Origin of the sequence: Chryseobacterium gregarium DSM 19109 (assembly GCF_000430845.1) — a bacterium.
Lineage (GTDB): Bacteria > Bacteroidota > Bacteroidia > Flavobacteriales > Weeksellaceae > Chryseobacterium > Chryseobacterium gregarium.
The window spans coordinates 1-191,694 of sequence record NZ_AUMU01000011.1; the positions used below are offsets into that span (position 1 = coordinate 1).

175 protein-coding genes, 2 tRNA genes, 1 rRNA gene, 1 other RNA gene and 1 riboswitch are annotated in these 191,694 nt (G+C 38.0%); of the genes, 86 read left to right on the forward strand and 93 right to left on the reverse strand.

Features of this window, described 5'->3' with window-relative positions:
* Positions 1-19: 19 nt before the first annotated feature.
* From H561_RS0113030 to rpsU, 4 genes are all read right to left on the reverse strand, one after another.
* Positions 20-93: transfer RNA gene (locus tag H561_RS0113030), tRNA-Thr, on the reverse strand.
* Positions 94-199: 106 nt separating this feature from the next.
* On the reverse strand, positions 200-490 hold the full coding sequence (locus H561_RS0113035) for an HPF/RaiA family ribosome-associated protein (RefSeq protein ID WP_027387418.1): 291 nt from the start codon (positions 488-490) through the stop codon (positions 200-202).
* Entirely contained in the window at positions 487-1,374 is an 888-nt protein-coding gene (locus H561_RS0113040) for a tyrosine-type recombinase/integrase (RefSeq protein ID WP_027387419.1), read from the reverse strand. The genes H561_RS0113035 and H561_RS0113040 overlap by 4 nt, the downstream gene beginning before the upstream one ends.
* An 83-nt stretch (positions 1,375-1,457) precedes the next feature.
* Positions 1,458-1,655, reverse strand: a complete 198-nt coding sequence (gene rpsU / locus H561_RS0113045) for a 30S ribosomal protein S21 (protein WP_027387420.1) — start codon at positions 1,653-1,655, stop codon at positions 1,458-1,460.
* A gap of 445 nt (positions 1,656-2,100) precedes the next feature.
* Between rpsU and ssrA the strand changes: the two genes are divergently transcribed.
* Positions 2,101-2,501: a transfer-messenger RNA gene (ssrA, locus tag H561_RS23655) on the forward strand.
* Between the two features lie 563 nt (positions 2,502-3,064).
* Here the strand turns inward: ssrA and H561_RS23325 are convergent.
* Positions 3,065-3,313 carry a site-specific integrase gene (locus H561_RS23325; RefSeq protein ID WP_027387421.1) on the reverse strand — a complete coding sequence of 83 codons (249 nt, stop codon included), beginning with the start codon at positions 3,311-3,313 and terminating at the stop codon, positions 3,065-3,067.
* A 358-nt stretch (positions 3,314-3,671) separates the two neighbouring features.
* Here H561_RS23325 and H561_RS0113055 point away from each other — a divergent pair, with 358 nt between their 5' ends.
* From H561_RS0113055 to H561_RS0113065, 3 genes are all read left to right on the forward strand, one after another.
* Positions 3,672-4,565, forward strand: coding sequence for a LysR family transcriptional regulator (locus tag H561_RS0113055; protein WP_027387422.1), 894 nt, complete (start codon positions 3,672-3,674; stop codon positions 4,563-4,565).
* A gap of 77 nt (positions 4,566-4,642) precedes the next feature.
* On the forward strand, positions 4,643-5,608 hold the full coding sequence (locus H561_RS0113060; protein ID WP_027387423.1) for a YeiH family protein: 966 nt from the start codon (positions 4,643-4,645) through the stop codon (positions 5,606-5,608).
* 12 nt (positions 5,609-5,620) lie between these two features.
* Positions 5,621-6,595, forward strand: a complete 975-nt coding sequence (locus tag H561_RS0113065) for a beta-propeller fold lactonase family protein (RefSeq protein ID WP_027387424.1) — start codon at positions 5,621-5,623, stop codon at positions 6,593-6,595.
* Between the two features lie 830 nt (positions 6,596-7,425).
* Here H561_RS0113065 and H561_RS24390 read toward each other — a convergent pair.
* The 4 genes from H561_RS24390 to H561_RS0113085 all read right to left on the reverse strand — a co-directional run bounded on the left by H561_RS24390 (position 7,426) and on the right by H561_RS0113085 (position 11,318).
* Positions 7,426-7,560 (reverse strand): hypothetical protein, encoded by a 135-nt coding sequence (locus tag H561_RS24390; protein ID WP_262486242.1) that lies wholly within the window; start codon positions 7,558-7,560, stop codon positions 7,426-7,428.
* A gap of 838 nt (positions 7,561-8,398) precedes the next feature.
* Entirely contained in the window at positions 8,399-10,048 is a 1,650-nt protein-coding gene (locus tag H561_RS0113075; RefSeq protein ID WP_027387425.1) for a hypothetical protein, read from the reverse strand.
* Positions 10,049-10,052: 4 nt separating this feature from the next.
* Positions 10,053-10,694, reverse strand: coding sequence for a hypothetical protein (locus H561_RS0113080; protein WP_027387426.1), 642 nt, complete (start codon positions 10,692-10,694; stop codon positions 10,053-10,055).
* Positions 10,695-10,763: 69 nt separating this feature from the next.
* Complete coding sequence (locus tag H561_RS0113085) at positions 10,764-11,318, reverse strand: hypothetical protein (protein ID WP_034762239.1); 555 nt, start codon at positions 11,316-11,318, stop codon at positions 10,764-10,766.
* 178 nt (positions 11,319-11,496) lie between these two features.
* Between H561_RS0113085 and H561_RS0113090 the strand changes: the two genes are divergently transcribed.
* On the forward strand, positions 11,497-11,901 hold the full coding sequence (locus tag H561_RS0113090; RefSeq protein WP_027387428.1) for a helix-turn-helix domain-containing protein: 405 nt from the start codon (positions 11,497-11,499) through the stop codon (positions 11,899-11,901).
* A 173-nt stretch (positions 11,902-12,074) separates the two neighbouring features.
* Here the strand turns inward: H561_RS0113090 and H561_RS22460 are convergent, their stop codons facing one another.
* The 19 genes from H561_RS22460 to H561_RS0113185 form a co-directional block, all read right to left on the reverse strand.
* Positions 12,075-12,644, reverse strand: a complete 570-nt coding sequence (locus H561_RS22460) for a phosphatase PAP2 family protein (protein WP_034762205.1) — start codon at positions 12,642-12,644, stop codon at positions 12,075-12,077.
* Positions 12,645-12,650: 6 nt separating this feature from the next.
* On the reverse strand, positions 12,651-13,928 hold the full coding sequence (eno, locus tag H561_RS0113100) for a phosphopyruvate hydratase (protein WP_228372273.1): 1,278 nt from the start codon (positions 13,926-13,928) through the stop codon (positions 12,651-12,653).
* 14 nt (positions 13,929-13,942) lie between these two features.
* Positions 13,943-14,296, reverse strand: a complete 354-nt coding sequence (locus tag H561_RS0113105; protein WP_081411664.1) for a DUF190 domain-containing protein — start codon at positions 14,294-14,296, stop codon at positions 13,943-13,945.
* A gap of 9 nt (positions 14,297-14,305) precedes the next feature.
* Entirely contained in the window at positions 14,306-15,619 is a 1,314-nt protein-coding gene (locus tag H561_RS0113110; protein WP_027387431.1) for a voltage-gated chloride channel family protein, read from the reverse strand.
* 28 nt (positions 15,620-15,647) lie between these two features.
* Positions 15,648-15,715: riboswitch (Fluoride riboswitch) on the reverse strand.
* A 54-nt stretch (positions 15,716-15,769) separates the two neighbouring features.
* Positions 15,770-16,801, reverse strand: a complete 1,032-nt coding sequence (arsB, locus tag H561_RS0113115) for an ACR3 family arsenite efflux transporter (RefSeq protein ID WP_027387432.1) — start codon at positions 16,799-16,801, stop codon at positions 15,770-15,772.
* A gap of 3 nt (positions 16,802-16,804) precedes the next feature.
* Positions 16,805-17,416: an arsenate-mycothiol transferase ArsC gene (locus tag H561_RS0113120; RefSeq protein WP_027387433.1), complete on the reverse strand. Its 612-nt coding sequence runs from the start codon at positions 17,414-17,416 to the stop codon at positions 16,805-16,807.
* A 21-nt stretch (positions 17,417-17,437) separates the two neighbouring features.
* Positions 17,438-17,929 carry a GNAT family N-acetyltransferase gene (locus H561_RS0113125; RefSeq protein ID WP_027387434.1) on the reverse strand — a complete coding sequence of 164 codons (492 nt, stop codon included), beginning with the start codon at positions 17,927-17,929 and terminating at the stop codon, positions 17,438-17,440.
* A gap of 10 nt (positions 17,930-17,939) precedes the next feature.
* A complete protein-coding gene (locus tag H561_RS0113130) occupies positions 17,940-18,413 on the reverse strand; it encodes a DUF6428 family protein (protein ID WP_027387435.1) in 474 nt (157 codons plus the stop codon).
* Between the two features lie 55 nt (positions 18,414-18,468).
* On the reverse strand, positions 18,469-18,795 hold the full coding sequence (locus H561_RS0113135; protein WP_027387436.1) for an ArsR/SmtB family transcription factor: 327 nt from the start codon (positions 18,793-18,795) through the stop codon (positions 18,469-18,471).
* A gap of 191 nt (positions 18,796-18,986) precedes the next feature.
* The gene (locus H561_RS23330) at positions 18,987-19,598 is read right to left on the reverse strand and encodes a hypothetical protein (RefSeq protein WP_051349378.1); all 612 of its coding nucleotides are present in this window, start codon (positions 19,596-19,598) and stop codon (positions 18,987-18,989) included.
* Positions 19,599-19,620: 22 nt separating this feature from the next.
* Positions 19,621-20,769, reverse strand: coding sequence for a relaxase/mobilization nuclease domain-containing protein (locus H561_RS22470; protein ID WP_027387437.1), 1,149 nt, complete (start codon positions 20,767-20,769; stop codon positions 19,621-19,623).
* On the reverse strand, positions 20,762-21,211 hold the full coding sequence (locus tag H561_RS0113150; RefSeq protein ID WP_027387438.1) for a plasmid mobilization protein: 450 nt from the start codon (positions 21,209-21,211) through the stop codon (positions 20,762-20,764). Before H561_RS0113150 ends, H561_RS22470 begins: the two co-directional genes overlap by 8 nt.
* Positions 21,212-21,358: 147 nt before the next feature.
* Positions 21,359-22,237: a toprim domain-containing protein gene (locus tag H561_RS22475; protein WP_051190447.1), complete on the reverse strand. Its 879-nt coding sequence runs from the start codon at positions 22,235-22,237 to the stop codon at positions 21,359-21,361.
* 266 nt (positions 22,238-22,503) lie between these two features.
* The gene (locus H561_RS0113160; RefSeq protein WP_027377086.1) at positions 22,504-23,742 is read right to left on the reverse strand and encodes a primase-helicase family protein; all 1,239 of its coding nucleotides are present in this window, start codon (positions 23,740-23,742) and stop codon (positions 22,504-22,506) included.
* A 72-nt stretch (positions 23,743-23,814) separates the two neighbouring features.
* Entirely contained in the window at positions 23,815-24,093 is a 279-nt protein-coding gene (locus H561_RS0113165) for a helix-turn-helix domain-containing protein (RefSeq protein ID WP_027377085.1), read from the reverse strand.
* Positions 24,094-24,169: 76 nt separating this feature from the next.
* Positions 24,170-24,904 (reverse strand): hypothetical protein, encoded by a 735-nt coding sequence (locus H561_RS0113170; RefSeq protein WP_027377084.1) that lies wholly within the window; start codon positions 24,902-24,904, stop codon positions 24,170-24,172.
* Between the two features lie 15 nt (positions 24,905-24,919).
* Complete coding sequence (locus tag H561_RS0113175; protein WP_027387439.1) at positions 24,920-26,161, reverse strand: tyrosine-type recombinase/integrase; 1,242 nt, start codon at positions 26,159-26,161, stop codon at positions 24,920-24,922.
* Positions 26,162-26,421: 260 nt separating this feature from the next.
* A complete protein-coding gene (locus H561_RS0113180) occupies positions 26,422-26,778 on the reverse strand; it encodes a hypothetical protein (protein ID WP_027387440.1) in 357 nt (118 codons plus the stop codon).
* A 170-nt stretch (positions 26,779-26,948) separates the two neighbouring features.
* Entirely contained in the window at positions 26,949-27,317 is a 369-nt protein-coding gene (locus H561_RS0113185; RefSeq protein WP_051349380.1) for a winged helix-turn-helix transcriptional regulator, read from the reverse strand.
* 92 nt (positions 27,318-27,409) lie between these two features.
* On the opposite strand from H561_RS0113185, the gene H561_RS0113190 reads away from it, so the two are divergent.
* From H561_RS0113190 to H561_RS0113210, 4 genes are all read left to right on the forward strand, one after another.
* Entirely contained in the window at positions 27,410-28,012 is a 603-nt protein-coding gene (locus H561_RS0113190) for an FMN-dependent NADH-azoreductase (RefSeq protein WP_027387442.1), read from the forward strand.
* A gap of 190 nt (positions 28,013-28,202) precedes the next feature.
* A complete protein-coding gene (locus tag H561_RS0113200; protein WP_027387443.1) occupies positions 28,203-28,625 on the forward strand; it encodes a hypothetical protein in 423 nt (140 codons plus the stop codon).
* Between the two features lie 171 nt (positions 28,626-28,796).
* Positions 28,797-28,997 carry a hypothetical protein gene (locus tag H561_RS0113205; protein ID WP_027387444.1) on the forward strand — a complete coding sequence of 67 codons (201 nt, stop codon included), beginning with the start codon at positions 28,797-28,799 and terminating at the stop codon, positions 28,995-28,997.
* 276 nt (positions 28,998-29,273) lie between these two features.
* Positions 29,274-29,573: a helix-turn-helix domain-containing protein gene (locus H561_RS0113210; protein ID WP_027387445.1), complete on the forward strand. Its 300-nt coding sequence runs from the start codon at positions 29,274-29,276 to the stop codon at positions 29,571-29,573.
* A gap of 480 nt (positions 29,574-30,053) precedes the next feature.
* Here the strand turns inward: H561_RS0113210 and H561_RS0113220 are convergent, their stop codons facing one another.
* On the reverse strand, positions 30,054-30,572 hold the full coding sequence (locus H561_RS0113220) for a thermonuclease family protein (RefSeq protein ID WP_027387446.1): 519 nt from the start codon (positions 30,570-30,572) through the stop codon (positions 30,054-30,056).
* A 374-nt stretch (positions 30,573-30,946) separates the two neighbouring features.
* Here H561_RS0113220 and H561_RS0113225 point away from each other — a divergent pair, with 374 nt between their 5' ends.
* From H561_RS0113225 to pyk, 5 genes are read left to right on the forward strand one after another with little or no spacing between them, the layout of a single operon-like run.
* Positions 30,947-31,186, forward strand: coding sequence for an acyl carrier protein (locus H561_RS0113225; RefSeq protein ID WP_002976354.1), 240 nt, complete (start codon positions 30,947-30,949; stop codon positions 31,184-31,186).
* Between the two features lie 33 nt (positions 31,187-31,219).
* Positions 31,220-32,464, forward strand: coding sequence for a beta-ketoacyl-ACP synthase II (gene fabF / locus H561_RS0113230; protein ID WP_027387447.1), 1,245 nt, complete (start codon positions 31,220-31,222; stop codon positions 32,462-32,464).
* Between the two features lie 9 nt (positions 32,465-32,473).
* Positions 32,474-33,235, forward strand: coding sequence for a ribonuclease III (rnc, locus tag H561_RS0113235; protein ID WP_027387448.1), 762 nt, complete (start codon positions 32,474-32,476; stop codon positions 33,233-33,235).
* Positions 33,213-33,686, forward strand: coding sequence for an IPExxxVDY family protein (locus H561_RS0113240; protein ID WP_027387449.1), 474 nt, complete (start codon positions 33,213-33,215; stop codon positions 33,684-33,686). The genes rnc and H561_RS0113240 overlap by 23 nt, the downstream gene beginning before the upstream one ends.
* Positions 33,679-35,124 carry a pyruvate kinase gene (pyk, locus tag H561_RS0113245; RefSeq protein ID WP_027387450.1) on the forward strand — a complete coding sequence of 482 codons (1,446 nt, stop codon included), beginning with the start codon at positions 33,679-33,681 and terminating at the stop codon, positions 35,122-35,124. The genes H561_RS0113240 and pyk overlap by 8 nt, the downstream gene beginning before the upstream one ends.
* Before the next feature lie 149 nt (positions 35,125-35,273).
* Here the strand turns inward: pyk and H561_RS0113250 are convergent, their stop codons facing one another.
* From H561_RS0113250 to hutI, 3 genes are all read right to left on the reverse strand, one after another.
* Entirely contained in the window at positions 35,274-36,566 is a 1,293-nt protein-coding gene (locus H561_RS0113250) for an NAD-dependent succinate-semialdehyde dehydrogenase (RefSeq protein ID WP_051349382.1), read from the reverse strand.
* 123 nt (positions 36,567-36,689) lie between these two features.
* A complete protein-coding gene (gene hutG, locus H561_RS0113255) occupies positions 36,690-37,607 on the reverse strand; it encodes a formimidoylglutamase (protein WP_027387452.1) in 918 nt (305 codons plus the stop codon).
* Positions 37,608-37,642: 35 nt separating this feature from the next.
* Positions 37,643-38,866 carry an imidazolonepropionase gene (gene hutI / locus H561_RS0113260; protein ID WP_027387453.1) on the reverse strand — a complete coding sequence of 408 codons (1,224 nt, stop codon included), beginning with the start codon at positions 38,864-38,866 and terminating at the stop codon, positions 37,643-37,645.
* Positions 38,867-39,099: 233 nt separating this feature from the next.
* Here hutI and ruvB point away from each other — a divergent pair, with 233 nt between their 5' ends.
* The 4 genes from ruvB (at position 39,100) to coaE (ending at position 42,412) form a co-directional block, all read left to right on the forward strand.
* Positions 39,100-40,122, forward strand: a complete 1,023-nt coding sequence (ruvB, locus tag H561_RS0113265; RefSeq protein WP_027387454.1) for a Holliday junction branch migration DNA helicase RuvB — start codon at positions 39,100-39,102, stop codon at positions 40,120-40,122.
* A 142-nt stretch (positions 40,123-40,264) separates the two neighbouring features.
* Entirely contained in the window at positions 40,265-40,876 is a 612-nt protein-coding gene (locus tag H561_RS0113270; protein ID WP_027387455.1) for an FMN-binding negative transcriptional regulator, read from the forward strand.
* 24 nt (positions 40,877-40,900) lie between these two features.
* On the forward strand, positions 40,901-41,767 hold the full coding sequence (locus H561_RS0113275; RefSeq protein WP_027387456.1) for an MBL fold metallo-hydrolase: 867 nt from the start codon (positions 40,901-40,903) through the stop codon (positions 41,765-41,767).
* 9 nt (positions 41,768-41,776) lie between these two features.
* The gene (coaE, locus tag H561_RS0113280) at positions 41,777-42,412 is read left to right on the forward strand and encodes a dephospho-CoA kinase (RefSeq protein ID WP_034762212.1); all 636 of its coding nucleotides are present in this window, start codon (positions 41,777-41,779) and stop codon (positions 42,410-42,412) included.
* 122 nt (positions 42,413-42,534) lie between these two features.
* Here coaE and H561_RS23335 read toward each other — a convergent pair whose 3' ends face one another.
* From H561_RS23335 to lpxB, 11 genes are all read right to left on the reverse strand, one after another.
* Positions 42,535-48,999, reverse strand: a complete 6,465-nt coding sequence (locus tag H561_RS23335) for a GEVED domain-containing protein (protein ID WP_051349383.1) — start codon at positions 48,997-48,999, stop codon at positions 42,535-42,537.
* A 284-nt stretch (positions 49,000-49,283) separates the two neighbouring features.
* On the reverse strand, positions 49,284-52,310 hold the full coding sequence (locus tag H561_RS0113290) for a reprolysin-like metallopeptidase (RefSeq protein WP_027387458.1): 3,027 nt from the start codon (positions 52,308-52,310) through the stop codon (positions 49,284-49,286).
* A gap of 180 nt (positions 52,311-52,490) precedes the next feature.
* Entirely contained in the window at positions 52,491-53,153 is a 663-nt protein-coding gene (locus H561_RS0113295; protein ID WP_027387459.1) for a DUF6048 family protein, read from the reverse strand.
* The gene (locus H561_RS0113300; RefSeq protein WP_027387460.1) at positions 53,119-53,601 is read right to left on the reverse strand and encodes a DUF6452 family protein; all 483 of its coding nucleotides are present in this window, start codon (positions 53,599-53,601) and stop codon (positions 53,119-53,121) included. The genes H561_RS0113295 and H561_RS0113300 overlap by 35 nt, the downstream gene beginning before the upstream one ends.
* A gap of 33 nt (positions 53,602-53,634) precedes the next feature.
* Positions 53,635-55,041, reverse strand: a complete 1,407-nt coding sequence (rlmD, locus tag H561_RS0113305) for a 23S rRNA (uracil(1939)-C(5))-methyltransferase RlmD (protein ID WP_027387461.1) — start codon at positions 55,039-55,041, stop codon at positions 53,635-53,637.
* Positions 55,042-55,188: 147 nt separating this feature from the next.
* Positions 55,189-56,745, reverse strand: coding sequence for a TlpA family protein disulfide reductase (locus H561_RS0113310; RefSeq protein ID WP_027387462.1), 1,557 nt, complete (start codon positions 56,743-56,745; stop codon positions 55,189-55,191).
* A 135-nt stretch (positions 56,746-56,880) separates the two neighbouring features.
* Positions 56,881-57,648, reverse strand: coding sequence for a succinate dehydrogenase/fumarate reductase iron-sulfur subunit (locus H561_RS0113315; RefSeq protein WP_027387463.1), 768 nt, complete (start codon positions 57,646-57,648; stop codon positions 56,881-56,883).
* Positions 57,649-57,672: 24 nt separating this feature from the next.
* A complete protein-coding gene (locus H561_RS0113320; RefSeq protein WP_027387464.1) occupies positions 57,673-59,685 on the reverse strand; it encodes a fumarate reductase/succinate dehydrogenase flavoprotein subunit in 2,013 nt (670 codons plus the stop codon).
* 16 nt (positions 59,686-59,701) lie between these two features.
* On the reverse strand, positions 59,702-60,364 hold the full coding sequence (locus tag H561_RS0113325; RefSeq protein WP_027387465.1) for a succinate dehydrogenase cytochrome b subunit: 663 nt from the start codon (positions 60,362-60,364) through the stop codon (positions 59,702-59,704).
* A 142-nt stretch (positions 60,365-60,506) separates the two neighbouring features.
* On the reverse strand, positions 60,507-62,279 hold the full coding sequence (locus tag H561_RS0113330; protein ID WP_027387466.1) for a ComEC/Rec2 family competence protein: 1,773 nt from the start codon (positions 62,277-62,279) through the stop codon (positions 60,507-60,509).
* A 148-nt stretch (positions 62,280-62,427) separates the two neighbouring features.
* Positions 62,428-63,531, reverse strand: a complete 1,104-nt coding sequence (lpxB, locus tag H561_RS0113335) for a lipid-A-disaccharide synthase (protein WP_027387467.1) — start codon at positions 63,529-63,531, stop codon at positions 62,428-62,430.
* 163 nt (positions 63,532-63,694) lie between these two features.
* On the opposite strand from lpxB, the gene H561_RS0113340 reads away from it, so the two are divergent.
* Entirely contained in the window at positions 63,695-64,204 is a 510-nt protein-coding gene (locus H561_RS0113340; protein ID WP_027387468.1) for a DUF2480 family protein, read from the forward strand.
* 83 nt (positions 64,205-64,287) lie between these two features.
* On the forward strand, positions 64,288-64,953 hold the full coding sequence (locus tag H561_RS0113345; protein ID WP_027387469.1) for a DUF937 domain-containing protein: 666 nt from the start codon (positions 64,288-64,290) through the stop codon (positions 64,951-64,953).
* A 60-nt stretch (positions 64,954-65,013) separates the two neighbouring features.
* Here H561_RS0113345 and H561_RS23660 read toward each other — a convergent pair whose 3' ends face one another.
* Positions 65,014-65,133, reverse strand: a complete 120-nt coding sequence (locus tag H561_RS23660) for a 30S ribosomal protein THX (RefSeq protein WP_081411662.1) — start codon at positions 65,131-65,133, stop codon at positions 65,014-65,016.
* A gap of 85 nt (positions 65,134-65,218) precedes the next feature.
* Positions 65,219-66,613 carry an MATE family efflux transporter gene (locus H561_RS0113355; RefSeq protein ID WP_027387470.1) on the reverse strand — a complete coding sequence of 465 codons (1,395 nt, stop codon included), beginning with the start codon at positions 66,611-66,613 and terminating at the stop codon, positions 65,219-65,221.
* 151 nt (positions 66,614-66,764) lie between these two features.
* On the opposite strand from H561_RS0113355, the gene H561_RS0113360 reads away from it, so the two are divergent.
* The 9 genes from H561_RS0113360 (at position 66,765) to H561_RS0113405 (ending at position 76,367) form a co-directional block, all read left to right on the forward strand.
* On the forward strand, positions 66,765-67,361 hold the full coding sequence (locus H561_RS0113360; protein ID WP_027387471.1) for a DUF2975 domain-containing protein: 597 nt from the start codon (positions 66,765-66,767) through the stop codon (positions 67,359-67,361).
* A 2-nt stretch (positions 67,362-67,363) separates the two neighbouring features.
* Complete coding sequence (locus H561_RS0113365; RefSeq protein WP_027387472.1) at positions 67,364-67,570, forward strand: helix-turn-helix domain-containing protein; 207 nt, start codon at positions 67,364-67,366, stop codon at positions 67,568-67,570.
* Between the two features lie 128 nt (positions 67,571-67,698).
* Positions 67,699-69,885 (forward strand): S41 family peptidase, encoded by a 2,187-nt coding sequence (locus tag H561_RS0113370; RefSeq protein ID WP_027387473.1) that lies wholly within the window; start codon positions 67,699-67,701, stop codon positions 69,883-69,885.
* A 165-nt stretch (positions 69,886-70,050) separates the two neighbouring features.
* Positions 70,051-71,805 carry an aspartate--tRNA ligase gene (aspS, locus tag H561_RS0113380; protein ID WP_027387474.1) on the forward strand — a complete coding sequence of 585 codons (1,755 nt, stop codon included), beginning with the start codon at positions 70,051-70,053 and terminating at the stop codon, positions 71,803-71,805.
* Positions 71,806-71,850: 45 nt separating this feature from the next.
* Positions 71,851-72,396, forward strand: coding sequence for a hypothetical protein (locus H561_RS0113385; RefSeq protein ID WP_027387475.1), 546 nt, complete (start codon positions 71,851-71,853; stop codon positions 72,394-72,396).
* A 68-nt stretch (positions 72,397-72,464) separates the two neighbouring features.
* Positions 72,465-73,250: a non-homologous end joining protein Ku gene (gene ku / locus H561_RS0113390; RefSeq protein ID WP_027387476.1), complete on the forward strand. Its 786-nt coding sequence runs from the start codon at positions 72,465-72,467 to the stop codon at positions 73,248-73,250.
* Positions 73,250-73,852 (forward strand): DNA polymerase ligase N-terminal domain-containing protein, encoded by a 603-nt coding sequence (locus tag H561_RS0113395; RefSeq protein ID WP_027387477.1) that lies wholly within the window; start codon positions 73,250-73,252, stop codon positions 73,850-73,852. The genes ku and H561_RS0113395 overlap by 1 nt, the downstream gene beginning before the upstream one ends.
* A 71-nt stretch (positions 73,853-73,923) precedes the next feature.
* Positions 73,924-75,804, forward strand: coding sequence for a DNA ligase D (ligD, locus tag H561_RS0113400; protein WP_027387478.1), 1,881 nt, complete (start codon positions 73,924-73,926; stop codon positions 75,802-75,804).
* A 200-nt stretch (positions 75,805-76,004) separates the two neighbouring features.
* Positions 76,005-76,367 (forward strand): hypothetical protein, encoded by a 363-nt coding sequence (locus H561_RS0113405; protein ID WP_027387479.1) that lies wholly within the window; start codon positions 76,005-76,007, stop codon positions 76,365-76,367.
* Here the strand turns inward: H561_RS0113405 and H561_RS0113410 are convergent, their stop codons facing one another.
* The 4 genes from H561_RS0113410 to H561_RS0113430 form a co-directional block, all read right to left on the reverse strand.
* Positions 76,368-77,099, reverse strand: a complete 732-nt coding sequence (locus tag H561_RS0113410; RefSeq protein ID WP_027387480.1) for an SDR family NAD(P)-dependent oxidoreductase — start codon at positions 77,097-77,099, stop codon at positions 76,368-76,370.
* A gap of 249 nt (positions 77,100-77,348) precedes the next feature.
* Positions 77,349-77,714 carry a preprotein translocase subunit YajC gene (yajC, locus tag H561_RS0113420; RefSeq protein ID WP_027387481.1) on the reverse strand — a complete coding sequence of 122 codons (366 nt, stop codon included), beginning with the start codon at positions 77,712-77,714 and terminating at the stop codon, positions 77,349-77,351.
* Positions 77,715-77,724: 10 nt separating this feature from the next.
* The gene (locus H561_RS0113425) at positions 77,725-78,249 is read right to left on the reverse strand and encodes a DUF1573 domain-containing protein (protein ID WP_027387482.1); all 525 of its coding nucleotides are present in this window, start codon (positions 78,247-78,249) and stop codon (positions 77,725-77,727) included.
* A gap of 7 nt (positions 78,250-78,256) precedes the next feature.
* Entirely contained in the window at positions 78,257-79,162 is a 906-nt protein-coding gene (locus H561_RS0113430; protein ID WP_027387483.1) for a transcription antitermination protein NusB, read from the reverse strand.
* 91 nt (positions 79,163-79,253) lie between these two features.
* Here H561_RS0113430 and H561_RS0113435 point away from each other — a divergent pair, with 91 nt between their 5' ends.
* Complete coding sequence (locus tag H561_RS0113435; protein WP_027387484.1) at positions 79,254-80,915, forward strand: ABC transporter ATP-binding protein; 1,662 nt, start codon at positions 79,254-79,256, stop codon at positions 80,913-80,915.
* 99 nt (positions 80,916-81,014) lie between these two features.
* Positions 81,015-81,350: a DUF3276 family protein gene (locus H561_RS0113440; RefSeq protein WP_002976288.1), complete on the forward strand. Its 336-nt coding sequence runs from the start codon at positions 81,015-81,017 to the stop codon at positions 81,348-81,350.
* 167 nt (positions 81,351-81,517) lie between these two features.
* Here H561_RS0113440 and H561_RS24560 read toward each other — a convergent pair whose 3' ends face one another.
* The 14 genes from H561_RS24560 to H561_RS0113520 form a co-directional block, all read right to left on the reverse strand.
* Complete coding sequence (locus H561_RS24560) at positions 81,518-81,661, reverse strand: DUF7737 domain-containing protein (RefSeq protein WP_449384738.1); 144 nt, start codon at positions 81,659-81,661, stop codon at positions 81,518-81,520.
* A gap of 104 nt (positions 81,662-81,765) precedes the next feature.
* Complete coding sequence (locus H561_RS0113450) at positions 81,766-83,247, reverse strand: T9SS type A sorting domain-containing protein (protein WP_027387485.1); 1,482 nt, start codon at positions 83,245-83,247, stop codon at positions 81,766-81,768.
* Between the two features lie 378 nt (positions 83,248-83,625).
* The gene (locus H561_RS0113460) at positions 83,626-88,662 is read right to left on the reverse strand and encodes a DUF4132 domain-containing protein (protein WP_027387486.1); all 5,037 of its coding nucleotides are present in this window, start codon (positions 88,660-88,662) and stop codon (positions 83,626-83,628) included.
* 29 nt (positions 88,663-88,691) lie between these two features.
* Positions 88,692-89,126, reverse strand: coding sequence for a hypothetical protein (locus H561_RS23340; protein ID WP_051349384.1), 435 nt, complete (start codon positions 89,124-89,126; stop codon positions 88,692-88,694).
* Positions 89,127-89,345: 219 nt separating this feature from the next.
* A tRNA-His gene (locus tag H561_RS0113470) sits at positions 89,346-89,421 on the reverse strand.
* 35 nt (positions 89,422-89,456) lie between these two features.
* Positions 89,457-90,176, reverse strand: coding sequence for a bacillithiol biosynthesis deacetylase BshB1 (bshB1, locus tag H561_RS0113475; RefSeq protein ID WP_027387487.1), 720 nt, complete (start codon positions 90,174-90,176; stop codon positions 89,457-89,459).
* 78 nt (positions 90,177-90,254) lie between these two features.
* Positions 90,255-91,907, reverse strand: coding sequence for a tetratricopeptide repeat protein (locus H561_RS0113480; RefSeq protein ID WP_027387488.1), 1,653 nt, complete (start codon positions 91,905-91,907; stop codon positions 90,255-90,257).
* An 86-nt stretch (positions 91,908-91,993) separates the two neighbouring features.
* Positions 91,994-92,866 (reverse strand): PstS family phosphate ABC transporter substrate-binding protein, encoded by an 873-nt coding sequence (locus H561_RS0113485; RefSeq protein ID WP_027387489.1) that lies wholly within the window; start codon positions 92,864-92,866, stop codon positions 91,994-91,996.
* Between the two features lie 266 nt (positions 92,867-93,132).
* Positions 93,133-93,972, reverse strand: coding sequence for an energy transducer TonB (locus H561_RS0113495; RefSeq protein WP_027387491.1), 840 nt, complete (start codon positions 93,970-93,972; stop codon positions 93,133-93,135).
* A gap of 23 nt (positions 93,973-93,995) precedes the next feature.
* Positions 93,996-94,568 carry an ExbD/TolR family protein gene (locus tag H561_RS0113500; RefSeq protein ID WP_027387492.1) on the reverse strand — a complete coding sequence of 191 codons (573 nt, stop codon included), beginning with the start codon at positions 94,566-94,568 and terminating at the stop codon, positions 93,996-93,998.
* Between the two features lie 12 nt (positions 94,569-94,580).
* The gene (locus H561_RS0113505; RefSeq protein ID WP_027387493.1) at positions 94,581-95,189 is read right to left on the reverse strand and encodes an ExbD/TolR family protein; all 609 of its coding nucleotides are present in this window, start codon (positions 95,187-95,189) and stop codon (positions 94,581-94,583) included.
* A 58-nt stretch (positions 95,190-95,247) separates the two neighbouring features.
* Positions 95,248-96,111 (reverse strand): MotA/TolQ/ExbB proton channel family protein, encoded by an 864-nt coding sequence (locus H561_RS0113510; RefSeq protein ID WP_027387494.1) that lies wholly within the window; start codon positions 96,109-96,111, stop codon positions 95,248-95,250.
* 239 nt (positions 96,112-96,350) lie between these two features.
* A complete protein-coding gene (locus H561_RS0113515) occupies positions 96,351-99,317 on the reverse strand; it encodes a leucine--tRNA ligase (RefSeq protein ID WP_027387495.1) in 2,967 nt (988 codons plus the stop codon).
* Positions 99,318-99,506: 189 nt separating this feature from the next.
* Positions 99,507-99,983 (reverse strand): lipocalin family protein, encoded by a 477-nt coding sequence (locus H561_RS0113520; protein WP_027387496.1) that lies wholly within the window; start codon positions 99,981-99,983, stop codon positions 99,507-99,509.
* 285 nt (positions 99,984-100,268) lie between these two features.
* On the opposite strand from H561_RS0113520, the gene H561_RS0113525 reads away from it, so the two are divergent.
* Positions 100,269-100,895 (forward strand): deoxyuridine 5'-triphosphate nucleotidohydrolase, encoded by a 627-nt coding sequence (locus H561_RS0113525; protein WP_027387497.1) that lies wholly within the window; start codon positions 100,269-100,271, stop codon positions 100,893-100,895.
* Here the strand turns inward: H561_RS0113525 and H561_RS0113530 are convergent.
* The 6 genes from H561_RS0113530 to H561_RS0113555 all read right to left on the reverse strand — a co-directional run bounded on the left by H561_RS0113530 (position 100,887) and on the right by H561_RS0113555 (position 105,575).
* Positions 100,887-102,116 (reverse strand): 3-deoxy-D-manno-octulosonic acid transferase, encoded by a 1,230-nt coding sequence (locus H561_RS0113530; RefSeq protein ID WP_027387498.1) that lies wholly within the window; start codon positions 102,114-102,116, stop codon positions 100,887-100,889. The two genes, H561_RS0113525 and H561_RS0113530, sit on opposite strands and share 9 nt — an antisense overlap.
* Position 102,117: 1 nt before the next feature.
* On the reverse strand, positions 102,118-102,630 hold the full coding sequence (locus H561_RS0113535) for a hypothetical protein (protein WP_027387499.1): 513 nt from the start codon (positions 102,628-102,630) through the stop codon (positions 102,118-102,120).
* Positions 102,631-102,699: 69 nt separating this feature from the next.
* On the reverse strand, positions 102,700-103,167 hold the full coding sequence (locus H561_RS0113540; protein ID WP_027387500.1) for a DUF1648 domain-containing protein: 468 nt from the start codon (positions 103,165-103,167) through the stop codon (positions 102,700-102,702).
* Positions 103,168-103,184: 17 nt separating this feature from the next.
* Entirely contained in the window at positions 103,185-103,901 is a 717-nt protein-coding gene (locus tag H561_RS0113545; protein WP_027387501.1) for a C40 family peptidase, read from the reverse strand.
* A 23-nt stretch (positions 103,902-103,924) separates the two neighbouring features.
* The gene (locus tag H561_RS0113550; protein ID WP_027387502.1) at positions 103,925-104,572 is read right to left on the reverse strand and encodes an O-methyltransferase; all 648 of its coding nucleotides are present in this window, start codon (positions 104,570-104,572) and stop codon (positions 103,925-103,927) included.
* Between the two features lie 169 nt (positions 104,573-104,741).
* On the reverse strand, positions 104,742-105,575 hold the full coding sequence (locus tag H561_RS0113555) for an OmpA family protein (RefSeq protein ID WP_027387503.1): 834 nt from the start codon (positions 105,573-105,575) through the stop codon (positions 104,742-104,744).
* A gap of 85 nt (positions 105,576-105,660) precedes the next feature.
* On the opposite strand from H561_RS0113555, the gene tilS reads away from it, so the two are divergent.
* The 7 genes from tilS (at position 105,661) to H561_RS0113590 (ending at position 112,851) form a co-directional block, all read left to right on the forward strand.
* Positions 105,661-107,001 (forward strand): tRNA lysidine(34) synthetase TilS, encoded by a 1,341-nt coding sequence (gene tilS, locus H561_RS0113560; RefSeq protein WP_027387504.1) that lies wholly within the window; start codon positions 105,661-105,663, stop codon positions 106,999-107,001.
* Positions 106,991-109,060: a protein-disulfide reductase DsbD family protein gene (locus H561_RS0113565; RefSeq protein ID WP_027387505.1), complete on the forward strand. Its 2,070-nt coding sequence runs from the start codon at positions 106,991-106,993 to the stop codon at positions 109,058-109,060. Before tilS ends, H561_RS0113565 begins: the two co-directional genes overlap by 11 nt.
* A 212-nt stretch (positions 109,061-109,272) precedes the next feature.
* Complete coding sequence (locus H561_RS0113570) at positions 109,273-109,791, forward strand: ExbD/TolR family protein (RefSeq protein WP_027387506.1); 519 nt, start codon at positions 109,273-109,275, stop codon at positions 109,789-109,791.
* Positions 109,792-109,871: 80 nt separating this feature from the next.
* On the forward strand, positions 109,872-110,381 hold the full coding sequence (locus H561_RS0113575; RefSeq protein WP_027387507.1) for a hypothetical protein: 510 nt from the start codon (positions 109,872-109,874) through the stop codon (positions 110,379-110,381).
* Between the two features lie 10 nt (positions 110,382-110,391).
* Positions 110,392-111,174: an alpha/beta fold hydrolase gene (locus tag H561_RS0113580; protein WP_027387508.1), complete on the forward strand. Its 783-nt coding sequence runs from the start codon at positions 110,392-110,394 to the stop codon at positions 111,172-111,174.
* A gap of 9 nt (positions 111,175-111,183) precedes the next feature.
* Positions 111,184-112,008, forward strand: a complete 825-nt coding sequence (locus tag H561_RS0113585) for a hypothetical protein (protein ID WP_027387509.1) — start codon at positions 111,184-111,186, stop codon at positions 112,006-112,008.
* 48 nt (positions 112,009-112,056) lie between these two features.
* On the forward strand, positions 112,057-112,851 hold the full coding sequence (locus tag H561_RS0113590; protein WP_027387510.1) for a patatin-like phospholipase family protein: 795 nt from the start codon (positions 112,057-112,059) through the stop codon (positions 112,849-112,851).
* A gap of 47 nt (positions 112,852-112,898) precedes the next feature.
* On the opposite strand, the gene H561_RS0113595 is transcribed toward H561_RS0113590, so the two are convergent.
* Positions 112,899-113,906, reverse strand: coding sequence for a DHH family phosphoesterase (locus tag H561_RS0113595; protein ID WP_027387511.1), 1,008 nt, complete (start codon positions 113,904-113,906; stop codon positions 112,899-112,901).
* Between the two features lie 231 nt (positions 113,907-114,137).
* On the opposite strand from H561_RS0113595, the gene rpmH reads away from it, so the two are divergent.
* A complete protein-coding gene (rpmH, locus tag H561_RS23665; RefSeq protein WP_039365072.1) occupies positions 114,138-114,296 on the forward strand; it encodes a 50S ribosomal protein L34 in 159 nt (52 codons plus the stop codon).
* A gap of 155 nt (positions 114,297-114,451) precedes the next feature.
* Positions 114,452-115,162, forward strand: a complete 711-nt coding sequence (locus tag H561_RS0113610; RefSeq protein WP_027387512.1) for a cell division ATP-binding protein FtsE — start codon at positions 114,452-114,454, stop codon at positions 115,160-115,162.
* Positions 115,163-115,227: 65 nt separating this feature from the next.
* Here H561_RS0113610 and H561_RS0113615 read toward each other — a convergent pair whose 3' ends face one another.
* The 3 genes from H561_RS0113615 to H561_RS0113625 are packed head-to-tail and all read right to left on the reverse strand — an operon-like array spanning position 115,228 to position 117,963.
* Complete coding sequence (locus H561_RS0113615) at positions 115,228-115,923, reverse strand: tRNA1(Val) (adenine(37)-N6)-methyltransferase (RefSeq protein WP_027387513.1); 696 nt, start codon at positions 115,921-115,923, stop codon at positions 115,228-115,230.
* A complete protein-coding gene (locus H561_RS0113620; protein ID WP_027387514.1) occupies positions 115,923-117,377 on the reverse strand; it encodes a sensor histidine kinase in 1,455 nt (484 codons plus the stop codon). The genes H561_RS0113615 and H561_RS0113620 overlap by 1 nt, the downstream gene beginning before the upstream one ends.
* The gene (locus H561_RS0113625; RefSeq protein ID WP_027387515.1) at positions 117,358-117,963 is read right to left on the reverse strand and encodes a riboflavin synthase; all 606 of its coding nucleotides are present in this window, start codon (positions 117,961-117,963) and stop codon (positions 117,358-117,360) included. Before H561_RS0113625 ends, H561_RS0113620 begins: the two co-directional genes overlap by 20 nt.
* A gap of 49 nt (positions 117,964-118,012) precedes the next feature.
* Here H561_RS0113625 and pdxA point away from each other — a divergent pair, with 49 nt between their 5' ends.
* The 19 genes from pdxA to H561_RS0113725 all read left to right on the forward strand — a co-directional run bounded on the left by pdxA (position 118,013) and on the right by H561_RS0113725 (position 141,052).
* Positions 118,013-119,104 carry a 4-hydroxythreonine-4-phosphate dehydrogenase PdxA gene (gene pdxA / locus H561_RS0113630; RefSeq protein ID WP_027387516.1) on the forward strand — a complete coding sequence of 364 codons (1,092 nt, stop codon included), beginning with the start codon at positions 118,013-118,015 and terminating at the stop codon, positions 119,102-119,104.
* 84 nt (positions 119,105-119,188) lie between these two features.
* On the forward strand, positions 119,189-119,707 hold the full coding sequence (locus tag H561_RS0113635; protein WP_027387517.1) for a YceD family protein: 519 nt from the start codon (positions 119,189-119,191) through the stop codon (positions 119,705-119,707).
* 59 nt (positions 119,708-119,766) lie between these two features.
* A complete protein-coding gene (gene rpmF, locus H561_RS0113640; protein ID WP_002976251.1) occupies positions 119,767-119,970 on the forward strand; it encodes a 50S ribosomal protein L32 in 204 nt (67 codons plus the stop codon).
* Between the two features lie 128 nt (positions 119,971-120,098).
* Positions 120,099-120,578 (forward strand): acetyl-CoA carboxylase biotin carboxyl carrier protein, encoded by a 480-nt coding sequence (accB, locus tag H561_RS0113645; RefSeq protein WP_027387518.1) that lies wholly within the window; start codon positions 120,099-120,101, stop codon positions 120,576-120,578.
* 98 nt (positions 120,579-120,676) lie between these two features.
* Positions 120,677-122,032 carry an acetyl-CoA carboxylase biotin carboxylase subunit gene (accC, locus tag H561_RS0113650; protein ID WP_027387519.1) on the forward strand — a complete coding sequence of 452 codons (1,356 nt, stop codon included), beginning with the start codon at positions 120,677-120,679 and terminating at the stop codon, positions 122,030-122,032.
* Positions 122,033-122,337: 305 nt separating this feature from the next.
* Positions 122,338-122,745, forward strand: coding sequence for a type VI secretion system tube protein TssD (tssD, locus tag H561_RS0113655; RefSeq protein ID WP_027387520.1), 408 nt, complete (start codon positions 122,338-122,340; stop codon positions 122,743-122,745).
* 181 nt (positions 122,746-122,926) lie between these two features.
* On the forward strand, positions 122,927-124,843 hold the full coding sequence (locus H561_RS0113660; RefSeq protein WP_027387521.1) for a type VI secretion system Vgr family protein: 1,917 nt from the start codon (positions 122,927-122,929) through the stop codon (positions 124,841-124,843).
* Position 124,844: 1 nt separating this feature from the next.
* A complete protein-coding gene (locus tag H561_RS23345; protein WP_027387522.1) occupies positions 124,845-126,203 on the forward strand; it encodes a DUF3289 family protein in 1,359 nt (452 codons plus the stop codon).
* 47 nt (positions 126,204-126,250) lie between these two features.
* Positions 126,251-126,727, forward strand: a complete 477-nt coding sequence (locus H561_RS22495) for a hypothetical protein (RefSeq protein ID WP_034762225.1) — start codon at positions 126,251-126,253, stop codon at positions 126,725-126,727.
* Between the two features lie 22 nt (positions 126,728-126,749).
* Complete coding sequence (locus H561_RS0113675; RefSeq protein ID WP_027387523.1) at positions 126,750-127,544, forward strand: hypothetical protein; 795 nt, start codon at positions 126,750-126,752, stop codon at positions 127,542-127,544.
* Between the two features lie 17 nt (positions 127,545-127,561).
* Positions 127,562-131,758, forward strand: a complete 4,197-nt coding sequence (locus H561_RS23350; protein WP_027387524.1) for a TIGR02594 family protein — start codon at positions 127,562-127,564, stop codon at positions 131,756-131,758.
* Between the two features lie 10 nt (positions 131,759-131,768).
* Entirely contained in the window at positions 131,769-133,046 is a 1,278-nt protein-coding gene (locus H561_RS24300; protein WP_228372271.1) for a hypothetical protein, read from the forward strand.
* A 396-nt stretch (positions 133,047-133,442) separates the two neighbouring features.
* Positions 133,443-134,459 carry an MAC/perforin domain-containing protein gene (locus tag H561_RS0113690; RefSeq protein WP_027387525.1) on the forward strand — a complete coding sequence of 339 codons (1,017 nt, stop codon included), beginning with the start codon at positions 133,443-133,445 and terminating at the stop codon, positions 134,457-134,459.
* Between the two features lie 176 nt (positions 134,460-134,635).
* Entirely contained in the window at positions 134,636-135,883 is a 1,248-nt protein-coding gene (rocD, locus tag H561_RS0113700; protein WP_027387526.1) for an ornithine--oxo-acid transaminase, read from the forward strand.
* Between the two features lie 238 nt (positions 135,884-136,121).
* Positions 136,122-136,886, forward strand: coding sequence for a glycosyltransferase family 2 protein (locus tag H561_RS0113705; protein ID WP_027387527.1), 765 nt, complete (start codon positions 136,122-136,124; stop codon positions 136,884-136,886).
* Between the two features lie 4 nt (positions 136,887-136,890).
* Positions 136,891-137,871, forward strand: coding sequence for a glycosyltransferase family protein (locus tag H561_RS0113710; RefSeq protein WP_027387528.1), 981 nt, complete (start codon positions 136,891-136,893; stop codon positions 137,869-137,871).
* A 31-nt stretch (positions 137,872-137,902) separates the two neighbouring features.
* Complete coding sequence (locus H561_RS0113715; protein ID WP_027387529.1) at positions 137,903-138,892, forward strand: hypothetical protein; 990 nt, start codon at positions 137,903-137,905, stop codon at positions 138,890-138,892.
* Positions 138,889-139,836 (forward strand): hypothetical protein, encoded by a 948-nt coding sequence (locus H561_RS0113720; RefSeq protein ID WP_027387530.1) that lies wholly within the window; start codon positions 138,889-138,891, stop codon positions 139,834-139,836. Before H561_RS0113715 ends, H561_RS0113720 begins: the two co-directional genes overlap by 4 nt.
* Positions 139,837-139,840: 4 nt before the next feature.
* Positions 139,841-141,052 (forward strand): glycosyltransferase, encoded by a 1,212-nt coding sequence (locus H561_RS0113725; RefSeq protein ID WP_027387531.1) that lies wholly within the window; start codon positions 139,841-139,843, stop codon positions 141,050-141,052.
* 14 nt (positions 141,053-141,066) lie between these two features.
* Here the strand turns inward: H561_RS0113725 and H561_RS22510 are convergent, their stop codons facing one another.
* From H561_RS22510 to H561_RS0113745, 4 genes are read right to left on the reverse strand one after another with little or no spacing between them, the layout of a single operon-like run.
* Positions 141,067-142,290, reverse strand: coding sequence for a glycosyltransferase family 4 protein (locus tag H561_RS22510; RefSeq protein ID WP_051349385.1), 1,224 nt, complete (start codon positions 142,288-142,290; stop codon positions 141,067-141,069).
* Between the two features lie 7 nt (positions 142,291-142,297).
* On the reverse strand, positions 142,298-142,951 hold the full coding sequence (locus H561_RS0113735; RefSeq protein WP_027387533.1) for a glycosyltransferase: 654 nt from the start codon (positions 142,949-142,951) through the stop codon (positions 142,298-142,300).
* Positions 142,951-144,129, reverse strand: a complete 1,179-nt coding sequence (locus H561_RS0113740; RefSeq protein WP_027387534.1) for a glycosyltransferase family 2 protein — start codon at positions 144,127-144,129, stop codon at positions 142,951-142,953. Before H561_RS0113740 ends, H561_RS0113735 begins: the two co-directional genes overlap by 1 nt.
* Positions 144,130-144,477 (reverse strand): phosphomannose isomerase type II C-terminal cupin domain, encoded by a 348-nt coding sequence (locus H561_RS0113745; protein WP_027387535.1) that lies wholly within the window; start codon positions 144,475-144,477, stop codon positions 144,130-144,132.
* A 121-nt stretch (positions 144,478-144,598) separates the two neighbouring features.
* On the opposite strand from H561_RS0113745, the gene gltX reads away from it, so the two are divergent.
* Together gltX and H561_RS0113755 are read left to right on the forward strand one after the other, a co-directional pair.
* Positions 144,599-146,104 carry a glutamate--tRNA ligase gene (gene gltX / locus H561_RS0113750; protein WP_027387536.1) on the forward strand — a complete coding sequence of 502 codons (1,506 nt, stop codon included), beginning with the start codon at positions 144,599-144,601 and terminating at the stop codon, positions 146,102-146,104.
* A gap of 48 nt (positions 146,105-146,152) precedes the next feature.
* Entirely contained in the window at positions 146,153-147,109 is a 957-nt protein-coding gene (locus H561_RS0113755; RefSeq protein ID WP_027387537.1) for an acetyl-CoA carboxylase carboxyltransferase subunit alpha, read from the forward strand.
* 60 nt (positions 147,110-147,169) lie between these two features.
* Here H561_RS0113755 and H561_RS0113760 read toward each other — a convergent pair whose 3' ends face one another.
* Positions 147,170-147,880 carry a DUF6759 domain-containing protein gene (locus H561_RS0113760; protein WP_027387538.1) on the reverse strand — a complete coding sequence of 237 codons (711 nt, stop codon included), beginning with the start codon at positions 147,878-147,880 and terminating at the stop codon, positions 147,170-147,172.
* 143 nt (positions 147,881-148,023) lie between these two features.
* Between H561_RS0113760 and tsf the strand changes: the two genes are divergently transcribed.
* The 8 genes from tsf to H561_RS0113800 all read left to right on the forward strand — a co-directional run bounded on the left by tsf (position 148,024) and on the right by H561_RS0113800 (position 162,571).
* Positions 148,024-148,848: a translation elongation factor Ts gene (gene tsf / locus H561_RS0113765; protein WP_027387539.1), complete on the forward strand. Its 825-nt coding sequence runs from the start codon at positions 148,024-148,026 to the stop codon at positions 148,846-148,848.
* 510 nt (positions 148,849-149,358) lie between these two features.
* A complete protein-coding gene (locus H561_RS0113770) occupies positions 149,359-152,517 on the forward strand; it encodes a T9SS C-terminal target domain-containing protein (RefSeq protein WP_027387540.1) in 3,159 nt (1,052 codons plus the stop codon).
* A 345-nt stretch (positions 152,518-152,862) separates the two neighbouring features.
* A complete protein-coding gene (locus H561_RS0113775) occupies positions 152,863-155,697 on the forward strand; it encodes a T9SS type B sorting domain-containing protein (RefSeq protein WP_027387541.1) in 2,835 nt (944 codons plus the stop codon).
* Between the two features lie 112 nt (positions 155,698-155,809).
* Positions 155,810-159,214 carry a T9SS type B sorting domain-containing protein gene (locus tag H561_RS0113780; RefSeq protein ID WP_027387542.1) on the forward strand — a complete coding sequence of 1,135 codons (3,405 nt, stop codon included), beginning with the start codon at positions 155,810-155,812 and terminating at the stop codon, positions 159,212-159,214.
* 156 nt (positions 159,215-159,370) lie between these two features.
* Positions 159,371-160,159 (forward strand): hypothetical protein, encoded by a 789-nt coding sequence (locus H561_RS0113785; RefSeq protein WP_027387543.1) that lies wholly within the window; start codon positions 159,371-159,373, stop codon positions 160,157-160,159.
* A 182-nt stretch (positions 160,160-160,341) separates the two neighbouring features.
* Positions 160,342-161,127 (forward strand): DUF6759 domain-containing protein, encoded by a 786-nt coding sequence (locus H561_RS0113790; RefSeq protein ID WP_027387544.1) that lies wholly within the window; start codon positions 160,342-160,344, stop codon positions 161,125-161,127.
* A gap of 79 nt (positions 161,128-161,206) precedes the next feature.
* On the forward strand, positions 161,207-161,884 hold the full coding sequence (gene trmB / locus H561_RS0113795; protein WP_027387545.1) for a tRNA (guanosine(46)-N7)-methyltransferase TrmB: 678 nt from the start codon (positions 161,207-161,209) through the stop codon (positions 161,882-161,884).
* Between the two features lie 207 nt (positions 161,885-162,091).
* Complete coding sequence (locus H561_RS0113800) at positions 162,092-162,571, forward strand: DUF6759 domain-containing protein (protein WP_027387546.1); 480 nt, start codon at positions 162,092-162,094, stop codon at positions 162,569-162,571.
* A 113-nt stretch (positions 162,572-162,684) separates the two neighbouring features.
* On the opposite strand, the gene rpsB is transcribed toward H561_RS0113800, so the two are convergent.
* The 3 genes from rpsB to rplM form a co-directional block, all read right to left on the reverse strand.
* The gene (rpsB, locus tag H561_RS0113805; protein WP_027387547.1) at positions 162,685-163,446 is read right to left on the reverse strand and encodes a 30S ribosomal protein S2; all 762 of its coding nucleotides are present in this window, start codon (positions 163,444-163,446) and stop codon (positions 162,685-162,687) included.
* Positions 163,447-163,636: 190 nt separating this feature from the next.
* A complete protein-coding gene (gene rpsI / locus H561_RS0113810; protein WP_027387548.1) occupies positions 163,637-164,023 on the reverse strand; it encodes a 30S ribosomal protein S9 in 387 nt (128 codons plus the stop codon).
* A 6-nt stretch (positions 164,024-164,029) separates the two neighbouring features.
* Entirely contained in the window at positions 164,030-164,485 is a 456-nt protein-coding gene (gene rplM / locus H561_RS0113815; RefSeq protein WP_027387549.1) for a 50S ribosomal protein L13, read from the reverse strand.
* Positions 164,486-164,752: 267 nt separating this feature from the next.
* Between rplM and H561_RS0113820 the strand changes: the two genes are divergently transcribed.
* Positions 164,753-165,862, forward strand: a complete 1,110-nt coding sequence (locus tag H561_RS0113820) for a DUF3667 domain-containing protein (protein ID WP_027387550.1) — start codon at positions 164,753-164,755, stop codon at positions 165,860-165,862.
* Between the two features lie 39 nt (positions 165,863-165,901).
* On the opposite strand, the gene H561_RS0113825 is transcribed toward H561_RS0113820, so the two are convergent.
* Positions 165,902-166,234: a hypothetical protein gene (locus H561_RS0113825; protein WP_027387551.1), complete on the reverse strand. Its 333-nt coding sequence runs from the start codon at positions 166,232-166,234 to the stop codon at positions 165,902-165,904.
* A 186-nt stretch (positions 166,235-166,420) separates the two neighbouring features.
* Between H561_RS0113825 and H561_RS0113830 the strand changes: the two genes are divergently transcribed.
* The 3 genes from H561_RS0113830 (at position 166,421) to H561_RS0113840 (ending at position 171,399) form a co-directional block, all read left to right on the forward strand.
* Positions 166,421-169,768, forward strand: coding sequence for a methylmalonyl-CoA mutase family protein (locus H561_RS0113830; RefSeq protein ID WP_027387552.1), 3,348 nt, complete (start codon positions 166,421-166,423; stop codon positions 169,766-169,768).
* A 110-nt stretch (positions 169,769-169,878) separates the two neighbouring features.
* Positions 169,879-170,658, forward strand: coding sequence for a hypothetical protein (locus H561_RS0113835; protein ID WP_027387553.1), 780 nt, complete (start codon positions 169,879-169,881; stop codon positions 170,656-170,658).
* A gap of 30 nt (positions 170,659-170,688) precedes the next feature.
* A complete protein-coding gene (locus tag H561_RS0113840; RefSeq protein ID WP_027387554.1) occupies positions 170,689-171,399 on the forward strand; it encodes a Dph6-related ATP pyrophosphatase in 711 nt (236 codons plus the stop codon).
* A 10-nt stretch (positions 171,400-171,409) separates the two neighbouring features.
* Here H561_RS0113840 and H561_RS0113845 read toward each other — a convergent pair whose 3' ends face one another.
* Both H561_RS0113845 and H561_RS0113855 read right to left on the reverse strand, forming a co-directional pair.
* A complete protein-coding gene (locus tag H561_RS0113845) occupies positions 171,410-172,135 on the reverse strand; it encodes a hypothetical protein (RefSeq protein ID WP_027387555.1) in 726 nt (241 codons plus the stop codon).
* Positions 172,136-172,391: 256 nt separating this feature from the next.
* A complete protein-coding gene (locus H561_RS0113855; RefSeq protein WP_027387557.1) occupies positions 172,392-172,715 on the reverse strand; it encodes a PadR family transcriptional regulator in 324 nt (107 codons plus the stop codon).
* A 121-nt stretch (positions 172,716-172,836) separates the two neighbouring features.
* On the opposite strand from H561_RS0113855, the gene ruvC reads away from it, so the two are divergent.
* Positions 172,837-173,391, forward strand: a complete 555-nt coding sequence (gene ruvC, locus H561_RS0113860; protein WP_027387558.1) for a crossover junction endodeoxyribonuclease RuvC — start codon at positions 172,837-172,839, stop codon at positions 173,389-173,391.
* A 24-nt stretch (positions 173,392-173,415) separates the two neighbouring features.
* On the opposite strand, the gene H561_RS0113865 is transcribed toward ruvC, so the two are convergent.
* Positions 173,416-173,820, reverse strand: a complete 405-nt coding sequence (locus H561_RS0113865; RefSeq protein ID WP_155845795.1) for a hypothetical protein — start codon at positions 173,818-173,820, stop codon at positions 173,416-173,418.
* 166 nt (positions 173,821-173,986) lie between these two features.
* Here H561_RS0113865 and H561_RS0113870 point away from each other — a divergent pair, with 166 nt between their 5' ends.
* A complete protein-coding gene (locus H561_RS0113870) occupies positions 173,987-175,057 on the forward strand; it encodes a DUF4407 domain-containing protein (protein WP_027387560.1) in 1,071 nt (356 codons plus the stop codon).
* 113 nt (positions 175,058-175,170) lie between these two features.
* Here H561_RS0113870 and guaB read toward each other — a convergent pair whose 3' ends face one another.
* The 7 genes from guaB to H561_RS0113905 form a co-directional block, all read right to left on the reverse strand.
* Entirely contained in the window at positions 175,171-176,631 is a 1,461-nt protein-coding gene (gene guaB / locus H561_RS0113875) for an IMP dehydrogenase (protein WP_027387561.1), read from the reverse strand.
* 168 nt (positions 176,632-176,799) lie between these two features.
* A complete protein-coding gene (locus tag H561_RS0113880; RefSeq protein ID WP_027387562.1) occupies positions 176,800-177,306 on the reverse strand; it encodes a DUF4252 domain-containing protein in 507 nt (168 codons plus the stop codon).
* A gap of 10 nt (positions 177,307-177,316) precedes the next feature.
* A complete protein-coding gene (locus H561_RS0113885) occupies positions 177,317-178,588 on the reverse strand; it encodes a DUF4252 domain-containing protein (RefSeq protein ID WP_027387563.1) in 1,272 nt (423 codons plus the stop codon).
* A 61-nt stretch (positions 178,589-178,649) separates the two neighbouring features.
* Positions 178,650-179,327 (reverse strand): hypothetical protein, encoded by a 678-nt coding sequence (locus H561_RS22515; RefSeq protein ID WP_155845796.1) that lies wholly within the window; start codon positions 179,325-179,327, stop codon positions 178,650-178,652.
* Positions 179,302-179,811 (reverse strand): RNA polymerase sigma factor, encoded by a 510-nt coding sequence (locus tag H561_RS0113895; RefSeq protein WP_027387564.1) that lies wholly within the window; start codon positions 179,809-179,811, stop codon positions 179,302-179,304. The genes H561_RS22515 and H561_RS0113895 overlap by 26 nt, the downstream gene beginning before the upstream one ends.
* A gap of 93 nt (positions 179,812-179,904) precedes the next feature.
* On the reverse strand, positions 179,905-181,068 hold the full coding sequence (locus tag H561_RS0113900) for a GlmU family protein (RefSeq protein ID WP_027387565.1): 1,164 nt from the start codon (positions 181,066-181,068) through the stop codon (positions 179,905-179,907).
* 104 nt (positions 181,069-181,172) lie between these two features.
* A complete protein-coding gene (locus H561_RS0113905) occupies positions 181,173-181,424 on the reverse strand; it encodes a type B 50S ribosomal protein L31 (RefSeq protein WP_027387566.1) in 252 nt (83 codons plus the stop codon).
* A gap of 186 nt (positions 181,425-181,610) precedes the next feature.
* Here H561_RS0113905 and H561_RS0113910 point away from each other — a divergent pair, with 186 nt between their 5' ends.
* The 10 genes from H561_RS0113910 (at position 181,611) to H561_RS0113950 (ending at position 190,935) form a co-directional block, all read left to right on the forward strand.
* Complete coding sequence (locus H561_RS0113910; RefSeq protein ID WP_027387567.1) at positions 181,611-183,023, forward strand: hypothetical protein; 1,413 nt, start codon at positions 181,611-181,613, stop codon at positions 183,021-183,023.
* A 16-nt stretch (positions 183,024-183,039) separates the two neighbouring features.
* Complete coding sequence (locus H561_RS0113915; RefSeq protein ID WP_027387568.1) at positions 183,040-183,231, forward strand: hypothetical protein; 192 nt, start codon at positions 183,040-183,042, stop codon at positions 183,229-183,231.
* Complete coding sequence (locus H561_RS0113920; protein WP_027387569.1) at positions 183,231-183,557, forward strand: nucleotide pyrophosphohydrolase; 327 nt, start codon at positions 183,231-183,233, stop codon at positions 183,555-183,557. Before H561_RS0113915 ends, H561_RS0113920 begins: the two co-directional genes overlap by 1 nt.
* Before the next feature lie 77 nt (positions 183,558-183,634).
* Positions 183,635-184,858, forward strand: coding sequence for a 3-phosphoshikimate 1-carboxyvinyltransferase (locus H561_RS0113925; protein WP_027387570.1), 1,224 nt, complete (start codon positions 183,635-183,637; stop codon positions 184,856-184,858).
* On the forward strand, positions 184,858-185,298 hold the full coding sequence (locus H561_RS0113930; RefSeq protein ID WP_027387571.1) for a hypothetical protein: 441 nt from the start codon (positions 184,858-184,860) through the stop codon (positions 185,296-185,298). Before H561_RS0113925 ends, H561_RS0113930 begins: the two co-directional genes overlap by 1 nt.
* A gap of 5 nt (positions 185,299-185,303) precedes the next feature.
* The gene (locus H561_RS0113935; RefSeq protein ID WP_027387572.1) at positions 185,304-186,104 is read left to right on the forward strand and encodes an SDR family oxidoreductase; all 801 of its coding nucleotides are present in this window, start codon (positions 185,304-185,306) and stop codon (positions 186,102-186,104) included.
* A gap of 114 nt (positions 186,105-186,218) precedes the next feature.
* Positions 186,219-187,823, forward strand: a complete 1,605-nt coding sequence (locus H561_RS0113940) for a BamA/TamA family outer membrane protein (protein ID WP_027387573.1) — start codon at positions 186,219-186,221, stop codon at positions 187,821-187,823.
* 10 nt (positions 187,824-187,833) lie between these two features.
* The gene (locus H561_RS24305; protein WP_228372272.1) at positions 187,834-188,103 is read left to right on the forward strand and encodes a hypothetical protein; all 270 of its coding nucleotides are present in this window, start codon (positions 187,834-187,836) and stop codon (positions 188,101-188,103) included.
* A 218-nt stretch (positions 188,104-188,321) separates the two neighbouring features.
* Complete coding sequence (locus tag H561_RS24310) at positions 188,322-188,474, forward strand: hypothetical protein (protein WP_262486243.1); 153 nt, start codon at positions 188,322-188,324, stop codon at positions 188,472-188,474.
* Between the two features lie 115 nt (positions 188,475-188,589).
* Positions 188,590-190,935: a phosphocholine-specific phospholipase C gene (locus H561_RS0113950; protein ID WP_027387574.1), complete on the forward strand. Its 2,346-nt coding sequence runs from the start codon at positions 188,590-188,592 to the stop codon at positions 190,933-190,935.
* 487 nt (positions 190,936-191,422) lie between these two features.
* On the opposite strand, the gene rrf is transcribed toward H561_RS0113950, so the two are convergent.
* Positions 191,423-191,530 (reverse strand): 5S ribosomal RNA (rrf, locus tag H561_RS0113955).
* Positions 191,531-191,694: the final 164 nt, after the last annotated feature.

Sequence of the window (191,694 nt, forward strand, 5' to 3'; positions counted from 1 at the left end):
GATATTTTATATTAAACTGAGCCTCCAGAGGGATTCGAACCCACGACCCCGAGATTACAAATCACGTGCTCTGGCCAGCTGAGCTATGGAGGCAAAATAAAAAAGAATTCAAAAGATCGCGGTTCCTTTTTGCGAGTGCAAATATAGAACGGATTTTTTGAATTCTCAAACTTTTTATTAACTTTTTTAGCTTTTTTTGTTAAGCCAATTCTTTTTTCTTGATTAATAGCTTTTTAGCGGTATCAACACAAAGGTCTAAACTTTCTTCGAAAGTAGCGGAGGTCTTTTTTACCACGATATCTTCACCGGGAACCACCAGAATGATTTCAGTGGTTTTGTTGTTCCGGTCTGCATTATTTTCTACTTTCAGGAACACTTTGCAGTCCTGGATCTTGTCATAAAACGTTTCCAGCTTGCTTACTTTTTTCTCAATGTGCGATTCTAGTGGTTCGTGTGGGGTTAAACCAATTGACTGTACTGTGATCTTCATAACTCTTCATTTTTTGAAGCCCTTGGATGGGCCTGATTAAATACTTTTTTCAATTGTTCGATATTGGCATTGGTATAAACCTGGGTGCTCGCCAGGCTGGAATGCCCTAATATTTTCTTTACCTTGGAGATCTCCGCCCCATTATCCAGGACATGTGTTGCAAAACTGTGCCTGAGCATATGGGGGCTCTTTTTTTCTTTTGTTGTAACCATACTAAGGTACTTATTCACCACCAGATAAACAAACTTTTCGGTGAGTTTTTTCCCCTTTTTGTTGACAAAAAAATAGGAAACATATTCTGCTGCCGGTCTTCTGATCTCTGTATATTTTTTTAACAGGCCGGAAAGTTCTGCCGCAATAGGGATCATCCTCTGTTTGTTCCCTTTTCCTGTTATTTTCAGTTCGTTTTCGCTCAGGTTAACACTTTCAAACATCATACCACAAAGCTCGGCTTTACGGATTCCCGTCTGGTAAAGCACTTCCATAATGCATTTTTCAAGCACATCAGTTACCTCGCTGAACACGGAGTCGCTTAGCCGCTGCATCTCTTCTTCAGACATCGGGATCTGCTTTTCGGCATAAAACTTAAGGGACGGAATGGCATCGGCAGGGGAAGTGCTGATCTCCCCTATTTTCAAAAGGAACAGGTAAAAGCTGCGGAGCGACGACAGCTTCCGGTTGATGCTGCGTTTGGCAATATTGTTTTCGCTGAGGTCCACTATAAAGTTACGGATGACCTTTTTGTCGGCTTTGGAGATATCTGCCGTGGCTTCCGTCTTCAGGCAGAACTGCGTAAAATCCTCAATATCTTTTTTATAGCTTATTACGGTATGGGTGGAGCACCGCTTCTCGAACTGCAGGTATTCTAAAAATTTATCGACCATGATGAAGGGTATGAAAACAAAAATTCACTCTTCAAATATAACTATTTAAAGAGTGAATCCGTATGTGTGGGTTAAGAAAATTCTTAAGCCTGCTCTTCCTTACTAAGGTTTCTCTGTTTGTGAGCTGCCTTTAGTCTGGCTTGTCTTAATGATACAGAAGGCTTAATAAACGCTTGTCTCGATCTCAACTGACGAACCGTTCCCGTTTTATCAAATTTTCTTTTATATTTTTTTAATGCTCTGTCGATGGATTCACCATCTTTTACTGGAATTATTAACATACTTTACATCTCATTTTGGATGGCAAAAATACACATTTTTACTTAAAACACAAATATTTATTGCATAAAAATCATTTACCCTTTATTTATCATGCAAAACCTGTTATACTGCCTTAGCAGTGAATAGATATCATTGTCACGCATCAGTAATTGTTCAGGGAATATAAAAGCTGAAATACTTTCCTTTACTAAGTGCCTTTCCCTTTCCTTAGAACCTGTCAGATTTATTGAAAAAATAATTCCTTCCAAATGACCGCCATCAAGAAGATATGATGTGCTTTCAAATCTGCTAAGCCTAAAAGATCAGCGGACTACCGTTAAAAATAAATTTTAAAAGTTTTAATACTACAATTTAAACAGTCCGTAAATGTTTTATTTAAAAAGCGGAACATGATCGTAAGGATATATCAACAAAAATCCGTATCTTTGTTTTCACTTAATTCATGGGGTTGACTGGTTTCGACAGCAAGGCCAATGGGTAAGTAAGCATGCAGAGAACCGTAGCGCGATCTCTTAAATCCCTTGCTACACAATTTTAACTGGCAACGAAGAGTTCGCTCTTGCAGCTTAATATCGAAGTATAGTAGATCAAGCGTTTTCCCGAAGATTTCAGTAGGGAAGCAAGATGTCCCACAAATGCCCCGTTCTGCGGCGTTTGATCATGGGATATAGGAATGCAGGAATAAGGCTTTAGACGCTTCGGCTAAAGCACGAAAATTTAGAAGATAAGCTGAAGGTTGGGCGTCTGCTCTCTGCCTCCAGTCGAAAACCAACAGCAGGATAAGCATGTAGAAATCTTATGTATTGCTTGTTTGGACGAGGGTTCGAATCCCTCCAACTCCACTTAAAACCCTGTAAATTATTGATTTACAGGGTTTTTTATTTTTGGGTGCTAGATTAGGTGCTAATATTAAATATAGGATATCTCTCTTATATGAAAAAATTTGAGGCAAAGATTTATTCTTATCACTAAAAGGAAGTCGTTTTATCTAATAGAGTATCTGTTGAGGCCTTTTACTTTTCCCCCATAGAAACCATTTAGCAAAAATTCACCAACAAATCTACATTCTTATTGAAGTCTAAGTATAGAGCCCTCGAATAAATTCTCTACTGTCTTTACAAATAAAAGTTCCTTCTGGGGTACTTAAAACTCTCTGTAACTACTGTTAACAAAGAGTTTTTTATTTTAAGGGGGAACAAAAAGGGGAATACGATATTTGAGATTTCTAATTTGTGCTATATTCAAATATTTTCTTTTAATAGACTTACTTTGTTTTTAGTTCCGTCTTGGAACTTATGGTCATAAATTTACTATTAAAGAGATATAGTATCTTTCTCTTTAATTTATCTTTATTTCCTTTAGACTGGCAGATCAGCAGGAGACGATCTTTAGTTTTGATATCAGAGATCTACAATTCCAACACCTCGCTAAGACGCAGACCGCACGAATATATTGTGGTAAGAATAGCTTTATGTTTTAAATTCTCCGTAGCATCCAATACCTGTTTCACCTCTTCAAGGGTAAGAAATTTCGGTAATTTATGTTCTTTGCGTTTGGGATAGAGATGTTTTAAACTGATCTGGCGGTTGAAGATTTCCTTATAAAATTTGGTAATAGTGGCGATCATTGCTTTTTGATATGATTGCCCTATCTTCATCTTGTCGACAAGCCAGACAATAAAATCTTCAAGTTGTTGTTAGGTTATATCTTCCGGTTTATGTTTGGAAGATAATTTAAGAAAATAGCTGAGATGTGAAGCGTAGGTCTTAATACTTTTCTCGGCATATCGTTGCATTCGAAGGATCACTATGAATTGATCGGTCAGATTTTCATTCATCATATAATTGCGTTTATCCAAAAATTATTCAATATTTAATCAACTAACAAACAGAATCTTAAATAAAATATATAAAAGAATAAGCGCAACATTATATATTTCGTATTGGCGCAATGCGTATATTTAAACCCTTGGAGAACTCAAGAAAAAATGAGTAAAATAACTTAATCCTATAATAATGTTTGATTTTCGTTTACAAGTATTTCACAAAGTAGCAAAACGACTTAATTTTACAAAAGCTGCCGAAGAATTATTTATTACGCAGCCAGCAGTTTCAAAACACATACAAGAAATTGAAAGTTTTCTGAAAACTAAACTTTTTGAAAGAAATGGCTCAAAGGTAAAATTAACAAAAGCAGGAATTATATTATTTTCTCATACCGAAAAAATATTTGAAACCTATCGTAATTTAGAATTTGAAATTAATTCTCTTTCTCAAAATTTCAACGGAAAATTAAGAATTGGTGCGAGTACAACAATTGCTCAATATCTTTTACCTGAAATTTTAGCATCGTTTCATAAAAAATTTGACCAACTTATCGTTTCTTTAGAAGCTAATAATACAGAACAAATTGAAATTGCGCTGCAAAAAAATGAAATTGATTTGGGTATCATAGAAGGAAAATCCAAAAAAGCCTATCTAAAATATACCGAATTTGTCAAAGACGAAATTGTTTTAGTTTCAAATAGCACAAATCCTCTCTCAAAAAGACAGAACATTACTATTGATGAGCTAAAAAACATTCCTCTCTTGTTTCGCGAGCAAGGATCAGGAACACTAGAAGTAATTGCACATCATTTAAAATCTTTGAATGTAAAAATTTCAGATTTAAAAATTGAAATGCAATTAGGCAGCACTGAAAGTATTAAAAACTATATACTTCACAGCAACACTATGGCTTTTATATCATTACATTCCATATACAAAGAACTTAGAGAAAATAAATTTACAATAATAGATGTTCAACATTTGTCTATCGAAAGGAATTTTTACTTTATCCAACAACAAGGTCAAGTTGAGGCTTTACCTGAATTATTTATGAAATTTGCCAATCATTATAACTTTAAGTAATGACGCATAACTTTTTACAATTTCCAACATATCCTTTATTTCAAGAAATTTGTACTAACAATAATATATAAAGTAAGATGGAAAATCAAAAAGGATTCAAAAATTTATTAGACAAAAGTATAACCACTAGAGAAGTGATTTTTTTATTAGCAGTTGTACTCTGCTTGTCTCCATTAATATCACCGCCGATTGCCTTACTTATGGGTTTAATAATTGCGCAATTTATTGGACATCCATATTTACATCTAAATCATAAAGCAACTCATATATTGTTACAGGTTTCTGTTGTTGGTTTGGGCTTTGGAATGAATGTTACAAGTGCATTAAAAGCGGGTAAAGAAGGTATTTTATTTACAATAGTTTCTATTATTGGAACATTAGTAATTGGTTTCTTTATGGGTAAGTTTTTAAAGATAGAAAAAAAGACTTCTTATTTAATATCAGCTGGAACAGCCATTTGTGGTGGAAGTGCTATTGCTGCTATTTCTCCTGTAATAAAGGCAGAGGAAAAACAGATATCGGTTGCATTAGGAACCATATTTATTCTAAATTCTGCAGCCTTATTTTTATTTCCTTTTATTGGGCATCAGTTAAATTTATCACAATCACAATTTGGAATGTGGTGTGCAATTGCTATTCACGATACCAGTTCAGTTGTAGGTGCAGCAAGTAAATATGGTCCGCAAGCTTTAGAGATTGCTACAACTGTTAAATTAGCACGAGCATTATGGATAATTCCTGTTGCTTTTTTATCAACTTTTATTTTTAAAAATAAAGAAAGTAAAATAAAAATTCCTTACTTTATTGGATTATTTGTTCTTGCAATGATTGCAAATACCTATATTCCTTTTGTTCAACAATACAATCATTATTTAACTAATATTGCAAAAGCAGGATTAACGCTTACCTTGTTTTTAATAGGATGTGGATTGAACAGAAAAACAATATCTTCTGTTGGATTTAAACCATTAATTCAAGGTGTAATTCTATGGGTGATTATAGCAACTGCTGCACTTTGGGCTGTAACAACTTTAACAAACTAATAAATTCAAAATATGAAAAATAAATTCAAAATTGGAATGTTAATACTATTCTTTAGTATTATTGCTACCAAAACTCAAGCGCAACAAATCTTTGACGGCAACATAAAAAATAATTCTTTAGCAATAAGTCCAACCGAAAATATTGCATTAGCATCAAACAGCGACGTAAATTTCGTAAGTGTTTATAATCTAAAATCTCGTAAATTAATAAAAAAGATACCTGGATTCATCAGTCCAAGAAACATCATTTTTTCGCCTGATGGAATGAAGTTTTACATCACTGACAGCAGCACCGGATTTTTAACTGTACTGGAAACAAAGAACTTTAAAATCATTGAAAAATATGCGGTAGGCTTTGGAGCATTTGGTTCAGCAATTAGCAACAATGGTCAAGAAATTTATATTAATAATGAGGCAACAAATACAGTAACGGTAATTGACCTTTCAAGTAAATCGGTAAAAAAAATAATAACAGGTTTTGCCGAACCAAGACAAGGTATTAAATTAAACGCAACAAATACAAAGATTTACGTGACCAATTTTGCCAGCGACGCTATTTCTGTTGTGGACGCAGCAACTTTAAAAATCGATACAACTATTACTGGTTTTAGCAAAATAAGAGCTATCTCTATTACTAAAGATGGTGAAACATTATTTGCTGCTAATAGTGGTTCCAATTCCATTGCAGTAGTTAATTTAAATACAGGTATAATCGCTAAAACAATTTCTGTAGGCAAAGATCCTTATGGCGCATCATTATCTTCAGATGAAAACATTTTATTGAGTGGAAATAAAGAAGATAATTCTCTTTCAATAATTGATGTACCAACACTAACTAATATTGGAGTGATAACAGGATTTAATGAACCAAGACAAGCGATTGTTTACTCTAAAAACGGTAAAAATGTATTTGTACTAAACAAAGATTTATCTATTAGTGTAGTTAATCTTTCTGAAAAGAAAATAATATATAGTATTCAGAATTAATAAATTTCCTAAAAAAGGTAAAAGGGCTATCCGCTAACAGCCGTTTCTCGCAATTGCGAATTTTGTGGTAAGTTCTCGTTTGCGTTTCGCAAGAATTTTTATCTTTAACAGAAAATAAAAAGTTCCGAACTTGGCAACTGACGAGAAGCGGCGGAACCTTAACCACTTTTTAACAACACAACTGAAAGTGAAATTTTCGCCATACATATACGAACCAGACAAAAGTATTGAGGTTTACCGAAAAATATTTTGAGGACAATCCCGAAGTTAAAAAACGTGTTGAAGAATTAGGATGATTGAATTTTATTCTAATTTGAAAGGCGAATTCATATTCGCTTTTATAAATACAGACAAAGAGTGGTTAGCTTTTACATTATTTTGTAGTTCAATTTTAGCCATTTTTTTAATAATTTTTTGGAACAAGAGAAGCAAGGATAAGATTTTAATATTTGGATACATTTTGTTTTGATATGTTTCTTTTTAGTCGGATGTTCTTTTATAATGTTATTGCTTTTATTACCAAGAACATTTGGATTATTAATGTCAATAGCAATTATTGGGTTTACTTTGATTTACTGAACACTCTATAACTGGTAGTGGTATTAGCTATTATTACAATTAGTGTACATTTCTTGAAGCAATTTTTTCGCAGATTTGTTTTTATTCTTTAATCATTTTCGCCATTTTAAAAGTCTGTATTTTTATGAATAGAGTTGAAAAAATAACCGTGAAATTAAAATAATCTCAAAAAACGATCGTTTTTCTGTAAAAAAACATAATTCAGTGAAATAAAAAGATCAGAAGTCCAACCTGATCTAAAATTAAAACGGTTAATCCTCCGCCTCAATCCCCATTTTAAAAGATTCATATTCAATGGATCCCTTAAATTTTCTCTTTCCGAGAATTCCCACTGTGAAAAGGATAAACAATCCGATCACCACTACAATACTAAATGTACTAATCATAATTTAAAAATTTATTTTGTTTTAATTAATTTGTCTCTATTATAAATATTAACGTTATTCTCAAAAGATCACTTTTGGAGAAAACTTTTTTAAACAATTTTATTGCTCAGGGTTTTCATCCGGAAAAACTGCCGGCACTAAAATACAAGCCATTTAACCTTTTGCCTTTTTGATTAATTTCTCTTTTCTATCTTTGACCTTACTAAAAGTAAGTTTGCTAAATTCCTCCAGCTCCTCTAAAAAAATCAATGCTCAAACTTCCAAAGTCAAATATTTTCTGAAAGGACATAAATTATCACTTCTCTGTAATTAATATTAATAAAGGCTTTACATATTATTTCATAACTTTAAATAAAGTTGTGATGCACTATTTATAATTTGAAGATAAATTTTCGCAATACAGTCTGTTCTGCAAGATATCGACACCCGTTAAAAACTTCTTTTAAACCAAAATATCTTGATATATGCCACAAAAAAAGCCCCTCGCAGTGCGAGAGACTTTGTCTTCGATTACGAAGGTAAGGAATACTTTAATACAAAGCAAAAGCATTGATTTTAAAATTAAAATCCACTATAACACTATTTTATGGGTCTACTATTAAGTTCTTATTTTTCTACACCTTCAGTAGTACGTTTTGTTGATCACTTGATACCATAATATTCAAATAGAAAAGATTTAAGCCTACTTCTTGACGCAATTTTACACATCCTTTTCTGTCTCTTCCATTATTTTCACCTCTTTTTTTGTATAATCAAATCTACGGTCGGTTGGAGCTGAACTTATGCTCCCTAAAATTGAAAATCGGTGAACACTGCCACCGATTTTTACATTCAATTACTACATATGTAGTTCAGATGTAAATTTTTCAAAATCCTTTTTTATTTTATCGATAAATCCTTCTTTTTTGACCAATTCATCAAGTTCATTCATCAGCTTTTCCACAAGAGTTTTCATTTGATCCACTACTTCCTTATCAAGACAAGTAAACTTATGGCGCAGAATCTTATGGTATTCCAAAGTTGGAATAATTTTCAGCAGGAATCCATCAAATAAATATTGATAGCGTATCAGATCAGGATTGCCGTATAGACATAGTTGCCACAATGATTGAAAGGACAAATAATTAGGCATATAGCAAAGCTTTACAAAAATGTAGGTTCTGCAAAACGAAAGGAAGAATAAAGCGAAAAGAAAAGGTATTCCCTGATGGTTTCCGCTTTCATTTCCAACAATAGCTAAAAACTGTAAGCCATTGCCTTTTGCTGATTTATAATAACAATTCAGGTCTTGTTCCAGAATATATGGAAACTGCCAATGTGGCTCAGGATGATATTGATTAGAAGCATAAATCCTGTTTTTACCCTGCATTATGTTTGCAAAGAAATTTTGGTATTTGTATAGGTGTTGCTGAATCCAATATCGGTCGTGACTGATCAATACAAAATCATATTGTTTCCCAGATTTATTTCTGAGATAATACTGTATATCTTTCAGTTTTTCGTTACTCACATTATGAGCAATTACGAGCAGATAATAAATCTTACTATTACCGTATGTAGATTTATAAAATAGGTAAATCTCTTCTGTATTTTCAGATTTTACAATTACTTCAACCGCCTTATCAAGGATTTTATCATTCTGATGTACCAAATCATCCGCTATTTCCGTATGTATTGCAATATTACTAGTTGATTTTTTGATGTGTATTTTTAACTCTTCTAAGCGTATTTCTATCATACTGAAAAGACTTTTTTCTGCAATGCCGATGGCTTCAAAGAATTCATTATCATACATAAGTTCATCCTCACGAGCTGACATTTTTGCTTTGTCAAATAAACTGATCAGATAGTACTCCTTTCCATTTTGTTTTATAAAATATTTTTGAATCTCAGGAGCGTAGGGTATTAAATGATAAATACGCTCGTGCAGGTTTTTTGTATCAGAGGAAGATCCTTTATATAGATTTTCAAGATATTCCAAGTCATACCTAATCACCTTTTCATAGCTGAGGAAAACACTCACAAACGATTCATACTTAATAAATTCACGGGTTTGAGACAGCAATATATTGTGATCGTGGTAAAATCTTTCCTTATAATTTTCAAACTTTTTATTAAACTTCTTCCAATTTCTGTCAATCAAAAGGTGATTTCCAAACTGCTCATTTTGATAGATCAAGGCTGATGGTTTGCAGTAAAATTCGACAAAGGGATGTCCTGAATCAAACTTTTGATGGAGTTGAGTATTGTAAAAAAAATGGATGTGTACTTTATGTTCAGAGTAGGCTTTTTTAATCCAGTGTTTTTGTTTTAGCTTATCAATATCATTTTTGTTTTCCAAATGTATAATTAGATGGGAATCCTGAGAATGTACACTTTTATTATAAAAGATCTGAATGATAATATAATCTTGGCTAAGCTGTTTGATAGCATCTTCTAAAAATTCGTTTTCGAGTTTTGAGAATGAAAGTTGATTTGAAGTTTTCATTTTATTACATTTTTGAGTTGTGATTTTCGATATTAAAGTAGAAGTAAATAGCCTCAAGAAACACACGGATTAAGGAGAACCACATCATTAAATCAATATGCTCCTGCAATTCTTTATCTTTCTCAAGTTTCAGAATATCATTGATAGTAAAATCTGTATTTCCAATCTTCTCAAGGAATTTTTGGTAGTATTCTTCGTCAATAACAGAAAGTACACTCAGAAAAAGTTCTTTTAAATAATCATCCAGAGGAATTGAACTAATGATATAGTTTTCGGCTTGATATGAATTACTATTTTCAGTTTCCTTCAAAGGAAGGCTATTGCCAAATTCATCTATAAAATCGGTAAAACTTGAGATCAAAAATTGCAGGCAGGTAAGTAATCCGGCAATCTTTAAGCTATGTGGGTCAATATTTGGAATTTCAACATTTCCTGAAAACATTTCTTTGATACTATACTTTTGTATCAATCTAGGATATCGGTCAAAAAGTACATTTATGTCTTCACTTCCCAATTTATCCATAAGTAGATAAATACCTTTATTAAGTTCATCTATCTGCCTCTCATCTGACAACAATCTAAAAGTTATATCAACCTTTTCCATCGAGTCTATGATTCTTCCGATTGTTTTTTCTTTATCTCTCATATTAAAATTTTTTAGTGAAATAAAGTTGGTCAGTAATTGTCAGGTATCTAATGCTTTTCAAGGGATAAATTATTCTGAGGATGTGGTTTTTTTATCCTTTATTTTCTTTACGCCTCTTTCACGAATGATCTGCGCTGAATCAAGCATTTTATTAAGATGGATAAAAAGAGTAACGATATTTGCTTCGGGTTCATCAGAATATGCACCTAATGAGAAATAAACAATCTGCGTATTGAAATACTCAAATTCTTGTAGAGTAAACTCTTTAAACGCCTTTTGAAAGACAAGAAACGGATTGCGGTATTCTTCATCCGAAAGCGAACCTTGAAGTAATCTGGATGGAAACTTTGGGGGACGTTTCACTTTCCATCTTTTTGCTTCGAATTGTAATACATAACTTGCCCTAATAAATGAGCGCATACAGAGGTAATAATGAAAGATGAGCGAAGGATCATCCTTCATCAGTACTTCGCATTTCGTTGAATAGTTTATCACATCATTTAGTCTTTCTCTTACAGCGGACAGAAAATCCATCTGAAAAAATGCATCTATCAGTGTCAAACAGGAATGCTTTTGATGGCTGTCCCAGAACTCAGCTTCAAAATCTATTTTTTTCTTTTTCATAATATTTAAAGTTTTATCTTGGTACGAATTACCGTTATCCAAAGTGGATAATCAATACAGAAATTGGATATTACATCTACTGAAATGGATATTTTACAGGATAATTTTTTAACTTTACATTTCAGACGATTTAATAGAAATGGCTTTATCTTTAGGCCTTCAAAATTTGATAACCGCTATGGAACAGAAAATACATCAGGGACGAAATGTAAAACGCTTTAGAGAAATGCTGGGCATTAAGCAGGAAGCTTTAGCTCTTGACTTGGGTAATGAATGGAATCAAAAGAAAATTTCTCTGCTTGAACAGAAAGAAATTATTGAAGATCCTTTGTTGAAAAAGATTTCTGAAGTATTGAAAATTCCGGTAGAAGCTTTTCAAAACTTTGATGAAGAGCAGGCAATTAATATCATTTCAAATACATTTAACGATGAAGCATTCATAGGTAATTCAGGAGGTACTTACAATGTCAATCCATTGCAAGAAATTATCAAACTACACGAAGAAAAGATTTCTCTGTATGAAAGAATGTTGAAAGAAAAAGAAGAAATGATGGATAGGCTTGAAAAGCTTATCAATAAATAAAAATATAAGTAATTCGGTATAATTACTTTTTCATAGGAAAGGCTCAACCAAATTGGTTGAGCCTTTTTATAGTTTAAATTTAAAATTATTACTATTTAAAGTTTGGTAATAGTACCATTGTATGATTTCTTATATAATATTGAACTTGAAAATTATTCAAATCATCACATAAGTTATTTACTTTTCTCTAAAGTGAATTTTTTTGAAAAGTAAGCAATTGTACTTCCATATAATATACCCAAGAATGCTGCCACAATAACATCCGTAGGATAATGGACACCGTTGTAAATGCGACTGTATGCGACCAAAACTGCCCAGCAACCTAAAACATATTTGAGCCAATTATATTTTCTTGGTAGTAATAGGATAAGGAAAGTAGCTAAGCCAAATGCGTTGGCAGAATGAGAAGATATAAAACCATACTGACCACCTGGTCCGGCTTTGTTTAGATGTATCAAATTTTCCAGAGATGGTTCGTGTGATGGTCTCAGTCTTTTTACCGCATTTTTTATAAGATGAGATGCGCTCTGGTCACAGATCGTGATTAGAAACGCGACTGCTAAAAGGACATAAACACTTTTTCTTTTAAATTCTCTGATCAAGATAAATAGAAGAAATGCATAAAAAGGCACCCAAAATAATTTATCGCTTGCCCAATACATTATTGGGTCAAAAAATGAATTATGCTTTCCGTTGATAAACAGAAATAATTGGGTGTCGAGATCATTGATTTTTTCTAACATAAGACCTTACTTGAACGCTTTGATTCCTGCAAACTTTGCTGCACTTCCAAGCTCCTCCTCAATTCTCAATAGTTGATTGAATTTTGAAACCCTCTCGCTTCGGCAGCCGCTTCCTGTTTTTAAATGACCTGCTCCTACAGCAACGGTAAGGTCGGCAATAGTCGTATCCTCGGTTTCCCCGCTGCGGTGCGATATAAAGCAGTTATAATTATTTTTGTAAGCCAGATCAATGGTTTCCAATGTCTCGGTAACCGTTCCGATCTGGTTGAGTTTAATCAAGACTGAGTTGCCGATTTTCTGTTCGATGCCTTCTTGCAGAATCTTTGGATTTGTACAGAAGATATCATCTCCCACCAATTCTATTGTGCCTCCTAATCTTTCCGTCAATTTCTGCCAGCCTTTCCAGTCATTTTCCCCAAGACCGTCTTCCAAGAGGACAATTGGATATTGAGATGTCCAGCTTTCCCAAAGCTCGATCATCTGTTCGCTGGTCTTTTGTTCCTTTGTACTTTTGAAAAATTCGTAATTTCCATTTTTCCACATTTCGCTGGTAGCGGGATCAAGGCATAAGGAAACATCTTTTCCGGGCGTAAATCCTGCTTTGGCTATAGCTTCCAAAATTACATCCACAGCTTCTTCATTGGATTTAAGATTGGGTGCGAACCCGCCTTCATCGCCAACCCCTGTATAATAGCCTTTTCCCTGTAAAATCTCTTTTAAGGTATGGAAGACCTCTTCACCCATTCGAATACTCTCCTTAAAGTTCGGGGCATTGTGTGGTGCGATCACAAATTCCTGAAAATCGATATTATTGTCAGCGTGTCTTCCGCCATTGATCACATTCATACAAGGTACAGGCATGGTATATGTTGATTCATCCCTGAATTGTCGGTACAGTGGGATCTTGTTAAAGGCAGCTGATGCTTTGGCATAAGCAATTGAAACTGCTAAAATGCCATTTGCACCAAGATTAGATTTGTTGGGCGTCCCATCCAACGAGATCATCAAGGCATCTACACCACTCTGAAGTAGTATCTCTTTCCCGACCAATGCGTCCGCAATAATGGTATTGACATTACTGACTGCTTTTGAAACCCCTTTGCCCTGATAGCGTGTCTTATCGTTATCTCTTAATTCCACGGCTTCCTTTTCTCCTGTGCTGGCTCCTGAAGGAGAGATGGCTCTCCCTGTAAACTCACCATTGATGGTGATCTCTGCTTCAACTGTCGGGTTTCCTCTGGAATCGAGTACTTCTCTTGCGTGTACTTTTGTAATTTTCATAATATTTTTTGATGTATTTAGGTGAATAATATTTCAGAACTGGGTTGAACAAGTATTATTTTAGCTTGTTTTAAATGGTCTTTATTCAATTTTAAAAATTGGTCGATCTTACTTTCATTATCAATAAGTTCAAGACAGGCAGGATTATTCAAAGCAGGAATTTCCGAAATATTATACGTAATAGTCTTATAATTCAGGTAACCTGATTTTGCGATAAATATGTTGGCTTGCTCTATGTTGCTCTCTTTTGCCTTTTTTAACAACAATTCACTTAGTGAATTGTTCCATAGTCTTTTCCAAAACGACTGATCTTTTACAGATGCTCCGTATTCGAAATAAATCCTTGCGACCACTGTTGGTTTATTTTCCATTGTGTTCATTTATTTGGTTTCGTTTATATTTTTTCCCGACTGATTTTGAAATCTGGAATGTTTTGCTTCCCCGATGACCTGTTTGCCATAAATGCTGTTATGACCGGAAAGAAGATATGATACCACGCAGGCAATGGCCATATAGATCCCGCTTTCAGCTCCGAAGAGTTCTATTCCCATCAGCATACAGGCTAAAGGGGTATTGGTTGCCCCTGCAAATACCGCCACAAATCCCATCCCCGCCAAAAGACCTGTCGGAAGAGGAATGAATAATGATAAGGCACTTCCCAAGGTAGCTCCGATAAAGAATAAAGGTGTTACTTCGCCACCTTTGAATCCTGCTGCGAGGGTGATAATGGTAAAGGCCATCTTCAATGCAAAATCGTAAGGCGGTAATTGCTGCTCAAAAGATTGAACAATGGTCGGAATACCCAATCCGATATATTTCGTGGTTCCCATTGCAAACACAGCGACGGCAACTATGATCCCTCCCACAAAAGGGCGGAGCGGCGGAAAAGATATTCTGGATTTGAAAATAGAAGTAACATAATGGATGACCTTGCTAAAGGTCGCTGCACAAAGGCCAAATAAGATTCCTGCCAGTATACTGTAGATGATTGGCAAAGCTTCCAATTGGGGAACAAGGTCGATATGATAATGGGTGTGTTTAACCTGCCAGAGGTTAGTGACCAGGTCTGCCAGTATTGCTGAAGCAAACGCAGGAAATATCGCATCATATTTTATTCTTCCTATCAGAAATACTTCGAGACCGAACAATGCACCCGCCAAAGGTGTTCCGAATATAGAACCGAAACCAGCAGCAATAGCCGAGATCAGCAGTATTTTGCGCTCAGGTTCAGTTAGTCTGAAAGGTTTTGTGAATTGATCAGCGATTGCTCCCGCCATCTGCAATGCCGTTCCCTCTCTACCTGCGGAACCTCCAAAAAAGTGGGTTGCAATCGTTCCTAAATAAACAAAGGGTGCCATCCTGAAAGGAATAATTTCCTTTGGATTGTGGATGCTGTCAATCAATAAATTATTTCCAGCCTCAATATCTTTCCCCAGATAATTATAGAGCAAGCCGATTAACAGACCTGCAATCGGTAAAAAGGCGATGAGCCACAGATGATTCTCCCTGAAATTCGTAGCCCAGTCCAGTGATACCAGAAAACCTGCCGAGGCAGACCCTACACATATCCCAATGATGGAACTGATTAAAAACCATTTAACAATGTATGGGAGAGTAGGGTATTTACGGAAAAAGATCTTTGTGTAAAGCTGAGCTGTTTTGCTGTTGGATCTAAAATGCTGATTTTTGGACATAATTTACCTGATTAAATGTGTTAACATTGTCTAATCAGGCGTCATCAGCTTTTTTAGGGCGGTTGGGTAAGGAAGAGCACCATTTCCTTTCAACAAATGTACAAAATAGTTTTTAGAAAATACTATTGAAAGACATTATAATAATGTTTTTCAGGGATAATACTTTTTCTTCAGCCATAAACTAACCCTAACCAACAAAATTAAAACAGGAACTTCCACAAGAGGCCCGATCACACCAACGAATGCTTGCGAAGAGTGAATTCCAAAAACCGCTATAGCTACAGCAATGGCTAATTCAAAATTGTTACCTGTTGCCGTAAAAGCGATCGATGCATTTTTGTCGTAAGGTACTTTCAATGCTTTACTAATGAAAAAACTGATGAAGAATGTAAGGACAAAGTAAATTACCAATGGGATGGCAACTTTAACAACGTCCAATGGCAGCTCTAAAATTTTATCGCCCTTCAAACTGAACATCAGTACTATGGTAAACAGCAATGCATACAATGTTACAGGTGAGATAGCCGGAATGAATTTTCTATTGAACCAGTCTTTTCCTTTTAATTTGATCAAGAAGTAACGACTTAAAAATCCTGTAATAAATGGTATTCCCAAATAAATGAATACACTTTCGGCAACATCTTTCATTGGCACAGCAACATTGAAATTTCCTAAGCCTAGTTTTTGTGGTAATACATTTATGAAAAGCCAAACATAGAAACTGTAGAACACCAATTGGAAAATACTGTTTAATGCAATAAGCAGAGCTGCGTACTCCCGATTACCTTTTGCCAGATCGTTCCAGACTATAACCATTGCAATACATCTAGCCAAACCGATCAGAATTAAACCGATCATATAATCAGGCTCATCCCGAAGAAAAATAATTGCCAATACGAACATCAAAATAGGGCTGATGATCCAATTTAGCAGTAGAGATACTGACATTACTTTCTTGTCTTTGAAAGCCATTGGTAGTAATGAATAATCCACTTTTGCTAACGGTGGATACATCATTAGAATCAAGCCTATGGCTAAAGGAATATTAGTTGTTCCGACAGACAAAGAATTGGTGACAGTAGAAATATTAGGAAAGAAATATCCCAAGCCAACACCCAAAAGCATTGCAAAAAAGATCCATAGGGTAAGAAAGCGGTCGAGGAATTTTAATTTTGCTTGCATCAATTAATTTTTAATCATAGAAAATACATAGAACATCTCATTTGCTATTTCTAAACTTCGTTCTGTATAAACCTCTGCTTGTTCGGGTGTATGATCTGATATTTTAGGGTCTTCGAACGTGATAGGGATTCTTTTTTCTGCGCCTGCAATAAAAGGGCAGCCTCCATCTGCTTGCGAACAAGTCATAACTGCTGCAAATCCGGAAGTCGGATTGAAAGGACTATCGTACTTTTTTGAAAACCCGATGATTGGTAAGGCGTTGTCATCGTACTTAATGGCATATACAGGATTGTTATCATCAGTAATTTTTAATATATTAAAACCCTGGTTCGCCAATGTCTCCGAAACTTTTGGGAACAATGCAGTTTCCTCTGTACCTCCTGAATAACAGTGCACTCCAGGAATATTAAAATAGGCTGATGCTGCCTGAGCCCAGATCTGCGCTAAATGGCTTCTGCGTGAATTGTGGGTACAAATGAAATTGATATCTACTTTTTGCTTATTGTCAACTTTTTGCTGAATAAACTCTATCAATGGTCTCAATGTGGTTTTACGTTCTTCATTGATGTTTTTTGTCTCTATTTTTTCGATAGTTTTTGTTAATGCTGAATACATAATTATTATTTTAAAAGATTATTAGTCTATTCCAATATTTTTACTCCTGCGTTCCATCAATACATTGTCCTTCCAGACACCGTCTTTTTTTCCTATTCTTTCCCTGTAGCCAACGATTCTGAAACCGCATTTGTTGTGTAATTTTATGCTATTGTGGTTTTCTGCAAATATGCCGGATTGTAAAGTCCATATCCCATTGGACTCACTCTGCTTAATCAATTCCTTCAGCAATATTTTACCGGTACCTTTTCCTCTTGCTTCCTTTGCAACATAAATGCTCACTTCTGCTACGCCCGAATAGACACATCTGCTGGAGACAGGAGATAATGCAGTCCAACCAAGCATTTCGTTATTCTCATATATACTGATCCTGCAGAAATCAAGGTGTCCTTTATCCCAATCTTGCCATATTGGCAAATCATTTTGAAAAGTGGCAATATTGGTAGCTAATCCCTGCCGATAGATTTCTAGCAACTCTGGAAAATTGTCTTTGGTAATCGGCTTTATTTCCATAGCAATTGAATTAGCAACATCCGGAATTTGGCGTACAAGAATTGTTTTGGTTTACACCAACTTTAATTAGATTCTTTTTTTCTTTTTCTGATGGGATGCCACAAGCGTCCTGTGCTAAACAAGCCGTCGTCTTATTTTTTAGAATAAATATTTTCCCATTGAATTCTAGATCATATTTTCCTATAGTATCACTTTGATATTCAACTTCAATATCAAAATCCTCGATTCCTAATTTATCCTCAGAAAGTTTGATAATGTTGAGTAATTTGTTAGGCTTCAGACGATGTTCAAAATCGTCTGCATTCCAAAGCTGAAAATTGACGACCTTCTCTGAACGGATGACACCGCCACAATCAATAAAGTTTTTATTGATCATTCCAACTTCTGTAACGTGAAAATGTTCAGGAACAAAAGCACCATTCTCTAATTGGAATTCAACATTTTCTAATATGGACAAAATTTGTTTTACTTCTGATAATTTCATAACTGAATCTTTATAGCTTAAATGCAATATTGCGATATGTTTTGATAAAAAAATACTAACAGCATTTTGATTTGGTAACATTTTGTATTATGGCGGAAAAATAAGTGTTTAGAATTTCGATGGTCTTTTCGTCTATACAATAGCAAATGGCGTTTCCGGAGATGTTTCCTTTTATGATCCCTGCATTTTTCAGTTCTTTCAAATGTTGGGAAACGGTTGGTTGAGCTAAAGGCAATTCGTTCACAATATCGCCGCAGATACACTCATTGACTTTCATCAAATACTCAATAATTGCTATTCGCGCAGGATGTCCTAATGCTTTTGCAATTGTTGCGATTTGATTTTGCTTATCTGTAAAATGTTCTGTTTTAGTAGCTCCCATAATTCCAAAAAATATTATATCGCAATATTACAATATAATATTTGCTTCGCAAAATATTTTTTAATAAATTGTCTAAAGAGAAGCTTAGAGATCCAATTCAAAAAGATTCAAATACTAGAAAATATATTCACCGAAGGTTTTTACCTTAATTTTAATCTCCAAAGTAATTTTCCAGCTAAGTGATAATTTCTTTAATGATTTTCCTTACTTGCGTTATATCCATCTTTAAACCTCAGAAAATCTTCCGCTTTTTTAGGATTGTTCTTGATCCATAATTGCATTATTTGAGTGTTTTCTCTCAAAATTGTTATCTCATTTTCATCGTAGATTTTTTTTCCTTCATCAGCAATTTCATTTAAAATATCTTGACGCAATTCACTTTTGGCTTTGATGCTTTCTTTGTACCAATTAGTTGCGAAATTAATGGAGACGATCAGTACTAAAACCGCAAAGACAAAAACTCCAATTCCGCTCCAAATAAATTTCTTCTTCCATCGTATATTCTTTCCAAAACCGTCCAAATAATCTTTAGTTTCTTTTGAAAGAACCATTTCTGTCTGCGTAGGAATACTGGCAAGAAATTCAGTCATTTTGGCTTGCACTAATTTGAAAAAGACCACAGTTTCATTATTGAGTGACTGTCCGTCTTCCAAGCAGATCTTTAAGTCATTCAATAGAGTCGTATGATCTTCAATGGCAAACTGCAGTTTGATATTTTGTTCAATATTTTCCATATTTGATTTGATCACGTTTTCTAAAAGTTCCATTCCGTTACTTTTAGATTCTTTATTTTCACTATCCATATTTATTGTTTTATATTTTTAATTATCTTCTTAATTTTCGCTTCTTTTTCCAGAGTGCATCTTCGTCCTGAGAAACATAGGTTGGATTAAGGAAGTCACTTATTAATCCGCCTGCAATATCTATTAAGCTTTCATTTGGGTCTGATTTCAGATGATTACTTGCATCATTATTTACACTATTTTGACTTAATGATTTTACCAGATCATCCAGACCAGAATCTATTGCTGACAGAGAGAACCCGACATTTTTCCGAAAAAAGAATCCGTTTTTCTCTTGACTATCACCAATTTTATTTATCCAGAAATCTTGAATTTCATTTTTTTGACCGGCTTTAAATTCTCCTTTGTATTGGATCTTTACAGAAATTCCTTTTTGTTGTATAATTTTTCGAAATCCCTCTATGTTGCCAGCGTCTTTTTGTGCTTCCTTGACCGCATTTTTCATTTCAAACAGAGATTTTATTTCAGAAATTTTCAGTTGATTTGAGATTTCAGATAATTTGTAACCAGCTTTATAAATCCTTTCGGTATGAAAATTTTTGTCTTTTTCCATCACAATTCGCATTCCCGAAATCCCGTCTTTGATATTTGAAGACAATTGAATTTCAAAACCTTTTTTATTCATTTCTGAGATCAGATCATCAAAATTATCTTTTGACCTAATAGCTTCGGTCAAGCTTTTCAGCATCTCAGCTTTTTTCTGAATTCCAATTTCTATATCAGTCAACAATCCTCTTTCCTTGCAAACTTCTCTGACAGCATCACCAAATCTCTTTCCGATATCGTGTGATTTCACAGTGCAATTTCCCGAAATATCAATCCTGTTTACGACAAAATGAATATGCTTATGTTTTGTACTATTGTGAATATCCAATCGGTACTGATTTTTGTTTGTCACTCCAATTTTATCTAAAGCTTTGGTGGCGATTTCTGCGAATTCTTCATCCTTCAATTTTCTACCAATTTCGTCCGGTTGAGAAATGTAGCCTGTCAATGCCCATTTCTTTACTTTGGTATTTCTTTCAGCTACAGTTTTCATTTCGTGAAATTGACCTTCAGCAGTGTCACTCAAAAGATAATTCGAAGCCACCATTTCTGATGTTCCTTTATCGTTTGCATTGTATTCCAAAGCAATTTTTGTAATGGATCTGGTGGTTGCTGAATTATTCATTTTTCTGAATTTTTGAATATAAATACTGATGAATCAATTCGATCAAATTTTCGATTTTCACTAAAATCTCCTTCTTGTTTTCGAAAACATTCCATTCCCGATTTCGTAAAAGATTGGTTATTTTTTTGAAATGAGTCCCATACTGCAGTAAGACTTCATCAGTTTGAAATTCATTGATTTTTAGTTCTTTTTCGAACAAAACATTTCGGATATAGGTTGATAATTTGAACGGATGTTTTTCTTGTTTTTGAATGAGAGTTTCGTATTCGGAATTGGTCATTCGTATTGAAATAACTTTATCAAGTTTTTTGTTTTCTTTAGTTTTCAAACCGCCTTTCCTACCTAGTTCCTGGAAATATTTTTTTCTCTTTTCCTGAGCAATCTTCGTTTCATTTTCTTTGGCAACTTCGTATATGAATTCTTGTAAAAAGTCTTTTTCCATTGTGTAAATTTTATTGTATTTAAAAACATTTCTGACGATAGGAAGAAATCAAAAATCCCAATTTTGCAATCAGCGGATACGCTTATTGTAAACTTTGGGTACTTTTTGCACTAACATACCACCACATTTTACCTTTGTTTATTTTACTCACCTTCGCCTTTGTTTCACTTGTCTTTCAGGTGATGGATTTTTGTGAATCATCCAGTCATTCAAATCTTTAAAATCTGAATATAAAACCCGACAATCTTCTGCGTTTTTGTTTTCATTTTTAATCATTTCAACCGCCAGATTTCCGGCTTCGTCATTGTCAAAATAAAGTTCAATATTTTCATAATTTCCTAATGAATTTTTAATATTGTGAATCATCGAAACGGAATTCAAAATGATATAATCAGAAGGTTCTTTTTCTAAAAAATTTTCTACATTTTTAAAGGAAATAAAATCAAAAAAACCTTCGAAAATTCGAAGCGATACCGAACCATTTTTAATGGTTGAAACACCTTTTTTACCCAAACAGATTTTAGAATATTTATTACGGATTTCATAACCGCCAGAATCGTTCTCGAATCCAATTCCGAAATAGTTTTTATCATTCATTCGGTAACGAATTTCGTGTAAGAACTGAGTTTGATTTCCAATTTTTCTTTCTCTTAAATATTCCAAAAGTGCAGGATGCTGGATTTCATTCACATCAAGTATCTCATAATTTTTACTCGGGTTTTCGAACTTCTGATCAGGAATGTTTTGCTTTTGAAAAGAAGAGAAATTCTGATCTTCTGCCCATACTAAAACTTCATTGACTGAAGCGTTCAGATATTTCTTCATAAAGTCGGTATTCGTTCCACCGATTCCTTCTGAAAATAAGTACCAATAGTTTATTCTTTTATTGATTTTAAAAGAGGCTTGGGATTCGTTGGCAAAGGGGTTGAGATACCAAGCTTCTTTTTCATTTTGTTTCGTAGGAAGGTGTCCGAGAGAAAGGAGGACTTCTTCCAACGATATGTTGTTAAATTGTTTGCAGTTCATTGTGTAAATTTTAATGTTTTTATTAATAGATAGTAGTTGTCCTGTCGATGAAAGGCGGATTAGTTTGTCTTCGACTAATTTTTGATGAATTGATGAGAAAGCCTTATAAAAAATTGAATTACAATACTTTATAACCTCATCAAAGTCTCATCATCTCATCAAAGTAGAAATATTCTTCTCATCAGTCTCACATCAAAAACCAAGGTTTAAAAGTTTGATGAGGTTTTTGATGAGATGTAACTAATTGATTTTATTTTCATTATCAATTAATTCATCATTTCATCAAATTTTTGAAGAATAAAATTTCTGTCTACTGTAAAATACCGTCCTGTTTTATTCTGTTGGTAAAAACTTCTACTGTAATCGATGTCGTATTTGATGTAAGCCAGTGAATTGTTCTGAGGTTCAAGTTTCCAGTTTTCTTTCAGGAGTTTTCGGACATCGTTTACCGTCCAATACTGTTTACTGAACATTTTAACCAGCATATTGAAAATATCCTGTGGAATAAAATTGATCTTGCTGTCTTCCGTACTCTCAAAAAACTCATATAAAAGTTCGACGATTTTAGATTCTAATTTGTTGTTATTTTTCCAAACCAATTTCTGAAGGGCTTTGGTTCTGATCTGGGAATCAGTGAACCACATCCTTGTCTCCTTACGGCTGTGAAAAGGTCTTTGAATTAAATATCTAAGAAAATAAGGGATTTCTTTATTTAAATTGTGTAGAAATTCAGTATTCTCCGTTTTAATCGATTTTACCTTGATGATCCAGAATCGTATCTCATTTTCATCAATCTGAATGAAGTTATCTTCATTATTGGAACAGAGAATAAATTTTCCAAAAAATTCCACTTCTTCACGATCTTTTCCTTTTGCCTCTTTCTTGTCTTTATCGGTAGTGGAAAGATATTTTAGTCGTTCCGTAATCTCCTTTTTGTCAAAGAATACTTCATCAATAGCAACGATCAACATTGATGTCCAATCCGAATTGAACTGACTGCTGAAAGAATCGCCTTTGATGTAAGTCATATTTAGTCCAAAAACGGATTTAAGCCATTTGATGAATGTAGATTTCCCGGTAGATCTTTCCTTGCTTACAAGACAAAGAATCGGGAGGATCTGTGTTGGATATTGCAGTAAGATCTTGATATAATCTAATCCTAGTTCCAACTGTTCTCCAAAAATATGCTCCATAAATCTAAGTGAAAATGGAATCTTCTCTTGTAGATATGTTTGCTCCGGTGTTTCTTTAATCGGCTGATAAGGAATCTCATTGTAAACATTATAGAATCCTTGGATAATTTGTTGGTATTGCAAATGGGATGGTATACAACAGAAACCATCATACTTAGGAACTTTTGAGACATATATCTTTCCGTGATCGCTGATAATGGTCTCACGATTCCATCGAGTCAATATTGAGATTTTATCACCTGAGATTAATGGTTTCTCAATAGTTTTATAGTAGGTTGTCCCTACTCTTAGATATGGGATTTTTTCGCTCATATTTTAAAGGTTTGATTCCGCACAGGAAATATTGAAGGGTGAATTAGAATGCTTGATAAATAAAGTCTCTATCTATCTTCTATACTTAAGTGATTTGACCTCGTTTAAAGCATCCATCAGATCAAAATGGTTGACCCTGTAGAATCTTCCTATTTGTTCTGCTTTAATGTTACCTTTTAAAATATGTGAGCGTACGGTTTGATAATCGAGTTTTAGAATTTCTGAACACTCTCTGATAGAGTATAGTTTCTTTTTCAACTCGATGTCAGGTTCTTTTTTGAGAGAATAGAGTAAGTCTTTCACTTCCCCTAATTCGTCGAGAATGGTTTGGAATGGATTTGTTGTCTGCATAATCTGATATTTATTTGCAGACAAAATTGTATGATTGGAATAACTAATGATGCAATTCTACTCAATTGCGTAAAGTTTAATACTTGATATTAAACAACTTAGATAATTCTTGATAGATAGTTTCCTCAAAATCATTAGGTTTCACAGTTATTGCCCGTGAAAATGTTCCTTTGTCAAAATTGGAATTATATTCGTTTTCCATAGCCTCAATAATAGTGGTGTCTTGAAAATCCGGATTAATAATATGATTGTCTTTTAAGAATCGGTGGATTCTGATGAAGGAAGATTTCTGATCTACGATTAGGTTGTGATTTTCATCTATGAATTTTTTACCCTTTAGAAAAGCAATGAAAATTTGCGAACTGTTTTCACCAATCATAATATCCGATAAGCGAATTTCTCTTTTTACTTTACCTTCTAAAGCAAAATATAGTAAAAGCGTAGTTTCAGCTCCATTCAAAAAATTGCCCTGTAATTTCATCAGGTTGCTTGAGCTTAAAATACTTAATGATTCTCTTCGATATTGCTCTAAACAATATTCGATTTTCTCTTCAAAGTTGTGATTTCGGGAAGCATCTATATTTTTGAAGTGGAAAGTGAAAAAGTTATCTAACTTTTCATATCGAATAAGAAACTCATTTCTTTTCTTATCAGTAAGACTGATTTGGCTGGATTTCTGTTTGGCTTTTTCAATTCTTTTTGACAACATCTTTGAAATTTTTTCACCTTTGATCCAGTAAAAAATCATCATAGGATAACCTACAAATTCTTCCCAAAAATTCCAACGTCCATAAAGTTTCTTTTGATCCATAATCTAAATTAATGATTATTTAAAAACTTCATTCATATAATTGATTTTATCTTCTTCGCTCGGTCGATAGTATGCATTGAAGACCTCCAGACTTGTATGACCTGTATAACTCATTATTACTTTATCCGGAACTCGTTTGTTCTTCATTATAGTGATGAAACTTCTTCTTGCAGTATGTGAGGAAATTCTTGTCCAAAATTCGGCTTTTTGGTCTACCAATTCATCACCATACTTCATTGTCTTCTTTATTTCATCAGTAAATTTTAATTCTTTAAATACCTCCTTAATATATTCGTTCATCTTCTGATTTGTAATGCTCGGCAAATTATAATCATATTTTTCAAGAATTGATTTAGATATACTATTTAAAGGAATTGCTAAATTTTTTGATTTGCTTTTTAAATCAATTACTCTAATAAAATTACCTTCAAGATCGCTCTTTGAGATTGTGCTATAATTACCGAACCTCATTCCTGTAGTGCAACCAAAAACAAATAGGTCACGAACTTTTTCCAATCTTTTATTTTTAGCAAGATCGTACTTGTAAATTAGTTCAACCTGTTCGTAGTTCAAAGCAATTTCGTCAGTAATAAATTTAGCAGGTTTCTTGAAAGCAATAAAATCGTTATTGTAAGTATATTTCCTATTTAAAGCCCAAAGCAAAAAAGTCTTTAGAAGACCAACATTTCTATGTACAGTATTCGCAGAATGCTTTTTTTCTTCAATACAATATTTAAGAAATTTGTTATAGAGCTTATCATCAAATTTTCCGAGAGTAACCTTTATTTTACTATTCTTCTCAAAATCTTCAAGTAAAGTTTTGTTACATTTATAACGTTTTAAAGTCGAATTTGAAATCGAATTTCCTGTATAATCATTTTCCTTCTCATCCAAAAATTCCTGATAAATTCTAAAAAAATCACTTTTTACAGTAATTTTCTTGAACTTTTCATCAAATCGTTGTTTAAGTATATCTACGGTAAGTTCTTCGCTTATATTTTTATAACGATTTACTATCTCAGTAAAAAAACTACTATACCTATCTAGTTGCATTTTCAGACTTCTATGAATTTCAGCTCGCTTAGTTCTCCCATTCAAATCGTTAGGTTGCCTATTTTCAAAGTCCCATTCAGAAGGCTTAATTTTTTCACCAGTAGAATAGATAAAATTCTTATTTTCACTGTTGAAAAAAGTACGGAAGTAAATGAGGGTTTCCTTAGTTTCACTAGGCTTCTTAAGTTTAAAAGTGTAATTCATTGGGTGCCAGTTTGGGTGCTACTTCTTCTATATTTAGATATAAAAACTAATTATATTCACATATACAAATATAGTTAAAATACTGAAAAATAGCACACTTACACATTTTAAGTTATGTTAAAATATGTAAGGTTCAAAAACCTCCAACTCCACTTAAAACAAAGAATCCTTCTCACAACTCTGAGACGGATTCTTTGTTTTTTTTAAATCCCGGCTGGCTTACGGTCATTCAGTCGGGAAACGCAGGATTAAATTAATAATCAGTTGCTGTCAATTAAAAGTTGCTCGAGTTCTTTTTCCTTAATCTGTTTTTGATCCTTATAATGCTCCAGGAACAGCTTTTTTATTTTTCCAAAAGGGACATCTTGTAAATTAACATCATAACAGTGTCCGCTCAAGCCTAATTCCCTGATCTGGATTTTTCCGTCAAACCCGTTAAATGATTCGGATTTCTGCCAGATTTCAATCTGAGATTCGATGTTCAAGATCTGATTATCTAATTCATGGGCTTGTTTAATATATTCTCTCTTCATAATTTCTAAAATTCTTCTATTTTGCTTCAAAAGATGTTCCATTTCTTCTTTTGAAACAGCCTGAGAAATCTTTTTAAATACCATACTATCCTTTGAAGATGCCGCAGCAATAGTTAGTCGTTGTAAATCGGTAAGAAATTCCGGATATCGCTGTCAGAACAGTAACTTAGAAGCCAAATCCAGCGATTTGTTTTTTTTATGTTTAAATACATTTCATAAAAAATCTCTCGCAGATTGTGGTGATTAAGCATATTTTATATATTTGAAACAATCCTTTTCTTATGATTCCTTCCCCATGTTCCGAGCATTGACACGATGTTTTTCAGGGTCTCCGCGTACTCTGTGGATTCATATTCCACCAATACAGGAATGCTTTCGGCATCCACCACTCTTTTCACCAGGCCATTCAGCTCCAATGCTTTCAGCTCATTGGATAAAACCCTCGGGGAAATCCCTTTGACCGCACGCTGAATCTCATTGAACCTTTTATGGCCGCTGACCAAGGCCACAATAATCCTGAGTTTCCATTTTCCTCCCAACACATACATAGAATCTTCCACGGCAGCAAGGTTGTCTGCACAGTCGATTTTTGTAAAGTTCAAACCGTCATTATTATTTTTCATACACTATCTTGAATGTTACTGCTATCCTTTGGTATACTGCTAACAAAAGAGAAGTAAATATAAATAAATTTGCAGGAACAAAAGTATTTAAAATGAAACACATACTGCACATCAGGTCGAGCCCGAAGACAATCCATTCCGCAAGCAGGAACCTGGGACAGAAGGTAATAGAACAGCTCCGGGAAAAATTTCCAGATTCTGAAATTAAAGAGCAGGATCTTGCCATTAAGCCGATCCCGCATCTGGATGAAACCCATATTGAAGCATTTTTTACGCCGTCTGACATCCGCACAAAAGCCCATAAAAATTCCCTGTTACTGTCGGATGAGTCGGTTCGTAATCTACAGGAAACGGATATTATTGTGATTGAGGCTCCCATGTACAACTGGAGTATCCCAAGTACGTTAAAAGCCTACTTCGACCAGATAGCCCGGGCTAAAATAACCTTTGAATATACCGGTCAGGGATTTTTACCCCAAGGCCTGTTAAAAGATAAAAAAGCCTACATCGTAACCTCATCGGGCGGAATCTATTCCCATGGTGAGTTGCAGCCCTACGATTTCGCAACAAATTATGTCAGTTTCTTCCTGAACCTGCTGGGTATCGAAGTGGTAAAGATTTTCCGGGTGGAAGGCCAGGCTGTTTTCGGACCCGAGGATGCTTTTCAGAAAGCTGTGGATACTATTGATATTTGATTTTTATCGACCGCTTAAAATCCTCATATTCTATGACCATTTAAGAATCCTAATCAGAAGATTATGCTATGATTAGAGCCCAGGGCTATCGTACTTATACCTAATACTTTAATTGGTCATTTCTACGCTATCCCACATGTCTTTTTCTTCTTTACTTTGAAATACAAAATAACCCACAAAAACCAATAACATGGAACAGACAGACAAAAGCTACAATGCAAATTCTTCAGGACAGGTACAACTAGGAGGAGGAGCCCAGTTCTGGGTGTATATTTCACCACAGAACGATACGGTTAAAATGATTACCCAATGGAAAGTAACCTTTTCACAGGGAAACTGGAGCGATATGATTTCAAGCGAAAACCCGACGCAGCAGATTAAAACACCCGGCCTTTCAGGGGTTTTTGATATTAAAGTAGAAATGCTGAGCGGTTCTACCGGAACATGGCGCGCCATTCCTGCCCAGCAAGGAAGCGAAAATAAAATCGGATGCAACGCCAACTGTGCTTCTATGGTAGGCATTGTTGCTGACAGCACTTCCCCGGCTCCGGGAGCGATCAATGCTCATTTCTGGACTACCTGGGATGCCTTCTGCAAGTCAGGCGCAGAGTAATCTGAACGACTTAAGAATTATTATACATTGCCGCGGTATTCTGTATAAGCCAGCTTGACGCTGACTGTTGCAGGATACCGCGGCAATGATGTTTAGGTAAAAAAAATTTAATTCCGGACTCTCTTCCGTTCAGTACTGTCGGAGGATCGATAAAGTTCAAGTTTCTATATTTTGGTACATCAGTTATTCCAGCGGGTTCCTATTGCCATTCTTTACGCTGTACGGATAGGAATAGGATGCATTACCTATTTGAATGATAACCTTCATATTTTAAGCCAGCCGATTATGGCTATTTCCCTCAAGAATTTCCGCACTGCTGTTGGAGTTTTAGAACAGTTTATTATGGCAGAACCTAATCTGCAGGTTTCATAAAGAATTTTCTTTTATTTGCTATCCAAAAGTCAAATTAGATAAAAATATATTGGTTAAAAACTAATTTCCCATCTCAATACTGAGCTTTTGTATGAATTAATACTCTTCTCCGACACAAAACGGGATACATTTATTAACCTTTTTTCGTAATTTTGTATATGCTTTTGTTTTAACCAAACAAACAAAGGTACAATTTATATATTTAAAAACAATAAAATATTTATTTAATTACAATAATTGATTGTTTTAATCTTTCAATCACAAAAACTACATACAATGAAAATTTATCAGAAACTCCGCGAGTACAGTAAGAGAAGAGGAGAAACCATGAAAGAAATTGCAGACGCGTATGGGGTTACCCCGCAGGCGATCCAGCTTTATTTTTCAGGGAAAAATGCCATCCCTCTTAGTTTCCTGGCATGGTATATCGAAAACCATCCGGATATTGACCTGTATGCTCTTTTCAGTAAGGAACAACAGACTATTGTTGCTGAACCTAATGCTGAATACCAGACGAAATCCAAAAAACGTGATGTGATTGACCGGATTGTCTCGATTCTGGAAAAAGAATTATAAGACCGGGGAGCATTTGCGACATTCGGGTAAAGATTAATGACTTTAGTTCTGCTCTACCTGGAAATGTCCGTACATAGTCCATTCTGCCGATTGTACTTATTTTTTAACGATGCGAGGTTTGCCTCTATAACAGTTACTGTATATGGCGGGAGTATCGTATTATTAATAGATGTTCATTGATGAATCAATGCCATTTAACAGATGTTAATCCTTATTAAGAATGGACAACGTTTTAATAATGCCGGTCGATATACCCGTTTTCTTTTGATGGAAAGTTTTATACCTAGGCCGCATTAAACCAGGTAAGCAAAGAAATGCGTCGAACCCGCTGATGAATCTACACAGATAATATCCTTCTCAGTGTATCAGCAATCTCATACCTGGTTTTCATTAAAATTCCGTAGGAACAGCATTTAAGAGACTTTTCCAGCTTTAATATAGTAATCAGTTTCATACACCGCTACCGGAAAAGCATGGAGATCACTTAACCGGTTTAGCATTTTTGCCTGTGCTTTTTACGGTCACCGTTTTCTTTTTTCTCTTCTCCTTCCTGAAGTCCCAGGGTGCCAGCGCCTTCGGATCTGCCCACAGGCCCAGTTTCTTGTGTTTAGCTTCATCCTGAAGTTTCTGCAGTTCCGTATTTTTCGACGCTTTAAAATACCACCATCCGAACCCGGCCCTGACGATTTCCTTGGAAAGGTATTTATCATTGTCATAAAATATTCCCGCAACGGAACGTCCGTACCGGTCTTTTCCCACCCTGTAGAATGTAACGTTTTTTCCAAAAACCTGTGTACCGGTAAAGGCTTTGGCGTTCTTTCCGAAGGCCTGGCTGCTCTCGGGGCAATCGACTTCAGCCAGCCTCAGGGTCTCCTGAGTATTGCCGGCCAGCAAAATCACCACGGTATCCCCGTCTTTTATGCTGATGACCTTTCCTTTGGCCTGTGAAAAAACGGAAAAAGAAATAAAAAACAAAACAATAGAAACAAACTTTTTCATTACTTTAAAGCAAATATATAAACGTTAAACATCGGCACAGAACCTTCATGACCGGAAGATCTCAAAAACTATTATTAAGTTTACTCCCGTTCATGAATGTATAATTATTCGTCAGGCCCTCTACATGCCAAAGGCCTGCCAAAATCCCTTTAAGTACAAGCATGCAGGTTTACTTCCTTATATAACGTTATGCCAAGAATAAAATTTATTTCAGCCATCTGTAAAGCGGTAAAATATAAATCGTTGAAAACTAAAACACTAAAGTACCTGCCGATAAAATAAGTACCTATGCGCCACAAAAAAGACTAAAAAAATGTTTTATCGTAAAGAATTTTATATATTTGCAGCATCTAACAATAAAAAAATAATTTACTATGTCAGACATTGCATCAAGAGTAAAAGCTATCATCGCTGATAAGCTTGACGTTGAAGAAACTGAAGTGACTCCTGAAGCTAGCTTCACAAACGATTTGGGAGCAGATTCATTGGATACAGTTGAATTGATCATGGAATTTGAAAAAGAATTCAACATTCAAATCCCTGATGATCAGGCTGAAAAAATTACTACTGTAGGTCACGCTATCGCTTATATCGAAGAAGTAGTAAATAAATAATATTCTTCAACAAAAGAAAATTAAACAAAGTTTATGGAATTGAAAAGAGTAGTTGTAACCGGTTTTGGAGCAATAACGCCGATTGGGAATAATGCAAAAGAATACTGGGAAAACCTTTTAAAAGGTGAGAGCGGTGCCGCTCCGATTACTCTTTTTGATGCCACAAACTTTAAAACAAAATTCGCCTGCGAAGTAAAGAATTTCGATCCGTTGCAGCATTTCGACAAGAAAGAAGCTAAAAAAATGGACAGGAATACACAGCTTGGCATGGTGGCTGCCAGAGAAGCAGTGGCACACTCGGGAATTATTGCAGACAATGTAGATAAAAACAGAGTCGGCGTAATCTGGGGTTCCGGAATCGGAGGACTGGAAACATTTGAAACTGAAGTCCTGGGATGGGCCAACACGGAAATTCCGAGGTTCAACCCGTTCTTTATCCCAAAAATGATTGCCGATATTACCCCTGGTCATATCTCTATTGAATATGGATTCCACGGACCGAATTACACAACGGTTTCTGCCTGTGCGTCTTCAGCCAATGCCCTTATTGATGCCAAAATGCTGATCCAGCTCGGAAAAGCAGATGTCATTGTATGCGGAGGTTCTGAAGCAGCCGTAACAGCAAGCGGGGTTGGCGGATTCAATGCCATGATGGCACTTTCTACAAGAAATGATGATCCTACAACGGCTTCAAGGCCTTTTGACAAAGACCGAGACGGATTTGTCCTGGGTGAAGGAGCAGGATGCATTATCCTTGAAGAATATGAGCATGCGGTAAAACGTGGTGCAACAATTTATGCAGAATTAAAAGGCGGAGGTCTGAGTGCGGATGCACACCATATGACCGCTCCTCACCCTGAAGGGCTAGGCGCTTATCTGGTAATGAAGAACTGTTTGGAAGACGCAGGATTAACTGCTGATGAAGTAGACCACATAAACATGCATGGTACCTCTACTCCATTAGGAGACATTGCAGAATCCAATGCCATTTCAAAATTACTGGGAGAGCATGCTTTCAATATTCAGATTAATTCTACAAAATCAATGACCGGCCACCTTCTGGGTGCTGCAGGAGTTATTGAGGCAATTGCTGTATTAGGAACTATTATTCATGGTATCGTTCCTCCTACCATCAACCATTTTACTGATGATGAAAATATCGACAGAAGACTGAACTTCACGTTCAACGAAGCTGCGAAAAAAGATGTAAAAGTAGCCATGAGCAATACTTTCGGGTTTGGCGGGCACAATGCCTGCGTTCTATTTACGAAAATCTAATTTTACTGAATGGAGTTACAGAAATACTTTTCTAAATTCCTTCTCAAACAAAGAAAAAGAAAATTAACGGAGAGAGATTATTTTCTCAGTACCCGGCTCCATAAGATCCTTGGTACCGAGGTACAAAATATTGCGCTCTACCGTGAAGCTTTTTCTGTGAAAAGCTCTTCTAAAAATAAAGACAGCAATTATGAAAGGCTGGAATTTTTAGGAGATTCTGTTTTGGGTACCGTTATTTCCTGCCATCTGTTTCATACCTATCCTCAGGCCAATGAAGGATACCTGACACAGATGAAATCCAAGATTGTCAACAGGAAAAACCTCAATAAGTTAGGAGAAGACCTGAAACTCACCGATCTGCTGCAAAAGCAGAATTCCGTTGCTTTAGGGGAAAATATCTCCGGAAATTTATTTGAAGCCTTAATTGGCGCTATTTATCTTGACTTCCAATATGAAACCTGTAAAAGGATTATTCTGGAACGGCTTCTGACGGCTACCGAGATCAATAAGCTTGAAAATAAAATTGTAAGTTACAAAGGCCTTCTGCTTGAATGGAGCCAAAAGAAAAAGCTGAACATTAAATATGAAACCTGTGAAGAAATACAGGTCAACAAATCGATTGTGTTCCGCTGCCATGTCTGGCTGGGAGAAGAAAAAATAGCCAACGCTACGGAAACTTCCAAGAAGAAAGCAGAAGAAAAAGCAGCCCAGAGGGCATTTTATATTTTAAACAAAAAAGAAAACATCCTTGGAAATCCAAAAACTTTATGATCTTGATGATATAGAATCTGATGATATTACCATAGGACTGGTAAGATTGGCAAAACATATCCCTGACCATGAGTTTTTCTTTACCGTAAACCAGAAAAACGGCCTTAATTTCAGACGGATTGATGATCTCGTCTTTGAAGGAGCGCATTATCATTATCATTTTTCAAGGTTTGAAACTTATGATAAGTTTACCAAGACCTGCTTTACTTTTATTTCAAACCGGTCCTTTGAAAGTAGGCAAAAAAAAACACACACAGAACTCTTCCTACAAGAAGATAACATTAAATTTTTATTAAATAATCAGGTAGAAGTGCAATATATTTTGCACAGTTCGGAACAGTTTCCTGATTTTTCCGTAATTTTGCTCCCTGAAAATCTTGTGTTTCCGATTCAAGATTATATATTAAGTTCTGAAGAAGAACTTTATCAAATTATCCAGTATTATGAATAAGTATTTAAAGAAGACAAAAATTATCGCGACACTTGGTCCGGCTTCATCATCGAAGGAAGTAATGTTAGGGTTAATGAAAGCAGGTGTTGATATTTTCAGAATCAACTTTTCCCATGCAGACTATGACTTAGTTCGATCCAATATTAGCATCATCAGAGAACTCAACAAAGAATACGGTTTTTCTGTAGGGATCCTCGGTGACCTTCAGGGCCCGAAACTGAGAGTAGGTGTAGTAAAGGAGGGTTCTTACCTTAATCCTGGAGACATTCTTACCTTTACCAACGAAAAAATAGAAGGAGATTCCACCAGAGTCTATATGACTTACCAACAGTTCCCACAGGACGTGAAAGTAGGAGAGAAAATCCTTATTGATGACGGAAAGCTGATGCTTGAAGTTATCGAAACAAACGAAATTGATACGGTAAAAGCCAAAACCATTCAGGGAGGGCCTTTAAGCTCTAAAAAAGGAGTTAACCTTCCGAATACCAATGTTTCCCTGCCTGCCTTAACGGAAAAAGACATTCAGGATGCGAATTTCATGCTTGACCATGATGTAGACTGGATCGCGCTTTCTTTCGTGCGTCATGCCCAGGACATCATTGACCTTAAAGAATTAATTTCAAAACATCCCAACGGAAAATTCAAGACGCCGATTATTGCGAAAATCGAGAAGCCTGAAGGGGTAAAAAATATCGAGGAAATCTTATTGGAGTGCGACGGCCTGATGGTTGCGCGTGGAGACTTAGGAGTTGAGGTTCCGATGGAAGAAGTTCCTGCGATCCAGAAGACACTGGTTGAAAAAGCAAGGTTCTACTCCAAGCCGGTGATCATTGCCACACAGATGATGGAAACGATGATCAACAGCTTAACGCCAACGAGAGCGGAAGTGAATGACGTAGCGAACTCCGTACTTGACGGTGCTGATGCAGTGATGCTTTCCGGGGAAACTTCTGTAGGAAGATATCCTGTCCAGGTGGTTGAAAACATGACCAAGATCGTTAAAAACATTGAAACGACCCATTTCTACCAGCATAAAAACGAACCGATTGAAAAAGACTTCAACTGCATCGATGAAAGGTTTATTACCAACAGGGTATGCCTTGCAGCGGTAAGAATTGCCAAAACCACCAATGTAGCGGCTATCGTTACCCTGACCAGCTCCGGATATACTGCATTCCAGCTGGCCGCCCACCGACCGAATTCCCATATTATCGTATTTAGCGGAAACAGAAGGGTCATTACCATGCTGAACCTGCTGTGGGGCGTTCATGCTTTTTATTATGACATGAAGAAATCTACTGATGAAACGATTATTCAGGTAAATATGCTGACGCATAACTACGGATATATTGAAGCCGGAGATTTTGTTATCAACATCAATGCTACTCCATCTTACGAAGGCGGAAAAACAAATACGCTGAGACTGACTACTGTTTAATTTAAACATCAGCTTTATCAATAAAACAACTCCCGGAAGAATTTCCAGGAGTTGTTTTATATTTATATAAGAGGCTTTACTTAATTCAATAATAAACTTTATACATTTTACATAGTACTTGATACATTATACTAAAAATCAATACTAATTTAATTCCCCACAATGGTTCTTGCCGTTACAAACTCCTTTAAGGCTAATAAGGAGAGCTCCGTTCCGTAGCCTGAAGTCTTGGTGCCTCCGAAAGGGAAACGCGGATCAGAACTCGTCATCCTGTTGATATTTACCGTTCCGGATTCCAGGTTCTCAATAAAGAATAACTGGCGCGCCCTGTCTTTTGTCCATACCGAATTGGAAAGCCCGAAAGGGATATCATTGGCCAGCTGTACAGCTTCTTCGTCATTTTTTGCAATCATAACCATTCCCAGCGGACCGAAAAGTTCTTCCTGTAGAATAGGATTTCCCTCCTGCACCCTGATCAGTCCAGGCTTGAATTCATTACCGGAAATCCTTTCCAGCGGGATTATGATTTCGGCTCCGTTCTCCAAAGCCTTCTTAAATTGTTTTTCCAGGTCATCTGCCAGGTCCGGCCGGGCCATTCCGGCAATCCTGGTTTCTTTATCCATCGGATCGGCAGGAATGTATTTTTTATATTCTTCTATGAATTTAGGAAGGAAGGTATCCTCGATTTTCTCATCAATAATAAATCTTTTGGCAGCCACACAGGTCTGCCCGCAGTTTTGAAGCCTTGCCAGCGCCCCTACTCTAGCCGCTTCGTCAAGGTTTGCATCATCCAGCACAATAAAAGCATCGCTTCCTCCCAATTCCAGCAATGACTTTTTGATATTCTGTCCCGCAATGGAAGCTACCTCAGCGCCTGCTCTTTCACTTCCCGTTAAGCTTACGCCCGCAACAACTTTATGTTCCAAAACTTCTTTTACATCCTGATGACCTATTTCAAGATTCTGGAAAACCCCTTCTGGAAAACCGGCTTCCAACAGGACATCCTCAATGGCATTCCCGCTTCCGAAACAGATTGAAGCATGCTTAAGCACCACCGTGTTGCCCGCTAAAATTGCCGGGACGGCAAACCGTAATACCTGCCAGAAAGGAAAATTCCACGGCATAATGCCTAAAATTACGCCTTTCGGGACATACTGAATTTCAGAATAACTATATTCTGAATCCACTTTTTCAGGCTTTAAACTGTTTTCTGCATCCGCATAATAATTCATCATCAGGGCACATTTCTCCACTTCAGCGATCGATTGTGAAATCGGTTTGTTCATTTCCGAGGTAATGACCTTCCCGAATTTTTCAGCATTGGTTTTTAATATTTCCGCTGCTTTGGCAATATACTTCTGACGGTCTTCAAACGGTACATTTTTCCATTCTCTAAATGTTTTACCGGCCCTGATTAATTTATTTTCAATTGATTGTTCCATAATGTATGATCTGTTTAATTTCAGATGGTGTGATGAATATAGTGGCGCCTTTAAAGCACCGGAAAAGCAGCAAATTCTGTTCCCTGCACTGCGCTCAAATAATGATTTTATCTATAGATACCATCAGGCCATAAACCATTCATTGATAAGCGTTGCCGCCAACCTGGAAGTACGGTCCTGGATATCATACGCAGGATTGACTTCCGCTACATCCAAAGCCAGAAGTTTTCTGCTTTTTAAAATATGCCTATAAAAATGCATGAAGGCAGCATCTGCAAAAATCCCGTTGTATGCCGCCGCCGATACCCCGGGCGCTATCGAAGCGTTGAAAACGTCCATGCAGACGGTAAGGTAAAGATAATCTACACTTTCGAGCAGATCATCGATACGCTGATAAACGGAAGGAAGGTTTTCAAAGAAGATTTCATCGGCCAGAATATATTTCATCCGGTACTGATGGGCGGTATCAAACAGCTTCAGGGTATTTGAATTCCTCTGAATCCCGATATGCAGTGAATTTATTTCCCCTTCCTGGGCAATCTGCCAGAAACCCGTCCCGGAACTTGTCCCTGCACTTTCAGGCTGGCGGTTGTCAAAATGGGCATCAATATTGATGATCCCGATTTTCTGTTCTGGGAAAGCCGTTTTTACGCCTAAGTAATGGGCATAGGTAACTTCATGCCCACCTCCGAGAACTACTGATTTCCCGCCTTTCAGCAGGACTTTGGAAACCCTTTTGGCGAGCTCATGCTGGGTATTCTCTAGATTTCCTTCAGGACATACAATATTTCCGAAATCCAGCAGTGAAAAATCGGGAAGGATCACCGGGAAATTAGCCATATTTTTCCTGATAAGATCCGGAGCCTCTTTAGCACCCTGCCTTCCTCTGTTCCTGCGGACCCCTTCATCCACGGCAAATCCGTGCAGGACAAAATCATCCATAGAGATGGCATCATAATTACGTTCTTCTCTTACCCTCTGAAATATTCTGTGGAAAAGAAGTTCTTCCCCGTCTAATCTTCCCTGCCAAATGTTTTTCATTATTAGTATGTGTATGTGATAAAGTGTTGGTTATTTTAAATTATATTTCCGTTAATATAAATATGCTCTGCTCTAAGGCTTCCCTGGTGATAAAGAATATTCTGGAAATTATCGGTTTTAAAAGTAACAAAATCCGCTTTCAACCCTTCTTCCAGTTTCCCTCTGTCTTCCAATCCGAGCGCAAACGCAGAACGGAACGTGATTCCCGCCAATACTTCAGCGGTGGTGAGTTTTTCAAATGTAGCTAAAACGGAAGCCTGGGTGATCAGGTTTCCCATCGGTGCCGATCCCGGGTTCCAGTCGCTGGCAATCGCTAGAATGGCTCCTGCATCCAATAATTTCCTTGCTGGAGTAAACTTTTCGCCCAATCCCAGGCTGGCACCCGGCAAAGCAGTCGCCACCGTATCAGATTTCGCCAGAAACTCAATATCTTCATCAATAGTTGCTTCCAGATGATCAGCAGATTTCGCGCCAACCTCCACTGCTATTCTTGAGCTTCCCGGTGTAAACTGATCGGCATGAACCGTAATTTCAAAACCTAAATCTTTAGTTTTAAGCAAAAATTCACGGCTTTCTTCCGGCTGAAAGGCTGATTTCTCAATAAAGATATCGACCCGTTTAGACAGATCCTCTTCTTTTACTTTAGGTAAAATCTCAGTCAGGATATATTGCAAATATGTCTGATTATCTTCTGTGAAATCCTTTGGTTTCAGGTGGGCTGAAAGACAGGTCGGCACCAAAGTCGCCTGGGTCTGTGCCTGGGCTTTTTTAATGGTACGGAGCATTTTCAGCTCATTTTCAACATCCAGGCCGTACCCACTTTTCACTTCAACCGTTGTAATCCCGAGAGAGATTAAGAAATCTATCCTTTCAAGGAGCGTCGATAATAATTCTTCTTCCGAAGCACTTCTGGTATGCTGAACGGAGCTCCAGATCCCTCCCCCGCTTTCGGCGATTTCCAGATAGGTCTTTCCCGCATTACGCATGGCAAAGTCATTCGCACGGTTACCGCCAAAACAAATGTGAGTGTGTGAATCGGTGAACGCAGGAAGAACAATCTGCTCACCTTTCACAGATTCAATTTCGATATCCTGATGTTCAGATTTTAAGGCTTCAAAAATTCCGGTTTTGTGAATTTTACCATTATTAACAACAATTCCGCCATCAGCAATAATATTGATCTGCTTATCAGAAATCTTTCCTCTTAACGGAAGATGGGCAAGGGTTACAACCTGCCTGAAAGGACCTATAAGTTTCATGTATTGGGTTTAAGCTATAATTATTCAGATAAATATACCGGGTGCTTCAGAATGCCGGATTATATTCAAATGCATTGCTGCAGTAATCCGGATACAGACAGAAGCTCAATACATTCTTATCTTTAAATTTTCTCTCTCAAAAATACTCAAAATATCTGTTGTTCTCAAATCTTAATTTTTCCGTAATCTCAACCTCAATTTTTCCTATCTTTACGGTAAATGAAATTGAATTAATGCCTGATTTTTTACATCCCGATAAAGACAATTTTTCCCGCGACGAGCTAATGCAGGAAGAACAGATCCGTCCGCAGAGCTTTAAAGATTTTGCAGGGCAGAGAAAGACCCTAGACAATCTCGAAGTTTTTGTGAACGCTGCCAAAAGACGTGGTGGAGCCCTGGATCATGTTTTGCTGCATGGCCCTCCCGGTTTGGGTAAAACCACCCTCGCCAATATCATTGCCAATGAACTTGGCGTCAGCTGCAAGATTACCTCCGGCCCTGTGCTGGATAAACCGGGCAGCCTCGCCGGCTTACTGACCAACCTGGAAGAAAACGATGTTCTTTTTATTGATGAGATCCACCGTTTGTCGCCTGTTGTGGAAGAATACCTGTATTCTGCCATGGAGGATTATAAAATTGACATTATGCTGGAAACAGGCCCGAATGCGAGAAGTGTCCAGATCAGCTTAAATCCTTTCACTTTAGTAGGCGCAACGACCCGAAGCGGAATGCTGACGAAACCGATGCTGGCAAGGTTCGGAATCCAGAGCAGACTGGAATATTATACGATTGAATTGCTGTCGATGATTATTATCCGGAGTGCCCGGGTTCTCGGCGTGAGAATTTATGAAGATGCTGCCATCGAAATCGCCAGAAGAAGCCGCGGAACCCCGAGAATCGCGAATGCACTTTTGAGAAGGGTACGGGATTTTGCCGAAATAAAAGGAAACGGCGAAATTGAAATCAACATCACCAAATATGCGCTGGATTCTCTGCATGTAGATGAATTCGGACTGGATGAAATGGATAATAAAATCATGCGCGTTATGATTGAAAATTTCAGAGGAAAACCTGTGGGGATTTCTGCCCTGGCCACCTCAATCGCAGAAAATCCGGAAACCTTGGAGGAAGTATATGAACCTTTCCTGATCCAGGAAGGATTTATCATCAGAACCCCGAGGGGCCGCGAAGTAACGGAGAAAGCCTATAAACATTTGAATATTCCCATACCGAAAAACCCGGGAGAGCTTTTTTAAGCTAGGTTTCAGACTTGCTTAACCGCAAATATTAATATATAAGCATAAGTTAATTTCAGAACATTTAAATATATGAATACATATCATCGCATTTCAAGCTTAAAACTAAATTTTGCAGATTTTAAAAGGAAAGTAATTTAGAATGTATATTCCTAAACTTTACAGAAGCGAAGATTATAACCTGATGAAGGAAATCATCAGGGAGAATGCCTTTGCTTTATTGGTTTCTTCGGTTGGCAAGATCAGGGCCACCCATTCCATGATGATGCTGAATGAAGATGACCCGGAAAACAGATACGTCGAAACCCATATTTCAAGAGCCAATTTTCAGGCAAAAACACTGAAAGACGGTGATGAGGTTCTTTGTGATTTTTTAGGGGCTCACAGCTATATTTCGAGCAGCTGGTATGATCATATCAATGTTTCAACCTGGAACTATGAAGCGGTGCAAGTCTACGGAAAGGTACAACTGATGGATCGGGAAGAACTGTACAGGCATCTGGAAAAATTAACTTCCCGGTTTGAAAAAAACCAGCAGTGCCCGATGACGGTTAAAGATATGGGAAGGACATTTGTAGAGAAAGAAATGAAAGGTGCCTTCGGCATCAAAATAATCCCGGATGAGATTTTCATCAAGCAGAAACTTTCCCAAAGCCGAAAAGAGCATGATTTCCGGAATATTATCTCAAATCTTGAGAACGGAAATGACAATGATAGAAAAATAGCCGATCAAATGAAAAAGCTAAAACGATAAGACACGATAAAAACTTAATATTATATGAAATTATATCCAATACAATGCGGAAAATTTAAACTGGATGGCGGCGCCATGTTCGGAGTCGTCCCGAAAAGTCTGTGGGAGAAAACCAACCCGGCAGACGAAAGAAACCTGATTGAACTGGGAACCCGTTCCCTCCTTGTAGAAGACGGAAAGAAACTGATATTAATTGACTGCGGCCTCGGCAGTAAGCAGGATGAAAAATTCTTCGGGCACTATTCGCTTTGGGGAGATGACAGCTTGGATAAAAACCTGAAAAAATACGGCTTTGTAAAAGAAGATATTACCGATGTCTTCCTTACCCACCTTCACTTTGACCACTGTGGCGGCGCCATCGAATGGAATGATGATAAGACAGGCTACCGGCCGGCTTTTAAGAACGCACAGTTCTGGTCAAATGAAAACCATTGGAAATGGGCGACAGAACCTAATCCAAGGGAAAAGGCCAGCTTCCTGAAAGAAAATATCCTTCCGATCCAAGAAAGCGGACAGCTGAACTTTGTCTCACTTCCCAATACAGGAAATTACGGCTTCATGCCTGACCTGAAAATGGATGTGATTTTTGTAGACGGCCATACGGAAAAACAGATGCTGCCCGTTATCCAGTATCAGGAAAAAACGGTTGTCTTTGCCGCAGACCTGATTCCCACCTCCGGACACATCAACCCGGTTTATGTGATGGGATATGATACACGGCCTCTTTTAACAGTAGAAGAAAAAGGAAAATTCCTGAAACAGTGTATAGATAATGAGTATCTGCTGTTCTTTGAACATGATGCCCATCATGAGCTGGCCAGCCTTAAAATGACCGAAAAAGGCGTCAGGCTTGATGAAACCTTTAGTTTTAATGATGTTTTCGGATATTAATTTTTAACAATGGAAGAATTACATTCAGAAAACCTTTCGATAGAACCGGACCCGTTATCGGCACCTAAAGTTATCGGCCTTACCGGAGGTATCGGATCAGGAAAAACCACCGTCGCCCATTTCATTGAAGAATTCGGATTTCCTGTCTATTATTCAGATGGCCGGGCAAAGACGATTGTGAATGAAGACGAGGTTTTAAAGTTAAAGATAAAAGAACTTTTAGGAAATGATGCCTATGACACCGACGGACTGTATGACAGAAAACTGGTAGCCGAAAAGGTTTTTAATGATAAAGAACTGCTTCATCAGTTAAATGAAATCATCCATCCTGCCGTCCGGATTGATTTTGAAGAATGGCTACAACGCCAGACCAAATATCTGGTTTTTAAAGAGACCGCCTTATTGTTTGAATTAAAGCTCAACAAGGAATGCTATAAATCTCTCCTAATTACTGCCGAAGACAATATCAGGATCAAAAGGGTAATGGACCGGGACGGCAAAACCTACCGCGAAGTACAGGCTGTTATGGAAAAGCAGATGCCTGAAAAAGATAAAATAAAACTCGCAGACTGTGTCATTCACAACAATACGAATATAGACGATTTAAAGGACCAGACTGAAAAGGTCATCTTCGATATCGAATAAAAACAAAAGCCCGTTGGAAATAATTCTAACGGGTTTCTTATTGTTGGCTATTGATGCACATCCAATAAAAATAGGCTCCCGTTTCCGGGAGCCTATTACGAATAATTAATATTAAATGTAACCTATTCTTTGATAAATTTCTTCTGGGCAGAAATATCGTTTCCGTCCTGAATGTCTATTACATAAACACCATTTATCAGGTTATGCACATCTATGTTATTGTTTAGGATAATTCCGCTGGATACCAACTGTCCTGCAGCATTATAGATCTTATAATTCGCTTTTTTGCTGATATTTTTCACATATAATACTGTTTTAACCGGGTTAGGATAAATTAATATCTCCGTCTGGTTAACCGGGTTAGGAACAGGAAGTTTAGAAATCCTTACGGTATAATCTTCCACTTCGCCGTTAGGGAAGTTAGCACAGTTTACCGGAATTGCATCTTTTGCCATCGCGACTCTCATTACTACATATTTATAATCTGTCAAGCTGATGAATGCATCTGCAGGTACCGTAAATGTTCCGCTGGCCGTAGCGTCCGTATTCGGATCAGCAGCCAAGATTCTTTCGTTGATATCGAAATAACCGTTCCTGTTGAAATCAATCCAAACTGCTACCCCTGCCTTCGCACTTCCCGTAAGCTTTTTGTCAATGGTAATCTGGTTTCCTGTAGAACCCTGTACCAATTCAATAAACTTAAGAGGGTTACCTGTAAAGTCTGAATAATTAGAAGCATTCGATGCATTTTCCATTTTCAGTTTGCCATTCGGCGTAACGGTGACTTTTGAAATGTATTCCGTAAATGCTGCAGAGTGCATCTGACAATATACGATGGTTGGCGTTGTAAAGAAATACGGCAGCGTATAATTAGCCGGCGTACCGTTACATACATTTGCTACCTGCATTTCATACTGCGTAAGTTCAGTCAGGCCGGTTAATGTCACTGTGCTGGTATTAACCGTTACGGTTGTCCAGCTGGGAATACCTACTTTTCTATATCTTAAGATATAAGTAGCTCCAGGGAAAGGATCCCACACTACGACTGCAGTAGTCGGTGTAAGATTAGTGATCGTTAATCCCGGAGGAGGCAGTTCACAGATTCTCTCTGTCGTAAATACTTTAGGATTCGACCAAGGATTTACTGTGGTTTCACCGTTACAGATATTGGCTACCTGCACTTCATACGTTGTATACGGACTTAAACCGGTAAGGGTATAGGTGTTTAAAGGCGGAGTTGTAACATTGACTGTTACCCATCCTGCAGTTCCGCTTCCTACAATCCTGTATCTGATCTGATAGGTAGAGCTTGCTGCTATAGGAGCCCAGCTGACTACCGCAGAGGTTGATGTTACCGTACCGATCGTTACATTCGGAGGTGTAGGGTCACATCTCGTTGTGAAGGTCTGCGTAGCCGTAAATGCTCCAGGAGAAGTTCCGCAGCTTGAAGCAATCTGTACTTCATATTGGGTTGCAGGTGTCAGTCCTGATAGATTTAACGGCGGGTTTCCTGTTAATGTAGAAGCTACTACCTCTGTCCATGTACCTGTACCGGAGACTCTGTATCTTACAATAAAGGTAAGACTGCCCGTAGGTACTGTCCACGTAACATTGGCAGAAGTATGTGTGATCGTATTAAATGCCAAATTGGTAGGCATCGTTGAAGAACAAGGTCTTAATTTTACCGCATAATCTTCAACTTCTCCATTGACAGCATTCTGACACATTACCGGTGCGCTTGAACGTTTCAGAACCACTCTCATGGTTGTCGTTAACTGACCGCTATACGCGTTTGCAGGCACATTGAATAATGCTGTTACCGGCGTAGTAGCGCTTGCAGCAGAAGCCATGATCTGTTCTGAAGTTTCAAATACACCATTTCTGTTAAAGTCAATCCATGCAGATACGGCATCACTTTGTGCAGATCCGGACCATCCTTTGGTTACGGAAATTTTATTTCCTGTAGAACCGATCTCTAAATTAACCAGGGTAGCCGGAGCCGTATAGCTGATATAATTTGTCTGAACGGATGTATTGCTCATCGGAGGAATACCAGGGTTAACTGAAGTCATTGTCACATTGGAAATGAAATCGGTAGTTCCCGTCCCCGTCATATTACAGTACGTGATCGGAGTTGTGGTAAATGGTATAGATGTAGACCAAGGTCCCTGGGTTCCGCCACAAATTGTAGCGACCTGTACTTCATACGCCGTCTGTTCTGTAAGACCTGTAATATTATAGCTGTTTCCTGTAATAGGAGCTGGAGATACATTCCAAGGTCCGACAGGATTGGTCGTTCTCCATCTCACCAGGTAAGTGGCACCTGTAGAAGATATCCATGAAACTGTAGCTGTAGTAGCTCCTACGTTGGTCAAAGTAATACCTGCCGGTACTGCTGTAGTACATGGCTGGATATCAACGAATTTAACCTGATAATCCTCAACTTCTCCATTACTTGTAAGAACTGAACAAGCATCAGTTGGTGTAAGGAAATACACAATCACACGCATTTTCACCTTATTGGTACCTGCGTAAGCTCCTGCCGGAACAGGGAACGTAGCAGTAACCGGTGTTGTCGAAGAGTATCCTAAATTCATGATTCTCTCTCCGCCGGGAACCGTTGTCGGATTATTGTTGAATATTCCGTCTCCGTTAAAGTCGATCCATGCATACGTAGAATAAGTACCTGATGTTATGGTTCTTCCTACGGAAAGTAAATTATTTGTAGAGTTACGGGCTAATGTGATAATCTTCGTAGCATCATTAGAGTAATCCGTATATACACTAGGGCCGGAGTTGTTGGACATAGCCGGAGTATTGGTACCGGATACCGTAATGTTATTAATATAGGCATCAGTAACCGTTGCTGTCCCTGAATTACAATATGAAATTGCAGGTGTGGTAAAGTTTACAGAACCTGACCATGCACCGGTAGCACCGCCACAGATCGTTGCCACCTGTACCTCATAGATAGTGGAACCATTAAGGTTAGTAATCGTATAAGGATTGGTTGCTGCTGCAATAGTCGTCCATGCACCCGTTCCCGTTCTGTACCTCAACGTATAGGTAGCTCCTGTTGCATTGATCCATGAAACCAAGGCAGTAGAAGCTGTTATGTTGGAAACAACAATCGGAGACGGCGGAGCTGTCGTACAAGGCGAAAGATCAATGATCTTAACCGCATAGTCTTCAATTTCCCCGTTCGCCACTGTAGCACAAGGATCCGTAATAGTGCTGGTAGAGAAGATCACTCTCATTCTAAGCGTCAACGGACCATTGTAAGAAGTTGTAGGAACCGTAAAGGTTGCTGTAATCGGTGTTGTTGTACTGGTTGTGGTATTGATTACCCTTTCATTCGTTTCAAAAATACCGTTTCTGTTAAAGTCAATCCAGGTTCCAACCGCTAGCGAAGAGGTAGTAGTGCCTAACCATGATTTAGAAACAGAAATGCTGTTATTGGTAGAAGTACGAACCAGTGTGATTAATTTGGCAGGATCAGCAGAATAGTTTGTATAGGTATTCGCGCCTGAGTTATTGCTCATCACATAAGAGTTCGTAGGGGCAATCGTTACGTTTGAAATATAGCCGTTCGTGTTATTGCTTGAAGTAATCGGACAATAATTAACTGCAGGCGTTGTAAACGGCATCGGTGCAGTATAGGTTCCTGTAGTTCCGGAACATATATATGCAACCTGAACTTCATATTGGGTTTGTTCCGTTAAGCCGTTAATGGTGTAAGAACTGGTTGTTAAAGGAACTGTAGTCCAAACGGTAGAACCCAATGGTCTGTACTGTAATACGTAGGTAGCACCTACAGCAGGATCCCACATTACATAAGCAGAAGTAGCTGTAATATTGGTTACCGAAAGGTTCAGCGGAGCATTGCTCGTACAAGGAATCGGCTGGATCAGTTTCACAGCATAATCCTCTACTTCACCATCCCCGAAACTCTGACACATTACAGGAGAATCAAAATATCTCATAGCCACTCTCATTCTTGTTGTTGCCGGACCGTTATAGGCCGTTGCCGGAACGTTGAATGTAGCGGTAACCGGAGTGGTTGCACTGGCCGGAGAAGTCATCACCTGTTCGTTGGCTTCAAAAATTCCGTTTCTGTTAAAGTCAATCCAAACTCCTACAGCCTCACTGTAACTAAAGCCACCAGGATAGAATTTAGATACAGAAACTGTATTTCCGGTGGATCCGATAACCAAGTTTACCAAAGCACTTGGTGTAGTTGTATAATCAGTATAAGTAGATCCTACAGAGTTATTGCTCATTACCGGTGCACCTACAGGAGTTACGGTAACATTTGAAATATATTCTGAAGCAAAATTACTGGAAGTCATAGTACAGTAGTTAAGCCCTAAAGTAGTAAAGTTGACCGATGCAGAGAAAGGCCCCTGAACACCTGTACAAACTGTAGATACCTGAACCTCATACTGAATACCATCGCTTAAGCCTGTCAGGTTTATAGAATTTCCTGTTGACGGCAGTGTAAGCCAGGTTGTACTTCCTAACGGACGGTACTGAACTATATACGTTGAGTTCGCTGTAGCTGTCCATGAAACGGTTGCTGTTGTCTGTGTAATCGCTGAAACAGCAATACCTGCCGGAGCGGCTCCGGTACAGCTGGCTAATGAAGCCACTGTGGAACTTCCGATAGCATAGAATACGTTTCCGATAGAACTTACCCTGATTTTAACGGTACCACCCAATGTAAGACCGGTTAAGTTTATAGACTCATTACCATCATTAGCCGTAGAAGCTGCAGCTACTGTCCAGGTTACCCCGTTATCAGTGGTATAGTCAATTTTTACATTGGCTACATTATAAGGGGCAGCTGTTGTATTCACAACATCCCATGTAATATTGGTAGGACCATTATTATAAGCTGTGGTGCTGGTCACTTTAAAAGGGCCGTTATTACCCACAACAATCTGCTGATTGGCAAACTGAGTCTGCTGCTGATTCGCTACCGGATTATTATCTCTTACAGTTACCCGGAAATTAGTTGTTCGGGCAACGGTAGAAACAGATTCCCAGCCGTTATTGGAATTATTTAAAACCCCTGCCAGCACTGAAGATAATTTAGGAAAATATCTCGTTGGGCTTGTCGTCGGATTAAATGATCTGAACGATGCACCCGTAGCAGTGGTTCCTAAATTATTTTTATTAATCGTAATAGATGCATTATCTACTTCTTCCCAGGTATACGTCATTGGGTCGTTTTCAGCATCGGTTGCAGAAGCTGTTAAGACAAATGCCGTTCCTTTTGGAATATTGTATGTCGGTAATGCCGCAATAACAGGCGGGTTATTGGTAACGGCAGTTTCCACATCACAGGTTTTACTGGTAAGGTTATTCTGAACCTGTGTAATGCTTACCGCATGGAAATAGGGATCTGAGTGTGCCTGAACATCTGTGTTAGGACCTGTAATCCCTGCATATCCCATAATAGTTGAACCTGAACCCGGCTCAACATTGACACCTGAACCTTCCAATCCATGAGAGAACGTATGATTGGCTCCCAATTGATGGCCGATTTCGTGCGCTACATAGTCAATATCAAAATTATCGCCCTGTGGAATACCGTCTGCAGGAGAAGTATATCCTGAGCCTTTACCATTAGGCACCGAACTGCTTGGATTTACACAAACGCAGCCTATACAGCCTGCATTACCGCCTCCGCCTGAAGCACCGAATAAGTGACCGATGTCGTAATTGGCGTTACCAACGTTAGCCGTAAGCGTTTGTTGCAATTCTCCGTTCCATGCACCGCCTGCACCAGCTGCTGCCGGTGAGTAAGGATCCGTAGCAGGATTGGTGTAGATAACACCCGGATAATTTTGCAGATCCAGATGCAGGGCAAAGTCTTTCTCAAATACCCCGTTTACCCTGGTTAAACTGGCATTGATTGCCACTAAGGCATTGGCAACAGTTCCTCCAAAAAACTGGGTATATTCTCCTGTTACGGACATCACCAGTCTCATCGTTCTGTACTTTTTGTCAGAAGATTTTGCAAAATTGGTCGTCTGGTTAGAAAAAGCTTTACCGGTAGTGTACAGGTTTTCTATCTGTTGTTTAGACAGCCTGTCTTCATTCATCGAACACAGGAAACCTTCATTGCTTTTATCAGTTTTCGGATGCACACCGTAAACTGTTTTGGACTTGTCAGCCGGCTCTATGAATTCATACTGACCCTCTTTGATAATCATCGACTGAAAATCATCAGGGGCAAGACTGAACCTCAGGTACTTGCCGGGATCATCAATCCCAACGCCCACATAGGAGCCTAATTGATACTGGTTTGCCAGTTCCTTCACTACCACAGGGAAGCTGTAAACGGCAAACCTTTCGATTTTTCCTTCTAAAGTTGGCAAAGAGATGGTGACGGGCTTTGCATTTTTGCCCGTTTCCTGCGCTTTTGCCAATTGAGACTTTAGTAAAGAAATGTCTAGAGAATAATAGTTCTTAATATCAGAACCTGCTTTGGATTTTTCTCCCCTGAATGTTGTCGGACTCCATTGTGCACTGGTTATCGCAAACAAAAAGAGGAAAAAGAAAGAAGTAAAATTTTTCTTCATAACTTTCTCAATATATTAATTAAACAAATCTAATGATTTTTTATTATTAATTTATAAATGTAACTATTTTTTTTATATAAATTCCATAAGGATTTGAACCATGTAATCAGAATAAACAAACCCATAAACAGTTTATCATGTTTAAATAGTTAAATCTCACTGATTAACTACAAGGTGAGCAAATCCTTCCTTTTACTAAATAAAATATGATATCCGATAATATAAAAAAAACAAAAATCCCCGGCCTTGCCGGGGATTTCTTATGATAAATATTTAATATTTAATTATTTTTTAATGAATTTAGAAGTGAACGCTTCTTTTCCTTTTTCTTCAATGGTAATCACATAATTTCCTTTGATTAATTCAGAAACATTAATCTGTCCTCTGTTAATATTACCCTGTCTTACTAACTGACCGGCAGCACTGTAGATTTTGTAAGATGCTTTATCAGAAACTTTAGTAATGTTCAGTATATCTGATACCGGGTTCGGATAAATCTGAATATCATTTTTAGGACCTGCTATATCGTTGGTCGCTAATGAATTTCCGGTAATAACTACATTATAGTCTTCTATTTCACCATCAAAATTCTCTCCACAGGCAAGGCTGGCAGGTAATGACGCACCTACATTTGGACCAGCACCTATATAAAATCCTAAGACTCTCATTCTCAAAGGCTGTCCTTCCACTGCATCGCTTGGAATGGTTACGTTACTAGTAACTACAGTCGGTGATGGTGTCAGAGCTACAGGATAATTCAATACCTTTTCCGAATCACTGAATACACCGTCCTTATTAAAATCAATAAATGCTGCTACCGCATCATAATCCGGAACATCAGGATTGCTAAGCGTAACAGACATAGGGTATGTAGTTCCCTTTGTTAAATTGATCTGAAGCGCAGTACTCGTAGTATAGTTTGTATAAGTACTGTTTGCCGAAGTATTATTTATATTAGCAATGGTTACGTTTGAAATATATTCATAGTCTGAACCACCAGAATTTGCAGTACAATATACAAGAACAGGGGTACTAAAGTTTACTGAAGTTGAATATGTGCCAATTGTAGTACCACAAACCAAGGCGACCTGAACTTCATACGCTGTTCCATCTATTAAATTGCTGATGTTAACGGAAGGAACTGTTGTATCAGCTTCCGTCCATACCGTTGTACCCACTTTTCTGTAACGAACCTTGTAGGTTGCACCAGTATATGACATCCATGATATGCTAGCTGTAGATACGGTGATATTACTTACCACCACATTGGTCGGCGCAGCACTGCTACAAGCAGAAAGCGGCCCGATGGTAACCGGTCCTACTGCATAAAATACATTACCGATAGAGGAAACTCTCACTTTGATTGTCTGCCCATTTAGAGAAGTAGGAAAAGTAAAGTTTTCAGTCCCGTCATTCGGTGTAGAAGCAGCCAATACAGTCCATGTAGTTCCGTTATCTGTTGTATAATCAATCTTAACGTTAGCTACACTGTAAGGAGCAGCAGTAGTATTTGCTACGATCCACTGAATCGGAGTCGGTGTATTCACGTCAGCATACTGATTCGCTAATCTGAAAGGCCCGTTATTTCCTACAATAATAGTCTGAACTTTAAAATCCGATTGCTGCTGAAGCACATTCGGGTTATTATCTCTTACGGTTACTGCAAAGTTTGTAGTCCTTGCTTTAGTAGATACCGCTTCCCATGTATTGTTTGTGTTATCTAATACTCCATTCAATACAGAAGTAAGTTTAGGAAAATATCTTGTTGGGTTAGTACTTGGAGGAGAAGATCTGAAAGAAGCTCCTGAAATTGTATTCCCCAAGTTAAATTTATCTGTAGTAACTGATGCATCATCAACTTCTTCCCAAGAATAAGTCATCGGATTACCTTCAGCATCTGTAGCCGAAGCCGTTAAAACAAATGCAGTCCCTTTAGGAATATTATAAGTAGGCAAAGCGGCAATTACCGGTGGATTATTGGTAATCGGAGTTTCTACATCACAGGTTTTAGCAATTAAATTTTCCTGAATCTGGTCTATACTTGCAATATGGAAATATGGATCCGAATTTGCCTGAACATCCGTATTAGGACCTGTAATCCCTGCATATCCCATAATGGTAGAACCTGAACCCGGCTCCATGTTAACACCACTGCCTTCTAAATTCATAGAGAATGTGTGGTTTCCTCCCAACTGATGCCCCATTTCGTGAGCTACATAGTCAATGTCAAAACTATCCCCCTGAGGAATAGCATTTGCAGGAGAGGTAAATCCTGAGCCTTTTCCTAAAGGTACATTAGTTGTGGGATTAACACATACACATCCGATACATCCTGCATTCCCTCCGCCTCCGGATCTTCCGAATAGGTGCCCGATATCATAGTTAGTATTTCCTACATTAGTGGTCAATGCGGTTTGCAATTGCTGGTTCCAAGCACCTGCAGCTCCAGCAGTAGCACCAGAATAAGGATCTGATGCTGCGCTAATATAAATTATGCTCGGATAATTTTGCAGATTCAGGTGTAAAGCGAAATCTTTTTCAAAAACACCGTTTACTCTGGTTAAAGTAGCATTAATAGCAGCAAGTGCAGGAGCTCTTTTTTGATCATCAGTCGCAGTAGCTGGTACACCAGCCTGCGTCATAAAATATTGAGTATATTCACCTGTAACAGACATTGCCAATCTCATTGTTCTGTATTTCTTATCAGAACTCTTAGAAAAATTTGTTGATTGGTTTGAAAATGACTGCCCTTTCTTTAATAAAGCATCAATCTGTTTTTTAGCTCCCGGAGCTTCATCTGTAGAACATAAAAACCCACCCGCATTCTTTTTGGTTTTAGGATGAACACCATATACTGTTCTGTCAGTAGAAGTTGGTTCGATAAATTCATATTTATCTCCATTTATAACCATCGATTGAAAATCGTTTGGAGCAAGACTGAATCTTAAATATTTAGTCGGATCATCAACACTGGTTCCTACATAAGAACCTAACTCATATTTGTCTGCCAGTTCTCTTACAACAACCGGAAAACTATATACATTAAATCTTTCAATCTTCCCGCTCATCGTAGGAAGAGAAATTACAACAGGAATTGCATTCGGTCCCATTTCCTGCGCATTGCTCAATTGGGATCTCAGGAGATTCAGGTCTAATTTATAGTACCCGTTACTTCTTACACCCGATTGATTTACGCTAAATCCTGTACCTCTTTTACTATTGTCTGCCTTTTTAAAGGAAGTTGGTGTCCACTGACCGAACACAGCACCTCCTACCAAAGTAAACATTAAAGTAGTAAGTAATCTTTTCATAAATTAATTTAATTATAATTTTTTCCAAATGTAACCATTTTACACATTACATCATTAAAAAAGCATAGTGTTTTTTTACAATAACCCTGTTAAAATAAAGTTAATCCTTGAAAAATAAAAACTCCGGCACAAACCGGAGCTTTATATTATAAATAATTTTTGAAACAATAATACCTATATTTAAAACTTATACGCAATATTCCAAGCGAATCCCATATTGAATTTGGAAGAGCTTTTTCCGAACCCGGGAACGATCATCGGCTGGATTTCATCCTGTTTTGTAGTAGCAACCATATACCTCGGCTGAAGATTTACATCAATGAAAAAATCAGATTCAAACAACTGAACCCTTCCTCCGATAGTCCCTTCAAGCCAGTAAGACGACTGCGTGGATGAAGGAAACCCTACAGAGGAACTGCTCCCTCCAAATCCACGGACCGGAACAGCCTTATATTCCTGCGTATAAAATGAGCCTCCGATTTTTCCACCTCCGTAAAACCCGTTGAATTCATTTTCAGGGTCTTTGGCCAGCATATAAAAGGCACCCAGTTTCAGGAAAGGACCGCTGGCTTTTGCATCATAGCTGTTTTTCTGATATACATTAGACTCAAAACCGGCTTCAACAATACCGTGAATATTGTCTTTTATTTTTGATGATATAAATCCCTGGTACAGTTTCCGGTCTGAGAAAAAAGAAACGCCAGCATTGAGAATGTCTCCGCCCACCATAAAATTAGGCTCATATTTCCATTTTTCTTTTTTAACCTCTTGGTTGTTATCCTGGGCAAAGCCCAACATACATATTATGCTAAAAAAGAAGGTAAAGATTTGTTTTGTCTTCATTCTCTATAAAATTTTGTCCGGACTGTATACTTTGTACCGGATTGGTTGTTGCAGGATCCAGTACCGGATTTAAATTTTCATACATTTTCTTAATACCGCATCCCGGGGAAACATAAATGGACTTTGTTGTGTAACTTACTCTTATCTTGGATTCTGCCCCTTTATTGGCAATTCTAAAATAAATGTCTGTATAGGGTGTATCATCCACTCTTAATGGTATGACCCGTGAAGTAATCTTGGTCTGTACGCCCAATTGAACTTTTCCGGAGCCGTAGTCTACCGCTACATAGAGTGAATCAAGAGTTTTTTCCTTTCCGCTTTCCGCATTCAGAAAAGAGACTTTCATCCTCGGAGTTCCTTCTCCACTCTCACAAATGTCATCATCGCCCCCACATGAAAAAAGGAGGTTTAAAGAACAGACTGCTATGAGGAATTTAAAATATTTCATAATAAGATCTGATGGTATTCAAATGTATATAAATTATTTTTTAATCAATAATGCAATATTTTCCACATGATGGGTTTGCGGAAACATATCTACCGGCAGAATTTTCACTACCGTGTACTGTTCTTTCATTAAAGCCAGATCCCTAGCCTGGGTTGCTGAATTACAGCTGACATACACTATTTTTTCAGGAGCCAGTTTTAAGATCTGTTCCACCACTTTCTGGTGCATCCCGTCTCTGGGCGGGTCTGTAATCAGGACATCTGCCTTCGGATGGTTCGCAAGGAATTCATCGTTGAAAATATCTTTCATGTCCCCGCAGTAAAAAGTAGTATTGGTAAGGCCGTTCAGCTCCGCATGTTCTATCGCTGCATCAATCGCTTCCTGGACAGATTCAATTCCGATCACCTGTTTTGCGTTTCTGGCGACATACTGGGCAATCGTACCTGTCCCCGTATATAAATCGTATACGACTTCTTCGCCTTTCAGATCAGCAAATTCCAGCGTCTTCCGGTATAATTCAAGAGCCTGTCTGTAGTTGGTCTGAAAAAATGACTTCGGGCCGATTTTAAATTTCAGTCCATCCATTTCTTCCATTAAAAAACCTTCCCCGAAATATACATTGACATTCAGATCATAGATCGAATCATTGGGTTTAGGATTGATGGCATAGACCAAAGTTTTAATCTGCGGAAATGTCTCCAGCAGAAATTCAAAAAGATTTTCTCTGTTCTGTTTTTCTTCTCTGTACAGCTGAAAAAGAACCATCCACTCTCCTTTTGAGTTCTGTCTCATCATTAAGGTCCTTAAAAACCCTTCCTGATTTCTCACATCAAAGAATTCCAGGCCGTGTTCTACGGCATATTCCTTTACCGCCAGCCGAATGGTATTTGAAGGATCTTCCTGCAGAAAACATTCTTTAAGATCAAGAATCTTGCTCCACATTCCGGGAATATGGAAGCCAAGCGCGTCCCTATTGCCGAAATTTTCTTCAGAGCTTATTTCATATTGGGTTAGCCATCTCGCATTGGAGAAAGAGAACTCCATTTTGTTTCTGTAAAAATACTGTTCTTCAGACCCCAGAATAGGAAGAGTCTCAAAATCACTAATCCCACCGATTCTCTTAATATTGTTATAGACTTCTTCCTGCTTGAAATCCAGCTGTTTTTCATAGCTCATATTCTGCCACTTACAGCCTCCGCAGACACCGAAATGAATACATTTAGGATCTACTCGGTAAGGTGATTTTTCAAGCAAATCAATAACTTCCCCCTCGAAGTATTTGGATTTTGATTTTTTCACCCTTACATTAACAACGTCTCCCGGAATTGCCCCTGAAACCATAACCGTCTTCCCTTCTTCCGTGCGGCCGATGGCCACGCCTTTGGCACCAGCATTTAAAAGTTTTATATTTTCAAGAATGAGATTCTTTTTCTTTTTCATCCGTAATTTTCTGTTTGTCTGATGGATTTTTTTAGTCCCATCAAAAGTTCTGTTTTTTATCAGCTAAAAACTGCTGATTTATTTTGCAAAAATACAATAAAAAAAACCTTATCCGAAGACAAGGTTTTTATATGTATTGAATTTAAATTATTTTGTCTGGGCCGGTTGTGGATTTGCCTGTACAGGTGTCTGCTGTTGTGCCGCTGCCGCAGGATCCATTCCCATGCCTGAACCCGGCTGCTGTAACTGAACATCAGGATTTACTTTCGGAGCGGAAAGCCCCGTCTGTTTATCCAGAACGGTTACCAGTTCAGGATCTCCAAGGTTGAAGAACGGCTTGCTTGCAATTTTACCGTCTTTGTCTACAATGACAAAACAAGGCAATTTGAAACCATACACACCGTATTTCTTGGCAATATCGGAATTTAATCCGCCGTCGGCATAAACATTTGCTCCGTTTATTCCTTTTAATAAAGAGTTGCTTGTTTTTACAAACTGATCTTTGGTATCGTCTACATTTACAAAAACGAAATTCATTTTAGACTTATAGAAATTCACCACTTCTTTTAAGACAGGAATGGTAGCTTCCCCGATATAAGGATTCCATGAAGCATAGAATGTTAACAGATAAGGTTTTCCTTTGTTATCCGCAAGGTTATAAGATTTCCCGTCTGCTTTAACCAATGCGGCTTCAGGAGCCTGCTCCCCTATTTTGAAACCGTTGATGGCAAACTGGATTTTCTTCAGATCTTCTTTAATATCAGCATCCTTAATATCCGTATCAATGATTTTTTTGATTTTCTCAATCGTTTTCTCAGGAGAACCCGGATGAATATCCGACTGCGCCATTACAAAAGCCAGTAAATAATCTTTGGCGGTCTGCGAAAGGTCTTTCTGGTTTTTCTTCAGATATTCTGAAAATAATTCCGAAGTGGTAATATCTTTTTTTCCTGCACTGTTGGCCTGTGCATATTTCTGGAAATCAGGACTCATTTTTGTTAAAAGATACTGTCTGTAGTAAGGATTTTCCTTTACCATCACTTCTTTATTTTCCTGAAGCTTGTTTTCAAAATCAGTGAAAGCTTTCGTCACTTTAAAAGATGGGTTGCCCATTTGCTTATGGCTCGTGTCATATTGATTCATAATCGTAAGCAAAGTACTGGCAAGATCATTTTTCTTCCATTTGATAATTTCATCATCCGGATTGAACTTTTTAACGTTTTCTTCGATATTTTTATTGATATCAGCCTGCACCTTTTCCATTCCTTTTAAGAATGTTCTTTCATCCTTCATCATCAGCTCGTTCATATTAACCGTCTGAGCATAAGTAGAAAGGTATTTTTGGGTTGCCGTAAAGAAATCATTGTTATTCTTAGCATCACCCGTGATCACATATTCAGAAGGGAAAGTGGCCCCATTGCCTGAGATTTCAAGCTTCTGGCCTCCTTTTAAATAAATTAAATTTTGTTTCCCGCCATAGGACATTACATACATCCCGCTTTTAGGAGCTTCAAAGGTTCCTGCAAATGTTCCGTCTTTATTGATACCGATATTGATTAATGGTAAAGTGGCTACGCCTGAAGCCTCAATAAACTCGATTCTTTCTAATGGAGAACCGCCTGTAATTTTTCCTTTTACTTCAACTTTTTTAGAGCAAGACATCGCAAAAACAGCGATGATAAACAATAAAAGATATTTTTTCATTTCGAATTTTATAATTAGGCAAAAATAAGTTTTTCAGTAAACTTAATACAATTAAATACTATTTTTATGAAAGATTTAACTAAAAAAATCGCCATCCGGTAAGGAGACGATTTTTCAGGTATATTAAATCAATTTTTATGCTTTGTCAGCCAGAGCCACGATATACTCACGGTTCATTCTGGCAATGTTTTCTAGGGAGATGCCTTTCGGGCATTCCACTTCACAGGCACCGGTATTGGAACAGTTTCCGAAACCTTCTTCGTCCATAGCCGTTACCATGTTCAACACTCTTCGTTTCGCCTCCACTCTACCCTGAGGCAGAAGAGCAAACTGAGATACTTTAGCGCCTACGAACAGCATGGCAGACCCGTTTTTACACGATGCCACACAGGCACCACAGCTGATACATGCGGCAGCATCCATTGCTTTGTCCGCGTCTTCTTTAGGAACCGGGATTGCATTGGCGTCCAATGTATTTCCTGAAGTGTTTACCGAAATAAAGCCGCCGGCAGCCATGATCCTGTCAAATGCACTTCTGTCTACGATTAAATCTTTGATTACCGGGAAAGCAGCACTTCTCCAAGGTTCAATAACGATGGTCTCACCGTCTTTGAACATTCTCATGTGAAGCTGACAGGTAGTGATCCCTGTGTCCGGACCGTGTGCCCTGCCGTTGATATAAAGCGAACACATCCCGCAGATCCCTTCACGACAGTCGTGGTCGAAAGCAATCGGCTCTTTTCCTTCGTTAATAAGATTTTCGTTAAGGATGTCCAGCATTTCCAAAAATGATGAATCTGTGGATACATCCGATATTTTATAAGTCTCAAACTGACCTTTAGATTTATTATTTTTTTGTCTCCAAATTTTCAGCGTAAGATGTAAGCCTTTTTTTGCACTCATAATTGTATATTTAAAGATTGGAGATTATTTGTAACTTCTCGTTTTTACCTCGATGTTATCATAGATCAGGTCTTCTTTATGCAACACTTCTGTATTGATATCATTCCCCTGATACTCCCAGATTCCGACATATTTGAAGTTCACGTCATCTCTTTCCGCTTCTCCGTCCGGAGTAGAATGGTCTTCACGGAAATGGCCTCCACAAGATTCATTTCTGTGCAGCGCATCTATAGCCATCAACTGACCCAATTCAAGGAAGTCTGCTACCCTGAAGGCTTTTTCAAGCTCCGTATTCATCCCGTCATTATCACCGGGCACATTTACATTTTTCCAGAAATCGTTTCTTACGGCTTCAATTTCTCTGATCGCTTCTCTCAACCCTTCAGGAGTTCTTCCCATCCCTACTTTGTTCCACATGATGTGTCCCAATTGCTTGTGGAAATAATCTACTGAATGCGCACCTTTATTATTTAAGAAGAAATCAACTTTCTCTTTAATTCCTTTCTCAGCTTCGTCAAATGATGCAGACGCTGTAGGTACCGTTCCCGTTCTGATATCCGAAGAAAGGTAATCTGCAATAGTGTAAGGAAGTACAAAATATCCGTCAGCAAGCCCCTGCATCAAAGCGGAAGCTCCCAGCCTGTTGGCGCCATGGTCTGAGAAATTGGCTTCTCCGATCACAAAACATCCCGGAATGGTAGACTGAAGGTTATAATCCACCCAAACTCCTCCCATGGTATAGTGAACCGCAGGATAAATCTTCATTGGTGTTTTATAAGGGTCATCAGCCGTAATCTTCTCGTACATTACGAATAAGTTACCGTACTTTTCCTCTACCCAGCTTTTACCAAGGTCGTAAAGCTGCTGGTCTGTAGGATTCTGGATATGTTTTTCAATGGCGGCTTCTCTACCTTTTTTCATGATCTCTGTTGAGAAATCAAGGTAAACGCCTTCCTTGGTATCATTATTTTCAATTCCGTAACCGGCGTCACATCTTTCCTTGGCTGCCCTGGAAGCAACGTCCCTAGGCACAAGGTTACCGAACGCAGGGTATCTTCTTTCCAGATAATAATCCCGGTCTTCTTCTTTGATGTTTTCAGGTCTCAGCTTGCCGTCTCTGATGGCAACCGAATCTTCAATTTTCTTAGGAACCCAGATTCTTCCGGAGTTTCTTAAGGATTCAGACATCAGTGTCAGTTTAGACTGCTGGGTTCCGTGAACCGGAATACATGTCGGGTGAATCTGTACATAACAAGGGTTGGCAAAATATGCTCCCTTTTTATGAATTTTCCATGCTGCGGAAACATTGGATCCCATGGCATTGGTAGAAAGAAAATAAACATTCCCGTATCCTCCCGAAGCAATAACAACGGCATGTGCGGAATGTCTTTCAATTTCCCCGGTTACCAGGTTTCTTGCAATGATTCCTCTGGCTTTTCCGTCAACAATGACAAGATCCATCATTTCGTGACGGTTGTACATTTTGATCCTTCCTTTACCGATCTGGCGGCTCATGGCAGAATAGGCACCTAATAACAGCTGCTGTCCGGTCTGTCCTTTTGCATAGAATGTTCTTTTCACCTGAACCCCACCGAATGAACGGTTATCCAACTGACCTCCGTATTCTCTGCCGAAAGGAACGCCCTGAGCAACACACTGGTCTATAATATTGGCAGAAACTTCAGCCAGTCTGTAAACGTTGGCTTCTCTTGCCCTGTAGTCACCTCCTTTAATCGTATCATAGAATAACCTGTACGTAGAGTCACCGTCTCCCTGATAGTTTTTAGCAGCATTAATTCCTCCCTGCGCAGCAATTGAATGTGCTCTTCTCGGAGAATCCTGATAACAGAATGCCTTTACATTGTAGCCCTGCTCAGCTAAAGTAGCCGCCGCAGAACCTCCTGCCAAACCTGTTCCCACAACAATAATATCAATCTTGTCTCTGTTGTTCGGGGCAACAAGGTTCATATGGTCTTTATGATTTTTCCACTTATCCTTTAAAGGACCTGCCGGAATTTTTGAATCTAATTTACTCATAATTATTATACTGATATTATTGAGTTACAAAATGAAAAACTGCGATAAAAATAAAACCTGCCGGGATCAGGATAGAATACCATTTCCCTAATGCCATAATTACCGGGGTATATTTGGGATGCCTCGCTCCGATCGACTGAAATGAAGACTGGAAACCGTGACCTAAATGCAATCCCAATAAAATAAAGGAAATCACATAGAGAATGACCCTCCAGACATCTTCAAACTTTGCATGAAGATCCCCCCAGAAACGGGATTCTTCTACCGGTAATCCGTCTATGTATTTGTAATTCATCTCATGAAACCAGAAATCATACATATGAAGAAAAATAAAAGCCAAAATCACAGCCCCGGAAATAATCATATTTCTGGACATCCAGGTTGAATTGTGAGAAGGATTGTTTGATTCATATTTAACAGGACGTGCTGACCGGTTTTTAATTTCCAAAACAAATCCCATTACAAAATGGAATACCACAGCAAATATCAGAACCGGCTGCATTATAAATTGAATTAAGGGATTATACCCCATAAACTGCGAAGCATTATTGTAAGCACTCTCACCAAAAACCGACAAAAGGTTTACAGTAAGGTGCATCACCAGAAATATCAGCAAAAAAATAGCCGACAATGCCATAGCATACTTTCTACCTATCGTAGAACTTGTTAAACCTGCCATATAAGTTTAAATTTGATTTTCAACAAAATTAAGAAATGTTAACTACAACAAAAAGTGAGAAATCTCACAAAAAGCCAGTTTGTAATGTTTCTAAATAAGAATGTAAAGCATTTTAAATAAAGAAAAAATAAAAATCTGCCCTTTAATTTAAAGAATATGTTTTGCCGTTACAGGTAACTGCCTGTACAGATGCCGGAAGATATCTAATCTCGACATTCCTTAGCCGCCGTGAGGACCGGTAAGGGTTAATAATAAACTGAACGGTTTTATCACGGTCTGCATTTTCCGTAATCCAGAAGCAGGCTTTGTCCCCTTTCTTTACGGACAGTATTTTATTATTGGAGAATTCATGAACGAGAATTTCCGTTTTTTGATTTTCATAGATGTTAAAGCTGAACCTTAAGATAAAAAAAACGAGAACAGCCATAAGAAATCTGGCAGAATTTCTGAAATTTAATTTTAAGACCACAAACCTTATCAGATAAACAATGCCAAACAGGGAAAGCACCTCAATAAGATTCATTGGAATATTATCAAAAAACACGGTATTAAAACCTGCGAACCAGTGAATAACCTTCAGCAAAACCTGAATAACAAAGTCATAAACCATATCAATCAGATTAAAATCAAGTCCGAAGGCTATTAAAGCAGTCATGGCAAAAGACAGTACTATAATAATCTCCGAAAACGGGACAATAAAAAAATTAGCAACAATTGAGATGAATGAGAACTGATGGAAATAATACAGAACCAAAGGAAGTGTGGCCAGCTGCGCAGACAGGGAAACAGAAACCGTATTGAAAACGATCTTTTTAAACCAATGGTCCTGTTTGGGAAAATATTTTAATATCGGCTGATTCAGCCAGAAGATCCCGAGAACAGCCATAAAGCTCAACTGAAAACCTACGTCAAAAACCTGTTGCGTATCAGCAATTAAAATAATAAAAGCCGAAAGCGACAAAGAATGCAACAGGTCAGGCTTTCGCTGAAGCAAAACATAGATAAAATAAACCGTCAGCATAATACTGGAACGTACCACCGAACTTCCGAAACCGATAAATATGGTAAAAAGCCAGATAAAAACAAGACTTGAAATAATGGCATATTTCCTGAGCTTCAAAGGTAAAATCTTAATCAAAATCAAATAAAACAATCCGAAAATCACTACGATATGCGTCCCTGAAATGGCCAGGAAATGCACCAGCCCCGATCTGTTGAAATCCTGAACCGTCTGCGCATCGATTTCAGTGCGGTCTGCAAGGATAATGCCTTTTAAAAACTCCCGTGATACTGGGGACATTTCGGTGGTATTAATATTCTGCAGAACTTCTAATCTGTTCTGAGAAAATTTTTCATATATACTCAGATCACCTCTTTCTGAAGACACTACTGACTCAGTGATATAACATTGATAATCAATATTCTTACGCCCTAAATATTGTGCATAATCAAACTGGAAATCGTATTGAGGAGATTTTGGTTCTGATATATAAGCCTGCGTTTTATAATAATGGTTAAAGTCTAACAGTTGTTCACTTTTCGGAATATATAAAACGGCATTGAAATGCTCTTTTCCAGCCTGCACCGACGCCTCATACTTCCGGTTCTTTTCATTTGAATTAAGTTTCCTGGAAATCCTGAAAACAATAGTTTGATTCTGAGAAGGCAGAATAGCCTGATGAGAAGGAGGAGAATTGAAAAAATGCAGAACAATCCCTATCCCGAAAAACATGCATCCCAGCAGATAAGGTTTTGCTTTATAAAAGAAATAAGGCTTAAAAAATGTAGAGATCAGAACAGCGAGACAAAACCCGATAATAAAAGAAGTAGAATTTTCGCCCAAAGAAAACTGATCCTGAAAGAAAATCCCGAGGATAAAGCAGATGACCAGAATAAGAAGCGGCTGTTTATTCAAAATCAAAATTTGTGGTATCCAAAAATATTTATTTGAATAAAATTTTGCAAATCAACAGCTTAATTTTTTAAAAATAGGATCACATTCATCCTGAAAAAGAATAATCGCAGAAAAATTTCCTTCGATTATTTATAAATAATTAAAATTTTTAAGCTTTTAAAATGATCTCAGCTGCCTTTTCGCTGGCTCCTTTCCCGCCAAGCTTTTCCCTTAACAGTTCGTAATCTTTAAAAACATTGAATCTTTTATCCGTTTCCAGAATTTTATTCAGTTCGTTTACCAGATTACCGGTATTCAGTTCGTTTTGAATAAGCTCTTTTACTACTTCCCGGTCCATAATCAGATTAACCAGTGAAATGTATTTGATATTTTTCACCAGTCTTTTGGCAATGGCGTAAGAAATTGCACTCCCTCTGTAACACACTATTTCAGGGACATTCAGCAGAGCCGTTTCCAGGGTTGCCGTTCCGGAAGTTACAAGTGCCGCCTTTGAACACCTCAGCAGATCATAGGTTTTATTGGACACAAAATGAACATTGTCATCCACATACTTTTCGTAAAAATCTTTAGGGAGGCTGGGAGCACCGGCAATAACAAACTGATAGTCTTTGAAATAAGGCCTTACAGACAGCATAATATCCAGCATTTTTTCCACTTCCTGCTTTCTGGAGCCTGGCAGTAAAGCAATAATTTCTTTTTCATTCAATCCATGATCCGCCTTAAAATAGTCTTCTTCGATATCCTCAAGGGTCGAAATGGCATCCAGCAACGGATGGCCTACAAAATGGGAATGAATGCCATGCTTATTGTAGAACTCTTTTTCAAAGGGAAGAATCACCATCATCTCATCCACATACTTTTTAACGATCTCTACCCTGCCCTCTTTCCAGGCCCAAAGCTGCGGGGAAATGTAGTATATTACTTTTATTCCCAGTTCCTTGGCAAATTTTGCAATTCTTAAATTAAATCCCGGGTAGTCAACCAGGATTAAGACATCCGGCCGGTTATTTCTTATATCTTCCTTACAAAACTTAATGTTGTTCAGAATCGTTTTCAGGTTCATCGCCACTTCAAGAAATCCCATAAATGCAAGATCCCGGTAATGTTTTACCAAAACTCCGCCCTGTGCATACATCAGGTCACCGCCCCAGAACCTGAATTCTGAACGTGAATCCTTTTCTTTTAAAGCTTTCATCAAATTACTTCCGTGCAGATCTCCGGAAGCTTCTCCTGCAATAATATAATATTTCATCCCTTTTGAAATCTTTTATTTGTTTTGGCCATCAGCAACCTCTTGTTAATTTTATTTTCCCGGGTAATGGTTAATTATGGGAGGTTTCTATGACAGGAATAGAGAACAAAATAAGATCCTTATCATCTTAATTTGTAAATTTGTTCAAAGATAATGATAAAAAATGTCAGAAGAATTTGAAATCCGAAATAAAGTTGCAGAAAGTGGCCTTATCAATTTTGACCTTACCGACTTGATTCCGAAAGGCATCAGAAAAGGTATCGACCTGAAAGATTTCCTTTTTATGGAAATGATTTTAAAAGAAAAGGATTTCCGTGAAAAAGTAGCAGCCATTGACGTTGAAGAATACCGAGATGCTTACGTATATATTTACAATTCCGCAGAGGCTATCGTCCCGCTTTGGGCCTATTTTTTAATCACGGCCAGGCTTGCAGAAGTAACTAAAAAGATCGTTTTCGGAAACCGTGAAGATCTTGAGGTTCTTTTAATGCATAATGCCGTTCAGAAGTACGACTTTGAAGGAATGAGAGGAAAGCGGGTTCTGGTAAAAGGCTGTTCAGATAAAGAAATCCCTGAAAATGCGTATATAGAACTGGTAGAACAGCTGCAGCCCATTGTTAAATCACTGATGTTTGGTGAAGCCTGTTCCAATGTTCCGATCCTGAAAAATTGAATACAGAACCCCTCAGGCTGTGTTTAGAAATTTAGGGAATATTTTTTGCTAGGTTAGTGTATCAATCCAAATATGCACAGACTATGAATTTAATTGATTTACTTACAGGAAATACAGGTACCCAGGTGGCTGAAAAAGCCGAGCAGAAATTCGGGATCAGCAGAAACCAGATTATTGCTTTGCTCGCAGTAGCCGCGCCGCTGATCATTTCTTATCTCCGTAAAAAATCCCAGGATTCCAAGGAGGCCGAATCTCTGAACAGTGCTCTGGATAAAGACCACGATGGAAGTATTCTCGATGATGTTTCGCAGGCAGAGGCACGGCAGGACGAAGGCGGTTCCATTCTGAATCATATATTCGGAGGCGACAAACAAAATGTGGAAAACAAGCTTTCCCAGAATACCGGGATTTCCATTGATAAGATCGGTCCTGTTTTATCCATGCTGGCCCCCATTATTATGGGATATATCGGCAGGGAGAAACAGCAGAACAATGTAGGCGCAGGAGGTTTGGGGGATCTTTTAGGAGGAATTTTAGGAGGTGCGCAAACTCAGGCCCAGCAACAGCAGTCTAACCCGCTGAATGATCTTTTGGGAAGTGTCCTTGGTAAAAATGATTCCCAATCATCAGGTGGCGGAAATCCGTTAAATGACATTCTGGGGAACATCTTAGGCGGAGGAGATCCGAAGAAACAGCAAAGCGGAGGTGGATTGGGAGATATCCTGGGAAGCTTTCTGGGCGGAAAATAATTAATTTAATTTTGTTATATAAAAAAGGCCTGGGAAAATATTCTCCGGCCTTTTTATGATTTAGCTCTTTGCTTTTTCTTCTGAAGCAGTGACTGGTTTTGAAGCTTTTCTCAGCCTTCTTTTTCCATAGCTTCCGTTGTTGATTTTACCTCTTCTGGATTTTCTGTCTCCTTTTCCCATAATAATAGATGTTTAGTTGATTTCTTACGAAATTAGAAAATATACCCTGAAAATAAAAACTGAGGCTGTTAAAATTTTTATAAAACTAAACTTTTACGGTTTTCCATTTCCCTGTTTTAAATAAAATAAAAGCAACAACAGTAATGATGGTTTCTGCAGCAGGAATCGATATGAAAACTCCTTTAGGCCCCATTTCCAAATATTTTGACAGAAAATAAGCCAGCGGAATCTGAAACAGCCAGAACCCGAAAAGATTAACCCAGGTAGGCGTCCAGGTATCCCCGGCTCCGTTAAACGCATTGATCATCACCATACCGATGCCATAGAAAATAAATCCGATACTCATAATATGCAATGCATTTTTAGCAAAACTTTTAATTTCAGCATCCTGCGTGAAAAACCCTACTAAAAAGTCTCCCAAAAAGAAAAATATCAAACTTACAGTCGCCATGAATATAACATTGTATACTACCGTTTTCATCACGGACTGCTCGGCCCTTAGCATTTTGCCGGCTCCCATATTCTGTCCCACCAGAGTAGAGGCGGCATTGCTTAACCCCCAGGCCGGAAGCATAAAGAACATCATGAGCCGCAATGCAGTCTGATAGCCTGCCGATGCATTTTCACCTCCTGTAGTGGCCACCAGCTGAGCTAAGAAAATCCAGCTGCAGGAAGCGATCACAAACTGGAAAATTCCCGGTGTCGCAATTTTTACAACCGATTTTATCATTCTGAAATCCGGTTTAAAATAATGAGTCAGAATCCTAAGCCTCGTATCCGCAATCAGCAGGTGGTACAACTGGTATATCACGCCCAGACTTCTCCCGATGGTCATTGCCAAAGCAGCTCCTGTCAGACCCATTGCCGGGATCGGCCCGAAACCTTTGATTAAAACGGGACATAGAATAATGTTGGCAATATTGGCGATCCAGAGCGATTTCATGGCAATAGCTGCATTTCCGGCTCCCCTGAAAATCCCGTTGATCAGGAATAAAAGCATAATAATCACACTGCTCCCCATCATAATTCTTGTAAAATCTTTCCCGTAAGCCGCTGCTTCAGGTTTTGACCCCATCAGGATCAGGATTTCTTCTGCATAAACCACTCCGAAGAAACTTAAAACGACAGTGATGACAAGAGAAACCAATAAGACCTGTGCAGCGCTCCGGGAAGCCTGCTCAGGATTCTTCTCGCCGATCCTTCGGGCCACCACTGCTGTCGCAGCCATACTCATCCCGATGGCAATGGAATACATGACGGACAGTACAGATTCTGTAAGCCCAACGGTCTGGATAGCATACCCGCTTTCTTTCAGATGTCCGACGAAATATAAATCAACCAGCGCAAAAACAGATTCCATCGCCATTTCAAGCATCATCGGAATAGCCAGAAGAAGCACCGCGCTCCTTATGCTGCCCTGGGTATAATCCGCCTCTTCGCCGTTCAGCGCTTTCTTTATGAAGGCAATATATTTCGTCATTATCTTATCATTAAGTTTCCCGCAAAAGTATCGATTCATAAATAATTACCGCTTAGCATAGGAAAAGTTTTACCACATATTAAAATTTACAATAAACATTTATCGTAAAACAATAAATATTTATAAATTTGCAGTAATAAAATATTAATTCATGAAAATTATTGGAAAAAATTCTCTTTCACAATACATTAGCTATCTGCTTTTTTTATTATTCATTTTATTTGCGTTGCAATGTATTTATACACTTGTAGGTTTTGCTGTTTCATACTATAACTTTAAGACGGGAAACCATATACTTTCAGATTTTTTCATCATCGGAACTGACGTGGGCTGGTCTAGAAACAGATGGACACTACCAATGGATAATGTTATGAAATTCAAATTCTTTATCCCTTTCACTAAGTTGAATCTTGTAACGGGATTATTCAATTTAGGATCTGTACTCAGTAACATAACAAGCAGCATTTTTTTCTTACTCTTTTTCTATAGCAGCTGCCAGATTTTTAAAGGGATCAGCAGCGAAAATGTATTTAATGTCAAAGTCGTACTTTGGTTAAGAAGATTCGGATGGCTTAATATTATTTTTACAGTAGCTATGGTTACAATTAACTTTTTTAATGCAAAAGATATGTATGCCTTCACTTACTCCGGAATATCATTTCTTTTTTTTGGCGGATTAATATTATTCGTAGTAGAATTTTTCAAAAAAGGTCTTGAACTTCAAAATCAAGCAGATTTAACCATTTAGTTATGCCGATAATAATCAACGTAGACGTGATGCTTGCCAAACGCAAAATGCAGTCGCAGGAACTTGCCGAAAAAATAGGCATTACACAAGCTAACCTTTCCATTCTCAAGACAGGGAAGGCAAAGGCGGTTAAGCTCTCAACCCTGGAAGCCATCTGCAAAGCGCTGGATTGCCAGCCCGGAGACATCTTAGAATATGTAAGAGATTAAGATTCTTTAAGATTTAAACTTAAAATTTTCTGTTAAAGTAAACTTTAACATTATAAAATCATATTAACATTCTTATAAATCATTAGCGACATTAAATCTAACCGCTAGATTTGAAAAAATTTTTTACCATGAGAAAATATCTGATTATTCCTTTACTGGCAATGCAATTTATTTCTTTTGCCCAAAAGAAAACAGACAATCTGAATTTTGAAAAAGTAGACAACAATCTTCCTATAAGCTGGGATGTTTTTGGTGATGCAAAAGCAAAAGTTTTTGCCGATACTGCCGAAAAGCAGGAAGGAAAATTCTCTGCTGCCATTGAGTCTGATGAAAATAACGGTTTCAAAGCCCTTGGTTTCACACTTCCGGAAAATTATGCCGGAAAAAGAATAACCGTTTCAGGATACATTAAAACTGAAAATATCACAGACGGTTTTGCCGGACTTTGGATGCGTATCGATCCTCAGGTTGCTTTCGACAATATGCAGAACAAAGGGATTAAAGGCACTAAGCCATGGACAAAATATGAAATAACCCTTACTATGTCTCCCGAAAATTCTAATAAAATTGTTTTGGGAGCTCTATTATCTGGAAAGGGAAAGATGTGGGTTGATAACCTGAAAATAAGTATTGACGGAAAAGATATTAAAAAGGCGAAGGTTTTTGAAAAGAAACTAACCAAAGCAGATGCAGATAAAGAATTTGATAACGGTTCCAGAATAAGCCATCTCAATTTAGATCCAAACAGTATCAGCAACCTGAAAAGTCTCGGCCTGATCTGGGGATATTTAAAGTATTACCATCCCAATGTTGCGGCAGGAAACTATAACTGGGATTACGAACTGTTCAGAATCCTTCCAAAAATCAATGGTGTTTCCGCAACAGAAAGAGATCAGGTTCTGGCAAACTGGATTAATGGATTGGGAACTTTCCAAACCGAAAAATCACCTTTTCAAGACGAAAAAGATATAAAAATAAAACCGGACCTGGATTGGATTACAAATTCAGGATTTTCAAAAGAACTGGAAGAAAAACTGCTACAGCTTAAAAATGCAAAGAGACCAAAAGTAAACTATTATGTGGATTTTGTCAGTGGTGTTAAAAATCCAGATTTTAAAAACGAAAAAGCTTATGAAAACATGACTTATCCTGATGAAGGATTCCGCCTGTTGGCTCTTTACAGATACTGGAATATGATTCAGTACTATTTCCCTTATAAAAACCTCATCAATGAAGACTGGAAAGGCGTGTTGCCGGAATTTATCCCAACATTCTTAAACGCAAAAAACGAAACGGAATATACCCTTGCCTCATTAGAAATCATCGCAAGAATCCATGACACTCACGCAGGAATCTGGGGGAATAACAAAGTGCTGGAAAAATATTTCGGCGAAAGAAATCCTCCGATGAAAGTAATATTTACTGAAAACAAATTAATTGTTGATGATTTCTACAACGATAACGTGAGTAAAGAAAGCGGACTTCAGAAGGGAGATGTGATTACTGAAATCAATGGTGAAAATGTAGAAAATATTGTTAAGAACAGATTAAAATATACACCGGCTTCCAATTATCCGACCCAATTGAGAAATATAGCCTACAACATTTTAAAAAGCAATTCCGAAAAAATTGCCCTTACCATTTCAAGAAACGGAAATACAGAGACAAAAACAATAAAGACCTATTCTTTCAAAGAGCTTAATTATAAAAAGAAAGAAAACGAATTTTTAAAAATGCTCGACAGCAATATAGCATATGTCTATATGGGAAGTGTAGATTCCAAAAATCTTGATGATGTTTTTAATCAGATTAAAACCACAAAAGGCCTGGTGATTGATTTCAGGAATTATCCTTCTGATTTCGTAACTGTTAAAATGGGAAAACTACTCAAACAAAACCCTACGGAATTTGTAAAATTCACCAATACTGACAACAGTCAGCCCGGACTTTTCACTTTCACATCAAACCAGAAAATCCCCGGAAGCGGAAACAATTTTTATAAAGGAAAAATTGCTATTTTAATCAATGAGATCACGCAGAGCAGTGCAGAATACCATACAATGGCTTTCAGGACAGCTCCAAATTCTAAAATTTTCGGTTCTACGACTGCAGGAGCCGACGGAAATGTTTCAGATATTGCACTTCCAGGAAATATTTCAACCATGATCAGCGGAATCGGCGTTTATTATCCGGACGGGACAGAAACCCAGCGAATAGGAATCGTTCCCGATGTTGAGGTAAAGCCGACGGTTGACGGAATTAGAAACAATAAAGATGAAGTACTGGAAAAAGCGGTGAATTGGATTAAAGAATAATTTTAAAACCCAATGAGGCAAGTAATTTCAAACTCAGATGATCAAAAACTTCCTTCGGGGAGTTTTTTTGTTTCTAAAACTTTCAAAAAACCTATCTTTGCCAACGAAAAATCAGACCAAATTACAGTCTGATATCTGAAGTCTAATATCTAACATCTAAAACAAATGTTTCGATCGCACACCAACGGAGAATTAACGCTCAAAAATCTTAATGAAGAAGTTACACTTTCAGGATGGGTACAGACCATCCGGGATAAAGGATTTATGATTTGGATCGATCTCCGGGATCGTTACGGAATTACCCAGCTGGTTTTCGATCAGGACCGTTCTTCAGCGGAACTCATGGAACAGGCAAAAAAACTGGGACGTGAATTTGTGATTCAGGTAACAGGAAAAGTGATTGAAAGGGTAAGCAAAAACCCCAATATCCCGACAGGGGAAATTGAAATTTTAGTTGAAAAACTAACCGTTCTTAATGAATCCCAGCTTCCGCCTTTCACCATTGAAGAAGAAACAGACGGTGGTGAAGAATTAAGAATGAAATACCGTTACCTAGACATCAGAAGAGCGCCGGTGCGGGATAAACTGATTTTCCGTCATAAAATGGCGCAGAAAGTAAGGAATTATCTTTCAGACGAAGGATTTATCGAGGTTGAAACACCGGTTCTAATTAAATCTACGCCGGAAGGGGCAAGAGATTTCGTGGTGCCGAGCAGAATGAACCCGGGCCAGTTTTACGCATTGCCGCAGTCTCCGCAGACTTTCAAGCAATTACTGATGGTGGGTGGAATGGATAAATATTTCCAGATCGTTAAATGCTTCCGTGACGAAGATTTAAGAGCCGACAGACAGCCGGAATTTACACAGATCGACTGTGAAATGGCTTTCGTGGACCAGGAAGATGTGATGAATGTTTTTGAAGGCATGACGAAAACCCTGATTAAAGACATTACCGGACAGGAATTCGGGACTTTCCCGAGAATGACGTTTGCGGATGCCATGCAGAAATACGGAAACGACAAACCGGATATCCGTTTCGGGATGGAATTCGTAGAACTGAACGATTTGGTTAAAGGGAAAGATTTTAAAATATTTGATGAAGCCGAACTGGTTGTCGGAATCAATGTGGAAGGCTGTGCAGACTACACAAGAAAACAGATCGACGAGCTTGTTGACTGGGTTAAAAGACCTCAGATCGGCGCTTCAGGAATGGTTTGGGCAAAATTCCAGAATGACGGCGTTAAGACTTCTTCGGTCAATAAATTTTATAACGAGGAAGACTTAGCAAAAATTATTGAAAAATTCGGAGCGAAAGAAAGTGACTTAATGCTGATCCTTTCCGGGAACGAACACAAAGTAAGAACCCAGCTTTCTGCGTTGAGAATGGAACTTGGAAACCGTTTGGGATTAAGAAAAGGAGACGTTTTCGCACCGCTTTGGGTGGTGGATTTCCCCCTGTTGGAATTTGATGAGGAAAGCGGACGATACCACGCCATGCACCACCCGTTCACTTCTCCAAAACCGGAAGACATCCATTTACTGGATACAGATCCCGGAAAGGCAAGAGCCAACGCTTACGATATGGTGTTGAACGGAAATGAAATCGGCGGCGGTTCGATCAGGATTTTTGATCGGGAGCTACAGTCAAGAATGTTTGATTTATTAGGATTCTCAAAAGAAGAAGCGGAAGCGCAGTTCGGATTCTTAATGAACGCCTTCAAATACGGAGCTCCGCCTCACGGTGGCCTGGCATTCGGGTTTGACCGCCTGGTAGCGATTCTTGACGGAAACGAAGTGATCAGGGATTACATCGCTTTCCCTAAGAACAATTCAGGACGGGATGTAATGATTGATGCACCGGCGGCCATTGCTGATGAGCAGCTCGATGAACTGGAACTGAAATTAAATTTAAAAGCATAAATTAGAAGCGGGGGTTTTTCTCCGCTTTTTTTATTTAAATCAATCATGACCGAAGAAATTCTTACTTACAATACGCCAAACTCAGAAGAAATCTTATCAAAAATACAGCAATACGAATTTAAAAGGATTTGGAAAAATAACTTAAAGAAAAACTATAAAAACCTTTTTTGGGGAATTTCATTTCTTTTATTATTTGCTTTTATGCTTTTTTACAAAGAATATTTTGGGTACTTTTTCTTAGGCGTAGGATTAATGTATTTTGTTATTTTCTTCAATTATCTTTTACTGTATACAAAAGCCAAAAAAAAATTTAATGATCTTTTAAACAGAGAAATCAAAGCCCTAAATCAAAATTCAAAAGATGTTATTTGGGAATTTTCCCAAAAATATTTCTCATTTAAAAATTATAAGTCTGAGTATAAATTTACATGGGAAACAATTACATATTGTATAATAGATAATCAATATCTCTATATTAAAGTAGACCCATACATCAATGTCATTTTAGACAAAGCCAATGTTGGTGAACATAATCTTAATTTAACACTGCAATACCTTCAGGCTAAAGCTTGTTTCAAAGAACTTAATTAAATACCACACACGCCGCAAACATATTTACACGGCACAATCATTGTACGCTCTTATTGAAAATCAAGACAATGAAAGCAATCTGGAACGGCGCCATTGGCTTTGGCTTAGTCAATATTCCCGTGAAGATCTATTCCGCCACGGAAACTACCAAATTAGACCTCGACATGCTGGATAAATCCGACTATTCCAATATCAAGTTTAAAAGGGTCAATGAAAGCACGGGTAAAGAAGTGAAATGGGAAAACATTGTAAAGGGTTATCTTATGGATGATAAATATATCATTCTCAATGAAGATGATTATGAAGCGGCAAGCCCTGAGAAATCCAGGATTCTTTCTATTGACCAGTTTGTAAAGGAGGAGGAGGTTGACTCTATCTATTTTGAAAACCCCTACTATCTGGAGCCGCAGAAAAATGGTGAAAGTGCCTACCGGCTTCTACTGAAAGCGCTGGCCAAAACGGAAATGGTCGGTATCGGGACTTTTGTTCTCCGTGAAAGCGAAGCTATCGGCATGATTCGCCCTTACAACGATGACATTTTAGTCCTGAACCGGTTACGGTTCGCCCAGGAAATACGGGATTACAATGATCTTAAAATCCCGGCTAAAAAAGCACCTAAACCTGCCGAGCTTAAAATGGCCGTTAATCTTATCGAACAACTCTCCCAGGAATTTGACCCTGCAATGTACAAAGACTCCTATTCTGATGAGCTGATGAAGATCATCAAACAGAAAGCAAAAGGCAAGACCGTAAAATCCAAAAAGATTGAACCTGTCAAAGACGGTAAAGTAGTTGATTTAATGGCTCAGCTGAAAGCCAGTTTACAGAATTCTAAATCTAAAAATGCATCCTGATGGCTCTACAAGACTATAACAGCAAGCGAAAATTTGATGAAACCAGCGAACCTAAAGGTAAGGCTAAAAAAAGCAAGGATCAATTGATTTTTGTGATTCAGAGACATGCCGCTTCACGGCTTCATTATGACTTCCGGCTGGAAATGGACGGTGTCCTGAAAAGCTGGGCCGTTCCGAAAGGCCCGTCGTTAAATCCGAAAGACAAACGCTTGGCTATGATGGTGGAAGACCACCCTTATGACTATAAAGATTTTGAAGGGAATATCCCTGAAGGGAATTACGGAGCCGGACAGGTAGAAGTCTGGGACAGCGGAACCTATGAGCCTCTGGATGAAACCAGCAAGCTTTCTGATGAAAAAGAAATGCTTAAAGAATTAAAGTCAGGATCGCTGAAGTTTGTCCTGCATGGTAAAAAATTGAAAGGCGAATTTGCTTTGGTTAAAATGAAAAATTCCGAAGGCAATGCCTGGCTGCTCATTAAGCATAAAGATGATTATGCAGAAGAACATTACGATGCAGAAGAACATACTTCCTCCAAATCTGAAGTTTCTAAATTCCTTGAGGAAAAAAAAAGCCTAAAAACGGGCAAAAAACACACATAATCCCTTATAAAAGATTCAAAGATCCCGGTGGCCTGAATGAAGAGAAAAAACTTTCTTCTTTTATCCGCCCGATGCTTGCCAAACTTCATGATGAGGCATTTGACCATAAAGACTGGATCTTCGAAATCAAATGGGACGGCTACAGGGCCGTTGCCGACCTCAGCAAAGATGAACCACTGTTCTATTCACGAAACAGGATTTCCTTCCTGTCGAAATTTAAAAAAGTAACTGACGATTTCAGCAAACAGCAGCATAAAATGATCCTTGACGGTGAAATTGTGGCTTATGATTCCCATGGCAGGCCTAATTTCCAGCTGTTGCAGCAGGTTATGGATAATCCTGACCTCGCTTTGGTATACCAGGTTTTTGACCTGCTCTGGCTGAACGGGCATTCTACGGAAAACCTTCCGCTGATCCAGCGTAAAGAACTTTTAAAGGAAGCTTTAACCGAAACGGAAGCGATCCGCTATTCCGATCATGTCAATGAAAAAGGAATCAGTTTTTTTGAGGAAATGAACAAAATGAAGCTGGAAGGCATGATGGCCAAGAAAGCTGACAGCGTTTATACGGAAAACCACCGGACCACCGACTGGCTGAAAATTAAATTTTCCAATACGGACGAAACTGTTATCTGCGGCTTTACAGAGCCCAGAGGTTCCCGAGAAGGCTTTGGCGCCTTAATCCTTGGTAAATATATTGACGGCGAACTGATCTACTGCGGCCATACCGGTACCGGCTTCAGCCATGAATCCCTACTGGAAATTCATGAAAGGCTTGATAAAATCGCTGTTAAAGATTCGCCTTTTGAACATAAGCCTAAAACCAATTCCCCCGTTACCTGGGTGCGCCCGGAACTGGTGTGTGAAATTAAATATTCGGAAATTACCAACGACGGTATTTTCAGACATCCTGTTTTTCTTACGATCCGTGAAGATAAAGAACCGGGAGAAGTCACTGGTACCATCCGATCCATCACTGAAAAACCTGAAGATATGAAACCTAAAACTACTGTCCCGAAAAAAAATAAAGCGTCTGATGACGAAACAGAAATTACGCTAAACCGGCACAAGGTAAAACTCACCAATCAGGATAAAATCTATTTTCCGGAAGATGAGGTGACCAAAGGTGATATTGTAGAATATTACCAGTCGGTTGCAGAATATATTTTACCGTATCTTAAAAACCGTCCTTTATCATTAAATCGTTTTCCTAACGGCATTGAACAACAGGGGTTTTATCAGAAAGATGCCAGCGACAATATTCCGGATTGGATTAAGACAACCGAAGTATTCTCGGATTCTACTGATAAGTATATCGATTATATTATCTGTAATGACAAAGCTACGCTGGCCTATCTTAATAATTTAGGCTGTATTGATATGAACCCGTGGAACAGTGCAATCCCTGACCTGGAACATCCGGATTATCTGGTGCTTGATTTAGATCCTTCAAAAAAGAATACTTTCGATGATGTTATTGAAACGGCTTTGCAGGTCAATGAGGTTTTAAAATCCGTTCAGATAAAGGGATACTGCAAAACTTCAGGCAGCACCGGAATTCACATTTATATTCCGATGGGCGGAAATTACGATTACGACCAGGTAAAAGATTTTGCCTACATCCTGATGAAACAGGTCCATGAAAAACTTCCGGAAATCACCACGCTTGAGAGGAGCCTGCAGAAAAGAAGCACGGATAAAATCTATCTGGATTATCTTCAGAACCGGCAGGGACAAACGTTAGCCAGTGTCTACAGCATAAGGCCGAAAGAAGGCGCATCCGTTTCTGTGCCGCTGGAATGGTATGAGGTAAAGCCGGGCTTAAAATCAACTGATTTTACTATACACAATGCCTTGGAAAGAATCAAGGAAAAAGGCGATCTGTTTAAACCGGTTTTAGGAAAAGGGATTGATATGATGAAGGCGTTGGAATTGTTGCAGAATATGGAGTAATTCCTTAATTTCGGCAATCTTTAATACAGCTAATAATCATGGATCAAAATACTGTTATCGAATTTGCTTTCAATGAAAAATCAGAACTTTTATTTTAAATATGTCTGGAAAAAAGATTTAAAAGCTGGTTAAAAATTACAATCTGTGCCATTATATTTTTATTCTTAGGATTTTATCCAATAGAAAATTTTGACACAAGTTTGCTCTACTATTATTTTAAATATGGCGGAATTTTTCTTGCTGGTCTTTCTATTATTTTGATTTTCAATTACTTTACTTCTAAAAAGAAATTCAAAAAGGAAATTAATAAAAAGATTGAAAAATTTAAATTTAAAGATGATCCTCATTTTATAATACTCAATGAGAAAGAAATAGAATTTAAAAATCCGTCGACAACTATAAAATCTATTTGGGAAAACACTTCATATATATTGTCCGGTGATTATATGATTATTACTCCTTTAAATAATTTATGCTTCATAGTACATAGGTCTGAAGTTACTCAAGAAAAATTTAAAACTATATTAGAATACCTTCAGAAAAATTCTAAGGCAACAAAATAATTAAGGCAGTTTCGCCACCAGGCTTTCCGGCAACACTTTTAAAATCAGATAGATCATTTTCCATTTAAGATTCGGGACAATAATAAAAGAATTTCCTGCATTGATAATATGTTTTGCCACGTAATCAGGTTCCATGATCAAATATTCATTCAGCCTTAATCCTTTATTGATTTTGGTCCGGATATATCCAATGACCAGAGCATTGACTTTAATATTCCGTGAAGTTAATTCCTGTCTCAAACCTGCTAAATAAGTAGTGAAAGCTGCCTTTGTGCTCCCGTATACGAAATTGCTTTTTCTGCCCCGTATTCCCGAAAGTGAAGAAAGCCCGATGATTCTTTCTAATTTTTTATTGCTTTCATCCATGGCAATGATATTCAAGATGGAAACGGCTCCCATATAATTGACCATCATCATCTGCTGAGCGCTCCTAAAATCTCTTAATGCGTCTTCATTACCCACCAGAAAACCTGCTGCATACACTACAATATTAGGTCTTGTAGTAAGGTCATCGTAAAATTTCTGATGTGAATCAAAATCAACGGCATCGAAATATAAAACCGTCACTTCTGCACTCAGGTTATTTACCTGTATAAATTCATCCAATGATTTTGTATCTCTGGAAGCCGCGAGTACGGTAAATCCTTTCGCAGTGTACTGTCTGATGCATTGTTTGGCAACGTCTGAATTGGCACCGAGAATGAGAACGGTTTTGTGAGGATCAGATTTCATCAGGCAAAGGTAATGTAAACCGTAAATTTAAGGAAAGATTGTGTGTAATTATAAAAACATCGGATGCTTTGCACTGAACCCTGGGGGAAGATCTCAGTTTATGTGTGTATCTTAAATCAGGTCAGGAATTAACTTTATACAATAGATGTGAACTCCAGGTTTATAAAAAAACAAGTAATACGATCATAAAAAGTTTCGGCGGGGTGAGCTTTGCTCACCCCGCCGAACCGGATATTGTAAACTGAAAAACTAGTTTTTCTCAGTCTCGATTTCTTTTTTGTCTGCAGATTTCTCTGCCGTTTTTGTCTTATCTCCGAAACGTGTCTCCGTAAATTCTCTTGAAACAGCTGCTTTTTCGAATTTCAGTTTTCCTGATAAAGTTTCAATGACAAAACCGTCATCCTGAACCTGGGCAATTCTCCCGTGAAGACCTGATGTAAGGACTACCCTTGTCCCCACTTTTAGGGTTTCCTGAAAACTTTTTTCCTGCTTCTGCTTTCTCATCTGAGGCCTGATCATCAGGAAATAAAACCCTACGAACATTACCCCCATCATGATCAGCATCATGGATGAATTTCCTCCCTGGGCAGGAACCTGTAAAAAAACGGATAATATACTCATGGTATTAAGGTTGGATATTCGCAGTGAATGTTAACTTAACCGGTGCTTTTTCTACGTTGGCAAATACATCGGCATATTTATTAACGTTTCCTTCAAAGTTCGATGAATCGAAATGCAAGGTAATTTTTCCTTTTTTACCAGGCATAATCGGTTCTTTCGTAAAATCAGGAACTGTGCATCCGCATCCGGGTTTTACTTCAGAAATCACCAAAGGATTGGTCCCGGTGTTGGTCACTTCATATACATGTTCTACTTTATCCCCTTTTTTAATCTTCCCGAAATCAAAGTTGCTTTCAGAAAGAGCAATCGTGGTTGACGGCTGGCTGGAAGCCGGAGCAGCTGTTGCCTGAGCTGAAACCGGAGTGGCAGCAGAAGAATCAGTAGGAACTGTAGCAGGGGCGCGGGCGCCTGATGCCGTAGAATCAGCAGGAGCGGTTTCCGTAGCTGCCGTTTCTTTATTTTCCTTTTTGCATGAAACTAAACCAAGGCCTATGATAGACAAGGCGATAATTGATAACGTCTTTTTCATAACTAATTTATATTCTATTTTGATCTTTACAATATTTATCTAAAATTCCGTTAACGAAGATATTTGAACGGTCCGTCGCATATACTTTGGCAATTTCGATATACTCATTAATAATAACTCTTGAAGGGGTAAAAGGAAAATTATCCAATTCCGTAATTGCTGTTGACAAAATAACTTTATCCATCAGGGCTACCCTTTCCAGATCCCAGTTTTCCAGCCTTTCTTTCAGTTTCTTCTCATTATTTTCCCAGCTGTCCAGCGTATTTCTCAATAACTTTAAAGCAAACGTTTTATCCTCATCATCCTTAATCATTTTAATTAAAGTTCTGCTTTCTTCATTTTCTTTCAGAAAACCAATGGTTTTCTGAACCATTGAGTTGGCAATGTGGATATCATCATACCAGGAAATTTCCCGGTCTCCAAGATAATCATGAAAATCATCATTTTCTGCAATATATCTTAAAAACAGTTTTCCGATGAATTTCTGGTCTTCTTCAAAAGAATACCCTTCTTCTTTCATAAAATCCTGATATCGCTTTCCCCCCGTCATTCTCTGAAACGTTTTCACCAAAAGATCATCGTGCAGATCCCATTTCAGTTCTTTATGCTGACCTGTAAAAAATAACCGTTCAGGATTTTCTTCCAGTTTCTGTAAGACCTGATTGTTGATGAATTTTTGATTAGGATTGGTATTTGCATCAGATTTGATGTATTTGTTCTTCCCAATTTCAATCTGGTTTTCTGCCAGTTCTTTAAGAGCAACGAGAAAATTCAGTTCATAAATATAGAGATGATAGATTTTCTCTATTCCAGTAAACATATTTTTCTCTAATACGTCAAACTTTATGGGGTTTTGATAATACGAGTACACAGCCTGTACTGCTTTTTCACGGATTTGTCGTCTTCCTAACATTCAAAGAGCTTTTTATGGGGGCAAAGATACAAAATTTAAAATGGATGAAATTCTCTGGCTGAAGACATTTTTCGTAATTTTGTAAAACTTTATGAAAGCGTTAAAAACCCTGAACCCCTATTTCTGGAAACACAAAATATTATTATTTTGGGGGGTATTATTCATCATTACCAGTAATTTTTTCAACATCTATAAAATCCAGTTCGTGGGGAAATCCGTTGATGAACTCACCAAGAACGGAAATCTCGGATTCAACCAACAGGTTCTGGTCTATGTAGCCATTATTGTCGGCTGTTCTTTACTTACGGGATTTTTCACCTTTATGATGCGGCAGACGATCATCGTAGCCTCAAGACGGATCGAATATGAACTGAAAAATAAAATCTACCGCCATTATCAGGATCTTTCTTTGACGGATTATAAGCAGACCACAATCGGAGATTTAATGAATCGTCTAAGCGAAGATGTGGTTGCAGTACGGATGTATCTCGGCCCTGGCGTGATGTACGTGGCGAATCTGATCGTACTTGTCATCATTACGGCCATCTATATGCTGAAGACCGATGTTTCCATGACCCTCTGGACATTGCTTCCGCTTCCTATTTTATCGTATGCGATTTATAAAGTAAGTTCTGTGATCAACAGAAAATCGAAGATTATGCAGAAAAGCCAGTCTGCTATTTCAACTTTTGTCCAGGACAGCTTTTCAGGGATCAGAGTGGTTAAATTTTTTGCCCGTGAACAATATATTGAAAAGAATTATGGCGTAAAAGTGACCGATTATCAGGACAAAGCCCTTGATCTGGCTAAAACGGAAGCCTACTTTTTTACCATCATCCTGTTTGTCATCGGGCTGCTGAATGTTGCCATCATATGGATCGGCGGCCAGAAATATATCGCCGGAGAGCTGAGTATCGGTAAAATTGCCGACTTCTTTATGTATATCAATACCCTGATTTTTCCTTTCTCTATGGTCGGCTGGGTAACTTCCGTGAATCAGAGGGCAGAAGCATCCATGCAGAGAATCAATGAATTTATGGATAAAAAATCCGATGTCGTCAATAACAATTTTGAAAAATATCGCATTAAAGGCAATATTGAATTCAGGAACGTTTCTTATGTGTATCCCAATACAGGAATTAAAGCACTCGACAACATCAGCTTTACCGTAAAAGCAGGAGAATCTTTAGCCATTATGGGGAAAACCGGAAGCGGGAAATCTACCATTGCCCTTCTGCTGTGCAGGCTGATTGATCCTACAGAGGGTGAAATTTTAATTGACGGCAGGAATCTGAAGGAACATAATCTGGAGAATTACAGAAATTCCATCGGATATATTCCGCAGGAAAGTTACCTCTTCTCCGATTCTATTGAAAACAACATCGGTTTCGCCATTGACCGGCCTACCCATGAACAGGTAGTGGAATATGCAAAAATCGCTGATGTTGATAAAAATATAACAGGGTTTAAAGAACAGTACAAAACAATGGTAGGGGAACGCGGCGTCATGCTTTCGGGAGGCCAGAAACAGAGAATCTGCATTGCGAGAGCCCTTATCAAGAACCCGAACATTATTATTTTTGACGATTCTTTATCTGCTTTGGATACCGAAACAGAACAGAATATTCTTGAAAATATTGACAGGAAAATCATTGATGCAACCTCCATAATTATCACACACAGAGAGTTCAGTGCCCAGAGAGCAGATAAGATTATCAACCTTACGGAAATTAACAATTCCTTAACCGCATAGCGGTTTCATTCACAAATGTTAAATAAATCATAAAAATAATTTTGTGATTAAAAGAAAACTTTTATATTTGTTCTTAACAAGATTAAAAAATATCTAACAATGAGTGAATACAAGGAACGCCATGAAAATGAAATTTTCACTAAGGTGTTAAAAGCAGGGAGAAGAACTTATTTCTTTGATGTGCGCGAGACGAAAGCAGGGGATTATTATCTTACGATTACCGAAAGTAAAAAGAACTTCGGAGAAAATGGAGAAGCCACATTTGAGAAACACAAAATTTATCTTTATAAAGAGGATTTCAAAAGTTTCCAGGAGATGTTTAATGAATCTACAGATTTCATCATTAACGAAAAGGGAGAGGATGTAATATCAGAAAAGCATGACAAAGACTTCAAAAGCAGATCATACACGATTGATTCTGACGACGAAGTTTAAAATAATTAAAAAAAACACAAGCATCTGAAAAAGATGCTTTTTTTGTGTTCAAAATTAGAAAATCTACTTATTAAAGGTACACTTTTATCAGTGTACCTTTATCATTAGCAAGCTTTTTAAAAAACTCACTCTTTATCTGGGAAAGTATTGTAGGATCCTGAATTTCATTATCTTTTGCCAATAATAAAAACTTTAGATAAAACTTCAGCAGATTTAGGATCGTCATCTGCAAAAGGTAAAAACAACCTTCCTCTATGCTGTGAATGCACCGGAAGAATCGATAAATATTTCCCAGGATTGGTGAAATTCATTCTTCGACACGAGGTCGAAAAAAATCATAAAAAAAGTCTGTTTTCACTAGTTGTGAGACAGACTTTTATTGATAAAAACAGCTTTGGTAAGCTTTATATTTATTTTATTTTTTAACAATTTTAAATGTTTTCACTTCATTATCAGAAGTTACTTTTACTAAATAAGTTCCAGCAACTAAATTAGAAGTATCAATTTTAAATTCTTTAGCATTTAATTCCTTAACAAACACTTGCTGACCTATCATATTATAGATTACTACAGAAGTAATTGTTTTATCATAAGAAAGGTTTAAAAAATCTTTTACAGGATTTGGGAATAATAATGGGCTAGATTTAGATTGAGCAAAAGAATCTGAAGCTAAAATACCGTTTAAATTATAAACTCGAACATGACCTGAATTGGTACCGTTTCCGTCATTATAATTGGAACCAACAGCTAAAATACCTTCATCTGATGACAAGGAAATACCATAACCACAATAGTCACCTGCAGCTTCTCCATTAATATCCGAGCCTATTTTTGTCCATACACCTGAAATATTACGATAAACACGAACATGACCTGAATCAGTACCGTTTCCATCATTTTGATAAGCACCAATAGCCAGAATGCTTCCGTCTGCTGATAAAGAAACGCTATGACCACTATAATCATTTGCAGCTTCTCCATTAATATCAAATCCTATTTGTGTCCACACACCTGAAACATTACGATAAACGCGAACATGACCTGAATCAGTACCATTTCCATCATTTAGACGTGCGCCAATAGCTACAATACTGCCATCTGAAGATAAAGCAACACTTCTGCCACTTTGATCATTTGCGGCTTCTCCATTAATATCAGCTCCTATTTTTGTCCAAACACCTGATACATTTTGATATACACGAACATGACCTGAATCAGTACCGCCTCCATCATTTTGAGCGGCACCAATAGCTACAATACTTCCATCCGATGATAAGGCAATATTATAACCGCTATAATCATTTTCAGCTTCTCCATTAATGTCAGCTCCTATTTTTGTCCAAACACCTGATATATTTCGATACACACGAACATGACCTGAATTAGTACCGTTTCCTCCATTATATCGAGCGCCAATAGCTACAATACTTCCATCTGATGATAAAGAAATACTTTCACCACTTTGATCATATGAAGCTTCTCCGTCGATATCAGCACCTATTTGTGTCCAAACACCTGATACATTTTGATACACACGAACATGACCTGAAAGATTACCATTTCCATCATTTGCATTAGCACCAATAGCTACAATATTGCCATTTGATGATAGAGAAACACAAACACCACTTAAATCAACATTTGCTTCTCCATCAATATCAGCACCTATTTGTGACCAAACACCTGATACATTTTGATACACACGAACATGGCCTGCATCATCAGTACCACTTCCATTATTTTGAGCGGCACCAATAGCAATAATATTTCCATTTGATGATAAAGAAACACTCCTACCACTATAATCATTTGCAGCTTCACCATTAATATTTGATCCTATTTGAGTTTGTCCAAAACAAAATAATGGGAATAATAAAACAATAATTGTTTTTTTCATAATTTATTTAATTTGAATTCTTTTTCAGATGATTTTTTTGTTTTTAATAACAACACATCATTATGATGATTTTTCATGTTGTGGACTGCAAAAATATACTTTCTTTATGGAGGGGTCAAACAATTAATTAAAATTTGAATACCACATAGTGTTTTATTAATAAATATTAGTAATGACGCAAAAACTTAAAAAAAACACTGAACTTATTTAAGAAAAATCCCCATTACCTAGCCTGAGATTAAATGCACCAAGAATTTATTAAATAAAGTACTGCATTTTAGAATAAAATATGATTTAAAGTGGAATGTAGGAATATTATAAAATAAAAAAGTACACTTTTAAAAAAGTGTACTTTTTTAGTTCCGGAATTTTAAAATGTCACATCACTTCTCTCCTGATTTGAGATAGGATTGTGGGGTCCTGTATTTCACTGTCTCTTGCCAATAACAAGACTTTAGACAGCACTTCAGCAGATTTCGGGTCATCATCCGCAAAAGGCAGAAACAGTCTTCCCCTGTGCTGGGAATGAACAGGAAGAATCGAGAGATACTTCCCCGGGACCTGATGCACAACGGCACTGCCCAGATGCACGCTGTATTCTGCCATCTGCCCTTTAATCAATACATGGGATCCTTCAATGCTTATATTATCCAGATTAAATAATCTTGCCGTTTCCTCCATTAATACAGCCCTCATTTCAACAGATGAATGGCTGGCTTCCGGATCTACTCCGCCTACATGGGCCACGGAAACCACCAAATCTATATCACGCATCACTTCTGAAAACACCCTGGAATTAATTTCTTCAAAAGGAATATTCTTATAATCTTTCAAAGAATGGAATTCTATGGTTTCCAGTGTCGGACTTTCCACGTCAGCCGGTGAAAACCAATCTGCCACCGCGTATAGCTTTACCTGGAAACCTTCTTTATGGTACACCTTCTGCAGACCTTCTTCATAATCCACTTTCCAGCCTCTTGTTTTTAATAAAGCCAATGCCTGTTTCGGCTGAATCTGATGTCCCGCATAACGGCGGGATACCGATTTTTCCTGCAATTCATCCGGAGTGGGAATATATAGTTCCCTGAAAATCTGTTTAAATGGCTGAATCAGTTTTTTATTAAAACAGTAATGCTGGAAATCACTCCAGACCGAATACTGATGCAGATCTACACAGTGAGCAATCCTTAGGGTATTAGCTTCCCTTAACTCATGAATTTCACCCTGGGCATCGACCAAATTCCCGTCGTGGAAAAACCCCATCTTATAATCATCTGAAATAAATACCAGTTTTTCCAGATGCTTTACAATAACCGGATGTTCAAAAAGATTGATGATTTCCGCATACAGGAATTCGTCGCCCCGTACCATGGCTTCTTCCAGCCCTTTCCGGGAACGGCTCCACTGTTCGCGCATAATTTTCCGGTTATTTGCCAATTCTACGACAGCCGGATCTTTTTTAATTTTCGGGGGAATTGATTTTAACTGTTTATCATCTCTGAAAACCGCCAAATCCGCTTTTCCGTCTTCTTCAATAAATAAGCCGACCGTAACACCGTCAATGGTCACCTGGGTTTCTTTTGACAAAAGATTCTGAATCTGTCTGGTTTCCATTGCCCAGGTTAACCGGATCGGATCCGGATATCCTGCATTCCGGGCTAAGTTTTCCAGCGCTACACGAATTGCCAATGCTTCGCTTGCCTGCTTCATCGAGCCGAATTCTTTACTTTCTTTTTTAAACTGCTGAATATATTCGTACCGGCTTAAAACATCTTTTTCAGGATTTGTCTTGCTTAAAGGCACCAATCCGTACACCCGGAGATAATCCTGATCACGTTTATCTTTTACTTTCGCGGTAACTTCCTTTATTTTTAAGCTTCCCGTTAAGGTATCAGAATACAATCTGGCTCTTCGATGCCCGTTTCCGTCAGAAATATATTTCGCTGAATCGTATAACATTTCCCACCGTGTTTTTCCCAGTTCTTTATAGGCCTTTGTAAACCAGTCTTTATCCACAGCACCATCCTGAAATTCCTGGACATCTACCGAGGAATATTTCGCCACCTCACTCTCAAGACCTGAATTCTGCGCCTGATAAGAATTTGTTTTTGTATGGGCATGCATCCACCAGATTGCAGAATCCAAACCTTTCCATCCTAAATAATTACTGATCAGCTGCTGCCATTGCGGAGCATAGACCGCAGCCTGAATCAGACGAAGTTCTGTAATGTTTTCTTTCTTCAGCATCTCGTTAAATGACTTCTGCGTATCGGTTTCCAAAGGGAAACAATTAGTGAGCAGATAAGAAAACAATTTCTGCTTTGTCATACTGTCACTGCTATAACTGTAAATATAATTTGCATACAGATTGCCTTTTCCCAAACCTTTCAGAATTTGCACAAAACGTTCAGCGCCATAAATCGACTGGAATTCCTGGACAAAATGAGAAACCGAAGTACCTGCGTCGCCGCGAATCAATTCTATATCCAGAAATTTATTTTGAATTTCATCAACGATCGGTTTCAGGAAAGGAAATGCTTCCAGGTATTTTTCGCTATTATGATAGAATTTCGTTGTCGTAAGATCTCTGATGGCTCTGTCTGCCGTAAAAATCCCTTCATATAATTCATCTTTGGTAATGATCTGCAGTTCATATGCTTTGCAGAACAGATACAAAGCAGGAACTGTATGTTTTATGTTTTCTTCCAGTCCGTTGAACTGCATCCATCGGTATAAATTCCAGACCTTTACAAACTGTTCATTATTCAGCTTCTTCAATGGAATCGCCTGTAAAAATACATTGAAAAAGCCCTGGTGCTGCCAGCCGTCTCCATTGTAGCCGTAATAATAATCCTCTCGCTTTGCTTTATAGCTGATCACCTCTTTTGGAAGATTGGCAAAAAGAGTACTGGACGCACCGATCAGAAAATCATTCCGTTCCTGAAATGGAAATTTATATTCCAAAGATTCGAGAATCGTTTTAATCGGATTATTCCAGTAGTAATCATTTTTAAGAGGGTTCGGGATAATATCTTTGTGATAAAACACATAATTTTCAAGGAAATCCCGGAATTTTTTGCGGTCACAATTATCTGCAAATGTAAGCAGAAATAAGTCTCTGGGTTCCAGCCCGGAATCTTTAAACCATTGTTCCCAGACCTCATGCAAAGGGTAGTTTTCTGCCAGCTGCTCACCAGTAAAACCATCCGTATTTCTTTTGATCTGACGAAAGCTGTTGCCCATCAATTCCTTTGTTAAAGAACCGTTCCAGTCTTCTGTTTCGTATTCATAGTTCTTATGTTCAAGAAACAGCTCATACAGTTTTTTTAATTCCTTTTTAATATGACTCTGCGGTTGCGTAAAACCATATTGATCATTTTTTGTTGCTCTTGCATACACTGAATCAGCATCTACTTTTGGCAGTTCATATTTTGATTTAACCGAAGGATCGTAGAAGCCAAAACCGTTTTCGGCAGAAAGAACCTCTTTATTCCCGGAAGGATTTAACTGATCCAGTAAGCCCTGCTCTCTTTCAGAAATTTTTGTTTTTTCTGAATACTGCTGAAGCCACTGATTGGTCTGAGCCGGCATTCTCTTGTCTTTCTGAAGCTGAAGCATGATATCCAGCGATGCTGTTCTCTGCTCTATATCACCTTTTGCCATCAATTCACTGACTAAAGGTTCCAATACGGCATCTTCCTGTTTCGTCATCAGCTCGATAAGTTTTTTACGGAGGCTGCCGCCTTTTCTTTTAAACAGATCATAGAAAGTCATTATCTCTTCTTCATTCAGGGGATTTTGCTGCAATACATTAATTCCTGAAGCCACCATAGATTCTCCCCTGTCTTTTATGATTTTAAAGGCAAATTCTTTTTGGAAAGGGGTAACCGCTTTTTTCTTTTTCTCAAAATTATAGGAATAAGAATAACAGTAGAAGTCATCCAGGATATTTCTAGTTAACTGCTCACGTAACGGCAATTCAAACTGATCAAAATAGGACAATACCAAATCCAGTTTTTCGCGGTCTTCACCTACCAGATAGAACATGGATGCATACAGATCGCTTTTATTAAATACCGCATTCTGCCACGAGAAAACTTTTCCTTCAAATTTCTTTTCCTTAACCTCTATGGTCTGGGAAAATTCATGAAGTTTTTCAAAGAGGTCCGGATAATCAGGATGATTGATATAAAACTTTGTTCTTGCATTGGCATTTAAGAGCGAAACCAATGCTTTCCCTGCGAATGCCAGTACCTGAAGATCACCATCAATTATCGCTTTATAAAGGATCGGCATCTCAATATAAGGATCGCCGGTTTCTGTCGCAAACTTTATAGCCAGACACTTTTTTTCCACATTCCCTTTATCAAATAACTGATTCAGATAAGGAACTGTTTTTTCAACATCCCACACGCCCTGAACCCAAAGTGCCATATAAACTTCATTGTTATTTTTGCTTTTTACAGCTTCGGAAATCTGTTCAGGGTTGCTGAAATAATTATTCGCCAGTGAAACGATATTTTTCACAACAGTTTCTTTTTCAGACTCCCAGCCGAGGCCTGTCCAAGTTCCGACAGCACGTACTGCAGATGAGAAACGAGTAAGTTTATTTTCGACGATTACATTAACCATATATTGCAGTGCTTCCGTCCCGGTTTCGTCCAGGGATTCTAAAACGGTCTGCCTTAAACCTTCCTGACGCTGGGCTGCCAATAAAAGTTTTTCCACCAGTTCCCAACAATGCTTTTGCTCACTGTTCAGTAAAGCCTGAATGATATTTCGAGAAACTTTCCCTTCGGGGTGCTTATTGAAAATAATATCTTCAATTAACTGATAAATTTTTTTATTCCCCGTATCGATGGCCGCCGACCAGATATAAAACTGGCTCGAATTATTTGACAGCTGGTTATCATAAATAATCTGCTCCTCCAGCGAAAGATCGTAGGATTGATAACCCGAACTGTATGAATAAACAGTCGGAAGCTCCAATAAAGACCTGAGTAAATTGACCTGATTCAGCAGAACAAATTTTTCATTATTCGGGGCACGGAATGAACGGCGGTTATAACCTGTCTGGTACATTTTGTAAGGCATTCTATTCCAAGCATATTTTACCAAGCTTGCGTGATTACCAAAAAAATATACCAGCAATTCATAATAATCCTGATCTTCCCAGATATCAGCTTTGATATATTTTTTTAATTTTTCAGCTTCCGTGGAGCCGAGCGTAATTTCTTCATAATAATTATTTTTGCTCAGGAACAACAATCCGAGTTCCGCCACTTCTTTTTTCAGTTTGGGTTTAGAAAAAAGTTTGGAAAGCAGTCCTTTTTCCGCCTGTTCCTTGAGATCTTTCTTTAACTTCTTGTGATAGTCAACAATTTTTTTCGATTTTAATTTTTCGCTGATTTCCATAGTGTAGATGTGTGATTTAGTATAATGAGTTACCAATAGCTTCCCGCTAAAAATGTAAGCCTGATAAAGGTAAAGGTGTGTTGTAAACTTAAGTCGATGATGTGTGTGATATTTTCGATGGGCTGGTCATTGTAAAACACTACGAAAATTCCGTCCTCGAAAGCCTGAATGGCATTTTCCTGAGCTTTTTCTAGGTCAGCTCTTTGTTGATTATAAATATTTCCGAAACCCGCTTTCCCTGTGTCCGTAAGGATATTTAAATAATTTTCATTCGGAATTTTAGAACAGTCTTCATCTTCTGCTTCAAACGATTTTGCCTTGAATGCTTCTACCTGCTGCTGAACAACCCGCTTTAAAAGATCTTCTAATGAAATTCTGCTTTCATGATGATTAATTTCAAGCTTTTGCTCCGAAAGGACAGGATGTCTTTTGCCCAACTGTTTTACAGTTACCTTTATTTCCATATATTTTGCAGATTGTCATCTTAAAAATAGGAAAATATTTTTACTACCACATTTTATATTTTTCAATTATTTCCACTCATAAATAAACTTATGAGTTCTGATTACATTGAAAATCATGATCTGAAAAAAAGTTCACAATAAAAGGCCGGAAAACAAAGGATATTAAAATAAACCAGCAATCTGGAAACGAAAAAAGCATACTTTAAAAGTATGCTTTTAGGGTGAATGAGGGGTCTCGAACCCCCGACCTTCGGAACCACAATCCGACGCTCTAACCAACTGAGCTACAATCACCGTTTTGTGAGTGCAAATATAGGGAATGTTTTTTAATTACCAAATAATTCCGTCAAAATTTTTCATCGCAATCAGCTTCTCAGACGTAAATCCCTCAGCATAAGTCACTCCGGATAACCGTCCCAGATCCTGGGCACGGTAGGTCAGGCTTTCAAAGAAATCTTTAGAAGTAATTGGCGTTTCCGGCTCTTTAGAAGCAGGATCATAAAACTGGGTTTTATATGCCATACAGGCTTGGATTTTCTGATCCAGATATTCCGAAATATCGATTACAAATTCCGGTTTAATATTCTTCCACTGGATATAATGAAAAATCTGTTTCGGCCTCCAGACTTCCTGATGTTCTCCATCCAGAATGGTTTCAATTTTTCTCAATCCTGCTAAAAAGCATGCATCGGACACTAATTTTGCCCCTTTCGCATGATCCGGATGCCTGTCATCAACAGCATTCGCCAACACGATTTCCGGCTGGTATTTGCGTACCATTTTTACGATCTCCATCTGATATTCTTCAGAATTCACTAAAAAACCGTCTTTCAATCCAAGATTTTCCCTGGCTGAAACTCCAAGAATTTTTGTAGACTGCGCTGCCTCCTCTTTTCTGGTTTCATCAGTTCCGCGTGTTCCGAGTTCTCCTTTGGTAAGATCCACTATGGCACAAACCTTTCCTTCTGAAACCATTTTGGCAATCGTTCCGCCACATCCTAATTCCACATCATCCGGATGTGCCCCGAATGCAAGTATATCTGTCTTCATATTTTAAAGATAAGAATTAAACAAAAACTTCCCAAACCTAACGATCGGGAAGTTTTATTATCTGTTGTCAGATTAAAATTATTTATTAATCTCTGCATTCAGTTTTACAGCGTCCTGGTAAGTAGGATCCAACTGTACTGATTTCGCTACATAATCTTTAGCTTTCGCAGGATCAGAATCTTTATTCATATAGGCTACTGCAAAGTAAGCATACGCTAAGGTTTGTTTACTCGCTTCCTGTTCTGCAGGCTTTACCGTAGAAATATATTTCTCGTAAGCCATTTTTGCAGCATCATTATTTCCTGCCTGCTGATAAGAGTAGCCTAAACTGTAATATCCGGGTGCCCAGTCTGGAAGAAGTGCATTCATTTTCTGCCATGTCATGATGGCTCCGTCCCAGTTTTTGACATCCTGATAAGCAGTGGCCAGCTTAAATAAAGAATCGGAATCCTGAGCATTAGCGGCTACTTTTTGTTTTAGGCCTTCAATCGTAGGATTGGTAGGTCCTGCATCAACCGAAGATTTGGATGCACCGCCTCCTCCTGCGATTTTAGCAAGTTCCATATCCCACTTCATAGTCTCATCTTTTGCTGCCTTGGCAACTCCTACTTTTTGCTGTGCTTCAGCCATTAAAGCAGTTTTTTTAGCTGCATCTTTTTCCGTTTTAGCCAGACCAGCAGCAATTAATCCCTGTAATCCCTGATCAGCAGGCAAGAGTCTTGATTTATCTGCCTGAGAAACAAAGTTATCCATATTCTGTTTTGCTTCCGTATAGTTCCCGTCAGCATATAACTGATAAGCTCTTAACTTAAATTTAATAGGATCATTGATTTTGTCAAAAATCTTATCTAAAACCTGTTTTGAATTTGCATAATCTTCATTGGTGAAATAAAGCTTGGCAATTTCCAATTGGGTATATGGATCTTCATCAGCATATTTTGTATAGTTGATAAGATCCTGAGTCGCTTTAGCATTCTCCTGATATCTGATGTCATAAGCTGCCAGTGCTTTATAAGCCGGCGCATAGCTAGGGTCAGTGGAAATTGCTTTATCGATGCTAGTTTTAGCCTGCTGCCATTGTTGTGCGGCCATCCAAAGCGTTCCGATTCTTGTATAAACCGAAGCCTTATTTTTGGCTAAAGGAAGTGCCTTATCATAAGCCGTCATTGCATCTCCCGGCATTCTTTTTAATCGGTATGCATCTCCTAATGTATAATAGTAATGGGCAGGAACTTCTTTTTTCTGAGCTCTTTCAATGGCTTTATTTAAAAATTGAATGGCAAGATCAGGAGAGTTGTTTTTTTCAAATAAGGTCAATGCTTCTGCAGCCCTGAACAATACTTCTGCATCCTTTTCTCTTGAGTCGCTTACAATTTTCTGGATTTCAGCAACTGCGTTTTTATCACCTTTCCCAAGTTTAACAGCCGCCAATCCGATTTTGTTTAAATAACTTTTGCTGTCTTTAGCAAGACCTTTATTAAAACTATCACTTGCTGCCGCGAAATCCGGTTCGCCTTGCTTTAAATAAGTATTTCCTAAGTAAAAATAATTCTCAGCAGTTGGTGCTGAAGCAATCATGTTCGTAAAATTAGTTTTTGCCTGAGCATACTTGTCGCTGTCCATACTGTTAATTCCGTCCTGTACCGTCTGTGCAAAAGCAAAGTTGGTAAAAAACACCACAGCTGCTCCAAAAGCAATCTTTTTCACATTCATATTCATTATATCTTTCATTTTTATTTATAATTGAAATTATATATCCACAATTTCCAGACCAAAATAATATATTTATCTGGGTTACAGACACACTTTAATAGTTTTTAACGCATTTGTACTTCTCTTCTGTAAAGATTGTAAGGCTGCAGACCTTCTTTTTCAACAATCATCTGTCCCAACTGGGTACATGAATACCTTATGAATCCGTTTGCGAGGTTAAAATTCCCTTCATTCGTTAAAAAATACAGCACTCTAGTAAACGGATAATTCATTCTCCGAAGGTTCTCAGGATCTGCAGCATACAGTTTGCCTTTATATTCAACCGGCAGGATCTTCACCATGCTTTTCAGCTGTTCAGATTCCTTGTCATAGGGACGGCTGAATGTATTAAGACCGATAACACCAATTTTACCGGGATATTTGTTGAGTTCTTCAATGATATTTTTACTTCCGGGAATAATGGAAAACTTTAACTCACCGGGCTGTTTCTTGAGTTTTTGAGCAATAAAATTCAGATTGCTTGAATTGGCGCCATCAAAAATAAATTCTTTTTTGTCAGACTGCATCCCCTGGGCTATTTCCTCCATTGAAATACTTTGTTTCGGAGAATCCTTCGGCACTACGAAAACAACAGCATCGGCAGCAAATTTTGCCGGCAGAAATTTAAGGTCAACCTGTTCCTCATAAGATTTTATTTCTTCTACTGACAAATCTCTTGACATGACAACAATTCTGGCTTTATCCTTAAGCAAATCGAGAAAGCCTAAATCTTCTTTTTTTGTTACCACTTTAATTTTGGTTTCAGGATAATTAATCATATATCCTTCGGCCAAAGCTTCAGTGACACTTTTAAAAGATTCATCCGTAAGAATAGTCATTTCACCTTTATGGTAAGACGGGGATTTCTCTTCTTTGTTGCAACTTATTGCCAGTATACCAAGAAAAAATAGCAGGATAATGTTAAAACTATTCTTCATTTCCTGATTTTTTAATTCTTGTTACTGCTCTGTAAATTCTAAAAAGCCCATACAATATGAGAAGGGCACCTAATGCGTATGCAATACCCGGTTCCAGAACAGTAAAAAAGAATTTGTAAAGTATCACTACCACTCCGAGAACGATATAAAATAACCCCGTAATCAGGGATAACCAATTGAACATCATAGAGCAAAAATACCAAAAAAAATAAAAAGGGAAGCATAAGCTTCCCTTTTTTAATTATTATTTAAAGATAACGTATTAATTATCCTTCAAAGTTCATCGTCAGAGGTAATCTGAATCGGTAACGTACAGACTGTCCGTTAATTTTAGCCGGAGTCCATTTGTTTTTAATTGATTTGATCGTTCTGATCGCTTCAGAATTAAAATCCGAATTTTTTCCGGAAGCTTTAACGTCTGTAATACTTCCATCCCTTTCTACAACGAAAGTAATTTCAGTTTTTACCGTACCTTCGTCTCCGTTCATTGCAGAACCGTCAAAGTTACCTGAAACCTTATTTCTGAAAGCATTGATACCTCCAGGGAATTCAGCAGTTTGCTCAACTTCCGTATATACCTGGGTATCGCTTACCTGAGGCTTAAGCTCAACTGCATTGCCTTTTCCACTTGACGGTGGCGGCGGCGGCGGTGTATAAGCCGGAGCTTTTACCCCTTCCTGAGCTACCAGACCAGTCTGGGTTTCCAATTGCTTGGAAATCGGCGGTGGTGGAGTTTCAATTTTCGGAGCTTTTACAGGTTCAGGAACCACATTCTGAATAACCTCAATTTTCTCTTCCTCTTTCGGAGGTGGCGGCGGAGGTGGTTCTTCTTCTTTCGGCTGCTCGATAATCGGATCATCCTCAAGAATATTAATCAAGTCAGCCTTCACTTCCTGTTTAGGAGGTTCAGTAAGCCTCTTAATCGTAAGATAAATAAAAGGAGACAAAGCCGCAATAAGGAATAATGCTGTCCCAACGATAAAAGATTTTGTCAGAAGCCTAGGATACTGATTTCTTAGATCGTATGCACCATATGCCTTGTTTCTATTTTCAAATACGATCTCATCTAATGTTAGATTAGGATCATATGCATTTTCGTTTGCCATAGATTTACAATTTTATGGTTAAATTACTTCGTTGCAGGTGCTGCAGAAGCTCCTGAGTTACCGACTTTCTTATCATAAATGGCTTTTTCCCAAGGCTTAACATCAGTAACTCCGTACTGCTCGCTCTTTGTAATGGCCATTTCATCAAGAATATCAACAAAGTTTTTATATACAGCATCGTCAGTCGGTTTGATAATCACCGTAAACTTGGTTTTATCTGCCGCTCTTGCTTTTGCCTGCTCAATAATCTTTCTGATTCCCTCTCTGTCAAAGTTAGTTTCATTAAGAGTCTGGTCCGTTAAAGACGTATTGTCCTGTTGGTGCCAGAAGATCTTATTGTCTTTTCCTAACAATAAAGAAATGGAATTTGAAAGCTTAATTTCTGTTGGAGGTGGTTTTTTAGTTTCATCTTTCGGTTTAGCCGGAAGACCCAAATCCATGACATTCGGTTTAGAGAATGTGGTTGTGAACATAAAGAAGGTAATCAATAGAAAACCCAAGTCCACCATCGGAGTCATATCGACTCTGGTACTCTGTTTCTTGGAACGTACCTTGCCGCCTTTGGCGCCTTTTTCCTGTACTTGTACTTCTGCCATTTCTAAATGATATTATTCATTAGGTTTACCTTCTTGTGATGTAATCAACCAAAATTTAAGAAAATCAATATCTCTTAAACCCTCAAATAGGCTTTTAACTTTTGGATATTCAGTAGTAACGTCTCCTTTAATCGCTAATTTGTATTCAGGATTTACGTTTAAACTTTCTTTTACCCAGTCCACCAATTGCTTATTTGTACTGTCCATAGGAATCCCTGTAGGACTCTTGAAACTCTTCTGCGCGTCATCTGGCAAATCAAGATAGCTTTTGAGTTGGTTCATAGGAACCCCAATAGCCTGTACTTTCTGAAATGCAGCTTTTTCGTTATTGTCAAAAGTAATACCATACTTTTTACCCATATTGTCTAAAAGCTTTAATCTCTCTGATGCGTTTTCTACCGGCTGGAAGTAAAATTTCCCGTCCGATGTTGCATTGATGGTCATCAAGCTGGCATCAGGAAGTATCTTTTCTGATATTGAAGATGGCGGTTTGATCTGCTCCACGTCAGGTTTCTTAAACTGAGTGGTCAAGATAAAGAATGTAAGCAGTAGGAATGCAACGTCACACATCGCCGTCATATCCGTAACTACTCCATGTCTTTTTGGTTTGACTCTCGCCATTATTATTAATAATTTTTAATTAAACTTCTGTTACTTAATGCAGGTGCTCTGCTGATTCTTAGTTGAATTCAGCGAAAGACTGTTGGATACTCATGGCGATCTCGTCGATCTTATAAGTCAATCCGTCAATTTTAGAAGTAAAGTAGTTATAAAGCATAATAGCGATAGCTGAAGTACCAATACCTAATGCCGTGTTGATCAAGGCTTCAGAAATACCGGTAGAAAGTGCAGCAGCATCCGGAGTACCTCCTCCTGAACCTAATGCAAAGAAGGCCTTGATCATCCCGATTACCGTTCCAAGCAGTGCAATTAGGGTAGCAACAGTACCTAGGGTAGAAAGGATCATCATATTTTTCTCAAGCATCGGCATTTCAAGCGTTGTAGCTTCTTCAATCGCTTTGTTAAGCGCTACCATTTTCTGCTCTTTGTTTAGTGTTGTGTCATGAGATAAAGCTTTGTACGTTGTAAGACCTTCTTTCACTACATTACCAACAGAACCTTGCTGTCTGTCACACTCTTCTAAAGCTTCGTCAACTTTGTTCTGATTTAACAAGCTTCTTACCTGTACAACGAAATTGTCTAAGTTACCTTTTCCGGCAGCTTTGCTAAGAACGAAATATCTTTCGAAAGAGAAAACCACTACCGTAAGCATGAAAGTAATCAAGATCGGTACAATCACCCCTCCCTTATAGATAATTCCTAAAAACGAATCCGGATGAATGTCTTTTCCTTCAACATCGGAGAAAGCAACAGACGCTCCACCAAGCTTATCCGCATCTTTAAAATTTCCCGGGCTTCCCAGAACGAATAAATAAATACAAATCCCTATAGCTAAGATGATAGGAATAATAATAGCTGGATTTAAACCTCCCGCCTTTCTAGCAACTAATTGCTCATCATTTTTTGAAACATTCATTTCCATATTTAACTAAATTATATTGTTTTAAAGTTTTAAAGCTGTAAAATAAAGGCAAAATTATTTAAAATGCAATAGTCTTAAATAAACATTTTGTCTTTTTTTGATAACAAAAATTTAATACACTTCCGATATTGCAATTAAAGGTACATATTTTATTAATATTTGCAATTTTTCTAAAATATGTTAAAATATTTAAAATTTTATCGGATTTAAATTTTCAAATCACCAATGTTAATTTTATCTTAAATTACGATGTTTACGATTTTTCTAGGTACCACTATTACTTTTTTCGGTACATTTCCTTCTAAAAACTGAACTGCCCTTTCATCAGTCATGACGATATCTTCAACTTCTTTTGGTGACAATGTCGCAGCTAATGAAATTTTAAATCTCACTTTACCGTTAAAACTTACCGGATACTGAATTTCGTCCTCTATCAAATAAGATTCGTCCAGTGCAGGGAACTTTTCAAATTCAATAGATTTCTTATGTCCCAGCAGGCTCCAGAGCTCTTCGCAGAGGTGTGGGGCATACGGGGAAATTATAACGGCTAACGGTTCTAAAATATTGTGTTTGCTGCATTTTATTTTTTGCAGTTCATTCACGGCAATCATAAATGAAGATACCGAAGTGTTAAATGAGAAATTTTCGATATCATACACCACCTTTTTAATCAGGGTATGCAATATTTTATATTCTGCCTTTGAAGGCTCTTCTTCTGATACTTCAAAAACTTCGCCATTAAAATATAAATTCCAGAATTTTTTCAGAAAACCGTAAACTCCGCTCAGTCCCTGTGTATTCCACGGCTTGGATTGTTCCAGCGGGCCTAAGAACATTTCATATAATCTCAAACCGTCTGCTCCGTATTCTTCACAGATATCATCGGGATTTACCACATTGTATTTTGATTTGGACATTTTTTCCACTTCACGGCCTGTGATGTATTTTCCGTCTTCCAAAATAAATTCAGCATCCGCATAATCCGGTCTCCAGGCTTTGAAAGCTTCCGTATCCAATTCGTCAGAAGTTCCTTTTAATAAAGAGACATCAACATGGATTTGTTGAAAACTTTCTTTTGTTAAAATTAACTTCAAGTTAAGGTCAATCCCCAAATGACTTGTAATTACTTTAGAAAGTAAATCTACGTCATCACCTTTAATTATTCTCTCAACAATATTCTTAGAAATAAAGAGTGATTTAGGTGAAGAAATATTAGTTGCACTATAATTAAATCTATATACAAAAGCACTCATCCCCAAAATCATTCCCTGATTAATCAGTTTCTGAAAAGGCTCATTGTGATTAATGTATCCTCTGTCTTTTAGGAACATATTCCAGAAACGGGAATACAATAAATGGCCGGTGGCATGTTCGCTTCCTCCGATATACAGATCTACCTGTCCCCAATAGTCAGCGGCTTCTTTTTTAACAAAAACCTCATCATTGTGCGGGTCCATATACCTCAGGAAATACCATGAACTTCCTGCCCATCCGGGCATCGTAGACAATTCCAACGGGAAAACCGTTTCTCCATCAATTAAATCTGTAGACACCACTTTGCGGTTGGCTTCATCCCAGGCAAAAGCTTTTGCGTTTCCTAACGGCGGGTCTCCGTCTTCCGTCGGTAAATATTTTTCAACCTCCGGAAGCTCTAACGGCAGCGCCAAAACAGGTAACGTGTAGGGCATTCCATCTTTATAATAAACAGGTACGGGCTCGCCCCAATACCGCTGCCTTGAGAAAATGGCATCACGCTGCCTGTAATTCGTTGTTCCGTGACCGATTCCTTTTTTCTCAATGGTGGCAATAATCATCAATTTGGCTTCCTCATACGATAAACCGTTTAAAAAATCGGAATTCACACAAGTGCTTGTTTTGGAATCAAAGGATTTTTCTTGAACGTCTTCGTCAGTTTCAACCACTTTTATGATTTCCAGATCAAATTTCTTTGCAAACCTGTGGTCACGCTCATCATGAGCCGGGACAGCCATTACCGCCCCCGTTCCGTATCCCATTAAAACATAATCCGAAATATAGATCGGCATGCTTTTATTGCTGAACGGATTGGTCGCATAACTTCCCGTGAAGGCACCTGAAACATTTTTCACGTCAGCCATCCGGTCTCTCTCCGTTTTTTTGGAAGTTTCTTCAATATACTGCTCTACTTCAGCTTTCTGTTCTGCCGTAGTAATCGTTTCGACCAAGGGATTTTCCGGAGCGAGCACCATAAAAGTGGCTCCGAAAATGGTATCAGGCCTGGTGGTAAATACTTCTATATAATTAACAGCTGCCAGTTCGGAGCTGTCATTGTCTTTATTCGATTCCAGCCCTTCAACCTCGAATCTTACCTGGGCTCCCTGAGACTTCCCGATCCAGTATTCCTGGGAATCTTTCAACGGCTGCGGCCAGTCTAATGTTTTAAGGCCCTGCAATAACCTTTCAGAGTAAGCGGAAATCCTCATGCTCCACTGCATCATTTTTTTCTGGAAGACCGGGAATCCTCCCCTTTCGGACTTTCCGTCTTTCACTTCATCGTTGGCCAATACCGTTCCCAGAGCAGGGCACCAGTTTACAGTTGTTTCCGCCCTATATGCCAGACGGTAATTTAATAAGATATCTTCTTTATCAGTTTCAGAAGCGGCATTCCATTCTTCTGCCTTAAAGTACAAGTCTTCATTCTGATTGGCGTTTAATCCTTCCGTTCCTTTTATTTCAAAGTGTTTAATCAATGTTGATATGGATTCTGCCCTGTCCGTATCTTTATTATACCATGAATGGAACAGCTCTATGAAGATCCATTGCGTCCATTTATAATAAGAAGCATCAGAAGTCCTTACTTCCCTGCTCCAGTCGAATGAAAAACCGATTTTTCTCAGCTGTTCTTCATATCTCGTAATATTCTGTTCCGTAGTCACCGCAGGATGCTGCCCGGTCTGGATCGCATACTGCTCAGCAGGAAGCCCGAAGCTGTCATAACCTACCGGATGAAGAACATTGAAACCCTGATGTCTTTTATATCTCGCATAAATATCAGAGGCAATATATCCCAGCGGATGGCCTACGTGAAGCCCTGCCCCGGACGGATAGGGAAACATATCGAGGACGTAAAATTTAGGTTTGTCTCTCTGATCGGAAGTTTTATACGTTTGGTTATCCTCCCAATATTTCTGCCACTTTTTTTCTATCTGCTGATGATCGTAAAACACTTTTATATTAAATATTAGATGTTAGAATTAGATATTAGACTTAAATTTCTTTAACTCCAAAAATCAAGATTCACAAAAATAATGATTTTAAAAGAAATGGAAATTTAATTTTGAATTAAATAGTATAAAAACAAAAATCCCATCGGAAGATGAGATCTCATATTGTTTAATGTATTTCATTTCTGATTACTATTGAGGTATTCTTTTCAATGTATAGGTTTCAGAATGAAATTCCGTTGGATCTGTCGTATCTTCAAAAGCGATATTTAAGGTAGTCTCATTGAGCATCGTTACTTTTCCTTTGTCCGGCTCTACGATTCCCTGATATTTAACCTGGATAGCCTTAGTATCCCTGTCATACGTAAAGGTAAAGTTTCTGTCGAAAGTTGGCTGACATGTTCCGGGTGATGAACCGTCACCGTTATCGGTTCTTTTTCCTGCAGAGCCTTCCTTAAAGATCCATCTTGATGTTTTCTGACAGTCAGTATCAAAAGAAATCCCGTCTGAAACAGGAGTATCTCCCATAGGAACAACGGTAACGACTTTTTTTATGGGCTGCCATGTTCCGACAATAGGATATTCTATGGTATTATTATTGTCATCGTCATCACATCCGGTAGCAACGAACAATGATAAGCCTGCAAACAGTAACGCTAATTTCTTCATGTATCAAATTTTGAAGCCCTAAAATTATAATTTTTTTGATGTATTTAATAATTTTTTATTGAAAATTTATATTAAAGCCACTTATTTTTAAAATATCAAGCAGATCATATTCAATTTAACCTCTATTATATAAATAATGAACATTGGAATAAACCCATATTCTGTAAAAAAACTAATTTTGTACAAACAATGAAAATGCAAGGCACTGCAAAAAAGAATTCATAAAAACATGCGGTCCTATCAAACCATTTAAAGCGCATTGACAGATTTTAAAAATTTTAATTAATGGAATATTCAAAAGAATTTAAAGCTGCGTTGAGCGCATTTTCAGGTATAGAAAAGGACCGGCTTATCTTCAGGCTGCTGAAGAAAGACCCGCTGTTATCCAAAAAATTATATTTCGAGCTTATCGATCCTGCAACAACGGATGATAAGAGAAGCGCCATGGAAAAACATATCCAGGAGAAAGTACTGTTAGCTTCGAAATATATAGGCAATCCTAAATATTTCCTGACCATCATCCGGAAAATGAGCGGAGAAATTACGGAACATGTTAAAATAACCACTGATAAATTCGGGGATGTATCTCTTAATTTGTTATTGGTCGATGCGATTTTAATGCATAATGAAGATCTTAGCCGGCAGCGGTTTGATAATGTTTATAAGCTTTACCTTTACCTCATCAATAAAACAGTAAGGTCACTGCTTTTAATTAAAAAACTGGATGAAGATTACTGGATGGAATTTGATGAGCAACTGGAAAGCCTGAAAGAAAAAATCCTCCGGAACCATTACTTATCAAAACTTTTCATCAATAACGAGATCGATTTCAACTGGCTCAGGACAGAGAACATTCCGGAACACTTTGACCTGATCATTAAAGACATAAAAAGCCAGGGTTTCTTACGGTAACATTTTCCTGATGATTAAGTCTGTTGAATTCGGTTTCTCGCTGACAAACTTCTCCGCATTGGCAGACATTGTCTGAAGGGTATCTTCATTATTGATCAGGAAGATCACGAAATCGGCGGCCAGTCCGGTATTTTCAAAAGCCTTTCCTCCATCTGCGGAAATCAGTTCATCTGCCTCAGGGTTTTTCCTGTAATGGTTACCGAAAATCACTGGAACGCCAAAAGTGGCTGCTTCAAGAATATTATGCAGTCCCGCCTCATGAAAGCCTCCTCCTACCACGGCAATATCCGCATAAGAGTATAATCTGGACAGCAAACCGATGCTGTCAATAATCAACACCCTCGATCTGAGTTTTTCATCCAGTTCACTTATTTCACTATATAAAACTGCATCAGGAAACATTTGTTTTAGGTACTGAACCCTTTTCAGGTCATGCGGGGCCATAATCAGTTTTGCATAAGGGCTTGACAGCAGAACTTCTTCCGCAATTTTCTCTTCAGCCTGCCACGAACTCCCGAAAACCACAGCTTTATCATCCCCGATAAAATCTTTAATGAAATCAACATGATTGTCCCGGTCCCTCAATTGTTTTACACGGTCAAATCTGGTATCTCCCGTTATGGAAGCCTTGGTTAAACCAATACTTTTTGCCAAGGCAAAGGACAGATGCGTCTGGTGAAAAAACCAGTCGATATTTTTCTGCAGCTGCTGTACAAACCATTTTCCATAAGATGTAAAAAAAGACTGGCTATCATAGAACAGAGCAGAGATAACATAAGTTTCAGCTCCCTGATTTTTCAGTTCCTGAAGCACGTTATACCAATACTCATACTTCACCGTAAAAAACAGTTCAACGGAAAACTGTGATATGAATTCTTTTACGTAAGCCTTTTTATCAAAAGGCAGATAACAGATGATATCTGCAATATTTTTCTTTTTAACAACATTCTCATATCCTGACGGTGAAAAAAAAGTAACAAGGATTTTATGATCAGGAAATTTTTCTTTTAATTTTTCTAAAACGGGAAGTCCCTGTTCGTATTCTCCGAGGCTTGCAGCATGCATCCAGATCACCCGGTCAGCTTTTGAAAAGGCTTTCTGTACTTTTTGCAATGATTCTTTTCTTCCTTCAACGCCTTTTTTAGTTTTATCATTGAATAAAGAGAAAATTTTCATCCCGAGGATGAGCAGATGGATAAATAAGTTATATAAAAAAGCCATCTTAAGAACTTTTCGTTAAACCAATGACAATCTTTACCCCGCCAAGAAATACGGCTCCAAAGCCGAAAATCCCGTTATTCCCGCTGCTGAAAGAAATCCAGACAGCGATGAGACCGAACAGCAACAAAAAGCCACCGAACAGAACATCACGGTTGGACTTCCTCTCTACCTTTTTATTCAGTTCAGCAGCCATCTGCCTTCTTTTCCTGTCTGCATATATTTTTTCTTCATCACTTTTTTCCAGAACTTTAATTTTAGAATTATAGTACATAGAATAATTTTCAGCACCTTTGCTTTCAAAAAATTCACTCTCAACCTCTGAAAATGTCTTCCCCTGATTTTCCGAGAATTCAGAAATAAGGCTATGCATATATTCATTCACCGGAACATTCCTTCGCTTTAATTCTGAAAAAGAAAGAATCACCTCTTCTGCAGGATGATTTTTCCAATTCAGCAGTATGTCCGATAAATGGGCATTCTTGGTCTGTGAAATATCAAGTAAAGTTTTATTCATTAGTTTCTATAAATTTTTATTCTGTTACGATGGATAAGGATGAATATTAGAAGCCCTTAATTTTAAATGTTATTTAAAAAGCCCTACAAAAACAAATAAGACCCCCAGACTTCCGATGACGGTTAAAAATGTCACTGCCATAGAAATCTTGGGCTTTGCTCTTTCGTTAACTGCATAGCGAAATATATAATCCTGACTGTTCAGGGAGAGCAGTATAATCAAAGCACATAGCCAACGTATGAACGTTTCCATAATCAGGAATTGAGCTTCCCGGTTGTCTTTCGTAATTTTTACGGGATAATTGGAGGAATCAGGATCTCTGACTACGTATGCAAACAGAATATATACCAATCCTGCTACAACAGGCATCAGGAAAGAATATTTCTTGCTCCCAAAACGGTCCGGCTTACCGTCAAAATCAAAATGGACAGGAATGGTCTGCGGCAAAGCAGCATAGTGTTTTATGGTAAATCTCCATAAAAAAACCAGCAGGCCGAAATTAAAAACATCAAAAATAACCAGAAATATATCCTTCATTTCAGATGAGTTAAAAATTACAAAATGTTTTTGATTACCCTTAATTTATGGGTATGTTTATTTATTTCCTTGTTGAAAATGCCTGTAGAATCCAGCGTATCAATCCTCACCTTTCCGGAAGCATGGATAATTCTCTGGTTATCCAGCATAATACCCACATGGATAATTTTTCCTTCCGTATTTTCAAAAAAAGCCAGATCACCGGGGCGGCTTTCCTCTACAAAGGTCAATGACTCTCCCACTTCTACCTGTTGGGAAGTATCTCTCGGCAGTTTCACCTCATGAATCTTATAAACAAGCTGGGTAAATCCGGAGCAGTCAACAGCGAAGTAACTTTTCCCGCCCCACAGGTAAGGGACATTTAAAAACTCCTTGGCAGTCAGTGCAATACTTTCACGTACATCATGGCTCCTTCTGGAAGCAACTGCAGGAAATTCAACTTCCGAACCCATTGACAGCAACATTTTTCCGTCATGCATTAATACGGAAGAAAAATCTTCAGTGATTACCGTAACTTTCCGCCTGACCAGGTCTTCGGCTGTTACAAACTTCAGCTGCTTCGTATCCATCCATCCTTCATAGCTGTCATAATGCATTTTGATACGGGTCCAGTTTTTATTGACTTCAAGAATATCCGCACTTTCTCCAAACAGTATTTCCGTAACAATTTCCGCTCTGTCAGAACTTTCTGCACGAACGGGCGCTACGGTAACCATACAAATTCCTTTATCCATCAATTTATATTACTATTGAATGATTATTTTCTCCGGAGAAAATTTACTCCGTCACGCAAAGGTAAAATAAGATTTTCAAAATCATCATCTTTTGCAATCAAATCATTTAATTCCTTAATTACCTGTGTGGGTTTCTGTTTCGGGTTGTCTTCCAGCACTTTTCCGTACCAGAGAACATTATCGAACATAATCACTGAGCCGGATGCTGTTCTCGGTTTTATAAGCCTGAAATATTCTGCATAATTCTCTTTATCCGCATCAATAAAAACCAGATCAAAAATTTCACCGGTCTCTTTTAAAAATTCTTTGGCATCCTGAAGCTTAAAATCAATCTGCGCGGAATATTCACTTTCGGCAAAATATTTTTCAGGAAGATAGGCTAAATCCTCATTTACATCCAGCGTTGTTATTTTCCCGTCATGGGTAAGGCCTGCCGTAAGGCAGAGCGTGGCATATCCGGTAAAAGTCCCGATTTCAAGAATATTTTTCGGCCGGATCATCTGAGAAATTATGGTTAATAACCTTCCCTGCTGATAACCAGAAATCATATGCGGCTGCGTTGTTTTCTGATAGGTTTCCCGTCTTAATTTCCTCAGAATTTCAGGTTCCGAAGAAGCATGTGTTTCCAAATACCGGTCCATCTCCGGATTTTTTTCTTCAAAAAAGCTCATTCTATTAATTTTGCGATTCAAAATTACTTAAATATAGGTAAAAAGGAGGATTAATACAGAACATCCTTCAAATTAAAAATACAGATGATGCAGAAATAGCCTCTCTGATAAAAAAATAAATCCCGAATCAGTCCGGGATTTATTTTTATTGATTGAATGTTGTTTTAAATTATTTCTTTGGCGTAATGTCCATCAGTTTCATGAACTCATCCAGCTTAGGCATGATGATAATCTCCGTTCTTCTGTTTTCAGCTCTTCCGGAAACGCTCATGTTGGTTGCTTTAGGATTAAATTCAGAACGCCCTCCTGCTGTAATTCTTGCCGGATCTACACCGAATTGAGTCTGCAGAACTTTAGCTACAGAAGCCCCTCTCAACGCAGAAAGGTCCCAGTTGTCTCTCGGTAAATTCGGGGAATTTAAAGGAGCATTATCCGTATTCCCTTCAATCAGGACGGAATATTTATCATAATCGTTGATTACTTTAGCCACTTTCCCAAGCACTTCCTGAGCGGCAGGCAATACATTGTAATCTCCGGTTTTATATAACATTTTGTCCGAAAGTGAAATCATAACCACTCCTTTCAGCACTTTTACCTGAACATCGCCGTCCTCTACGTTATCCAAAGATCTTTTCAGCTTGTTAGATAAAGCCAGGTTTAAGCTGTCATTTTTGGCATTGCTTGAAATTAACTGTTTGATATAAGAGTTTGAGGAATTGATCTCTCCCACTAACTTATCGATATTTGCCGAACTTTTCCCTGTATTCGAAAGACAGGCATCCAATGAAGATTTCAAAGCGTCGTGCTGGCTTTTCAGCAAACCGTTTTCGCTCGACAAAGCAGAATTCTGGGATTTCAGATCCTGAATTTCCCTCTGTCTTTCCCCTACGTTTTCAATACACTGTTTGTAATTTGAGCTCAATGCATCATACTGCTTTTTGCTGATACAAGATGTCATTCCCAACACCATTGCAGATACTGCTAAGATTTTAAATATTTTCATAAATAATCATTTTTAGACGGTCCAAAGGTAAAAAATTCATTTTAATTATATCGGTTATCTTTGCATAAAGAAATTCTCAGCATCCATGTTGAAGCCGTCAGACCTAAAAAAACAACTGAACCATCTTATTCATCTTCCCGAACACCGGAGCTATCTTCTTGCGGTGAGCGGCGGAGTCGATTCTATGGTTCTGGCCTATCTGTTTAATGAGCTTCGGGACAAAGGGTATGCGTTTCAGATTGCCCATGTAAATTACAGGCTCCGGGGCAGGGATTCGGATCAGGACCAGGAAGTAGTAGAAGATTTCTGCAGAAAAAACCATATCAAGTTTCATCTGTACAAAGTTTCTGAAAAGGACCAGAGGCCGGGCAACTCCATTCAGCTTTGGGCACGCGAATTAAGGTACCGTTTTTTCAGACAGGTCCAGGAAAAAGAGAATTTAGATTTTTTGGCAACCGCCCATCATTTGAACGACCAACTGGAAACATTTATTATCAACCTTTCCAAAGCAGCAGGAATTAGCGGTCTGAGCGGAATTCCGGCGGGCAGTAATGCTATAGTACGCCCTCTTTTAAATTTCACCAAAGAAGAGATTTATAATTTCGCTGAGAAAAACAACATAGAATATCGTGAAGACCTGTCCAATCAGAAAAATGATTACTTAAGAAATAAGATCAGAAACAGCATTGTTCCGCAACTTTTGGAAACCAATGACCATTTTATGGAGAATTTCGGGAAAAGTTTATCCTATTTAAACCAAACCCGGGATTTTATTCAGGAACAGATTCAGGAGATTGAAAACCGGATTTCTATTGCCGATGTACCTGATAAAATTTTATCCGGACAAAAACTGGCTCAGGAAAGTGACTTTGTAAAATTTGAAATTTTAAAAAAATACGGTTTTAATCAAGAAAGAGAAATTCCCAAAATTTTTAATGCTGAAAACGGGAGCTCTTTTTTTTCGAAAGAGTACCAGCTCATTATTGACCGGAACGAACTGGTGATCAGGAAAAGGCCAGATACCGAAAGGCAGAATACAGAAGAAGAAATTGTTCTGATTGAAAATTTTGACTTTTCTGAAAACCAAACCCTTCTTAATCTCGAAGATAATAAAGGTATTGAAGAAATCAATAAACCGTTTGAGTGGTCTTTTGATGCCGGAAAACTCCGCTTTCCTTTGCGGTTAAGGCGGCAGCAGGATGGTGATGAATTTTTTCCGTACGGTTTTTCGGGGAAAAAGAAAGTCTCCAAGTTTTTTAGGGACGAAAAAATATCTATTTTAGCGAGGCAAAAAATATGGGTTCTGGCTGACCGTGAAAATTCCGTCCTCGGAATTATTCCTTACAGGCAGGACCGGAGATATGCAGGGGATGAGAAGACCGACAACATTCTCAAAATTTTTAATAAAATCAAAAATGAAATTTAGAAAGTGGTTTTTATTAGCCCTGCTGTTTTTGGCAGCGGGAATTAATGCACAAATCAAAAATCCTGTAAAATTTAAGTTTACAATCAACGAGTTAGGGAATAACCAGTATGAAGCCGTGCTGAATGCAACCATGGAAAGCGGCTGGCATATTTATTCCAAAGATATTCCGGAAGATACGGGAATTCCGACTGAGTATAAAGTTTCAGGGAAGAATATTGAACTGATCGGGAAATTTACGGAAACCGGCAAAAAGCATGAAGAGTTTTCTGAAGCTTTCGGAGGAAATATTGTATATTATTCCAATACAGCCGGCTTTAAACAGAAATTTAAATTAAAGGATGGAGCCAAACCCGGAGATGTGGTTGCTGAAATCACCTATCAGACCTGTGACGACCGTGTCTGCTTAGCTCCCAATACGTTAGAGTTCAACAAACAGGTTGCCCCAAAGAGTGCTACTGAAGAAGCTGCGACAGCGGAAACAGCAGAGCCAGCAAAAGATTCTGTAAAAACAGCGGAAACGGTTGCTGTAAATCCTACAAAGGATGAAGTTATCATTACAGAAACTTCAAAGCTGGACCCGAAACAATTAAAAATAGGATCCATTGATTTCCAGAAACCCCTGACCGACTGCGGGACAGCCGCAACAAAAGTGGACGAGAATTACTGGACCTACCTGTTCCTTGGATTCATCGGAGGGCTGATTGCTTTGCTGACACCATGCGTATTCCCTATGATTCCGCTGACGGTTTCATTTTTTACCAAAGGCAATAAAAACAAGGCCAAGGGCAAAAGGGATGCTTTGATCTATGGTTTCTTCATTCTCCTGATTTTCGTTTTATTAAGCGTTCCTTTCCATATTATTGACGGAATTGCAGGGAATGTCTTTAACGAGATTTCCACCAGCGTATGGCTTAATATTGCCTTCTTTATCATATTTATCTTCTTTGCAGGAAGCTTTTTCGGATACTATGATATCACTTTGCCGAGCTCAATCGCCAATAAATCTTCAAAGGCAGAAGAAGCCGGTGGTATCATCGGTATTTTCTTTATGGCTTTAACGCTGGTTATTGTTTCGTTCTCCTGTACGGGCCCTATTTTAGGAAGCTTACTGGGAAGTGCCGTAACAGGATCCACCAACGTTCCGATGCTGCTGACCTTTGCACTGGCCGGTTTCGGACTGGCATGGGCTATCATCTTCGGATTGCTGGCCCTGTTTCCTCAGGCATTGCAGAGCCTTCCGAAATCAGGAGGCTGGATGAATACGGTAAAAGTGGTGTTAGGTTTCGTGGAGTTGGCTTTAGCCTTGAAATTCCTATCCAAAGCAGACCTGGTTTCTAAAACATTCCTGTTAAAAAGAGAGCTTTTCATTGCCATCTGGATTATTGTGGCCCTTGGATTGACTCTGTATTTATTCGGACTGATCAGATTTCCGCATGATGATAAAAAACCGAAAATTTCAGTCGCCAGAAAGATTTTAGGCGTTCTGGGATTAGGATTTGTCATCTATTTAATTCAGGGATTAATTCCTTCAGACCGTCCTAAGCTGCAGCTTTTAAGTGGAATCCTTCCTCCGCTGAATGTCAGCTATTTCCATGATGAAAAAGACGGAATCCTGGGAATGCATCCTGAACATGATTTCTTTACCGCTGTAGAGCTTGCCAAAAAAGAAAACAAACCGATTTTAATTGACTTTACAGGATACGGTTGTGAAAACTGCAGGAAAATGGAAGAATTCGTCTGGAGCGAAGCTGATATTCTGCCGATTCTTCAAAACGACGTTGTACTGGCTTCTCTATATGTTGATGATAAAGAAGAACTGCCTGAAGACCAGAAAACAAAAATTGATCTGGGCGACGGACAGGTAAAAAAGGTAAAAACCATCGGTGACCGTTGGAGCCTGTTTCAGCAGGTGAACTTTAACAACAATTCCCAGCCGCATTATGTACTTATAACACCGGACGGAAAAGTAATCAATACGCCGGTTTCGGGATATATGCCGAAGGAAGATTTTAAAAAGTTCCTGGAATGTGGTGTCAATTTTTATAAAAAAAATAAATAACGCCTCCTAAATAAAAGCGGAAGCCTTATCATTTAACTGGTAAGGCTTTTTTTATGGCCTGATTTTTAAGATGATATTAAAACTACTATTTAAAGAATATAAAATTAATATACATTCATATTTTTAGGTATAAAATTTGCAATAAAATCAATTAATATAGGCGATATCTTCACCTTTATTAAATAATCATTTAATATTTAAAAACAAAAACTATGGCAGAAATCATTTCACAAGAGAAACAGAACACAGGCAGGCAGAAAAAAAAATTAATCCGTGTGGACATGACTCCGATGGTAGACTTGGGATTTTTACTGATTACCTTTTTTATGTTTACTACCAATTTCACAAAACCTAATGTAATGGATTTGGGATTGCCGGCAAAAGGACCACAGTCACCTCATAATGACGTAAAAGATAAAAACCAGGTTACTTTTATTCTGGGTAAGGACAATCGTGTTTTTTATCATCAAAGCAATAAAGATGAATTAAATAAAAACAATTTAAAAGAAACTGATTTCGGCGGAATCAATATTACTAAAATTATTTCTGAAGCGTATAACAACGCTCCGAAAAAAGAGGTTTTTACCATTATTATTGAGCCGACAGATGATGCCAATTATAAAAATTTCGTAGACGTTCTGGATAATGTTTCGATTTCCAAGAAAGAACGTTATGGGATAACAGATATCAAACCGTGGGAAAAGAAAGTATATGAAGAATTAATTAAATAATAAAAGTTTAAGCAAGTTTAATATCAGAGGGCATTTCAGAATGCCCTTTTTTTATTTACTTTTGGACATAATTTTATTCAATGAAAAACTTTTTAACTGCAGCTGCATTCTCAGCTCTTCTGGTTTCATGTACTCAAAAAGAAGCATCTTCCAATCAGAACCCTGCTGACAGCACAAAGATTGTAGATTCCATCAATGCTGCAAGAACAAAAATAAATGACCGTATTAAATCTAAAAACCGGTTCAAGGATTTCAGCGGTACTCATACATTCACCCATAACCTGATCAAAAACCCGGGATCTGTAAGTTTTGAAAAAATTGATGGTGAAGCAGATCATTATAATGTTTCAGGCAGCGTCAGCTCAGGAAAAAATTCTCTGAAGATTAAAGGTGTCATGGCGGCTGTTTCCGATAAATATATGAATTTCACCGGGGAAATCACCCAAAGCATTTCTGAAAACGACGGCGGAAAACCATATACCCGAAAAGGCACCAAAACATTTCTGTCAAAAGACGGTGGGAGAACTTTCAGGCTGCAGGATATGGTCAATGGTTCAGGATTTGTTGATTACATTGATATCCACTTTTAATTATTAAATTATGCTGAATTTTGAAAGAAAAGGGAACGGTAAAGAAATCCTGGTGCTGCTTCACGGCTTCATGGAAAACCTTACGATATGGAACGATATGGAACTTCATCTTTCCGAAGATTTTTCTTTGTTAAAGATTGACCTTCCGGGGCATGGGCAGTCTGAAATCATGGCTGAAGTTCAGACAATGGAACTGATGGCTGAAGAAGTAAAAACGGTACTGGATGATCAGAATATAGACAAAGTGCACCTGCTGGGCCATTCGATGGGAGGATATGTTTCTTTGGCATTTGCCGAGAAGCACCCTGAATATCTTAAAAGCCTGACCTTATTTTTCTCCACTTATTTTCCGGATGATGAAGAGAAAAAAGAACAGCGGATTAAAAGCTACCGGATTATAAAAGACTCTTTTCCCCATTATGCCAGAGCAGGAATCCCGAATTTATTCAATCCGAATGAAAGGGACATTCTGGAAGGAAAAATTGAAACGGCACTGAAAGTGGCCCTTTCCACTAATAATCTCGGCGCGCTGGCTTCTGTAAAGGGTATGGTGGCAAGAACCGACAAGAAACATGTTATTGAAAATCTTGATGCGAAAATTTTAATCCTCGCAGGAAAACATGACCATGCCGTAAAAACAGACATGCTTATCAAGAAACTTCCCGATAGGACCAATATCAAATCATATGTCCTGGATTGCGGGCACAACGGACACTGGGAAAAACCTGCTATCTGTGCAGAAATCATCAATACGGAACTCCTTCACAATCTTCCCAAAAAATTAGTTTTTTAAATACCTGTTATGAAGATCTATATTTTACCTGCCGTTTTCCTGATTATTTCAGGCTGCAAAAAAGAGAGCTCCACGGTAACCATGCAGCAGAATAATCCTTCAGAAGCTGTTTCCGGAAATACAAGGAAAGATTCGGTTAACACGCAACAAAACAAAGAGGAAATATTTATTTTCGCTACTGAACTTTGTGAAAATAAAGGCCGTTTTAACCTGGACAAATACTCTAAAAAAGAACTGGAGGATACCTATAAACTTTGGTTCCAGATGGGCGGTGCATTACTCAGCACACCCTCGGTTTTCAATCTCAATGACCTTCAGAAAGTAAGAACTGAAAAAGATCAAATCTTAGCTAAGCTTGATAAAGATTTTACACAGCAGAAAAAAGTTTTAGAAAATTTAAAAGTAGTCAGAGATCCTTATTGGGAAAATATAAAAACCCGGAAGTTGCAGGAACTTACGGACGAATATGAATTCCGAAAGACTGAGATCCAGGCTTTTTCAAACCCTTCCATCCTGCTTCATCATAAACTTTCGAAAAACTGCGAAAATTTCGCAAAAGCATTGCATTCAGACGGACCGCAAATGATTGAGGAATGGAGAAAACTTCGTGAAGCGATGAGCAAAAGAAACAGTGACCCGCAGAAAATCATGAATGAATTTGAAGAACATTTCAGCTCACCTGATCAAAAAGATTATGCAGTTGTGGATTTAATTACTTTCGGATGGGGCAACTGCGCAAATGACGGTCTTAAAAAGACTGAACATGATGAAAAAATGTATAAAAAGTTCAATTCCCTTTTCATAAAAATAGACTCCGAATGCGATGAGCCTTAGTCAGGTTTTATCAAAAATCTTGTATCTTAGTCGTATCTAACTGTTTTCATGGGGATTTTCACTTTCAAAAAAAAGAAACCGGTCATCGGTCTGACACTTTCAGGCGGAGGCATGCGCGGGATTGCTCATATCGCAGTCCTGAAAGCTTTGGAAGAATATAACCTGAAGCCGGATATTATTTCGGGGACCAGTGCAGGATCAATTGTCGGAGCCTTTTATTCTTTCGGGAAAACCCCTGATGAGATGATGGATATTGTCAAAAAGACTACTTTTTTTTCACGATCCTATTTAAGGCTTACCAAGAATGGTATTTTCAGCTCAAAATTTATTCTACAGCTTTTTCATGACTATTTTCCGGAAGATGATTTCAGGATTCTGAAAATCCCGGTCTATGTAGCAGCTACGGAAATGACCCATGGCATTGTTGATTTTTTTTCAGAAGGCGAACTTTTCACCCCGCTGCTGGCTTCGTCCAGCGTTCCTTTTATTTTACCGCCGGTGAAAATCAGAGAAAAAATATACGTTGACGGCGGGGTTTTAGACAACCTGCCGATTGAACCTATTATAGACAAATGTGATTTTTTAATTGCATCACATGTTAATTCCATCAGCTATGACAGCTTGGAAAAGATGAGCCTGATGAAGGAATTCGACCGGATTCTCCATTTAGCGATTGCCAAATCGGTATATTCCAAGGCGAAATCATGTGATATCTTTTTAGATCCGCCCAAAATGACGAAGTTCAGCCTATTCAACAAAAAATTTCTTGATGTGATGTTTCAGGAAACTTATGAATATACGTGTAAAGAACTCGAAGAAAAAGGATATTCAAGGATTTTATGAGTTCTGGTCTTTAAAAACGCATTAAGTGAGATTTTGTATCCCGAAAATCATAAATGGTCCTCTCCTTCTATCCTGCTTTTAAAAGTCTCAATGGTTTCCTGCAATGATTCATGGGATTTTCCTCCGGCTGCATTAATATGCCCTCCCCCGCTGAAATATTTTCTTGAAAACTGGTTGACATCCATATCATCCTTGCTCCGGAAAGAAATCTTAATAAAATCATCATACAGGTCTTCCATGAAAAATGCAGCCATTTTTACGCCCAGAATGCTTAATCCGTAGTTAACGAAGCCTTCCGTATCGCCTTTCTGGAAACCGTACTCTTTCAATTCTTCTCTGGTAAGGTATAAAATGGCCACTTTACCATTTTTTGCGACCTCGATTCTTCCTAAGATCAAAGCGAGCAGCTGAAGACGGGAAACAGTGTTGGTATCCCATGTATTGGAAGTGATCATGGCAGGATCTGCCCCTTTTTCTATCAGGTTAGCAACAATTCTGTGGGTGGTGGCACTGGTGGAACGGAAACGGAATCCTCCTGTATCAGTCATAATTCCCGTATACAAACATTCGGCAATATCTTTATTCACCAGCTTTTCATCATCCATTGCTTCAATAAAATGATAAATCATCTGGCAGGTTGCCGGAATAACAGTGTCTGAATAGACATAATCAAACGGCTCCGGTTGCTGGTGGTGGTCGATAAGTATCTTTTTACCCCGTGCATGGGTCAGCCAGTCTCCCAGCACTCCGATCCTTGAAGGTGAATTGAAATCCAGGCAAAAAATAACATCCGCTTCACTGATCAGGTCGGAAGCAATTTTCCTTTTGTAGTCTGCAATAAGCGTTTTCTTGGCTTCAGGCATCCATTTCAGGAATTTCGGAAAGTCATTCGGGACAATAACTTCAGCATGGATTCCTTTGGCTTTCAGATAATGTTTTAACCCTAAACTGGAACCAACAGCATCACCATCAGGATTATAGTGCGTAAGAATTACTATTTTATTTTCCGGGATCAGTAAGGTATTGATTTCTAAAAGTTCTGCAGGTGTAAACATCATGATGTTTATTTTTTTAAATTTGAGTTTCCAAAGATAAAGCTTTTAGATAAATCATCCGTATTTTTGTTGCCGATATACAATTTCATCCGGTCATGGGTTTTGAGCCTGTAAGCCATAAAAAAGATATTAATAATTAAAAAAAGATTTGCTAAAGTTTGCAACTTTTAAAAAAAACCATATCTTTGCAACCTGAAAAATAATAGATAATTACGATTTAAACATATAGTAATGAGTAAAAGAACGTTCCAGCCATCAGAAAGAAAAAGAAGAAACAAACACGGTTTCAGAGAAAGAATGTCTACGCCAAATGGAAGAAGGGTTTTGGCTGCGAGAAGAGCTAAAGGCAGAAAGAGTTTAACTGTAAGTGCAGCACGCGCTAAGAGATAATCTTTATTATTATCATATACAAATCATGCTTGAAAAGAAGTTTTTCAGGCATTTTTTGTTGTTAAAATTTGCCAAAATTAAAGGTTATTCACCTTCTTTTTCCTATTTTTAAATTCTGAAAAATTTCTTAGAAAAAGCCATATTAAAACTGAATTATGCCACATACCAATATATCAGGAGATAATATCATCACCCTTCAGCATGCAAAAATTGCACAGAAGAACTTTACGGTTCTTTCTGATGTGAATCTGAATATTAAAAAAGGAAGATTCTGCTATCTTATCGGAAAAACAGGTTCCGGGAAAAGCTCATTGCTGAAAACACTATATGGGCACATTCCGTTGGTTTCAGGACACGGAGCCGTGGTGGGTTTTGATCTGGCAAAATTAAGAGCTTCAGATATTCCTAACCTGAGAAGAAAATTAGGGATTGTATTTCAGGACTTTCAATTACTTTCCGACAGAACAGTTGAAAAAAATTTGAAATTCGTCCTTGAAGCCACAGGCTGGAGCGACAAGGTAAAAATTGAAGACCGGATCAATGAAGTATTAGGGAGTGTGAACATGAAGAGCAAAAAGCATAAAATGCCCCATGAACTTTCCGGCGGTGAACAGCAGCGTATCGCGATTGCGAGAGCTTTACTGAACCACCCCGACCTGATTTTGGCGGATGAGCCGACAGGAAACCTGGATCCGGAAACATCAAATGAAATCATGACCGTTCTTAAACAGGTGGCCCTTGAAAACGGAGCTGCCGTAGTGATGGCAACCCATGATTACCATATGATCCAGAACTTCCCGGGAGAGGCCATCAGATGTGAGGACGGAAAGGTCTCTGTGCTGGATACCGCAGAATTGTTTGAATAAAAATTAAAAGATTGAGAAATATAGAGATTAAGAAATCACTACTTCTGAAATCTAATCTCTAACTTCTATCTCTTAAATACATGAAATTCTTTAGTGAGTTCAAGATATTGGTCCGAGTATTGTCTCGGACTTTTTTCTATGATGAATTCAGATTCCTCCAATGGTTTTCCGGTTAATGAAAACTCAAGAACCAGCCTTTTGACTTTAGAATTTTCAATTCCTTTGACATTGATTTTCCGGATTAAAATTAAATGATTATCCTGTGCTATTTTAATAAATTCGTTTCCGGCTTCTACGGGGATAATCACTGAAAAAACACCCTGCTCCGAAAGCAGTTCTGAAGATTTGGAAATTAATTCACTGAAATTTAACTCAACGGTCTGCCTTGCAATTTTATCTCTGTCGGAACCGGAAATTTCAAAGTATGGAGGATTGGTTACAATGCGATCAAATTTTCCCTGCGGGGTAAAAGTTTTAAAATCCTGACGGATATTCTTTAATCTTGGCTTAAACGGAGAAGTTTCAAAATTAAGCCGGGTAAGTTCTACCGCTTCCTGATTGATATCAAGTCCTAAAAATTCTGCCTGCGGGTTTCGCTGGGCCAGCATTAATGAAATCAAACCCGTGCCCGTACCCACTTCCAGTACTTTGACAGCATCATTAATATCTGCTAATGCCCCCAGCAGAACACCATCTGTCCCTACCCGGAATACGTCTGCCGACTGCCTTATTTCAAATTGTTTGAATATAAAAGGTTTCACTATAAATTGGTCGGTAAAGTGATGGTGAATGTTGAGCCCTTCCCGACTTCGGATTTTACGGTAATTTCCCCTTTATAATCTTCCACCATTTTTCTCACCATTGATAAGCCCAATCCCATTCCGCTATTTTTAGAAGTAAAATTCGGTTCAAAAATCCTTTCGTAAATATTTTCAGGAATTCCTATTCCATTATCCTGAACGGAGATGATAACCCTACGCTGATGCTGCTCTATATCTACATTAATCATCAATTTCCGCTCTTCGCTTTCTGCCTGCCTGGCATTGGTCACAAGATTGGTGACAATCCTGGAAAGATAAATCTTATCCATATTAATCATGATGTTGCTTTTGTTGGCATGCATAAAAATACCACCGTCATTAAAGACCCGAAGGATATCTTCTACTTCATCATTCAGGTTAATGGTCTCATTATTCTTTTCGGGAAGTTTAGCAAATTCGGAAAAGGCAGACGCTACAGTAGCAATTACATCAATCTGATCAACCATGGTTTTACTCATCTGCTTTACTTTTTCCCTGACATTAGGATCTGCAGGGTCAAATTTTCTTTCAAAATTCTGAATGGTCAGTTTCATCGGTGTCAAAGGGTTCTTTACTTCATGAGCCACCTGTTTCGCCATTTCCCGCCACGCCTCTTCAGAAGCTTTGAAACGGAGCCTTTCTTTCTGGTCCTGAATCTGAAGGATCATCCTGTTGTAAGCCCTTGCCAGCGCATTCAGTTCATCATTTTTATAATATCTGATGGGGCGCATCTCATTTTCAAATAATGTAATACGGGTGATCATATCGGAGAATTTAGTAATATTTTTTGCCAGACTGTTGGACATTACCCAGCTGAACCAGACGCTGAACAGTATCAGAAATATATCTACAATGGCGATATATTTTACATATATATTGAGAAGGTCGAAATAGGCAGATTCATTATGGTAGAGCGGAATGTAAACAATAGCAATAGGTTCAAGATCATTGTTTTTCAAAAGCAGATACGAAGAAGTGAGCATCGCATCCTTGGCCGCATCATATCCTTTGATATCAAATCTTGTTTTGGTAGACAATATCCTGTTTACGATATTGACCGGAATTTTTTTCTGGCTGATAAGATTTTCTTCTTTGTTGGAGAGAAGATAATTACCTTTTAAATCATATAAGACGATATCATGCTGGTTGATATCCGCAATTTCAAAAATTTTATTCCCCAGCACTTCCTTAAGATCTCCGGTCTGCACTCGCGTCCGGCTTACCGCATAATCCAGGTACCTTATTACGGCACCCGTTTTTTCCTGCATATCAATCCTGCTGTTCTGGACAGAATTTTTTCTCAACACAAAATAAGGAACCAGTGAAGAAGCCACTACACTTAAAAGACATACCAATAAGAAACCAAAAAAGACACGGTTTCTCAAGCTATATCCTTTATACATACTTATTGACATTCTGTTTATTAATTAACTTAGCAATATACTTACCAATTATATCAAATTCTAAATTAACTTTATCTCCGGATTTAAGATGTTTCATATTTGTAAATTCCCAGGTATAGGGAATGATGGCCACAGAAAACTGACTTTCTTCGCTCTTTGCAACCGTCAGGCTGATCCCGTTTACCGTAATGGAACCCTGGGGCACCGTTACAAAATTTCCATCGGCATTATAGGCAATGGTAATATAATAACTTCCGTCTTTATTTTCAATACTCAGCACCTCTCCCGTTTTATCAACATGTCCCTGCACGATATGACCGTCAAGCCTTCCGTCCATTTTCATACAGCGTTCAAGGTTCACGACGGTTCCCAACTCCCATTTTCCAAGGTTGGTCTTTTCCAGCGTTTCCTGGATTGCCGTTACGGTATATTGATCGCCTTCCGTTTTTACAACTGTTAAGCAGCAGCCGTTATGGGCTAAGCTCTGATCAATTTTTAACTCATTTGTAAATGGGCAGGACAAAGTAAAATCAATGTTGCTTCCGTTCTCCTGAATCTTCTCAATTATTCCAACTGCTTCAATTATTCCTGTGAACATATTATTTTTTGCTAAATTTGTAGTTTATTAATCTTCAAAGATAATCAAAATGAGCCCAAACAACCATAAGGTACGAGTAGGAATTTCAATCGGGGATTTCAACGGCATCGGTCCTGAAATCATCATGAAATCCCTGTCAGACAAAACCATTACAGATTTTTTTACCCCTGTAATTTTTGGTTCGGGAAAATTATTTACGTATCAGAAAAACATTTTTAAGCTTCCCCTAAATTTCAACTATATCAATGAAGCTTCACAGGCACAGGAAGGGAAAATAAATATGGTTAACCTGGTGAAGGAAAGCTCAATAGTAGAACTGGGAACGCCTACTGAAGAATCTACCAAAATGGCCATTGACTCTCTGGAAGCGGCAACAGAAGCTTTGATAAAAGGGGAAATCGATGTTTTGGTTACCGCTCCTATCAATAAAGATGAAATGGTAAAAATGGGCTTCAAGCATGCGGGCCATACAGGATATCTTGAAGAAAAGTTCAATAAAAAAGGGCTGATGTTTCTGGTAACCGAAGATTTGAAGGTGGCTGTATTAACGCACCATATTCCTATTGCACAGGTTGCAGAAAACATTTCCAAGGAAAAAATAAAAAAACAGATCAGGGTCCTGAACCAGACTTTGATTGAAGATTTTAACATCTCAAGGCCGAAAATTGCCGTTTTAGGGTTAAATCCGCACTCAGGAGACGGCGGGGTGATCGGGAACGAAGAAATTGAAATTATCAGCCCGGCTATTAAAGAGCTTTCCGATAACGGGATCCTTGCCTTCGGACCTTTTCCTGCCGACAGCTACTTCCAGCCAAGCAAATACAAAAGTTTTGATGCCGTTCTGGCCATGTACCACGACCAAGGTCTTGCACCGTTTAAAACCCTTGCTTATGAAGAGGGAGTAAACTATACCGCAGGGCTTCCATTTATCAGGACTTCCCCCGATCACGGAACAGCATATGATATTGCAGGTAAAGGAATTGCAGATGAGCAGAGTTTCAGCGAAGCTATTTTCACAGCCATTAAAATCTTTAAAAACAGGAGCGAATACAACGATTTGATGAACAACCGGCTGCAGCTAAGAAAAGTAGCTGTAGACAACGGAATAGATGAAGATCTGCCGCAGGAAACTGAGGGTTAATTCTTTAATACCTACTTTAAACTTATTTGTTATAAAATTTATTTGTTATTATAAAAAAATTGCATATTTTTGCACACTCATTTTATGGACAGGTTAAGAAACTATGATATCAGCTTTTCCGGACTTAAGGCCGGCAAGCACGAGTTCAGACTTGAGATAGATAAAGGGTTCTTTCAATTGTTTGATACTGAACAGGAATTTACAAATCCCAGGATTACAGCAGATGTTTTATTAGATAAGCATTCTACTTTTCTGGAATTTGATATTAAAGTTATGGGAACGGTAGAACTGGTTTGTGATATTACCACCGAAAATTTCGATCATCCTGTTGAAAATGACATCAGGGTTCTGGTGAAATTCGGAGAGGAGTATGATGACAGCGAAGAAGATGTTATTACAATACCTGCCAATGACCATGCTTTCAATATATCCCAATTGGTTTATGAAAGTGTAGTACTTTCCATTCCTATGAAGAAAGTATCACCGGAGGTAAGCGATGAAGATCTGGCTATACTGGATAAGTTCAGCCCGAAAGAAACAGAAGAAGAATACAAGAGCGACCCCCGATGGGACGCGTTAAAAAATTTAAAGAATAAAAATTAAATAGTTTAATGATGAGATGGTGAATCTCATCACTCATCAATTAAAAAAGTTATCAGAAAATGGCACATCCAAAGAGAAGACAGTCGTCCACAAGAAGAGATAAGAGAAGAACTCACTACAAAGCGGTAGTTCCTCAATTGGCTAAAGATGCAACAACAGGAGAGCTTCACCTGTACCACAGGGCTCACTGGCATGAAGGGAAATTATACTACAGAGGAAAAGTAGTATTGGAAAAAGAAGTAGCTGCTACTGAAGAAAATTAAGAGTCCGTTTTTCACTGAAAAACACTCGTTTTAATACAAAAACCGTCTGATTTTTATAAAATTTGACGGTTTTTTGTTGTTTTTTATGTTTTTTTGGTATCTTTGGCAACAAATCAAATATCAAATTTATGGACATTAAAGACATACAGAATCTTATCAAGTTTGTATCTAAGGCAGAAGTTTCTGAAGTAAAATACAAAACTAAAGATTTCGAAATCACTATTAAAACTCCATTAGCAGGCAGTGAAGTAACCTATGCTCAGCCTGCAGTTTACCATACGGCACCTCAACAGATGACGGGTGCCCCTACACAGGCTGCTGCACCTGCGCCGGCTGAAAAGGCTGAAGCAGCATCTGACGACAGTAAATATGTAACGATTAAATCTCCTATGATCGGGACGTTCTACAGAAAGCCGTCCCCGGATAAAGAAGTATTCATCAATGTTGGTGACGAAGTTTCCAACGGTAAAGTAGTATGCGTTATTGAGGCAATGAAGTTATTCAACCAGATCGAGGCTGAAGTAAGCGGAAAGATCGTTAAGATTTTAGTGGATGATGCTACTCCGGTAGAATATGACCAACCGTTATTCTTGGTAGACCCGTCTTAATTTAGAAATTAGATGTTAGACATTAGATGTTAGATTTTTCTTACATTCAAAATAACATGATCTGATTTTCAAATTATCTAATTTTCAAATTTAAGAAGATGTTCAAAAAAATATTAATTGCCAATCGTGGCGAAATTGCAATGCGTATTCTGCGTACTTGTAAAGAAATGGGGATCAAGACCGTTGCGGTATACTCTACTGCCGATAAAGACAGCCTTCATGTGAGGTTTGCCGATGAGGCAGTCTGCATCGGACCTGCAATGAGTAAAGATTCCTATCTGAAAATCCCCAATATTATTGCAGCAGCGGAGATCACCAATGCAGATGCTATACACCCGGGTTACGGATTTTTATCTGAAAACGCCAACTTCTCAAGAATCTGCCAGAAAAACGGTATTAAATTTATCGGTGCCACTCCTGAACAGATCGAAAAAATGGGAGACAAAGCCAATGCAAAGGCAACCATGAAAGCAGCCGGCGTACCTTGTGTACCTGGTTCTGAAGGATTGATCGAATCGTATGAGCATGCTGTAACAATCGCTGAAGAAACAGGATATCCGGTAATGATCAAAGCCACTGCAGGCGGCGGCGGAAAAGGGATGAGAGCCGTATGGAAAGCTGAAGACCTTAAAGACCACTGGGAGTCCGCAATCCAGGAAGCCGTAGCAGCATTCGGAAACGGAGGCATGTATATGGAAAAACTGATTGAAGAGCCAAGACATATTGAGATTCAGGTTGCCGGTGACCAGTTCGGCAGAGCCTGCCACCTTTCTGAAAGAGATTGTTCCGTACAAAGAAGAAACCAGAAATTAACGGAAGAAACACCTTCTCCGTTTATGACTGATGAGCTTCGTGAGAAAATGGGTGACGCGGCTGTAAAAGCTGCCGAATTCATTGGTTACGAAGGCGTGGGAACTATTGAATTCCTTGTGGACAAGCACAGAAATTTCTACTTCATGGAAATGAATACGCGGATCCAGGTAGAGCACCCGATTACAGAACAGGTAATTGACTATGATCTGATCAGAGAACAGATTCTTCTGGCGGCGGGAACTCCGATTTCAGGAATCAATTATTATCCGAAGTTACATTCCATCGAGTGCAGAATCAATGCGGAAGATCCGTATGCTGATTTCAGACCTTCACCGGGAAAAATTACCGGATTAAATATTCCCGGCGGACACGGCGTAAGAGTGGACACTCATGTGTATTCCGGATATACAATTCCTTCCAATTATGATTCGATGATCGCAAAACTGATTACGACGGCCCAAACCCGTGATGAAGCCATTGCAAAAATGAGACGTGCTTTGGAAGAGTTTTATATTGAAGGGGTAAAAACCACCATCCCTTTCCACAGACAGCTGATGGACGATGAAGATTACCTGTCTGGAAACTATACGACAAAATTCATGGAGGGTTTTGTCATGGACAGAAAATATGATAATCATTAAGATTATTTACTTATACATTTTAAACTGCCTCAGCTCGGGGCAGTTTTTTTATTCCCTTTTTATATTTTTTTCAAAAAAATGTTACCCGTAATTTTCAATTTCTTGCCGGCTTGAATTATTAAACATTGACCATCAATCTATAAATTACTGATTTACACTGCGCAATTCACCTAACAATTGTTAGTCGAAGAACTACGACACTTTTCAAAGTTTCTTTTATTTGGTGCCACTCATAACATAATTACTTCTATTTTTGATAATACAAATACCACATCACAAAATATTAATAATTAAAATTTACTATCATGGCAGAAAAAAATTCAAGAGGAATCTTAAAATTCAACGGTGGAGAAGGACAGAAGTTGCTAAAACTTAACTACAGTGTATCCCGCTCTACAGACGTATCAGGAAGAGTGGCATCAGACCCTTCTGATGCACTGATCAAGATTACAGTGGAAGCTACGGAAAAATCAGATATTCTGGAAAGCCTTCTTAACGGAAAATACAAACCGACCACCGGAGAAGTTACATTCAACAAATCTCATGAAGAAGGAACATTAACGACTTTGAAATGGGAAAACGGATATGTCATCCAGCATGAACTGGACTTTGACGCCGTTGACGAAAACAGCATGTATATTACATTTGTTGTCAGCGCAGAGCAAATCGAGCTTGGAACATCTTCTTATAGGGGAGAATGGCCTACCTCTTAATAATTCACAATTCCTACCCAAATAATAAAAAACAGCAGACAGAACGGTAAACCCCATGAGGGATGCTGTTCTGTTCTTTGACTGCAATACCTGTCTTATTTATTAATCTAATAAAATACAGGCAGATGATGATATAGGATTACATTATCCGGTTTTTAGTTAACACCAAAACACCAACATCATGGAAGAAAACAGTAATTTTTCATTCCGCCCTAATCACTATAAAAATCCTGCCAATGCAGATAAGATCTCCAGGAACCATATTTCAGGGATTAATCGTGTGGTAAAATTAGATATCGTGATAGAAGGAAAGTCCGTCAATCATTTTAAACATTTCCGATTACAGCAGAGTGCAAGACGGCATCACCATTTTGAACTTATTCTCGCTCATGACTCTTTAGGGGCAACACAGAACCATAATCTTGAAGAAGCCCGCCAGTTTTTAGGAAAACGGATCACCGTCGTGTTTAAATATAAAGATTACGAAAATGAAAGTCCTGAAAGAACTTTTGTGGGAGTTATTACCAAAGCCGCATTCAGCCAGGAAAAGATGAGCCTCGGCAATATCGTCCTGAAGGGCCAGAGCCCAACCATCCTGATGGACTCCGCTCCCCATACCCAGAGTTTTGGTGGTACCCAGTCTGTCAACACGGGAATTATTGCAGATAAGATCATTAAAGAAGCATTAGGCTCTTCGAAATTCGACTACCGGGTTGAACCCCAGAATAAAAGTTATATCAACTACAGCTCACAGTATAACGAGACGCATTACAATTTTCTTGCAAGAACTGCAGAAGCCTATGGCGAACAGTTTTATTATGACGGAGAGATCCTCCACTTCGGAAAACTTCCGCCCTCTGAAAAACCGGTCCGCCTTATTTATGGCAGCAATGTAAGCGATGTACAGGTAGAACTGAAAGCCGTACATACAAAACCTGAATTTTTCGGATATAACAGCAGCAGTCACACTAAAATGGAAGGCAGTGAAAATAACATCAGGCACCCGGGAGAAATTCCGGCCCAGGCTTATGAACTGAATCGCAATATATTCAAAACACGTTCCCTCTCCCCTGCTCCGGTTAATGCCAATATGATCATGGATGTCGATGATTCACAGAAAAGTGCTGCAGGAAGTGCTGCTGTAGAAGTTTTTACCGTCTCAGGAAGCACTACGGTTCCGTTTCTTTATCCGGGATGTTGTGCAGATATTGAAATGCGTAAACCAGATACGGTTGAAACCTCTTATTTTACCAAGGTAACTATTACAGAAGTCCTTCATGAAGTCAATGCCAGAGGATATTATACAGGAAGTTTCGAGGCCGTGGCTGAAGGGACAGGATTTATGCCTAAACCGGATTTTATTATGCCCGATGCACAACCGCAAATAGCCACTGTAATTTCCAATACCGATCCTATGAACCAGGGAAGGATCCAGGTACAATTTAACTGGCAGCGAAATCCTGATACGACTCATTTTATCAGAATGATGAGCCCTGATGCAGGCGGAACAGATGCCATTACCCAGAACCGGGGGTTTGTAGCCATTCCTGAAGTGGGAGACCAGGTTATGGTAGGATTTGAATACCAACATCCTGATTTTCCTTTCGCCATGGGCGGAATGTTCCATGGACAGGTAGCTTTGGGCGGCGGACTGAATAATCATATTAAATCCATTCAGACCAGAAGTGGCAATAAGGTAATATTTAATGACCAGGAAGGAAGCATTTTTATAGAAGACCCAAGCGGCAATACCTATTTAATGGATGGAAAAGGCAATATTACGGTAAATGCTCCTAAAAACATGACACTTACTGCAGGAGAGAATGTACAGATCAATGCAGGGCGCAATATCATTGCTTCGGCACAGAGAAACGTAAACATTATGGCCGGCGAGGATATTACAGAGACCGCCAACGACGATTACAACCTGACCGCCAGCAACATTATTGAAACGGCAGAAGCGGGCAGAAGTTCCCGGGCAAAAAACATTACGGAAAACATGGAAGCCGGTTCATACATCAGTACGAAAGATGCGATTAATGTGGAAAGTGCCAAGGAAGTTAATATCAACAGCGGCAAACAAGTAAAAATGCAGTAAAATGGCTGGCGAAGGCGGAAATATTATACGGAATGTCTTTGGCAAATCTTATAAGGAAGCAGAACACATCATAAAAGATGCTTCCAAAGGTGCATTGGATTTTAAATCACCGCAGGAAAATACCTTTTATGGTAAAAAGGGCGGCAAAAAATTAGATGAGTACCAGAGTAAGAAAGACAATACTTTGCTTGTAACAAAAGTGGAAGGCCCACTTGATGACAATAGCGGTAAAATAAATAAACCCAAAGAAGGACAAAAACATTGGTTCAGAGCAACATTTAACAGATCTGCATCAAAAAGTGAATACAAAAAGCTTTTGTGGCAACTGAAGATCAATGGAGCCTCTATTCCTTTCTTTGTAGATTATTCTTCCCTGGAAGGAAATACGCAGACCATACAGGTGAAGCTGCCTTGCTATGATATGCGTGCTTATGCCTATTTTAAAAACCCGATTGATAAGGCAAGTGTGGATGTAAAAGTAAATAATCCGCTTCCTGTTTATATCGATCGATTTAAAGTCAAGGGCAAAGACAGGCAGGGAGTTAATATGGCAGATGATTTATGCTATGGCTTGGGAGTATCCAATCAATATCCGTCAAGATACACTCTGCAGGATGTGGAAAGCAAGGGAATCTGGATTAAAGCAGAGATCAGCAATAAGACAGATGAAGAACTATGGACAGGCTTTAAACGAATGGTCACTCATCTTTTTTCAGTAGGAGAACTGGAAACCGTTGCACTGGATATGATTGAAAAATTCAGAAGAAGTGAAGGCGGTGAGTATACTAATCCTATTCTGACAAAGAGTGTGCAGGAGCATCCTTCAAGTAAAAGGTTCTGTATCAGCATAGAAGATGAAATTGCTGACAGAGTTAAAAAAAGCCACGGAAATATTGCTTCTATTGAAGATGATACCATATACTTTACAGATAACGAAATTGGAAAATTTGGAAACCGGGGTTGGGGACATCCACAGTTTTCAACATTAAAAGATACATTCTTAGGAGGGCTTACCATCTGTATGAATGACACGTGGGCATACGAAGTGAAGCTAACAAAGTTTAATAAATCAGGCAATGGAAATTATGATGCTACCTATAAAATAACTTTATATGACCATTTTGGTCTTGATATGCCGGATATAGAAAAAAAATACTATTATCTGCTTGGATTCAGATACTGGTTTATCCTGCAACATATCAGGGGCTATAAACCTTTCATCACCAAAGTGGAATTTGAAAAGACATTTAAAGAAAGTATTTCTATTGGAAAAGCGGAACGGCAAAATAAAAGAAGAGCTGAAAAAGAAAGAGAAGATCATCTCAGAAATATAGGAAGGAAAAAACCTGGCGAATATTGATCATAAATAATTTGTCAATAAGGACATTTATCTATAACAACGAAAAAATGAAACATTTACAATCCATAAAGATTTTTATCATTCTCTTTCTTCTTTTCACGACTATAAGTTGTGATCAGAAAAAGAATGAATTTATCCCTCTGGATCACATGACCTTTACAAACTCTTATTATCAAGATGATGTGAAGATCTCCTATTATGTATTGATAGACCATCCTGATGCTTCAGATAACATATTGAAAACTGAGATCATTCAATATGTCAGGAATCAGCTTCAAAACAATAGGCCTCTCACAAAAAAAAATACAGTTTCACTTAACTTTGTATTTTATAAAAAAACAAACAACACCTCTTATTTTATTACACATAAGGAAAATTCCGGAGGATTGTCAAGTGAAGAAATATCCCATTACAAAGAAGACTATATCGCTAATTATTATGTAAGCAAATGTAATGGAGGCACAACAGAAAAAATATACCTTCATGATCTGCCAGAAGAGATTGTGTTGAATAACTGTCAATAATATTAAAATATTAATAACAGTCATGAAAGAAAACCCGGTAAGACCTTTTCAAAAATATTCATCAGACGTGCACACGTATCAGGTAGAAAATATGCTTGAAATACGGTTTAGCGAAACCAAGGGCTTCCATTCATCATATAAAATTACCCTGCAGGAAACTGAAAATGAAGACCAGACAAAGACTTGGCTGATAGAGAAAATAGAAAGCGCTCCCCTGCCTTCTGAAAACAACTTTATGGAAATTCTTTACGAATTGGAAAAGAGTTCTTACCCGGTAAAAATAAAAGTAGATGAAAAAGGGCTTTTCTTACATGCTGCGGATCATCAGAAAAATATAGAAAGCTGGAAACAGAAGACAGAAGGTATTCACGAAAAATATCAAAACTGTGATCTATTCAGAAATCAGTATCTCACAACTTTCGAGGACGAGGTGCTGTTTTATAAAAATAAACTGAAAGAGCCTTTCTGGAATCTTCTGCTTTTTATGCCTTCCTACATAGACAACGGAGGCAAGAACCAGGAATCTATTGCATGGAATATCAAAGGAATAGGAAGTATAGAATGTAACGGAATCATCAGAGCAGAAAAAAGAGACTATGGTTTTGAGGCTTTTTTCACTTCGGAAACAACAGTGCCGGATAATATCAGAGAAGAAATAAATAAAAAATATTCACGGCAGAACGGATTATATACAGCAGAACTGTCTATACAAATGCAGTACAGTTCTCAGAAAAAGCAGTATGCAAAAAAGAAAGCAAATTTTATCCTGTCAGACGGAGATAAAATATTATACCAGGAGACCAGCAGCATTACATAAGTTTATGAACACATGATATGGCGAATAAAGGATTTATCATTGTAGAAGGAGCTACCGCATACTGCAGCAGTTCCGTAACCAATAACTCCAAAGGAACCGCTGTTCCGATGGAAGTAAAGAGCCAGAAAAAGAAGCTCGGCAAAAACAAATATTTTGCACAAGGCAAGCCCGTGGCTACTTACTTGGATGATAAAGCCGAAAGCTTCGGCGGAGGAAACGGCTTTGGTAACTGCAAGGGTTCGGACGGTAAAACATATCCCTGCAAAGGAAAATGCAACCTTAAGTATAAAGATTATTACGAAAATGTAGAGTTCAATAAAAGTATGAAAATACTGCTGGATGTTTCTACAGCTGCCTGCCCGGGATATGGCATTCCGGGAACCATAGCGTTTGCTACGACCGGACAGGCTAACAACGTTTCGCAGATCAACGTGAAAGAAGCAGACGAATTCTATGTGGCCAATGCCTCGCCTCAATGGGAAACCTCAGGCATGTCTTCCGCCACGACATCAGTGAATTCCATTTCAATGACGCTCCCCATTCCTGTTGCCAAACCAACCGGAACCTATTATTATGTGCAACTGCAAAAAAATCCTTTAACTTCTTTTTTAAATCCGTTCTCTGCCGACAATCTTACCCTGAACGCCCAGTTTAAAGGCGATGCCACAAAAATCATATGGGCTCTTTTCAAAGGGGAAGACATTAAAGACAAAGTGAAAACATTCATTGGCCTGGGAAGTGTTTTCAACCAATCCTTAAGCAAGACTTTTGACAGCCTTCCGGAAGGAAAATACAGGATTGAAGCCTACGGCAAAAAAGCAGGTGATAAAAACTGTGCGATCATCATTGAAGTCGTAAAAGATTTCGTCAAAAAAATTGTCATTCCGGGGACTTCTACCCTGGTTAACATCCCAATTCCCGTATCCGTAGAATACAAGCTGAACACAAGTGCTGATCAGATGAAAATCCTGAACGGAAATACTTTTATGCCTCTGACCAATACAGCACAGTGGCGGATAAAACAGGGCACAACAGTACTCCATAACAGTCATTCCGGGACCGCTTCACCTCATCTTGTCGGCGTAGCAAGAATCGGAGGAACAGCAACCCTCAGTTTTAAAAATGCCGGAAAATATACTGTCGAAGCATTTACAGATCCCAATGACCCTAAACCCGAATCTGTGGAAATCAAAATTGAAAATACATTAGGCGTGATGGGAGTCAGCGGAGAATCCGGATTGCTCCGATCCGGGGACATGCTTAAAGTACAGGCCTCCAAATTCAATGTGGTTTATCTTCCTGCCGTCGGAAAAACAGTGCACTGGTATCTGAAAAAAGAAGGAAAAGGAAGAATAGCGGCGTTTGAAAGTTCAACTTCTTTCAAAACCGCCATAATTAATAAAAGAGCTGATGCTTTTCTCAGCCAGGATGCACAGCTCTCCACTGGAGATTATTTGGGGAAATATGTTCTGGAAGCCTATGCCAGTCCGGTCGGAGTCGGGAAACAGCCTGCATTTACAGGATCAGACACATTCCATTTTGAGATCATTAAAAACGTAATTGATAAATTTACGCTTCCGGCAGGAAACATCCCCAAAGGAACAAAAGTAAAGTACACCGCTACGGCAAGAATTGCAGAACTGGCAGGAAATGAAGCGATAAAAATAGAAGTCCCGCAAAACGTTACCGACAACGGAGACGGAACGCTTACATTCAATGAGCTTGGGGAATTTACCATTGCTGCTTATTTAACAGGAGATCATACGGATAATAAAAAAATTGATACTAAAATAAAGGTTTCCGAACCCATTATTAAAAGAGCGCTCTGGGCATATGGAACAGGTGTGAAGCGCACAGAAACCGGTTTTGGAGAAGATACATATGGCTTCATAGAAATTGAAGGACTTCAGAATCAGACCCTGAAAGTAAAAGTATGGGTAAAAGGAGAAGGCGATGACTTCTACAAGGAAAAAGAGAAATACATGCTGGAAGAAAAAAGCATAACGCTTAACAATGAAGGCAAGGCTTCTTTCCTGATAAATACCACCGAAGAATATAAGAAAAAACTGGATGCTGCCATTCCCAAAACAGCAGATAACCCCACACCCAAATACCGCCTGGTATTTACTATAGAACTGCAGGCAGGTACCTCAACAGATGTAGTGCTTCCAGCGAGTATTTCCATCGCAGGAACACGGCCCGTTGTCATAGATGACCATACGACCTATTTGGAAGTTTTGGATTCTAATGAAGAGCTTATCATTACTTCTGAACAGAAAATTGTATCTGTTATGTTTTCTACAGAAAACGGAAAAGAGATACAGCGCGAACAGACTTTTTATGGGAAAAGCCATAAAATTTGGGTACACACAGTCAATATGACTGAAGAAGTTTTGAAAGTTGATGTTTTCAAAGAAGTTCTCAAAGAAGACCTTAATGAAAAAGACCACATTGTCTATACCCACGAAAGCAAAGAGACCTACAAGGAAGAAAAAACAGGTAAAGACGGACTGTTAGAAGTTTCCTTCACCGCCAAAGAAGAATGGAAAACCCCGCCTAAAAACTTCGATTATTATATTGCACAGGTCTCAAGGCAACTGAAAGATCCCGCCGATCCCCATAAAAAGATCTGGAAAGCTGAAAAAATCCAAATCACGATAAATAATACACTTCCTGCCGATCTGGTACGGACTGAGGATATGGAAAAGTTGGGTATAAAAGCTCATAAAAAAGATGGTACTCCTTTTACACAGGATGAAATGCTGGAACTCAGAAAACAGTTTATCTTCTATGAGGCCGGCTGTCTGAAAGTTTCTCAGAAAGAGACACCGGAAGCTATTGATAATGATGTGATGCCGGTGGTGGTGGAAATGGCGGAGGTGAGAAAACAAAAAACATGTTATTGTAATAGAGATTTTACGGAAACAGAAATGGAAGATCTCATTAAAACAATGACGGGTGGTACTGAAATATGGAAAGGAATTAAAGAAAAGTGTGGCATAACAGATAAAACAATTAAAAGTTTAACTGCAGAGGTGAATATGATGTTTAAGGGTAACGGAATTAACCGATGTATGCAAAAAATTTCCTTTTTGGCCAATGTTTCAGAAGAAACAGGTTTTTTTGTACAGAGTAAGGAAGAATTCAGCAGCAACAATTTATCTAGCCAAAGTACCTACAAGGGAAGAGGTATTCTTCAGATTACGGGAACTGATGACGGAACAGGCTTTTATAACAATCCCGGACCTTATAAAGATTATGGAAAAGCCAAATATGCAGATGAAAACAAATTTCTTAACAGTAATGCAGACCTTATTTCCACAAATCTACACCATACTGTAGATGTAGGAGGCTGGATATTCAATTATAAAGAAGTCCCTTTATGGGAACTCAACCCTAAAAAGACATATTCTCAAGAACTTAAAGAAACCATAGCATGGAAACGCAGTTATTTCAGTAAAGGCCTTGGAAAAAATCTTAATCAACTGGGACTATTAATGGAACAGGAAGAGGAGAAGTATTTTTTCCTGCAAGGAAAAATATTGAATGGATATTCTCTATCCCACAGACTTGAGAGACCTCCTAATGGATGGGCAGGGCGCAAGAAAGCTTTGCAAAAACTAAAAGCATGGTTTAAGTATGATAAAAATGTTTGTAATGGAGAAGAGGTTATATTACCAAACCTTGAAGGAAGAGCTCCATGGATGGAATTGGTATGGAAAGAAGAAGCAAGAAATCTGGTCGAAACCGGCAGTAACAAAGAAATTCAAAAATTCTTTGACGGCACACCTTATGAAAGCCAGATGAAAGATGGTACAAAAAATGAGACAGATATCGCATGGTGTGCAGCATTTATCAACTGGATCATGAAACATTACGGATATGAAGGAGTTACAACAGATAAAGGATACGATGCCGTACGAGCTTTAAAATGGGCCAATTGGGCAGAAGGAAAAGATTTAGGAAAACCTGTATATGGAGCTATTGCTGTAAAAACAAGATCCGGAGGAGGCCATGTGGGATTTGTAGCAGGCAAAAAGGGAGATAAAGTCGTTATATTAGGAGGAAACCAATCACAAAAACTGTATTGCGTGTCTTATAATATTTCTGACTATTTTGCATATGTAGTCCCTAAAAATTATGAAATTACAGAAGCAGATTATAACCTACCAGAATATAAAGGAAATCCGGGGACAAAAGGATCTGAACAATAAAATAATTAAAATGGAAAATAGATTTTTAATTGGCTTACTTTTTATCTTATCATTCTTGGGTTCATGCCAGGAAAAAAAGGCCAGCAATACAAATATCCAACAAAGCACGAATAGTTTAAAACCTGATCAAGACATTAATACCATGCTGAAAAAACAATTAGAGTACGGAAAACCTTCCTTTGACAATCCGTATCAGTATTCAGAAAAAGATTTGGAGGTAACAATACCGATATTGAGTCAACTTCTTGCAGACAATGGTTATAAGCCTGTTAGTGATGAAGAATTTAACACTAAAATAAAACAGATATTTAACAGGATTATTGATCCAAAATCAGCCAACAATTTTATATATGTTAATTTTCTATATCAATGTGACCGGTCTTTTAATTACCTCCCTAATGATGCGGAAAATAACGGAATATTTATTATAAAGAATTTAAACTTCATTACTGATCTCCACCCCATTCCAAGCATTATTGATTATCAGAAATCATATAATGAGACAGCACAAGAAGAGAACACTTTTTCGAAAACCTACAAAGATGCAAGCGGCAATGAAGTGAAAAAATATTTATGGAAAGATATTTCCAATCTGAAAGAACAACGCAAAAAAAACATCCAGACATTAGTTGCCCGTAACATGTATCTGTTCAATGGCAGTAAAGCCCATTACAAATGGCTTATTCTCAATGATCAATATTTCATGGAAAGATTGGTAAAAACTTTTGGATATACTAACGATTCAGAACTGCTAAAATGGGTAATTGAAAAAACTAAATTTGACAAAAATAATCCATCAGACTATGGCAAATTATTCTGGATAAAAGACTGTGATGGGAATGTAAGATTACATGCCAACACATTTAAATTATTGCAAAAATTATATATTCCAAATGATTCTTCAGAAAATAGATTTATTCTGGATAATATTAAAGATTATTTGGAATATTTAGGTAATAAAGAAATATCTCAGAATGAGAATCTGACACCAGTAGAAAGAATAAAAATAATGGCCAATTTATCTTATTCTGCAGAACAGTATAAATATAACCCTTCTTATAACAGTAATGCTAAAATAATGGGAAGGTTACGGTTTTTTCTAAGTCAGGAAGATATTGATATTTTAGAAAAAAATAATTATTTCGGGCTCCCAAAATTCAAAGAATGGTGGGATAACGCCGATTATGATGAATATTTCGTGGAAGAATGTGAATATAATGGCTCTTGCGGACCAGACAATCAACCTTTGAATATAACGGAATGGCGAAAACAACACCAAAAAAAATAAGACAAAAGCATGACTGACATCTGTGCATTTATTGATCAAGTAAACATTCAATAATTATGAAAACATGTCCATTACAAGAGTATTCAATCTAGTTATCAATATATCAAATGACTTGAAATCTTCAGTAAATCTAATTTATTATTTCCTATTGTTTTCCATAGGATATAATCAGGTAATTTTGTGCTAAGATTTATTCTTTAAATTGGAACTACATAGCAAAACTTATTGAAGATTTTGCACTCAATAAAAATATGACAATTACTAAATTGTTTACCATAAATTTAGTAAACAGCCTTATTATGGACAGTTTATTAATAATATATATGACTTTTATCAGCATCTGATATTCCTCATTAAAATTGATTTAACGTTAATTTTGATTTCTCAAATATGACTATGAAAAAACAAACTATTATAAGCTTCGGCTTACTGGCAACACTATCACTTTTGTCATGCTCAGCAGATGAAACGAATATCGAAGACAACATTGAAAACTATACTCACACTCAACTTCCGATATCTGAAAATTCAAAGCAATTCGGATATTATAATGCCTTAGGATACAGTTATAATGTTACGGAAGAATATGCCAATGCAGATGCTACAGGATTAAAAGTAATTGATACTGATAAATTTAAAGCTGAGCAACCTTCAAGACTGGATGAAGGAAATATTCTATCTCAAGAATATGTAGAAGCATATGGAAAAGATGCAGCAGCTTATTCAAAAGTACTTTCCGGAAAAGTTGTGGCAACAGAACTTTTTAACATCTATGGTAAAACCATTTCATCACCTTTCACTTCAGCATTGGTAAACGGTAAAAATTTTAACTCCGAATATATTTATGGCAGTTATAATGTTATAATAAAACAAAAAAGATATCGGTTCAACGCTACTGCAGATTTATTGAGTAATTATATAACTTCTAATTTTTCGCAGGATATCCAGTCCAAAACTCCTGAACAAATTGTTAATGACTATGGAACTCATGTAACTACCGATATCTACACAGGAGCAAAAATTGATGTTATCTTCCAGGCGAAAACAACAAATCCTGACCGTGAGCGTGCTGCACGACTCGGAGTAAAAACAGCTGCAAATTCTTTAAATATACATGATACGGATGCTTTAGAAGCGTCTATGAATTATGATAAAAAGCTTTATTACAGAACCAGAGGAGGAAATACTTCTGAGGCGATGGCCGGAATTTTCAGCTTTAATCAGGAAAAACCGAAAATTGATATCTCCAGATGGCAAAGTACTTCTACAAAAGAAAATTCAGTGTTAGTGGATTTTGGCAGCAACGGCTTGGTTGCAATTTATGATTTAGTAAAAGATCCGATTAAAAAAGCAGCATTAAAAATATATGTTGATGAATATCTCGCTAAAAACCAGGTTATATTAGCACTATAATAATTTATAAATCCTGTAGGTAGATATAATATCTGCCTACAGGATTTTAATGAGTAATAATTTCTGAAACATTTTTTCCTGAAGCCTGAACATTCTTACATCAGTGTACTTTCCAGTATTTCGTTTCTGTTGAGCCATCTCATTTATAATACTTAAATTTGCCGAAATTAAAATATATGTCAACAGCAGAAACATTTAAGGATTCACAATATTTCATTGAACTTGAAGATAAACATGGAGCCCATAACTACCACCCTCTTCCCGTAGTTTTAGACAAAGGGGAAGGTGTTTTCGTATGGGATGTGGAAGGCAAGAGATATTATGATTTCCTTTCAGCCTATTCTGCTGTCAACCAAGGACATTCCCATCCTAAGATCGTAGAAGCTTTGGTAACCCAGGCAAAGAAGTTAGCTTTGACATCAAGAGCTTTTTACAATTCAAATTTGGGAGAATACGAAAAAAAGATCACCAGCCTATTTGGGTTTGACAAAGTTCTTCCTATGAATTCGGGAGCTGAAGCAGTGGAAACTGCAGTAAAATTAGCCAGAAAATGGAGCTATGAGGTCAAAGGAATTTCAGAAAATGCAGCTAAAATCATTGTATGCGAAAATAACTTCCACGGAAGAACAACCACCATTGTTTCTTTCTCCAATGATCCGGATGCAAACCAGAATTACGGGCCTTTTACACCCGGTTTTATTAAAATTCCGTATAATGATATTGCCGCTTTAGAAGACATTTTAAACCGGGAAGCCGGAAATATTGCCGCGTTTCTGGTAGAACCTATTCAGGGTGAAGCAGGAGTGTATGTTCCGGATGAAGGTTTCCTGAAAAAAGCATCAGACATTTGTAAAAAACATAATGTCCTGTTCATTGCAGACGAAGTACAGACCGGAATTGCAAGAACGGGAAAATTAATTGCCTGCCATCATGAAGAAGTTCAGCCGGATATCCTGATTTTAGGGAAAGCCCTTTCCGGAGGAATGTATCCTGTCTCAGCGGTTTTGGCCAACAATGAAATCATGAATGTCATCAAACCCGGGCAGCACGGTTCCACTTTTGGAGGAAACCCGATTGCCTGTGCAGTAGCCATTACTGCTTTAGAGGTTGTGAAAGAAGAAAAACTTTCTGAAAGGGCTGAAGAATTAGGTCAGCTGTTCAGATCTGAAATTGAAAAAATCATAGAAAAAAATTCACTGATCACCAAAGTGAGAGGAAAAGGTTTATTAAATGCCATTTTAATCAATGATTCCCCTGAAAGTTCCACAGCATGGAATCTCTGCCTTCAATTAAAAGAAAACGGGCTTTTGGCCAAGCCTACCCACGGAAACATTATCAGACTGGCTCCGCCATTGGTAATTACGGAAGAACAGTTGATGGAGTGTGTGAAAATTATTGAAAAAACGATTGTAGAATTTCAATAACAGGTACTTCTCTACCGTTATTCATTACAAGAAGAAGATTAAATTAATGTTTAATTCTGGAAAATTCGGCTTTTTGATTTGCTTTCAGAATCGGTAAGAGGATAATTATCTGCCGCTAAAAATTCTTACGACCCGTAAAGGATTTACATAGAGGACAAGATTAACTGATGCATTTTAAATTAAAACTTATCTTTGAAGTATAAACACCTGTTTCGGAAACAGATAAAACCAATTTGGGATGACAGAAAACGTTGTGATGGATGTAAGCGCTTTAATCATAACACATAATGAAGAAAAAAACATGCAGGAAGTACTTGAGTGCTTCGATTTCTGTGAGGAAATTATTGTTGTCGATTCATTCAGTACTGATAAAACCGTAGAGATTGCAGAAAAGTTTCCGAAAGTAAAAATCATTCAGCATCCGTTTGAGGATTTTACTAAACAGAGAAATCTGGCCCTGGATGCAGCAAAGAATGATTGGGTGCTGTTTCTTGATGGAGATGAACGGATTACGCCTGCGTTAAGAAAAGAAATTATAGAAGAGCTGAATAAGGCAAAACAGAAAGATGCATATTATTTTTACAGGAAATTTTACTTTGCCAAAAAGCCTGTTCATTATTCAGGAACACAAACCGATAAAAATATAAGACTGTTCAGAAAATCAAAAGCAAGATATGCAGAGGGAAAAAAAGTTCACGAAACCCTGGAAGTCAATGGAAACATCGGTGAACTGAAAAATAAACTTCTTCATTTTTCCGTTAATGATTATGAGTCTTATAAAGAAAAAATGATTCATTACGGAGTACTGAAGGGTCAGGAACTTGCCGCAAAAGGAAAAAAGTTCAATCCTTTAACCCAATACTCCAAAACCGCGTTCAAATTCTTTAAGGCATATATTTTGCGTTTAGGTATTCTGGACGGAAAAGAAGGTTACCAGCTTTCGTACCTCCAGTCATTAAGCGTCTTTGAGACTTATGAATCATTAAGAAAGGTACAAAATTGATTGAATGAAGATTTGTGTAATTAGTTTCGATTTTTGGGGATATGACGAGCACATCGTGGAAGCATTACGTGCAAAAGGCATTGATGCTCATCACATTAAAATAGGAGATGTTACCCATTCCAATTTTAGTGAAAGGGCTACGAATGCGGTAAGTAAAATCTTCCTCAACAAAAATCTGAAAACTGAAAAGCGGCAGAAATTTGTTCTGGATTCTTTAAAACAGCTTGGCCATCAGGATCAGATTTTAGTCTTAAATCCCGACACTTTTGATGTATCAACCTTAGAAAACATAAGAAAATATACAGATCGGCTTATTACCTATCTTTATGACAGCCTGGAAAGATTCGCTGTAGAAAACGAAAAACTTGATCTGTTCGATAAAATTTTCTCTTTTGATATTGCAGACAGCAGAAAAAACGATTTTGAAAAACTGACCAATTATATTTATCTTCCTCATTTAAGAAATGAAGTTCAAAATCCGTTAATGGATCTTTTCTATGTCACCTCTTACGACAACAAAAGAATTTCAATGATCAAGCTGCTTGCAAAAAAACTGATTGAACTCAATCTTAAATTCCAGATTATGGTGATTGGAAAAAAAGGCTGGAAACATCAGTTAAAAAACATATTCATCCCTATTCCTGAACAGTTGCATATTATCTTCAGCGTCAAAAAAATATGTCATAAAAAACTTCCTGAATATTATAAAAATTCAAAAGTCTTGCTGGATCTTACACGGGAAAATCAGCACGGCCTGAGCTTCCGGGTTTTCGAAGCAATGGCATTAGAAAAAAAGATCATCACTGATAATGAATACATTAAGAGTTACGATTTCTACAACCCGAACAATATTTTGGTTTTAAATGAAACCTGCACCAATCTGGACCGGTCTTTTTTTGAATCGTCTTATGAAAAAATCGATGATGCCGTTTACTATAAATACACAATTGAAAATTGGATAAATGTAGTTTTTAAATTACATTAAAGCCGTTATCATATTTAGAACTATTAACCTCATGATTACCTATACCAATCAATCTAAAATCATCATATTTTGTCCTCCAAACAGCGTAACCGGAGGCCCGGAAGCCTTACATCAATTGGCTGATAAATTATATCGTCTTGAGGTTAAAAACGTATTCATGCATTACATTCCTGAAAAAAAAAATGCAAAGCCCGAAAATTATAATGTTTATCAAACGACTGAAATAGCCGATGTTGAAGACAAATCGCAAAACATTTTGATTATTCCGGAATCCATGACTTTTTTGGTGAAAAAATATCCCAAAAGCCAAAAAGTAATTTGGTGGCTGAGCGTGGATTTTTATAAAATTTTAATGGATCACAGAATAAAAAGGCAGAGCTTTTTTACAAAACTATTCTATCCGCAAAAAGACAAAGAATACTATTTTGAGCATTTGCCGAATGTTTTCCAATGGGCACAATCTTATCGTTCTTCGATATATATTAAAAATCATGGCATTCCCGAAAACCAGATAGATTTTGTGTGTGATTATATTAATCCGAGCTTTTTAGCCAATAAAGAAGCCATACAAAAAGATCTTACCAATAAAATAATATTATATAACCCTAGAAAAGGGAAAAAGGAAATTTCTCAGTTAATAAAGGCTTCGCCGGAACTTAATTGGGTTGCTATTCAAAATATGAATGCCGGTCAGATACAGGATTTAATGGCAAAATCTTTACTGTATGTTGATTTCGGAGAAAACCCGGGAAGAGACAAAATGCTGCGTGAATCTGTATCTCAGGATTGCTGTATCATTTCCGGGAAAAACGGATCTTCTGCTTTTTATGAAGATTTAATGATTCCCGAAACTTATAAATTCAGTTTCAGTGAAGATAAAATTCCCGAAATTATTGCAATAATCAAGGACGTTCTAGAAAATTACCCTATCCATATTTCTCAGTTTGTAACTTACAAAAAAATGGTTTTAAACGAGGAAATTGCATTTGAAGAAAAACTGAAAGAAATATTTAAGAAATGACGTCAAAGAAAATTACATTAATTTATCCTTTTGCGTACGGTTATATTGATTTTGTCGTTCAGGAACTTCAATCCCATAAAAATATTCAGGTAACGGATATTAAAACCGATACCATAAAATATACTTACCCAAATATTTTTGTGAAAATATGGAACGGGATTACTAAATTATTCGGAAGCAACATCAAAAAAAAATATTTCAGTAACCGAATTTTAGAGCAGATTACGGACAAACAAGATATTATTTTTGTGATCAGACCTGATATGTTGGAGGTTTCTTTATTAAAGGAATTAAAGCAGAACACAAAAACTTTTATTGCTTATTTTTATGACAGCTGTAAAAAATATCCTAAACAGCTTGAAATAGTCCATTTTTTTGATGAAATCTATTCCTACGAAAAAGAAGATATAGAAAAGTACCATTTTATTGAAACATCTAATTTTATTTATGATGAAAAATTAGAACCTGCAGAACTGAAATATGATATTTTCAACGTTTCATCTTATGATTCTAGAATTGATGAAATTGACAGAGTTTCAACAGAATTGTTTGATGCAGGTTTCAAAATTTATTTTGTCTTATTTTGGTTTGAAAAATTGATGTATCCGCATTTGATTTCCACTACAGAATATCTTTCTCTCAAGGAAACCAAGAAACTTATTTCTCAGTCAAAAGCCATGATTGATATTCAAAGACAGGATCAGAAAGGACTTTCTTTCAGGACTTTTGAAAGTCTAGGATATCGAAAAAAATTAATAACGACCAATATTGCCGTGAAAAATTACGATTTTTATCATCCTGATAATATTTTGGTCATAGATAGCAATAATCTAAATCCTGATGAAATTAAAAAATTTCTGGAATCAGATTATGTAGAAATTGCTCAGGACATTATTAACAAATATACTGTCGGGAGCTTTACAAAGAAAATATTCAAATTATAACAGTATGGGGATCAAGAGAAAAATAAAAAATTACATCTATTTAAAAAATCATTATCCTTTATCAGAGAAGACCATTATTCCTGATGAAAATAAAAAAAACATACTGATTGTAGACAGCCAGATTCCGACATTTGATAAAGATTCTGCATCAAACAGAATTACGGAAATTGCAAAATTCCTGGCGAAACACTATAACGTCTACTTAATGGATTGGCGAAAAGCAATTCCAAAAGTAGAATCAAAAAAATATATTAAAAACCTAAATGAACATAATGTCATGGTCTATACTCCATTCATAGGCAAGTATGGCATCATGAAAGGTAAAAAGCATTTCATCAATGCGCTTATCCCAAAACTTGATTTTGTATGGTGTCACAGACCTGAGCTTTTTGAGCATTATTTAGAATTTTTCAGAGAAAAAGCTCCAAAAGCGAAAATCATTTATGATATGGTTGATATTCATTATCTGCGAATGGAAAGAGGTCTTGAAATTAAATATGATGAAGCCAGAGCCAAGGAACTTGTTCATTATAAATACATTGAAACCGAACTTTGTAAACAAGCCGATAAAATTGCCGTAATCAGTGACAAAGAAAAAGAGTTTATGAAGGCTTTTGTGGATCAATCCAAACTGTTTACCGTAAGCAATGTTCATAATTTAAAAGTAAAACCGGAAGAGATGCCGCCTTTTGTAAAGCGTGACGGAATTTTCTTTATCGGTACTTTTTTACATGACCCTAATGTAGATGCCGTTGAAATTTTATACAATAACATCATGCCTCTGGTTTGGAAAGTTCTGCCTGATTTAAAAATTACAATTATCGGGTCAGAAGCTCCCGAACATATCAAGAAAATGAATTCTGAAAAGTTTGAAATCGCAGGTTTTGTTGAGAATATTATTCCGTATTACGAAAAATGTTTTGCTTCGGTTTCGCCTTTACGTTTCGGTGCAGGGGTGAAAGGTAAGATCGGGCAGGCTTTGGAATACACCCTTCCCGTATTAACCACTGAGATCGGCGCAGAAGGGATGTTTCTGGAAAACGGAGTTACAGCATTGATCTCAGGCAACGAAGATTATCAAAAATTTGCAGACAACATTATTGAAATCTTTACCAACGAATCGACGTGGAATACCCTTCACAACAATTCGGAAAAAGCAATTTATCCGTTTTCAATCGAAGCTCAGAAAGAAGAAATTTTTGAAATGTTGAAGTAATTGGGGAAGCTTATTTATGAATTATTGATTTTTTCATAAATCGTAACGAGTTGATTGGCGCTTTTTTCCCAGGAAAATTGCTTTGAGCGCTCTAATCCTTTTCGGGCATACTCTTCTCTTAAAGATTCATTCAGATACAGGTTCAGCATGGTTTGAGACAATGCTGTTTCATCATTGGGATCCAGTAGAATGCCGGCATCTCCTACAACTTCCGGCAACGATGATGTGTTGGAAGTAACAGTTGCAACGCCGCATTGCATGGCTTCTAAAGGTGGCAGTCCAAAACCTTCGTAAAGCGACATATAATAAAAAGAGTGGGCATGACTGTACAAACTTGCAAGATCTTCATCCGGCACTCTTCCTGTAATTATAATTTTATCTTTTAACTCCTGTGCATTATTATATTCGTCAAAAATTTTATCGTAATCCCAACCTTTTGCGCCTACCAGAACCAGCCCTAAATCATCAATTCCGTTTTCTTTGATCAGTTTTAAAAAAGTCCGAATTACAAAATCTACATTTTTACGCGGTTCCAAAGTACCCACACTCAGAAAATATTTATCCGGAAGGATATACTTCATTTTAATCAGATTAAATTTCTCTTCGTTTTTACAAACATAAAAAAGTGATTTTGAAGCTGCCAGTAAATTAACAAAAACATGATCAGGATTAAGCTGAGGAGCATACTTGAGTAAATCCCTCTTTGTATTTTCGGACACACAAACTGCATATCCATCCTTTCCGATACTTGCAATAATCTTTTTTATAAGATCTGACGTGAAATGCAGATCGGGAAATAAAATCGGGATTAAATCATGAACCGTCACAACCCTTTTTAAATTCGGATATTTTCTGATTTCATCATTAACAGGAAAATAAAAAGAATGAAAAATATTGGCTTCCTCGAAAACATTTTCAAAATGGTCGTTTTTGTAATTAAAAACACCCATTTTTTTATAGAAATACCTGAACATCTTCTCTTTTCTTAAGGGCAGAAATTTTCTTTTAGTCCTTTTATTGGCTCCTTTTATTTTTATGGAATTATCCACAAAAAAATCATCCAGTTCTTTTGTGGTGGTCTCATTATTAAATAAACTTAAATGAGCATACGATGTATCAACAACCCTGTTATTGCTTAATTCCTTAAAAAATTCAAAGGTAACCCGGAAAATTCCGGTCCGGTTATCTTTGTAGAAATCCGCAATTACGTCGGCATCTAAAATTACTTTTATACTCATAAAACAGTTATACAATCGTGTCGTAAAAAGAATTTTGTTGTTCCTGTCTTTTTATTTCTTTAATGTGCAGGAGACACATTGAATAATCGGATGATGGCAATCCTGCTATTATTTTGTAATTACAGAGCTTTTCGTGTACCTTATTTTCCCATTTAATCCCTTTATTCAGACGGAAAATCCGGTGCTGGTAATCCGGGAAATTAATATATCCTTCTTCGTTCACCTGCCAGTTCCACTGTTTTATATGGCTGTCTGTGATTCCTTCCACAATATTCACCCTCGGCACCATAAAAACATCTTTCTTCCTGTTTTTAAACAGGTGAAATTTTATTTCTTTCAGGAGAGATGCTTTCGGAATTTCGTCTGCATCTATTTGAAACAGATATTTCTTTTTCGCAGCTTTTATCAGGTTATTTTTAAAGGTCGCAAAATCACCATCAAGACGGGCTTCCAATCTGACAATCGTATCGCCATACTTATCTAAAACATCGGCAACCTGCCGGTTCTTGTTGGTAACATCCTGCAGAACAATCACCTCATCATCTTTATCAATTAAAGGAAGTAAAGTATTTAAAAGCTGGGTAATTTCTTCAACTTCATTATTTACCGTAATTCCATAGGAAATTTCAGGTAAGGGCAATATCTTTCTTAACAGTTTCATTAAATTTCTAATTCTTTATGGATGAATGATTTTTCAATTCTTTCCGGTTGATTAAAGAAAATTAAAGGCCGGTATGGCTTTATAATTTTTAAATAAAATTTATGAAAAAGATTCGGGTTAAGGTAATCTTTTTTATTTTCCGTAATAATCGCCGATATATTTGAAATCGAATTTAATGTTTTAGCATTCAGAGCTTTTCCATTCACATGCACCATTACGTCATGTTTTTTAAGTTCTGAGATCGGCCTTATCTTTTCTCTTAGATCATATTTGGTATGAGCCTGCTCTTCATTTATATAATCTTCAAAAGGAAAATCGGTATAGATAACTTTTGCAAAAGGTTCCAGTTCAGAAAGTTTTGCAACGTTTCCATTATTTAATATTATTCCAACATCATACGTTAAAGGTATTGATCCGCTTTTAGACCCCCACTTTCTAATATAATTTCGTTGGGATTTCTCTTCTATAGCTTTTGTTTTATTTTCATATTCCTTGGAAAACCTTGAAGTTTTGCTAACGAAATGATACACCAGAGCTCTGTTCAGCTGAACAGTTTCCAAACCTAGGAATTTTAAACGGATAATAAGATCGTCATCTTCGCAGAACATCGGATTGAAAAGATTGTCCAGCCCTCCGATCTCAATCAAATTATCCCTTTTTACACATAAGAAAAATGATGAATGTGATGTGGGAGCAGTAGAATTCTTAACATTTGAAATATATTCATTTTCAAAATCGAAAAATTTTTCAAAATCAAATAAATGAATATCATCGCCAAAATCCCGGGTCAGTTTCCAATCCCGGAAATCTCCGGTGAAGACAGGGGGTTCCGTAACTTTATAAAAATTAACATGATCTTCTGACAGATCTTCTGATAAATTCTTTAGAAAATGCTTTCCCAGAACCATGTCGTTATGTAAAAAACACACAAACTTCTTTGTAGAAATCTCTGTCGCCTTATTATAGGTATCGGATAATGTTTTACTTTCCTCGGAATAATAATATTTTAAAAACGGATCATTTAAACTGTCCATCCACCGGTGTGTGCCGTCTGTACTTCCAAAACTCACAAATACAATTTCAACACCCGGATATAACTTTCTTACATTTTCGTAAAAAATCTTAGTGTATTCCAGATTATTCTTCAGACCGATTAAGAAAGATATATCCTGAGTCATTTATATCGTCCTGTTATATTCGTCCTCAATCCTCACAATATCATCTTCCCCGAAATAAGTTCCCGTCTGAACTTCAATGAAGACAACAGGTTTTTCAGAAAGGTTCATCATGCGGTGTTTTGCCCCTAACGGAATAAAAATACTTTCTCCGTAGGCCAGTTTAATTTCTTTATCATCCAGAACAACAGTCGCGTCCCCCTCAATGATCGTCCATTGTTCCTGCCTTTTATGGTGGTATTGATATGACAGCTTGTGTCCCGGATTTACCTCAATCCGTTTCAGTTTATAATTCGGCTCATCTGCCAGCACAAAATATCTACCCCAGGGTCTTTCTCCGATTTCTAACATAGTTGTTTTTCATTAATTTATACAAATGTAAATATTCAAATCAAAAAACCCAATAACCAAAACATTAAACCTCCTTAAAACGCATAATTTTGAGTAAATTTGCACCAAAATTTTAATTGATATGGGGAAAGTAAGAGTACGTTTTGCTCCAAGTCCTACCGGACCTTTACATTTGGGAGGCGTAAGAACTGCATTATATGATTATCTTTTTGCTAAAAACCAGGGCGGAGAGTTTGTATTGAGAATAGAAGATACGGACACCGCAAGATATGTGGAAGGCGCAGAAGAGTATATTGAAGAGGCCCTTGAGTGGTGCGGGATCATTGCAGATGAAAGCCCTAAAAAGGGAGGAAAATTCGCCCCATACAGACAATCCGAAAGAAGAGATATTTACGACCGGTATACAGCGCAGATTCTGAAAACAGAATATGCTTATATCGCTTTTGATACTGCTGAAGAACTGGATACCATCCGTGCAGAATACGAAACCAGAGGAGAAGTGTTTTCTTATGACAACAAAACAAGAAACCGTCTAAAAAACAGCATTACCCTTTCAGAAGAGGAAGTTCAGAAACTGCTTGATGAAAATATACCGTACGTGGTAAGATTTAAAATGCCTGTTGACAGAACTTTAAATCTTGTAGATATCATCCGCGGGAATTCTTCCGTAAATACCAATATATTGGATGATAAGGTTTTGGTAAAAAACGACGGAATGCCGACTTACCATTTTGCCAACATTATTGATGACCACGAAATGGAAATTTCCCATGTCATCCGTGGGGAAGAATGGCTGCCGTCTTTAGGCCTGCATACTTTATTGTATGAAGCCATGGGCTGGGAAGCGCCTCAGTTTGCCCATCTTTCATTAATCCTGAAGCCTGAAGGCAAAGGAAAACTGAGCAAAAGGGATGGTGATAAGTTCGGGTTCCCTGTGTTTCCTTTAAATTTTAGCGATCCTGCAACAGGGAACATTTCCAAAGGCTACAGAGAAAGCGGTTACCTTCCGGAAGCTTTTATCAATATGGTTGCCCTATTGGGCTGGTCTCCCACAGATGATAAGGAAATCATGTCAATTGATGAAATGACAAAAGAATTTGACCTGTATAAAGTTCATAAAGCCGGAGCCAGATTCAGCAAAGAGAAATCAGAATGGTTCAATCATCAGTATCTTCAGCTAAAGTCCGATGAAGAACTGCTTCAGATTTTAAAAAAATCCGATGTAAACCTGACGGTTGAAGATGAAAAATTATTGAAAATTATTCACCTGATGAAAGAAAGGGCCACTTTCCCTACCGATATTTATGAAAACGGAAAGTTTTTCTTCGAGGCACCGACAGCTTATGACGAAAAAGCTTCAAAAAAAGCATGGAATGATGAAACTTCTTCAGTTTTAGGTGAACTGGCTTCAAACCTGGAAGCAGCTGAATTTAATGCAGAGAATATAAAAAAAGCCGTTCAAGATTTCGCAGAAAACAAAGGTCTGGGGATGGGTAAAGTGATGATGCCTTTGCGTTTAGCGCTGGTGGGAGAACTGAAAGGCCCGGACGTTCCGGATATCCTCGAAATCCTTGGTAAAGAGGAAAGTATCTCCAGAATACATAATGCAATCAATAATTTTAAATAGAATTTCATAATTTTTCATACATTTGAAAGATTTAATTTACTTCAAGAAATGGAATATTTAAGTTTCGAGCTTCCTATCAAAGAACTGGTAGATCAACTTCAGACCTGTTCTTTAGTAGGGGAAGAAAGTGGTGTTGATGTAAAATTAGCATGCAGCCAGATTGAGGACAAGATCATAGAAAAGAAAAAAGAAATCTATTCTAATCTTACCCCTTGGCAGAGAGTACAACTATCCCGTCATCCGGATCGTCCTTATACATTAGACTATATCAGTGGAATGGTAGACAAAGGGAGCTTTTTGGAACTGCACGGAGACCGGAATTTCGCTGATGATCCTGCCATGATTGGAGGCCTGGCTACTCTGGATGGGCATAAGGTGATGATCATAGGAACCCAGAAAGGAAGAACCACCAAAGAAAGGCAGCACAGAAGATTCGGAATGCCCAATCCTGAAGGGTACCGGAAAGCCTTGAGGCTGATGAAGCTTGCGGAAAAATTCAGAATTCCTGTAGTAACTTTAGTGGATACACCGGGAGCTTATCCAGGGCTGGAAGCTGAAGAAAGAGGACAGGGTGAAGCCATTGCCAGAAACATTTTTGAAATGACGATGCTGAAAACGCCTATTTTCACCTACATCATCGGTGAAGGGGCCAGCGGCGGAGCATTGGGAATCGGTGTAGGAAATAAAGTTTATATGCTGGAAAACACCTGGTATACAGTAATTGCACCGGAAAGTTGCTCATCAATTCTCTGGAGAAACTGGGACCATAAGGAAGATGCTGCGAATGCATTAAATCTTACACCCCAGGATGCTTTAAGAGAAAAATTCATTGACGGAATTGTAGAAGAACCTCTGGGAGGCGCACACTACGACCCACAGACCGCTTTTTTACATCTGAAAAGTTCAATTATTCAGAATATCAAAGCCTTCTCAAAATTCACAGGAAAGGAACTGGAAACTCAAAGGCAGGACAAATTCATTGCCATGGGCCAATACAAAGGATAAAAAATAAACGGCTAAGAAAAATTTCTTAGCCGTTTATTTTATTTTAGTAATCTTTTGAATTTAATTTTCACTCAGGTTCAACTCAATTTCAATATCCTTATTGATTTTCTTCAAAGAAGAATATTTGGCGTCACACACCATGGTTGTTAGAATATACTCCCCTTTTTCTACCAGCAGAAAGTTTTGTCCGTTCGCCGGAACATCAAGATTATAATATTTTTTTCCGTTGATTTTTACAATCAGGTTGCATTTGGATCTGTTCTTAATATTAATATAAGCCTCTTTATCCATCGGATCATTATTAAAAAGATGGGTCAGCATGGCAGCTGTTCTTTTATTCTGTTCGTTCGGAACTGCTGTTTTTTTACCCGATCCTGCTGTTACTGCTGCGTAGTTTACCGTTCTTGCGGGAGCTGCTGAACCTGTATTGGACGCCAGCGTTTTGGAATTATTGAGGCTGTTATTCTCCAGAATCATCTGCTTTACTTTATCTTCACTCAGAGGCTTTATTGTAGGTTTCGCTTCTGGAGAGTTGCTGGCCATGATGATCTGTATCAGCTTTCTTTTAAAATAGTCTGTCTTGGCATGTCCGGGATTCTGTTTCAGGAATCCTGCAACAATTCTTGCCTCGACAGTGGTTTCAGCATCGCTTTCCGTATAAATAATCGCTGTTTCCTTCTCTACGATAGCTTTGGATTTCGCTTTTTTCTTTTTCTGCGAAAAGCTTAGGGTAAATATGCATAAAAACAGGAGAAGAAATATTTTTTTCATTAACTGAACGTTTAAAATTTTATTAAATATATAAAATAACGCAAAAAGTCATTTTTTAGTTTATCATTAAAATCATTATCTTTGCACTGCTTTAAAATTAAGCTAAAAATTAATACTAATCTTAAATATAAAAAATAATAGATATGTCTTATACACCAGTAGCTGCTGACGTAGCAAAATTGAGAAACCAAACGGGCGCAGGTATGATGGACTGCAAGAAAGCTTTAGTTGAAGCCGAAGGAGATTTCGAAAAAGCTGTAGATATCCTTAGAAAGAAAGGACAGAAAGTAGCTGCTAACAGAGCGGACAGAGAAACTACTGAAGGAGTAGTGCTTGCAAGAGTAAATGAAGACAATACCTTAGGTGTTGTAATTTCTTTAAACTGCGAAACTGATTTCGTGGCTAAAAATGAAGCATTCATTGAAATGGCTTACGAATTGGCTGAAATCGCGGTTACCGCTGCTACCAAAGAAGAACTTTTGGCTACGGATTTCCACGGGATCACTGTGGCTGAGAAATTAGTGGAGCAGACAGGGGTTATCGGTGAAAAAATCGAGATCGGAGCATTTGAAAGACTTGACGGTCCTTTCCTTGGCGCATACATCCACGCCGGAAACAAAATCGCTTCCATCACTGCACTTTCTGCTAACGTAGAAGGAGCTGCAGAAGCTGCCAAGGCTGTTTCTATGCAGGTTGCTGCCATGAACCCGATCGCTCTTGACGAAACGATGGTTTCCCAGGAAATAATCAACAAAGAATTGGAGATCGAAAGAGAATTGCTGACTAAAGAAGGTAAGCCTGAAAACATCATCGACAATATCCTTAAAGGTAAAATGCAGAGATTCTACAAAGACAATACTTTGGTACACCAGTCTTTCATTAAAGACGGAAGTATGTCAGTAGCAGACTATGTTAAGTCTGTAAACGGAGATCTTAAAGTAACAGGATTTGTAAGAGTAAGCTTATAATCTCTTCAGATTAAAATAAAAATCCCGGTGAAAATCACCGGGATTTTTATTTCTACACTCGGTAATTATTCCATACTATAATAAATAGGGATAAAATCAAAATATCATTGGCTATAATTACAGCCAATACATACGATCTCTTTATTGATTATAAAGCCTGCTTCAATTTATTTTACAAAGTAATTCTTACAGATAATCGTAATCAATCAGGTTTTCATGTGCATTTAAATCTGCAAAATCTAAATCGTCGAGAATAAACTTAAATTAAGATTTAAAAATTTTTTATAAAGTTTCAAGACTAAAATTAAATGATTCTGTACTTGAAATCATAATCTGCAGGAACTTATCTGGTAATTATTAAGATAAGCCAAGGGATACACCAAATTACCAGTTTCGTATTCAGGATGAATAATAATTAAGAATAAGGAATGAAAATTTAACTTTATTTATAATTTATTAACAATATATCAAATATTGTGTTAATTTTGTAGAAATCATAATTTCTACTCTATGAAAAGATTTCTACTCAGTTTAGTATTAGTTTTCTTTACAATTAATACTCTTTTTGCGCAGAGAGATACTGAACATTGGTTTGCACCCATGATGTCAAGGGCAGGAATGTCCTCACACGCTCAAGCGATATATTTTTCTACAGATTCTACCACACCGTTTGATGTTGAAATTTATAATAATAATGTCGTAATTGGCACAGTTACAAACCTTGTAAAAGGTAGTCCTAAAATATTTAATTTACTGGCGACCACTCCCGCACCTGGTTTACCTGCTTCTGCCGACCTTGTTGCCACGACGCAGTCCCAGCTTTTCACCCCTATCACAAAGGGTATTTATACTAAAGGCCCTAAACCTTATTATGCCAATCTTAGGCTCTCCATTACCAGCCACGGTGAGATTTTGGTATCAAAAGGGAAAGCGGGTATCGGTAAAAAGTTTTATGCTGCTTATGCCCCGATTACTGAAGCGGGCAATAGCCTTTATAATTTTACGACAGGAATCTTAGCTACCGAAAACAATACCATAGTTACCGTTTCAGGATATGCTCCTACCGTGATGTTTTCTAATGTACCCGCAGGAAGCACATCTCCCACTTCTATGTCTTTTCCTTTACAAAAAGGACAATCTTACATTATCGAAGGACAAGGGACGCAGGCTGGAAACCAGACCGGCTTTATCGGCGCCAAAATTGAAGCCGACAAGCCAGTTTCTGTAACGAATGGTAACTTTAACGGTCAGTTTTCCTGGGGACCGGTAGGCCTAAGTTCAGATATTATCCTGGATCAGTCTGTGCCTACAGACCGGTTAGGAAATGAATTCGTTTTAGTCAAAGGAAACGGCAATGTCACTGCCCAAATGGAAGATGCATTAATCATTGCCACTGAAAACAATACAGAAGTACAGATTAACGGCGGCCCTGTGGTGGCAACTTTAAATGAAGGCCAGTTTTACAGAGTGAATGGCCCTAATAACGGAACGCCTGCGAATAATGTCAATTATATAGATCAGGGGAACGGGCATTATAACATGTACATTAAAACTTCAAAAAACGCCTATGTCTATCAGCTTCTTGCAGGGCTTGCAACAAGTATTGCCACATTGGGGTACAACTATATTCCACCGTTGAACTGTTTCCTCCCGAGAAAAATTGATGAAATTGCATATATTAATGATCTTAACGGCAGCACAAGTCCGGATATTAAATTAAATATTTTAACAGAAGCAGGTGCTACCATTACCTACAACGCTAATGGCGGAGCACCAATAACACCCACCGCCGCACAAGGGCCTTATCCCGTTAACGGAACAACTGCCTGGGTATCTTATTCAATCCCGGGATTAACAGGAAACGTTACCGTAAATTCAACTAAAGCTGTAACGGCAGGTATTGCCGGAGGCAGTGGGGCTGTTGGGTACGGAGGTTATTTTGCAGGATTCTCCTCGATACCTGTTATTTCAAAAAAAGCAGGAGAATGTGTACCGGGCATCATACTGGAAGTGGATGACAGTTACGAAGCGTATCAATGGTTTTTAAATGGTGTTGCTATTCCTGGAGCCACACAGTCAACGTACACCCCTACACAGGCAGGAAATTATACGGTAAAGGTTTCCATGGGAACATGCCCTCCCATCACGACTCCGATTTATAAAGTATTCTTTTGTACAAGGAATACAACAGCAGCAATAAATGTCTGTGCAACCAAAGTAATCTCACCGGCATTCTCATTCACAACATCCCAGACCCCGGTACCAGGTACAGTAGCCATACTTACCTACCCTACCCACGGAACGGCTACGCTGAATGCCTCAACAGGTCAGATTACCTACATCCCGAATACAGGATATTTAGGCCCGGACACAATTGTATATCAGTTCTGTGGAAATGCTACTGAGTTTATTGATTGTGAACATGTCACTTTAAATCTAAATGTCGTTCCTTTCGTTTTAACAGACAGGACGATCAAAGCCTGTCAGTATGACGGAAAAGGATTCTTTGACCTTACCACAGCCAATGTAACAGACTATAACCCGGTAGTGAAAATATTCTACCCGACTCTGGCAGATCTAATTGCATCTACCAATCCGATCGCCAATTTTACCAATTATCTTTCTTCAGAAGGATCTGTATATGTAAAGGTAACCACCAGCGAAGGTTGTGTGGGAAGTGCGAAAATCACCCTTGCTTTTCTGCCATCCCCAGTAGTCTATGAAGCGACACTGAGCGAATGCTTTCTTGAAACTGATGAAACCAAAGCTAAATTTGACCTGACCATTGCCGATGTTTCTTCAGAAAGCCCCATCACCAAAAGGTATTATCCTACATTCGTCGATGCCAGCAACAATACCAATGAAATATTGATTGCTAATACTTATATTTCAGGAAATACAACGGTTTATGTAAGGGTATTCAACAGCAATCAGTGTTACGCCATAGCCAAACTGAACTTAAAGGTAATCCCTCCAAAACGGTCTGCTGTCCTGACTGATAAAACCATCTGTATTGACAGCAGAACTAATCTTGATGCGGGGCCGGGATACCAGTCTTATGAATGGAACACAGGAGCTACGACCCAGATACTGGAAGGAGCAACCGTTGGAGAGTATTGGGTAATCCTTGAAGATAACGGGTGTTTTGTCAAACAGTTTGTAAGTGTCAAGAAAGCACAGGATCCTGTGATTACAGAAATTGAAATTTCCAACAATACGGTAACCGTTCATGTAACGGGAGGAAAAGCACCTTATCAGTATGCCGTGGACTCACCGACCAACTGGCAGGATTCCAATGTATTTACCGGACTTACAAGAGGACAGCATACTTTCTATGTAAAAGATTCTTATAACTGTACACCGGTTTCTGTGGAAGTCACCGTCCCGAATCTGATCAATGCCATTACGCCGAACGGTGATAACAAAAATGATTTTATCGATTACAGTGAACTGGCTTATAAAGACAACCTTACATTTGTGATCTATGACCGATATGGAAATAAAATATTTACAGGAGATAAATTCAACAACTATAAATGGGACGGTAAGCACTATGACAAGAAATTAGTGACCGGAACCTACTGGTATCATATCAACTGGAATGAGCCAAATAAAAACAAAACCCCAATAAAATACACCGGTTGGATTTTAGTTAAAAACATAAATTAAAATTCTTAAATATCTTCAAACCCACGATTTTCCAAATCGTGGGTTTTTTATTGGCTTGATATTAATTTTCATCCATAAATCAATTTTACAATAACCGTACTGGCTTATTGTAATTAAGTTTCTTATCTGCTTTTCATTAAAGGTTCATTTATAACAGAGATTTTCGGTGGAACTACTTCATTGATTTAAAGAAAATAATATTTCAAGCGGACTACATTAAAAATATAGGATAGCAATATTTATCATAAATTGTTAGAAATACAGCTCAAAAATTGTATTTTTTTTATGCTTTTTACAATTTTTAATAAATAAAACTTTACTTTTGTTAATACTAACTGCATAACCATGAAAAAACAGTTTTACTTTATTCTTCTATTTACTTTTACGTTTATTAATCTATCAGCCCAAAGAGATACGGAACATTGGTTTGCTCCTTTTTCAGCTTCCAACTTATCTTCTACGGCAAAACAGGCGGTATACCTTTCCACAGATTCAGTTACTCCTTTTACCGTTACCATTTATAATAATGGCGTAGTACTCGGAACATCAACCATCAGTAAAGGCAGTCCGCAGATGTATAACATTAATGCTGCAGATATGATCGGCTCTAATGCCGCAGACCTTTTTACCGTCGGCAGCAAGGGACTTTATCTTAAAGGCACCAAACCTTTTTTTGCGACATTCAGGTTTACAGTTCCAGCTCATGGGGAAATTTTAACATCCAAAGGGAAAGCCGGCATAGGAAATAAATTTTATGCCGTTGTTGCCCCTATTACCAACTCAAGTTCGGGAATGAACTTCACAACCGGAATTCTGGCGACGGAAGACAATACAACCGTTACGGTTTCAGGATACTCTCCTGCCGTTTTATTTACCAACGGAGTTACCGGGGCAGCTTCTCCGACTTTAACGATTACCCTCAACAAAGGAAAATCTTATATTATTGAAGGAAAAGGAAACCAGGCAGGAAACCAGACAGGTTTTATCGGTGCTAAAATAGTCTCAGATAAACCGGTATCAATAACCAACGGGAATTTTCTGGGTGAATACAACATCGGAACTCCATTAACCGGAGGAGATATTGTAATGGACCAATCTGTCCCTACAGACAGGCTGGGAAAAGAATTTGTTATTGTAAAAGGATTCGGTAATATCGCGTCTAAAACGGAAGATGTTTTGGTGGTTGCAACGGAAGACAATACTAAAATTTTTGTAAATGACAATCCTGTCGAAGTGGCTACCATTAACGAAGGACAGCATTACCGGGTAAATGAACCTAATAATACCAACTATATAGATCAGGGGAGCAGTCACTATAATATGTATGTGAGAACGTCGAAAAATGCCTATGTCTATCAGCTGCTTGCAGGTACAGCCACTACCAGTGCTACAATTGGTTTTAATTACATACCTCCGTTGAACTGTTTATTACCAAGAAAAATTGATGAGATCGGAATGATAGAAATGCTCCCCCCCCAGACTGCCAATAATATTAAACTCAATATTTTAACGGAAAAAGGGGCTGCTGTTACTTACAGCATTAATGGCGGAGTACCAATAACTCCGACAGCTGCACAGGGACCTTATAATGTAACGGGAACACTGGATTGGGAGTCTTATTCCCTTACCGGGGTTACCGGGAATGTTACTATTATTTCTAATAAAGCAGTTACTGCAGGAATTGCAGGAGGAAGTGGTGTAGTAGGATACGGAGGCTATTTTGCCGGATTTTCTTCTGTTCCGGCCATCAGTAAAACGGGAGAATGTGTTCCGGGATCTGTACTGGAAACAGGTGATAGTTTTGAGTCCTACCAATGGTTTTTAGGCACAACGCCTATTCCAGGAGCCAATACTTACACCTACACACCTATGCAGCCAGGAAACTATACCGTACAAGTAGGAATGGGAGGATGTTTTGCAACAACACCCGTCTTTATAGTAGAATCCTGCTATGAACAGGTTACGAAAAGCTTAATTATCTGCGAACCTCAGAAAACAATTATTCCTAAATTCACCAATCATAATATTCCGGTTATTTTAGGCACAGAACAGATCGAAACGCCGCCCACGCATGGAACAGTAACAATTGATGCGGCAACGGGAATCATTACCTATACTCCAACCCCAGGATTTTCAGGCACTGACCTTATAGTGTATCACTTCTGCGCCAATCCTGCCACCGGGGTAGGCTGCGAACAGGTAACCATGACATTGATCGTGGACCCCAACCCTACGGTAAAAAACGTATCCATAAGAGCATGTCATATTGAAGGACAGCCTACGATGGGGGTATTCAATCTTGAAACATCCGGGTTTACGACACAAATGGGGCTGATCAAAAAATATTATGCGACCCTTGCAGATCTTTCCAGCGGGATCAATGAAATCAGCCCTACCGCTTATATCTCTTCAAATACAAAAGTATACGTAAAAGTTATCAACTCAAACGGGTGTTTCAGCATTGCAGAAATTACTTTAAACGTCATCCCTCCGGTATCCTCTACTGTACTGAAAGATAAAATCATATGCATTGAGAATAAGGCGACTTTAGATGCAGGGCCTGGGTTTGACGGCTATCAATGGAATACCGGTGAAACCACCCAGACCATCAGTGCAGGAACCGGCGTGTACTGGGTAAGCCTTAAAAGCGGAGAATGCTTTACTACACAGAATGTAAAAGTAATTCCTGCAGTACAGCCTGTGATTTCAAATCTTGAGATTAAAAACAATACCATTACCGTAACCGTGACCAGCGGAACACCTCCTTATCAATATTCACTGGATGGCATAAAATGGCAGGATTCGAACTTTTTTGATAACCTTCCAAGAGGTGAAAACAGCATTTATGTAAAAGATTTTTACAACTGTGAGCCTATTGATGTAACGGTGACTGTCCCGAATCTTATTAATGCCATTACTCCGAACGGAGACAATAAAAATGATTATATCGATTATTCTGAATTGGCATATAAGAAAAATTTGATATTCAATATTTATGACAGATACGGAAATAAAATACACCAGGCCAATCAGTTCAATGCCTATAAATGGGACGGAACCATGTATGGTAAGAAAATTCCGACCGCTACGTACTGGTATGAAATTACCTGGACAGAACCTAATAAAGCGCAGACCCAGATAAAATATTCCGGATGGGTCCTTGTAAAAAACATAGAATAATCTTCCTTTAATAATGCACTGAAAACCATGATCTTAAAATCATGGTTTTTTGTTTATTTTTTAAATAGTTAACACTTTTTATTATTAAATTTGTGATAAATACAACATCTGAATGAAGAAAGTTCTATCTTTTTTGTTTATATTTTATTTTTTTATCTCTGCATTTGCCCAATTGGACAGAGAACATTGGTTTGCTCCTATGATAGACCGGACAGGAAACCCGAATCCCAATCAAAAGCTGTATCTGTCCACCAACCGCACCACTCCTTTTCCCGTAAGCATCTACAACAATAACATTCTGATTGCTACGGTAACCATCAGTAAAGGCAATCCACAGAAAATCGATATCCTGCGGGACTATATTATTACCACACTGCAAACCGACCTTTTTACCCCGACCACGAAAGGGCTCTATGTAAAAGCAGAATTCCCTTTTTATGCGAACCTTAGATTTTCCGTTTATAACCATGCAGAAATTATAACCTCAAAAGGAATACCTTCAACCGGTAAACTTTTCTATGCCGCCAATGCCCCGATCACGGTAAGCAATTCGATCCTTAATTTCATGACAAGCATATTGGCTACGGAAGACAATACCACAGTTACTGTGTCAGGCTATAAGCCTGCCGTACAATTTTCTAACGGAACTACAGGGACAACGACCCCTTCAATGACGTTTACTTTAAATAAGGGACAATCTTATATTATTGACGGTATCGGAAGCAATACCGGAAATTCCGACGGCTTTATCGGTGCCAAGATTGTGGCCAGTAAACCCGTAAATGTTACAAACGGAAATTTTAACGGTCAGTATGCAGGGAATTACCCCAACAGTTCGGATATTTTGATGGATCAGGCAGTACCCGTGGACAGGTTAGGAAATGAATTTGCTCTGGTAAAAGGGAACGGAAGCATTACCTCAAATATGGAAGGTGCTCTTGTAATAGCTACAGAAAACAATACAGAAGTACGGGTCAATGATGAGCTACTCCCTATTGCCACTTTAAACATCGGACAGTATTTTATGATTCCGGGCAATAAATACCAGCTGCAGGGAAACGGCCATTATAATTTGTACATCAGGACATCCAAAAACGCTTATATTTATCAGGTGTTGGCAGGAGATTCCAACGCAATGGGAAATGAAGTGGCGACAGGCGGATTTAATTTTATACCTGCACTGAACTGTTATCTGCCCAAACAAATCAATGAGCTCGGTTTAATCAATGAAAATTTTGTCTATTCCGGCGGTAACCCGAACGGAATCTTAAATATCCCGACAAAATTAAATCTGATCACGGAAAGAGGAGCTGTGGTTACGGTAAACGGAATCACCCCGCCGGCCTCAACAGGCCCCTTTAATATGACAGGGACCAATAACTGGGTAACTTATGGCATTCCGAATACAACAGGAACGATTACAATTGTTTCTTCTAAGGCCATCACCGGAGGAATAACGGCAGGAAGTGATGCTGTGGGCTATGGTGGTTTTTTTGCCGGATTTCCGACCCAGCCCGTGATTTTACAATCCGGCGGAAACTGTATTCCGGGAATTATCCTTACCGTCGATCCGATTATTTATGACACCTACCAATGGTACCTCAACGGAAATATTATTCCGGGAGCAGCCGGATCCTCCATCACCCCTAACCAGGCAGGATATTACACCTGTTCGGTAACCATGGGGAGCTGCGCGCCTTTGGTGACTGAACAGTTTAAAGTATTAAACTGTACCAAGCTGACAACGGCAACCTATGATGTCTGTACTACGAAAACCATTGTTCCCACATTTACAACCTCTGCACAGACTCCTGTACCTTCAACAATAGCCATTCTTACCCTGCCGGTATCGGGAACAGCATCCATAAATGCAGCAACAGGTATTATCACCTATACCGCAACCAACCCCGGAACGGCAGGAACAGATACCTTCACCTATACATTCTGCGGCAACAATCCTGATTTTCCTGACTGTGAAACGGTAACGGTAACCATTAACATTCAGACCTTAACCGTTAATAATGCGACACTGAATGCCTGTGATACCGGCTCCGGGCAGGGAATATTCAATTTAACGACAGCCGGTATTACCGGCAGTTCTCCAGTAACCATTACTTATTATCCATCTTTACTGGATGCCCAGAATGAAAATCCCGGCACATTAATAACGGCGTCAACAGCTTATCCTGCAACCAATGGAACCATCATCTATGCCGTTGTAAAAAATAATATCGGATGTAAAAGCATTGCACAAATTACCCTTAATGTATATCCTTTCGCAACAGTAGCCGGTAATTATACAGGTTCATTCTGTGACGATAATTTAGACGGTGTGGTAAATCTAACCCTGTCCGATATCACCCCGCTTGTTCTGAGTAATCCTGCTTATTTTACGGGAGTAAGATATTATGCCGGTTTAACGGATGCCAATGCCGGAAACACCAATACGCTTCCGAACAACTGGTCTTATACAACTACGACAACCATTTATATCAGGGTAGATTCTCCGGACGGCTGTCCGCCTGTCATCAAACCTCTTATATTTACCATAGGTGCTAAAATTCCGCTGATTAAGACTACCCATACAGTTACTTTATGTGATGATGATTTAGATGGAATCAAATCCACCGACCTGATGGCCTACATCAGCCAGTACACAACTGATCCTCTGGTCACCGCGACTTTCCATCCTACCCTGGCAGACGCACAGAACGGCACGGCTCAGATGACCAATCCTATGAACTTAACGGGAACCCAGACCATTTATATACGATTTGAAAAACCGGGAGCCTGCCCTAATGTCGCTTCGATAACAATTACCATAAAAATCCCTAAACATGCTGCTGTTTTAAATGATAAAATTATTTGTGCGAAAACGCTGACAACCTTAGATGCGGGCCCCGGTTTTGACACTTATTTATGGAGCACGGGAGCAACCACACCTACGATTACGAATATTGCCGCAGGTACTTATTGGGTAGATCTTACTTTTGAAGGCTGTACCTACAGACAGACGGTCACCGTGACTGAATCTGTGCTTCCGGTTATTACAATGATTGAAATTAACGGAAATACCGTTACCGTCGGGGTCAGCGGAGGAACGCCTCCTTACCAATATTCTTTAGACGGAACGACTTGGCAGGACTCAAATGTCTTTATGAATGTACCGAGAGGCAACCATATCATTCATGTTCGCGATGCCAACAGATGTGATGAGGTGACAAGAACTTTTGTTATTATTAACCTGATCAATACCATTACTCCGAATATGGACGGATATAATGATGTCATAGATTATTCAGCACTAATGGATAACAATAATATTGAGTTCAGAATATTCGACAGATATGGCGCGGAAATATTCAGGGGCAATAAGACAAACCGGTATATGTGGGACGGAAAGATTACCGGAAGAGCCGTAAATACAGCCACCTACTGGTATTTCATCAGCTGGACCGAATTCGGAGGAAGTACAACGGTGAAATATTCAAGCTGGCTGCTGGTAAAGAATTATTGATTCTAGGATAATATTGAAAAACAGTCTGTTTATTTAAACAATTCTTATAACATTCATTAACAGTTTTAAAGTAAAGTTTAATATAATTTTAACCACTGCCTGCGCCTGGACCAGATATAAGTTGATGCAATTGTACGTAATTTTGCACTTACTTATATGAAGAAGCTATTTACCCTATTGCTGTTGGTTTTTGTGGCAAAAATTAACGCCCAGCTCTATTCCGGAGAAGTTTTTCTGAAAGACAATTCCGTTTTATACCTCAATCAGGTATATGTTACCAATCTCACCACACAGAAAACGGTTCTGAGTGATTACAACGGTGATTTCAACCTTCCTGCCAATGCAGGTGATATTGTACGCTTCACGTCTATCGTTACGGAAAGAAAAGATATTAAGCTTACCCAACAGATGACCACCCAGAAAAATCTGGTTGAGCTGAAAATTGCCTATCATGATATTCAGGAAATTCTCCTCAGCAGATTTAAGCCTACGGGAAACCTGAGATATGATGTAAATGCCCTGAAAAAAGAAGATAAAGGTCTGGCCATAAAGAAAGTGATCGGTCTGCCTGAACCTAAAGGCGATGGAACTCCCCCGCAGCTTCCGGTAGCGGGATTAAGGGATGGAGGCCTTACCTTCAGCCTGGAAAGTATATATGACATCCTTTCCGGTGAGAGAAAGAAAAAGCAGCGTTACCAGGCGTATGAACGGATGAATATTTCTGTAGCGCAGATCAAAAACTATCTGGGTAAAGATTATTTCACAAAATTCAGAATCCCGGAAAATCTTATTGATAATTTCCTTCAGTTCGTATATACTTCAGAAAATATCGATCCGTATATAATGACCGGTAATTTCGAGGCAATAAAGATTCCGATTGAGAAGTATTTACCGATTTACCAGCGTAGGTTAAGAAACTCCCATCTTCAGGAGGTGGTAAAATAAATCACCAGTTTAACATGTATTGCCGAAAATTATAATGCCTGTTTTTTGTTTATTTAAATTACAGTAATTTTATCAATAAATCTATATTACAGAAAGCCGGTCTGCTTTCGCCGCATTTTATTAATACCGATCTCCTGAATCCGGCTGGCTGAAAAATATTGTATATTAAATTATTTTAGTACATGAAAAAGTTGCTTCTGTTTTTTATTGCGTTCCTTTTTATGAATCTTTCGGCTCAGTCAAAAGGAAAAGATTACAGTAATATATTAAAGAGCAAGAATATTTACGAGATCAATGCTTTTTTAAGGGATGCTCATCCTGATGATCCCCGCAGGTCGGTTCTGAAGCCCCGCGTGATGGATATGATGAAAGAATACATTAAAAATGCCAAGCCTGGAGATACTAAAGTCCGACAAATGCAGGACTGGCTGGCATTGCTGAAAAGACGCTCTTCCACAAAAATATCTTTTGACGAGATGAACGCGATGATCCGGCAGAAGCAGATTGTGAAATACCAGAAAGAATTACAGACCGGACAGGCTGCAGTGGTTTATACTCCAAGCAATCCTCAAAACGTTTATATTGCCCCTACAGCAGCAGCTTCAAAGCCGGCATCAGCCATTGCGGATACAGAAGCTTCGGAATTTAATATGTTGATGGCTGAAAATCCCGTGGAACACAAAAATAAAACGGTAAAAATCCTAAATTCCCTTTTTGATAATGATCCCAATGCCAAAGAATGTATTGTCATGATTGAGAATAAATCAGACTGTAATATCATCGTCCGGATAGAAGGAATCGGCAATACAAAATACAGGCTTCCCGTACCCTCTCAGGGTGATAACTCGATTGTTGTACAGAAAGGGGATTACCTGTTCACAAGTATCGTCTGCGGTGCGCAGTACGCTTCACAAAAGACCATCCAGAAACCTTTAATGGTTGCTTTAGGGAGTTCTTCAAAAAAATAAGCATTGCCTCTCTATTTTTAATGTCAAAAATAAAGCATTCGTGTAATTTTCGTTATTTTTGCGGGATTTTAAATTTCTTATGGGTAAAAATAAATTAGCAAGGTTCGCAGAAAATAAAGTATTGCCAAACGTAATTCAGCCGACCAGGGAGGAAGCCTTAAACGGCTTTGATCTTAAAGGAAAATGGAGAACGGACTTCTTTAACAATGAGAATCCTATCGTGCTGGAATTAGGCTGCGGCAAAGGCGAATATTCGGTAGGTCTTGCCAAGACTTTCCCAGAGAAAAATTTTATCGGAATCGATATCAAAGGGGCAAGATTCTGGTTCGGCGCCAAAGAAGCGGTTGACAACGACATGAAAAATGTTGCATTTCTAAGAAGCCAGATCGAACTCGTTGACCATTTTTTCGGCGAAAATGAAGTGGATGAAATCTGGATTACTTTCCCGGACCCGCAGATCAAATACAGACGTACCAAGCACAGACTGACTCATCCTGATTTCCTTGACCGGTATAAAAAATTCTTGAAACCTGGCGGAATCATTCATTTAAAGACAGATTCTGAATTTCTCCACGGCTATACATTAGGGTTCTTACAAGGCGCAGGCTATGAAATCATTTCTGCACACCATGATATTTACGGAGCTGCAGAATATGATCCGGGTACTCCCCATTTAAGGGATATTAGAACCTATTATGAAGAACTGTTCTCTGCCAAAGGAAAAACAATTACGTATATTAAGTTCAGGATTAATTAGATAAAAGCTTTAAAGGTTCTGACAAATTATAAAAAGGGATGTTACATGACATCCCTTTTTATATGCCTATTTATTATTTGATTGCTCACTTAAACAGATGACAGAATGTATGGCAAAGAAAATTTTTAGTTAAAACAATTCTATTGAAGCGGAAAAAGGCTGCTGGAAAAAGTAAAAATATTACATTTACATTCAGATATTATGTAAATGAAAACAATACTTTCCTTTTCTGTGATGGCAGCAGTATTTCTGAACAGCTGCGGCAGTACAGCTCCTAAGAAACAAAATTATCATAATCCCGTAAGAAAACCGGCTCCTGCTCCTACGGTTTCAAATACAGGCAGCAACATAACCCCTGCAGCACAGGCAGAAAGAGAATATCAGGCTTTGATCGAAACCTATAAATCCGAAACGGCAGCAGTGTTAACGGATATACTGAACGGTTCTTCAGATCTGGATAAAACAGCAGTTAAGGTAGAAAATAAATCCCCCTGCAATATGGTACTGACCATCAGCGGAAATAATTATTTTAAGAAAGTCCCCATCGGAGCCCATAAAATGACTGCCGTAAGGGTACCGAAAAACCAGAATTATAATTTTTCCGGGATGATCTGCGATATGGTGTATCAGAAGACCAAATGGGTAAGCAGCTCTTACAGTATGGTGCTTTCAAACCAGGTTAATTGATTAAAAAATGAAGTGTAAAAGATTAAGAGATACTTACATTTCATAATTCTCTAAAATAAAAAGCCACTGAATCTTGGATTCAGTGGCTTTTGTATGGTAAGGAAAATCTTTAATTATTCTCCGTCAAAGTCAGCATCTTTATCAGCAGATACTACTTCTCCTTCTTCTTTAGATTTTTCTTTATCAGCTTTTCTCTGAGACTGACCTTCTTTGATAGAATCTGAAACAATGTTTAAGATCATATCGATAGATTTAGAAGCATCATCGTTTCCTGGGATAACGAAGTCTACTTTTCTTGGGTCAGAGTTGGTATCAACAATACCGAAAACCGGGATCCCTAATTTCTTAGCTTCGGTTACAGCGATATGTTCTCTCATAATATCTACAACGAAGATTGCAGAAGGAAGACGAACCATGTCAGAGATAGAACCTAAGTTTTTCTCCAAGTTAGCTCTCTGTCTGTCTACCTGTAATCTTTCTTTTTTAGATAAAGTTTCGAACGTACCGTCTTTTTTCATTTTGTCGATAGAGTTCATTTTCTTTACCGCCTTTCTGATTGTAACGAAGTTCGTTAACATACCACCAGGCCATCTTTCTGTAATATAAGGCATATTAAGTTCAGCAGCATGCTTAGCAACCACCTCTTTCGCCTGCTTTTTAGTCGCTACGAAAAGAACTTTTTTACCTGCAGAAGTTAATTTTTCCAAAGCGATGCACGCTTCATCCAACTTAACTGCTGTTTTATGTAAGTCTACAATGTGAATACCGTTTTTCTCCATAAAAATGTACGGAGCCATATTTGGATTCCACTTTCTGGTCATGTGACCAAAGTGTACGCCAGCCTCTAAGAGGTCTTTTACATTTGCTTTTGCCATGTTTTCTGTTTTTGTTAGTTTACTTTCCGTCTCTTAAAACAATCAACAACTTCTTTAGATGGGAGAAGTGTTTGGATGCTAAACGTAACGGGCAATTTTTTTTAGATAAAAATAGAGCCAAGAACCGAGAGCCAAGATTAAAAGGCAAATAAGTCTTGTATCTTGAGTCTGATATCTTGTATCTTGAAAATTAACGTTTTGAGAATTGGAATCTCTTTCTTGCTTTTTTCTGACCTGGCTTCTTTCTTTCCACCATTCTTGCGTCTCTTGTAAGTAAACCAGCAGGTTTCAAAGCTAATCTGAATTCAGCATTGATTTCACATAAAGCTCTTGAAATACCTAATCTGATAGCCTCTGCCTGACCTGTATTACCACCACCGAAAACATTTACGGTAACGTCATACTGACCAACAGTTTCAGAAAGGATAAACGGCTGGTTTAATTTATAAACCATCACGTCTGTAGAGAAATAAGTTGTAGCATCTTTACCGTTTACTGTAATGTTTCCAGAACCTGGCTTTACATAAACTCTCGCTACAGAAGTTTTTCTTCTTCCGATTTTGTGAACTATAGACATAATTAATTATTTAAATTCGTTAACATTAATTGTTTTAGGCTGTTGAGCTTCATGCTTGTGCTCAGTCCCTTCATATAAATAAAGGTTCTTCAACAATGCAGATCCTAATCTGTTTTTCGGAAGCATTCCTTTTACGGATTTTTCCAATACTTTTAAAGAATCTTTTTTCTGAAGTTCAGCCGCAGTCATAGACTTCTGACCACCAGGGTAACCTGTATGCCAGATGTACGTCTTATCGTCCCACTTATTTCCGGAAAGGGTAACTTTCCCAGCATTCAAAACAATTACGTTATCACCACAATCTACGTGGGGTGTAAAGTTTGTTTTGTGCTTACCTCTCAAAATCTTTGCAACCGTAGAAGCTAGTCTTCCTAACGGCTGTCCTTCAGCGTCTACCACAACCCATTCTTTATTAGCAGTAGCTTTGTTCGCTGAAACAGTTTTGTAACTTAATGTATTCACACGTTTTAGTTAAAGATTAAACATAATTTTCCCCTAAAAGGGTGTGCAAAGGTACAAATTATTTTCAGAATGCAAAACTTATTTATATCTAATGAATTGAAAACAGCATTATTAAGGATTTATTCAAAAGCATTTCGGATAAATAAAAACTTTTACCATCATATAATCAATCAAATAGGAACGATTAAACCATGTTCACTCCCTGTTAAAATTAAAAGTCATCTTTTATTTTCTGAAATAATTATATTTGCCCAAACAACTGAAAACATGAGCCACGGGAAAATAAGAGAAGAAAAAAACTGCCTGAACTGCGGACATACCGTAGAAGAGAGGTTCTGCACCCACTGTGGACAGGAAAATACACAGACAAGACAGCCATTTTACTATCTTTTTACACACTTCATAGAAGATTTCACACATTACGACGGACAGTTTTGGGGAACCATTAAAAATCTTCTTTTCAGACCCGGGAAATTAACAAATACTTATCTGGAAGGTAAAAGACAGAAATTCGTCCCTCCTGTGAAGCTTTACATTTTTGTCAGTTTTATTACTTTTTTCATGTTTGCCTTATTCCCACCTTTTAATATCAATTTTGAAAATAAAGAAGAAGCAAAGAATCCAAAAGAAAGAAGTTTTTTTGAAAAAGTAAAATCTGTTGAAACCCAGAAAATAATTGATAGCATCAAGACCCAGAAAAATCTTAGTAAAGAAGATTCGATAACAATCAAAAAACTCAGCGCTTTAGTTCCTGATTCTGCTGACATGGATGATTTCGAAGAAACTTTTGAAATGAACAGGAAAATAGATCACTCCACAGCTTATGGCGGATATAAAACCAAAAAATCCTACGACTCTGCTACCATAAAAAATCCTTCCTTTACTGATTTTATTACAAATCCGGTAGCTCATAAATTTTTCGAACTTAAAGAAAAGGGAGTTACAAAGGGAGAAATACTTAAAAATCTGACAGAGATATCTTTCCACAACCTTCCGAAAGCTCTTTTCATCTATCTTCCTCTTTTTGCGTTTTTTCTATGGATTTTCCATCACAAGAAAAAATGGTGGTATTTCGATCACGGCATCTTTACATTGCATTATTTCTCTTTCCTATTGCTTAATATCCTTTTCACATCGCTGCTTATCAATCTGGCAAGTTTAACAGAATTCTGGTTAATTAATACACTTCTGTATTTAATAATAACCGCTTTGGTGTTGTACAGTATCATCTATTTCTTCATTGCGCACCGAAGAGTTTACCATGCACACGGAGTTGTAAGTCTTGCAATAGGATTTGTATTATTTACCATTAATTTCTTCGCATTTACATTCTTGGTCACCGTCTTGGGTGTCGTCAGTTTCCTGATGATTCATTAAATATAAAATAGGCTGACGATAACGACAGCCTACTTTATATTATTTTCTTAATGATTTGCTTGCCCTGAAACTCGCAATCAGATAATACGCTACAAAAACCATTGAAAATTTAAGAATAGAAGGAATAGCCAGTTCAAGGCTGAAAATCAATGTTCCGACAAGGACAAGAATTCCCATGGCAGCAAAAGACAATCCTAATTTTTGGGGCAGTGTAATATTCGGGGTGTCTAAATAATAAGCAACTCCCCACGCAATCCCGAAAGCCAGCGCATAATAAATTTCAAGGCCCAAGTTATCAGAACTGTAAAATAAATAATTGATTAAAAAACTTAAAACCGTTCCCAAAGCAAAATACATCAAGGCCTTTTTCATACTTTATATAATAATGATGCAAAAATAGATAATTTAGTTAGCATTTCTAAACGAATGTTTGTTCCAATGGTAAACACATAGGGTATTAAAATTATTTAAATAATTAAAAATCAATATATTAAATCCGGCATACCGGTTCTTATTTTATTGTTATATTTGAAAATTCAGAAAATTTTTAGATTTTTTATGGAAACCCAAAAATATACTCCAATAAATAAAGTAAGAATCGTTACAGCGGCTTCATTATTTGACGGCCATGATGCAGCGATTAATATCATGCGCCGTGTCATCCAGGGAACAGGATGTGAAGTGATCCACCTTGGCCACGACAAATCTGCCGAAGAGGTGGTAAACACAGCGATCCAGGAAGACGCAAACGCCATTGCCCTAACGTCCTACCAGGGCGGCCATAACGAATATTTTAAATATATTTACGATCTTTTAAGAGAAAAGAACTCCCCGCAGATCAAGATTTTCGGCGGTGGCGGCGGCGTTATCCTGCCTGAAGAAATTGAAGACATCATGGCTTACGGAATCGACAGAATTTATTCTCCCGATGACGGCCGTGAACTCGGTTTACAGGGCATGATCGATGACCTGGTAAAAAGATCAGATTTTCCGACAGGAAAAGAGGTTACAGTAAGTGATTTGGATTTAATCAGTTTTGAAAATTCTACAAGCATTGCAAAAATCATTTCAGCTGTTGAAAACTTCTCAGAAGAAAAGCCAGATTTAGTTAAAGCGATTGACGAAAAATCAAAAGATTTAAATATCCCGATCATCGGTATCACAGGAACCGGCGGAGCCGGAAAATCTTCTTTGACGGACGAACTGGTAAGACGTTTCATCCGTTCAAATCCGGATAAAAAAATTGCTATTATTTCCATTGACCCTTCGAAAAAGAAAACCGGAGGTGCGCTTTTGGGTGACCGGATCCGTATGAACGCGATCAATGACCCGAGAGTGTATATGCGTTCGATGGCGACGAGAGAAAACAATGTTTCCGTTTCTCCGTTCATCCATTCCGCTTTGAATGTATTGAAACTGGCTCATCCGGATGTGATCATTCTGGAAACTTCAGGGATCGGACAATCCGGTTCGGAAGTATCTGATTTTGCCGATGTTTCCATGTACGTAATGACGCCTGAATATGGAGCTTCCACGCAGTTGGAAAAAATAGACATGCTGGATTACGCTGATCTGGTGGCTTTAAATAAGTCTGATAAAAGAGGCGCTCTTGATGCGCTTCAGGCCGTAAGAAAACAGTTCCAGAGAAACCATTTATTGTGGGAAAGCCCTTTGGATGATATGCCGGTGTATGCAACGAAAGCTTCCCAGTTCAACGACCATGGAACAACTGATTTATACAACAGATTAATCGAAAAAGTAAATGACAAGTTTTCTGATTTAAACCTGCAAGGCTTTGTTGAGCAGGAAGTGTCTGAAGACATTACGATCATTCCTCCGAAAAGAGTCCGTTACCTTTCTGAAATCGTTGAAAACAACAGACAATACGACGCCAACGTTGAAAAACAGGCTGAACTGGCCAGAAAAATGTATCATATTGAAGGCGTAAAAAAATTCCTTTCCAATGAAACATTGGATGCTGAATATCAGAAAGCAGAGAAAGACCTTCAGCAGGAAAACATCGACTTCCTGAACAACTGGGATGACACAAAAGAGGCTTTCAAAGCTGAATTTTATTCTTATTTCGTTCGCGGAAAGGAAATTAAAGTGGAAACCTCAACGGAATCTCTGTCTCATTTAAAAATTCCGAAAATTTCTTTACCAAAATATACTGATTGGGGCGACCTGATCAAATGGAAAGGCCAGGAAAATCTTCCGGGAGGATTTCCTTACACTGCGGGAATTTATCCTTTCAAAAGAACCGGAGAAGACCCGACAAGGATGTTTGCCGGAGAAGGAGGCCCTGAAAGAACCAACAGAAGGTTCCATTACGTTTCTGCGGAAATGGATGCCAAGCGTTTATCAACAGCCTTTGACTCCGTGACTTTATATGGTCAGGACCCTGCTTTACCACCGGATATTTACGGTAAAATCGGAAATGCAGGGGTTTCTATCGCCACATTGGATGATGCGAAAAAACTGTACTCAGGATTTGATCTGGTGAATGCCATGACATCCGTTTCAATGACGATCAACGGACCGGCTCCGATGCTGCTGGCTTTTTTCATGAATGCAGCCATCGACCAAAATGTTGAAAAATATATTACCGAGCATAAGCTTGAAGCAAATATTGAAAAAGCTTTAAAAGCAAAATTCGATGATAAAGGGCTGGAAAGGCCAAAATATAACGGAGAATTGCCTCCATCGAATAACGGTTTAGGCTTAAAATTATTAGGAATCACAGGAGATGAAGTTATTCCTGCCGAAGCGTATGCTGAAATTAAAGCCAAAACTATCGCAACCGTTCGCGGTACGGTTCAGGCTGATATTTTAAAAGAAGACCAGGCTCAGAATACGTGTATCTTCTCTACTGAATTTGCCTTAAGATTAATGGGTGACGTTCAGGAATATTTTATCACTGAAAAAGTAAGAAATTTCTATTCAGTTTCTATTTCCGGATATCACATTGCCGAAGCGGGTGCAAATCCGGTTTCTCAGTTGGCATTCACTTTGGCAAACGGTTTCACGTATGTGGAATATTATTTGTCAAGAGGAATGGACATCAATGATTTTGCTCCGAATTTATCATTCTTCTTTTCCAACGGAATCGATCCTGAATATTCAGTGATCGGACGTGTAGCCAGAAGAATCTGGGCAAAAGCCATGAAACTGAAATACGGCGCAGACGAAAGAAGCCAGATGCTGAAATACCACATTCAGACTTCAGGACGTTCACTGCACGCTCAGGAGATTGATTTCAATGATATCAGAACAACGCTTCAGGCACTTTATGCGATCTATGATAACTGTAATTCATTACACACGAATGCTTATGACGAGGCGATTACCACTCCGACTGAGCAGTCTGTAAGAAGAGCGATGGCCATTCAGCTGATTATCAATAAAGAATTAGGATTGGCGAAAAATGAAAATCCGCTTCAGGGCTCATTTATCATTGAGGAATTAACGGATCTTGTGGAAGAAGCAGTATACACGGAATTCGACAGAATTACGGAAAGAGGCGGTGTTCTGGGAGCAATGGAAACCATGTACCAGCGTTCAAAAATCCAGGAGGAATCCATGCATTACGAATGGCTGAAACATACAGGAGAATACCCGATCATCGGAGTCAATACATTTCTTGGGAAAGACGGTTCTCCAACGGTTCGTCCGGGAGAAGTGATCCGTTCGACGGAGGAAGAAAAGCAGGTTCAGATTGAAACACTGCACAACTTCCAGAAATCGAATGAAGATAAATCCGAAGCCGCTTTAAAAACATTACAGTATGCAGCCATCAACCAGCAGAATTTATTTCATGTGATGATGGATGCCGTTAAATACTGTTCGCTTGGGCAGATTACCAACGCTCTGTTTGAAGTGGGAGGCAAATACAGAAGAAATATGTAGTCAATAGCCGGACGGACAATTTTGACGACCAACCGTTTCAATAATTATAAATCAACCTCAAGGAATTTCTTTGAGGTTTTTTCTTACTTTTACTCTCGTAAAAATTTCAAATGACAAAGTCTATTTTATTTCTTGTAGGAATTATTTCCTGCGGATATTTCAACGCACAAGAGGCTGACAATAATCTACAGGGTTATTTTATGACCAATGCTAAAGAAACTTTATATCCGTATTTTGCCTTTGACGGTAACGGGAAAGTCGATATTGCAGGCTATGGTAAAGGTGATTATTTTGTAAAGAATGACTCGGTAGTGGTATTTCCGGATAAGGATGTTTTTGTATTTAAAATATCTAAAAACCGTTTAACAGGGATTTCCTCATGGGTACAGAATACCAAATGGGACCTGAAGAAAGACAGCATCGCTGAAAACAACAGGAAAGATAATGCCTTGGCTAAAAAAAATGCACAACTGCTGGATGAATATTACCATAAGACCAGAGCAAAATCCAAATCCAATGATTTTGACAAGCTGTTTGATGACAGCGCAATGGGCAATTATTCCAAAACCATAGATGACCTGTGTGTCAGAGGCCTTGCAAAAGCCTGTATGGAGAAATTCGGAATCATGGTCATGCAGGATGCCGGCGGCATGGGAGCCATCTTAAAAAACAAACCTAAAAAACTTAAGCAGAACCCTGAAATTATAAAACTGGGACAGAAAATCATCGGTATGGGTGAGATTGAAGGACACACTGCTCTGGGAAGCTATTATTACAGTCTGGGAGACAAGACCAAAGCTGAAAAAGAATGGCAGAAAGCCGTTGACAAAGGCAGCATGAAAGCGGGCCTTGTACAGGCGGAAGCAGAAATGAAAGATGTACAGGAATAAAATAATCTGTTAATCAGATTTTATCAACCAATGAAACCGAAAGCCATTTCCAACTGGAGCAGCGGCAAAGATTCTGCGCTTGCCCTATACAAAATTTTAAAAGAAGACCAATTTGAAGTTACTGCTCTGCTGACCAGCATCAATAAAGAATTCCAGAGGATTTCCATGCACGGCGTTCATGTTTCACTGCTGGAACAGCAGGCAGCCTGTTTAGGATTTCCCCTGATTAAAATGGAACTCCCCGCAGAACCTTCTATGGAAGAGTATCAGGAAATCATGACCAAAACCATGAATGAAATACAATCCCAGGGAGTTACGCATTCTGTTTTCGGGGACATCTTTCTGGAAGATTTACGCAGATACCGTGAAGACCAGCTAGGGGCCATCGGGATGGAAGCCGTTTTCCCACTATGGAAACAAAATACCACAGACCTCATCCATGAATTTTTAGACTTAGGCTTTAAAACGATTGTCACCTGCATTAATGAAACGTATCTCGATAGAAGTTTTTCAGGAAGAATTATTGATAAAGATTTTATTAAAGATTTACCGGAAAATGTCGACCCCTGTGGCGAAAACGGGGAATTCCATACGTTTACTTTTGACGGCCCGATTTTTAAAAGTCCGGTTCAGTTTACAATTGGAGAAACGGTAAAGAAGACGTATCCAAAACCGAAGTCTGCAGGAAATAAAGAAACCGAAGATTATGTTTTCTGGTTTTGTGATTTGGTTTCTTTATAATCAGTAATGCTTATTCCACTACCGGATTCAGGAAATCCCGCATTTTATGTAATGATTTCTTATGCTCGAAAAAGTTAATGAGCACAAAAATAATCATTACCTGTAGAACAAAAGGAATGAGCAGTGCAATCATTAACGGAAGCAATGCCACTGAATCTTCAGTTCTGAAAAATTTAAAAACATATTGATCTTCCCTCAGTATAATCTGGAACATGACATTGGCACAAATTATATATAGTCCTAAATTCTGCTGATATAAGGTATAAAACAGCTTTCCCTGATATTTGAAATCTCTTCTTATATATTCCCGCATTTCCGGACTAAAAATCCAAAATAAAAATGGAATCAGGACAAACAGGGAATTATATAGTCTGAAAATATCATTATAAACTTCCTGATCGGCGGACAAATAAATAAGCAGTAAATTAACGGCAAACGACAGTATTCCAAACCAAAGAGATTTCCTAATAATGGCATTATACTTTTCTTTTACTATTTTTTTAATCATCACCGGAATTTTTTCAGTATAAAAGATAAAATAACTTGTCATTTTAAACTCATCCGCCCAAAACTTTTGCGTCTTTAAAAGAGCTTTATCAAAACTCAGGTTTTCCTGCACCTGAATATCAGAGAGCTGTTCTATCATATGATCCTTTACTTCCAGCAGAATATCTACGGGAAGTCTGTGGAGGATTAAATAATCAATGACCTGTTGCTCCTGTTCTTTTGATATCATTTTTTTACTTTTAAGATTTAAAATAATAAATATTTAGATTAAAACATTGATTCTCTTTGTTTTGAGATACATAATCTGCAACTGTACGATAGTGGCATACAGAAGAAAAAACCAGCTTCCTGAAATCCTATATTATACGTCATCATTGCATCAGAAATCTGAGAAAGAAAGTGATCTTTTATTTCTAGATGCAGATTGTGATATAGCTTTCTTGAGTAAAGATATGCTTCAATCTGATGTTTCTGGTTCTGAGTAATCATATATTAAAAATCGTGTTTAGGTTAAATAAATAATTCTGCATTTCCTGTTCCTGTTCAATCTGCCTTTTTTTCCCTTTATCCGTTAAAAGGTAATATTTACGGTCTCTTCCGCTGATTTTTTGAATTTCGGAATTGATCATTCCTTCCGCTTCCAGTTTATGGAGAAGCGGATACAGTGCACCTTCAGTCATTTCGAGCTCACCTTTCGTAAGTTCTTTTGCACGTTGGGTAATCTGGTACCCGTACATTTTTACTTCTTTGGCAAGCAGTTTCAGAATAATATTTTGAAGCGTTCCTTTATACAGACTGTTTTTTTTCAATACGGGATCTTTTATACCTAGCAAATCTATACATAATTTTCTTATGTATCAAAATAATTCAGATTTTTTATACTTATAATTTTCTGCCCGGAAAAATACAGAAAGCCCTATCTTTGTTCTAATGATTGCAGAAAAAATTATCTTAGGGATTGATCCGGGGACTACGATAATGGGGTTTGGACTAATCTCCGTTAAAAAAGGCCATATGGAGATGGTTTCCATCCATGAACTGATCCTTAAAAAATATCCCAACCACGAAACCAAGCTAAAATATATTTTTGAAAAGACATTGGCACTGATTGATGAATTCCATCCTGATGAGGTTGCCCTTGAAGCTCCTTTTTACGGGAAAAATGTTCAGAGTATGCTGAAACTGGGTCGTGCTCAGGGCGTTGCTATGGCAGCAAGCCTTTACCGTAATATCCCGATTACAGAATATTCTCCGAAAAAAATAAAGATGGCGATTACCGGAAACGGGAACGCGAGCAAGGAACAGGTAGCCGGAATGTTGCAGAACCTTTTGAAACTGAAAGAATTCCCCACCAAATATCTTGATGCCTCTGACGGACTGGCTGTTGCAGTCTGCCATCATTTCAATTCCGGTAACATTGCCGATACCAAATCATATACCGGCTGGGACAGTTTTTTAAAACAGAATCCGGATCGTTTGAAGTAAATAAAGCAATCCGGATTGAGAAATCTATTTATATTCTGCCGGAGTAATGGTAAAATCCATGGTTGGCTTCCCGTTTTTATCATAGTAGGAATAAACCATCGTAACATCATTATCCCGGAATTCCTTAATATCCGCAGATGTTTTCACCACTTTTACAGCGCCTTCTTTTGCCTGTTTCTTAAAAGCTTCGATTTGTTCAGGGCTGAAATTTTCTTTTGTATCATCTGTTAATGTATAGTTATACTTAAAGATTTTCCCTGGCTGTGCCGAAACACTGTCAAGACGCATGCCTTCATTCATAACCTGCGGTGTAAGTTTGTTCATTCCTGCCGCCGCTTCTTTAAGTTCATCCTCAATGGATTTCTCTTTATTACACGAAACCAGTGTCAATGCAAGGCAAACAACTGAAAGTCTTAGTATATTTTTCATAATAATTTTTTTGATTGATACCTAAATATAGGATTTTTTTTCAATATAAATTTAATTTATTGATTTTCAATTTAATGACCGTCGCATCCATCATACTTGGTTAAACATAATACTATCTTTTGCATTGGTATGATTTTTAGTAGTACATTTGTATAAATTTTCAATAATGAAAAACAATCAACAAACTATAAATCAGGCCCATCATAAGATCAATGGGTTTCAGAAGTTTCTGATAGTCTGCTCCGGAGGAAACATTCACATCCTCAGAAAAACACCCAGCGAGTGGAACAAATTTGCGGGGATCGGGGGTATTGTTCTTTTTACGGCTGTCTTTGCCACACTTTCCGCCGGCTACGCCATGTACACGGTTTTTGATGAAATCTGGACATCAATGGGTTTCGGCCTGCTATGGGGATTAATGATTTTTAACCTCGACCGGTACATTGTGTCTTCCATTAAAAAAACAGACACGTGGTGGAATCAGATCCTTATGGCAATTCCGAGATTGATCTTGGCTACTTTTTTAGGAATTATTATTTCTAAACCGCTGGAGCTTAAAATTTTTGAAAAAGAAGTGAACAAGCAGCTGAATACCATTATTCAGAGGAATAAAAAACAGCTTCAGGGCGAGATGAGCGGAAGGATCCTTCAGCAGAGCGGCCCTTTTGAAACGGAGAAAAAACAGATTTCAGATAAGACCGTTCAATACCAGAAATCCTATGACTCCGCCTCGGTAGAGCTTGAAAAAGAAATTCTGGGGAAACAGTCCGGACTGACCAGCGGCAAGGAAGGTTTCGGACCGAATGCCAAACGCAAGCAGGAACTGAAAGAACAAAGACGGCTGGATCTTGAAAATTATCAGAAACAAATGGCACCAAGGCTGGACTATCTGGATAAGGAAATCTCAAAGGTCTATACCAACCTGGAAACCGAAAGGAAATCTACAGAAACTTTTGAGGATAAATTTAACGGCTTTGCTGCGAGGCTGCAGGCATTGGATGAGCTGGGTAAAAACTCCGCTATCATTGGCCTAGCGGCAACCTTCATTATGGGGCTCTTTATCTGTCTGGAAATTTCTCCGGTCCTAGTAAAACTGATTTCTCAGGTAGGGCCTTACGATTACCTTCTGGAAAAAACAGAAAATGATTTCCGCCTTTATTCCAAAGAGAAAATTGAAAAAGGAAATGCCCTGACGGATTATCGGATTGATGATTTCAAAGACAATTTACATAAATAGCTTATGAAATTTTATTTTTTATAGAAAATTTGAAATTGTAGGATAATTTAAAAAAATTAAACCACTGCCTTTTGTGCAGTGGTTTTTATATTTACCAGAAAAATTTTATATAATTATAAAGAATAATTCGGAGCTTCCTGCGTAATGATTACATCATGAGGATGGGATTCTTTCAATCCACTTCCGGTGATCATTACCATTTTGGTATCTTTTTGTAAAGCTTCAATATCTTTGGCTCCGCAATATCCCATTCCTGCTCTCAATCCTCCGGTCAGCTGGAAAATCACTTCTTCCAGTGATCCTTTGCTTGGCACTCTCCCTTCGATTCCTTCCGGAACGAATTTCTTGGCCTCACTCTGGAAATATCTTTCTTTTCCGCCTCTCTTCATTGCAGAAAGGCTGCCCATTCCCTGGTATGTTTTGAATTTTCTTCCCTGGAAGATAATTTCTTCTCCCGGTGCTTCATCGGTTCCGGCTAAAAGCGAACCTAACATCACTGCTCCGGCTCCGCTAGCGATCGCTTTTACGATGTCTCCTGAAAGTTTGATTCCTCCGTCAGCAATTACCGCAACATTTTTAGATTGGGCATACTCATAAACATTATAAATAGCAGATAACTGAGGAACTCCCACTCCGGCAACCACCCTTGTTGTACAGATAGACCCGGGGCCTACTCCTACTTTTAAAACATTGGCCCCTGCCTTAATCAGATCTTCTGCAGCTTCAGCGGTTACAATATTCCCTCCGACGATATCCAGATCAGGATAGGTCTTTCTGATTTCGGAAATCTTATCCAGCACTCCTTTCGAATGTCCGTGGGCAGAATCAATTCCGATAATATCAACTCCCGCCTGAACCAATGCTGCAATTCTGTCTAAGGTGTCTTCACCGACACCAACACCTGCTCCAACGATTAAGCGGCCTTTTTCGTCTTTGTTTGCATTCGGGTATTCTAACTGGTTATCGATATCTTTAATGGTAATCAAACCAACTAATTTATTAGCCTTATCAACAATCGGAAGCTTTTCAACCCTGCTCTTAAGAAGAATTTCTTTTGCTTTTTCAAGGTTGGTATCTTTATCTGAAGTGATCAGATTTTCTTTGGTCATGATTTCCTCAACCTTCATCGTAAGGTTTTCCTGATACTTTACATCTCTGTTGGTAATGATCCCGATCAGGGTATTTTCAGCATCTACTACAGGAAGCCCGGAAATTTTATATTTCGCCATCGTTTCTTTAGCTTCAGCCAGCGTATGATCCTTTGAAAGGGTCACCGGATCTGAAATCATTCCGTTTTCTGAACGCTTCACACGGTTGACCTGAGCAGCCTGTTCAGCAATCGTCATATTTTTATGGATAAACCCTAAACCGCCGACTCTTGCCAAAGCAATCGCCAAGTCAGCTTCCGTAACGGTATCCATGGCAGCAGAAACTATAGGAACATTAAGCGTAATTTTGTCGGTAAGTCTTGATTTTAATGAAACCTGATTAGGCAAAACTTCAGAATAAGAAGGAACTAGAAGCACGTCATCGAAAGTGATGGCTGTCTCTACAATTTTGTTATGAATAGACATCTTTACTTTCTTGCAAAATTAAGGTATTTTGCTGAAATACGAAAATTGATTTTAATAGTTTAAATAAAACTTAACAATCAATACTTTATATTAAAAATAGCCGCTCCGAAACCGGAATGGCCATTTGTAAAAAATACAATTTAATATATGATCTGAATATAAAAGTCTCTATTTATCCCTTGCTGAAGCAATCATCCTTGAAATATCATCTGCCGTAAAACTCCCTTTTATATCTACAAAAACAAGTTCTTTATCTGAGTTTACGGTAATCAGCATATTTCTGATTGTCTCGCCTTTTTGTTTAACCCGGATATTCACATTGTCACCGTCATGCTTTATCGTTGCCCAGTCTTCATAATTATTATCATTCAGGTAGTCTGCAAAATCTTTCAGCATGCTCCGGTCTCCATTTTCAATGGTCAGGACTTTGATTTTAGATACTTTTTTGATCATCTGAATAATCTCCTCATGGTCTTCCCCATCTTCCCTTAATGCTTTTTTAATAACCGGTTTCGCTAAAAACATGGGGACATTGATGCTTGTAAATCTCGCTCCTTTAAAATCATTTCCGGAATCTGAAAAGTAAGCCTTATTTGCTTTTCCTGTAGAAACGATGCAGGACTGCATCAGAATCATTGAACAAATAATTAGAAAAACAGGTTTCAGTATTTTCATGGTTAATAATTTAATCAATTTGTTTTAAAGACCCACCCGACACTTTACTGATATGGGAATCGATTTCAGGATTACCTTTATATTTTACCGAAGCTCCTGATGAAGCTTCCACTTTAAGTTTATTCTTTACTTCCAAGCTGATGCTTGCCCCTGAAGAAGATTCCACATTTGCATTACTTACGCTTAAATTTTCTGCCTTGCACACGGCTCCGCTGGTGACCTCAAATATTCCGGTGCCTGCGGTTCCTTCAAGATTTGTATTGGAGCCACTTGTTCCTTTGAAAACAAATTTTCCTGAGGTTACACCTGCTCTTATGTTTGAACCTGAATCTACGGATACGCTCATATTATCAGCCACATTGAACTTTCCATTGATATTGGATCCTGATGAAGCCTCGACATTTAAGTTGTTTTCCCGTATCATATTGACTACGATGAAACTTGCTCCTGAAGTGGTCTGGATGTTTTCCATACGCGGAGAAGAAACATTGACGCTTAAGTTTTTAAACTTCAGGCTTTTTACGCCTTTGTTGTCAATATAAACTTTTAAAATACCGTTTTCCACTTTGGTGATGACATATTGAAGTTTATCCGCATCTGCGGTTACTTTTACACTGGTCGGACTTTCCTGTTTGAAAATCACATTTACTCCTGTGCTTACCTGAATTCCTGAAAAATTTGCGATATTCCTGGATTCCCCGTTTAAATAGGAAGAATTTGCCTGAGAAGTAAGATTATTTCTTGCATTGGTAACAGGATTGGTTTTTGTTTCAGAAGAATTCACGATTCTGCTAATATCGTCCATTGACAGTTTGCCATCCAGCTTTACCAGGATACTTTCTTCACCGCCGCTGTCTATACTCAACAGCACGTCATCCAGAATTCCGTTTTTTTCTTCCGCCGACATAAATTTTATTTTGGCGCCGCCACTGTTCATGGACATGATTTCGCTGTAGTTCATGCTTTTCAGGTAAGACGAAATATCTCTGCCGATCTGCGACAACTGCATTCCTTTAGCCGATTTTCCATCGCCCGATTTTTCTGCAATCAGAACTTTCAGCCCTGTAATTTTTGACAGCAGGGGTTTGATCTGATCCAGCTCTGCATCTCCCAGATCCAGGCTGCCCAGCATTCCGAACATCGGTTTGGCAATCTTAATGGAAGTTACGCCTTCCACATCCTGGTATTTCTCAAATAGCAGGTCTAATTTATCTTTCACCTGTCCATACACATTGAAGAAATGTGAAAAAGCGAGTGCGAATATGATGAATATTTTTTTCATGAGTCAATTTTTTATTTTTGATTATCGTGCCTGATCAGGATATATAATCGTTAAAGGTTAATTAATAATCGTCGTCCACGACTTTGGGTTGTGCTAATTTTTCACTGACGTTATTTGCAAATATCTGAAATGAATACTTAGTTACATTAATGGCTTCTTCCACATTTTCGATTCTCTTTCCGTTTACAATCACGTAAGAATCTTGATAGACTGCAGGATCTGAAGCTTTAGGCTTATTTGAAGAATTGTCTACAAACTTGGGCTTCCTTTCCTTCTTTAGCCGGCCTCGTTTAGGCAGAATTTCATCCATCACGTCTTTATCAGCGATTGAATTTTCCTGAGAAACAGAATCCTTTCTAACTTCCGAAAGAGAATCTGAAGGATGGTTGAAAGCTACCTGTTCCTGATGATCGTTATTTTCTTCGATGAAATCATTTTTCTGTTTTTTAATCTGATTTTCAACCAACTGCGTCTGGTCTTCAATCTGACTTTTCTGATTCCGGTTAAATATAAAGCCTACACCCAATATCAAAGCTACACTCGCTGCCATCCAGAACCACTTCGGGAATGAAGGTTTTGCTTTTGTTCCTATCGGAATAATGGGTGTTTCGTTATTCTGGACCTCATCATCGTTTCCCTCTGCTTTTTTCAGGAAATCTTCAAAATCCCAGTCCATTTTTTCTTCCTTAATATTCTGGAAGACCTCATTATATTTATCTTGAAATTTGTCTTTGCTCATAGCTCATCAGTTGTGAAATTTGTTCTTTTACTTTCTGTCTTGCCCGCATAAGATTGACTCTTACTGCATTCTCTTCCATTTCCAGCATTTCCGCTATTTCCGAAACTTCATATTCTTCTACATCTTTCAAATGGATCACTGTCTTCTGTTTTTCCGGAAGCTGATTAATGAACCCTATAATATACTCTTTCAGGTTATTCACTTCCATACTGTACAATTCTGACCGGTGAAGCTGCATATCTGCAAAACCCAGCTTTACATCGTGATGTTTCAGCCGGTTCAGGCATTCATTCCGGACGGCTTTCAAAGCATAGGATTTTAAGTTCCCAAACTGTGCCAGCTCTTCTCTTTTCTGCCAGAATTTAATCATCAGGTCCTGCACTACATCTTCTGCCTCGTCACTGCTCATGACAAACCTTTTCGCAAAGCGATACATCTCATTTTTGAGAACAAATACCGAATCCTTAAAGATTTCCTGGGTCATAAGCTTGTTTGTATAAGTAAGACAATCAGAATTTACATTTCATTACATCAAAAAACAAAAAACTTCATTTTTTTTGAAGTTTTCTTTTATGCTTTATTGATACGTATCAAAAATATACTTAAAAATAGCTTTATCCTGCTCTGTGAAAGGCACTTTTCTCCGGGCCATTACTTTTTCAGCTACTTCGTACGCTTTATCCAGTTTGAACCGTTCATCATCCTTAAATCCGCCCCATGAAAAATTCTCAATCAGATTCGGAGGAAAGCCTTCTTTAAAAATATTGGAAGCCACGCCCACTACAGTTCCTGTATTTAATTGGGTATTAATGGCCGTTTTGGAATGGTCGCCCATAATCAGTCCGGCAAACTGCAATCCCATATCTTCGAAAGCCTTGGTTCTGTAACTCCATAGCTTTACGTGGCCGTAATTGTTTTTCAGATTGGATGAATTGGTATCCGCACCGAGATTACACCATTCCCCGATCACGGAGTTCCCTACAAAACCGTCATGCCCTTTATTGGAATATCCGAAAATAATAATATTGCTGACTTCCCCGCCTACTTTGGAGTGCGGGCCGATGGTTGTGGCGCCGTAAATTTTAGCGCCTAAGTTAAACTTCGATTCCTCACAAAGCGCAATGGGCCCGCGAAGATGACAGCCTTCCATCACCTCGGCATTTTTACCGATATAGATTTTTCCGGTTTTCGTATTCAATGTAGAAAATTCAATCTGGGCACCTTCCTCAATGAACAGGTCTTTCCCGTCTCCCAAGAATCCGTTGGTTGCTGAAAGTTCCTGTGAATTTCTTCCTTTGGTCAATAACTCAAAATCGAAATCGATGGCTTCTTTATTATAGGTAAAAAGATCCGAAGGCTTTTTAAAGAATACCAGCTCCTCTTTAATATCCGTCATTTTTTCAATCTGATGCAGCGAAAAGCCATCCATGTTTATTTTTGCAGCAATCAATTCATCTTCATAAACCAGGGCTTCCCCCTGTTTCAAATCTTTAATTTGCAGAATTATACTTTCAGTCGGTAAAAAATTCGTTACCAGGAAAAGACTTTCTGTCTTTTCAGGTTCTGTAAATTTATCCTGTAAATAGGTTTCCGTAAAATAAGAGACTTCCGTATTCTCCAAGATTTTCTGCCACCTTTCGGAAAACGTGAGGATCCCGCAGCGCATTTCTGCAACGGGACGGGTAAAGGTAAGCGGAAGGAAGTCTTCCCAATATTGTGCATCTGAAAATACCAATTGCATCGTTCAGTTTTTAGGTTTAAAGTTTAACATTCAGTCTGGCAAAATTACAACAAAAAAAGCCTTCCGAAAATCGAAAGGCTTTTAAATATTTTAATCTCAAAAAATTATTTCGCGAATTTTTTGTATTTGTTCATGAACTTGTCTACTCTACCTGCAGTATCAACCAATTTGGTTTTTCCTGTGTAGAACGGGTGAGAAGTTGAAGAGATCTCCATTTTGATTAATGGATATTCCTGTCCTTCGTATTCGATGGTGTCTTTTGTCTCAGCAGTAGATTTGCTAAGAAATACTTCGTCGTTACTCATATCTTTGAAAACAACAAGTCTATAATTTTCTGGGTGAAGTCCTTTTTTCATAATACAATTTTTAAAAAAAAATTAAAGTTTTTGCTTTCGAAATAGTAATGGTATTTCTCTGCTGATTTTAGGTTGCAAAAATACAATATTTTTTAAAATATACAAATACCTGATCAATAATTTTTTAGAGATAAGAAAATTAAAGTATTTTCGTTACATTTGAAATCTATTTAAACTTTAATTTCGATGAAATTCAAATTAGTACTGGCTTTTTCTTTCTGGGTGCTTGTCATGGCTGTATCATGTAATAAAGATGACATTAGTTTTGATGCGCCTTCACAGGAACTGAGCTTTTCAAGGGATACGGTTTTCTGCGATACCGTCTATCATCAGGTCCGTTCCGAAACCTATGCGGTAAAAGTATATAATAATGAGGACAAAGATATCCTGATCCCGAGAATTCATCTTGAAAAAGGCACTTCCTCTTTATATAAAATCAATGTGGACGGAAAACCGGGGCATGATTTTAAAGATATTCCGTTAAGAAAGAAAGACAGCTTATATATTTTCGTGGAAATTGCCCCGGAAGCCACCGGCCCGGAAGCCATTGCTGAAGATAAAATTTTATTCCAGAGCCCTGCAGGGGAACAGAAGGTCGTTTTATTTTCTGTCGTCCAGGATGCGGAGTTCTTTATTAAAAGCTCAACTAACCCTAATGTGATCACTGCTGATGCGACCTGGACCAACAACAAGGCCAAAATCATCTACGGGGACTTAACGGTCGATCAAAATGTAAATCTGAATATTCAGCCGGGAACAAAAGTATATTTTCATAAAAACAGCGGAATGAAAATCTTATCCGGAGCTGAGTTAAATATCAACGGAACGCTGGCAAATAACGTTGTTCTTCGTGGAGACCGGAATGATCCGGCTTATGATACAATCCCTAAAAACTGGAATTCCATCAAGATGGAAGCCGGTTCTACCCTTACCATGAATTATGCAAGGCTGTTCGGCGGTACAAAAGGACTTGAATTAAAGCAGGCGAATGCAACCATTAACAATTCTTTCATCCACACGTTTCAGGAATATGGTATTTATGCCGTTGCTTCCACCATAAATGCTGCAAACCTGGTGATGAATAACTGCGGAGAATCTGCGATCGGAATTTTTAAGGGCGGAACCCATAATTATATTCACTCAACCCTTGTTAATTATTCAGATTTATTGAATTCGTACAACAGGAACGGGATTTTTGCCACTAATGAATGGAAAAACGCAAACGGACAAACAGAGCAGGGAGCATTAATCCTTAATGTGCGAAACAGTATTGTATACTCTGACCGTGATAATGCCGTGAATTTCGAGCAGACTCCGGGACAGATGTTCAATTTTACGTTTCAGAACTGTCTGCTAAAATATTCCGGCACTTCTGAAGCAGGTTTCCCGTTTGACAGCAATGCAAGTGTCATTCAGTCGGTTAAAAATCAGGATCCGTTATTTGTCAACTACTTTGTGGCACAGATGAATCTGAGGGTAAAACAGAATTCACCGGCAATCGGAAAAGGAAATACTGCTGTTGCAGCAACCGTTCCTACGGATATTGCGGGAGTTTCAAGAACTTCTAATCCTACTTTGGGCGCTTACCAATATTTCTAATATACAAACTAATAATATGGATTTTAATATTGTTAAAATAGGAGGTTTTATTGTATTGATCTTGGTCTACCTTGTTGTAAGAAAGTTCTTCAAAAACGTAGCAGATCTTACAGAAAACATCGGAGAATCAGCGGATAATGAAGACGAATTAAAAAGATTGAACACAAAAATTGCCGTCCTGGAACAACAGATCAACAATAAATCATAATGGAAATCACCAATCTGCAGGCACAAGTTGATGAATGGATTAAAACCATCGGGGTCCGCTATTTCAATGAATTGACCAATATGGCTATGTTGACGGAAGAAGTCGGCGAAGTGGCAAGAATTATCGCAAGAAGATATGGTGAACAGAGCGAAAAAGAAAGCGACAAAACGAAAGACCTGGGCGAAGAGCTGGCAGATGTGCTGTTTGTAACCTTATGTTTAGCCAATCAGACCGGAGTGAATCTGCAGGAAGCATTTGACAAAAAGATGAAGATTAAGACCGACCGGGATAAAGACCGGCATCAGAATAATGAAAAATTAAAATAAGATCCTGAATATTAGATTGCAGAAACCAGAGGGGCAATATCTGAATCTGATGTTATGAATCTGAAACCTGAAGAATAATGAAGTTAGAAAAATCAAAATTAATAAAGAACAAAACCATACAGATCAGCGGTTCGAAAAGTATTTCGAATCGTTTGTTGATTTTGGAAAGTTTATTTAAAAACCTACAGATCGGAAACCTTTCCAATGCTCAGGATACGCAGCTCCTTGAAAAAGCACTGTCTGAAAATACAGAAACGGTGGACATTCACCACGCAGGAACCGCCATGCGTTTCCTTACTTCTTATTATTCGATTTTTGAGGGAAAGACGACCCTTCTTACCGGCTCCAAAAGAATGAAGGAAAGACCGATCAGAAATCTGGTCAGTGCCCTGAAAGACTTAGGCGCAGAAATCGAATATCTGGAAAACGAAGGTTTTCCGCCATTACAAATTACAGGAAAGAAAATCACCCAAAACCAAGTGGATGTCCCTGCCAATATATCCAGCCAGTTCATCACTTCCCTTCTTCTGATTGCCGGAAAGCTGGAAAACGGACTGGAAATTAATTTAGTTGGTGAAGTTACCTCAAGATCTTATATTGAAATGACATTGGATATCCTGACAAGATTCGGGATAAACAACAGCTTTGAAGGAAATATGATCAAAGTAGACCCTTTTACCAACGATCATTCATCAATTATAAATTACGAAGTGGAAAGCGACTGGAGTTCTGCATCATACTTCTACTCTTTTGCTGCGTTGGGAAGAGAAACCATGCATTTGAAAAGTTTTTACAAAGAATCAACTCAGGGAGATTCTGCGATTGCAAAAACTTATAATGAATTCTTCGGAATTAAAACCTCTTTCACAGAAGACGAACATAAACTGACACTTCAACCGGTTGAAAATTTTCAGTTTCCGGAAAAGATTGTGCTGGATATGAATAATTGTCCAGATATTGCTCAAACGCTTTGTGTAACGGCTGCTGCATTGAAAATTCCTTTTGAAATTTCCGGGCTGGGAACTTTACGCGTAAAAGAAACCGACAGATTGTTGGCTTTATACAACGAATTAAAGAAACTAGGAACTGAAACTGAGATTACAGATTTAACGATCAGATCAATAAGTTTCAACGAACCGGAAGACAATATTTCCATCAAAACCTATCAGGATCACAGAATGGCGATGAGTTTCGCGCCGTTCTGTTTAATTAAAGAATTGAATATTGAAGAGGAAGATGTTGTGGAAAAATCTTATCCTATGTTTTGGAAGAATTTGGATGGGATACTTACTATCGAATAATGAAAAAAGCATTAATTTTTTTGACCTCACTAATTTCAATACTATTTTTATTAAGTTTTTTAGTTTTAAAGAAGGATTATCAATTTGTTACTGCAAGATTTGACAAAAATTTACTAAATATTTATCCAAAGGATTGCTTCATTAAATTTGAAAATAAAAATTTCTTGACAACAAACCGCTGGGTTTATCAATGGAATATTTTATCTAAAAGAATAACTCCTCATAGCGAAAGCATTCTGGTTGAAAAGTTTGATCTTTTTGAACATTCTTATTCAACTGAAGAGAAAAAATTTGCTTTTTTATATTTAAAAGAAGAAGATAATGCGATTAAGTATCAAGGGAAATTATACAGAATTGATTATAAAAACGGAGATTCAATATTTTCAAAAATTAATGACGACGAAATTATTATTTTTATAAACTCAAAAAATTTAGATTAAAATTAATGTCAAAAACTATAATCATCACCGGGACTTCATCAGGAATCGGTTTCGTATTAGCAGAATATTTCGGGAAGAAAGGTCATAAAGTTTATGGTTTGAGCCGAAAACACACCGAAAGTCAGTATTTTAGATCTATTCCGACGGATGTTACGGATAATGATGCAGTACAAAATGCCATCACAGAAGTTTTGAAAACAGAAACCAAAATCGATGTGCTGATCAACAATGCGGGAATGGGAATGGTAGGTTCTGTAGAAGATTCTTCAAAAGAAGATATTTTAAAATTATTTAATCTTAATTTGGTTGGTGCAGTTCAGATGACGAGCGCAGTGATGCCGAAAATGCGTGAAAATAAATTCGGACAAATCATCAATGTTTCCAGTATTGGAAGCGAAATGGGATTGCCTTTCCGTGGATTTTATTCGGCTTCAAAATCAGCATTGGATAAAGTAACCGAAGCCATGAGGTATGAAGTACATCCCTGGAACATCCACGTGTGTTCACTACATTTGGGAGACATCAAAACCAACATCGCTGAAAACCGTGTGAAGACAAAAGTCTCCGAGCCTTATAAAAATGTATTTGATAAAGTCCACGCTTTAATGAATTCTCATGTTGGCGACGGAACCGAACCGTTGGAAGTTGCAGAATACGTCGATAAACTTTTAACTAAAAATAAGTGGAAAGCTCATTATTATTTCGGTAAATTCGGGCAGAAAATCGGAGTTCCCCTCAAATGGATTTTACCACAGGGAACCTATGAGAATTTAATGAAGAAATATAATAAATTGGATAAAAATTAGTTGATTGTTTGAGCGCCTGGTTATTCTGAACCCAGACCTAAGGTCTGTAAAGAAATTTCAGAAGGATTTATTAACATCCTCCGATCGCTCCACCCCATTCATTAGAATAACATCTTGAAATTATTTTTAAAAATATTCTTTATCCTATTTTGCGTTGTCATACAGGCGCAGAAGAAGCGTTATTTCCTTATTGATACCGAAACTAAAGTCAGGAAAAAAGTAAATGATTCTGTTGCCGCAGTGAAGTTCCTGGATTCCCTTGCCCAGAACAATTATTTTTTCACTCAGCTGAAAGAAGTCAGGAAAAAAGGAGACAGTACGGAAATTATGTATGACAAAGGAAAAAACTTTAATGAAACCTATGTCAGCCTTTCAGATTCTATTGTCCGGCGCACAAAGATCCAGAAGGAATTTTTCACTAAAAATTTAGACTCTACCAAGAAAAAAATCAGTAAAACTTATATTGATGACGGTTTTGCCTTCAGCAGGATCAAGTCCAAATACAAAGGTCAGAAAAACGGTTATCCTGTAGTAGAACTTGACATTAATAAAAACAACAAAAGAACGATTGACGGTTTTGTGGTAAAAGGTTATACCAGTGTCCCGAAAAGATTCATTAAAAATCTGGAAAAAGAATTCAAAGGGAAAACCTATGACGATAAAAACCTTATCGCGATTAATAAAAGTTTCCAGAGCCACCAGTTTATCACACTGGAACGTCCTCCGCAGACCCTGTTTACAAAAGACTCCACGAGTATTTACCTTTTCATGGAGAAGAAAAAAACAAACAGTTTCGATGGGGTGATCGGTTTCGGAAATGATAAAACGGATAAGTTTACCTTAAACGGCACCCTGAATGTTAATTTCAGGAATATATTCAACGGGTTTGAAACCGTAAACCTATACTGGCAGAGAAACCCGGACAAAGGCCAGACTTTTGACCTTCAGACGGATATCCCATATCTTTTCAAATCCAATGTAGGGCTGAATATGAAGGTAAATATCTTCAGACAGGATTCTACTTTTGCCAATGTAAAGGCGCTTCCCGCATTCTATTATCATCTCAATGCCAGGAATAAGCTGGGTCTGAGAGGAACTTTTGAAAGCTCAAGTATCATCGATACGCTGTATGTTCAGGGGAAAGATTACAACAAAAAAGGAATCGGGATCTGGTTTGAAATGGTGGAGCCGACGGATATCGATCTTTTTTTATACAAAACCAGAATCAACGCGGGCTATGATTACCTGACTACCACTTATACGAAAGACAATATCAGGTCTCCGCAGAACCAGTTCTACTTTTTCGGGGAGCACAATTACCATATCAACGGCAACCATTTTCTCAACATAAAAGCGGAGGGCGCCATGATGGATTCAAAGATCGACTTTTCTGCCAACGAACTCTACCGCTTCGGAGGCTGGAATTCCATGCGGGGCTTCAATGAAAATTCCCTCGCTGCCGATTTTTATTACTACGGCAGCCTTGAATACCGTTATCTTATCGGAAGCCAGGCTTTCTTTGATGTTTTCGGTCAGTACGGCCAGCTGAACAATAAATCGCTAAACGTAAAACCGAAGCTCTACAGCGTCGGACTCGGATTTAATTTCTTCATCCCGATCGGTTTGATGAGCTTCCAGCTTTCCAACGGTAATGAATTCGGAAACCCCTTTAAATTCAATGATATTAAAATCCACTGGGGAATTTTGAGTAGATTTTAGCCGGAAATAGTTGGTATATCTATATATAATACTGACCATCTCCAAGAAAACAACGGTTGGAAATTACAATACAGTCACTGAGTTTGTTTCCATCGCCAGCAACCATTCTTTAATGAGCTCTGTTGCCGATAATGGAAAGCTGAAATTTGCAAATGATGCAGACAGCCGGTATACTATGTTCAACAACAGCGGTTATGGTTCAAGCTTATACATAGCAAATTATTTTATCAATTTATTTAAAGACAGACAGTATTCGTGGTTGTTTACTTTTGCATTATAGACAACAGGTGCAAAGAAGCCGGAAAGCCGATTACGGATTTCAAAGGGTACAACGGAGGTAATCCTACATCACCTTATTCTGACAACGCTGCCCTGATCACCGCAAAAAATCTCTAAGGTTAACGACCGTTTTTACAAAGACGCTACCCATGAGCTTTCCTCAATTTAAGTTATTCAGAACTTGAATTTATTCTGGCGGAAGCCACGGCAAGAGGCTGGATTTCCGGATCCGCAAAAAGCCACTATGATAGTGAAGTCAGGGCAAGCTTAGCATTTTATCAAACGTATGTTAAGAATCCGAACCAATATTTTACCGGATTTGATGTGAATAATTATCTTGTGATGCCTCTGGTTGTTTATAATAACAAATGACGATATCAATTCTAAACCGTGGTGGCTGCAATAAAAGTCCGGTTATTATAACATGAAATAAAACAATCGCAGGAAAAATCCTTTTAACTTGCAGTTACTTTCTATGATTAATTAAATGAACAGAAGAGAATTTTTAGAAAAATCAAGCCTCTTATTGGCTGGCCTGGGAACTTCGAGTGTCTTACACCCTGCCATTGTAAAGGCTTTGACCATTGATCCTGCCGCACAATCCACATTTTATGACGCAGAACATGTGGTAATTTTAATGCAGGAAAACCGTTCTTTTGATCATGCTTTCGGAGCTTTAAAAGGAGTAAGGGGATTTTTAGACCAGAGAGCTTTCACAAAGCAGGACGGACATTCTGTTTTCTTTCAGAAAAATGACGACGGAAAATATGCCGCTCCCGCCCGGTTGGATTTAAGGAATACAAAATCTACGTGGATGAGCTCTCTTCCCCATTCATGGACAAACCAGCAAAAGGCCTTTAATAATGGGAAATATGACCAATGGCTTCAGGCCAAAGCTTCAGATGATAAAGATTATAAAGATATTCCATTGACGTTGGGATATTATAACCGGGAAGACCTGCCGTTTTACTACCAGTTAGCGGATGCATTCACCATTTTTGATCAGTATTTCAGTTCATCATTAACGGGAACCACTCCAAACCGGCTTTTCTTTTGGTCAGGCACGATCAGAGAGCAGAAAAACGGCAAAGTAAAAGCCAATGTTTTCAATGAGAATATTGATTATGAGAAAGCAAAACAGGCAAGATGGAAAAGTTTCCCTGAAATTTTAGAAGAGCAAAACGTTTCATGGAAAATTTATCAGAACGAGATCAGCCTTCCGAAAGGGATGTCCGGAGAACAGGAAGCCTGGCTGAGCAATTTCACCGATAATCCGATTGAATGGTTTTCGAAGTTTAATGTAAAGTTTTCAAAAGGCTATTATAAGAATATTCCCAATATTATTTCTTATTTAAAAAATGAAATTGAAAAGAAGCCGGAGCAGAAAGAGAGATTGGAAAGAATGATTGCAGAACTGGAAGAGGATCAAGTCAAATACCATCCGGATAATTATTCCAAGCTGTCACAGGAAGAAAAAAATCTTCATGAAAAGGCTTTCACCACCAATTCCAATGATCCGGATTATTGGAATCTGGAAATCGGTCAGGATGAAAACGGAGAGAGATTGGTTGTTCCTGAGGGTGATGTTTTATATCAGTTCAGAGAAGATGCGGAAGATAAAAAACTGCCATTGGTTTCATGGCTGATTGCCCCTGAACACTTTTCTGACCATCCCGGCTCACCCTGGTATGGAGCATGGTATATTTCTGAAGTATTGAATATTTTGACCAAAGATCCTGAAACCTGGAAGAAGACAATTTTCATTATTAATTATGATGAAAACGATGGGTACTTTGATCATGTGGTTCCTTTCGCACCACCAATGAATCCAAATCAGCCAATAGATCTAAACGGTAAAGAAGGTGTAGAATATGTAAATAAGAAGCAGGAATATATGTCAAAGGAAAAGCTGAAGGATTATGAAAGGACAGAAGGAACGGTTGGCTTAGGGTATCGTGTCCCGATGATTATTGCGTCACCCTGGACTAAAGGAGGTTTTGTGAATTCTGAAGTTTCAGACCACACCTCTGTCCTGCAGTTTCTGGAAAAATTCATCCGTAAAAAATTTAATAAAGATGTAATCGTTGACCATATCAGTGATTGGAGAAGAGCCATCTGCGGAGACTTGACTTCAGCATTCAACTCTTCCAGTGTAAAGATCCCAAAGATGGATTATCTGGATCAAAAAGATTACACTAAGACCATAAATGCAGCGAAAAATAAACCCCTGCCAAATTTGAAATGGTATTATGAAAATGAATTAAGCGATCAATTGCTGAACATTCAGGAAAAGGGAATTAAACCTTCAAATGCACTGCCTTATTATTATCATGTAAATCTTGAAGACGGAAAAATTAAAATGACCAATTTAAAAGAGAGGGCTGTTCCGTTAATAATTTATGACAGAACAAATTTTAATAATGATACCTTTTATTTTTCCTATGCATTATATTCAAACCAGGAATTGTTTCACAATGCACATGTTGAAAACTATGATTATGAAGTTTTCGGACCGAATGGATTCTATAGAAATTTCAAAGGCGATCGTGTTCCTGAATTAAAAATTTCTTTAAATCATCTTTCATCTGTACATGAAGTAGAACTAGTTTTTGAAAGATTCTCTACGGTCAATCATTCAGTGACCGTAGAGAATCTTTATGAAAAGAGCCTGAAAAAAATTACTTTACAAAAAAATCGTGAAAAAATAATAATCAATCTCAATAAAACAAAAGGCTGGTATGATCTGAAACTTACTTCGGGAAGTCTGGTCTGGCATTTTGCAGGAAGAATAGAAACAGGAAAGCCGACAATTTCAGATCCTCACTGGATTTAAATATAAATATTCATAAACTGTATAGTCTTACGCCATCTTTAGTGAGAACTTTTATTTTAATAAGCAGTAATGAATACCATATGGAATACCTTTTTGAACGGATTTAATATTCTTTTTGACTGATTTAGAAGAGGATTAAATAAATAATTAATTTAATACATACTGCTGGATGAAAATCAGGTTTCAAATGAAAATAAGCATAGCTATGGTATAATTGTCAGAGACGGAGATTCCTGACAATGCACGACTGTTTGAGAAATCTGAAATTTGGAGATTGTTTAAAGCATCTATCTATCTATTTATCTATCTATCTATCTATCTATCTATCTATCTATCTATCTATCTATCTATCTATCTATCTATCTATGTATCTATGTATGAATGATGGATAGTCATAGATAGATATAGTTATTATGAGAAGTATGTGATAAGTACATAACAAAAAAACCCCTCTTTCATCGGATGATGAAGGAGGGGTTTAGATAAAGACTGGCGGCGACCTACTCTCCCGCTTTCGCAGTACCATCGGCGCTGGTGGGCTTAACTTCTGTGTTCGGAATGGGAACAGGTGAGCCCCACCGCTAAAACCACCCTAAAGGTTGTATATAGTGTAGGAATGTATTGTTGTATCAGGTATTAATGACTTATATCATTCATACTTTTTACAATCTACATTTTACAAATTTATCGGTAAATATCATCACAAAGGCAAAACCATTGTTGCACTTATAAGAACTTGTTTTATTGTAACCCATAGGC

Bases quoted from the DNA above. Each gene is read 5' to 3' on its own strand.
- H561_RS0113315 (WP_027387463.1), bottom strand. From the start codon at position 57,648: ATGAGTGCAAAAAAAGGCTTACATCTTACGCTGAAAATTTGGAGACAA.
- H561_RS23330 (WP_051349378.1), bottom strand. From the start codon at position 19,598: ATGGATAGTGAAAATAAAGAATCTAAAAGTAACGGAATGGAACTTTTA.
- H561_RS0113225 (WP_002976354.1), top strand. From the start codon at position 30,947: ATGTCAGACATTGCATCAAGAGTAAAAGCTATCATCGCTGATAAGCTT.
- H561_RS0113775 (WP_027387541.1), top strand. From the start codon at position 152,863: ATGAAAAAACAGTTTTACTTTATTCTTCTATTTACTTTTACGTTTATT.
- H561_RS0113090 (WP_027387428.1), top strand. From the start codon at position 11,497: ATGGAACAGAAAATACATCAGGGACGAAATGTAAAACGCTTTAGAGAA.
- rnc (WP_027387448.1), top strand. From the start codon at position 32,474: ATGGAGTTACAGAAATACTTTTCTAAATTCCTTCTCAAACAAAGAAAA.
- H561_RS0113120 (WP_027387433.1), bottom strand. From the start codon at position 17,416: ATGTATTCAGCATTAACAAAAACTATCGAAAAAATAGAGACAAAAAAC.
- H561_RS0113220 (WP_027387446.1), bottom strand. From the start codon at position 30,572: ATGAAAAAGTTTGTTTCTATTGTTTTGTTTTTTATTTCTTTTTCCGTT.
- H561_RS0113660 (WP_027387521.1), top strand. From the start codon at position 122,927: ATGGAAGAAAACAGTAATTTTTCATTCCGCCCTAATCACTATAAAAAT.
- tilS (WP_027387504.1), top strand. From the start codon at position 105,661: ATGTTGAAGCCGTCAGACCTAAAAAAACAACTGAACCATCTTATTCAT.
- H561_RS23340 (WP_051349384.1), bottom strand. From the start codon at position 89,126: ATGGAAATAAAGGTAACTGTAAAACAGTTGGGCAAAAGACATCCTGTC.
- H561_RS0113430 (WP_027387483.1), bottom strand. From the start codon at position 79,162: ATGTTAGGAAGACGACAAATCCGTGAAAAAGCAGTACAGGCTGTGTAC.
- H561_RS0113035 (WP_027387418.1), bottom strand. From the start codon at position 490: ATGAAGATCACAGTACAGTCAATTGGTTTAACCCCACACGAACCACTA.
- H561_RS0113440 (WP_002976288.1), top strand. From the start codon at position 81,015: ATGAGTGAATACAAGGAACGCCATGAAAATGAAATTTTCACTAAGGTG.
- pdxA (WP_027387516.1), top strand. From the start codon at position 118,013: ATGAGCCCAAACAACCATAAGGTACGAGTAGGAATTTCAATCGGGGAT.
- tssD (WP_027387520.1), top strand. From the start codon at position 122,338: ATGGCAGAAAAAAATTCAAGAGGAATCTTAAAATTCAACGGTGGAGAA.
- H561_RS0113910 (WP_027387567.1), top strand. From the start codon at position 181,611: ATGAAATTCAAATTAGTACTGGCTTTTTCTTTCTGGGTGCTTGTCATG.
- H561_RS0113610 (WP_027387512.1), top strand. From the start codon at position 114,452: ATGCCACATACCAATATATCAGGAGATAATATCATCACCCTTCAGCAT.
- H561_RS0113870 (WP_027387560.1), top strand. From the start codon at position 173,987: ATGAAAAACAATCAACAAACTATAAATCAGGCCCATCATAAGATCAAT.
- H561_RS24390 (WP_262486242.1), bottom strand. From the start codon at position 7,560: ATGATTAGTACATTTAGTATTGTAGTGGTGATCGGATTGTTTATCCTT.
- H561_RS0113075 (WP_027387425.1), bottom strand. From the start codon at position 10,048: ATGAAAACTTCAAATCAACTTTCATTCTCAAAACTCGAAAACGAATTT.
- H561_RS0113570 (WP_027387506.1), top strand. From the start codon at position 109,273: ATGGCAGAAATCATTTCACAAGAGAAACAGAACACAGGCAGGCAGAAA.
- H561_RS0113340 (WP_027387468.1), top strand. From the start codon at position 63,695: ATGTCAGAAGAATTTGAAATCCGAAATAAAGTTGCAGAAAGTGGCCTT.
- rpsU (WP_027387420.1), bottom strand. From the start codon at position 1,655: ATGTTAATAATTCCAGTAAAAGATGGTGAATCCATCGACAGAGCATTA.
- H561_RS0113575 (WP_027387507.1), top strand. From the start codon at position 109,872: ATGAAAAACTTTTTAACTGCAGCTGCATTCTCAGCTCTTCTGGTTTCA.
- H561_RS22510 (WP_051349385.1), bottom strand. From the start codon at position 142,290: ATGAGTATAAAAGTAATTTTAGATGCCGACGTAATTGCGGATTTCTAC.
- H561_RS0113540 (WP_027387500.1), bottom strand. From the start codon at position 103,167: ATGAAGGATATATTTCTGGTTATTTTTGATGTTTTTAATTTCGGCCTG.
- H561_RS0113160 (WP_027377086.1), bottom strand. From the start codon at position 23,742: ATGAGCGAAAAAATCCCATATCTAAGAGTAGGGACAACCTACTATAAA.
- fabF (WP_027387447.1), top strand. From the start codon at position 31,220: ATGGAATTGAAAAGAGTAGTTGTAACCGGTTTTGGAGCAATAACGCCG.
- ku (WP_027387476.1), top strand. From the start codon at position 72,465: ATGAAAGCAATCTGGAACGGCGCCATTGGCTTTGGCTTAGTCAATATT.
- H561_RS22515 (WP_155845796.1), bottom strand. From the start codon at position 179,327: ATGAGCAAAGACAAATTTCAAGATAAATATAATGAGGTCTTCCAGAAT.
- H561_RS0113820 (WP_027387550.1), top strand. From the start codon at position 164,753: ATGAGCCACGGGAAAATAAGAGAAGAAAAAAACTGCCTGAACTGCGGA.
- rpmF (WP_002976251.1), top strand. From the start codon at position 119,767: ATGGCACATCCAAAGAGAAGACAGTCGTCCACAAGAAGAGATAAGAGA.
- H561_RS0113500 (WP_027387492.1), bottom strand. From the start codon at position 94,568: ATGGCAGAAGTACAAGTACAGGAAAAAGGCGCCAAAGGCGGCAAGGTA.
- H561_RS0113550 (WP_027387502.1), bottom strand. From the start codon at position 104,572: ATGAGCTTTTTTGAAGAAAAAAATCCGGAGATGGACCGGTATTTGGAA.
- H561_RS0113295 (WP_027387459.1), bottom strand. From the start codon at position 53,153: ATGAAGACAAAACAAATCTTTACCTTCTTTTTTAGCATAATATGTATG.
- H561_RS23660 (WP_081411662.1), bottom strand. From the start codon at position 65,133: ATGGGAAAAGGAGACAGAAAATCCAGAAGAGGTAAAATCAACAACGGA.
- H561_RS0113505 (WP_027387493.1), bottom strand. From the start codon at position 95,189: ATGGCGAGAGTCAAACCAAAAAGACATGGAGTAGTTACGGATATGACG.
- H561_RS23350 (WP_027387524.1), top strand. From the start codon at position 127,562: ATGGCGAATAAAGGATTTATCATTGTAGAAGGAGCTACCGCATACTGC.
- arsB (WP_027387432.1), bottom strand. From the start codon at position 16,801: ATGCAAGCAAAATTAAAATTCCTCGACCGCTTTCTTACCCTATGGATC.
- H561_RS0113840 (WP_027387554.1), top strand. From the start codon at position 170,689: ATGAAACCGAAAGCCATTTCCAACTGGAGCAGCGGCAAAGATTCTGCG.
- H561_RS0113920 (WP_027387569.1), top strand. From the start codon at position 183,231: ATGGAAATCACCAATCTGCAGGCACAAGTTGATGAATGGATTAAAACC.
- H561_RS0113705 (WP_027387527.1), top strand. From the start codon at position 136,122: ATGACAGAAAACGTTGTGATGGATGTAAGCGCTTTAATCATAACACAT.
- H561_RS0113135 (WP_027387436.1), bottom strand. From the start codon at position 18,795: ATGGGAGCTACTAAAACAGAACATTTTACAGATAAGCAAAATCAAATC.
- H561_RS0113780 (WP_027387542.1), top strand. From the start codon at position 155,810: ATGAAGAAAGTTCTATCTTTTTTGTTTATATTTTATTTTTTTATCTCT.
- H561_RS0113930 (WP_027387571.1), top strand. From the start codon at position 184,858: ATGAAAAAAGCATTAATTTTTTTGACCTCACTAATTTCAATACTATTT.
- rpsB (WP_027387547.1), bottom strand. From the start codon at position 163,446: ATGGCAAAAGCAAATGTAAAAGACCTCTTAGAGGCTGGCGTACACTTT.
- H561_RS0113710 (WP_027387528.1), top strand. From the start codon at position 136,891: ATGAAGATTTGTGTAATTAGTTTCGATTTTTGGGGATATGACGAGCAC.
- H561_RS0113735 (WP_027387533.1), bottom strand. From the start codon at position 142,951: ATGAAACTGTTAAGAAAGATATTGCCCTTACCTGAAATTTCCTATGGA.
- H561_RS0113435 (WP_027387484.1), top strand. From the start codon at position 79,254: ATGAAAGCGTTAAAAACCCTGAACCCCTATTTCTGGAAACACAAAATA.
- H561_RS0113935 (WP_027387572.1), top strand. From the start codon at position 185,304: ATGTCAAAAACTATAATCATCACCGGGACTTCATCAGGAATCGGTTTC.
- H561_RS0113300 (WP_027387460.1), bottom strand. From the start codon at position 53,601: ATGAAATATTTTAAATTCCTCATAGCAGTCTGTTCTTTAAACCTCCTT.
- H561_RS0113355 (WP_027387470.1), bottom strand. From the start codon at position 66,613: ATGACGAAATATATTGCCTTCATAAAGAAAGCGCTGAACGGCGAAGAG.
- gltX (WP_027387536.1), top strand. From the start codon at position 144,599: ATGGGGAAAGTAAGAGTACGTTTTGCTCCAAGTCCTACCGGACCTTTA.
- pyk (WP_027387450.1), top strand. From the start codon at position 33,679: ATGAATAAGTATTTAAAGAAGACAAAAATTATCGCGACACTTGGTCCG.
- H561_RS22470 (WP_027387437.1), bottom strand. From the start codon at position 20,769: ATGAATAATTCAGCAACCACCAGATCCATTACAAAAATTGCTTTGGAA.
- H561_RS0113370 (WP_027387473.1), top strand. From the start codon at position 67,699: ATGAGAAAATATCTGATTATTCCTTTACTGGCAATGCAATTTATTTCT.
- H561_RS0113625 (WP_027387515.1), bottom strand. From the start codon at position 117,963: ATGTTCACAGGAATAATTGAAGCAGTTGGAATAATTGAGAAGATTCAG.
- H561_RS0113170 (WP_027377084.1), bottom strand. From the start codon at position 24,904: ATGGATCAAAAGAAACTTTATGGACGTTGGAATTTTTGGGAAGAATTT.
- H561_RS0113620 (WP_027387514.1), bottom strand. From the start codon at position 117,377: ATGTCAATAAGTATGTATAAAGGATATAGCTTGAGAAACCGTGTCTTT.
- H561_RS23345 (WP_027387522.1), top strand. From the start codon at position 124,845: ATGGCTGGCGAAGGCGGAAATATTATACGGAATGTCTTTGGCAAATCT.
- H561_RS0113480 (WP_027387488.1), bottom strand. From the start codon at position 91,907: ATGAAAGATATAATGAATATGAATGTGAAAAAGATTGCTTTTGGAGCA.
- tsf (WP_027387539.1), top strand. From the start codon at position 148,024: ATGTCTTATACACCAGTAGCTGCTGACGTAGCAAAATTGAGAAACCAA.
- accC (WP_027387519.1), top strand. From the start codon at position 120,677: ATGTTCAAAAAAATATTAATTGCCAATCGTGGCGAAATTGCAATGCGT.
- H561_RS0113690 (WP_027387525.1), top strand. From the start codon at position 133,443: ATGAAAAAACAAACTATTATAAGCTTCGGCTTACTGGCAACACTATCA.
- H561_RS0113885 (WP_027387563.1), bottom strand. From the start codon at position 178,588: ATGAAAAAAATATTCATCATATTCGCACTCGCTTTTTCACATTTCTTC.
- H561_RS0113675 (WP_027387523.1), top strand. From the start codon at position 126,750: ATGAAAGAAAACCCGGTAAGACCTTTTCAAAAATATTCATCAGACGTG.
- H561_RS0113740 (WP_027387534.1), bottom strand. From the start codon at position 144,129: ATGACTCAGGATATATCTTTCTTAATCGGTCTGAAGAATAATCTGGAA.
- H561_RS0113865 (WP_155845795.1), bottom strand. From the start codon at position 173,820: ATGAAAAATATACTAAGACTTTCAGTTGTTTGCCTTGCATTGACACTG.
- H561_RS0113085 (WP_034762239.1), bottom strand. From the start codon at position 11,318: ATGAAAAAGAAAAAAATAGATTTTGAAGCTGAGTTCTGGGACAGCCAT.
- hutI (WP_027387453.1), bottom strand. From the start codon at position 38,866: ATGAAACTTATAGGTCCTTTCAGGCAGGTTGTAACCCTTGCCCATCTT.
- H561_RS0113595 (WP_027387511.1), bottom strand. From the start codon at position 113,906: ATGTTTACACCTGCAGAACTTTTAGAAATCAATACCTTACTGATCCCG.
- H561_RS22495 (WP_034762225.1), top strand. From the start codon at position 126,251: ATGAAACATTTACAATCCATAAAGATTTTTATCATTCTCTTTCTTCTT.
- H561_RS22475 (WP_051190447.1), bottom strand. From the start codon at position 22,237: ATGAACTGCAAACAATTTAACAACATATCGTTGGAAGAAGTCCTCCTT.
- H561_RS0113450 (WP_027387485.1), bottom strand. From the start codon at position 83,247: ATGAAAAAAACAATTATTGTTTTATTATTCCCATTATTTTGTTTTGGA.
- H561_RS0113275 (WP_027387456.1), top strand. From the start codon at position 40,901: ATGAAATTATATCCAATACAATGCGGAAAATTTAAACTGGATGGCGGC.
- aspS (WP_027387474.1), top strand. From the start codon at position 70,051: ATGTTTCGATCGCACACCAACGGAGAATTAACGCTCAAAAATCTTAAT.
- H561_RS0113165 (WP_027377085.1), bottom strand. From the start codon at position 24,093: ATGCAGACAACAAATCCATTCCAAACCATTCTCGACGAATTAGGGGAA.
- H561_RS0113950 (WP_027387574.1), top strand. From the start codon at position 188,590: ATGAACAGAAGAGAATTTTTAGAAAAATCAAGCCTCTTATTGGCTGGC.
- H561_RS0113290 (WP_027387458.1), bottom strand. From the start codon at position 52,310: ATGAAAAGATTACTTACTACTTTAATGTTTACTTTGGTAGGAGGTGCT.
- H561_RS0113080 (WP_027387426.1), bottom strand. From the start codon at position 10,694: ATGAGAGATAAAGAAAAAACAATCGGAAGAATCATAGACTCGATGGAA.
- H561_RS0113900 (WP_027387565.1), bottom strand. From the start codon at position 181,068: ATGCAATTGGTATTTTCAGATGCACAATATTGGGAAGACTTCCTTCCG.
- hutG (WP_027387452.1), bottom strand. From the start codon at position 37,607: ATGAAAAACATTTGGCAGGGAAGATTAGACGGGGAAGAACTTCTTTTC.
- H561_RS0113365 (WP_027387472.1), top strand. From the start codon at position 67,364: ATGCCGATAATAATCAACGTAGACGTGATGCTTGCCAAACGCAAAATG.
- H561_RS0113555 (WP_027387503.1), bottom strand. From the start codon at position 105,575: ATGAAAATATTTAAAATCTTAGCAGTATCTGCAATGGTGTTGGGAATG.
- H561_RS0113125 (WP_027387434.1), bottom strand. From the start codon at position 17,929: ATGGAAATAAAGCCGATTACCAAAGACAATTTTCCAGAGTTGCTAGAA.
- H561_RS0113105 (WP_081411664.1), bottom strand. From the start codon at position 14,296: ATGGAAAATAAACCAACAGTGGTCGCAAGGATTTATTTCGAATACGGA.
- H561_RS0113510 (WP_027387494.1), bottom strand. From the start codon at position 96,111: ATGGAAATGAATGTTTCAAAAAATGATGAGCAATTAGTTGCTAGAAAG.
- H561_RS0113345 (WP_027387469.1), top strand. From the start codon at position 64,288: ATGAATTTAATTGATTTACTTACAGGAAATACAGGTACCCAGGTGGCT.
- H561_RS0113745 (WP_027387535.1), bottom strand. From the start codon at position 144,477: ATGTTAGAAATCGGAGAAAGACCCTGGGGTAGATATTTTGTGCTGGCA.
- H561_RS0113190 (WP_027387442.1), top strand. From the start codon at position 27,410: ATGAAACACATACTGCACATCAGGTCGAGCCCGAAGACAATCCATTCC.
- trmB (WP_027387545.1), top strand. From the start codon at position 161,207: ATGGGTAAAAATAAATTAGCAAGGTTCGCAGAAAATAAAGTATTGCCA.
- H561_RS0113060 (WP_027387423.1), top strand. From the start codon at position 4,643: ATGGAAAATCAAAAAGGATTCAAAAATTTATTAGACAAAAGTATAACC.
- ruvB (WP_027387454.1), top strand. From the start codon at position 39,100: ATGCCTGATTTTTTACATCCCGATAAAGACAATTTTTCCCGCGACGAG.
- H561_RS0113770 (WP_027387540.1), top strand. From the start codon at position 149,359: ATGAAAAGATTTCTACTCAGTTTAGTATTAGTTTTCTTTACAATTAAT.
- H561_RS0113495 (WP_027387491.1), bottom strand. From the start codon at position 93,972: ATGGCAAACGAAAATGCATATGATCCTAATCTAACATTAGATGAGATC.
- rlmD (WP_027387461.1), bottom strand. From the start codon at position 55,041: ATGAAAAAGAAAAAGAATCTCATTCTTGAAAATATAAAACTTTTAAAT.
- H561_RS0113800 (WP_027387546.1), top strand. From the start codon at position 162,092: ATGAAAACAATACTTTCCTTTTCTGTGATGGCAGCAGTATTTCTGAAC.
- lpxB (WP_027387467.1), bottom strand. From the start codon at position 63,531: ATGAAATATTATATTATTGCAGGAGAAGCTTCCGGAGATCTGCACGGA.
- H561_RS0113825 (WP_027387551.1), bottom strand. From the start codon at position 166,234: ATGAAAAAGGCCTTGATGTATTTTGCTTTGGGAACGGTTTTAAGTTTT.
- H561_RS0113485 (WP_027387489.1), bottom strand. From the start codon at position 92,866: ATGAAGAATAGTTTTAACATTATCCTGCTATTTTTTCTTGGTATACTG.
- H561_RS0113585 (WP_027387509.1), top strand. From the start codon at position 111,184: ATGAAGATCTATATTTTACCTGCCGTTTTCCTGATTATTTCAGGCTGC.
- rpmH (WP_039365072.1), top strand. From the start codon at position 114,138: ATGAGTAAAAGAACGTTCCAGCCATCAGAAAGAAAAAGAAGAAACAAA.
- accB (WP_027387518.1), top strand. From the start codon at position 120,099: ATGGACATTAAAGACATACAGAATCTTATCAAGTTTGTATCTAAGGCA.
- H561_RS0113460 (WP_027387486.1), bottom strand. From the start codon at position 88,662: ATGGAAATCAGCGAAAAATTAAAATCGAAAAAAATTGTTGACTATCAC.
- H561_RS0113720 (WP_027387530.1), top strand. From the start codon at position 138,889: ATGACGTCAAAGAAAATTACATTAATTTATCCTTTTGCGTACGGTTAT.
- H561_RS0113310 (WP_027387462.1), bottom strand. From the start codon at position 56,745: ATGAAAAAATATCTTTTATTGTTTATCATCGCTGTTTTTGCGATGTCT.
- H561_RS0113565 (WP_027387505.1), top strand. From the start codon at position 106,991: ATGAAATTTAGAAAGTGGTTTTTATTAGCCCTGCTGTTTTTGGCAGCG.
- H561_RS0113545 (WP_027387501.1), bottom strand. From the start codon at position 103,901: ATGGATAAAGGAATTTGTATGGTTACCGTAGCGCCCGTTCGTGCAGAA.
- H561_RS0113925 (WP_027387570.1), top strand. From the start codon at position 183,635: ATGAAGTTAGAAAAATCAAAATTAATAAAGAACAAAACCATACAGATC.
- H561_RS0113525 (WP_027387497.1), top strand. From the start codon at position 100,269: ATGGAATATTCAAAAGAATTTAAAGCTGCGTTGAGCGCATTTTCAGGT.
- coaE (WP_034762212.1), top strand. From the start codon at position 41,777: ATGGAAGAATTACATTCAGAAAACCTTTCGATAGAACCGGACCCGTTA.
- H561_RS24560 (WP_449384738.1), bottom strand. From the start codon at position 81,661: ATGAATTTCACCAATCCTGGGAAATATTTATCGATTCTTCCGGTGCAT.
- H561_RS0113250 (WP_051349382.1), bottom strand. From the start codon at position 36,566: ATGGAACAATCAATTGAAAATAAATTAATCAGGGCCGGTAAAACATTT.
- H561_RS0113210 (WP_027387445.1), top strand. From the start codon at position 29,274: ATGAAAATTTATCAGAAACTCCGCGAGTACAGTAAGAGAAGAGGAGAA.
- H561_RS0113395 (WP_027387477.1), top strand. From the start codon at position 73,250: ATGGCTCTACAAGACTATAACAGCAAGCGAAAATTTGATGAAACCAGC.
- H561_RS0113175 (WP_027387439.1), bottom strand. From the start codon at position 26,161: ATGAATTACACTTTTAAACTTAAGAAGCCTAGTGAAACTAAGGAAACC.
- H561_RS0113715 (WP_027387529.1), top strand. From the start codon at position 137,903: ATGATTACCTATACCAATCAATCTAAAATCATCATATTTTGTCCTCCA.
- guaB (WP_027387561.1), bottom strand. From the start codon at position 176,631: ATGTCTATTCATAACAAAATTGTAGAGACAGCCATCACTTTCGATGAC.
- ruvC (WP_027387558.1), top strand. From the start codon at position 172,837: ATGATTGCAGAAAAAATTATCTTAGGGATTGATCCGGGGACTACGATA.
- H561_RS0113905 (WP_027387566.1), bottom strand. From the start codon at position 181,424: ATGAAAAAAGGACTTCACCCAGAAAATTATAGACTTGTTGTTTTCAAA.
- H561_RS0113410 (WP_027387480.1), bottom strand. From the start codon at position 77,099: ATGAAATCTGATCCTCACAAAACCGTTCTCATTCTCGGTGCCAATTCA.
- H561_RS0113520 (WP_027387496.1), bottom strand. From the start codon at position 99,983: ATGAAGAAATTAGCGTTACTGTTTGCAGGCTTATCATTGTTCGTTGCT.
- rocD (WP_027387526.1), top strand. From the start codon at position 134,636: ATGTCAACAGCAGAAACATTTAAGGATTCACAATATTTCATTGAACTT.
- H561_RS0113535 (WP_027387499.1), bottom strand. From the start codon at position 102,630: ATGAATAAAACTTTACTTGATATTTCACAGACCAAGAATGCCCATTTA.
- H561_RS0113845 (WP_027387555.1), bottom strand. From the start codon at position 172,135: ATGATATCAAAAGAACAGGAGCAACAGGTCATTGATTATTTAATCCTC.
- bshB1 (WP_027387487.1), bottom strand. From the start codon at position 90,176: ATGAAGACAGATATACTTGCATTCGGGGCACATCCGGATGATGTGGAA.
- H561_RS0113895 (WP_027387564.1), bottom strand. From the start codon at position 179,811: ATGACCCAGGAAATCTTTAAGGATTCGGTATTTGTTCTCAAAAATGAG.
- H561_RS0113425 (WP_027387482.1), bottom strand. From the start codon at position 78,249: ATGAAAAAGACGTTATCAATTATCGCCTTGTCTATCATAGGCCTTGGT.
- H561_RS22460 (WP_034762205.1), bottom strand. From the start codon at position 12,644: ATGTTAGAAAAAATCAATGATCTCGACACCCAATTATTTCTGTTTATC.
- H561_RS0113915 (WP_027387568.1), top strand. From the start codon at position 183,040: ATGGATTTTAATATTGTTAAAATAGGAGGTTTTATTGTATTGATCTTG.
- H561_RS0113055 (WP_027387422.1), top strand. From the start codon at position 3,672: ATGTTTGATTTTCGTTTACAAGTATTTCACAAAGTAGCAAAACGACTT.
- H561_RS0113325 (WP_027387465.1), bottom strand. From the start codon at position 60,364: ATGGCAGGTTTAACAAGTTCTACGATAGGTAGAAAGTATGCTATGGCA.
- H561_RS0113590 (WP_027387510.1), top strand. From the start codon at position 112,057: ATGGGGATTTTCACTTTCAAAAAAAAGAAACCGGTCATCGGTCTGACA.
- H561_RS0113580 (WP_027387508.1), top strand. From the start codon at position 110,392: ATGCTGAATTTTGAAAGAAAAGGGAACGGTAAAGAAATCCTGGTGCTG.
- H561_RS0113835 (WP_027387553.1), top strand. From the start codon at position 169,879: ATGACAAAGTCTATTTTATTTCTTGTAGGAATTATTTCCTGCGGATAT.
- H561_RS0113755 (WP_027387537.1), top strand. From the start codon at position 146,153: ATGGAATATTTAAGTTTCGAGCTTCCTATCAAAGAACTGGTAGATCAA.
- H561_RS0113760 (WP_027387538.1), bottom strand. From the start codon at position 147,880: ATGAAAAAAATATTTCTTCTCCTGTTTTTATGCATATTTACCCTAAGC.
- H561_RS0113635 (WP_027387517.1), top strand. From the start codon at position 119,189: ATGGACAGGTTAAGAAACTATGATATCAGCTTTTCCGGACTTAAGGCC.
- H561_RS0113130 (WP_027387435.1), bottom strand. From the start codon at position 18,413: ATGAAATTATCAGAAGTAAAACAAATTTTGTCCATATTAGAAAATGTT.
- H561_RS0113150 (WP_027387438.1), bottom strand. From the start codon at position 21,211: ATGGAAAAAGACTTTTTACAAGAATTCATATACGAAGTTGCCAAAGAA.
- H561_RS23325 (WP_027387421.1), bottom strand. From the start codon at position 3,313: ATGAAGATAGGGCAATCATATCAAAAAGCAATGATCGCCACTATTACC.
- H561_RS0113200 (WP_027387443.1), top strand. From the start codon at position 28,203: ATGGAACAGACAGACAAAAGCTACAATGCAAATTCTTCAGGACAGGTA.
- H561_RS0113790 (WP_027387544.1), top strand. From the start codon at position 160,342: ATGAAAAAGTTGCTTCTGTTTTTTATTGCGTTCCTTTTTATGAATCTT.
- H561_RS0113320 (WP_027387464.1), bottom strand. From the start codon at position 59,685: ATGAGTAAATTAGATTCAAAAATTCCGGCAGGTCCTTTAAAGGATAAG.
- H561_RS23335 (WP_051349383.1), bottom strand. From the start codon at position 48,999: ATGAAGAAAAATTTTACTTCTTTCTTTTTCCTCTTTTTGTTTGCGATA.
- H561_RS0113830 (WP_027387552.1), top strand. From the start codon at position 166,421: ATGGAAACCCAAAAATATACTCCAATAAATAAAGTAAGAATCGTTACA.
- H561_RS0113530 (WP_027387498.1), bottom strand. From the start codon at position 102,116: ATGGCTTTTTTATATAACTTATTTATCCATCTGCTCATCCTCGGGATG.
- H561_RS0113360 (WP_027387471.1), top strand. From the start codon at position 66,765: ATGAAAATTATTGGAAAAAATTCTCTTTCACAATACATTAGCTATCTG.
- H561_RS0113040 (WP_027387419.1), bottom strand. From the start codon at position 1,374: ATGGTCGATAAATTTTTAGAATACCTGCAGTTCGAGAAGCGGTGCTCC.
- H561_RS0113110 (WP_027387431.1), bottom strand. From the start codon at position 15,619: ATGTCCAAAAATCAGCATTTTAGATCCAACAGCAAAACAGCTCAGCTT.
- H561_RS0113185 (WP_051349380.1), bottom strand. From the start codon at position 27,317: ATGAAAAATAATAATGACGGTTTGAACTTTACAAAAATCGACTGTGCA.
- H561_RS0113385 (WP_027387475.1), top strand. From the start codon at position 71,851: ATGACCGAAGAAATTCTTACTTACAATACGCCAAACTCAGAAGAAATC.
- H561_RS0113180 (WP_027387440.1), bottom strand. From the start codon at position 26,778: ATGGTATTTAAAAAGATTTCTCAGGCTGTTTCAAAAGAAGAAATGGAA.
- rpsI (WP_027387548.1), bottom strand. From the start codon at position 164,023: ATGTCTATAGTTCACAAAATCGGAAGAAGAAAAACTTCTGTAGCGAGA.
- H561_RS0113270 (WP_027387455.1), top strand. From the start codon at position 40,265: ATGTATATTCCTAAACTTTACAGAAGCGAAGATTATAACCTGATGAAG.
- H561_RS24300 (WP_228372271.1), top strand. From the start codon at position 131,769: ATGGAAAATAGATTTTTAATTGGCTTACTTTTTATCTTATCATTCTTG.
- H561_RS0113725 (WP_027387531.1), top strand. From the start codon at position 139,841: ATGGGGATCAAGAGAAAAATAAAAAATTACATCTATTTAAAAAATCAT.
- ligD (WP_027387478.1), top strand. From the start codon at position 73,924: ATGCTTGCCAAACTTCATGATGAGGCATTTGACCATAAAGACTGGATC.
- H561_RS0113065 (WP_027387424.1), top strand. From the start codon at position 5,621: ATGAAAAATAAATTCAAAATTGGAATGTTAATACTATTCTTTAGTATT.
- H561_RS0113785 (WP_027387543.1), top strand. From the start codon at position 159,371: ATGAAGAAGCTATTTACCCTATTGCTGTTGGTTTTTGTGGCAAAAATT.
- H561_RS0113880 (WP_027387562.1), bottom strand. From the start codon at position 177,306: ATGAAAATACTGAAACCTGTTTTTCTAATTATTTGTTCAATGATTCTG.